Source organism: Azospirillum sp. TSH64 (genome assembly GCF_003116035.1).
Taxonomy (GTDB): domain Bacteria; phylum Pseudomonadota; class Alphaproteobacteria; order Azospirillales; family Azospirillaceae; genus Azospirillum.
Window position 1 is genome coordinate 6454983 of the sequence record NZ_LGQW01000015.1, and the last position, 169665, is coordinate 6624647.

The 169665-nt window shown below is 67.1% G+C and carries 131 protein-coding genes and 2 pseudogenes; 75 read left to right on the forward strand and 58 right to left on the reverse strand.

Going from position 1 to position 169665, the window contains the following annotated elements; translation table 11 throughout:
• Window positions 1–316: pseudogene (locus TSH64_RS30525) on the forward strand (glyceraldehyde-3-phosphate dehydrogenase); the annotation flags it as partial.
• A gap of 38 nt (window positions 317–354) precedes the next feature.
• On the forward strand, window positions 355–600 hold the full coding sequence (locus TSH64_RS30530) for a hypothetical protein (protein ID WP_109450837.1): 246 nt from the start codon (window positions 355–357) through the stop codon (window positions 598–600).
• Window positions 601–681: 81 nt separating this feature from the next.
• Here the strand turns inward: TSH64_RS30530 and TSH64_RS30535 are convergent, their stop codons facing one another.
• From TSH64_RS30535 to TSH64_RS30560, 6 genes are all read right to left on the reverse strand, one after another.
• Entirely contained in the window at window positions 682–1743 is a 1062-nt protein-coding gene (locus TSH64_RS30535; protein WP_247873230.1) for an FUSC family protein, read from the reverse strand.
• A 161-nt stretch (window positions 1744–1904) separates the two neighbouring features.
• On the reverse strand, window positions 1905–3158 hold the full coding sequence (locus TSH64_RS30540; RefSeq protein WP_109450839.1) for a cytochrome c: 1254 nt from the start codon (window positions 3156–3158) through the stop codon (window positions 1905–1907).
• Entirely contained in the window at window positions 3155–4927 is a 1773-nt protein-coding gene (locus TSH64_RS30545; protein WP_109450840.1) for a GMC family oxidoreductase, read from the reverse strand. The genes TSH64_RS30540 and TSH64_RS30545 overlap by 4 nt, the downstream gene beginning before the upstream one ends.
• A gap of 3 nt (window positions 4928–4930) precedes the next feature.
• On the reverse strand, window positions 4931–5713 hold the full coding sequence (locus tag TSH64_RS30550) for a gluconate 2-dehydrogenase subunit 3 family protein (RefSeq protein ID WP_109450841.1): 783 nt from the start codon (window positions 5711–5713) through the stop codon (window positions 4931–4933).
• Between the two features lie 241 nt (window positions 5714–5954).
• Window positions 5955–7625, reverse strand: a complete 1671-nt coding sequence (locus TSH64_RS30555) for a caspase family protein (RefSeq protein ID WP_247873231.1) — start codon at window positions 7623–7625, stop codon at window positions 5955–5957.
• A 60-nt stretch (window positions 7626–7685) separates the two neighbouring features.
• Entirely contained in the window at window positions 7686–8705 is a 1020-nt protein-coding gene (locus TSH64_RS30560; protein WP_247873232.1) for a LysR family transcriptional regulator, read from the reverse strand.
• Between the two features lie 50 nt (window positions 8706–8755).
• Here TSH64_RS30560 and TSH64_RS30565 point away from each other — a divergent pair, with 50 nt between their 5' ends.
• The 7 genes from TSH64_RS30565 (at window position 8756) to pqqA (ending at window position 14170) form a co-directional block, all read left to right on the forward strand.
• Complete coding sequence (locus TSH64_RS30565) at window positions 8756–9586, forward strand: oxidoreductase (protein ID WP_109450845.1); 831 nt, start codon at window positions 8756–8758, stop codon at window positions 9584–9586.
• Between the two features lie 218 nt (window positions 9587–9804).
• On the forward strand, window positions 9805–10926 hold the full coding sequence (locus TSH64_RS30570; protein ID WP_282188138.1) for a type II asparaginase: 1122 nt from the start codon (window positions 9805–9807) through the stop codon (window positions 10924–10926).
• A 139-nt stretch (window positions 10927–11065) separates the two neighbouring features.
• Entirely contained in the window at window positions 11066–11632 is a 567-nt protein-coding gene (locus TSH64_RS30575; protein ID WP_109453179.1) for a histidine phosphatase family protein, read from the forward strand.
• Between the two features lie 229 nt (window positions 11633–11861).
• On the forward strand, window positions 11862–12452 hold the full coding sequence (locus TSH64_RS30580) for a DUF6655 family protein (protein WP_109450847.1): 591 nt from the start codon (window positions 11862–11864) through the stop codon (window positions 12450–12452).
• 72 nt (window positions 12453–12524) lie between these two features.
• Entirely contained in the window at window positions 12525–12677 is a 153-nt protein-coding gene (locus TSH64_RS35720) for a hypothetical protein (protein ID WP_158285435.1), read from the forward strand.
• 503 nt (window positions 12678–13180) lie between these two features.
• On the forward strand, window positions 13181–13669 hold the full coding sequence (fae, locus tag TSH64_RS30585; protein WP_282188139.1) for a formaldehyde-activating enzyme: 489 nt from the start codon (window positions 13181–13183) through the stop codon (window positions 13667–13669).
• 420 nt (window positions 13670–14089) lie between these two features.
• Window positions 14090–14170, forward strand: coding sequence for a pyrroloquinoline quinone precursor peptide PqqA (pqqA, locus tag TSH64_RS30590; RefSeq protein ID WP_085083035.1), 81 nt, complete (start codon window positions 14090–14092; stop codon window positions 14168–14170).
• Between the two features lie 46 nt (window positions 14171–14216).
• Here the strand turns inward: pqqA and TSH64_RS30595 are convergent, their stop codons facing one another.
• Genes TSH64_RS30595 through TSH64_RS30605 form a run of 3 tightly spaced genes read right to left on the reverse strand, consistent with a single transcriptional unit; the run spans window position 14217 to window position 17067 of the window.
• A complete protein-coding gene (locus TSH64_RS30595; protein ID WP_109450848.1) occupies window positions 14217–15053 on the reverse strand; it encodes a dihydrofolate reductase family protein in 837 nt (278 codons plus the stop codon).
• A complete protein-coding gene (locus TSH64_RS30600) occupies window positions 15050–15958 on the reverse strand; it encodes a RimK family alpha-L-glutamate ligase (protein ID WP_109450850.1) in 909 nt (302 codons plus the stop codon). The genes TSH64_RS30595 and TSH64_RS30600 overlap by 4 nt, the downstream gene beginning before the upstream one ends.
• The gene (locus TSH64_RS30605) at window positions 15955–17067 is read right to left on the reverse strand and encodes an ATP-grasp domain-containing protein (RefSeq protein WP_247873233.1); all 1113 of its coding nucleotides are present in this window, start codon (window positions 17065–17067) and stop codon (window positions 15955–15957) included. Before TSH64_RS30605 ends, TSH64_RS30600 begins: the two co-directional genes overlap by 4 nt.
• A 158-nt stretch (window positions 17068–17225) precedes the next feature.
• Here TSH64_RS30605 and TSH64_RS30610 point away from each other — a divergent pair, with 158 nt between their 5' ends.
• The 5 genes from TSH64_RS30610 to TSH64_RS30635 all read left to right on the forward strand — a co-directional run bounded on the left by TSH64_RS30610 (window position 17226) and on the right by TSH64_RS30635 (window position 23117).
• Window positions 17226–18014, forward strand: coding sequence for an ABC transporter ATP-binding protein (locus TSH64_RS30610; protein ID WP_109450853.1), 789 nt, complete (start codon window positions 17226–17228; stop codon window positions 18012–18014).
• Window positions 18011–18826 (forward strand): ABC transporter permease, encoded by an 816-nt coding sequence (locus TSH64_RS30615; protein ID WP_109450854.1) that lies wholly within the window; start codon window positions 18011–18013, stop codon window positions 18824–18826. The genes TSH64_RS30610 and TSH64_RS30615 overlap by 4 nt, the downstream gene beginning before the upstream one ends.
• Window positions 18827–19239: 413 nt before the next feature.
• Complete coding sequence (locus TSH64_RS30620; RefSeq protein WP_109450856.1) at window positions 19240–21075, forward strand: methanol/ethanol family PQQ-dependent dehydrogenase; 1836 nt, start codon at window positions 19240–19242, stop codon at window positions 21073–21075.
• Between the two features lie 100 nt (window positions 21076–21175).
• Entirely contained in the window at window positions 21176–21763 is a 588-nt protein-coding gene (locus tag TSH64_RS30630; protein ID WP_247873234.1) for a c-type cytochrome, read from the forward strand.
• A gap of 7 nt (window positions 21764–21770) precedes the next feature.
• The gene (locus tag TSH64_RS30635) at window positions 21771–23117 is read left to right on the forward strand and encodes a quinoprotein dehydrogenase-associated putative ABC transporter substrate-binding protein (protein WP_109450858.1); all 1347 of its coding nucleotides are present in this window, start codon (window positions 21771–21773) and stop codon (window positions 23115–23117) included.
• 9 nt (window positions 23118–23126) lie between these two features.
• Here TSH64_RS30635 and TSH64_RS30640 read toward each other — a convergent pair whose 3' ends face one another.
• Entirely contained in the window at window positions 23127–23765 is a 639-nt protein-coding gene (locus tag TSH64_RS30640; RefSeq protein ID WP_247873235.1) for a hypothetical protein, read from the reverse strand.
• 66 nt (window positions 23766–23831) lie between these two features.
• Between TSH64_RS30640 and TSH64_RS30645 the strand changes: the two genes are divergently transcribed.
• The 3 genes from TSH64_RS30645 to TSH64_RS30655 are packed head-to-tail and all read left to right on the forward strand — an operon-like array spanning window position 23832 to window position 25563.
• Window positions 23832–24329, forward strand: coding sequence for a DUF3280 domain-containing protein (locus TSH64_RS30645; protein ID WP_247873236.1), 498 nt, complete (start codon window positions 23832–23834; stop codon window positions 24327–24329).
• A gap of 24 nt (window positions 24330–24353) precedes the next feature.
• The gene (locus TSH64_RS30650; RefSeq protein ID WP_109450860.1) at window positions 24354–24797 is read left to right on the forward strand and encodes a dihydroneopterin aldolase; all 444 of its coding nucleotides are present in this window, start codon (window positions 24354–24356) and stop codon (window positions 24795–24797) included.
• 37 nt (window positions 24798–24834) lie between these two features.
• The gene (locus tag TSH64_RS30655) at window positions 24835–25563 is read left to right on the forward strand and encodes a (5-formylfuran-3-yl)methyl phosphate synthase (RefSeq protein WP_109450861.1); all 729 of its coding nucleotides are present in this window, start codon (window positions 24835–24837) and stop codon (window positions 25561–25563) included.
• On the opposite strand, the gene fdhF is transcribed toward TSH64_RS30655, so the two are convergent.
• The 10 genes from fdhF to TSH64_RS30705 form a co-directional block, all read right to left on the reverse strand.
• Complete coding sequence (gene fdhF, locus TSH64_RS30660; RefSeq protein ID WP_109450863.1) at window positions 25523–28294, reverse strand: formate dehydrogenase subunit alpha; 2772 nt, start codon at window positions 28292–28294, stop codon at window positions 25523–25525. The two genes, TSH64_RS30655 and fdhF, sit on opposite strands and share 41 nt — an antisense overlap.
• Window positions 28295–28304: 10 nt before the next feature.
• On the reverse strand, window positions 28305–30092 hold the full coding sequence (locus TSH64_RS30665) for an NAD(P)H-dependent oxidoreductase subunit E (protein WP_247873237.1): 1788 nt from the start codon (window positions 30090–30092) through the stop codon (window positions 28305–28307).
• Window positions 30093–30428: 336 nt separating this feature from the next.
• On the reverse strand, window positions 30429–31520 hold the full coding sequence (fba, locus tag TSH64_RS30670) for a class II fructose-bisphosphate aldolase (protein WP_109450864.1): 1092 nt from the start codon (window positions 31518–31520) through the stop codon (window positions 30429–30431).
• A gap of 16 nt (window positions 31521–31536) precedes the next feature.
• Window positions 31537–33603: a transketolase gene (tkt, locus tag TSH64_RS30675; protein ID WP_247873238.1), complete on the reverse strand. Its 2067-nt coding sequence runs from the start codon at window positions 33601–33603 to the stop codon at window positions 31537–31539.
• Window positions 33604–33656: 53 nt separating this feature from the next.
• Window positions 33657–34532: a phosphoribulokinase gene (locus tag TSH64_RS30680; protein ID WP_109450867.1), complete on the reverse strand. Its 876-nt coding sequence runs from the start codon at window positions 34530–34532 to the stop codon at window positions 33657–33659.
• A gap of 13 nt (window positions 34533–34545) precedes the next feature.
• Entirely contained in the window at window positions 34546–35658 is a 1113-nt protein-coding gene (locus TSH64_RS30685; protein WP_109450868.1) for a class 1 fructose-bisphosphatase, read from the reverse strand.
• Window positions 35659–35704: 46 nt separating this feature from the next.
• Complete coding sequence (gene cbbX / locus TSH64_RS30690) at window positions 35705–36625, reverse strand: CbbX protein (protein WP_247873239.1); 921 nt, start codon at window positions 36623–36625, stop codon at window positions 35705–35707.
• Window positions 36622–37344, reverse strand: coding sequence for a ribulose-phosphate 3-epimerase (gene rpe / locus TSH64_RS30695; protein ID WP_109450871.1), 723 nt, complete (start codon window positions 37342–37344; stop codon window positions 36622–36624). Before rpe ends, cbbX begins: the two co-directional genes overlap by 4 nt.
• Window positions 37334–37774: a ribulose bisphosphate carboxylase small subunit gene (locus tag TSH64_RS30700; RefSeq protein ID WP_109450873.1), complete on the reverse strand. Its 441-nt coding sequence runs from the start codon at window positions 37772–37774 to the stop codon at window positions 37334–37336. Before TSH64_RS30700 ends, rpe begins: the two co-directional genes overlap by 11 nt.
• A 13-nt stretch (window positions 37775–37787) precedes the next feature.
• Complete coding sequence (locus TSH64_RS30705; RefSeq protein WP_109450875.1) at window positions 37788–39284, reverse strand: form I ribulose bisphosphate carboxylase large subunit; 1497 nt, start codon at window positions 39282–39284, stop codon at window positions 37788–37790.
• A gap of 123 nt (window positions 39285–39407) precedes the next feature.
• On the opposite strand from TSH64_RS30705, the gene TSH64_RS30710 reads away from it, so the two are divergent.
• The gene (locus tag TSH64_RS30710) at window positions 39408–40355 is read left to right on the forward strand and encodes a LysR family transcriptional regulator (RefSeq protein ID WP_109450877.1); all 948 of its coding nucleotides are present in this window, start codon (window positions 39408–39410) and stop codon (window positions 40353–40355) included.
• Window positions 40356–40364: 9 nt separating this feature from the next.
• Here the strand turns inward: TSH64_RS30710 and TSH64_RS30715 are convergent, their stop codons facing one another.
• Window positions 40365–41132, reverse strand: coding sequence for a DeoR/GlpR family DNA-binding transcription regulator (locus tag TSH64_RS30715; protein ID WP_109450878.1), 768 nt, complete (start codon window positions 41130–41132; stop codon window positions 40365–40367).
• A gap of 274 nt (window positions 41133–41406) precedes the next feature.
• Between TSH64_RS30715 and deoC the strand changes: the two genes are divergently transcribed.
• From deoC to TSH64_RS30755, 8 genes are all read left to right on the forward strand, one after another.
• Window positions 41407–42078 carry a deoxyribose-phosphate aldolase gene (deoC, locus tag TSH64_RS30720; RefSeq protein ID WP_109450879.1) on the forward strand — a complete coding sequence of 224 codons (672 nt, stop codon included), beginning with the start codon at window positions 41407–41409 and terminating at the stop codon, window positions 42076–42078.
• Window positions 42079–42261: 183 nt separating this feature from the next.
• Entirely contained in the window at window positions 42262–43308 is a 1047-nt protein-coding gene (locus TSH64_RS30725; RefSeq protein ID WP_109047330.1) for an autoinducer 2 ABC transporter substrate-binding protein, read from the forward strand.
• An 84-nt stretch (window positions 43309–43392) separates the two neighbouring features.
• Window positions 43393–44895, forward strand: a complete 1503-nt coding sequence (locus TSH64_RS30730; RefSeq protein WP_109450881.1) for a sugar ABC transporter ATP-binding protein — start codon at window positions 43393–43395, stop codon at window positions 44893–44895.
• A gap of 11 nt (window positions 44896–44906) precedes the next feature.
• Window positions 44907–45884 (forward strand): ABC transporter permease, encoded by a 978-nt coding sequence (locus TSH64_RS30735; RefSeq protein WP_012977088.1) that lies wholly within the window; start codon window positions 44907–44909, stop codon window positions 45882–45884.
• Between the two features lie 12 nt (window positions 45885–45896).
• Complete coding sequence (locus TSH64_RS30740) at window positions 45897–46889, forward strand: ABC transporter permease (protein ID WP_109450882.1); 993 nt, start codon at window positions 45897–45899, stop codon at window positions 46887–46889.
• 38 nt (window positions 46890–46927) lie between these two features.
• Window positions 46928–48013 (forward strand): aldose 1-epimerase family protein, encoded by a 1086-nt coding sequence (locus TSH64_RS30745; RefSeq protein ID WP_109450884.1) that lies wholly within the window; start codon window positions 46928–46930, stop codon window positions 48011–48013.
• Between the two features lie 15 nt (window positions 48014–48028).
• The gene (rbsK, locus tag TSH64_RS30750) at window positions 48029–48952 is read left to right on the forward strand and encodes a ribokinase (RefSeq protein WP_109450885.1); all 924 of its coding nucleotides are present in this window, start codon (window positions 48029–48031) and stop codon (window positions 48950–48952) included.
• Window positions 48953–48964: 12 nt separating this feature from the next.
• Window positions 48965–50617, forward strand: coding sequence for an FGGY-family carbohydrate kinase (locus tag TSH64_RS30755; RefSeq protein ID WP_109450886.1), 1653 nt, complete (start codon window positions 48965–48967; stop codon window positions 50615–50617).
• 3 nt (window positions 50618–50620) lie between these two features.
• On the opposite strand, the gene TSH64_RS30760 is transcribed toward TSH64_RS30755, so the two are convergent.
• From TSH64_RS30760 to TSH64_RS30770, 3 genes are all read right to left on the reverse strand, one after another.
• On the reverse strand, window positions 50621–51604 hold the full coding sequence (locus TSH64_RS30760) for a LysR family transcriptional regulator (RefSeq protein WP_109450888.1): 984 nt from the start codon (window positions 51602–51604) through the stop codon (window positions 50621–50623).
• A gap of 169 nt (window positions 51605–51773) precedes the next feature.
• Window positions 51774–52481 (reverse strand): hypothetical protein, encoded by a 708-nt coding sequence (locus TSH64_RS30765; protein ID WP_109450889.1) that lies wholly within the window; start codon window positions 52479–52481, stop codon window positions 51774–51776.
• Window positions 52482–52632: 151 nt separating this feature from the next.
• On the reverse strand, window positions 52633–53970 hold the full coding sequence (locus TSH64_RS30770; RefSeq protein ID WP_109450891.1) for a solute carrier family 23 protein: 1338 nt from the start codon (window positions 53968–53970) through the stop codon (window positions 52633–52635).
• Window positions 53971–54372: 402 nt separating this feature from the next.
• Between TSH64_RS30770 and TSH64_RS30775 the strand changes: the two genes are divergently transcribed.
• From TSH64_RS30775 to TSH64_RS30795, 5 genes are all read left to right on the forward strand, one after another.
• Window positions 54373–56001: a Hachiman antiphage defense system protein HamA gene (locus tag TSH64_RS30775; protein ID WP_109450893.1), complete on the forward strand. Its 1629-nt coding sequence runs from the start codon at window positions 54373–54375 to the stop codon at window positions 55999–56001.
• Window positions 55998–58154: a DEAD/DEAH box helicase gene (locus tag TSH64_RS30780; RefSeq protein WP_109450895.1), complete on the forward strand. Its 2157-nt coding sequence runs from the start codon at window positions 55998–56000 to the stop codon at window positions 58152–58154. The genes TSH64_RS30775 and TSH64_RS30780 overlap by 4 nt, the downstream gene beginning before the upstream one ends.
• A 185-nt stretch (window positions 58155–58339) precedes the next feature.
• The gene (locus TSH64_RS30785) at window positions 58340–59101 is read left to right on the forward strand and encodes an alpha/beta hydrolase (RefSeq protein ID WP_109450896.1); all 762 of its coding nucleotides are present in this window, start codon (window positions 58340–58342) and stop codon (window positions 59099–59101) included.
• Between the two features lie 4 nt (window positions 59102–59105).
• Entirely contained in the window at window positions 59106–60269 is a 1164-nt protein-coding gene (locus tag TSH64_RS30790; protein ID WP_098736866.1) for an efflux RND transporter periplasmic adaptor subunit, read from the forward strand.
• Between the two features lie 88 nt (window positions 60270–60357).
• Window positions 60358–63546, forward strand: coding sequence for a multidrug efflux RND transporter permease subunit (locus tag TSH64_RS30795; RefSeq protein WP_109450898.1), 3189 nt, complete (start codon window positions 60358–60360; stop codon window positions 63544–63546).
• A 150-nt stretch (window positions 63547–63696) separates the two neighbouring features.
• Here the strand turns inward: TSH64_RS30795 and TSH64_RS30800 are convergent, their stop codons facing one another.
• Window positions 63697–64785 carry a LacI family DNA-binding transcriptional regulator gene (locus tag TSH64_RS30800; RefSeq protein WP_109450899.1) on the reverse strand — a complete coding sequence of 363 codons (1089 nt, stop codon included), beginning with the start codon at window positions 64783–64785 and terminating at the stop codon, window positions 63697–63699.
• A 142-nt stretch (window positions 64786–64927) separates the two neighbouring features.
• Here TSH64_RS30800 and TSH64_RS30805 point away from each other — a divergent pair, with 142 nt between their 5' ends.
• The 5 genes from TSH64_RS30805 (at window position 64928) to TSH64_RS30825 (ending at window position 71126) form a co-directional block, all read left to right on the forward strand.
• Window positions 64928–65968: a TRAP transporter substrate-binding protein gene (locus TSH64_RS30805; protein WP_109450900.1), complete on the forward strand. Its 1041-nt coding sequence runs from the start codon at window positions 64928–64930 to the stop codon at window positions 65966–65968.
• 49 nt (window positions 65969–66017) lie between these two features.
• The gene (locus TSH64_RS30810; RefSeq protein ID WP_199237702.1) at window positions 66018–67916 is read left to right on the forward strand and encodes a TRAP transporter large permease subunit; all 1899 of its coding nucleotides are present in this window, start codon (window positions 66018–66020) and stop codon (window positions 67914–67916) included.
• A gap of 70 nt (window positions 67917–67986) precedes the next feature.
• Window positions 67987–68526: a VOC family protein gene (locus TSH64_RS30815; RefSeq protein WP_109450902.1), complete on the forward strand. Its 540-nt coding sequence runs from the start codon at window positions 67987–67989 to the stop codon at window positions 68524–68526.
• Between the two features lie 12 nt (window positions 68527–68538).
• Complete coding sequence (locus tag TSH64_RS30820) at window positions 68539–69819, forward strand: ribulose-bisphosphate carboxylase large subunit family protein (protein WP_109450903.1); 1281 nt, start codon at window positions 68539–68541, stop codon at window positions 69817–69819.
• 5 nt (window positions 69820–69824) lie between these two features.
• Window positions 69825–71126, forward strand: a complete 1302-nt coding sequence (locus TSH64_RS30825) for a four-carbon acid sugar kinase family protein (RefSeq protein WP_109450904.1) — start codon at window positions 69825–69827, stop codon at window positions 71124–71126.
• A gap of 40 nt (window positions 71127–71166) precedes the next feature.
• Here the strand turns inward: TSH64_RS30825 and TSH64_RS30830 are convergent, their stop codons facing one another.
• From TSH64_RS30830 to TSH64_RS30865, 7 genes are all read right to left on the reverse strand, one after another.
• Window positions 71167–71514 carry a RidA family protein gene (locus TSH64_RS30830; protein ID WP_098736858.1) on the reverse strand — a complete coding sequence of 116 codons (348 nt, stop codon included), beginning with the start codon at window positions 71512–71514 and terminating at the stop codon, window positions 71167–71169.
• Between the two features lie 33 nt (window positions 71515–71547).
• Entirely contained in the window at window positions 71548–72312 is a 765-nt protein-coding gene (locus tag TSH64_RS30835; protein ID WP_109450906.1) for a transporter substrate-binding domain-containing protein, read from the reverse strand.
• Window positions 72313–72447: 135 nt separating this feature from the next.
• Entirely contained in the window at window positions 72448–72795 is a 348-nt protein-coding gene (locus tag TSH64_RS30845; protein ID WP_109450909.1) for a RidA family protein, read from the reverse strand.
• Window positions 72796–72814: 19 nt separating this feature from the next.
• Window positions 72815–73942, reverse strand: a complete 1128-nt coding sequence (locus TSH64_RS30850) for an FAD-binding oxidoreductase (protein ID WP_109450911.1) — start codon at window positions 73940–73942, stop codon at window positions 72815–72817.
• A gap of 13 nt (window positions 73943–73955) precedes the next feature.
• The gene (locus TSH64_RS30855; RefSeq protein ID WP_109450913.1) at window positions 73956–75413 is read right to left on the reverse strand and encodes an NAD(P)/FAD-dependent oxidoreductase; all 1458 of its coding nucleotides are present in this window, start codon (window positions 75411–75413) and stop codon (window positions 73956–73958) included.
• On the reverse strand, window positions 75410–75724 hold the full coding sequence (locus TSH64_RS30860) for a (2Fe-2S)-binding protein (RefSeq protein WP_109450915.1): 315 nt from the start codon (window positions 75722–75724) through the stop codon (window positions 75410–75412). Before TSH64_RS30860 ends, TSH64_RS30855 begins: the two co-directional genes overlap by 4 nt.
• Window positions 75705–76838, reverse strand: a complete 1134-nt coding sequence (locus tag TSH64_RS30865) for an FAD-dependent oxidoreductase (protein WP_109450917.1) — start codon at window positions 76836–76838, stop codon at window positions 75705–75707. Before TSH64_RS30865 ends, TSH64_RS30860 begins: the two co-directional genes overlap by 20 nt.
• A 667-nt stretch (window positions 76839–77505) precedes the next feature.
• On the opposite strand from TSH64_RS30865, the gene TSH64_RS30875 reads away from it, so the two are divergent.
• On the forward strand, window positions 77506–78756 hold the full coding sequence (locus TSH64_RS30875) for an ABC transporter permease (RefSeq protein WP_109450921.1): 1251 nt from the start codon (window positions 77506–77508) through the stop codon (window positions 78754–78756).
• A complete protein-coding gene (locus TSH64_RS30880; protein WP_199237703.1) occupies window positions 78753–79583 on the forward strand; it encodes an ABC transporter permease in 831 nt (276 codons plus the stop codon). The genes TSH64_RS30875 and TSH64_RS30880 overlap by 4 nt, the downstream gene beginning before the upstream one ends.
• 45 nt (window positions 79584–79628) lie before the next feature.
• Here TSH64_RS30880 and TSH64_RS30885 read toward each other — a convergent pair whose 3' ends face one another.
• Window positions 79629–80195 carry a cupin domain-containing protein gene (locus TSH64_RS30885; protein ID WP_109450923.1) on the reverse strand — a complete coding sequence of 189 codons (567 nt, stop codon included), beginning with the start codon at window positions 80193–80195 and terminating at the stop codon, window positions 79629–79631.
• 220 nt (window positions 80196–80415) lie between these two features.
• Here TSH64_RS30885 and TSH64_RS30890 point away from each other — a divergent pair, with 220 nt between their 5' ends.
• From TSH64_RS30890 to TSH64_RS30900, 3 genes are all read left to right on the forward strand, one after another.
• Window positions 80416–81876 (forward strand): NAD-dependent succinate-semialdehyde dehydrogenase, encoded by a 1461-nt coding sequence (locus TSH64_RS30890; protein WP_199237842.1) that lies wholly within the window; start codon window positions 80416–80418, stop codon window positions 81874–81876.
• Window positions 81877–81899: 23 nt separating this feature from the next.
• Complete coding sequence (gene gabT, locus TSH64_RS30895; RefSeq protein ID WP_109450925.1) at window positions 81900–83189, forward strand: 4-aminobutyrate--2-oxoglutarate transaminase; 1290 nt, start codon at window positions 81900–81902, stop codon at window positions 83187–83189.
• A gap of 88 nt (window positions 83190–83277) precedes the next feature.
• A complete protein-coding gene (locus TSH64_RS30900) occupies window positions 83278–84480 on the forward strand; it encodes a CaiB/BaiF CoA-transferase family protein (RefSeq protein ID WP_109450927.1) in 1203 nt (400 codons plus the stop codon).
• 45 nt (window positions 84481–84525) lie between these two features.
• On the opposite strand, the gene TSH64_RS30905 is transcribed toward TSH64_RS30900, so the two are convergent.
• Window positions 84526–85566: a zinc-dependent alcohol dehydrogenase family protein gene (locus TSH64_RS30905; RefSeq protein WP_109450929.1), complete on the reverse strand. Its 1041-nt coding sequence runs from the start codon at window positions 85564–85566 to the stop codon at window positions 84526–84528.
• Between the two features lie 135 nt (window positions 85567–85701).
• Here TSH64_RS30905 and TSH64_RS30910 point away from each other — a divergent pair, with 135 nt between their 5' ends.
• Entirely contained in the window at window positions 85702–86169 is a 468-nt protein-coding gene (locus tag TSH64_RS30910; protein ID WP_109453195.1) for an Lrp/AsnC family transcriptional regulator, read from the forward strand.
• Between the two features lie 80 nt (window positions 86170–86249).
• Here the strand turns inward: TSH64_RS30910 and TSH64_RS30915 are convergent, their stop codons facing one another.
• Window positions 86250–87866 (reverse strand): CHASE3 domain-containing protein, encoded by a 1617-nt coding sequence (locus tag TSH64_RS30915; RefSeq protein WP_348770334.1) that lies wholly within the window; start codon window positions 87864–87866, stop codon window positions 86250–86252.
• Between the two features lie 629 nt (window positions 87867–88495).
• Between TSH64_RS30915 and TSH64_RS30920 the strand changes: the two genes are divergently transcribed.
• A complete protein-coding gene (locus tag TSH64_RS30920; protein ID WP_109450933.1) occupies window positions 88496–89398 on the forward strand; it encodes a DMT family transporter in 903 nt (300 codons plus the stop codon).
• Window positions 89399–89407: 9 nt separating this feature from the next.
• Here TSH64_RS30920 and TSH64_RS30925 read toward each other — a convergent pair whose 3' ends face one another.
• The 3 genes from TSH64_RS30925 to TSH64_RS30935 are packed head-to-tail and all read right to left on the reverse strand — an operon-like array spanning window position 89408 to window position 92251.
• Window positions 89408–89782 carry a hypothetical protein gene (locus TSH64_RS30925; protein WP_109450935.1) on the reverse strand — a complete coding sequence of 125 codons (375 nt, stop codon included), beginning with the start codon at window positions 89780–89782 and terminating at the stop codon, window positions 89408–89410.
• A 49-nt stretch (window positions 89783–89831) separates the two neighbouring features.
• On the reverse strand, window positions 89832–91145 hold the full coding sequence (locus TSH64_RS30930) for a hypothetical protein (protein WP_109450938.1): 1314 nt from the start codon (window positions 91143–91145) through the stop codon (window positions 89832–89834).
• 2 nt (window positions 91146–91147) lie between these two features.
• Entirely contained in the window at window positions 91148–92251 is a 1104-nt protein-coding gene (locus TSH64_RS30935) for a hypothetical protein (RefSeq protein ID WP_109450940.1), read from the reverse strand.
• Window positions 92252–92472: 221 nt separating this feature from the next.
• Here TSH64_RS30935 and TSH64_RS30940 point away from each other — a divergent pair, with 221 nt between their 5' ends.
• The 4 genes from TSH64_RS30940 to TSH64_RS30955 all read left to right on the forward strand — a co-directional run bounded on the left by TSH64_RS30940 (window position 92473) and on the right by TSH64_RS30955 (window position 97380).
• Window positions 92473–94497 (forward strand): AsmA family protein, encoded by a 2025-nt coding sequence (locus TSH64_RS30940; protein ID WP_109450942.1) that lies wholly within the window; start codon window positions 92473–92475, stop codon window positions 94495–94497.
• A gap of 70 nt (window positions 94498–94567) precedes the next feature.
• Window positions 94568–96343: an SLC13 family permease gene (locus tag TSH64_RS30945; RefSeq protein WP_109450944.1), complete on the forward strand. Its 1776-nt coding sequence runs from the start codon at window positions 94568–94570 to the stop codon at window positions 96341–96343.
• Between the two features lie 117 nt (window positions 96344–96460).
• Window positions 96461–96940, forward strand: a complete 480-nt coding sequence (locus TSH64_RS30950) for a hypothetical protein (protein ID WP_109450946.1) — start codon at window positions 96461–96463, stop codon at window positions 96938–96940.
• A 143-nt stretch (window positions 96941–97083) separates the two neighbouring features.
• On the forward strand, window positions 97084–97380 hold the full coding sequence (locus TSH64_RS30955; protein WP_109450947.1) for a hypothetical protein: 297 nt from the start codon (window positions 97084–97086) through the stop codon (window positions 97378–97380).
• Between the two features lie 59 nt (window positions 97381–97439).
• Here TSH64_RS30955 and TSH64_RS30960 read toward each other — a convergent pair whose 3' ends face one another.
• Window positions 97440–98471, reverse strand: coding sequence for a purine nucleoside permease (locus tag TSH64_RS30960; protein ID WP_109450949.1), 1032 nt, complete (start codon window positions 98469–98471; stop codon window positions 97440–97442).
• 193 nt (window positions 98472–98664) lie between these two features.
• Here TSH64_RS30960 and TSH64_RS30965 point away from each other — a divergent pair, with 193 nt between their 5' ends.
• The 3 genes from TSH64_RS30965 (at window position 98665) to TSH64_RS30975 (ending at window position 106644) form a co-directional block, all read left to right on the forward strand.
• On the forward strand, window positions 98665–99828 hold the full coding sequence (locus tag TSH64_RS30965; protein ID WP_109450950.1) for an aminotransferase: 1164 nt from the start codon (window positions 98665–98667) through the stop codon (window positions 99826–99828).
• A 230-nt stretch (window positions 99829–100058) separates the two neighbouring features.
• Window positions 100059–101651: an ATP-binding protein gene (locus TSH64_RS30970; RefSeq protein WP_247873240.1), complete on the forward strand. Its 1593-nt coding sequence runs from the start codon at window positions 100059–100061 to the stop codon at window positions 101649–101651.
• 187 nt (window positions 101652–101838) lie between these two features.
• Window positions 101839–106644: an alpha-2-macroglobulin gene (locus tag TSH64_RS30975; protein ID WP_247873241.1), complete on the forward strand. Its 4806-nt coding sequence runs from the start codon at window positions 101839–101841 to the stop codon at window positions 106642–106644.
• A gap of 57 nt (window positions 106645–106701) precedes the next feature.
• Here TSH64_RS30975 and TSH64_RS30980 read toward each other — a convergent pair whose 3' ends face one another.
• On the reverse strand, window positions 106702–106890 hold the full coding sequence (locus TSH64_RS30980) for a hypothetical protein (RefSeq protein WP_109450953.1): 189 nt from the start codon (window positions 106888–106890) through the stop codon (window positions 106702–106704).
• A gap of 365 nt (window positions 106891–107255) precedes the next feature.
• Between TSH64_RS30980 and TSH64_RS30985 the strand changes: the two genes are divergently transcribed.
• From TSH64_RS30985 to TSH64_RS31005, 5 genes are all read left to right on the forward strand, one after another.
• The gene (locus TSH64_RS30985; RefSeq protein WP_247873242.1) at window positions 107256–107747 is read left to right on the forward strand and encodes a MerR family DNA-binding transcriptional regulator; all 492 of its coding nucleotides are present in this window, start codon (window positions 107256–107258) and stop codon (window positions 107745–107747) included.
• Window positions 107744–108880 carry a thiolase family protein gene (locus TSH64_RS30990; protein WP_109450954.1) on the forward strand — a complete coding sequence of 379 codons (1137 nt, stop codon included), beginning with the start codon at window positions 107744–107746 and terminating at the stop codon, window positions 108878–108880. The genes TSH64_RS30985 and TSH64_RS30990 overlap by 4 nt, the downstream gene beginning before the upstream one ends.
• Before the next feature lie 26 nt (window positions 108881–108906).
• Window positions 108907–111243, forward strand: a complete 2337-nt coding sequence (locus TSH64_RS30995; RefSeq protein ID WP_109450956.1) for a 3-hydroxyacyl-CoA dehydrogenase/enoyl-CoA hydratase family protein — start codon at window positions 108907–108909, stop codon at window positions 111241–111243.
• Window positions 111244–111259: 16 nt separating this feature from the next.
• The gene (locus TSH64_RS31000; protein WP_109450957.1) at window positions 111260–113050 is read left to right on the forward strand and encodes an acyl-CoA dehydrogenase C-terminal domain-containing protein; all 1791 of its coding nucleotides are present in this window, start codon (window positions 111260–111262) and stop codon (window positions 113048–113050) included.
• A 391-nt stretch (window positions 113051–113441) separates the two neighbouring features.
• On the forward strand, window positions 113442–114095 hold the full coding sequence (locus tag TSH64_RS31005) for a response regulator transcription factor (protein WP_109450959.1): 654 nt from the start codon (window positions 113442–113444) through the stop codon (window positions 114093–114095).
• A gap of 82 nt (window positions 114096–114177) precedes the next feature.
• On the opposite strand, the gene TSH64_RS31010 is transcribed toward TSH64_RS31005, so the two are convergent.
• The 6 genes from TSH64_RS31010 to mutY form a co-directional block, all read right to left on the reverse strand.
• Window positions 114178–114612, reverse strand: coding sequence for a CBS domain-containing protein (locus TSH64_RS31010; RefSeq protein ID WP_109450960.1), 435 nt, complete (start codon window positions 114610–114612; stop codon window positions 114178–114180).
• 153 nt (window positions 114613–114765) lie between these two features.
• On the reverse strand, window positions 114766–115473 hold the full coding sequence (locus tag TSH64_RS31015) for an OmpW family outer membrane protein (RefSeq protein WP_247873243.1): 708 nt from the start codon (window positions 115471–115473) through the stop codon (window positions 114766–114768).
• A gap of 156 nt (window positions 115474–115629) precedes the next feature.
• The gene (locus TSH64_RS31020; RefSeq protein WP_109450964.1) at window positions 115630–116100 is read right to left on the reverse strand and encodes a hypothetical protein; all 471 of its coding nucleotides are present in this window, start codon (window positions 116098–116100) and stop codon (window positions 115630–115632) included.
• Between the two features lie 95 nt (window positions 116101–116195).
• Window positions 116196–117335, reverse strand: a complete 1140-nt coding sequence (locus TSH64_RS31025) for an FAD-dependent oxidoreductase (RefSeq protein WP_109450966.1) — start codon at window positions 117333–117335, stop codon at window positions 116196–116198.
• Between the two features lie 33 nt (window positions 117336–117368).
• Entirely contained in the window at window positions 117369–118085 is a 717-nt protein-coding gene (locus TSH64_RS31030) for a DUF1194 domain-containing protein (protein ID WP_109450967.1), read from the reverse strand.
• Between the two features lie 33 nt (window positions 118086–118118).
• The gene (mutY, locus tag TSH64_RS31035) at window positions 118119–119177 is read right to left on the reverse strand and encodes an A/G-specific adenine glycosylase (RefSeq protein WP_109450969.1); all 1059 of its coding nucleotides are present in this window, start codon (window positions 119175–119177) and stop codon (window positions 118119–118121) included.
• A 208-nt stretch (window positions 119178–119385) separates the two neighbouring features.
• Here mutY and TSH64_RS31040 point away from each other — a divergent pair, with 208 nt between their 5' ends.
• The 3 genes from TSH64_RS31040 to smc all read left to right on the forward strand — a co-directional run bounded on the left by TSH64_RS31040 (window position 119386) and on the right by smc (window position 124129).
• The gene (locus TSH64_RS31040) at window positions 119386–119859 is read left to right on the forward strand and encodes a DciA family protein (protein WP_109047699.1); all 474 of its coding nucleotides are present in this window, start codon (window positions 119386–119388) and stop codon (window positions 119857–119859) included.
• Window positions 119860–119939: 80 nt separating this feature from the next.
• Entirely contained in the window at window positions 119940–120587 is a 648-nt protein-coding gene (locus TSH64_RS31045) for a DsbA family protein (RefSeq protein WP_247873244.1), read from the forward strand.
• 80 nt (window positions 120588–120667) lie between these two features.
• Window positions 120668–124129 carry a chromosome segregation protein SMC gene (gene smc, locus TSH64_RS31050; protein ID WP_109450970.1) on the forward strand — a complete coding sequence of 1154 codons (3462 nt, stop codon included), beginning with the start codon at window positions 120668–120670 and terminating at the stop codon, window positions 124127–124129.
• A 30-nt stretch (window positions 124130–124159) separates the two neighbouring features.
• On the opposite strand, the gene TSH64_RS31055 is transcribed toward smc, so the two are convergent.
• Both TSH64_RS31055 and TSH64_RS31060 read right to left on the reverse strand, forming a co-directional pair.
• Window positions 124160–125224: a hypothetical protein gene (locus TSH64_RS31055; RefSeq protein WP_109450971.1), complete on the reverse strand. Its 1065-nt coding sequence runs from the start codon at window positions 125222–125224 to the stop codon at window positions 124160–124162.
• Window positions 125225–125290: 66 nt separating this feature from the next.
• Complete coding sequence (locus TSH64_RS31060; protein WP_109450973.1) at window positions 125291–126571, reverse strand: FAD-binding oxidoreductase; 1281 nt, start codon at window positions 126569–126571, stop codon at window positions 125291–125293.
• Between the two features lie 168 nt (window positions 126572–126739).
• On the opposite strand from TSH64_RS31060, the gene TSH64_RS31065 reads away from it, so the two are divergent.
• The 9 genes from TSH64_RS31065 (at window position 126740) to TSH64_RS31110 (ending at window position 140458) form a co-directional block, all read left to right on the forward strand.
• Window positions 126740–128083, forward strand: a complete 1344-nt coding sequence (locus tag TSH64_RS31065; RefSeq protein ID WP_109047704.1) for a glutamine synthetase family protein — start codon at window positions 126740–126742, stop codon at window positions 128081–128083.
• Between the two features lie 644 nt (window positions 128084–128727).
• A complete protein-coding gene (locus TSH64_RS31070; RefSeq protein WP_109450974.1) occupies window positions 128728–131616 on the forward strand; it encodes a UbiA family prenyltransferase in 2889 nt (962 codons plus the stop codon).
• Between the two features lie 41 nt (window positions 131617–131657).
• The gene (locus TSH64_RS31075) at window positions 131658–132032 is read left to right on the forward strand and encodes an EamA family transporter (protein WP_109450976.1); all 375 of its coding nucleotides are present in this window, start codon (window positions 131658–131660) and stop codon (window positions 132030–132032) included.
• Between the two features lie 708 nt (window positions 132033–132740).
• Window positions 132741–133838 carry an extracellular solute-binding protein gene (locus TSH64_RS31080; RefSeq protein ID WP_109450977.1) on the forward strand — a complete coding sequence of 366 codons (1098 nt, stop codon included), beginning with the start codon at window positions 132741–132743 and terminating at the stop codon, window positions 133836–133838.
• A 102-nt stretch (window positions 133839–133940) separates the two neighbouring features.
• Window positions 133941–135092 (forward strand): polyamine ABC transporter ATP-binding protein, encoded by a 1152-nt coding sequence (gene potA / locus TSH64_RS31085; RefSeq protein WP_109450979.1) that lies wholly within the window; start codon window positions 133941–133943, stop codon window positions 135090–135092.
• The gene (locus TSH64_RS31090; RefSeq protein ID WP_109450980.1) at window positions 135089–136033 is read left to right on the forward strand and encodes an ABC transporter permease subunit; all 945 of its coding nucleotides are present in this window, start codon (window positions 135089–135091) and stop codon (window positions 136031–136033) included. The genes potA and TSH64_RS31090 overlap by 4 nt, the downstream gene beginning before the upstream one ends.
• The gene (locus TSH64_RS31095; RefSeq protein ID WP_109450982.1) at window positions 136030–136863 is read left to right on the forward strand and encodes an ABC transporter permease subunit; all 834 of its coding nucleotides are present in this window, start codon (window positions 136030–136032) and stop codon (window positions 136861–136863) included. The genes TSH64_RS31090 and TSH64_RS31095 overlap by 4 nt, the downstream gene beginning before the upstream one ends.
• Before the next feature lie 544 nt (window positions 136864–137407).
• Complete coding sequence (locus tag TSH64_RS31105) at window positions 137408–138451, forward strand: agmatine deiminase family protein (RefSeq protein WP_109450985.1); 1044 nt, start codon at window positions 137408–137410, stop codon at window positions 138449–138451.
• A gap of 114 nt (window positions 138452–138565) precedes the next feature.
• Window positions 138566–140458, forward strand: a complete 1893-nt coding sequence (locus TSH64_RS31110) for an AI-2E family transporter (protein WP_109450986.1) — start codon at window positions 138566–138568, stop codon at window positions 140456–140458.
• On the opposite strand, the gene TSH64_RS31115 is transcribed toward TSH64_RS31110, so the two are convergent.
• From TSH64_RS31115 to TSH64_RS31135, 5 genes are read right to left on the reverse strand one after another with little or no spacing between them, the layout of a single operon-like run.
• Window positions 140455–141243 (reverse strand): GGDEF domain-containing protein, encoded by a 789-nt coding sequence (locus TSH64_RS31115; RefSeq protein ID WP_109450988.1) that lies wholly within the window; start codon window positions 141241–141243, stop codon window positions 140455–140457. The genes TSH64_RS31110 and TSH64_RS31115 overlap by 4 nt on opposite strands.
• Window positions 141240–142190, reverse strand: coding sequence for a HAMP domain-containing sensor histidine kinase (locus tag TSH64_RS31120; protein WP_109450989.1), 951 nt, complete (start codon window positions 142188–142190; stop codon window positions 141240–141242). The genes TSH64_RS31115 and TSH64_RS31120 overlap by 4 nt, the downstream gene beginning before the upstream one ends.
• Window positions 142191–142210: 20 nt before the next feature.
• Window positions 142211–142585: a biofilm regulation phosphoprotein SiaC gene (gene siaC / locus TSH64_RS31125; RefSeq protein ID WP_109450990.1), complete on the reverse strand. Its 375-nt coding sequence runs from the start codon at window positions 142583–142585 to the stop codon at window positions 142211–142213.
• A 20-nt stretch (window positions 142586–142605) separates the two neighbouring features.
• A complete protein-coding gene (locus TSH64_RS31130; protein ID WP_109047716.1) occupies window positions 142606–143151 on the reverse strand; it encodes a SiaB family protein kinase in 546 nt (181 codons plus the stop codon).
• Window positions 143152–143170: 19 nt separating this feature from the next.
• Entirely contained in the window at window positions 143171–144865 is a 1695-nt protein-coding gene (locus TSH64_RS31135) for a SpoIIE family protein phosphatase (protein ID WP_247873245.1), read from the reverse strand.
• Window positions 144866–145326: 461 nt separating this feature from the next.
• On the opposite strand from TSH64_RS31135, the gene TSH64_RS31140 reads away from it, so the two are divergent.
• The 3 genes from TSH64_RS31140 to polA all read left to right on the forward strand — a co-directional run bounded on the left by TSH64_RS31140 (window position 145327) and on the right by polA (window position 150143).
• Entirely contained in the window at window positions 145327–146202 is an 876-nt protein-coding gene (locus TSH64_RS31140) for a transporter substrate-binding domain-containing protein (protein ID WP_247873246.1), read from the forward strand.
• A 118-nt stretch (window positions 146203–146320) separates the two neighbouring features.
• Complete coding sequence (locus tag TSH64_RS31145) at window positions 146321–147100, forward strand: response regulator transcription factor (protein ID WP_109450993.1); 780 nt, start codon at window positions 146321–146323, stop codon at window positions 147098–147100.
• 118 nt (window positions 147101–147218) lie between these two features.
• Entirely contained in the window at window positions 147219–150143 is a 2925-nt protein-coding gene (gene polA / locus TSH64_RS31150; RefSeq protein ID WP_109450995.1) for a DNA polymerase I, read from the forward strand.
• A gap of 54 nt (window positions 150144–150197) precedes the next feature.
• Here the strand turns inward: polA and TSH64_RS31155 are convergent, their stop codons facing one another.
• Both TSH64_RS31155 and TSH64_RS31160 read right to left on the reverse strand, forming a co-directional pair.
• On the reverse strand, window positions 150198–152486 hold the full coding sequence (locus TSH64_RS31155; protein WP_109450996.1) for an FdhF/YdeP family oxidoreductase: 2289 nt from the start codon (window positions 152484–152486) through the stop codon (window positions 150198–150200).
• Window positions 152487–152601: 115 nt separating this feature from the next.
• On the reverse strand, window positions 152602–153615 hold the full coding sequence (locus TSH64_RS31160; protein ID WP_109450998.1) for a chemotaxis protein CheB: 1014 nt from the start codon (window positions 153613–153615) through the stop codon (window positions 152602–152604).
• A 159-nt stretch (window positions 153616–153774) separates the two neighbouring features.
• On the opposite strand from TSH64_RS31160, the gene TSH64_RS31165 reads away from it, so the two are divergent.
• The 3 genes from TSH64_RS31165 (at window position 153775) to TSH64_RS31175 (ending at window position 158680) form a co-directional block, all read left to right on the forward strand.
• Window positions 153775–156042, forward strand: coding sequence for a CheR family methyltransferase (locus TSH64_RS31165; protein ID WP_109451000.1), 2268 nt, complete (start codon window positions 153775–153777; stop codon window positions 156040–156042).
• A gap of 238 nt (window positions 156043–156280) precedes the next feature.
• A complete protein-coding gene (locus TSH64_RS31170; RefSeq protein ID WP_109451002.1) occupies window positions 156281–157771 on the forward strand; it encodes an ATP-binding protein in 1491 nt (496 codons plus the stop codon).
• 201 nt (window positions 157772–157972) lie between these two features.
• Complete coding sequence (locus tag TSH64_RS31175) at window positions 157973–158680, forward strand: response regulator transcription factor (RefSeq protein ID WP_109451003.1); 708 nt, start codon at window positions 157973–157975, stop codon at window positions 158678–158680.
• Between the two features lie 18 nt (window positions 158681–158698).
• Here TSH64_RS31175 and TSH64_RS31180 read toward each other — a convergent pair whose 3' ends face one another.
• Window positions 158699–160246, reverse strand: coding sequence for a hypothetical protein (locus tag TSH64_RS31180; protein WP_109451005.1), 1548 nt, complete (start codon window positions 160244–160246; stop codon window positions 158699–158701).
• A 272-nt stretch (window positions 160247–160518) separates the two neighbouring features.
• Here TSH64_RS31180 and TSH64_RS31185 point away from each other — a divergent pair, with 272 nt between their 5' ends.
• Complete coding sequence (locus tag TSH64_RS31185) at window positions 160519–160782, forward strand: hypothetical protein (RefSeq protein ID WP_247873247.1); 264 nt, start codon at window positions 160519–160521, stop codon at window positions 160780–160782.
• Between the two features lie 129 nt (window positions 160783–160911).
• On the opposite strand, the gene TSH64_RS31190 is transcribed toward TSH64_RS31185, so the two are convergent.
• Together TSH64_RS31190 and TSH64_RS31195 are read right to left on the reverse strand one after the other, a co-directional pair.
• On the reverse strand, window positions 160912–162234 hold the full coding sequence (locus tag TSH64_RS31190; protein ID WP_109451006.1) for an HlyD family type I secretion periplasmic adaptor subunit: 1323 nt from the start codon (window positions 162232–162234) through the stop codon (window positions 160912–160914).
• 84 nt (window positions 162235–162318) lie between these two features.
• On the reverse strand, window positions 162319–166434 hold the full coding sequence (locus TSH64_RS31195; protein WP_247873248.1) for an ATP-binding cassette domain-containing protein: 4116 nt from the start codon (window positions 166432–166434) through the stop codon (window positions 162319–162321).
• A 341-nt stretch (window positions 166435–166775) separates the two neighbouring features.
• Between TSH64_RS31195 and TSH64_RS31200 the strand changes: the two are divergent.
• A pseudogene (locus tag TSH64_RS31200) lies at window positions 166776–169665 on the forward strand (calcium-binding protein); the annotation flags it as partial.

A 169665-nucleotide genomic window follows, 5' to 3' on the forward strand; every position in this document is an offset into this window, starting at 1 on the left:
GGCCATGCGCGTTCCGACCCCGAACGTGTCGGTCGTCGACTTCAAGTTCACCGCCAAGCGCGCCACCTCGGTCGAAGAGATCGTCAAGGCGATCTCTGAGGCCGCCAACGGCCCGCTGAAGGGCGTTCTGGGCGCCTATGACGAGGAGCTGGTGTCGTCGGATTTCAACCACGATCCGCACAGCTCGACCTTCGCATGCAAGGAGACAAAGGTCGTCGACGGCAATTTCGTTCGCGTCATGGCATGGTACGATAACGAGTGGGGCTTCTCCAACCGGATGGCCGATACCGCCGTCGCGATGGCGAACGCCAAATAAGACCAACCAGCCCGACCCAGACCAGAAGGAGCCGGACGATGAGCAAGACGATCATGTGGGCCGAAACCGATGCCAAAGGCTTCGAGTCCGAGTGCCTGTTCAACGAGGACAGCCGCCAGTACGAAGTGATGGTCTGCGCCTCGGGTCGCCGGCTCTGCCGGTCGGAGTCCTTCCCGGCCCAGTCCGACCCCATGCAGGGCATGAGCGACGAGGACCGCCAGCAGGCGCTGCACTGCGCCGAACGGCTGGTGACCGAGATCGAACACGATCTGGGCGACCGCTGAACGCGCAAGCCCGGACATCGTGAAACGGCCAGGGCCGGCATCCTCGCGGTGCCGGCCCTTTCGTCGTCCGGCGTCAGTAGCCTACCGATGGGCGGCGAAGTCCGCCGTCCGTTCGACGAGGTCGTCCAGGTTGCGGCGGAACTGCTCCAGCGCGAAGCCGGTGCCGAACATCCGCCACAGCCAGTCGGTCGGCATGTCGCGCGTCCGCCTTTCCGCCCGCGTGCGGTCGATGCCGGCCCGGTAGCCTGTCAGCGCATCGGCGAGCGCCGTCGAACGGTCGGGCGGCTGGCCGGTGGCGAGGGCGTCGGCCAGACCGCGCAGGGTGGATGCGCCCGCCGCCGCGACCGGTGTCCAGTCGGGGCAGACGTCGCGGTCGGCAATATCCTGCCGGGGTTCCCCCACCGCCCGGCGCAGCATCACCACGTCGTGCCGCAGCCGCATCAGCGTGCGGAGCAGCGGATCGGGGTCGGGCATGTCGGCCAGCCGGCTCCGCCGCTCCCGCGCGGCCTCGCCCACCAGGGTTTCCAGCCGGGCCAGGGCTTGCCGGGTCCGCACCACCAGCCGGTTCATGACGGCCTGGGACGCGTCGTCGGCGACCGCCAATGCCTCCAACTGCTCCGCCATCAGCCGCGCCACCTCCGCTGCCGTGTCCAGCACCGAGCGCGAGGCGCGGGCCGGCACCACCAGCAGTGACACCAGGATGCCGACGATGCAGCCGAGCCCGACCTCCAGCATGCGGTCGGTGGCGAAACTGAGCGGGCCGAGGCTGGCCCCGGCGCTGCCCAGCAGCACGATGATCGCGGTGATCGGCGCGATGCGGAAGCCGGCCGACTTGGCGGCGAGGTAGGACAGCGGCGCCACCGCCGCAAGCAGTGCCGCGGCACGCGCCAGCCCGTCCGTATGCGGGACCAGCATGGCGATCACACCGCCATAGGCCACACCGACCAGCGATCCGAAGAAGCGGTCCAGCGCCGCCTTCAGCGAACCCCCGACATTGCTTTGGGTGACGATCAGCGCGGTTATGACGGCCCAGTAGCCCTGCGGCAGGCCCAGCATCTCCGCCAGCGCAAAGGTTGCGAGGGAGGAGGCGGTCATCCGCAAGGCATGCACCAGCTTGGACCGGTTGCGTGTTATCCACGACACCGGAACGCTCCGCCAATCGCTCATCCCATCAGTCCCGGGCCATCTCCAACTGATGCTCAGTGTCCACCATGACGACGCAGATCGCCAGAGACGGTGCGGCACATCCATCGTCCCGGAGAAAGGGCAGCGGCGGTCGGTTCGCCGCCGCTGCACCGCTCCGTTCAGTTCGCCTGGGCCAGTGTCTTGCGCACCTTCGCCACGTCCCCGGCGCTGACCGGCGGAGCGGCATTGCTCCAGCTGTTGCGGATGTAGGTGACGACCGCCGCCACGTCGGCATCGGTGAGCCGCCAGCCGAGCGGCGGCATCGCCGGGCCGGTCGGACGGCTGTCGGTCGCCACCGCGCGGGAGCCGTCCAGCACCAGCCGGATCAGCGTCGCCGGATCGTCGGCTTGCACCAGACCGCTGCCGGCCAAGGTCGGGAACAGGAAGGTCTGGCCCTTGCCGTCGCCGCCATGGCAGGCCATGCAGGTGTCGGTATAGACCGCCCCGCCCGTCCTCATCCGCGCGTCATCCGCTGCCAGCGGCGCCAGCGTCTTCCCCTCCGACGGCTTCTGGTCGAGCAGATAGGTCGCGATGGCCTTAAGATCGGCGTCGGTCATCTTGGAGCTGGAGTTCTGGATTTCCTCCGCCATCGGACCGGAGGCGAGCGACTGGTGGTTCGCCCCGGTCTTCAGGTATGCGATCAACTGGTCCACCGACCAGTTGCCGATGCCCTGCCGCTTGTCCGCGGTGATCGACGGGGCATACCAGGCCTGGAGGTTGGCCCCCTGCAAGGCCCGGTCGTTGTCGTCGGCGCCCAGCGCGCTCTTCGGCGTGTGGCAGGTGCCGCAATGGCCCAGCGCCTGGACCAGGTAGGCGCCGCGGTTCCACTCCTCCGACTTCTGCGGGTCGGACTTGAAGCTCGAAGGCTCGAAGTTCAGCAGGTTCCAACCAGCCATGAGTAGCCGGATGTTGAAGGGGAAGGGCAACTGGTTGGCCTCCACCGCATTGCTCACCGGCTCCAGCGTCTGGAGATAGACCCACAGCGCATGGATATCGTCGTCGGTCATCCGGGTGTAGGCGGGATAGGGCATGGCGGGGTAGAGCCGCTTGCCGCCGCGGCCGATGCCCTCGCGCAGGGTTCGCCGCAGATCCTCCTTGGTCCAGTTGCCGATGCCGGTTTCGCGGTCCGGCGTGATGTTGGGGGCGACCAGCGTGCCGAACGGCGTCTGCAAGGCCGCTCCGCCGGCATAGGGCTTGCCGTCCGGCAGGCTGTGGCAGGCGACGCAGTCGGCGGCGGTGGCGACATAACGGCCGCGCTCGATCAGGGTGAAGTCCTGGTCGTCGGCGAGGGCTGGCGCCATGACGGCGGCAATGACGCTGCATGACGCCGTGACCAGCAGGGCCGCGGCGATGGCGAGACGGATCCTGGTCATGCGTGCACCAAGGGGCCGGGGGATTTCAGGTAGTGGCTGCGGATCGCATCCGCCGCGCGGAAGGCCAGCGCCCCCACCGTTCCGGTCGGGTTGAAGCCCGAATTCTGCGGGAAGACGTTCGCCCCAACGGTGAAGACGTTCGGCACGTCCCAGCTTTGCAGGAACGGGTTCACCACGCTGGTGGAGGGGTCGGCTCCCATCGCCGTGCCGCCGACCACATGGGTGGACTGGTAGGGCACCGTCGACCAGGGCCCGGTGCGTGGATATTCCACCGCCTGCTGGGCGCCCATGGCGCGGACGATCTCCCCCACCTTCTTGGTGACATAGGCCGACATCTTCACGTCGTTCTCGGGGAAGTCGAAGGTGATGCGCATCAGCGGCCGGCCGAGCCGGTCGGTATAGGTGGGGTCGAGGTCGAGAAAATTGCCGCGGTTGGCATAGCTGCTGGCCTCGCAGCCGACGCTGAGATTGCTGAGATAGCTGTCGCGCATCGCCTTCTTCCAGCCCGATCCCCAGGCCGGGGTGCCCGGCGGCGTCGGCCGCTTGGAGATCGGCTCCGCCCCGATGGGCGCGCAGCGCGTGCTGCCGCCGCCGAGGAAGCCCAGCGGTCCATGGTCGAAATTGTCGTTGTTCAGCTCGTCGATCGCCATGCCGGTGGCGCCGCCGCCGATGAAGTTGTTGAAATTGTATTTGGCGGGATCGAAGAAGCCGACCACCTGATTGGCCATCTGGTAGCAGAAATTCCGACCCACCACACCGGTGCCGGTGCTGGCGTCGTAAGGCTTGCCGATGCCGGACAGCAGCATCAGCCGCACATTGTCCAGCATGAAGGCGCAGAGGATCACCAGATCGGCCGTCTGCTCAAGCTCTTCGCCAGAAGTGTCGACATAGGTGACGCCGGTCGCCTTCTTGCCGGTGGAATCCAGATTGACCTTCAGCACCTCGCACAGCGTGCGCAGCTCGAAGTTGGACTTGCGCATCAGCACCGGCAGCACCGTGGTCTGGGCGCTGGCCTTGGAATAGTTGGCGCAGCCGTAATTGGTGCAGAAACCGCAGAAGGTGCATTGCCCCATCGTCACGCCCAGCGGGTTGGTGTAGGTGCGCGACAGCAGGGAGGACGGGATCGGGAAGGGCTTGTAGCCCATCTTGGCGGCCGTCTCGGCGAACAGGGTCGGACCATAGGTCTGCGCCATCGGCGGGTTGGGGAACTCGCGCTTGCGCGGCCCTTCGAACGGATTGCCGCCGTCCTGGAGCTGGCCGTTCAGGTTGCCGGCCTTGCCCGACACGCCCGCCAGATACTCGAACCTGTCGTAATAGGGCTCCATGTCCTCATAGGTCAGGCCCCAGTCCTGGATCGTCATGTCATCCGGTATGGCCTGGGCACCATAACGCTCGGTAAAATGAGAACGCAGCCGGAAGTCGGCGGGCGAGAAGCGCCAGGTGATGCCGGCCCAATGCACACCGGCGCCGCCGACGCCATTGCCGGGATGGAAGGAGCCGAACTGCCGCATCGGCAGCGCCGTCTGGCCGGCGTTGTTGCGGGCGGTGACCGTCGTCTGCGCCGGGCGCAGCATCAGTTCCTGGCGCGAGTTGTAGCGCAGTTCGTCCGCGGCATAGCCGATATTGAAGTCGGTGGCGGTATCGCGCCAGGGGCCGCGCTCCAGCGCCACCACGTCCAGCCCTTCGTCGCACAGCTCGTTCGCGATGATCGAGCCGGTCCAGCCGAGGCCGACGATCACCACATCCTTGTGGGGAAGTTTGCGCGCCATTCCTCAGCCCTTCCTAGCCCAGTCGCCGCGACCGCCGATCGACACCGGCGGCAACGTGTATTTCTGATTGTGCTTCAGCACATGGTCCCGGTAGTCGTAACGGGTTCCGGGGAAGCCGATCATCTTCCAGCTGACCATGTCGCGGTTGCCGCCATAGATCGGATCGGCGAAGAATCCTTCCATTGTGTTCTGCAACAGCAGGCTGAAGAGGCTGCCGGAACCGACCGGGCCTTCGAACTTCGCTTCGCCCGCCTCCATCGCCGTCAGCAGCTTGTCCTTCTGCTCCGGCGACAGGTCGGTGAAGCTCTTGCCGTTCATCGTCCGGCGGCAATGGTCGTCCAGCGCCTTCAGACCCTGGCGGTACGTCTTCGCCGGGGTCAGGTCGGTCTGGTCGCCCTGGGTCGGCAGGCCGGGCTGGAACGGCCCCTTCATGTACAGCCGGTCGGAGGTGCCGTAATGGCCGGACAGCTGCCGGTCGATGAAAACGGCGCAGCCGGCATCCTTGCCGCTGACGCTGAGATCGTCCGCGGGGATCAGCCGTTCGACGATGGCCTCGACCAGTTCGCCCTCGCGCGGGGTGAAGAAGGTCCAGGGGCCGGGAAGGACTTGGCGGGGCGGCTCGATGGAACCGGAATCCCAGGGCAGCCCGGTGCCGAACAGGAGTTTCGCCCGGGCGCCGGAGGCGGTCAGCGCCACCAGCCCCATCGCCGTGGTGGCGAGGAAACGGCGGCGGCTGGTGTGGAACACGCTTGGCTGGCCCGTATTCGGGCTTTTGCTTGGCTTCATGTCTGGATCATCCCGGAATCGTCACAACCGCAGCCGATGTCGCATTGCACAACAGATCAGCGGTGGAACGATAATTTCCAATGATCGAAAGACATACACCCGGGCTCAATGGCGCACGCCGTCATCATTGGGCGATGATCGAGCACAAACGGTCAGTGCAGGGGGCGCAAATGTAGTGTCCACCGGTGGTAACCGCAGGCGGACACTGACCTGTGGCGACGCAACCTTTCAGTGCCCTCTGTCACTCCTCTTCCTCGTCTTCCTCTTCCTCCGGGACCTCTTCGAAGACGATCCTGTCGCCTACGGCGTAGAGCATGCACTCGTGGTTGCCGCCGGACTGTTCGCACCGCTCCAGCGCCGCGTCCTTCGCCTCTTCCTCGCTGTCGCGATCCCAGACGGTCGCCCAGCGCCCGGCCAGCGTCACCGCCAGCGCCTTGTGGCCGGGGTTGCGCTGGTAGTTCACCATGCCGACCTTGCGGGTGTGGTCGCTGACGAAGGGTACGCGCGCCGGATCGAAACGGCCGGCTCCGAGGATTTCCACCGGCATCGGCGTGAAGCCCTTGGCGTCCATCACGACGGCGTCGCCGACCGCATAGAGGGTGCAGGGTTCCTCCGCGCGATACTGGCAATATTGCAGGGCGCTGCGCTTGACGTCGTCCTCGGTCCGGCTGTTCGATTTGTTGGAAAAGTACGAGTAGTTGCCCTTGGTCGAGATCGCCAGCGCCTTGGGCGAGGGCAATCCGCTGTACATCGCCAGCGTTTGGCGCGACTTGGCGTTGAGATAGGGGATCGCCGCCACATCGAGCGGCCGGGCCAATGGCGCCGCCGGAGCCGGTATTGCCGAGGGGGCCGGGATGGGCGCCGGGGCAGGAATTGGGCCAGGAATTGGAGCGGGAACCGGCGGGGCGGCGAGTGCCGCGACCGAAAGCTGGGCCCGCTCCGCTGGCACCGTCCCACCCAGTTCTGCGACGCGCGCCTCGGCGATGGGGGCGAAGGTGCCTTGCGGGAACTGCTTCAGATAGGCTTCGAACAAGCCGCGGTTGGAACTGCCCTTGATGCTGTCCCAGAACAGCGTCTCCTTGTCGGCGCTCGCCGCGGAGGCCGCAGGCGCTGCATCGGCGGCAGGCGCCGTCACCACCGTGGTCGGCCCCAGGAAATAGAAGCGCCCTTCGATGGGAGAGGCTGAAACCCAGGGCTGCTGCACCCCGCCGGAATTGCGCTTCACCGCGATGCCGACATCGTTGAAGATATCGAACACCGCCTCGCCCGGCTTCAGCATCGCCTTCGACAGCACCTCGGTATAGGGGCTGTTGGAGCCTGCGCCGTCCGCCGCCACGGCGCCCGGCTGGGTCGCATAGGCGATGATGGTCCCGGCGGGGGCCTGCATCTGCGCCAGGCCCGGCAATGCCGCACGCATGCCGCGCCCGCCGAAGGGGTTGTTGCGGCAGGCGTCCAGGATGACGATGTTCAGCCGGCTTTCCGCCAGCGCCATCTCGTCAAGCACCATGGCGACGTCGATCAGTTCGTACCGGACGTCCGCTTCCTTCTCCAGGTTGGCGGAAACCGGCAGCAGGTAATTGGTGCCCCGCGCCTGCATGCCGTGCCCGGCATAGAAGAACAACCCGACATCGGCCCCGACCAGCTTGGCGCCGAAGCTGCGGATCGCCCGTTCCGTTCCCGCCCGGTCCAGATCGAGCTGCGGCGCCCCGCCGATCAGCTCGAAACCGGCCGCGCGCAGGGACTCGGCCATCGCCTTGGCGTCGTTGGTCGGGTTGGGAAGCCGCGGCGCAAAGCGGTAGTCGCTGTTGCCCAGCACCAGCGCCACCCGCCGTTCCGCCGCGGCCTCACCGGAGGCCGCCACCCAGACGAAAAGCGACAGGGCGAGCGCGACGGTGCGTCCCAGAATCTTCAAGGCCGATTTCCTTCGGATCGAAAGCAGTTCCGGCACTCTGCCCAGGCAACGGGGCGGGTTTCAAGGACGGCGACCATCTTCCTGCACCAAGTTGGCATCCACCTTGCCATCCGCCATCGACGCGGCGGTGCGAACCGCGTCGATGAAGGCCCGCAAGGCCGGGGGCATCTGCCTCTGGCGCGGATAGCACAGGAACCGGCCGGGAAAGGCGGCGGACCAATCCTCCAGCAGCGGAACCAGCTTCCCCGCAGCGATAAGACCGGCCACGGCATCCTCGACACAAAAGCCGATCCCGATTCCCCGGAGGGTCGCACGCAATGCCATGTCCTTGTCGTTGAAGATCAGCGGCCCCTCGACCGCGACCTCGAACCAGGACCCGTTTCCGAAGAATTCCCAGGCATAGGGCATCACATGGCCCGGCCAGCGCCAACGGATGCAACGATGGTCGACCAGATCGCGCGGATGTGCCGGGCTGCCATGGCGATCCAGATAGTCCGGCGACGCCACGGCGATCTGCCGCAGGTCCGGGCCGAGACGCACGGCGACCATGTCGCGGTCGATCACTTCGCCGATCCGGATGGCCGCATCGAAGCCACCGGCCACCAGATCCACCACGGCGTCATCCAGCGTGATGTCCAGCACCACATCCGGAAAGTCCCGTGCGAAGTCCGCCAGCATCGGTTCGATGTAGCGTTCCGCCGCCGCGCGGAAACTGTGGACGCGCACGGTGCCGGCCGGACGCTCACGATATTGGCGCACCTGCCCGATGGCGTCGCCGAGTTCCGAGACGGCCGGCTGCACGCGCCGGAGCAGATTCTCGCCGGCATCGGTCAGCGCGACGCTGCGCGTGGTCCGGTTGAGCAGCCGCACCCCTACCCGCTCCTCGAACCCGCGCACCAGCTGGCTGAGCGCCGATGGGGAAACACCCAGCCGCTCCGCCGCCCGGCTGAAACTCAGCGTCTCGCCGACGGCGAGGAACGCGCGAAGCTGGTTGTAGTCGCTGCCGGAGAGCAAGGGGTCCATGGACCGAAGAAAGCATTCTTCAGCCACGCTTACAAGTCTCATCAGAAATCCGGGCATTCTGTAATTCAGCGCCGGGACGTATCTCTGACTGCGAAAGGAGACTCTCCATGACCACATGGTTCATCACCGGCATCTCGCGCGGCCTTGGGCTGGCGCTCGCCAAGGCGGCCCTTGCGGAGGGCGACACCGTGATAGGCACCGTCCGCAGCGGCAGGCCGGACCTTCCCGCGGAACGTGGCACCCTGCATGTCCTCACCGTCGATCTCGCCGACGCCGAGGCGGCGGAGGCGGCGGTCGGTCAGGCCTTCGCTGTCGCCGGCCGCATCGACGTGATCGTCAACAATGCGGGCTACGGCCTGCTGGGGGCGGTCGAGCAGGCCAGCGACGACGAGGTCGCCCGACTGTTCGCGGTCGACGTGTTCGCGCCCTTCCGCATCATCCGCGCCGCCCTGCCCCGCCTGCGCGCCCAGGGGACCGGGCATATCGTCAACATCACCTCCATCGCCGGCCGGGCACCCGGCGCCGGTTCCGGTCTCTATGCGGCGGCCAAACACGCCCTGGAGGGATTGTCCTCCAGCCTCGCACAGGAGGTCGGCCCGCTGGGCATCAAAGTGACGGCGGTGGCCCCCGGCGCCTTTCGCACCGACTTCCTGTCCAGCCATTCGATCCGCAAGAGCAGCGCCGAAGACGTGGCCTATGCCGACAGCGTCGGACGCATGTCGTCGGCCTTCGACGGCATGGCCGGACGCCAGCTCGGCGATCCGGATCGCGCAGCACAGGCCATCCTGGCCGCCGTCCGTTCCGACACCCCGCCGCTCCATCTGCTGCTGGGGTCCGATGCGCTCAACCGCGCCCGGTCCAAGCTCGACGCCGTGATCGCGGAAATCGACGCCTGGGAAGCGGTGACCCGCAGCACCGACTTCACCGACCGGGGCTGAGGCGCGGAACGGGCCAAGGGACAGGCCAAGGGGCGGGAAGCTTTGCAAGGCCGGCAAACTCTCCCGCCCCCGGCGCCGACTCTCGAACAGGCATTCACATTCGGTCCGCAAACCGTTCATGACGCTGACTAAGGGCATTCAATGGAATTGCCGAGACTGCGCGCTCCCGCAGGCTGGCACGGGCCGGCCATAAAAAAACGCACTGGGAGAGGAACGCCGTGTTCAAGACCACCACCCGCACTGTGGGCCGCGCCATTGGCTGCAGCATGGGCCGCAAAGTGGCCGCCGCCGGACTTGCCGCGCTGCTGCTGAGCGGAACCGCGACCCACGCCGCCTTCGCCGATGACGGGCTGCCCAACGTCACCATCCTGGCGACCGGCGGCACCATCGCCGGCACCGGCGCCACCAGCACCACGACCGTCGGCTACACCGCCGCCAAGGTCGGCGTCGAGAAGCTGATCGAAGCGGTGCCGGAGTTGAAGAAGGTCGCCAACGTCAAGGGCGAGCAGGTCTTCCAGATCGCCAGCGAGAACATGACCAACGACCATTGGCTGAAGCTGGCCAAGCGGGTCAACGAGTTGCTGGCGCAGAAGGACGTCGACGGCATCGTCATCACCCACGGCACCGACACCATCGAGGAAACCGCCTATTTCCTGAATTTGACGGTCAAGAGCACCAAGCCGGTGGTGATCGTCGGCGCCATGCGGCCGTCCACCGCCATCAGCGCCGACGGTCCGGTCAACCTCTACAACGCGGTGACGCTGGCCGGCTCCAAGGATGCCGTCGGCAAGGGCGTGCTGGTCTCGCTCAACGACCAGATCAACGCCGGCCGCGACGTGACCAAGACCAACACCTCGACCGCCGACACCTTCCGCACGCCGGAACTGGGCTTCCTCGGCTACATGCAGGACAACAAGGCGCACTTCTACCGGCAGGTCGTGCGCAAGCACACCGCCGAGGCGGAGTTCGACATCTCCAATCTCGACAGCCTTCCGCAGGTCGACATCGTCTATGGCTATGCCAACAACAACCGTACGGCACTCGACGCCTTGGTGAAGGCGGGGGCCAAGGGCATCGTCCATGCCGGCGTCGGTGACGGCAGCCTGTCCAACGCGATGAAGCCCGGCCTAATCGATGCCCGCAAGCAGGGGGTAGCGATCGTTCGCTCGTCCCGCGTCGGCAACGGCATCGTCGCGCGCAACGGCGAGGCCAACGACGACGAGCTGGATTTCGTCGCCAGCGACACCCTCAACCCGCAGAAGGCGCGCATCCTGCTGATGCTGGCTCTGACCAGGACGACCGACAGCAAGGCCATCCAGAAGATGTTCTACACCTACTGAGCCGGGACATGCAGACAGGGGCCGTCCGGCACTCCCCGGCGGCTCCCCTCCCGTGGCAAAGAATTCTGTCGGCAACAAGCACCCCGGATCGGGCGTTGAGCAGGAGGAAGCGGAAGCCGCACCACCGAGGGAGATGCCGATGCCTGCACCATGCCGCCGCAGCCTGATTGCCCTGTCCGCCGCGGCATTGCTTGCCGCCCTGGCCGGTGTATCTCCCGTCGCGGCACAGGACACGGCCGGCCTCATCGTGCTGATGCGCCATGCGGACGCACCCGGAACCGGCGATCCGGCCGGATTCACGCTGGACGACTGCGCGACCCAACGCAATCTCAGCGAGGATGGCCGCGCCCAGGCGGCGCGGATCGGCGGGCGGCTGCGGCAACTCGGCATCGACCAGGCGCGCGTGCTGTCCAGCCAATGGTGTCGCTGCCTGGAAACCGCCCGCCTGCTGGATCTCGGCGCGGTGAAGGAATTGCCGGTCCTCAACTCCTTCTTCGGCCAGCAGGACGAGGAGAAGGACAGGATCACCCAACTGCGCCAGTTCCTGGCCGATCTGCCGCGCGACGGCAAGCCGGTCGTGCTGGTCACCCATCAGGTCACCGTCACCGCCCTGACCGGCATCTTCCCGGCTTCGGGCGAAGCGGTGCTGCTGCGGGCGAACGGCACCCCCAACCCGGAGCAGGTGGACCGGTTGACCGTCCCCTGATCCGTGCGATCGGGGTGGGTGGTACCGCCCTTCGCGGCGGAGCTGGACATCTGCGCCGTTGACCGGACACCCGTCGTCGGTCTGGATAGGCCGCCCAACGCGGCTGATCGCCGGAAAGATGCCAGGAAAAGGACTGATGTTCGGTGGGCGAACCAAATATTCTTGCAATTCAGAACCGACCCATGATGGCGCATGGCGCCGGCTTTACCGGATCAGGCGGCTGCTTCTATTGAGCATCGTCGGGTTTGGACTGGCCGGCTGCTCGACGTCCCACGTCACCACCCCTGCCCGCTCCGCCACCGAACAGCTGCTGATTTCCACCGCGGCCGATCAGGCCGCCGAGCGCCTGGCCGGCAAGCTGGCGGTGCAGGGAAGCATCTATGTCGATTCCGCCGGTGTCGAAGGCTACGACACCAAATACGCCGTCTCGGCCGTGCGCGACGCGCTGCTGCGCCACGGCGCCGCCATGGCCGAGAACCGCGACAAGGCGGCCACCATCGTGGAGTTGCGGGTCGGCGCCCTGTCGGTGGACAGCGAAAGCTCGCTGCTCGGCATTCCCAGCATCGACATTCCGATGCCGGTCGGCGGCAGTTCTTCCACGCCGGAGATTTCTCTGTTCAAGAAGGAGCTGACCCAGGGCGTTGCCAAGATCGCCGCCACCGCCTACGATAGGAATTCCGGTACTCTGGTGTCCTCCAGCGGGCCGCAATACGGCTTCTCCAACCGGGCGGAATGGGTGCTGTTGTTGATGCTGAGCTGGGACACCAACGACCTGCTGCCGCCCGACACCCGGCCTGACCCGAAACCCTGGGACAACTGAACGCCTCGAAAAGCCGTAGCGTTGTCAATGTCGGTGAAATTCCCTTGGCTTGATGGCTGAAGGGAGCGTGGTGTGGGCGGACAATCCGGTCCGTTCGATCTTCAGGAGCGCCACGCAGAACTGAGCAAGAGCGGGGATCCGCTGGGGCGTCTGTTGGCGGTGGTGGACTTCGAGCTTTTCCATCCGACGGTGGAGGTGGCGCCGGTGACGGCGGGTGCAATGTAAGGGCCGCATATTTCCGCATTTTCAGCGAAAATCGGAGGTTTTTCCTCCAAAGAATGCCGATTCTCCGCGCGCGCGGCCCTCTCCGGCTCTTTCGTCGCCCTCTAAGCGCGTGCAGTGGTGGTTTATTAAGGTATTCGACCGGCAAGCAGGACAGCCAGCAACAGGAACCAGTCCCGGTTTCCCGACGGACCTGCAACTGCCGCCTTCCCGAAGATGGGGTAGAGTTACCCGGAAGGCCGCGCCATTCCGGTCCTTACGCGGTGAAAGCGACGGCTGCGGTTGCGATTTCAAGTTACTCCGGACCTCTTTTGAGAGTTTGTTGGCAAAACAAACAAGATGCCATAATGCGGGCCGTGACCGACGCCGTGGCCGCAGCTATCCGGCCATCAATCATGCTGGAACGACATGCCCGCATGACCGCGACGGTCCTCCAATGATTTCAAAATCCATGGGAGAAAGCGGCGATGGGCATGTGGCAGGGGTCATCCCCGAAAATCAATCGCGTGCTGGTGGGCGAATCACTGGTCGGCGACGGCAACGAGGTCGCCCACATCGATCTGATCATGGGGCCGCGCGGCAGTGCGGCGGAAACCGCCTTCTGCAACGCGCTGACCAACAACAAGGATGGCTTCACCAGCCTTCTGGCGGTCATCGCCCCCAACCTGCAATGCAAGCCTTCCACCATCCTGTTCAACAAGGTCACGATCAAGGGGGCGGAACAGGCGGTGCAGATGTTCGGGCCGGCCCAGCATGGCGTCGCCAAGGCGGTCGCCGATTGTGTCGCCGCCGGCACCATCCCGCAGGATGAGATCGACAACATCTTCATCTGCGTCGGCGTCTTCATCCATTGGGAAGCCAAGGACAACGCCAAAATCCAGGACTACAACTACCGCGCCACCAAGGAAGCCATCGAACGCGCAGTGGCCGGCTATCCAACCCTCAAGGATTTGTTGAACCAGAAGGATTCGGCCAAGCATCCCTTCGCCGCCTGACGCCGGCTCCGGTGGCGTCCTGCCGGATGGCGGTGTCCGGATCACCGTCATCGGGTACGCCACCGGCCGCGTCCGGACCAGCGCGATAGGACCGGATACCGTCCATGCGCCGAACATCTCTTTGCCCGCAAATGGAGGGGAACGACACCTCCGGTCATTGCGGGCACTTCATTTATATTTTTAACGAAATGATGTTTATTTTCAATTTTGCAGAAATTCAATAGGCGCCGCATAGATTTTTCTAATTCCAGCAACAGGATTCACCCCCAATTATTGCTGCATCGCAAAAAACCTGGTACTTAAATTATTTCAGGACTATCCATTGGGATGATGGTCGACTTGCCGACTCACGGGTACAATTCCCCGGTGGGCTCCCGCGGCAATGTTGCCTGATCGCCCATTCCAGCGGAGGATGCGGACATGAAGACCTGGCGCAAGCCGACGATTGTCGAGATTTCGGTCGGCACCGAAATCAATGCCTACGCCTGCGCCGGTTTGTAACCGGCAAAGGTGATCCATCCCTCGAACATCCTTGCACGTCTTCAACTCAGGCCGGCAGCGGCTCGAAATGGGCGAAGAACTGCCCCGTATCGTCCGGCGTGCCCGCATCGTAGTGCAGCGCGCGGAGCCGCAGCCGGCCGGCATTCCCCAACTCCGGTCCCGACAGCATGGTATGGAAGCTCTCTCCACCGAGCAGGCGATGCGCGGTAGTGAGGTAAAGCCTTGAAAGCACCCGATCACGCAGCATGGTGTCGAGCATCCGCGGCCCTGTCAGCAGATAGATGCCGCGCAGCCCCCGGCTGCCGAGTTCGCGGACCAGCGCCCCACCTTCCACCAACGTGCCGGCACCGGCGACCAGCACCTCATAGCTGGCACGCCGCCAATGCGCGACCCGCTCGGGCGAAGCGCCTGCACCGGTGGCGACGATCACGCGCTGACCATGCCTTGCAGGCGAGACCGGCATCGGGAAGTCCAGGCTGGCGCTGGCGATGACCACGGCAGGCTGGGGTGAAAGGCCGTTGTCCGCCCGCCACTGCGCCAGATCCCGCATGGCCGCCTGTCTGCCGATTTGCAGCACGTCGTCCAGTCGCCCTGCCGCAAGGTCGCGCAGGTAGCCCCCATGGGTGACCAGACAGTCCGCCTGCGCCTGAAGTTCGAGAAACAGCCGGAAGTCGTTGACACTGACCAGTCCGGCCGGCAGCCGGCTTTCCCCGGTGGTGGGGTCGCGCAAGGCGATGCGCCCGTCCAGGCTGGCGACGAAGCTGGCATAGACGAACGGCGCGCCGGCACCCCCCTGCTCATGAAGGCGGTGGGCGAGATAGGCGCCGGACAGCGCGATGTCCTCAGGCGCCCCGGGATAGAGGCGCAGCAGGCGGGCGGTCATCGCGGTTCCCTCGATGCAACGGCATCGACCCGGCCCAGGAAATCGGCGGCCAGCGCATCGGCGATGTCGGTCTTGCTGACCGATTGCAGCCCCTGCCATGCCGGCATCGAATTGACCTCCAGCACCAGCCAGCGGTCGCCGTCTCCAGGATCGGCGATCAGATCGACACCGGCATAATCCGCCCCCACGGCGGCGGCGGCGCGGACCGCCAGATCGGCGGCCGTGCCGTCCGGTGCCATGGCCTCGCAGCGGGCACCCTGATGCACATTGGTGATCCAGCCGCGGCCATGGCGGATCATCGCTGCCACCGCACGCCCTCCCACGACGAAGACCCGGCAATCGCGCCACTCGCCCTCCCAGCGCGGCGGCACGAAGGACTGAAGATAATAGACGCCGGCCACCGCCTCGGACTCCGGCACGTCGTCTGGGGTGGACAGGCGGCGCAGGCCACGTCCCTGGGCGCCGAACAGCGGCTTCAGCACGCAGTCCGGCGTGTTCTCCACCACGGCACGCGCCGTATCGACGGATTGAACGGCGACGGAGGGAGGCGTCGGCAGGCCGGACCGGGCCAGCAGGAAACTGGTGGTGCTCTTGTCCACACAGCGCTCGATGGCGCGGGCGGTGTTGTAGACTGGAACGCCCAGCCGGTCGAGCGCGTGAAGCACCCCCAAGCGCAGCGTGACCTGTTCGAAGCTGCCCTGACCGACCACCCTCACGAAAGCACCGGACGGCAGGCTGTCGCCGAAACCCGGCAGCAGTAGATCGGTCAGTGTCCGTCCGACGGCGAAGCCGCAGGCGCTCAACGAAACGCGCCGGCATTCGACACCACGGCGCGCGAATGCCCGCTCCAGGCGTGCCGCGTGCCAATCGGCTCCGTCGGTGAACAAGGCGACTGCGCCGCTCATGCCGCCTCCACCATGGTGGAGAGCCGGCACAGCGTCCGGGCATACCGGCCGGCAAGGCGCCGGGCCCCCAATACGTCGTCTGCGTCGGCAAGCACGGTGCAAAGCGGCGCTCCGGTCGGGACAAGCGCTGGCGTTTGCGGCCGGTCGGCTGTCCAGTCCGGCCAGCGCAAGCCCTCCGGCAAATGGACCGGAGCAGTGGCGTAGACGATCATGGCGGCGCGGCAGCCGGTAAGCGGTGGCAATGCGGCCGGCAGTTGCCCGGCGCAGGCCGCCAGATGCAGGCCGAACAGGCTGGGCATCGGCGGACGGTCGAACAGGTCGAGCGTCGCTCCCGGCCGCGGGTTTATTTCCAGCAGGCACCATCCGGCCGACCCAACCAGGAAATCGGCGCTGTTCAGCCCGACCAGCCCCACCGCTTCGGCGATCGTCGCCGCCGCATCGATCATCGCCGCGTCCATCCTTCCGCAAGGCGGCAACGGGCCGACCGCCCCGCCGTAACGGTAGGGCTGCCTGGGTGCCGGTGCCACCCATTGCCGGCTGAAGCCCACCGGCAGGATGCGACGGCCGTCGGCCAGGAACAGCAGGGACACCGGACGCCCGTCCATGCGGCGCTGGGCATAATGGCCGGCCGGCAGTCTGGAGGCCCGCCGGATGTGGCCGCCGCCGCTGGCGCCGACGCGCTTCACCAGCCAACCGTTGCTGTCCGGCAGCGACAGCGAGACCTCCGGATGCGGAATGCCGAAACGGGCGAGCAGGGCTGCGAAAGCGAGAGGATCCTTCACCTGCGCCACCGCGTCCGCCCGGTTGCCGATCACCGGCCGGGCGCGGGCAAGCGCCGCCAGAAGATCGGGTTGTTCCTCGAACCCGGTGCCATAGACCAGCGGCAGCCCGTGCAAATCGGGCGAGGCCAGCGCCCGCCGCAATGCGCCGGCGGAAATGCGCAGCCGACGCGACGGCAGGGTCAGGCAGGGGCTGGCCTTGGCAGCCGTATCCGCATCGGCGAACTGATCGATGGCGGCGACGCTGCGCCCGTCGCGGCAGGCGCTGGCCGCCAGCGCCCGTGCCGACAGCGCTACCACGACGAATTCCGGAACTGCCGTCGGGGTCAAGCTCCACCCCCCTCGGAAAAGCATCTTGAACAATTGTTTGCAATGCCAACAATCATGCGCGACCGCTCTCTTTGCAATGACCCTTCCGAAGCATGGCGACCGCCGCCCACCGGATTCGACTCCGGCATCGAACAGGGGCGTGTCCCGGGGAAGACAGGATGTACGAAGCCGCGATCCCTGCAGAGCCTCCGCCGATTCCTGCGATCCATGGCCCTCCCGCCCTGGCGGTGGAGGAATTGAGCCACAGTTTCGGCAAGCGCATGGCGCTGGACCGCGTGTCCTTCGCCGTGGCGCCCGGTGGCTTCACCATGCTGCTGGGCCTGAACGGGGCGGGAAAGACCACGCTGTTCTCGCTGATCACCCGGCTCTATTCCAACCGGACCGGCGCCATCCGCATCTTCGGCTTCGACCTGCGACGGCAGCCGACCCGTGCGCTGGAGCGGATCGGCGTGGTGTTCCAGCAGCCGACACTCGACCTCGATCTCACCGTCCGGCAGAACCTGCGCTATCACGGCGGCCTGCATGGAATGTCGCCCTCCGACTGCGAAGCCCGCGCGCGGGAGGAACTGGCGCGCATCGGCCTTGCCGACCGCGGCGACGACAAGGTCCGCGCCCTGTCCGGCGGTCAGCGAAGGCGGGTGGAGATCGCCCGTGCGCTGCTGCACCGGCCGAGCCTGCTGCTGCTCGACGAACCGACGGTCGGTCTGGATGCGGACTCGCGCCGCCACATTCTGACCCATGTCCGCGCGCTGTGCCGGGAACAGGGCGTGGCTGTCCTGTGGGCCACCCATTTGATGGACGAGGCGGCCGACGAGGATTCCGTCGTCGTGCTGCACCAGGGTCGGCTGCGCGCCTGCGGCACGGTGCGGGCGGTCTGCACCGAAACCTCCACCGCCGGCCTGCCCGCCGCTTTCGCCGCCCTGACCACAGGGGAGGGCCGGCCATGAGCGCCACAACCTACTGGTACTGCCTGCGCAGCATCATCGTGCGCGAAGGCCTGCGTTTCCTGCACCAGCGCGAGCGCTTCTTCGCCGCCCTGGTCCGGCCGCTGGTCTGGCTGGCGATCTTCGCCGTCGGCTTCCGGGCCGTGCTGGGCGTGTCGATCATCCCGCCTTATGAAACATACATCCTCTATGACGAGTATGTGGTGCCGGGGCTGGTCGCGATGATCCAGCTGTTCAACGGCATGCAGAACTCGCTGTCGATGGTCTATGACCGTGAGATGGGCAGCATGCGGACGCTGTTGGTCAGTCCCCTGCCACGCTGGTACCTGCTGGTCGCCAAGCTGCTGGCGGGTGTCGCGGTGTCGATTGCCCAGGTCTATGTGTTTCTCGGCATCGCATGGCTGTGGGGGGTGGAACCGCCGCCGCTGGGCTATCTCGCGGCCTTGCCGGCGCTGCTGCTCAGCGGGCTGATGCTGGGTGCGCTCGGCCTGCTGCTGTCGTCCTTCGTCCGGCAGCTGGAGAATTTTGCCGGGGTGATGAACTTCGTGATCTTCCCGATGTTCTTCGCCTCTTCCGCCCTCTATCCGCTCTGGCGGATCAGGGAAGGCAGCCCGGCACTCTACCAGATCGCCGCCTGGAACCCCTTCACCCAGGCGGTGGAGCTGATCCGCTTCAGCCTGTATCTCCGAGTCGATGTCGGTGCCCTGCTGTGGGTGGCCGGCTGTCTCGCATTGTTCCTTGGTGCAGCGGTCCTTGCCTACGATCCAGGGCGCGGTTTCTGGGCACGGCGGGGTGGCCCCGCCGCAGAGGCCTGAGATCGGGAGCGTCAGCTTCGGCACTCCTGATCTTCCGGATTACCTATTCAGCCCCTTCCTACCCGTTATTCCGCCTCTTTCGAAAACTTTAGAACGGTGACGGAAAATAATCTTCACAGCCTATCTTTATTTGATCAAACTGATTGTCAGTATCGCCAACATAGTGCGGGGCAGTTTAGAACCCCGCCAACGGTCGTGTCCCGGCATTTAGGACCGGCACGCCTGCGATGCCAAAACAGTTCGAAATCTGAGCGCCGGTAAGCGAACCGCCCGACGTCTCTCAGTTCGACGTCACGCGTCCATCGTCGAGGGAGAACGCCCTCTCTGAAGATCGCCTTTCACGGAAGCCGCCGCCTGCCGCCGCACGAGTTTCTGGGACCACGGACGACCGCCGAAAAAACGGGAGGAAACACATGAACCCCTTTGTGCGCTGTCTGCTCGTCACCGCCGCGATCCAGGCGGCCACCGCCGCCATTCCCACCGGTGCTTTCGCCAACGATGACATTCTGAAGAACCAGAAAGACCCGTCCAACTGGGCACTGCAGCTCGGAAATTATGCCGGCCAGCGTTACAGCACGCTCGACCAGATCACCCGCGACAACGTGAAGAACCTGCGCCCGGTGTGGCAGTTCTCCACCGGCGTGCTTCGCGGCCACGAAGGCGGTCCCATCGTGGTGGGCGACACGATGTACATCTCGACGCCCTTCCCCAACAACGTCTATGCGCTCGATCTCAACGACAACGGCCGCATCAAGTGGAAGTATGAGCCGAGACAGGATTCGTCCGTCATCCCCGTGATGTGCTGCGACACCGTCACCCGCGGTGTGGCGGTCGCCGGCAACAAGCTGTTCCTGGGTCAGGCCGACAACACCCTGGTGGCGCTGGACACCGAAACCGGCAAGGTGCTGTGGTCGGCCAAGAACGGCGACGCCAGCAAGGGCGAGACGCTGACCGCCGCCCCGCTGGTGGTGAAGGACAAGGTCTATGTCGGCATCAGCGGCGGCGAGTTCGGTGTGCGCGGCCACCTGACCGCTTACGACATCAACTCCGGCAAGATGGTGTGGCGGGCCTATTCGACCGGTCCCGACAAGGACGTGATGATCGACCCGCAGAAGACGATGATGCTCGGCAAGCCGATCGGCGAACCCGACCTCGGCATCAAAACCTGGCCGGCCGACCAATGGAAGATCGGCGGCGGCACCACCTGGGGCTGGTACACCTACGATCCCGACCTGAACCTGATCTATTACGGCACCGGCAACCCGGGCACCTGGAACCCGGCGCAGCGCGCGGTCGACAAGGACCGGGCCAAGAGCGACAACAAATGGTCGATGACCATCTTCGCCCGCGATGCCGACACCGGACAGGCAAAATGGGTGTTCCAGAAGACGCCTTTCGACGAATGGGACTATGACGGCGTCAACGAGAACATCCTGGCCGACGTCACCGTCGGCGGGGCCAAGCGCAAGGCGCTGATCAATTTCGACCGCAACGGCTTCGCCTATACCATCGACCGCACCAACGGCGAACTGCTGGTCGCTCAGAAATACGATCCGTCCGTCAACTGGGCGAGCGAGATCGACATGAAGACCGGCCGGCCGAAGGTGAACGACAAATACAGCACCTTCGCCCAAGGCGAGGATCACAACACCACCGGCGTCTGCCCGGCGGCGCTGGGCTCCAAGGACCAGCAGCCGGCCAGCTACTCGCCCGACAGCGGCCTGATCTATGTGCCGACCAACCACATCTGCATGGATTACGAGCCGTTCAAGGTGGAGTATTCCGCCGGCCAGCCCTATGTCGGCGCGACGCTCAGCATGTATCCGGCACCCGATTCCCATGGCGGCATGGGCAACTTCATCGCCTGGGATCCGTCCGCCGGCAAGATCGTCTGGTCGAAGCCCGAACGCTTCGCGGTGTGGAGCGGTGCCCTGTCGACCAAGGGCGGCGTCGGTTTCTATGGGACGCTGGAAGGCTATCTGAAGGCGTTCGACCTGAAGGACGGCAAGGACCTGTACAACTTCAAGACCTCGTCCGGCATCATCGGCAACGTCAACACCTACATGCACAAGGGCAAGCAATACATCGCCGTGCTGTCGGGTGTCGGCGGCTGGGCCGGCATCGGGCTGGCCGCCGGGCTGACCGGCGAGCAGGAAGGGCTGGGTGCGGTCGGCGCGCACAAGGCGCTGGGCGAATACACCCAGTTGGGCGGCACGCTGACCGTCTTCGCCTTGCCGGACACTCAGTAACGAACAAGCGGGCGCCGCTTCCCAACGCTGGGGGCCGGCGCCCGCACAATTTCCAGGCTGATGGCGCCTACGCATGAAGGCAGTGGGGAGAGAAAGCAAGATGCCCAAATACCTGATCGGGCTGTGCGCCGCCGTCGGGTTCACCGCAACCGTGACCCTCGGCACCGCATTCGGCCAGCAGGATGCAGCACAGAAACCGGAGCAGAGCCCAACACCGCCGAACCAGACGCAAACCGCTCAAACTCCGGCTACGCAAAGTCCAACCACCCAGGCTCCAACCGGCGGGAACGCAGCGCAGGAAGCGAAGGTCGCCGACCCGGAGGAGCTGGTGGATGACCAGGGTGTGCCGCTCTACGCGGTGCGGGACGGAAAGGTGGACCAAGGGACCTACAACGGCTATCGGCGCTATGCCTCGTCCTGCCATGTCTGCCACGGGCCGGATGGGCTCGGTTCGTCCTTCGCGCCGGCGCTGGCCGATTCACTGAAGCGGATGGACTATTGGCAATTCACCGACGTGGTGACCAATGGCCGCAAGAACATGGGCGCCACCGGCGACAAGGTGATGCCGACCTTCGGGTCCGACCCCAACGTGATGCTCAACCTCGCCGACATCTACCGCTATCTGAAGGCGCGTTCGGACGACAAGATCGGCCGCGGACGACCCGAGCGGTTCAAAGCGCCGTCGTGAGTCCGGCATGACCCGTCGGCTCTCCTTTTCCAGGCGTGTCCTGTATCTGGCCGTCGCGCTCTGCGCGGCGGCTGCGTCCAATGGCCAAACCGCCGCCAGTGCGACAGAGGGCATCCCCACCGAGGTGCTGCGCGTCTGCGCCGACGCCAGCCTGCTTCCCTTCTCCAACGATCGTCGCGAAGGTTTCGAGAACCGGATCGCCCAGTTGATCGCCGACGATCTGAAAGTGCCGCTCACCTTTACATGGTGGCCGCAGACCATCGGCTTCGTCCGAAACACGCTGCGCACCCGTCAATGCGATCTGGTGATGGGCACCGCGGTCGGTGAAGAGCTGATGCAGAACACCAATCCCTATTACCGGTCGACCTATGCGCTGATCTATCGGAAGGATTCCGGAATCACGGCGAAGAATCTGGCCGATCCGTCGCTGCAGGGTGCACGCATCGGCGTTGTCGCCCGCACGCCGCCTTCGGCGGTGATGCTGCGCCATGGGTTAATCAACATGGAGCCCTACCAGCTCGACATTGATACGCGCGCCCACCATCCGGCCCAGCAGGCAGTGGAGGACGTGGCGGCGGCACGCACCGATGCCGCCATTGTCTGGGGGCCGATTGCCGGCTATTTCGCCGCTCGGCAACAGGTGCCGCTGGCAATCGTGCCGCTGATGGACGAGCCGGGGGCTTCACCCTTTCAATACATGATCTCCATGGGTATCCGTCCGGACGAACCGGACTGGCGGCACTGGCTGAACGATTTCATCGTCCGTCGTCAGGGCGACATCGACCGCATCCTCGCCGAATACCATGTCCCGCTGGTCAATGCCGACGGAACTGTCCGGGCAGAGGTGGCAGAGCCGGACAGCTATCGCATGGCCGATTACCGCTCCCCCACCCCGCCCGGCCTGCGCGGTGCCGAAACGGTGGGAGCGCCGGAGGTGGAGCGGCTGGCGAAGGCCGGCGCCGTCCTGATCGACGTGCTGCCGACGCCACCAAAACCTGCAGGGCTGACGGCGGACAGCCGGTGGGTGCCGCCACCGCATCGCAGCCTTCCCGGCGCCCATTGGCTGCCGAATGTCGGCTATGGTGCGCCGTCGGACGAGCAGGAAGCCTATTTCCGCACCGGCCTGGAGGCACTGACCGCGGGTGACCGCAAGCGTCCGCTGGTGCTCTTCTGCCAGCCCGACTGCTGGATGAGTTGGAATGCGGCCAAGCGCGCGGTCGCCCTGGGCTATCAGGCGGTCAAATGGTTCCCGGCCGGCACCGAAGGCTGGACGGCGGCGGGACACGAACTGGTCACGGTCGAACCGGAACCGAACCCTATATCCTCAAACTCAGCATCTAAGGTTGCAAATTGAGTGCTCCGCTCAGGAGAGCAACGCCATCAGCATCCGGGCGATCTGGCCGAGCCGCTGCTCGATCCGGGCCGGCTGCTCGCACACCGCGGTCTGCGACCGGCGGCGGTCGTCGAGGATGCGGCGGTCCCAGGCGATGGCATCCTTGATCTCCTTCGTGCGGGCCGCGTCGCCCGATGCGGCATCGAGGTCGCGCAGGCTGGCGGCGATGCGGTCGCGCAAGGCCCGCTGGTGCTGGGCGTACCGCTCGATGGAGGCGATGGCGGCGGTGCGCTGACGGTCCAGCGTCTGGAAGGTTCCGGCGAAAACCAGGGCGAGCCTCCGGTCATGCTCCTGTTCCGTGCCCTGCTTGACCGGCCCCGCCAGCGCCTCGACCTGCGGTTCCAGCGTCGCTGGATCGATACTGTCGGCGGCGGCGCGCCGGACCAGGGTGGCGACCGCGGGGTCTCGTTGCCACTCGTCCATCAGGCCGTCGAGCGACGGGCCATCCCAGACCGAAGCCGGGGACAAGCTGGGAACAAGGATTTGCTGGCAGGGCCAGTCGGGGTTCTTCGGATCCTGCGCAATGGCAGCGGTGGGCAATCCGGCGCCCATGGCGATGGCCAGAGCCGCGGCGAAGGCGGGTCCGAGAACGGAAGAATATCGTTGCATGGCAGGAATGATGGCCTCGCCAACGATCCGGCGCAATCGGAACCGCTGCGCAAAAGGAGAAGCCCGATGGATCATGTGGGGAGGTGGGCCGCAGCCGCTATCATCGCCGGTGCGATGGTCACCTTTCCGGCATCGGCACGGACGCTGGTGTTGGATCTCGAGCTGGAGGACAGCAGCGGCGAAGCCCCGTCCGCGGAGCATGCGGAGCGGTTGAAACGGGTCAGCGCGGAATTGCGCCGTACCCTGGATGCCAAAGGGTATGACGTGATCGGCGATGCGGCCACCGCAGGACTCGTCCCGCCGGGAACGGCGATCCGGTCCTGCAACGGCTGCGAGCGCGACATCGCGCGGGCGGCCGGGGCCGATCTGGTCGTTTTCGGCATCGTCCGCAAGGTCAGCAGCCTGATCCTGTGGATCGGCGTGGTCGTCGAAGACGTCGGCACCGGCCAAGCGGTGACAACGGCGCGCGGCGACATCCGCGGCGACACCGAGACCGCTTGGTCGCGCGGCGTCGGCTGGCTGGTCGATCATCGGCTGGCGGAGTATGCGCCGCAAAAGCGGTAAGCGGGCGGCGGGGAGGACCGAGGAATGCCGGACGAATCTCAAAGCGGCTACAGCAGCATCATGAACGTCCTGCGACCGCCGCCGCCGCGCACGGCGGCCCTGATGCGCCGCTACGATCTGGTGCTGCGCGACTATGTCGGCGATTTCCGCATCGGCGTTTGGGACCATGAGAAGACCCGGACCCAGCGCGTGCGGGTCAGCCTGACCGTCACGGTGGAGGTGCCGAACCGGCCCTTCGTCGACGATCTCGACGCAGTCGTCTCCTACGAATACCTGATCAAGGGTGTCGAAGCCTTCACGCAAAGCCCGCACATCCAACTGCTGGAGGTGCTGGCGGAGAAACTGCTGGCGCTGTGCCTGTCGCCGCCGCAGGCGGTCTTCGCCCGGGTGCAGGTGGAAAAGCTGGAGATCGTGCCGCAGGCCGCCGGGGTGGGCGTGGTGCTGACCGGCGCACGGGAGCAGCCGTGATGGCCCATCTTGCCGCACACCGCGCGAAGGAGGAGTCATGACCGGATGGCTGGCCAGCGTCGCCGATGCGGCGGAAATCGCCCTGATCCTGCCGGCGGCACCGGACATTCTGGACCTGAAGAATCCTGGCGCGGGGGCGCTCGGCGCCTGGGATGCCGTGGACATCGCCGCGGCGGTGCGGGATCTGGCAAATCTACCGGGACGGCCGAAGTTGAGCGCCACCGTCGGCGACCACCCGATGCGGCCCGACGCCTTGGTGCCGGCGGTGCGCCGGGTCGCCGCCACCGGCGTCGATTTCGTCAAGATCGGCTTCCCGCCCGAGGGAGCGCCCGAGAAATGCATCGACGCGCTCGCCCCGCTGGCGGCGGAGGGGACGGCCCTGATCGCCGTGCTGTTCGCCGATCTGTGGCCAAGCGATCCCTGCTGCCTGCCCATTGACAGGCTCGCCGCCGCCGGCTTTCGCGGCGCGATGCTGGACACGGCGGGCAAGCGCCACGGCCTGCGCCATCATTGGCAGGACGCGCAGTTGGGTGCCTTCATATCCTGCACGAAAGCACACCGCCTGCTGACCGGGCTGGCCGGGTCGCTGCGGGTTGCAGACATCCCGGCCCTGACCGCCCTGTCGCCCGATTACCTCGGCTTCCGCGGTGCGCTCTGCGACGGGGAGCGCACCGCCGGCATCGACCCGCAAGCGGTATCGCGGGTCGCCGCCGCCATGGCCCGTTCTACTCCGCCGCCTCGGCCATCTGCGCCTTCTCGATCTTGATCGCGCAGTATTTGAACTCCGGGATCTTGCCGAAAGGATCGAGCTGCGGGTTGGTCAGCACATTCGCCGCCGCTTCCGCGTAGGCGAAGGGGATGAAGACCAGCCCCACCGGCATGCGGTCGTCGATACGCGCCTTCAGGCGGATCGTGCCACGACGGCTCGACACCAGCATGTAGTCGCCGGTCCTCATCCCGGCGCGGGTGAGGTCATGCGGGGAGACATAGGCGACCGCCTCCGGCTCCACCGCATCCAGCACGCTGGACCGGCGTGTCATCGACCCGGTGTGCCAATGCTCCAACTGGCGACCGGTGGTGAGCACCAGCGGGTAGTCGAGGTCGGGTGTCTCCGCCGGGTTGATCGGCCGCGCCGGCACGAAACGCCCGCGGCCCGTCTTCGTCGGGAAGCCGTTGCCAAAGACGATGTCGTGGCCGGGCTGGTCCGGACCGTCGACCGGATAGGTGACGGAGCCTTCGCGCTCGACCCGCTCCCAGCTGATGTTGGCGAGCGATGGCATCGCACCGACCATCTCGGCGAACACCTCCGACACGTGGGTATAGGTCCAGTTCAGGCCCAGCCCGCGCGCCATGTCCTGGATGATCCACAGATCCTGGCGCGCTTCGCCCGGCAGCGGCACCGCCGCACGGCCCATCTGAACCTGACGGTTGGTATTGATGACGGTGCCGTCCTTCTCCGGCCAGGCCGATGCCGGCAGAACCACGTCGGCGTATTTGGCCGTCTCGGTCAGGAAGATGTCCTGCACCACCAGATGATCCAGCATGGCCAGCGCCTCGCGGGCGTGGGTTACGTCCGGATCGGACATCGCCGGATTCTCGCCCTCGATGTAGAGGCCGTTGATCCGGCCGTCATGGATGGCGTCCATGATCTCGACCACCGTCAGGCCGCGCTTGCCGTCCAGCTTGGTGCCCCAGTAATTTTCGTAGAAGGACTGGACCTCCGGATCCTCGACCGACTTGTAGTCGGGGTAGAACATCGGGATCAGGCCGGCGTCGGACGCGCCCTGGACGTTGTTCTGGCCGCGCAGCGGATGCAGGCCGGTGCCGGGGCGTCCGATCTGGCCGGTGACCAGCGACAGCGCGATCAGGCAGCGGCTGTTGTCGGTGCCGTGGATGTGCTGCGACACGCCCATGCCCCAGAAGATGATCGACGCCTTGGACCGTGCGAACAGCCGGGCCACCGTGCGCAGGGTGGCGGCCGGGATGCCGCAGATCTTCTCCATCTCCTCGGGCGGGTAGTCCTTGACCGTCTCGACCAGCGCCTCGAAATCCTCGGTGTTGGCCTGGACATACTGGCGGTCGTACAGGCCCTCCGCGATGATGGTGTGGAGGATGGCGTTCAGCATCGACACGTCACGGCCCGGCGTGAACTGCAGCATGTGCGTGGCATGGCGCGCCATCGCCAGCCCGCGCGGATCCATGACGATCAGCTTGGCGCCGCGCTCCGCCGCGTTCTTGAAGAAGGTGGCGGCGACGGGATGGTTCTCCGTCGGGTTGGCGCCGATGATGACGATCACCTCAGCATCCTCCGCCGCCATGAAGGGCGCCGACACCGCCCCCGACCCGACGCCCTCGATCAGCGCCGCAACCGACGAGGCATGGCAGAGCCGCGTGCAGTGATCGACGTTGTTGGTGCCGAAGCCGGTGCGGACCAGCTTCTGGAACAGATAGGCCTCCTCGTTCGACCCCTTGGCCGACCCGAAACCGGCCAGCGCATTGCCGCCGCGCTCGTCCCTGATCTTGCGCAGTCCGCCGGCCGCCACCACCAGCGCCTCGTCCCAGGTCGCTTCGCGGAAATGGGTGAAGGGGTTCATCGGGTCGATGTCGACATCGTGCTTCGACACCCCCTCCTTGCGGATCAGCGGCACGGTCAGCCGGTCGCCGTGATGGGCGTAATCGAAGCCGAAACGGCCCTTGACGCACAGGCGGTTCTGGTTCGACGGACCGTCCTTGCCGTCGACGGCGACGATCTTGTTGTCTTTGATCTTGTAGGTCAGCTGGCAGCCGACACCGCAGTACGGGCAGACGGAGTCGACTTCACGGTCGGGTGCGTTGGCGTAGACGCCCTTCTCGTCCACCAGTGTCGCCGGCATCAGCGCACCGGTCGGGCAGGCCTGCACACACTCGCCGCAGGCGACGCAGGTGGACTGGCCCATCGGGTCGTCGAAATCGAAGACGATCTTTTCCAGATGCCCGCGCGCCGCCATGCCGATAACGTCGTTGACCTGCACCTCGCGGCAGGCGCGGACGCACAGGTTGCAGTGGATGCAGGCGTCGAGCTGGACTGCCATCGCCGGATGCGACATGTCGTCGGTCTTGGTCGGCCGGTCCACGGCGGGAAAGCGGCTGCCGGCGATCTCGACCTTGTCGGCCCAGTTCCAGAAGGTGGAGTTGGGATCATGCGCGGTCTCCCGCTCCGGCTGGTCGGCCAGCAGCAGTTCGAAGACCAGCTTGCGCGATGCCTTGGCCCGCTCCGACGCGGTGCGCACGGTCATGCCGGGCTTGGGCTTGCGGATGCAGGAGGCGGCGAGCACGCGCTCCCCCTCGATCTCGACCATGCAGGCGCGGCAGTTGCCGTCCGGGCGGTAGCCCGGTTCCGGCCGATGGCAGAGATGCGGGATCTCGGTGCCGAGCCGGGTCGCGACCTGCCAGATCGTCTCGCCGTTGCGTGCCTCGACCTCGGTGCCGTCCAGGGTGAACGTGATGCCGTTGGACATGTCGGTCTCCTTACCCCTGCGATCCGGTTGCGCCCTGGGCCGCACCTTGTGCCCTGCCCTGGCGCGACACGAAGTCGTCGCGGAAATGCTTCATCACCAGCTTGATCGGATTCATCGCCGCCTGACCCAGGCCACAGATCGAGGCATCGCCCATGACGGTGGCGAGGGCCGTCAACAGTTCCTCGTCCCATTCCGGTTCGCCGATCAGGCGCACCGCCTTCTCGGTGCCGACCCGGCAAGGGGTGCATTGGCCGCAGCTCTCATCCTCGAAGAATTTCAGCAGGTTGAGCGCCACGTCGCGCATGTTGTCCTTGTCGGACAGCACGACGACGGCAGCCGAACCGATGAAGGACCCGTGTGCCTCCAGCGTGCCGAAATCGAGCGGAATGTTCGCCATCGACGCCGGCAGGATGCCGCCCGACGGACCGCCGGGCAGGTAGCCCTTCAGCGTGTGGCCGTCGGCCATGCCGCCGCAATACTGGTCGATCAGCTCCTGCAAGGTGATGCCGGCCGGGGCCAGCTTGACCCCCGGTTCCTTGACCCGGCCGGAGACCGAGAAGGTGCGCAGCCCCTTGCGGCCGTTCAGGCCATGGCTGGCGAACCAGGAACCGCCCTTCTCCAGGATCTCGCGGACCCAGAACACCGTCTCGATGTTGTTGATCAGCGTCGGGCGGCCGAACAGGCCGACCACCGATGGGAAGGGCGGCTTGTGCCGGGGCAGCCCGCGCTTGCCTTCGATGCTTTCCAGCATCGCCGACTCCTCGCCGCAGATGTAGGCGCCGGCACCGCGACGGAGATGGATGCGGGTGTGGCGGGCGAAACCGGCGGCCTCGACCTTCGGGATTTCGCGCAGCAGGATTTCCCGGCATTGCGGGTATTCGTCGCGCAGGTAAATGTAGACATCGGTCGCCTCGACCGTCCAGGCGCCGATCAGCATCCCTTCCAGAAAGCGGTGCGGGTCGCGCTCCAGATGGAAGCGGTCCTTGAAGGTGCCGGGCTCGCCCTCGTCACCGTTGATCGCCATCATGCGCGGTCCCGGCTCCGCCCGGACATAGCGCCATTTCAGGCCGGTGGGGAAGCCGGCCCCGCCCAGGCCGCGGATGCTGGAATCCTCCAGCCCCTTCAGCACGGCATCGACGTCGCGCGCGCCGTTCAGGCATTCGGCCAGCATCTTGTAGCCGCCGCCGCGGATGTAGTCGTCGAAGCCCAGATAGTCGGGAATGTCCGGGTGGACATGGCCATGGGCCACGGCATCGAGCACGCTGTCGACCGTCGCGTTCTCGTGCGGAGCATGACCGATCGCCACGACGGGGGCATTGTTGCAGCCGCCCATGCAGGGTGCGCGCACGACGCGGACCTCGCGCTCGTCGACACCGGCCTTCAGCGCCTCGTGCAACTGCTCGGCCCCGGCCAGCGCGCAGCTCAGGGAGTCGCAGACACGGATGGTCAGCTTCGGCGGAGCCGGCTCTCCGTCCATCACGATGTCGAAATGGGCGTAGAAGGACGCCACTTCGAACACTTCGACCAGCGCCAGCTTCATCTCCTTCGCCAAGGCGGCGAGATGGCGAGCATGCAGGCAGCCGTAATGGTCCTGAAGCAGGTGGAGATGCTCGATCAGCAGATCCGGCTGACGGGACCGGTCGCCGAGAAGCGCCCGTATCTCGTCAAGGCTGAGGGGATCGACCTGACGGCCCTTCTGCTGGTCGCGCGTCTTGCGGCGGCCGGAGCCGGGATGGATGCTGCGGGCGGGAACGCCGCCGGGCGGCGTTGCGCTGATGATCGGAGGGAATGCGGTCACGACGGTTCTGGCCTCTGCTGGGTGGTCCGCGCTTCTGGTTGTCGCGATCCCAAGTTCCTGGCGTTTCGTATACCAGATGCCACGTTAACCGATATTTTGCTGAATGTCAGCATTCTAAATTATTCCCGGCTTTGGCCGGATGGGAATGTCGGATGGGCTGTTGGCGTAAGTCGATATTGCTGCGGACAATAACCGCAAGCACGTCCGAACGTTCGATAAGGTAGTGAACCGGGGAACGCCGCAGGGCCGCGCTGACGCAAAACGCCCCCAACCGCCAAGCAAGCGGTTGAGGGCGTGACCGAGATGCGGGGCCCCGTCGATTCAGCGCCGCCTCCGTCAGTGCGGCGCCATCACCGTCGACGTCCGACAATCCATCGCCGCGAACTCCGATGCCGCGGCGCGGGCGGCCATCCGTTCCAACGGAAGCGGAACGATCCGCTCCGCGTATCCGGCGGATCCGAAGGCTTGGAACCGTTCGCGGCAGAGGCCGCGGGCGGCCCTGGTGGCCTCGGCCAGGAAGCGGCGCGGGTCGAATTCCTCCGGTCGCGTCATCAACGCGCGACGCAGGCTGCCGCTCATGGCGAGGCGGATGTCGGTGTCGATGTTGACCTTGCGCACGCCATTGCGGATGCCCTCGCGGATCTCCTCCACCGGGACGCCGTAGGTCTCGCGAATGCGACCGCCATGGGTGCGGATGATCTCCAGCCACTCCTGCGGCACGCTGGATGACCCATGCATCACCAGATGGGTGTCGGGGATGCGCTCATGGATGGCGCGGATGCGTTGGATCGCCAGCACCTCGCCATCCGGGCGGCGGCTGAACTTGTAGGCGCCGTGGCTGGTGCCGATGGCGATGGCGAGCGCGTCCACGCCCGTGCGCGCCACGAAATCGACCGCCTGCTCCGGATCGGTCAGAAGCTGGTCTCGCGACAGCGTGCCGGCAGCACCGGAACCGTCCTCCTCCCCCGCCTGGCCGGTCTCCAGCGAACCGAGGCAGCCCAGTTCGCCCTCCACTGAAACGCCGACGGCGTGCGCCTGCTCCACCACCCGCCGGGTGACGCGGATGTTGTAGTCGTAGCCGGCCGGTGTCTTCATGTCGTCCAGCAACGAGCCGTCCATCATCACGCTGGTGAAGCCGGAACGGATGGCCTGCTGGCAGACCGCCGGACTGGCGCCATGGTCCTGATGCAGGCAGACGGGAATGTGCGGCCACATCTCTGCCGCCGCCTGCACCATATGCCGTAGGAACGGCTCGCCGGCATATTTGCGCGCTCCGGCCGAGGCTTGGAGGATCACCGGGCTGGCGCAATCCTCCGCCGCCTGCATGATCGCCTGGATCTGTTCCATGTTGTTGATGTTGAAGGCCGGCACGCCATAGCCATGCTCGGCCGCATGGTCGAGGAGCTGCCGAAGGGAGATCAGGGCCATCGGGGAGGTCTCCGGTTCAGGACAGGGGGACGCAAAGGCGTTGTGCGCGGTCGGCCACCGCGTCGGCCGTGACGCCGAAATGGCGGTAGAGGTCTGCGGCGGGAGCTGACTCGCCGTAACGGTCAAGGCCCACCACGTCGCCGGCGAGCCCGACGGTGGCACGCCACAGCCCGGTCGCCCCGGCCTCCACCGCCAGGCGGGGAATGCCGTCGGGCAGTACGGCGCTGCGCCATGACGAATCCTGCCGGTCGAACAGCTCGCAACAGGGCATGGAGACGACGCGGGCGGCGATGCCCTGCTTCGCGAGCAGCAACCGAGCCTCCATGGCGATGGACACCTCCGATCCGGTGGCGATCAACACCACATCGGGCCGCCCATCGTCGGCCAGCACATAGCCGCCATGGGCCGTGTCACGGGCGCGGTCAGTGCCGACGCGCCCCGTTCCCTGGGGCGGCAGGTTCTGTCGCGACAACAGCAGCGCGGTCGGCCCATGCGACCGCTCCACCGCAGCGCGCCAAGCGACGGCGGTCTCCAGGGCATCGCACGGGCGCCAGACGTCGAGGTTCGGGATCAGACGCAGGCTGGCGGCATGCTCGACCGGCTGATGGGTCGGACCGTCTTCGCCCAGGCCGATGCCGTCATGGGTGAAGACGTGGACCACGCGCAGTCCCATCAGCGCCGACAGGCGCAGGCCGTTGCGGGCATAGTCGGAAAAGGCCAGGAAGGTGCCGCCGAAGGGCAGAAAGCCGCCATGCAGCGCCAGGCCGTTCATCACGGCCGCCATCGCGAATTCCCGCACGCCGTAATGAAGGTGGCGCCCGCCGCTCCCCCGCCAGTCGGTGAGGGTGGAGCCGGTCAGGTCCGCCGATCCGCCCAGCAATTCCGGCAGCAGGCCCGCCAACGCACCGATCGCCTGCTGTGACGCCTTGCGCGTTGCCATCGCCTCCGCCCGCGCGGCGACGGCGCCGATCCAGGCATCGGCCGAACTGGCGAAGTTCTCCGGCAGGTCGCCGCGCATCCGCCGCAGGAACTCCGCCGCAGCCTGCGGATGGGCGTCGGCATAGGCGTCGAACCGGGCCTGCCAGTCGGCCTGCGCCGCGGCACCGCGCCGCCGGGCGTCCCAGCCGGCGCGCATCTCCTCCGCCATCTCGAAGGGCGGGGCGGTCCATCCGAGCGCGGCCCTGGTCGCGACGACCTCCGCCGAGCCCAGCGGGGTGCCATGCGCCTCGGCCGAACCGGCCCGGTTGGGAGAGCCGTGACCGATCACCGTCCGGCAGCAGATCAGAGTCGGCTTGCCGCAGGGGGTCAGCGCCTCGTCGATGGCGGCGTCGAGCGCGTAGGCGTCGTGGCCATCGACATGCCGGATCACCCGCCAGCCATAGGCCTCGAACCGTTGCGGTGTGTCGTCGGTGAACCAGCCGGCGACGGGACCATCGATAGAAATGCCGTTGTCGTCATAGAAGACCACCAGCTTTTCCAAACCCAGCGTGCCTGCCAGCGAGCAGGCCTCGTGGCTGATCCCTTCCATCAGGCAACCGTCGCCGACGAAGCAGAAGGTCCGGTGATCGACGATCCGGTACCCCGGCCTGTTGAACTCCGCCCCCAGCAGCCGTTCGCCAAGTGCCATGCCAATGGCATTGGCGAGCCCCTGCCCCAGCGGCCCGGTGGTCGTCTCCACCCCCGGTGTGATGCCATATTCCGGATGGCCCGGCGTGCGGGAACCGAGCTGCCGGAAGCGCCGCAGTTCCTCCATCGGCAGGTCGTAGCCGGTCAGGTGCAGAAGGGCGTAGAGCAGCATGGAGCCGTGCCCGTTCGACAGCACGAAGCGGTCGCGGTCAGGCCAGCCGGGGTCGCTCGGATTGTGGCGCAGATGGCGGCGCCACATTGCCTCGGCGATGTCGGCCATCCCCATCGGCATGCCGGGATGGCCGGAATTCGCAGCCTCCACGGCATCGATGGCGAGAATGCGCAATGCGTTCGCCAACTGGCGGCGTCCGGAGCCGTGGTCGGGAGTATCGTCGGGCAACTCGGTCGGCGAACCGGCAAGCCGGTCCTGTTCGCGGACCTCAATGGTCGCGCTCATCGATGCGCTCATCTCTGGTATCCTCCCCGATGGGTGTCTTTCCGGCGCCCCGCTCAGAACGCCTTCTTCTTGCGGTCGGCGAGTTGCCAGATCATGGGCGTGAAGATCAGTTGCATCGCCAGCGCCATCTTGTCGCCCGGGCAAACGATTGTGTTGGGCCGGGTCATGAAGCTGTCCTTCAGCATGGACAGCAGATAAGGGAAGTCGATGCCCTTCGGCCGGGTGAAGCGGATGACCAGCATGCTCTCGTCGGAGGTCGGAATGTCGCGGGCGATGAAGGGATTGCTGGTGTCCACCGTCGGCACGCGCTGGAAATTCACGTCGGTGCTGCTGAACTGCGGGCAGATGTATTTCACGTAATCGGGCATGCGCCGCAGAATGGTGTCGACGATGGCCTCCTCCGAATAGCCGCGCATGTTGCGGTCGCGGTGGATCTTCTGGATCCATTCGAGGTTCACGATGGGAACGACGCCGATCTTCAGGTCGGCATGACGGGCGAGATCGACACGGTCGGTGCGCACGCAACCGTGCAGCCCCTCGTAGAACAGCAGGTCGGTGCCGGGTTCGATTTCCTCCCACGGGGTGAAGGTGCCGGGTTCCTGGCCACAGGGCTCGGCCTCCTTGGCGTCATGCAGATACCGGCGGGTCCGGCCGCCGCCGGTCTCCCCATAGCTGCGGAACAGATCGTCCAGTTCCTCGAACAGGTTGGCGTCGGGGCCGAAATGGCTGAAGGTCGAATGGGGCTCCTCCTGCGCTTCGGCGACCTTGGCGCGCATTTCCCGCCGGTCGTAGCGGTGAAAGCTGTCGCCCTCGACGATGGCGGCGGCGATGCCCTCCCTGCGGAAGATCTGCTGGAAGGTGCGGGTGACGGTGGTCGTTCCGGCGCCGGAGGAACCGGTGACGACGATGATCGGATGACGGGCCGACATGGTGTGTTCTCCCTCAGCCGAGTGCCGCGGTTTCGGAGGCGAGGAAAAGCGATCGGCTGCCGAACAGCGGGGCGTGGAAGGCCAGTTCCTCCCCGCGGTCATAGGCGGCGTGGTAGGCGACCAGCCGTTCCACCTCCGCCTTCGATCCCAGGATGACCGGCACGCGCTGGTGCAGGGCCATCGGCTTGATGTCGAGGATGCGCTGACGCCCGGTGCTGGCCGCTCCGCCCGCCTGCTCCACCAGCATGGCGATGGGGTTGGCCTCGTAAAGAAGGCGCAGCCTGCCAGGCTTGTGGGTCGGTCTGGCGTCGCGCGGGTAGAGGAAGACGCCGCCGCGGATCAGGATGCGGTAGACCTCAGCCACCAGGGACGCGATCCAGCGCATGTTGAAGTCCGCCTCGCGCGGACCGGAACTGCCCTTGATGCATTCCTCCACATACTGGCGTACCGGCGGCTCCCAGAAGCGGGCATTGGAGCTGTTGATTGCGAACTCGCAGACATGATCGGGGATGCGCATGTCCGGGTGGGTCAGAGTGTAGGCGCCGATCTCGCGGTCGAGCGTGAAGCCGTGCACGCCCTCGCCAAAGGTGGCGATGATCATGTCGGCCGGTCCGTAGAGTGCAAAGCCGGCCGCCACCTGTTGCGTGCCGGGCTGCAGGAAATGCTCCACTTCCGGCTCATCCACACCGTTGGGCGCCTTGAGGATGGAAAAGATGGTGCCGACGGTCAGGTTGACGTCGACGTTCGACGAACCGTCCAGCGGATCGAAGGCCAGCAGATAGCGGCCGCGCGGATATTCGCGGGGGATGCGGTAGGGCTTCTCCATTTCCTCCGACGCCATGCCGCAGAGCTTGCCGCCATATTCGCAGGTGCGCAGCATGATCTCGTTGGCGACCAGGTCGAGCGGCTTCTGCGTCTCGCCATGAACGTTGACACCGGGTTCGGAAGCCGGACCTGCCGGCTGGCCGGCGGAGGGAGCCAGCGATCCGCGGGCGGCGGCGCTGGCGATGAACTTGCACGCGGTCTGCACGTCGTTGAGCAGAGCCGTCAGATCGGTGTCGGCCCCGCCGCGGCGACGTTGGTCCTCGATGATGAATTTGCTGAAGGTGGTGTGACGGTGCGGCATCGGTTCCCCCTCTCTCGGTGTTATGTGCGGCCGGCTTGCTGCCGGCCTATTGTGTGAAGACGCGGCTTTGGCGGATGTCCTCCTCGGCGATGGTCAGCAGGTCGGCGGCGGCGATGGCACTGCCGCGCGCTTCGAACAGGCGGTTGGCCTGCCGCAGGCGGGCGCGGTCCAGCGCGTTGCGGATGGAACGGGCGTTGGCGAATCGAGGCTGGGCCATGCGGCGCAGGATGTAGTCGGCCATCGCCCGCTCGGCCTCCGGCGCCAGGCGGTACTGCATGCCCGCCGTCATCAGCCGGGCGATCTCCAGCAGCTCTTCCGCCTCGTAGTCGGGGAAATCGACATGGTGGGCGATGCGCGATGCCATGCCGGGATTGGAGCGGAAGAAGACCTCCATGCGGTCGCGGTAGCCGGCGAGGATCACCACGAGGTCGTCGCGGTTGTCCTCCATCACCTGAAGCAGGATTTCAATGGCCTCCAGCCCGTAATCGCGCTCATTCTCCGGTCGGTAGAGGTAATAGGCCTCGTCGATGAACAGCACGCCGCCCATGGCGCGCTTCAGCACCTCCTTCGTCTTGGGTGCCGTGTGGCCGATATACTGGCCGACCAGATCGTCACGGGTGACGCCGACCACATGGTCGCGGCGGATGTAGCCCAACCCATGGAGAAGCCCGGCCATGCGCCGCGCCACACTGGTCTTGCCGGTGCCCGGATTGCCGGTGAAGCACATGTGCAGCGACGGCGGCTCCGCCCGAAGCCCGATGCTGCGGCGGGCGCGTTCCACCAGCAGCAGGGCGGCGATCTCGCGGATGCGGGTCTTCACCGGTCTCAGCCCGACAAGGTCGCGATCCATCCCCGCCAGCATTCCGCCGATGCCGGACTCCCGGTAAAGCGCGTCGAGATCGATGGATGGAGCGTCTGACGGCCGGTCACGGGTCTCAAGATCGGGAAGGTCGGCGACCCCGCTCATGCCGCCCTCCATTCCGCTTCAGCCATCAGGGCTGAGCGCATCCGCCCGGCCACGCCGCGATAGCCGCCGTCGGCATCCGCCGCGCCGAAGATGGCGGATCCGGCAACGAAGATATCGGCGCCGGCATCGGCCACGGCACGGATGTTGTCAGGCTTGATGCCGCCGTCCACCTCCAGCCGGATGTCGCGGCCGGTGCGCTCGCGGTGGCGTTCGATCCGGCGGCGGACTTCAGCAATCTTCTCGAATGCGGAAGGGATGAAGGGCTGGCCGCCGAAGCCGGGATTGACCGACATGACGAGGATCAGGTCCAGCCGGTCCATCACATGGTCCAGACAGGCCAGAGGCGTGGCCGGGTTCAGCGCCAGTCCGGCACGGCAACCCTCTTCACGGATCAGCGCCAGCGTACGGTCGGGATGGTCCGATGCCTCGGGATGGATGCTGATGATGTCGGCACCGGCCCTGGCGAACAGCGGCACCAGCGCATCGACCGGGCGCACCATCAGATGGATGTCGAGGATGGCACGGGTGTGCGGACGGATGGCGGCGCAGACCAACGGACCGATGGTCAGGTTGGGGACATAATGATTGTCCATCACGTCGACATGGATGACGTCGCATCCCGCCTCCACCACCCGCTCCACCTCCTCGCCCAGCCGTGCGAAGTCGGCGGAGAGGATCGACGGAGCAAGCAGATATCCGGACCCAAGCTCACGGTCCATGACGGGTCTCCCCGCCATAGCGCTGCCCGGCGGGGCGGCCGGTGGCATAGCTGCGTACCGTGTAGCCGATGCGCCGCCCCGGCCCCTCCGAGCGCAACAGCTCGAAACCGGGTTCCTCCGCCGGGCGGTTGATCAGGAACGACATTCGCACAGTCTCGAAGCCTTGCGAACTGTCGAAGGCGAGAACCTTCACATACTGCTCGGGATGCGCGACGCGGCAGGCGTCGATCTCCATCATCACGCCCTTGGCGTCGCGAAGGTCGAACATGGGGTTGCCCCACATCGTCCAATAGCTGTTGCGCGGGTGCGGGTCGTCGGTAAACTCCACCGCCACGGCCCAGCCCTGGTCGAGGGCGTATTGCACCTGTCTGGTGATCTCCTCGTCCGTCAAGTCCGGCAGGAAGGAGAACTGGCCCTGGGTCAGTCGCATGGGAATCGCTCCTTCACATCGCCGCAGTGGGAGTGGGGACGTAATCGACGCTGTCGGTGGAGGCGTAATCGAAGGTCACGTCCTTCCAGGTGTCGAGCGCCGCACGCAGCGGGGCGCACCAGCGGGCGGCCTCGCGCAGAATGCCCGGCCCCTCGTTCCAGAGGTCGCGGCCCTCGTTGCGGGCCTTGACCATCGTCTCCAGAGCGACACGGTTTGCGGTTGCCCCGGCCTGAATGCCGTCGGGATGGCCGATGGTGCCGCCGCCGAATTGCAGGATCACATCCTCGCCCAAATAGGTCAGCAGTTGGTGCATCTGCCCGGCATGGATGCCGCCGGACGCCACGGGCATCATCCGTTTCAAACCGGCCCAGGGCTGGTCGAAGAAGATGCCGTGCTGGAGATTCTGCGGGACATGGGCCTCACGGCAGGTGTCGTAGATGCCGCGGATGACATTGGGGTCGCCCTCCAGCTTGCCGACGACGGTGCCGGCATGGATGTGGTCGACGCCGGCCATGCGCATCCATTTGGCAATGACGCGGAAGGACACGCCGTGGTTCTTCTGCCGGGTGTAGGTGGAATGGCCGGCGCGGTGCAGATGCAGGATCATGTCGTTGCGGCGCGCCCATTTCGCCATCGACTGGATCGCGGTGTAGCCGATCACCAGATCGATCATGATGATGACGCTGCCCAGTTCCTTGGCAAACTCGGCGCGCTCGTACATGTCCTCTATGGTGGCGGCGGTGACGTTCAGGTAGGTGCCCTTGATTTCACCGGTCTCGGCAGTGGCACGGTTCACCCCTTCCATGCAGTAGAGGAAGCGGTCGCGCCAATGCATGAAGGGCTGCGAGTTGATGTTCTCGTCGTCCTTGGTGAAGTCGAGCCCCCCCTTCAGCGCCTCGTACACCACCCGGCCGTAGTTGCGGCCGGACAGGCCCAGCTTCGGCTTCATGGTGGCGCCCAGCAGCGGCCGGCCGAAGTTGTTCAGCCTTTCGCGCTCCACCACGATGCCGGTCGCCGGCCCCTGGAAGGTTTTCAGATAGGCGATGGGAATTCGCATATCCTCCAGCCGCAGCCCCTTCAGAGGTTTGAAGCCGAAGACATTGCCGATGATCGATGCGGTGAGGTTGGCGATCGACCCTTCCTCGAACAGGTCGAGTTCATAGGCGATGTAGGCGAAATACTGTCCGGGCGTGCCGGGCACCGGATCGACACGGAAGGCCTTGGCGCGATAGCGCTCGCAGTCGGTCAGGCGGTCGGTCCACACCACGGTCCAGGTGGCGGTGGAGCTTTCGCCGGCGACCGCCGCCGCCGCTTCCTCCGGATCGACGCCATCCTGCGGCGTGATGCGGAAAACGGCCAGAACATCGGTGGCCTTCGGTTCGTAGTCGGGCTCCCAATAGCCCATCTGACGGTATTTCAACACGCCGGACCGGTAGCGGGCCTTGGGGTCGCCAACCACCCTGTCGACTGCCGTCTGATCGGTGGAAAGCGTCGTCGATACGTAATTCATCGCCTTCACCTCGTCGGTGACGTTCGGTTCGTTCGATGAAAATGTTAGCCCTACGCACTATTGAGGAAAATTCAAATATACAGCACAGTATGGTTAGGTATTCCTCGTGAATGGCACCAGCCGATGACCATTCAGCATGCAACGCTGCGCCAGCTCCAGATCTTCACCGCTGCCGCCCGCAGCCTGTCCTTCGCCCGCGTGGCGGAGCGGTTCGGCCTGACGCCCGGCGCCGTCTCGTTCCAGATCAAGCAGGTGGAGGGGCATTGCGGCTTTCCGCTGTTCGAACGGGTTGGCCGGGGCGTCGTCTTGACGGAGGCGGGGCGCGACCTGCTGGAACACGCGACGCTGATCCTCCAGGCTCTGGACAATGCGGACCGGCAAATGCAGGCGCTGAAGGGGGTTACCGGCGGCAACGTCACCATCGGGCTGGTCAGCACCGCCAAATACATCGCGCCGCATATGGTATCCCGCTTCCAGGCGGAGCGGCCGGGCGTCTCCATCCATCTCCAGGATGGCAACCGGCGGGAGGTGAATGCGATGGTGGCGAAGGGCGAGGTCGATCTTGCGATCATGGGCCGACCTTTGGACGCCGACGAATTGCTGGCCGAGCCGTTCGCCCGCCATCCCAGCATCATCATCTGTGCGCCGGGCCATCCGCTGGCCAAGGCCCCGACACTCCGCCTGGCCGACCTGGCCGACAGCGACTTCATCGCGCGGGAGGAGGGGGCCGGCACGCGGGCGCTGACCGATGCCTATTTCCAGGGCCAGGGCTTCTCCCCGCGCATCGTCATGACATCCAGCAGCAACGAGACGATCAAGCAGGCGGTGATGGCAGGAATCGGTGTTGCCCTGCTGTCCCGCCATACGGTGAACCTGGAACTGGCATTGGGCATGCTGCGGGAGCTGAAGGTGGAGGGACTGCCGCTGATGCGGTCCTGGTACATCGCCCATCGCCGCAGCCTGCCGCTGTTGCCGGTGCACGCGCAGTTGCGCAGCTATCTGCTGGAACGCGGTCAGGCGATCATCGACAGCCTTCATGCCGGCCATCGCGCGCTGGCGCCAAGCACCTGAGCCCTGGCCTCAGGCCGGCACGATGCGCACCCCGGCAGCGGCTAACCGTTCCGACCTTGCGGCATCCAATCCGTCGTCGCAGCACAGGAAGTCGAAATTGTCGAGCTTGGCGAAGAAGGCCGGCTTGACCTGGTCGAACTTGCTGCTGTCGATGACCAGCGCCCTGGTCACCGCGTTGGCGATGGCGGTCTGCTTGATCTCCACCTCGTGAAAATTGGAGCAGCTGATCCCCAGCGATTCATGGACGCCGCCGGCCGAGATGAAGGCGGTGTTGATGCCGATGCCGCGCAGCATCTCCAGCGATTCCGGACTGGAGAAGGAGGCCGAGGAGGCGTGGTAAAGGCCGCCCAGCATGACCACGCGCACGCCGGGCTTTTTGCAGACGATTTCCGCGATGTTCATGGCGTAGCAGACCACGGTGATCTGGCTGTCGGCCGGAATGCGGCTGGCGAGATGGGTGGTGGTGGTGCCGCAATCGATGAAGACCGTTTCGCCCGGTTTCAGCAGGCTTGCCGCAGCCTCGCAGGAGGCGCGCTTCATCTCGATATGGGCATCCCGCTCGCGATCGAGGATGTAGCCCATGCCGCCTGCGCTCTCCAGCCCGCCGGCGATATAGCCACCGAGATAGGCGAACCGTCCGGCACAGGACGCGATGTCGCGCCGCACCGTCATTTCCGAGACGCCAAGCAGCCGCGCCGCATCCTTCAGCCGAAGATAGCCACCGGCATCCAGGGCGGACTGCAACCTGTTCAGACGCTCGGCCTTTCTCATCGACATGTCCGCATTCCGCACCGTTTCCGCCCTTTTTGACCGCGGCTGCACCTTACAATCCAGAAGGGTTAATCCCAATGGCGCAAAGCCTTGAACAGGAGGGCCGTGGTCAGGATCACAATCGCGTGCATTGATCTTGACACAGCGCGCGACAGCGTGAAACTATCCTTTCAGAAAATGTTAGGATGTTAACATCGCAACGGATTTGGCAGCGGTGTCGGCATCCCGGCGACAATCGAGGAGAGCCTGCAAGGACAAGGGGCTCCCCGGGAGGACCAAGATGCCGATACCCAGCGTTCCGGCGGAGCCGGCCGGTCTGGCTCCATTCATCGACCACACCCTGTTGCGCCCCGATGCCCAGCCCGCCGAGGTCGAGCGGCTGTGCGACGAGGCGCGCGCGCACGCCTTCAAGGCGGTCTGCGTCAACCCGATCTTCATCCCGCTGGTGACCGAACGGTTGGCCGGATCGCCGGTGGCGCCCTGCGCCGTCATCTGTTTCCCCTTCGGCGCCGATCCCACGGCGATCAAGGCGGACGAGGCCGAGTGGGTGGTCCGCCACGGCGCCCGCGAGGTCGACATGGTGATCCCCATCGGCCTGCTGAAAGCCGGACGGACAACCGAGGTCCGCGACGACATCGCCCAGGTCAAGCGGGCCTGCGGCGACGCCCTGCTGAAGGTCATCATCGAAACCAGCCTGCTCACCGACGAGGAGAAGGTGCTGGCCTGCCGCCTGTCGCAGGAGGCCGGGGCCGATTTCGTCAAGACCTCCACCGGCTTCGCCGGGGGCGGCGCCACCGCCGAGGATGTGGCGCTGATGCGCCGCACCGTCGGCGACGGCATGGGCGTCAAGGCGTCGGGCGGCGTGCGGACAACCGAGGATGCCCGCCGCATGATCGCGGCCGGCGCCTCGCGCATCGGTGCCAGCGCCAGCGTGGCGATCATCGGCGGCTGATTCCGCCGGCGGCGCACACGCCATACAGCGTGCCGGTCGGGCGGGAGTTCCGTCCGTCCCACCCGGCACGGCATCATCAAAAACGGAACGCGCAGCGGGTGGCAAACACCCCGGCGTCGGCGGTGGGTCGAGGATTTTTCCCACCGCAGGGCGCTCATCGCCTCTCATGGGAGTCACGCCGACATGAAGAAGTTGCTGTCCTCGCTCATCGTCGCCGCGTCGCTGGTCGCCGGGCCGGCGATGGCCGCCGATCCGGTTCCGACCCCGGATGCCGTCAAGACGCTGAAGTCCGACGCCACCAAGAAGAAATATACCATCGCCACCGTGGTGAAGGTCGACGGCATCGCTTGGTTCGACCGCATGCGCGACGGCGTGAAGCAGTTCGCCAGCGACACCGGCCACGACACCTGGATGGTGGGGCCGAGCCAAGCCGACGCAGCGGCGCAGGTCCAGCTGGTCGAAAACCTGATCGCCCAGGGCGTGGACGCCATCGCCATCGTCCCCTTCTCGGTCGAGGCGGTGGAGCCGGTGCTGAAGAAGGCGCGCGACCGCGGCATCGTGGTGATCGCGCATGAGGCGTCGAACATCCAGAACGCCGACTATGTGCTGGAGGCCTTCGACAACTTCGCCTACGGCGCCAAGCTGATGGAAGTGCTGGGCAAGGCGATGGGCGGCGAGGGCAAGTATGTCTGCACCGTCGGCAGCCTGACCTCGAAGTCGCAGAACGAGTGGATCGACGGCGCCGTCGCCTATCAGAAGGAACATTTCCCGAAGATGCAGATGGTGACCAACCGTCTGGAGACCTATGACGACGCCAACACAGACTACAACAAGCTGAAGGAAGTCCTGACGACCTACCCCGACCTGAAGGGCATCGTCGGCGGTCCGATGCCGACCTCGGCCGGAGCCGGCCGTCTGGTGGCGGAACGCGGCCTGAAGAACAAGCTGTTCTTCTCCGGCACGGGTCTGGTCTCGGTCGCCGGCCAGTATCTGACCCAGGGCGACATTCAGTACATCCAGTTCTGGGATCCGGCGGTCGCCGGCTATGCCATGAACATGCTGGCGGTGATGGCTCTGGACGGCAAGAAGGACCAGATCAAGGCCGGCCTGAACCTGGGCCTGCCGGGCTACACCGCCCTGACCACGCCGCAGGGGGCCAAGGCCAACCTGCTGTACGGCCAGGGCTGGGTCGGCGTCACCAAGGAGAACATGGGCTCCTACGACTTCTGATGATCTGAAGGCGGGGGCCGGCGGCCGGAAACGGCGGCCGGCCCCCGCATCTTCACCCTTTCCTCGAACCGCCGGGCGGAAGACATGTCGGACGGTTTCATCGAACTCCGGAACATCCGGAAGGTGTTTGCCGGCGTCGTGGCGCTGGACGCCATGTCGCTGGTCATCAAGCCCGGCGAGATCCATTGCCTGGCCGGCGAGAACGGGTCGGGCAAATCCACCGTCATCAAGATCATGTCCGGCGTCTATCAGCCGGATGGCGGCGAGCTGCTGATCGACGGCAAGACGATGCCCGACATGTCGCCGATCGAGGCCATCGCCCACGGCGTCCAGGTCATCTACCAGGATTTCTCCCTGTTTGGGAACTTGACGGTCGCCGAGAATCTGGCGATGAACGTCCATCTCGGCGAGAAGCGGCGCCTGATGAACTGGCGGCGCACCCGCGCCATCGCCCGCGAGGCGGTCGACCGGCTTGGCGTGGAGCTTGACCTCGATGCCGAGGTCGCCTCGCTGCCGACCGCCGGCAAGCAGCTGGTCGCCATTGCTCGCGCGCTGATGTCGGATGCCCGCCTGATCATCATGGACGAGCCGACCACGGCCTTGACCCGCAAGGAGGTCGAGACCCTGTTCCGCATCGTCCGCGACATCCAGGCGCGCGGCATCGCCATCCTGTTCGTCAGCCACAAGATGCGCGAGATGCTGGAGATCAGCGAACGCATCACCGTGATCCGCAACGGCCGCAAGGTGGCGGAGGGGCCGACCGGCGACTTCGACGAGGCGCTGATCACCCGCCACATGACCGGTGGCGACATCCTCAACCAACCCTATGTCTGGACCCCGCCGCCCGGCCCGCCGCCGGTGCCCCGGCTGGAGATCCGCGGCCTGACCGTGCCCGGCAAATGCGAGGATCTGAGCCTTGCCATCCGGCCGGGCGAGATCGTCGGGCTGTCCGGCCTGCTCGGTTCCGGCCGTACCGATCTGGCCCTTGCCCTGTTCGGCATGGCCCCGCGCTATGAAGGCGAAATCCTGATCGACGGCGCGCCGGTCCGGCTGCGCACGACCCAGGAGGCCATCGCCGCCGGCATCGCCTATGTGCCGGAGGACCGGCTGACCGAAGGGCTGTTCCTGCCGCAGAGCATCAAGCGCAACATGCTCGCCACCTCCTACGAGCGGCTGGCGCCGAAGCTGGTGATCGACCGTGAACGGGCGGAGGAGATGACGCAGGGCATGGTCCGCGCCATGCAGATCGCCACGCCGACCGCCGAGAAGCCGGTGATGCAGCTGTCGGGCGGCAACCAACAGCGCGTGGTGCTGGCCCGCTGGTTGCTGACCGACGCCCGCGTGCTGATCCTGAACGGCCCGACCGTCGGCGTCGATGTCGGGTCGAAGGCGGAAATCCACGCCAAGATCCGGGAGCTGGCGCAGCATCACGGCCTCGCCGTCCTGATGATCTCCGACGACGTGCTGGAGCTGGTGCAGAACTGCAACCGCATCGTGCTGATGCATCGCGGGCGCTTCATCGAAGACCTGCCCGCCGCCGCCGTCACCGAAGAGACGGTCAGCGACCGGCTCAAGACCTTTACCTGAGGGAGGAACCGATGGCCCTGCTCCGCCGGTCGGAAACGGTCATCGCGGGCATCCTGCTGCTCGCCATGGTCCTCATCGGCACGATCAACCCCGCCTTCTGGCAGCTCGACAATCTGTTCAGCCTGATGCGCAGCAACGTCATCATCGGCATCATGGCGATGGGCGTCCTGCTGGTGCTGATCTCCGGCGGCATCGATGTGTCGTTCCCGGCCTTCGCCGTCGCGGCCATGTATCTGACGATCAAGGGCATGCTGGCGCTGGGCTACAACGGCGTCGTCCTGCCACTGCTGGCCGCCACCCTGATGGGGCTGGCGTTCGGCGCGGTGAACGGCTTCTTCGTCTACAAGTTCCGCATGATCCCGCTGATCGTGACGCTGGGCACCAGCGCCATGGTGCGCGGCTTCCTGCTGGGCGTCGTCGGCACCAGCATGATCAACATCAACAAGATGCCGACGGCGCTGATCGACTTCGCCCGCACCGACGTGGTCAGCGTCACCAAGGCCGATGGCACCACCTACGGCCTGACGGCGATGGTGCTGATCTATCTCGGGCTGGCGCTCGCCATGCATCTGGTGCTGCGCTACACCATGATCGGCCGCAGCGCCTATGCGCTGGGCGGCGATCCGGAGGCGGCGCGGCGCGCCGGCTTCGACCTGCGCAAGACCATCTTCTTCATCTATTGCGTCGCCGGTGCCTTGGCCGGTTTCGCTGGGCTGCTGCACAGCGGCATGATCTGGCTCGCCAACCCGCGCGACTTCGTGGGCCTTGAGTTGGACGTCATCGCCGCGGTGGTTCTGGGCGGAGCGTCGATCTTCGGCGGGCGCGGCAGCGTGCTCGGCACCATGCTCGGCGTCTTCATGCTGGTGATGGTCAAGAACAGCCTGATCATCATGCGCGTGGACACCACCTGGCAGCTCGTCGTCGTAGGTCTGATCGTCATCGCCGCGACCGCCCTGTCGGCGTGGCGCGACCGCCGCCGGGCGGCGTGAGGAGGCGGAAGCATGAAAACGCAAATGAACATCCGCAGCCTGATCAACCGCGACAACAACATCGTCCAGCTTCTGGTGATGACGGTGCTGATCTTCGCCGTGATGACGGCGCTCAGCCCCGACAAGTTCCTGCGCTACTACAATTTCGAATCGATCACCTACATCTTCCCCGAGCTGGGGCTGCTCTCCATCGCGATGATGATCGCCATGCTGACCGGAGGCATCGACCTGTCGGTGGTGGGGGTCGCCAATCTGTCGGGCATCCTGGCCGGCGTGCTGTTCCACAAGATGGCCGGCGCCGCCGGCATCGCCGACGCCGGCATCCTGACCGTCCTGCTGGGCGGGGTGATCGCGCTCGGCACCGGGCTGGCGGCGGGGACGGTCAACGGACTGCTGATCACGCGCCTCGGCATCACGCCGATCCTGGCGACGCTGGGGACGGGGCAGGTCTTCACCGGGCTCGCCATCGTGCTGACCGGCGGGCCGGCCATCGTCGGCTTCCCCACCGCCTGGGCCTTCCTCGGCAACGGTAAAATCCTGGGACTGGCGACGCCCTTCGTGTTGTTCGCGGTGATCGCCGTGCTGATCGCCTTCGTGTTGAGCCGCACCGCGCTCGGCATCAACCTGATGCTGATCGGCACCAACCCGAAGGCGGCGCTGTTCGCCGGGCTGAAGCGGGAACGGATGGTGCTGTACAGCTATATGCTGACCGGCGTTCTGGCCTCGGTCGCCGGGATCATCCTGTCGGGACGGACCAACGCGGCGAAGTCGGATTACGGCACCTCGTACCTGCTGCAGGCGGTGCTGATCGCCGTGCTGGGCGGCACCAACCCGGCGGGAGGGCGCGGCACGGTGCTGGGCATCACCATTGCGGTGGCGGCGCTGATGCTGCTGTCGAGCGGCTTCCAGATCCTGCGCTTCTCCAACCACCTGATCGATTTCATCTGGGGCGCGTTCCTTCTGCTGGTCATCGCCATCAACGCCTACAAGAACCGCACCCGCTAGCCGGTTTCCAGGCCGGCTTTCGTTAGGGAGGAAATCCCATGAGCGTCCGAACCGCAATCCATTTCCGCAAAAGCTTCTTCGGCGAGGCCGAGCGACCGGTCGTCGAGGCGCACGGCATGACCGCCAGCCTGTTCCGCTACGACAGCGGGATCGAGGCGGTGCGGCTGTCCAACCGGCGCGGGCATCTGGTGGTGCTGCCCTATTACGGCCAGATGGTGTGGGATGCGGTGTTCGACGGCGTCGACCTGACCATGTCGAACATGTTCGACATGCCGCGCCCAGCCAGCGAGATCGTCGGTACCTATGGCTGCTTCGCCTTCCATTCCGGGCTGCTGCGCAACGGCTGCCCCGGCCCGCAGGACAGCCACCTCCTGCATGGCGAGATGCCCTGCGCCCCGATGGACGATGCCGGGCTGGAAGTGGGAGAGGACGACGAAGGCCCCTACATGGCGGTTACCGGCCGGCGCGAGTATGTGATGGGCTTCGGCGCCCATTACGTCGCCCGGCCGCGAGTGGTGCTGCGCCCCGGCTCCGCCCTGTTCGACATCGCGATGGTGGTGGAGAACCTGTCGGGTGCGGCGATGGACCTGATGTACATGTGCCACGTCAATTTCGCCTTCGCTGAGGGTGCGCGCATCGTCCAGCCCGCTCCCTTCACGCCGGAGGCGACGGCGGTGCGCACGGTGGTGCCGGCCCATGTGCCGCGCAGCCCGGCCTATGACGCGCTGCTGTCCGACCTCGCCCGCGATCCGGCGGTGATGGAGGTGCTGGACGAGCCCGGACGCTACGACCCGGAACAGGTCTTCTACATCCGCGGCCTGCGCACCGACGAGGAGGGCGGCACCGCGGTGATGATGCGAAGGCGGGAAGGCGATGCCTTCCACATCGCCTACAGCACACGGGAGTTCCCCAAGACGGTGCGCTGGGTGCTGGTCAACAGCGACCAGAAGGTCTGCGCCTTCGCCCTGCCATCCACCTGCGAGCCGGAGGGCTACAAGGCGGAGAGCGCGAAGGGCAATGTCCAGACGCTGGAGGGCGGCGAGACGCGGCGCTTCTCGGTGCGGCTGGGCTACCTGACCGCCGACGAGGCCGAAGCCGAGGAATGCGCCATCCGGGCGCTGTGAAAGGAGTAACCGAAGATGGGCAAGATCGCCGTGGTCGGCAGCAACATGGTCGACCTGATCACCTACACCGCCCGCATGCCCGGCCCCGGCGAGACCATCGAGGCGCCGCGCTTCGAGATGGGTTGCGGCGGCAAGGGCGCCAACCAGGCCATCGCCGCCGCCCGGCTGGGAGCCGAGGTGATGATGGTCACCAAGGTCGGCGACGACATCTTCGCCGACAACACCATCCGCAACTTCGAGGAGTCCGGCATCGACACCCGCTATGTCGAGCGGGTGCCCGGCACCTCCAGCGGCGTCGCGCCGATCTTCGTCGAGCCGTCGGGTGAGAACAGCATCCTGATCATCAAGGGCGCCAACGCCCTGCTGTCGCCGGCCGACATCGACCGCGCGGCGGAGGATCTGAAGGGCTGCGACCTGATCGTCATGCAGCTGGAAGTCCCGCTGGAGACGATCTACCACACCATCGCGTTTGGCGCGCGGCACGGCATCGAGACCCTACTGAACCCGGCCCCGGCCCCCACCGATCTGGACCCCAAGCGGATCGAGCAGGTCACCTTCCTGGTGCCGAACCAGACCGAGCTGGCGACCATCTCCGGACTGCCGGTGAATTCGGAGGCGGAGGCCGAGACGGCGGCGCGCGCGCTGATCGGGCGCGGCATCCGCACGGTGATCGTCACGCTGGGCGCCCGCGGTGCCCTGCTGGTGACCAAGGGCGAGGAGACCCGGCGGATCGAGCCGGTGCGGGTGACGCCGGTCGACACCACCGGGGCCGGCGACGCCTTCATCGGCAGCTTCGCCCGCTATTATGTCGAGAACCGCGACCTCGACGCCGCGCTGCACAAGGCGGTGCGCTATGCCGCCGACAGCATCACCCGGCCGGGCACCCAGAAATCCTACGCCAGCCGCGAGGCGTTCGAGGCCTTCTGCGCCAGCCTGTAAAGGGGACATGCCATGACACGCGCCGTGATCGGGGTGGATGTGGGGACCGGCAGCGCGCGGGCCGGCATCTTCGACCTTGCCGGCCGCCGGCTGGCCGCCGCCTCCCGCCCGATCCGGATGTGGAAGCCCGATCCGGAGTGGGCGGAGCAGTCCTCCGACGACATCTGGGCCGCCGTCTGCGCCGCTGTGAAGGAGGCGCTGGCCGCCTGCGCCGAAAGGCCGGAGGTGGTCGGCATCGGCTTCGACGCCACCTGTTCGCTGGTGGTGCTGGACGCCGCCGGGCGGCCGGTGACGGTCGATCCGGAGGGCGACGATTCCCGCAACGTCATCGTCTGGATGGACCATCGCGCCATCGGGCAGACCGACCGCATCAATGCCGGCGGCCATGAGGTTCTGCGCTATGTCGGCGGGCGGCTGTCGCCGGAGATGCAGACGCCCAAGCTCTTGTGGCTGAAGGAGAGGATGCCGCAGAGCTGGAGCCGGGCCGCCCATTTCTTCGACCTGCCGGACTTTCTGACCTGGCGGGCGACCGGGTCGGCGCGGCGGTCCTTGTGCTCTCTGGTGTGCAAATGGACCTATCTGGGGCATGAGGGGCGCTGGGACGACGGCTATCTCCGCGCCATCGGGCTCGGCGATCTGGTGGATGAGGGGCATGCCCGCATCGGCACCGAGGTCGGCGAGGTCGGCAGCGCCATTGCAGGCGGGCTGACCGCGGAGGCGGCGCGCGAGCTAGGGCTGACGCCGGGCATCGCGGTCGGCACCTCGATGATCGACGCCCATGCAGGCGGGATCGGGGTGATCGGGGTGCCGCTCGACGGCTCGGACCAAGTCGATTTCGACCGGCGGCTGGCGCTGATCGGCGGCACGTCGAGCTGCCATATGGTGATGAGTCCCGGTGACCCGCGCTTCATCCCTGGCGTCTGGGGCCCTTACCATTCGGCCATGCTGCCGGGGCTGTGGCTGAACGAGGGCGGACAGTCGGCGACCGGGGCCTTGATCGACCATGTGGTGCAGGGCCATCCCCGCCATGGCGAGCTTGCCCTTGAGGCCCAGCGGCGCGGCACCACAATCTACCAGCTGCTGAACGAGGAGTTGGCGAATCTTGCGGAGCGGAGCGGCGGGCCGGTGGCGATGCTGACCCGCGACCTGCATGTGCTGCCCGACTTCCACGGCAACCGCTCGCCGCGGGCCGATGCCGGTTTGCGCGGTGCCATCGCCGGGCTGCGGCTGTCGGACGGGCTGGAGGATCTGGCGCTGCTCTATCTGGCGACGGTGCAGGCGGTGGCCTATGGCACCCGGCACATCGTCGCGGCGATGAATGACCGCGGCTATGCCATCGACACCATCCTCGCCTGCGGCGGCGGCACCAAGAACCCGGTGTTCCTGGAGGCGCATGCCGACGCCACCGGCTGCACCCTGGTCCTGCCGGAGGAGCCGGAGGCGGTGCTGCTGGGTGCGGCCGTGCTGGGCGCGGTGGCGGGCGGCGCCTTTCCCGACATTGCCGCCGGCATGGCCGGGATGAGCCGCGCCGGCCGCCGCATCACGCCGGCCGAGGGGCCGCTGCGGGCCTATCACGACGCCAAATACGCCGTGTTCCTGCGGATGCACGAGGACCAGATGGCGTACCGGGCGCTGATGGAGACGGCGATGGAAACGGCCGGCTGAGCCTCACATCACGCATTCGCAGGCCCCCTCCCGCTCCATCGGCGCTTTCTGCTGCTCGCACAGGTCGCCCGGCAGATCCTCGCCCTGGAGCAGCGGGCAGCGCTCGAACAGCTCGGCCAGCCAGTCGACGAAGACCCGCACCTTCGGCGACAAATGGCGGTTCTGCGGGTAGACGGCGGAGATCGGCATCCGCGGCGGCCGCCAGTCCGGCAGGATCTCGCGCAGGGCGCCGCTGCGCAGGTGCGGCAGCACCATGAAGCGGCCGGGCTGCAGGATGCCCTGCCCTTCCAGCCCGCAGGTGACATAGGCGTCGGCGTCGTTGACCGAGATGACGCCCTTCATGGCGATGTCGACCACCTCGTCGTCGCGGCGGAAGCTGAGGTCGAGGTTGCGCCCGGTGCGGTTGCTGAAATAATTCACCGCGATGTGGCGTTCGAGATCCTCGATGGTCTTCGGCACGCCATGCTCGGCGAGATAGGCCGGGCTGGCGCAGGTGACCTGCTGCATGGCGCCGATCCGGCGGGCCAGCAGGCTGGAATCGGCAAGCTCGCCGATGCGGACGACGCAGTCGACCCCCTCCTGCACCAGATCGATGGGCCGGTCGCCCAGCCCCAGCATCAGCTCGATGTCGGGGTACTTGGCGTGGAATTCGTGGATCGAGGGGATGATGACCAGCCGGCCGATGGAGCCCGGCATGTCCACCCGCAACCGGCCGCGCGGCGTCTTGCGGGCGCTGGTGAAGGTGGATTCGATCTCGTCGATTTCCGACAGGATGCGGCTGGCACCCTCCAGATAGGCGGCACCGTCCAGTGTCAGGTTGAGCTTGCGCGTGGTGCGCTGGAGCAGGCGCACGCCCAGCGCCGCCTCCAGGTTCTGGATGGTCGTCGTCACCGAGGCGCGCGGCAGCCCCAGCGTTTCCGCCGCCTTCGAGAAGCTGTTCGCCTCGACCACCCGGATGAAGACGCGCATCGCATGCAGCTTGTCCATACGGACCCCGTCCTTATCAATCGCGGTTCCCGCAAATGGGGCCTCCCGCAAATGGGGAGAGTGTCCGCCGAAGACGGCCGAATAGCAATCGGGCGGTCGCGGATCAAGGGTGGTGGGTGTGGCGCGGCGGGATGGAACGGCGTGGAACGCTTTCCGGCGGCTGTTCCATCTAGCGCCGGCCGGAGAAGGCACCGATGGCGCGGCGGCTCACCGGGCCGGGGTTGAGGTTGGGGTACTCCTCATACTGGTTGAGCGTGTAGGGGAAGAGGCCCTTCGGTCCCGCCGCCTCCGGCTGGGCCAGGACGGCGGCGACCATCGCCGGGTTGGGCGGGCAGCGCTCGCGCAGGGCGCCGGGGATGTCGTCGTCGAGTTCGGGGACGGTGACGGCGGGCGGGTCGTCAGGACGGGGGGCCGGCTTCGGGGCCGGAGGAGGGTCGGCCGGCCGGTCGGGGTTGGCGTCCTGCTGCTTGGCAGCAGGCAGGTCGAGGCCAGCGAACAGGCCGAGCCGCTCGGCCAGCCAGCGCACGGTGGCGGGGTCGCCCGACGTGACCAGCCGCTCGATCTGCTCGGCCACCAGCACCCGCAGCGAGGACAGGCGCAGTTCGGCCTCGCGGTTCAGCGCCTGCCGCTCCCACCAAACCCTGTGACGAAAATCCTTGGAGCCGTAATAGGCGCGCCAGAGCGTGGTGCGGCTGCACCCCATGGCGCGGGAGACCTGAAGGAAGCTGTTGCCGCGGGCCAGCATGCCGGCGGCCATGATCCATTGTTCCTCGTGGAACTGCGAACCGGGGACCAACGCGCCTTCGGACGGCGTCGGCGGCTCCTCCGCCCAGCGGGGGAAATTCTCGGTGGTGAAGCTGCGGGGATCGAGAGGCATGGCGAGGCTCCGCAAGAGGAAAAGACAATTGCGGAGAGCCTATGGGACTTCAGTCCTTTGATGGAGAGTTTTTGTAAAAAGCCCGAGGACGGGTGCGCCGCCGCCGTCCCCGGCAAGGGCCGGGAGGGCGGCGGCGCGGGGTGTCTCGCCCTCAGTGGAGCGTCGCGCGGTCAGGTTGGGGGGCAGGCCCGGAGCCGGTGCGGACGGCCTCGCGCGCCCGGCCGATGCCGAGCAGCTGGTAGAGGCCCAGCGCGGCGATGGTGGCGGTGCCGATGCCGCCGATGGAGAAGCCGCCGGCGGTGACGGTGAAGTTGCCGGCGCCGAGCACCAGCGTCACGCCGACGGTGATGAGGTTGCGCGGATCGGAGAAATCGACGCGGTTGTCGACCCACAGCCGCACCATCGCCGCGGCGATCAGGCCGAAGACGACGGTCGCCAGCCCGCCCAGCACCGGGGCCGGGATGGTCCGCAGCAGGGCGCCGAACTTCGGCGAGAAGCCCAGCAGGATGGCGGCGACGGCGGCGACGACGAAGATCAGGGTGGAGAAGACGCGGGTGACCGCCATCACGCCCATGTTCTCGACATAGGTGGTGACGCCGGTGCCGCCGCCGCTGCCGGACAAGATGGTGGCGATGCCGTCGCCGATGAAGCCGCGGCCGATGTAGCGGTCGAGGTTGCGCCCGGTCATGGCGCCGATGGCCTTGATGTGGCCGAGATTCTCGGCGACGAGGATGAAGGCGATGGGAGCGACCAGCGCCATGGCGCCGGCATCGAAGGTCGGCGTGCGGAAGGCAGGCATGCCGAACCAGGGGGCGGCGTCCAGCTCGGCGAAGCTGACCGGCGGCAGCAGGCCCATGCCGTTGGCGAGCACGAGATAGAAGACATAGCCGGCGGCGATGCCGACGAGGATCGACACCCGGCGGATGGCGAGCGGGGCGTAGACCGCGATGACGGCGGTGGCGAGCAGCGTGAACAGGGCGACGAGTATGTGCGGCCCCGTCCCCTCGATGCCCTTGACCGCGACCGGCGACAGGTTGAGGCCGATGGCGGCACCGACGGCGCCGGTGACCGCCGGCGGCATCAGCCGCTCGATCCAATTGGTGCTGGTGTAGCTGACCAGCAGGCCGATCAGGACATAGACGAATCCTGCCGCGATGATGCCGCCGAGCGCCGGCCCGATGTTCGGATTCGGCCCCTGGCCGCTGTAGCCGGTCACCGCGATGACCACGGCGATGAAGGAGAAGGAGGATCCCAGATAGCTCGGCACCCGCCCGGCGGTGAGCACGAGGAACAGCAGGGTGCCGATGCCGGAGAACAGCACCGCGAGGTTCGGATCGAACCCCATCAGCAGCGGCCCGAGGATGGTCGAGCCGGACATGGCGACGAGATGCTGGACGCCGAGCGTCAGGGTCGAGCCCCAGGGAAGCCGCTCGTCCGGCTGGACGACGGGGCCGGTCGCGAGCGGCCAGCGCGGGAAGAAATCTGCCATAGAGGGTTTGTCCGAAGAGGGGTGGAACGGCAACGGTGCCGGTGGGTGATTGGTCGCCCGCTTTTTGGCGTTTGCGCAGGCGTTGCGCTACATTTTTGTGCGGTGTGGGGTGGAAGAGGGGCGAACTCAGGGGGAGCCGGCGGATGCCGGGGCCGGTCGCCCAATCTTTTTGGCACCAAAATGTGTAGTAGCTAAATACTAAGATGAGCCACTTGATTGGAAATAGCTTCGAGTGTGCACCGCTCAGGCGACCTCAGCTGGAATTTGTGGCCTACACGATCTCCCTGCCAGATGCTACCGCTCCAGACATCCGCTCCAGCAGAGACCTACCGATAAAATCCACTACCCATCAGCGATAAAAAGGTTCATTGTAGACATTTATATTAACTAATATAGATACCCATGCCACCGAAGAGCTTGATTGATCCGGTAAGCGCCTCCGACGCGGGTGCTGTGGCTAGCCGCCGAGGTCAAAAATATCAGGACCACGTTGCAGCAAGCTTCGTCATCGAGATGCTCAACTCACCCGCTATCCTACAAGTGGAGTGCGAGACAGCCGACGACATCACTGTCCGCTGGATCATCGATGGAAAGAAGGCCAACGAGTATGTCCAGGTTAAAACGACAGACGGCGATAAGAAATGGACTGTGACCGATTTGGTGAGTCGCACCGACGGACGCGCAGGCACATCAATCGCTGAGCGGTCTCTTGACTGTGATAGGTACGAAGAGGAGCCACTATTTCGCCTAGTTACAATCCGTGAGCCCTATGGAAATCTTGCTAGTTTTAAAATTTCGCGAGAAAGCCGCGCCAATATTCCCGACGTAATCGCTGCTGCGGTCAGAAGCTTTTCGGCGAAACACCCGTCGTTTAAATCGAAAAATGGGCGTTCGTTGATTGATTGGGCGAACCGGCTTTACTGGCAAGTTGAGCAAAACATTGAACGGCTAATAGAGCGGAACCAACTCGCGTTGCTCAAACTAGCCGGGCGTGATGGAGAGCGCCCAACCTACAACGAGATTAATACAACTTATGAGCGATTGCTCAATGTCGTTATCGATGCAGGTGACGCCTCGAGAGTCTCAACTCCGGATGAAAAATGCATTCCTCGAGATGCTGCTTTAAAATGGTGGCACGCACAAATTGGCGAATACATGGCGACATCACGCGCAATATTGAAAGTCTACCGGATTAAAACCGACGAATTTTTCTCAAATTTTTGCAAAATAGATGAGCCAATGCTTAATCGCGCGCTCTCTGCTTTTGACGCTGAGTACGACGGCGGTGAATGGCGCCGTCAAGAATTAATAGATTACTTGATTGACTGGATACCAGAAGTTGTTCTGCCCCCTGTCACACTCGCGACCTTTGACCATCTTTCCGCCAGAACGGTTCTCGCAAAAGCTATTGAGGAGTGCGACTCCCATGGTCAACTTACTCCTCAAGCACTTCTTTCAGACTTGATGCTGCATGCGATACTACGCCACCATCACAAATCCGAGCCCATTGCTTGTAAAATTTTCCATCTGACCGCCGGCTTTCTTACGTTTACCAGCGCGCATATCATCACGGACCCGCAGGGCGACCAGCTTTGGCTTGGCCAGACTCGGATCGCCACAGCCGACGATAGAGACTCAATTCTGACAGCCATTTCTCAGATATTGAGATCAAGTCTCGAGAAAGAGGTTCTTAAACGCGAACGAAAGGCAATCATCCAGCTTCGTCATTCGGTACATCTTAGCCACCATGATCTGGGACGATCTATGCATCCAAACGGGAAGGTTGATGATCTTCTTTCTGTATTACATATACCAATTCTCATTGCTTACGACAGCGACGTTTTATCAAAAGGCTATGTGGATGACTATCTAAATGGAATAACTGAGGAAGCAAAAGAAATTTATGATAGCCTCAAGCGTAATCTGGAACCAGAATTCCGTGATATGCGAATACATATATTTCTCGTTCCGATTGAATGCGCTAAAAGCCTTGCCATTTCATTTGAATCTACTTTACGGAGCGTCCGGTGAACATTGAACAGATAAAGGTTTTTTTATCCTCTGGACGTTTTTCACCAGAGGATACGTTCGATGCCTTTCAAGGCATCAGCAATCTATCTAATGATATTGAATCTCAGCCGATTGCTAGAGAGTTAGTTATCAGAGCCTTGGCAATCAAAGATCATCTTCGCCCGGACTTTCATGGGCTTTTAGATGGATTAGTTCGGGCGGTTGGCCTTATGCCTTACGCGGACAAGGCACATAACCAGTCACTTGGTGACTACTACATCCTTGAAGCACATAAAGCACCAATACCTGGTGAGCAATACTTATTTCATACTCTCCAACTACAGATATTCCGAGATCTGATGGCTGGGAGAAATGTTGTACTCAGCGCAACGACCAGTGTCGGTAAAAGCCTGATCGTTGATGCTATTGTTGCATCGCAAAAGCATAAGGTCATCGCCATTATCGTTCCGACCATTGCTTTGATAGATGAAACACGCCGTCGCCTTGGGTTGAGATTCTCCGCCACTCATAAAATAGTTACTCATCCCAGCCAAAAACCCGATTTCCAGCAGCCAGTGATTTTTGTTCTTACGCAGGAGCGTGCCTTAGCTCGTCCCGATATATCAAAAGTTGAATTTTTTGTTATAGACGAATTTTACAAACTTGATATTAAAGAAAAGGATACCGAGCGGGCAGTTGACCTTAATTTAATATTTCATAATCTTGCACGCGGTGGAGCACAATTTTATCTTATCGGCCCGCACATTAGTGCGGTCGGAGGGCTGGCTCAAAGTTATAACCATGTCTTCGTTCCTTCCGAATTTTCTACTGTTGCTCTTGACATTGTCTATTTCGATTTTCCTGATAACAGCGACGAGCGAAAAGAAAAATTGGTCGAGTTGTGTGCCGATTTGAAGAGCCCAACTCTTATCTACTGCCAGTCCCCTCCTCGCGCTGCGAACTTAGCTGAGTATCTTTTAGAACACGGTGAATTTGAACCCACTCCGGCTACAGACTTGGCAGTAAGTTGGCTGAAGCAGGAATTTCCTGAAGAATGGATCCTGACGCGAGCTCTGCGTTATGGAATCGGTATCCATCATGGTAACGTGCCAAGAGCCATTCAGCAGTACATGGTGAGGGCATTCGACGCTGGTGATATTAAATTCATCATTTGCACATCTACGCTAATCGAAGGAATTAATACAGTTGCTGAGAATGTGGTTATCTACGACAGACGGGTAAAGACGACAGGATTTGACAGTTTTACATTTCGTAACATCGCTGGTCGGGCTGGCCGGATGCGAAAATACTTTATCGGCAAAGTTTTTGTTCTTGAAAAACCTCCATCTGAAACGATGGTCTCAATCGATGTTGCTGTTGGTAAGCAGAACGAAAAAACTCCAATTTCGCTCATTCTCGAGCTCGATGATACGGATCTGATACCTATCTCACGCGAGAGACTTGGCCGTGTTGCGCTCGATAGCCCATTATCTATGGAAACGCTGCGGCTGAACCGGCATGTTCCGCTTGATAGTCAATACTCAATATATGCTCATATATCCCGTGATTTGGTTCTCTTAGAAGATTCCCTTGTCTGGTCTGGCATTCCCAAACCACATCAACTTCTAACGGTTTGCGAACTAATTTATGCCCATCTTGATGGCTCGGCGCTCACCCGGTACGGTATCACAGCCGGAGTGGGATTGAAGGCTGAACTCGATCGCCTAAGTCACGCTGCCAGCTTTAGAAGCTACATAGATCACAGAGTCGCTAATAAAGCATTCTTCCAATCAGTTAGCGATTCTATCGAACAATCACTGCAATTTATGCGGCGCTATATCGGCTATAATTTTCCACGTAGCTTGATGGCCATTAACCACATACAAGCAGAAATTCTCCGTCGTGCCGGTCGGAGAGTCGTGGGTGACTACACTTACTTCGCCGCCAGAGCCGAAAGCCTATTCATGAATGCAGGGCTATTTGCGCTGGACGAGTATGGGATCCCGCCAGAAACCGCCCGCCGTTTAGCGCCGTCAAACGTAGAACCAATGTCCCTTGATCAAGCCCTTGCCCTCGTCGCTTCGGTTGAAACCGGCCAGTTCACGAAGCTTCACCCTTTCGAATGCGAAATTATAAGTGACGTGAGGGCTACGCTACCATCACGTATCCTCTAACCTACTTTTCTGAAATTCGCTCCCACCCGAATAGCCCATCCCCCACAAACAGCCACCGCCACCCCGCCGCGATTGTTCGTCCCGGCTGAATTCTGTTCCCAGCCGCAGCGGCTTTATCCCACCCGTGCACCTGCACATTATCGCTCTTGCCGCATTGCAGGAGGGGCGCTGGTCGCCGGATCGGGATGGAACGTTCACGCACGTCGCTGACGGTGGAGGGTCGCAAGGTTCCGCTGTGCCTGTTCAGGCCCGCGGTTGCCGGGCCGCTGCCCGGACTGCTGTATTTCCATGGCGGCGGCTTCACCTCCGGCTCCGTCGAGGAGGTGGAGATCACGGCGACGGCGCTGGCGGAGAGCATTCCGGCGCTGGTGGTCGCCGTCGGCTATGCGCTGGCCCCCGCCAATCCCTTCCCCGCCGCCATCGAGGATGCCCATGCCGCAGCGGTGTGGCTGGCGGAGCGGGCCGGGCCGCTCGGCGTCGCCGGCCACGATGCCGGCGGGCATGTCGCGGTGTCGCTCACCCTGCTCGCCCGCGACCGCGGCGGGCCGGAGATCGCGGCGCAGGCGCTGTTCGGGCCGATGCTCGATCCCAGCCTGACGCGGGTGGGGGACGGCGAAGGCAGCGTGACGGACTGCGCGCGCTGTTACCGCGCCTATCTGCCGGAGGCGGCGCTGCGGCTGCATCCCTATGCGGCACCGCTGGAATCGCGCCGGCTCGGCCGGCTGCCGCCGATCCTGATCGCCACGGCGCAGAACGACGTGCTGCGGCCGGAGGCGGAAAGCTATGCCGCCCGGCTGATCGACGCCGGGGTGCCGACCGAGGTCACCCGCTTTGCCGGGGTCAGCCATGCCGGCCTCGCCAACCACCCGCCGGCGCTGGCCGCCGCGGCCGATTTCTTCCGGCGCCGCCTGACCGGCGCCCGTCCCGACACTTCAAGCAGCAGGTAACGTCATGTCCCGCAAGACACTTTCCCTTCTGATCGCGGCCGGTGTTTCCGTGGCGGCGCTGACCGGCGCCGTCACCCTGCGAAGCCCGGCCGAAGCGCAAACCGCCTCGCCCGCCCCGCCGCCGGCCGAGGTGGATGTCGCCACCGTGCTGGCCCGGCCGGTGACGGACTGGCAGTCCTATTCCGGCCGGCTGGAGGCGGTGGACCGCGTCGACATCCGGCCGCAGGTGCCCGGCACCATCGTCGCCGTGCATTTCCGCAACGGCGCGCTGGTGAAACAGGGCGACGTGCTGTTCACCATCGACCCCCGCCCCTATGAGGCGGAGGTGGCGCGGGCCGAGGCGCAGGTCGCGGCGGCGCAGGCGCGGGTGCGCTTCACCGTCGCCGACCTCGACCGCGCGCAGAAGCTGGTGCGCGACGACACCATCTCGCGCAGCACCATGGACCAGCGCGACAACGCCGCCCGCGAGGCGGCGGCCAACCTGAAGGCGGCGCAGGCGGCGCTGGACATCGCGCGGCTCAATCTCGGCTACACGCGGGTGACGGCGCCGGTGTCGGGCCGGGTGTCGCGGGCGGAACGGACGGTCGGCAATGTGGTGGCCGCCGGTGCGGCCGCCGAGCCGCTGACGACGCTGGTGTCGCAGTCGCCGATCTATGCGTCGTTCGACGTCGATGAGCAGACCTATCTGCGCCACATCGCGCCGATGCGCGATTCGGGCACCATCCCGGTCCGGCTCGGCCTCGCCAACGAGGAGGAGTATTCGCGGTCGGGCATGGTCGAGCATGTCGACAACCGGCTGGACAGCGTGTCGGGCACCATCCGCGTGCGCGCCCGCTTCGACAACGGCGACGGCACGCTGGTGCCGGGGCTCTATGCACGGGTGAAGGTGGGGGGCACCAAGCCCTACGACGCGCTGCTGGTCGACGACCGCGCCATCGGCACCGACCAGGACAAGAAGTTCGTCCTGGTGGTGACGGCGGAGAACAAGGTGGAATACCGGCCGGTGAAGCTCGGCACCTTGCAGAACGGGCTGCGCGTGGTGACGGCGGGGCTGTCGGCCGGCGAGCAGGTGGTGGTCAACGGCATGCAGCACGCCCGGCCGGGCATGGCGGTGACGCCGAAGACGGTCGCCATGGGGACGGAGAAAACCCAGACGGCGGCCCGCTAAGACACGAACAAGACGGGTGTGCGCCTTTCCTAACCCTCCTCGCGAAATGCGGGGAGGGATGGGGAGCGTGCAGCCTGGGAGACCCCAGATGAACATCTCGAAATTCTTCATCGACAGGCCGATCTTTGCCGGCGTGCTGTCGGTGGCTCTGTTCCTGGCGGGGGCCATCGCGGTCTTCCGCCTGCCGATTTCCGAATATCCGGAGGTGGTGCCGCCGTCCGTCGTGGTGCGCGCGCAGTTCCCCGGCGCCAATCCAAAGGTCATCGCCGAGACCGTCGCCTCCCCGCTGGAGGAGCAGATCAACGGCGTCGAAGGCATGCTCTACATGCAGTCGCAGGCCAACAGCGACGGCAACCTGGCGCTGACGGTGACCTTCAAGCTGGGCACCGACCCGGACAAGGCGCAGCAGCTGGTGCAGAACCGCGTGGCGCAGGCGATGCCGCGGCTGCCGTCCGACGTGCAGCGGCTGGGCGTCGCCACGGTGAAAAGCTCGCCGACGCTGACCATGGTCGTCCATCTGCTGTCGCCCAACGACCGCTATGACATGACGTACCTGCGCAACTACGCGGTGCTGAACGTCAAGGACCGGCTGACCCGCATTTCCGGCGTCGGCGAGGTGCAGGTGTGGGGGGCCGGCGACTATGCCATGCGGGTGTGGCTCGACCCCGGCAAGGTGGCGCAGCGCGGGATGACCGCGACCGACGTGGTCAACGCCATCCGCGAACAGAATGTCCAGGTGGCGGCCGGCGTGATCGGCGCCTCGCCCTCGCTGCCCGACGTGCCGATGCAGCTGTCGATCAACGCGCGCGGCCGGCTGAAGACCGCCGACGAGTTCGGCGACATCGTGCTGAAGACCGGCGATGAGGGCGGCGTCACCCGGCTGCGCGACGTGGCGCGGGTGGAGCTGGCCGCGGCGCAGTATGGGCTGCGCTCGCTGCTCGACAACAAGCCGGCGGTGGCGCTCGGCATCACCCAGACGCCGGACGCCAACGCGCTCGCCATCTCCGACGAGGTGCGCAAGGTGATGGCGGAGCTGAAGGGCGACATGCCCGACGGCGTCGACTACTCCATCGTCTACGACCCGACGCAGTTCGTCCGCTCCTCCATCGAGGCCGTCATCCACACGCTCTTGGAAGCGGTGGCGCTGGTCGTGCTGGTGGTGATCGTCTTCCTGCAAACCTGGCGGGCGTCGATCATCCCGCTGCTGGCGGTGCCGATCTCCATCGTCGGCACCTTCTCGCTGCTGCTGGCCTTCGGCTTCTCGATCAACGCGCTGTCGCTGTTCGGCATGGTGCTGGCCATCGGCATCGTCGTCGACGACGCCATCGTCGTGGTCGAGAATGTCGAGCGCAACATCGCGTCCGGCCTGTCGGCCCGCGATGCCACCATCCGCGCCATGCAGGAGGTCAGCGGCCCGATCATCGCGATTGCGCTGACTCTGGTCGCCGTCTTCGTGCCGCTGGCGGCGATGACCGGCCTGACCGGCGAGTTCTACAAGCAGTTCGCGATGACCATCGCGATCTCCACCGTGATCTCCGCCTTCAACTCGCTGACCCTGTCGCCGGCCCTGGCGGCTGTGCTGCTGCGCGGCCACGACGAGCCGCAGGACTGGCTGACCCGTGCGATGAACCGGGTGTTCGGCGGCTTCTTCCGGCTGTTCAACCGGGTGTTCCACCGGGCGTCGGAGGGCTATGGCCGCGGCGTCGGCGGGGTGGTGCGGCGCAAGGGCGTCATGCTGGCGGTCTATGCGCTGCTGATCGGCGCCACGGTGCTGCTCGGCCGCTCGGTGCCGTCGGGCTTCGTGCCGATGCAGGACAAGGAGTATCTGATCAGCTTCGCCCAGCTTCCCAACGGCGCCTCGCTCGACCGGACGGAGGCGGTGATCCGCGAGATGACCGACATCGCGCTGAAGCGTCCCGGCGTGCAGAGCGCCGTCGCCTTCCCCGGCCTGTCGGTGAACGGCTTCACCAACTCGTCCAGCGCCGGCATCGTCTTCGTCACGCTGAAGCCCTTTGCCGAGCGCAAGGATCCGTCGCTGTCGGCCGGCGCCATCGCCATGGACTTGCAGCAGCGCTATGCCGGGCTGAAGGAGGCCTTCGTCGCCATCTTCCCGCCGCCGCCGGTGATGGGACTGGGGCAGCTGGGCGGCTTCAAGATGCAGCTGGAGGACCGCGGCAACCTCGGCTACGAGGCGCTGAGCGAGGCGGTGAACGCCTTCGTCAAGCGGGCGGCGCAGACGCCGGAGCTGGGGCCGACCTTCTCCGCCTACCAGATCAACGTGCCGCAGCTGGACGTCGATCTCGACCGGGTGAAGGCCAAGCAGCTGGGCGTCAATGTCGCCGACGTGTTCGACACCATGCAGATCTATCTGGGCTCGCTCTACGTCAACGACTTCAACGCCTTCGGCCGCGTCTACCAGGTGCGGGTGCAGGCCGACGCGCCCTTCCGCGACACCGCCGACGACATCGGGCTCTTGAAGACCCGCAACGCGGCGGGGACCATGGTGCCGCTGTCGTCGCTGGTCACGGTGCAGCCGGGCTATGGGCCGGAGATGGTGGTGCGCTACAACGGCTTCACCGCCGCCGACGTCAATGGCGGGCCGGCGCCCGGCTTCTCCTCGGGACAGGCGGAAGCGGCGGCGGAGCGCATCGCGGCCGAGGTGCTGCCGCGCGGCGTCAAGCTGGAATGGACCGACCTGACCTATCAGAAGATCCTGGTCGGCAATGCGGGCCTCTGGGTGTTCCCGATCAGCGTGCTGCTGGTGTTCCTGGTGCTGGCCGCACAGTACGAGAGCCTGACCCTGCCGCTCGCCATCCTGCTGATCGTGCCGATGAGCGTGCTGTCCGCCCTGTTCGGCGTGTGGCTGACCGGGGGCGACAACAACATCTTCACGCAGATCGGCTTCATGGTGCTGGTCGGCCTGTCGGCGAAGAACGCCATCCTGATCGTCGAGTTCGCCCGCGAACTGGAGCATGAGGGACGCAGCGTGGTGCAGGCGGCCATCGAGGCGAGCCGGCTGCGGCTGCGGCCGATCCTGATGACCTCCATCGCCTTCATCATGGGCGTGGTGCCGCTGGTCACCTCCAGCGGGGCCGGCGCCGAGATGCGGCACGCCATGGGTGTGGCGGTGTTCGCCGGCATGATCGGCGTGACGCTGTTCGGTCTGGTGCTGACCCCGGTGTTCTACGTGCTGCTGCGCAAGCTGGCCGGAGCGGAGCGTCGGGTGGAAGCGCCGGCGGAAGGCGGGGTGCAGCCGGCGGAGTGGAAGATGGGGTGATACCTCCCTCTCCCCCCGGGGAGAGGGTCGGGGTGAGGGGGATGCATTGCGGAGCGCCGGTGTCAGTGCCGGCGCTCCGTTTTCTTTGAAAATCCTCGCGGTGCGTCCCCCTCACCCTAACCCTCTCCCCGGGGGGAGAGGGGATTCTTGTCATTCATCCGGCAGCATGTTCTTCGGCAGGTTTTCGCGGAAGATCACTTCCGCCCGCGGCGTTTCCACCCCCTGCATCGCCGGGCGGCCCGCGCGCAGGTTGGTGAAGATGCCGACGCAGGCCGACAGGGTGTTGCGCGGATCCTGGGTGATCACTGCGTCCAGCGCCCCGTCGATCAGCAGGCCGCGCGTCTCCGTCGTCAGGCCGTGGCCGATGAAGACCATCTCGCGTTCCCGCCGCGTCTCCTTCAGCGCGCGGGCCACCCCCTCCGCCCCGCCGCCGATATTATAGACCCCGGCAAGGTCGGGATGCAGGCCCAGCAGCATGCGGGTCTGGCGGTAGCTCTTCCCCTCGTCGTCATGGCCTTCGCGCAGGCCAACCACCTCGATGTCGGGGGCGATCTCCTTCAGGACATGGAGGAAGCCCATCTCGCGGTCCTCGTGGGCGCGGTAGCTGAGGCTGCCGGCGATCATCGCCACCTTGGCCGGGCGGTGTTTCAAAAAGCGTGCGATCAGGTAGCCGGCGGTGCGGCCGGCCGCGCGGTTGTCCAGCCCGACATAGCCGGCGCGCCGGCAGTTCAGGATGTCGGAAATCAGCGTCACGCTCGGCACGTTGCGGTCGGCCAGCGCGTCCACCGCCTCGCGCACCGCCGGATGCTCCAGCGCCATGAAGGCGACGCCGTCGGCGCGGCGGCCGTGCTGGAACAGGCTGCGCGCCAGCAGGTCCGGATTGAAGCTCCGGATGAACTCCACCTGCGCCTTCACCCCGTGCGGGGCGAGCATGGAGTCGGCACGGCGGATCATCTCGCCCAGCCCGGTCAGGAAGCGGTTGTTGCCGGCGGGCAGCAGGAAGGACAGCCGCATCGGCTTCTGCCCCGCCGCGGCATGGAGGTCGCCGTCGGGCAGATAATCCAACTCCGCCGCCGCCTTCAGCACCCGCTGCACCGTGGCGGCGCGCACCCCCGGCCGGTTGTTCAGCACGCGGTCCACCGTGGCGGTGGAGACGCCCGCCGCCTGCGCGATGTCGACCACCCGCGGCAGCCCGCGGGGTCCGGCGGCAATTTCCGGATCGTCCTTCACTGAAACCATCAAAAACCATCAATTTCGATGTTTGACACTTGTCGGCGATGGACATACCGTCCCTCCAACAATCATCAATTGACATCAGATCACATCAGAAACGCAAGGCCGGAAACAGCAACGTCGGCCGGTAATCCATGGGAGGTTTGAAATGACCAGTCTGAGCCGCCGCACGATGCTGAAGGCCATCGCCGCCACCCCCGCCGCCATTCCGGCGATCGGGGCCGCCGGCGCCGTGATCGGCATGCCGCACATCGCGCGCGCCGCCGAGTTCGAGCTGAAGTACGGCAACAACCTGCCGCTGAGCCATCCGCTGAACGTCCGCGCCCAGCAGGCGGCGGAGCGCATCGCCAAGGAGTCGAACGGCAAGGTCGAGATCAAGATCTTCCCGAACAACCAGCTCGGCGGCGACACCGACATGCTGTCCCAGGTGCGCAGCGGCGGCCTGACCTTCTTCACGCCGTCGGCGCTGGTGATCGCCACGCTGGTGCCGGTCGCCGCGATCAACGCGGTCGGCTTCGCCTTCTCCGACTACGATCAGGTGTGGAAGGCGATGGACGGCAAGCTGGGCGCCCACGTCCGCAACGCCATCTCCAAGGTCGGGCTCTATGCCTTCGACAAGATGTGGGACAACGGCTTCCGCCAGATGACCAGCGGCGACAAGGCGATCACTTCGGCCGCCGACATGAACGGGCTGAAGATCCGCGTTCCGGTCAGCCCGCTCAGCATCGCCATGTTCAAGGGGCTGGGCGCCGCCCCGGCCAGCCTGCAGTTCAGCGAGGTCTATTCGTCGCTGCAGACCCGGATCGTCGACGCGCAGGAGAACCCGCTGCCGATCATCCAGGTCGCCAAGCTGTACGAGGTGCAGAAGTTCTGCTCGCTGTCGAACCACATCTGGGACGGCTTCTGGTTCATCGCCAACGGCCGCGCCTGGAAGGGCCTGCCGGCGGACATGCAGACCATCGTCGCCAACGCCATCAACGACGCCGGCGTGGCGCAGCGCGGCGACATCAAGGCGCTGAACCAGTCGGTCAAGGCCGATCTGGAATCGAAGGGGCTGACCTTCAACCAGCCCTCGCCCGACAGCTTCCGCGCCAAGCTGCGCGACGCCGGTTTCTACGGCGAATGGAAGGGCCGCTTCGGCGACGAGGCCTGGGGCCTGCTGGAAGAGGCGGTCGGCAAGCTCGCCTGACCGTCGCAGCAGTCCATTCAGGTCCTCTTCCATGAAGGAACATCCCGCCATGTCCCACATGTCCGAGCCGGTCCACGGCTTTGCCGAGCCTCCCGGCACTCTGGGTGCCGGCGGCGGCGCCTCGCTGCTGCGCAGGATCGACCACGGCCTGTCCGTCGGGGTCGAGGTCGTGGCGGGCCTTCTGGTTCTGGTCGAGATCGTCGTCCTGCTGGCCGGCGTCACCGCCCGCTATCTGTTCCACACCCCGCTGGTGTGGTCGGACGAGCTGGCCTCCATCCTGTTCCTGTGGCTGTCGATGCTGGGTGCGGTGGTGGCGCTGCGCCGGGGCGAGCATATGCGGATGACCGGTCTGGTCAGCCGCGTCGGCCCGCAGGCGCGCAGCCTTTTGGAATGCATCGCCATCACCGCCCCCATCGCCTTCCTGACGCTGGTGCTCTACCACGCCGTCGATTACGCGATGGAGGAGCAGTTCATCACCACCCCGGCGATGGAGATCTCCAACGCGTGGCGGGCGTCCGCCCTGCCGGTCGGGCTGGGGCTGATGCTGGTGGCGGCGCTGTTCCGCCTGCTGCGCGTCGCCAAGCCCCTGACGGTGCTGGCGGCGGCGCTGGTGACCGGCGCCATCGTTGCCGGCTTCTGGGTCGCCGGGCCGATGCTGAAGCCGCTGGGGCAGCTGAACCTCATCATCTTCTTCGTCGGGCTGGTCGCCGCCAACGTCTTCGCCGGGGTGCCCATCGCCTTCTCCTTCGCGCTCGCCACCTTCTCCTATCTGGCGCTGACCACCTCGACGCCGCTGCTGGTGATGGTCGGCCGGCTGGACGAGGGGATGAGCCACCTGATCCTGCTGGCGGTGCCGCTGTTCGTCTTCTTAGGCTTGCTGATCGAGATGACCGGCATGGCCCGCGCCATGATCCAGTTCCTCGCCAGCCTGCTCGGCCATGTGCGCGGCGGCCTGTCCTATGTGCTGATCGGCGCCATGTATCTGGTGTCGGGCATCTCCGGATCGAAGATCGCCGACATGGCGGCCATCGCCCCGGTGCTGTTCCCGGAGATGAAGAAGCGCGGCGCCCCTCCGGGCGATCTGGTGGCGCTCTTGTCCGCGACCGGCGCGCAGACCGAGACCATTCCGCCCAGCATCGTGCTGATCACCATCGGGTCCGTCACCGGCGTGTCCATCGCGGCGCTGTTCACCGGCGGCATGCTGCCGGGCGTGGTGCTGGGCGCCTGCCTGTGCTTCGTGGTCTGGCGGCGCTACCGCAACGAGGATCTGAGCCACGTCGAGCGCACCGCAGGGCGCGAGATCGCCCGGCTGGCCATGGTGGCCCTGCCCGCCATCGCCCTGCCCTTCGTCATCCGCGCCGCGGTGGTCGAGGGCATCGCGACGGCGACCGAGGTGTCGACCATCGGCATCGCCTATTCCACCGTGGTCGGGCTGCTGATCTACCGCCAGTTCGACTGGCGCCGCCTGAAGCCGATGCTGATCGAGACGGCGTCGCTGACCGGGGCCATCATCTTCATCGTCGGCTGCGCCACCTCGATGGCCTGGGGCCTGACCCAGTCCGGCTTCTCGTCCGACCTCGCGCGCTTCATGGCCGGCATCCCCGGCGGCGCCTACGGCTTCCTCGCCATCTCCATCGTCGCCTTCATCATCCTGGGCAGCGTGCTGGAGGGCATCCCCGCCATCGTGCTGTTCGGACCGCTGCTGTTCCCCATCGCCCGTGCGGCCGGGGTGCATGAGGTCCACTATGCGATGGTCGTCATCTTCGCCATGGGCATCGGCCTGTTCGCCCCGCCCTTCGGCGTCGGCTATTACGGCGCCTGCGCCATCAGCAAGGTCAATCCCGACGACGGCCTGAAGCACATCTGGGGCTATGTCGGCGCGCTGCTGGTCGGGCTTGTGATCGTCGCCGCCATTCCCTGGATTTCGACCGGCTTCCTGGCCCGCTGATCCGTTTCAACGCCCGCTGAAAGGCGGGCGCCCGGCCTCCTTAAAATTCCCTCTTATCGGAGTTCCCTCAATGAGCCGATTCTTCGGCCAGATCCGTCAGGCTGGCTACGTCGTGCGCGATATCGAAGCCGCCATGGATTACTGGAGCCGCACGCTCGGCATCGGGCCGTGGTTCTACAACGAGCGGGTTCCGATCCGGAACTACAGCTACCGCGGCGCATCCTACGAGGTTCACAATTCGGTGGCGCTGGCCAACTCCGGCCCGTTGCAGATGGAGCTGATCCAGACCCGCAACGACGCGCCGTCGATGTACCGCGACTTCCTCCAGGCCGGGAACACCGGTTTGCAGCATGTCGCCTACTGGACCGAGGATTACGATGCCGATCTGGAGCGCCTGCTGTCGCAGGGCTTCAAGCCGGTGATGAGCGGCGAGGTCGGCGAGAAGGGCCGCTTCATCTATTTCGACACCGAATACCATCCCGGCACGGTGATCGAGCTGTCGGAGGTCGCCGGGCCGAAGGGCAAGATGTTCGACCTGATCCGCGAGGCGTCGATGGGCTGGGACGGCAGCGACCCGGTGCGGCCCTTCCCGGACCTGAGCAAGCTGTAAGGGGCGGCCGACATGCACGCCGACCGCATCGAAGCGACATATCTGATCGAAACCCCCCTCGCCCCGGCCAAGGTGGCCGAGGTGATGGCGGGGGAGCAGTCCTGCGGCACCTTCACCCGCGTCCATGGCGAGACCGACGATCTGCGGGCCCGTGCCCGCGCCATCGTCGAATCGGTGGAGAAGCTGGACGTCGCCGAGACCCCTGCCCTGCCCAACACCTGGCTGGAGCGGCAGCGCAATCCAGGACCCTGGCAGCGGGCGCGCGTCACCATCTCCTTCCCGACCGCCAACATCGGCGCCAATCTGCCGACGCTGGCGGCAACGGTCGCCGGCAACCTCTATGATCTGGGCGAGGTGACGGGGCTGCGGCTGGAGAGCTTGCGCCTGCCGCAGGCCTACCGCGCGCAGTTCGACCTGCCGCGCCACGGCGTCGCCGGCACAAGGCGGCTGACCGGGGTGGCGGACGGGCCGCTGGTCGGCTCCATCATCAAGCCGAATGTCGGGCTGTCGGCCGAAGAGACCGGCGAGCTGGTCGGCACGCTGTGCGCCGCCGGGCTGGACTTCATCAAGGATGACGAGATCTGCGCCGATCCGGCCCATGCGCCGCTGGCCCAGCGCATCCCGGCGGTGATGGACCGGGTGCGCCGTCACCAGGACCGCACCGGCAAGCATGTGATGGTCGCCTTCAACATCACCGACGAGACCGACGCCATGCGCCGCCACGCCGATCTGGTGGAGCGCGAGGGCGGGTCCTGCATCATGGTCAGCCTGAACTGGTGCGGCTATTCGGCGGTGCAGACCTTGCGCCGGCACAGCGGGCTGGCGCTGCATGGCCACCGCAACGGCTTTGGCGCGCTGTCGCGCCATCCGCTGCTCGGCATCGGTTTCGACGCCTATCAGGCGCTGTGGCGGCTGACGGGGGTGGACCACATGCATGTTCATGGGCTGAACGGCAAGTTCGCCCAGCCCGACGAAGAGGTGATCGAGGGGGCGCGGGCCTGTCTGGCGCCGCTGGCGGCGGATGCGGCGGACGGTTCCGACGCCGTGATGCCGGCCTTCTCCTCCGGGCAATGGGCCGGCACGGTGCCGGTCACCTGGGAGGCGGTGGGGACCGCCGATCTGATGTTCATGTCCGGCGGCGGCATCATGGCCCATCCCGACGGGCCGGCGGCCGGCGTGCGGAGCATCCGGCAGGCCTGGGATGCCGTGCGGGCCGGGCGCACGCTGGATGACGCGGCGGCGGGGCAGCCGGAGCTGCGGCGGTCGCTCGACTTCTTCGGAAAGAAGGGCTGAGGACGATGGCGGCGACTCCCCGACTGGGCTGGTACGGCGACGACTTCACCGGGGCGACCGACACGCTGGCCGCCTTGGCGAAGGCAGGGCAGCGGGCGCTTCTGTTCCTCGACGTGCCGGACGTCGCCCGGTTGGGGGAAGCCGGGCCGCTCGATGCGGTGGGGATCGCCGGGGCGGCGCGGAGCATGGCGCCGGACGCCATGCGGGCGGAGCTGGAGCCGGTCGGCCGCTTCTTCGCAGCACTCGGCGTGGCGGTGATGCATTACAAATGCTGCTCCACCTTCGACAGCGCAGCCCATGTCGGCAGCATCGGCGAGGCGGTGCGGACGCTGGCCCCGCATTTCCCCAACCGCTTCCGGCCGGTGGTGGGCGGGCAGCCGAACATCGGGCGCTATTGCCTGTTCAGCACCCTGTTCGCGGCGGCGGGCACCGGCGGGGTGGTGCATCGCATCGACCGCCACCCGACGATGAGCGTCCACCCCGTCACCCCGATGGCGGAGGCCGACCTGCGCCGGCATCTCGCCGCGCAGGGGCTGTGGGGGATGGCGGCGCTGCATTTTCCGGATTACGGGCTGGATGGCGATGGACTGGATGGGCGGCTGGAGCGGCTTTTGGCGGAGGGGCCGTCGGCGCTGCTGCTGGACGTGGCGCGGGCCGAGGATCTGGCGGTCGTCGGGCGGCTGATCTGGCAGCGGGCGGTGAGCGAGCCCCTGCTGGCGGTGGGCCCGAGCAGCGTGGCGCAGGCGCTGGTCGCGCATTGGAACGTCGGGTCCGACGCTTCAGTGACGGAAGAGGTGCCGCTGGCCGCGGCGGACAGGCCGGTGTTCCTGATGGCGGGCAGCCTGTCGCCGGTGACGCGGCGGCAGATCGAGGCGGCGGCGTCCTACACGCGCATCCAGGCCGATGCGGCGTCGCTGTGCGGCGACCCCGGCTATGCGGAGACGCTGTTGGGCGAGGTGGCGGCCTCGCTGGCGGCCGGGCGCCACACGCTGGTGTGGACGGCGCCGGCGGAAGCCGGGACGGCGGACACCGCCCAGGCCGGGCGGGTCGCGGCGGCGACGGCGGAGTTCGTCGCGGCGGTGCTGCGGCGGGTGGCTCTGCGCCGGGTCGGCATTGCCGGCGGCGACACCTCCAGCCTCGCGGTGCGGGCGCTGGGGTGCTGGGGCTTGTCCTACCGCTGCACGCTGGCGCCGGGGGTCACCGTCAGCCGCACCCATGCCGACGACCCGGCGGTCGACGGGCTGGAGCTGATGCTGAAGGGCGGGCAGATGGGCGGCGAGGATCTGTTCGAGCGGCTGCTGGGGTGAGGCCCTCTCCCCGAGGGGAGAGGGCCTTCTGCGGTCGCGATCAGACCGCGGCGGTGACGACCACTTCGATCAGGATTTCCGGCTTGCCGAGATCGGCGACGCCGATGGTGGCGCGGGCCGGCAGGTCGTTGCCGTCCAGCCAGGACAGCCACGCGTCGTTCATCTCGTCCTTCAGGCCCATGTTCGTGATGAACAGCTGGGCGGACAGCAGCTTGGTCTTGTCGCTGCCGGCCAGCGCCAGCACCTGGTCGAGCTTGCCGCAGATCTGCGTGACCTGGCCGCCCATGCCGACGCTGACGTCGTCGGCGATGATGCCGCCGAGATAGGCCGTGCCGTTGTTGACGACGACGCGGTGCATGATCTTGGTCTTCTCGATGCGCTTGATCACGGGGAACTGCTCCTTGGTTTTTTTAAGAAGAACTCAGGGGGTGATGGAGAAATCGACGTAGCGGGCGGCGATGCGCGCCAGCGTGCCGTCCTGCACGACCGCGCGGATCGCCTCGTCGAAGGACTGCTTCAGGCCAGTGTCCTCCTTGCGCAGCCCGACGCCGATGCCGGGGCCGAACACCTCGGCGTCGATCACCGGCTGGCCGACCAGCTTGACCGACTTGCCGCCATCGCCCTTCACCCAGTCGGACGCGGTGGCGCCGGTGGTGATGGCGGCATCGAGCCGCCCGGCCTTCAGGTCGGCCAGCAGGTTCGACGCGGTGTCGTAGGTCTTCAGCGTCGCGTCGCTGCCGAGATGCTTCTCGACATAGCGGGAATGGGTGGTGGAGACCTGGGCGCCGATGGTCTTGCCGCGCAGGCTGGCCGGCGAGCCGTCGATCGTCGACTTGGCCGGCGCCACGAAATAGGCCGGCACCACCATGTAGGGGGTGGAGAAGCCGATGGCCTTCGCCCGCTCCGGCGTGATGTTCATCGTCGCCATGATGGCGTCGTACTTCTTCGCCAGCAGGCCCGGAATGATGCCGTCCCACTCCTGCGCCACGACGGTGCAGGGACGCTTCATCCGCTCGCACAGCGCATTGGCGAGATCGACCTCCAGCCCCGCCACCTTGCCGTCGGGCTGGGTGAAGTTGAAGGGCGGATAGGCGCCCTCGGTGGCGATGCGGATCTCCTGCGCGGCGGCGGCACCGCCGGACGCAAGCAAGAGGAGGGCGGCAACGCCCGTGACGAGGCGCTTCATGGCAGGCTCCGGAAATGGCGAAGGTGGTTCAGAGTCCGTCCGGTGCTTACAGAAGCACCGGACGGACTCTTAGCTTTTGGTTTTCCGTGTGATTCACGCTTCAAGCGATTCCGCTTGAACCGATCACACTCCGTGTTAAAGCCCCGCGACGACCACGATCTCGACCAGGATCGACGGGTCGGCAAGCCGGGCCTCGACCGTCGCGCGGGCGGGCGGGTTGGCCTTGTCGACCCAGGCGTCCCAGGCGGCGTTCATCTCGGGGAAGGTGGCGATGTCGGCGAGATAGACCGTGGCGGTCAGGAGGTTGCTCTTCGACGTGCCGGCCTGGGCCAGCAGGGAGTCGATCTGGCGCAGCACGTCGCGGGTCTGCGCCTCGACCGTGGTCGAGCCGTCATCGACGATCTGGCCGGCGAGATAGACGGTGTCCTTGTGGATGACCATGTCGCAGAGGCGCGGGGTCAGGTGGAAACGCTGGATCGTCACGGGGCGATGCTCCAAAGGGTCAGGCGGCGAAGCGGCCGATGCTGAAAGGGGCGATGGGCAGGTCGGTGGACCCGCCCGTGATCAGGTCGGCGGTGATGCGCCCGACAATAGGGCCAAGCTGGAAGCCGTGCGCGGAGAAACCGAAGGAATGGTAGAGGTCCGGCTCGGTGCCGCTGGGGCCGATCACCGGGATCTGATCCGGCATCCGCGCCTCGATCCCCGCCCAGGAGCGGACGATGGTGGCGCCGCGCATGCACGGGAACAGGTCCCACACCGTGCGGGCGTTGACCGACACCTGCGAGAAGTCCAGCTCCGTCCGGTTCTCGTCGCGCACAGCCCGGCCGAGCAGCCCGCCGCCGATCAGCACGGTGCCGTTGGGGAACTGCTTGAAGGACAGGGTGCGGCCGGTCGCCCCCACCACCGGCTTGATGAAGGGAGCGACGCGGGCGGTGATCATCAGCATGGGGGCGATGACCTCCAAGGGCACCGGCTCCCCCACCTGCGCGGCGATGCGGTCGGCCCAGGCACCGGCGGCGTTCACCACCACCGGCGCCTCGAACCGCCCGCCGTCGGCGGTCTCGACGGTCCACAGGTTGTTCTTGCGAACCAGCCGCATCACCGCCCCGCCCTCCTGGAAGCGGGCGCCGAGTGCCATGGCCTTGCGGCGGAAGGCGAAGGTGGTGCGGAAGGGGATCGCCGCCCCGTCGCCGCGCGACACCAGAGCGCCGACGCAATGGTCGGCGATGGCCGGCACCAGCGACCGCAGCTCGTCCCGGCCGACCACCTCCTCGTGGGTGAAGCCCAGCGCGTTCAGTTCGGCGACGCGGGCGTGCGAGGTCGCCAGCTCCGCCTCGCTCTCCGCCACCTTGATCTGACCGTGGCTTTCGAAGCCGCAATCGTCGTCCACCAGATCCCGGATGCGGTGCCACAGCGCCATCGAGGCGACGGACAGCGGCACCTCGGCGACATGGCGGCCGAGCTGGCGCACGCCGCCCGCATTGACGCCGGAGGCGTGGCGGGCGACATGGTCCTTCTCCAGCACCAGCACGCGGACGCCGCGCATCGACAGCTGCAGCGCGGCGGAGCAGCCGTGCAGGCCGCCGCCGATGACGATGACGTCGGGCTTGAAGGAGGCGGTCGCGGTCATCGGGCGCCTCCGGTCAGTGCTTGAACACGGCGTCGATGTCGGCGTCGGTCTTCGGCAGTGCCGCCAGCTCGGCCAGCGTGATCGGCTTCACCGGCGGGCGCAGCCGGTAATAGCCGACCTCCGCCGGGGAGACGCCGCGCTCCGCCGCGATGACCTCGGTCACGGTCGGGCCGCAGAGCCGGCCTTGGCAGGGGCCCATGCCGCAGCGCAGGAAGCTCTTGGCCTGGTTGGGACCGGAACAGCCGAGCCGCACCGCCTCGCGCACCGCACCGGCGGTGATCTCTTCGCAGCGGCAGACGATGGTGTCGTCGGCCGGTGCGCGGAAGGCTTCCGCCGGGGTGTAGAGCGTGTCGAGGAAGGCGCGGCCGGTCAGCGCGCGGTCGAGTGCTGCGCGATGGGGAACCGCCAGCTGGTCGCGCTGCTCGCGCCCGATGCGGCCGAGCCGGTGCAGGGCGTCGAGGGCGGCCAGCCGGCCGGCCTCCTCCGCCGCGCGGGCGCCGCCGATGCCGGCGCCGTCACCGGCCAGCGACACGCCCTCGACCGAGGTGGCGCCCCATTCGTCGGTGGTCGGGCGCCAGCAGCGCTGCTGCTCGTCCCAGCGCTGGGCGCAGCCGGTGGCGTTGGCGAGGTTCAGGTTGGGGACGACGCCGTGATGCAGCAGCAGCGTGTCGGCGGGCAGCCGGTGCTCGGTGCCGTTGCGGGTGTAGACGACGCTCTTCAAGGCGCTGTCCCCGCCGATGGCACCTTCGGCGCGCAAGGCGGTGACGTTGCCGATGACGGTCAGCTTGCGCCGGACCTCCAGCATCAGCTTCATGCCCTTGCCGAGGTAAGGCGAGCGCAGGAATCCCGGCAGCAGCGGCAGGGCGGCGCGCCAGTTCTCCTTCGGTGTGGTGTCGAGGATGGCGTCGATGCGGACGCCGGCCTGGAGATACTGCCAAGCCAGCAGCCAGAGCAGCGGGCCGCTGCCCGCCATCACCGTGGCGCCCGACGGCACGAGGCCGGAGGTCTTCAGCAGCACCTGCGCCGCACCGGCACCCAGCACGCCCGGCAGGGTCCAGCCGGGGATCGGGAAGGGCCGCTCCAGGGCGCCGGTCGCCAGGATGACGTGGCGGACGGTCAGCATGGATGCGGCGCCGTTGCGCGACAGGCCGATCTGGATCGGGCGGTGCCCGTCGCCCGCGTCCTCACGGGGACGGGCGACGCTCCACACGATTGTGCCGGGCCAGTGGGCGGCGCCGCTGTCGCGCAGCGGCCCCAGCAGCTCGGCGCCATGCCAATAGTCGGGGCCGAGCACCTTGCGGTCGCGCACCGGCGTTTCGGTGACGGCGCGGTAGATCTGGCCGCCCGGTTCCGCCTGCTCGTCGAGCAGGACGACCGACGCGCCCTTCGACGCGGCCAGCGCCGCGGCGGCGAGGCCTGCCGGGCCGGAGCCGACGACGGCGATGTCGAAGTCAAACTTGGGGGCGCTCATCGCTCGACCTCGCGCTTGCCGTTCTGGGTTTCCACCGCCATGCCGGGGGCCACGCGCACCTGACAGCCCTGGCGGTTGCCGGTGCCGTCGATGGTGACGAGGCAGTCGAAGCAGACGCCCATCATGCAGTAGGGACCGCGCGCCGCACCGCTGACCGGGGTGGTGCGGCAGGCGGTGACGCCGTTCGCCAGCAGGGCGGCGGTGACGCTGTCGCCGGCCCGCGCGCTGGCCGGACGGCCGTCGATGGTGAAGGAAACCGTGTGCCCTGCTGCGTTGAGGGCGGTTTCGATCTCAGGCAGCCTGCGGAACATGGAACCTCCGGGCGCTGAAGGGCGTGAAGTTGTCGCCGAGGCCGCCGGCCGCGATCAGCGGCGCCAGCGTCAGCGCATGGTTGGCGGCAAGGGTGACGCCGCTGTGGCAGGTGGCGACGAAGGCGCCGGGCGCCGTCTTCGATTCCTCGTAGATCGGGAAGCCGTCCGGCGTCAGCACGCGCAGCGCAGCCCAGCTCCGCACCACGTTCAGCTTGCCCAGCAGCGGGAAGAAGCGGATGGCGCGCTCTGCGATGGCCGAGGAAATGCCGGGTTGCAGCGTCGTGTCGAAGCCGACCTCCTCGAAGCTGTCGCCGATCATCACCCCGCCCTCGTCGGTCTGGCGGACATAGACAGTGGGGTGATGCAGGAAGGGGGCGGTCTTCTCGGTGACGATGACATGGCCGCGCTGCGGGCGGACGGGTGCCGACAGCCCGACCATCGGCGCCAGCCGGGCGCTGTCATGGCCGGCGGCCAGCACGATCTTGCCGGCGCGGACTTCTCCGCCTGCGGTGGTCATGCGGAAGCCGCCGTCGCGATGCTCGATGCGCTCGACCCGGTGGTTGGGACGGTAATCGACGCCCAGCAGGCCGATGCCCTTGTGCAGGGTGCGCAGGAGGCGCAGCGAGTTGCAGTGGCCGTCCAGCGGGCAATAGGTGCCGCCGACCACGTCGGGCCCGATGAAGGGCAGTTCCTTGCGCAGCGTCTCGCGGTCCATCACCTCGTAGGGGTAACGGATCATGTCGGGCTGGTTGTGCAGCCGCATCATGGTGTTGGCGCGGGCCTGCAAATCCTCTTCCGACAGCATCGGCATGAAGCCGCCGGGACGGCGGTAGGCGACGTCCAGCCCGGTCTGTTCGCGCAGCAGGTCGGCGAAGCCGCTCCAGTCGTCGGAGGACTTCTTGGTCCAGCCGGCATATTCCGGCATGCCAAGGCCCTTGCCCTGCACCCAGACCAGGGCGAAGTTGCCGCGCGACGGCCGCACGGCGATGTCGCCCTCGTCCAGCATGGCGACCGTCTGGCCGGCACGGGCGAGACCCCAGGCCAGCGCCGATCCGACCAGCCCGCCGCCGATCACGGCGACGTCGTATTCTCCGCCCCGACTGGGCTGCGTCATCGTCTCCACTCCCGCCGCCGCCGCACCGTTTCCCGTGCGCATCGGCCGCCGCATTTATCGTGTGGCGCGCATCGCCCCATCCGGCACCCGCATACAGTGTCGAATATTTGACGATACGCCGTAAATCTTTGAGGTCGCGCCGGATCTGCCGGCGTTACACATGGATGTATTGCAAACTGCAGGGTTTTCTTTGCCGGAGCACCGCGGGAGTCTGTCCTATGCTCCCCGACGGTGCCCCCAAGTTCCCGTGATCCTTGCGACAGCATCGGCAGCCAACCTATAACTGTCAAATCAGATCGAAGGGGTGTTTCATGACTGAATGTTATGATTCGGCGGTGGGTGGTTGGTTTTGGGAGGGAGGCGGTCATCCTGGGCATCTCCCTCTCCCCCCCGCTCACGCGCAAACTTCGTTTGCGCTGACGCGACAGGCGGACCTTTGGTCCGCCGAAAGCGGGGAGAGGGTCGGGGTGAGGGGGATGCACAGCGGCACGCGTCGGGCCGATAAGCGCCTCCCCCGCTTAAGTTTTTTTGGCGGACTATTTCCCGCCCTTCGGTGACCGGACGCCATGCGTCCCCCTCACCCTAACCCTCTCCCCGGGAGGGAGAGGGGATGGTCCCGGCTTTTTGGGGCTCTATGCACCTGCGTCTTTCCAACAGGACAATGCCGATGACAGCCGCATTCGTTGCCGGCGCCGACGTGCCGTTGAAGCGTCGATTGAAACGGGCCGAGCGGGCCCGGCAGTTCCGTGCGCTGGGTCTGGTGCTGCCGCTGCTGGCCTTCCTGCTGTTCACCTTCGTCGTGCCTCTCGCCGGCATGATCTGGAAGTCCGCGGACGACTGGGAGGTGCCGCAGGTGATGCCGCAGACCGTCGCGGCGCTGGAGCATTGGAACGGCCAGGGCCTGCCCGACGAGGCCGCCTTCGCCGCGCTCGCCGCCGACATGCGCACCGCGCGCGAGGCCGGAACGCTGGCCGTCGCGGCCAAGCGGCTGAACTACATCGTCAACGGCTACCGCACGACGCTGCTGTCCACCGCGCGCAAGCTGAAGGAGCAGCCCGCTCCCGGCACCGCGAAGGAGACGCTGATCGGCCTCTCGCCCGCCTGGGGCGAGCGCGAAAGCTGGACGGCGATCAAGAGCGCCAGCGGCCCTGTCACCAGCTATTACCTGCTGGCCGCGGTCGACCTGACCCGCAACACCGACGGCGCCATCGTGGCCGCCCCGCCGGATCAGGCGATCTACCGCGACGTCTTCATACGCACCTTCACCATCGGCTTCGGCGTCACCGCGCTCTGCCTGATCCTGGGATTCCCGGTCGCCTATCTGCTGGCGAACCTGCCGACCGGCCGGTCGAACCTGCTGATGATTTTCGTGCTGCTGCCCTTCTGGACCTCGCTCCTGGTACGCACCTGCGCCTGGATCGTGATCCTGCAGAGCGAGGGAATCGTCAACGGCTCGCTGCAATGGCTGGGCGTGATCGACGAGCCGATGCGGCTGATCTACAACCGCTTCGGCGTCTACATGGCGATGACCCATGTGCTGCTGCCCTTCATGATCCTGCCGCTCTACAGCGTCATGCGCGGCATCTCGCCGGCCTACATGCGGGCCGCCGCCTCGCTCGGCGCGCCGCCGGCGACCGCCTTCATGCGCATCTACCTGCCGCAGACCATTCCGGGCATCGGCGCCGGCTGCCTGCTCGTCTTCATCCTGGCCATCGGCTACTACATCACGCCGGCACTGGTCGGCGGGGCGGCCGACCAGATGATTTCGTCCTTCATCGCCTTCTACACCACGGAAACGGTCAACTGGGGCCTCGCCTCGGCGCTGGGTGCGGTTCTGCTGCTCTCCACGCTGGTGCTGGCGGTTGTCTACGGCAAGCTGGCGCTCGGCCGCCAGACGACGGGAGGTCTGAAGAATTGAGCGCGAACCATTCCCCCCAGATCGCCAGCCAGCGTTTCGCCTGGATCGCGACAATCGTCGCCTCGACGCTGGTGTTCATCTTCCTGATGGCGCCGATCCTGGCGATCGTGCCGCTCTCATTCAGCTCCAGCACCTACCTGACCTATCCGCTGCCCGGCCTGTCGCTGCGCTGGTACGAGGATTTCCTCGGATCCGCGCGCTGGATGAACGCGCTGAAGAACAGCGTCATCATCGGCGTGGCGTCGTCCATGCTGTCGATGGCGCTGGGCACGCTGGCCTCGCTGGGGCTGGCCCAGTGGAAGAGCAAGTGGAAGCCGCTGGTGCTGGCCATCGTGCTGTCGCCGATGGTGGTCCCGGTCGTCATCACCGCGGTCGGCGTCTATTTCTTCTTCGCGCCGCTGGGGCTGACCGGCAACTATCTCGGCCTGATCCTGGTCCACACCGCGCTGGCGACCCCCTTCGTCGTCATCACCGTGTCGGCGACCTTGCAGAGCTTCGACATGACCTTGGCGAAGGCCGCCGCCTCGCTGGGGGCGCCGCCGCTGCTGACCTTCCGCAAGGTGATCCTGCCGCTGATCCTGCCGGGCCTGGCGTCGGGCGCCCTGTTCGCCTTCGCCACCAGCTTCGACGAGGTGGTGACGGTGCTGTTCCTCGCCGGGCCGGAGCAGCGCACGCTGCCGCGTGAGATGTTCAGCGGCATCCGCGAGAACATCAGCCCCACCATCACCGCGGTGGCGGTGGTGCTGACGGTGATCTCGGTCTGCATGCTGTCGACGCTGGAAATCCTGCGCCGGCGCAACGAGCGGCTGAAGGGGAACGCGGAGTAGGGGAGTCGATGACGGGGAGGAGAATGTACTCTTCCCCGATCCCGCTCACAGATAGGGCGGGGTGCAGGCGCTGATCAGTTCGCACTCGATGTCGCCGACGTTGCGGAAGCGGTGCGGCACGCGGCTGTCGAAGAAATAGGCGTCGCCGGGGCCGAGAAGCTGTTTGCGGTCACCCACCGTCAGCTCGATCTGGCCCTTGATGACGATGCCGCCCTCTTCGGACTCGTGTTGCAGCATGGTGCGGCCGGTGTCGGCACCGGGGGCGTAGCGTTCGTGAAGGATTTGCAGGTTGCGGCTGCGCAGGTCGCCGACCTGACGGAAGGAAACCTGGCCGACCGTGCCCTTCAGCTCGCCGGCCAGTTCGATCAGCTCGCCGCCCTTGAAGAAGATCTGCTCGGGTGGCGGCAGATCGTCGGAGGAGAAGAATTCGGCCAGGGTCATCGGGATGCCCTGAAGCACCTTGCGCAGCGACGACACCGACGGGCTGCTGCGGTTCTGCTCGATCAGCGAGATCGTGCCGTTGGTCACTCCGGCTCGCTGGGCGAGCGCCCGCTGGGACAGCCCATGCTGTTCGCGGATCTGCTTCAACCTGGCGCCGACATCGAATTCCATCACCGGACTCCTGCTCCTCACCCGCTCTAGGCAATAGCCCATTCGCGCAACCCCGTCATCAGAATATGAACAGCTAAACAGGGGTTGTTTAATTTATTAAACATGGTAGGCTTCTCTCCAAGGTCCAGGCCCCCGCGCAGGAAATCCTTGATTGCCAAGGAAGTTTTCGCCGGGTGCGGCCGGCCGGTTCCATAAATCCTTCATCCAGGGCGGATCGAACATGCTGTCGCTGAACGACCAGGGCCTTCTCCGAACCAAGGGCTACGTGAACGGTGCGTGGCGCGCGGCCGACTCCGGGAAGAGCTTCCCGGTCACCAACCCCGCCACCGGCGCCGTCATCGCCGAGGTGTCCGACATGGGCGCCGCCGAGACGCGCGAGGCCATCGACGCCGCCAACGCCGCCCTGCCGGGTTGGAAGGCCAAGACCGCCAAGGAGCGTGCGGCGATCATGCGCCGCTGGTACGAGCTGATCCTGGCGGCGCAGGAGGATCTGGCCCAGCTGATGACCGCCGAGCAGGGCAAGCCGCTGACCGAATCGCGGGGCGAGGTCGTCTATGGCGCGTCCTTCATCGAGTGGTTCGCGGAGGAGGGCAAGCGCGCCTACGGCGACGTGATCCCGAGCTTCGCCGCCAACAAGCGCATCGTCGTGCTGAAGGAGGCCATCGGCGTCGTCGCGGCGATCACGCCGTGGAACTTCCCGAATGCCATGATCACCCGCAAGGTGGCTCCGGCGCTGGCCGCCGGCTGCACCGTGGTGGTCAAGCCGGCCGAGGACACCCCGCTGTCCGCCCTGGCGCTGGCCGAACTGGCCGAGCGCGCCGGTTTCCCGGCCGGCGTCTTCAACATCGTCATGGGCAGCGAGCCGGCCGCCATCGGCAACGAGCTGACCCACAGCCCAATCGTCCGCAAGGTCAGCTTCACCGGCTCGACCGAGGTCGGCAAGCTGCTGATGCGCCAAGCCGCCAGCACGGTCAAGAAGGTGTCGCTGGAGCTGGGCGGCAACGCCCCCTTCATCGTCTTCGACGACGCCGACCTGGACGAGGCGGTCAAGGGCGCCATGGCGTCGAAGTACCGCAACGCCGGCCAGACCTGCGTCTGCGCCAACCGCCTGCTGGTCCAGGCCGGCGTCTATGACGCCTTCGCCGCCAAGCTGGCCGAGGCGGTCAAGGCGCTGAAGGTCGGCGACGGCACCGAGCCGGGCGTCACCCAGGGTCCGCTGATCAACGCCGACGCCATCGCCAAGGTCGAAGAGCTGATGGGCGATGCGCTGGAGAAGGGCGCCACCGTCGCTCTCGGCGGCAAGCGCCACGCGCTGGGCGGCACCTTCTTCGAGCCGACCATCCTGACCGGCATCACCACCGAGATGCGCGTCGCCCGCGAGGAGATCTTCGGCCCGGTCGCCCCGCTGTTCAAGTTCGAGACGGAAGAGGACGCCATCCGCATGGCGAACGACACCGAGTTCGGGCTTGCCGCCTATTTCTACAGCCGCGACATCGGCCGCGTCTGGCGCGTGGCGGAAAAGCTGGAATACGGCATCGTCGGCATCAACGAGGGCATCATCTCGACCGAGGTGGCCCCCTTCGGCGGCGTCAAGGAGTCCGGCATCGGCCGCGAAGGCTCCAAGTACGGCCTCGATGATTTCATGGAAGTCAAATATCTCTGCGTCGGCCTCGGCGCCTGACTGTCGTCAAAGGAAAACAGACCATGAGCACCAACCAGTCCTTCGTCGCCCGTCGCGAGGCCGCCGTCTCCCGCGGCATTTCCGCCGGCATGCCCTTCTACATCGACCGCGCCGAGAACGCCGAGATGTGGGACATTGAGGGCAAGCGCTTCATCGACTTCGCCGGCGGCATCGCCGTGCTGAACACCGGCCATCGCCACCCGAAGGTGATGGAGGCGGTAAAGGCCCAGCTCGACCGCTTCACCCACACCTGCGCGATGGTCACGCCCTATGACAGCTTCGTCGAGCTGGCGGAGAAGCTGAACGCGCTGGTCCCCGGACCGACGCCGAAGAAGACCGCCTTCTTCACCACCGGCGCCGAGGCGGTCGAGAACGCCGTCAAGGTCGCCCGCGCCGCCACCGGCCGTCCGGGCGTGGTCGCCTTCTCCGGCGGCTTCCACGGCCGCACGCTGCTGACCATGGGCCTGACCGGCAAGGTCGTGCCCTACAAGGTCGGCTTCGGCCCGTTCCCGGCCGAGATCTTCCACGTGCCGTTCCCCAACGCCTACCGCGGCATCAGCGAGGCGGAGAGCCTGAAGGCGCTGGACACCCTGTTCAAGTCCGACGTCGATCCGGCCCGCGTCGCCGCGATCATCATCGAGCCGGTGCAGGGCGAGGGCGGCTTCAATATCGCCAGCCCGTCCTTCCTCCAGTCGCTGCGCGCGGTCTGCGACAAGCACGGCATCGTCATGATCGTCGACGAGATCCAGACCGGCTTCGCCCGCACCGGCAAGATGTTCGCCTTCGAGCATGCCGGGATAGAGCCGGACCTCGTCACCATGGCGAAGAGCCTGGCCGGCGGCTTCCCGCTGTCGGCGCTGACCGGCAAGGCGGCGCTGATGGATGCCCCGATCCCCGGCGGCCTGGGCGGCACCTATGCCGGCAGCCCGCTGGCGACCACCGCAGCACTGGCCGTCATCAACGTCATCGAGGAAGAGAAGCTGGTCGAGCGCAGCGAGCAGCTCGGCGAGCGCATCGCCGGCCGCTTCCGCACCATGGCCCAGCGCAACAGCCTGTCGGTGATCGGCGATGTCCGCAACCTGGGCGCCATGGTCGCCATGGAGCTGGTGACCGACCGCGAGACCAAGGAGCCGGCCGCCGACCTGACCAAGGCGCTGGTCGCCAAGGCAGCGGAAAAGGGCCTGATCCTGCTGTCCTGCGGCACCTACGCCAATGTCATCCGCATCCTGGTCCCGCTGACCGCCTCGGACGCCCTGGTCGATGAAGGCCTGGACATCATCGAGCGGTCGCTGGAAGAACTGGTGTCGGCGTAATAACCTCCCCCTCCCGCTCCTCTATCCCTCTTGGGGTGGAGGAGCGGGAGGGACGTGGGGACTGGAAATAATTCAGGAGGAAGACACCTTGGCCGGACCCTTGTCGCACATCCGGGTGCTGGAGCTGTCGCGCGTGCTGGCCGGGCCGTGGTCGGCGCAGACGCTGGCCGATCTCGGCGCCGACGTGATCAAGGTGGAACGGCCGGGTGCCGGCGACGATACCCGCGCCTGGGGTCCGCCCTGGGCCGGCGACCAGTCGGCCTATTTCCTCTCGACCAACCGCGGCAAGCGGTCGATCACCATCGACTTCGAGCGGCCGGAAGGGCAGGAGCTCGTCCGCAAGCTCGCCGCCCAGGCCGATGTCGTCATCGAGAATTTCAAGGTCGGCGGGCTGGTCAAATACGGCCTCGACTATGACAGCCTGAAGGCGATCAACCCGCGGCTGGTCTATTGCTCGATCACCGGCTTCGGCCAGACCGGGCCGTACCGCAACCGCGCCGGCTACGATTTCATGATCCAGGGCATGGGCGGGCTGATGAGCATCACCGGCCAGCCCGACGGCGAGCCGGGCGGCGGACCGGTCAAGGTCGGCGTCGCGGTGACCGACATCTTCACCGGACTCTACGCCACCATCGGCATCATGGGCGCGCTGGCCCACCGCGACCGCACCGGCGAGGGCCAGCAGGTAGACCTCGCGCTGCTCGACGTGCAGGTGGCGGTGCTGGCGAACCAGGCGATGAACTGCCTGGTCGGCGGCAAGGCGCCGCAGCGGCTCGGCAACGCCCATCCGAACATCGTGCCCTATCAGGCCTTCGCCACCCGCGATGGCTACATCATCCTGGCGGTCGGCAACGACGGCCAGTTCGCCAAGTTCTGCACGGTCGCCGGCCGCCCCGATCTGGCCAAGGACGAGCGCTACGCCACCAATCCGGCCCGCGTCGCCAACCGCAAGGAGCTGGTGGCCCTGCTGGAGGAGTTGATCCGTACCCGCGACAGCCACGACTGGCTGGACGCGCTGGAGCAGGTCGGCGTGCCCTGCGGCCCGATCAACGATCTAGCGGCGGTCTTCGAGGATCCGCAGGTCAAGGCCCGCAACATCCACCAGGATCTGCCGCACCCGACCCAGGGCAGCGTGCCGACGGTGGCGAGCCCGATCCGCTACAGCGGCACCCCGCTGGTCCACGACACCGCCCCGCCGACGCTGGGCCAGCACACCGACACGGTGCTCGCCGAAGCCCTCGGGCTGGGCGAGGCCGACATCGCCGCCCTGCGCGAGAAGGGCGTGATCTGACAGCCGGAGATGAGGCCGGAAAGCGGGAGCTTTCCGGCTTTGTCGTCAGAACTCCGTCACCACGGTGACGCCGGTGCCCTCGAACCTGTCCATCGTCATCAGGGCATCGATGGACTGTTCCAGCGTGATCGTCCGGCCGATCAGCTTTTCCGGCGCCAGCTTGCCGGACCGCATCATCTCCAGCATCGCATCGTAGCGGTGGGCCTGCATGCCGTGGCTGCCGAGGATTTCCAGCTCGTTGGCGATGACGCGGCTCATCGGAATGGCCGGCGTGCTGTTCTCGGCCAGCATCAGCCCGACCTGCACATGCTTGCCCCGCTTGCGCAGGTTGGCGATCGAGTTGAAGCAGGTGGTCGGATGGCCCAACGCGTCGAGCGAGACATGGGCGCCGCCGCGGGTGGTCTCGATCACCGCTTCGGCGACTTCCGCGACCTCCGACGCGTTCACCGTGGCGACGGCGCCGAGCGCGCGGGCCAGGGCGAGCTTTTCCTCCGAAATGTCGACGGCGACGACGTTGGCGCCCACCGCATTGGCGATCATGATCGCCGACAGGCCGACGCCGCCGCAGCCATGGACGGCGACCCATTGGCCGGCTGACGCCTTGCCCTGGTCGATGACGGCGCGGAACGAGGTGACGAAGCGGCAGCCCAGGCTGGCAGCCGTGGTGAAGTCCATGCTCTCCGGCAGTTCCACCAGATTGATGTCCGCCTGATGCAGGCCGACATACTGGGCGAAGGATCCCCAATGGGTGAAGCCGGGCTGGAACTGCCGGTCGCAAACCTGATGGTTGCCGGAGTGACATTCGGGACAGGCGCCGCAGCCGCCGACGAACGGGACCGTCACCCGGTCCCCGACCTTCCATTTCGTCACGTCCCTGCCGACCGCCTCGACGATGCCGGCCAGCTCGTGGCCGGGGACATTGGGAAGCTGGATGTCGGTGTCGTGGCCGACCCAGCCGTGCCAGTCGCTGCGGCAGACGCCGGTCGCCATCACTTTGACGACGACGCCATGCGGCTCCGGCGTCGGATCGGGCACGGTCATGATGTGCGGCGGGGCGGAAAATGCCTCGTAGACCACGGCTTTCATCGGGGGACTCCATCTGGACGCTCCCCGCAGTCTACGCCGGGCCTGCTGAAATTGGCTTTCAATTGAAGAGAGGTCGGACCGGAGATATGAAAGACTCTTTCTTCTGATGGCTTGATTGCGAAGGAGTCCTTCAGCATGGACGCGCTGGACAAAATGGATGCCGCGATTGTCGACCGGCTGCAACAGGATGGCCGGCTGTCCAATGCCAGGCTTTCCGAACAGCTGGCGCTCAGCGAGGCGTCCTGCTGGCGGCGGCAGAAGCGCCTGGAGGAAAGCGGGGTGATCAAGGGCTATCAGGCGATTCTCGACCGCCGCAAGCTCGGCTTCGGCGTCATGGCCTTCGTGCAGATCGTCTGCACCCAGCATGGGGAGGATGTGACCGCGGCTTTCGAGGCGATCATCCAGGGCTGCCCCTCGGTGCTGAGTTGCCACAACACCACCGGAGAGGCGGATTTCCTGCTGGTGGTCGTCGCGCGCGATCTCGACGATTACAGCGGGTTCGTCGACCGGGTTCTGCGAAAGCTGCCGGGGGTGGCCAGCATCCGCTCGAACCTGTCGCTGCGGGAAATGAAGGCGACGAACAGGCTGCCTGTCATCGGGTAGGGCGGAGATCGCGCCATGCCTTTGCGCAATCTCCGATCCTGTACGATGCCGGGGCGGCGCTTTCGTGAAGGGACGCGGCATCAGGCCGCGCGGACACCCCGGAGGAACTCGTCGACCGCGGAACTGAGCGTCCTGGCTTCGCGCGACAGCTCTCCGGCGGCGTCCAGCACCTGGCCCGCCATGCTGCCGCTGAGGCTGGCGGCTTTCTGCACCTCGATGACGTTGGTGGAGACCTCCATGGTGCCGGAAGCCGCCTGGGTCACGTTGCGCGAGATTTCCCCGGTCGCCGCGTTCTGCTCCTCGACCGCCGAGGCGATCGCGGTGGCGATCCCGCTCATCTGCGTGATCGTTGCGCCGATCCCCTTGATGGCATCGACGGCTTCGCTGGTCACCGCCTGCATCGTGGCGATCTGTGCTGCGATCTCGTCGGTGGCGCGGGCGGTCTGGGTGGCGAGGTTCTTCACCTCCGAGGCGACCACGGCGAACCCCTTGCCGGCGTCGCCCGCCCGTGCCGCCTCGATGGTGGCGTTCAGCGCCAGCAGATTGGTCTGGCCGGCGATGCTCTGGATCAGATTCACCACTTCGCCGATCTTCTGCGCGGCGTTCGCCAGACCGGCGACGGTGTCGTTGGTCCGCTCCGCATCCTTGACCGCCTGGGCGGAGATCTGCGACGACGTGCTGACCTGCTTGGAGATTTCAAGCAGCGATGCCGACATCTCCTCGGTGGCGGCGGCGACGGTCTGGACGTTGGCGGAGGTCTGTTCGGCGGCGGCGGCCGAGGCGCTGGCCTGATGGCTGGTCTGCTCGGCCGTACCGACCATCGTCGTGGCGACCGACTGCATGTTGCCCGATGCCGTGGCGACGCTTTCCACCACCCCCTTGACGCTGGCCTCGAAACTCCGGGCCAGCGCCGCCATCGACGCCTTGCGGTCGGCCTCCGCCTTCGCCTTCGATTGCTCCTGCTCGGCTTCCAGGCGGGCGTTCTCGATGGCGTTGCGCTTGAACACCTCGACGGCCTTCGCCATGGCGCCGATCTCGTCGCGACGCTCCTGCCCTTCGATCTGCACGCCGTTGTCGCCGGCCGCAAGCCGCCCCATGACGGCAGTCATGCCGCGGATCGGAGTGGCGATGCCGCGCGACAGCAGGATGCCGGCCGCGATTGCGAGGATGATCATGGCTCCGCCGCCGACGAGGTTGACGGTGTAGGAGGTCGAGAAGGCAATGGCCTGATCGGCCGCGCGCTTGCCGAGCAGATCGCGCTCCATCTTGTCGATCTCCGCGATTTTGCCGCGCAGCCCATCGATCGCTGATTTCCCGGCGCCGGAGGCTTCCAGCGCGCGCGCCTGCTCGCGGGTTTCAGGCTTGGCCATCAGTTCGATCTCTTCCTCGGCGACCGTGGCCAGCCACGTCCGATAGAAGCGGTCGACATCGGCGAAGCGGATCTGCTGCGTCGGGTTGTCCGCCGTCAGCTGCTTCGCTTTGGCAAGGGATTCCGCATAGTGGCGCTGGCCCTCGCGGTACGGCTCCAGGAACTTGTCGTCGCCGGCGATCAGATAACCACGGACACCGGTTTCCTGGTTCACCACCGATTCCAGGATCCTGTTGACCTCTTCGAGCACCTCATAGGTGTGGGTCGTCCAACCGCTCGATGTCTCGATGAACGAAAGCTTCGAATAGCTGGAAAAGGCGACGGCCAAGGCGATTGCAACCATAGATGCAAATGCGCCGGAAATTTTCTTGGCAATCGACAGGTTTGCAAGGCTGAACATTGTCTCGTTCTCTCCCAATCCATACGCCCGGAGTGCGTTGAGGGTTTGCATCTTATGATGGCAGGCATAGAAGAAAAAACTGGGTCTAGTATTTTTATTGGAAGATCCCACAAAGTATTCTGGAGAAAAAAATTAATGAAATGTTAAAAACTTATATTCGGATTTACACTGATTTATTTTGTCAATGTCTGCTACATCCGAATGAATGTCGGTTCATTTTTCTAGAATTGGCAAGAAAGCGCTTAGCCCCGCAATTAAATATTTTATGGTTTCAGAAGATGATTTCTCAGAACGGAGGTTTTGTTCCGCAGCGGCGAAAACTTGGCGTGGTCATGAAGCGATCTCCGCGGTCTGGCTCCGGACGCGGTGAAAGACGGTGCCTCGTCTTGCCCCGGGCGCATCGGCGCCGGCCGGCACGCGCCAGTGCCCATTCGGCATCGCTCCTGTCCGCCGGGCGGGGGTTGCGTTCGTCCGCCATTCCAGCAATATCGCTGCCCGCGCAGGTCTCCGGCCTGCTCCCGCGGACCCTGCCGTCAACCAACTCCCGGACCCCTTCCATGACCGCGGCCCCCGCGACCGACACCCGTGCCGGCATCCTGATGATGCTGGGCGGGATGACGCTCTTCACGCTGAACGACGCGCTCGGCAAATGGCTGGTGGCCGACCATCCGGTCGCCATGCTGCTGGCGGTGCGCAGCCTGTTCGGGCTGGCGGTGCTGGCGCCGATGATCCGGCGCGAGGGCATCGCCGCGGTCTTCGCGGTCGACCGGCTGCCGCTGCACATCCTGCGTGTGGCTCTGATGACGGTGGATGTCGCCTGCTTCTACTGGGCGGTCGGTTATCTGCCGCTGGCCGACGTGATGACCATCTACATGTCGGCGCCGCTGATCGTCACCGCGCTGTCGGTGCTGGTCCTGCGGGAAAGCGTCGGCTGGCGCCGCTGGGTGGCGGTGCTGGTCGGCTTCATCGGCGTCGTCATCGTGCTGAACCCGACCGGCCGTTTCGACCTGTGGCCGTCGCTGGTGGCGCTGATCGGCGCCTTCATCTTCTCAAGCGGCGTGATCTCCACCCGCGTCCTGCGCTCCGCCTCCAGCCTGACGCTGGTCGCCAACCAGATGGTCGGCGGCCTGCTGATCGGCGGGGTGACGCTGCCCTGGACCTGGGAGGCGCCGGGCTGGCTCGGCTTCATCCTGCTGGGGCTGCTGGGCGTCACCGCGCTGGCCGGCCACGCCATGATGAACCGCTCGCTGCAGCTCAGCCCCGCCGCGGTGGTGGTGCCGTTCCAGTATGTGTCGATCCTGTGGGCGGTGATCCTCGACCTCGCCGTCTGGGGCACGGCTCCCACGGCACGCATGGGGGTGGGGGCGGCGCTGATCATCGGCAGCGGCCTGTTCATCGTCTACCGCGAACAGCGCGTGAAACGAGGCGTCGCGGCAGAGGGGGTGACGGAAGTGCCGTAAGGTTCCGGCTTACAGCGCGAAATAGCGCGGCACCAGCCTGACCGTCACCGGGTCCACCGGACGCCAGCCATAGTCGCGGATGACGTCGTTGGATTCCACCGGGCGCCGCCCGTCCGCCAGCGACCAGGTGATGTGGTAGGTCGAGCCGTCCGGCCGGTCGCTGGCGCCGTCGACGGCGACGACCAGAGCCTGCACCCCCTCGCCGTCGTCGGCATAGCCGATCACGTCGGCCTCGGTGGCGGCGGGCAGCGGCTCCTGCGGGCCGACGCCGAAGCTCAGCGTCACATGGTCGCCGACCAGCCTTTCATAGCGGGGCGGAACCAGGGCCAGCAGGCGCCCGCGTTCGTCCGCCGGCAGTTCCCACCCGGTGTATCCCGATCCCATCGCCCCATCCTCCGCACCGCAAGGCGCCGGCCCACTCAACACAGCACGCTCACCGCCGGCCACCGCTCATGATCTCGTCCATGATCTTATTCGCTTCGGCCGGTCCGGCAATCAGTTCGATCATGCGGATGGCGGTGTAGCCGGTGCGGGTGCTTCCGGCCGGTCCGGCCAGCGCCTGCTGCGCCTTTTCCGTCAGCGAGGCGGTGGTCTTCTGCGTCATCTCCCGCAGCTCGCCGCGCAGCCCCAGCGTATCGGCGATGGTCGCGCATTTGCGCAGCGCACGGGCGTGGTTCTCGGCCTGTGCCAGCTGGGCGCGTCCCTCGCTGGCGCCGATGGCACTGTTGTCGAGTGCGCCGATGGCGGCGACGATGCCAGCGTCTGCGTCCTGCAGGACCTGGGTCTTCACCATGGCATGGACGGAGCTGCGCACCTGTTTCAGCCGCTGGTCGAACTCCTTGTTCCGGCTGTGCTCCATCGCCGACCGCGTGGCGTCCAGGCTGGCAACGAGGTCGAGGGCCAGATCGGCCACCGCCATGCGGTCATTGGCCGGGCTGTCCTGCCAGCTGCGCGAGCGGTCCTCGATCTGGGCGACGACGGTGCCGCTCAGCTGCATGAACAGGGTGGCGCGGTCGGCCGACTTCTGCCCCAGATCCATGTCCCACAGCCCGCTGAGCAGCACCGACGGATCGGTCAGGCGCGAGGCGGCGAGCAGGATGAAGATCCGCAGCGACGCCGGTCTGGCGCGGGACAGCCGGCGGCCGATGGTCTGGATCGCCTCGATATGGTCGCCGTGGAGCTTCGGCACCGGCTTGGGCGACAGCGCCGCCTTCAGCTCCATGATCTCGGGCGCGATGGACAGGAGGATGGCGATGTCCGCGAGCGCCCGTGTCCGGCTGGGGTTCATCCGCAGGTCGAGCGCTTCGCTGAAATGCCCGGCCACCGCCCCCTCGGCGATCTTCGACACCGCTGCGGCGCATTCGCCCCAGAAGGCTTCGGTCAGCGCCTTGCGATCCGGCCCGTTCTGTAGGGCGGGGCGGAAGGCGCGCATGCGCTCCTTGCCGACCTCGGCCTCCACCAGCGGCCACAGGCTGTTCATCAGCGACCGTTCGATCACGCTCAGCGGCACCAGGTCGGCCTTGCCCAGCGCCTCAAACAGGTCTTCAAAGGGATCGCAGAACAGCCGCTTCAGCGTCGGCCGGCGGTGCAGCCGCAGCTCGACCAGCCGGGGACGGATCACGGCGATGGTGCGCTGGATGTCGGGATGGTCGTTCATCTGCTCCAGCAGATCGACGATCTGGCGGAACTTGGCCTCGTCGATGTCCAGAAGCTTGTCGCCCAGCGCGACCAGGTCCCTCATCTCCATGGTCAGGCCGCTCTCCCTTTGATCGTCTCGATCCGCATGACCAGATCGACATCGAGCTGGCCGCTGCGCCAGTCGACATAAGCGCGCACCGACCGCTTGTGGCTGTTGATCAGCTTGTCCGCCAGCGCGGACTGCTCGGCGCGGCCCTCGTCCTTCGGCAGCAGGGGGATGACGCGGAAGATGTCGTGGACGGCCATGTCCTGGCTGTAGCGGTCCTGGGTCAGCGCGTCGTTCCACAGCAGGATCAGATATTCCCAGCCGTCGAGCAGCCAGGACAGCCGGCTCGACGCCTTGCGGATCTGCGGGCGCTTGGTCTCCCACTGGCGCAGCAGAACCTCGAACGACGCCATCGCCTGATCGAACTGGCCGATGACGTTGCGGGCGTGGTTGACCGTATGCTCCGCCACCTCGGCGCAGAAGCCGCCGATGGGGGCCGCTTCCGACACGTTGTCGGTCGCCCAGTCGGTCATGCTGTCGCGGAAACCCTGGAGATCGCGCATCAGCCGCCGCAGCCGCGCCGGCTTGGGCGAACTGGCGAGCCCGATGGCCTCCATCATCAGCGCCAGCTCGGCGATGCGGCCGTAGAGTTCCTTCGGTTCCAGGGCCAGGCGCTGCGCCGCCTTCATCATCAGGTCGCGCGTCAGCTTCTGCCCTGCGGCGGAGGTCAGGCCGACCTTCAGGATCTCCGTCGATTCCAGCCCGACCGCCTTCAACGCCTCGACGATCAGCTGGTAGTTGATGAGAAGCCGCTGGTCCTCGTCGTCGCTCAGCGCCGCTTCGGCCGCCGCCACGGCTCCGCCGCCGGCCAGCCCGCAGCGCGCCGCCTCCAGCACCGCCTTGCGGATGTCGTCGGGCGAGCAGCCCTCGGCCTTGGCGATCAGATCGTGCAGCATCCGGTCATGCACGGTCATCGGGAAGGCCAGCGGCAGCGACTTCCAGGGAACCACATAGACGCCGCGCCCCTCGGAAAGGTTGGGCACCAGAACCTCCAGCTGGTCGCGGCTGTCCTTGCGCACGCGGGTCTGCGCCAGCACAGGCGTGGTGAAGGCCACGGCGGCACCGCGCTCCTCGAAGGTGGACGGGGCGAAATTGGTCAGAGAACGCATCTTGTCCTGCGGCCCTGGCTGCGGGGTGGGGTGTGTGGGGCGTCGTCGATTACGGCACTGCGATACTGAATTTTGCGTTAAATCCAATACAAGCGCCAATGGAATATATGACTTTCGGACTGACGGAACGGATCTCTTGCGGTACCCCCCGCCTCCGGCCTTCGCTGTTCCGCCCCCTCGTCCGTTGTCAGGAGAAGGGACGGTGCGCGGAGGGCAGGGGGATGAAAGCGGGTGCGGGATCGGTGTTCAAATGGATCGGCTACGGCCTGCTGGGCCTCGTCGGTCTGGTCGTCGTCGGGGTCGGCGCGGCGGTGCTGCTGTTCGACTGGAACGACGCCCGCGGCTTTGTCGCCCGCCGCGCCTCGGCGGCGCTGAACCGCGAGGTCGCCATCGACGGCGACCTGCGGGTGCATCTCGGCAACCCGATCCGCATCCATCTGGAAGGGCTGCGCGTCGCCAATGCCGAGTGGGCGCAGGACAGGACGATGGCGGAGATCAGGGCGCTGGACGCCTCGCTGCGCCCGTGGCCACTGCTGCGCGGCAACTGGGAACTGCCGGAGCTGAAGGTCGAGGGGCCGAAGCTGATCCTGGAGAAGAACGGCAAGGGCGAGGCGAACTGGAACTTCGGCCCGCCCAACGCGGAGAAGGAGGTGGCGAAGGAGGCCGTGACCCCCGACAAGCGCGGCGACATTCCGGTGATCGGGCGGCTGCTGATCGCCGACGGCAGGATTCGCTACCGCGACCCCACCAGCGACATCGACATCGACAACACCATCAACACCGCCACCGGCGACAACGACAGCGACACCGTGCAGCTGAACGGCAAGGGCAACTTCGCCGGCAAGCCCTTCACCCTGGCGGTGGAGGGCGGCTCGCTGCTCACCCTGCGCGACGATCCCAAGCCCTATCCGCTGAAGATCGACGCCGCCGTCGGCAAGACCAAGGGCCGCATCGAAGGATCGGTGGCGGAGCCGGTGAAGCTGGAGGGCGTCGACCTGTCGGTGGCGCTCAGCGGCAACGATCTGGCGGAGATCTTCCCGATCCTCGGCATTCCGACGCCGAAGACCCGGCCCTATTCCATTTCCGGCCATTTGTCGCGCGAAGGCGGCCTGTGGGCCTTCCACGGCATGAACGGCAAGGTCGGCGAAAGCGATTTGTCCGGCGACCTGTCGGTCGACACCAACGGGGAGCGGCCGATGGTGAAGGCCGACCTCACCTCCAACCGGCTGGCGGCCCTGGATATGGCCGGCCTGATCGGCGCCTCGCCGCGCGGCAGCGACGACTACCCGACCCGCGGCAACGGCCGCGTCATCCCCGCCACCCCGGTGAATGTGGAGATGCTGCGCAACACCGACATGGATGTCCGGCTGCGCGGCAAGCGGGTGGAGGCGCCCTTCGCCCCGCTCCAGGATCTGGACATGCGGGTCAGGCTGGCCAACGGCGATTTGCATTTCGATCCGCTGTCGCTGGGCATCGGCGGCGGGCGGATCGCCGGCACGGTCCAGGTGGACGGCAGCCGCAAGGTGCCGGCGATGCGCACCAACCTGGACATCCGCGCGATGAAGCTGTCCAGCTTCTTCAGCGAGACCTCGCTTGCAGGCCAGATCGGCGGCACGGTGGCCGGGCGCATCCAGCTTGCCGGCTCCGGCAAGACGGTGGCCGACCTGCTGGGCAGCTCCGACGGCAAGATCGGCGTTGCGGTGGACGGCGGCCGCGTCACCAGCCTCGCGGTCAAGGGGCTGAAGACCAACATCCTGGAAACGCTGGGCGTGGTCATTTCCGGGTCGAAGCCGATGCCCTTCAACTGCCTGGTCGGCAACATGTCGGTGCGGAACGGCGTCGCCCAGGTCGAGGCGCTGGTGCTCGACACGCCGGAAACGCTGGTCACCGGCAAGGGGCAGATCAGCCTGCGCAACGAGGCGCTGGACCTGCGCATCGTCGGCGATTCGAAGTCGCCGCAGGTCTTCGCCACCCATGTCCCGGTGCTGGTCGGCGGCACGCTGGGCAACCCGGACATCGGCGTCGATCCCACCGAGTCGGCGGCGCGGGGGGCTGCGGCGGTGGCGTTGGGCGTGCTGCTGACCCCGCTGGCCGGCGTGCTGCCCTTCCTTGACCCGGGCAGTGAGGAACAGCCACAGTGCGGCCGGCTGGTGCAGGATGCCCGGTCCCCCGACAAGGGGGCAGCGGCATCCGGCAAGTCGGGCAATGGCCGCGGGGACGGAAAGGCGTCGGGTTCGGCGCGCTGACCGGACGCAGATCCGCGTTCCCCTGTCCGATCCGGCATCGGATCACAGGATAAGGACGCTGCCTTTCCCAATGACCATCGACCAGATGTTATCGTTCGGGATCATCGGCGCGGTGATCGCGCTGCTGATCTGGGACCGGCTGCGCTACGACCTTGTCGGGATGATCGCCCTGCTGGCCTCGGTCGCCGCCGGGATCGTGCCGGCGAAGGAGGCGTTCCAGGGCTTTTCCGACGACATCGTCATCATCGTCGGCTCGGCCCTGGTGGTCAGCGCCGCCGTCGGCCGCTCCGGCGTGGTGGAGGCGGCGATGCGCCCGCTGACCGCGCGGATGACCGGCGTCTGGACCCAGGTGGCGGTCCTGGCCGGGGCGGTGACGCTGCTGTCGGCCATCGTCAAGAACATCGGCGCGCTGGCCATCTTCATGCCCATCGCCCTGCAGGTCGCGCGGCGGAGCGGCACGCCGGTGTCGCTGCTGCTGATGCCGATGGCCTTCGGCTCGCTGCTGGGCGGGTTGATGACGCTGGTCGGCACCTCGCCCAACATCATCGTGTCGCGGGTGCGGGCGGAGATGACGGGCGAGCCCTTCCACATGTTCGATTTCACGCCCGTGGGGCTGGTGATCGCGGTGGTCGGCGTCGCCTTCCTGACGGTCGGCTACCGGCTGCTGCCGAAGGGGCGGGCGGCGGGGGCCGGCCCGGCCTTCAACATCGACGACTACACGGCGGAGGCGCTGCTGCCCGCCGGATCGCAGTTCGTCGGCCGCACGGTGGAGGAGCTGGAGTCCTTCGGCGAGAGCGAGGTGACCGTCGCCGCCATCGTGCGCGAGAATTACCGCCGCTATGTCCCGTCGGGCCATTGGGTGCTGTTCGCCGACGACATCCTGGTGCTGGAGGGCGACACCACGGCGCTGGGCGATCTGGTCAAGCGCGCCGGCCTCCGGATGATGCACGACAAGGGCCAGGAGGGGGTGGAGGACGAGGACGACGTCGCCGTGGTCGAGGCGGTGGTGGAGCAGCGCTCCGCCATGATCGGCCACAGCATCGAGGAGGTGAACCTGCGCGAGCGGTTCGGCGCCAACCTGGTGGCGCTCAGCCGGCGCGGCCGGCCGATCCGTCAGCGGCTGCGCCGCATCCGCCTGCAATCGGGCGATCTGGTGGTGCTGCAATGCCGGCAGGCCGCCGTCTCCGACACGCTGGCCGAGCTGGGCTGCCTGCCGCTGGCCGAGCGCAACCTCGCCATCGGCCGCACGCCGAAGCGCGCCGTGGCGGTGGCGGTGCTGGGGCTGACCGTCACGCTGGTCGCCACCGGGCTGGTGCCGGTCGCCATCGCCTTCTTCGGGGCGGCGGTGGCGATGACCGCCCTGAAGGTGGTCAGCCTGCGCGATGCCTACGAGGCCATCGAATGGCCGATCCTGGTGCTTCTGGGCTCCCTGATCCCGGTCAGCGAGACGCTGCGCACCACCGGCGGCACCGAGCTGATCGCCGGTTTCCTGTCGGACCTGTCGCAGGGCCTGCCGCCGGTGGGGGCGCTGGCGATGATCATGGTGGCGGCGATGGCGGTGACGCCCTTCCTGAACAACGCCGCGACGGTGCTGGTGATGGCGCCCATCGGCGCCAGCCTCGCCACCCATCTCGGGCTGCGGCCGGACGCCTTCCTGATGGCGGTGGCGATCGGGGCGGGCTGCGATTTCCTCACCCCCATCGGCCACCAGTGCAACACGCTGGTGATGGGCCCCGGCGGCTACCGCTTCGGCGATTACTGGCGGCTCGGCCTGCCGCTGTCGATCATGGTGGTGGTGTTCGGCACGACGGCCATCGCGATCTTCTGGCCGCTGGTGCCGCGCTGAGGGGCAGGCGCGCCGGAACACGTCCGTTCACGGGATCGTGTGTTCATGACAGGTTCCGTGTTCCCTCCGTCTGGTGTAGGCTTCCCGTCGGGGGCTGAAGCCTGACGGGAGGCGGGAATGTCGGTGTGGCGCCGCTATCTGGTGAAGGACGTGACCGGCCGGCTGGTCGATCTGCCGAGCCGCCTGCTCGACCGTGCCGACGACGGCACAGCACCGCTGCCGCATTTCGCCGGCCGTTGCGTGGAGATGGTGGCGGCGGTGATCGTCGGCGACCGCAAGGCCCAGGCCCGCGTCACCGAACTGGCCTTCACCAAGCTCTATTTCGACCAGATGGGCTATGTCGACGCCGCCAAGCGCGAGCGGATGATCCGCCTGATGCTGGAAAGCTGCGCCGACCGCCGTTGCCCGCCGCCGAGCCGGAGTGCCTCGCCGGACGGCTGCGCCCACCTGTCCCGCCGCGCCGTCGCCGCCCGCGACCAGCTGATCCGCGAATTCGGCTGGGAGCCCAAGCCCGCCGAACGCGACGCCGCCCTCAGCCGCCTGGACCCGGCCCGCCTGCGCGCCGCGACGGTGGAGCCGATGCGCACGCTGCATTGAAAATCGGGGCATTGAGTTCAGCCCCTTTCCGGGGCGGGAGAAGACGCGCTCCCACACCTGCAAAGGGGAGGGGGGCCTTTTCGAGCCGCTCCCCCAGGCCCATATGCGGACGACCGCAAAGCTTGGAGCCTGTCGAACCGCAGATGAGTCCTCCCGATACCGCCCAGACGCTGTCTTTCGCGCGCGTGCGACAGCTGGCCCTGATCGGCGCCGGATGCACGATCATCCTGCTCGGCCTGCTGATCGCCCCCCTGCCCGGTCCCGGCGGCCTGCCGGTGATGCTGCTCGGCGGCGTGCTGGTGCTGCGCAACTCCGCCGACGCCCGCCGCCTGTTCGTGCGGGGCAAGCGCCGCTACCCCCGCATGTTCAGCCCGGTCGAACGCATCCGGCTGAAGCTGCGCAACCGCCGCCTGCGCAAGATTTACGGCGTCGATAAGTAAGGCGAATGATCCGCGCACCTGCCGGGCGGTTTCCCGGCAGGTGTCGACGATCCCGCTGGTCAGGGAGCGGGCAGGGCCGGAACGCCGTCCTTCCACTGGTCCCAATGGCCGACGATGTGGTCGACCATCCGCGACCCGACCAGCTCGACATTCTCCACCGTCTCGGCGAAGCCGCCGGCGGTCTCGCCCGGCTTCGGGTCGAGGTGCTGAAGCGTGGTCTCGTTCGGGTTGCCCTGGTCGAAATTGACCGCGCCGCGCAGGCTCATCACCCGGTCGGAGCCTTGCAGCCGCTTGATGACCAGCGTGATCGCCGCCGCCTCCATCTCGGTGATGACGTAGTCGTCGGCGCCATAGAGCTTGGCGATGTACTGCGCCTGGGCCGACATGCCGGGGCCGTGGAAGAAGGTGTCGCCCGTCATGTGGGTGCCGGTGCCCACAAAAGGAGCACGCTGCGCCGCTTCCTGCGGATAACGCTTGCGGTAGGCGCGGGCGGCGTCGCTGTCCTTCAGCGGCGTGTCGGCGGTCAGGCGCATCGCCCAGGACACCAGCGCCGGATTCATCGGGAACAGCCGCACCGCCTCGTAGCCCTTGCGCGGCATGAAGGTCGGCTCGCCCGCCTTGTTCTCCTCCGGCGCCCAGCGGTGGCCGAGGTCATAGTCGACCACCCAGGTCGCCCAGCTCACTTCGCCGATGGTGCCGCGCGACGGCGGGGTGCCGGCCACGCCGGTGACCATGAAATAGGCTTGCGACAGGTCGAGCTGCGGGTTCAGCAGGATCGCCTGCATCGAGGCCGACGAGCTGACCTTGCCCATGCCCAGCACCGATCCGCAGACGCCGTCGGCGTTGCAGTAGACCGGGTTCAACGCGCCCTTCACCGTGATCGGCTCGGCCGTCTGCCAATAGCGCTCGTACCAGTGCTGGAACTCGCCGGCGCGGTCGCCGGTGTTCTTGCCGATCTCGAACATCGAGCCGACGAACACCTTGACCTTGATCGGTTCCGCAGCCTGCGCGGAAGCGGCCAGCCCGAACAGGACCAGGGCCGGGACCAAAGCCGACAGGGCGGCACCGCGGCAGCGGGAAGAAAACGACATCGGAATTTCACTCCTTGGGACGGAAACTTACCTGAGTATGCAACAGCCATACCATGGCCGTCTCCATCGCTCGGTGGGAGTCCGAACGATTCCGTGATCAACCCGCAACCGTCAGCCCTGCGGAAGCGGGCACTGGACAGCATTGCCCCGCAGCGGCCATCTTGTGCGTCCGTTCGCATGAGGAGGTTTTGCGGTGAAGTCGGGCAACGCGCTGCTGTCCAGCTATGGCACCACCATTTTCGAGGTCATGTCCCGCCTGTCGGAGGAGCATGGCGCGATCAATCTGGGCCAGGGATTCCCCGACGACCGCGGGCCGGCCGACGTGCTGCAAGCCGCGGCCGATGCGCTGCTGACCGGGTGGAACCAGTACCCGTCGATGATGGGCACGCCCGACCTGCGTCAGGCGCTGGCCGCCCACGCCGGCCGCTTCTACGGGCTCGACGTCGACTGGAAGACCGAGACGATGGTCACGTCCGGCGCGACCGAGGCGCTGACCGCCTGCCTGCTCGGCCTGATCAATCCGGGCGACGAGGTGGTGCTGTTCCAGCCGATGTACGACAGCTACCTGCCCATCGTCCGGCTGGCCGGCGGCGTGCCGCGCTTCGTCTCGCTGAAGGCGCCGGACTGGAGCTTCAGCCGCGCCGACCTGGAGGCCGCCTTCTCTCCCCGCACCAAGCTGGTGCTGATCAACGATCCGCTGAACCCCGCCGCCAAGGTCTTCGACCGTGCCGAGCTGGAGCTGATCGCCGAGTTCGTGCAGCGCCACGACGCGCTGGCGGTCTGCGACGAGGTGTATGAGCACATCGTCTTCGACGGTCGCCGCCACATCCCGCTGATGAGCCTGCCGGGCATGCGCGACCGCTGCCTGAAGATCGGGTCGGCCGGCAAGACCTTCTCGCTGACCGGCTGGAAGGTCGGCTACGTCACCGCCGCCCCCCACCTGTTGCAGCCGGTCGCCAAGGCGCACCAATTCCTGACCTTCACCACCCCGCCGAATCTCCAGACCGCCGTCGCCTACGGGCTGGGCAAGGAGGAGGCCTATTTCACCGGGCTCGCCGCCGGGCTCCAGGCCAAGCGCGACCGGCTGTCGGCAGGCCTCGCCTCGGTAGGGTTCGAGGTGTTGCCCAGCGCCGGCACCTATTTCGTCGCCGCCGACATCTCGCGTTTCGGCTTCGACGGCGACGACCAGGCCTTCTGCCGCTGGCTGGTGGCGGAGGCGAAGGTCGCCGCCATCCCCGTCAGCGCCTTCTTCGTGGAAAACGCGCCGACCAACGTCGTGCGCTTCTGCTTCTCAAAGAAGGACGAAGTGCTCGACACCGCCATCGACCGGCTGCGGCACCGTTTCGTGTCAAAATAGAAATCCGCGGGCACAATTGGTAGGTGGACAAACAGTCAGGATATTTGACAAGTCTTAACAAATTGGCGCGATGATCGGCTCCACCCCCGCCGCATCGCGCCCGACGTTACAGATCGGCGCTGCGGACCGGATGCAGGGGGCGGTGGAACGGCGGAGCGCAGGGTATGCCACGTCTCCCGACCTTTCGTTTCCCCTTTGTCAGGGCGCTGTCCATCCGGAACGGCATCCTGATGGCAACCGCCCTGGCGCTGGCCGGGGTGTGGGCCGGCTATGCCCTGATGGCGTCCTCCATGCTGGACGGCCAGATACGGGAGGCCATCGTCAATGCCCAGACGACGGCACGCGCCTATGAGAGCAGCACCAGCCGCACCATGCACGACGTCGACACCACGCTGCGCTCCTTCGCCGAACGCTATGCCGAGGGCGGCTTGCCCCGCGCCCGCCGAATCATCGACGACGGGCTCTACGACGCCGGCCTGATCCATCATTTCAGCGTCTTCGGTCCCGATGGCGCCCAGCTTTTCCGCAGCGAGGGGACGGGGCCGACCGAAGGGCTGGAGGGCAGCGGCCTGATCGCCTATCACCAGGGGGAGGGGCGGTCGCTGATGAAGATCGGCCTGCCCTTCAACGGGTCGGCGACCGGGCGGCCGCTCTTGCGCTTTTCCCGGCGGTTGGAGGATGCGGCGGGGGAGTTCGCCGGCGTGGCGGTCGCCAATGTCGATCCCGATCATCTCTCGGGCTTCTACCGGCAGGCCGATGTCGGCCGCAACGGGGTGGTCACGCTGGTCGGGCTCGACCGGGTCATCCGCGCCCGCGGCTCCAAGGACGGAAAGGATTCCGTCGGGCTCGACGGCTCCGGCTCCAATTTGTGGGTGGCATTGCAGCAGTCATTGAGCGGGGTTTTCTGGCAGGACAGCATCGCCGACGGCATCCGCCGCGCCTACGCCTACCGGCCGGTCGAGGGCTATCCGCTGATTCTCGTCGTCGGCATCGCGGTGAAGGACATCGACGCCGCTGTCGCCGGCTTCCGCGGGCAGATGCGGATCATCGCGGCGCTGCTCAGCGTCTCCATCCTGCTGGTCGCCGCCTTCCTGCTGGTCCAGCAGCGCAACGCCGAACGGCTGGCGGCGGCGCTGGCGGTCAACCGCGACTTCCTGGCCCGCGTCAGCCACGAGCTGCGCACGCCGCTGAACGCCATCCTCGGCTTTTCCGAGATCATCAAGGACCAGATGTTCGGGCCGGATGCCGGGGAGCGCTATGCCGATTATGCCAAGGACATCCATGCGTCCGGCCAGCATCTGCTGACCCTGATCGACGACATCCTCGACCTGTCGCGCCTGCAGGCCGGCAAATTCGCCCTGCTGATGGAGGATGTCGACCCGGTCGCCGCCGCCGAATGGGCGCTCCGCATCGTCACCCCCCAGGCGGAGCAGAAGTCGATCCGGTTGGAGATCAACCGCCCGCTGTTGCCCACGCTGGTGCGCGCGGACGAGCGGGCGCTGAAGCAGATGCTGCTGAACCTGCTGGGCAATGCCCTGAAATTCACGCCCGAGAACGGGCGGGTGCTGGTCAGCGTCGCGCGCGGGGTGAATGGCCGCTGCGTCGTCCGCGTCACCGACAACGGCATCGGCATGACGGCGGAGGAGCTGCGGCAGGCCTCCATCCCCTTCGGCCAGACCTCCGCCCTCACCACCCAGCCCGGCCGCGGCACCGGCCTGGGGCTGCCCATCGTCAAGTCGCTGATCGAGGCACATGGCGGCAGCCTGCGCATCGACAGCCGGCCGGGGCAGGGCAGCCAGGTCACGCTGGAATTCGCCGCCTGACCCTCGCGCCTGCACTCATTTCCGGCATGCGATCAAGGCGATCTTCGGGACGGCGCCGCAAAGCCATGGCGAAACCCCTGCCGCTTGGGCATACTCCGCGCCGGTTTTATCCAGGTCCGAGCCGACGCCAGGGCTGCCCCCGGCCGCGTGCCTTCGGATCCACCCGCGGAATTGGGGCCTGTCTATAATGTTGCGTGCGCTGGCGCGTGTCTGTGCCGTTCTTGCCGCGTGCTCCGGCACGCTCACCGTATCCCAGACCTTCGCCGCCGACCCGCCGGCCGAGCCGGTGCCCTTCGGCGTATCCAGCGTCGAGGTGGTGGCGGAGCGCGATACGCCACAGGCCTGCTTCACCTTCACCGACCGGCTGGAGCGGTCGCGCGCCGTCAACTACCGCGACTATGTCACGGTGGAGCCGGCGGTCGACGGTGCCGCCATCGCCCGCGACCGCACGCTCTGCGTCGAGGGGCTGCGCCACGGCGACAGCTACCGCGTCACGCTGAAGGACGGGCTGCCCGGCGCCGACGGCAAGCGCCTGCCGGCCGCCGACACCCGCGAGGTGCAGGTGCCCAACCGCAAGCCGTCGCTGGCCTTCCGCGGCGCCGGCTACATCCTGCCGCGTGTCGGCGCTGAAGGGCTGCCGCTGCGCTCGATCAATCTGGACCGGGCGAAGCTGCAGGTCCTGCGCATCGCCGACCGGGCGCTGGTCGAGAAGATCTATTTCGGCCGCATCACCCAGCAGATGACCGACTACGACATCGGCGAGATCCTGGACAAGTCGGGCCAGGAGGTCTGGCGCGGCGAGATGGGCATCGGCAACCAGCCGAACCGCACCGTCACCACCGCCTTCCCGATCGATGCCGTGCTGGGCAAGCTCGACCCCGGCGTCTATGTCGCCATCGCCGGTGCCGACGAGATCAAGCCGGGCGGCTGGGACCGCAAGGCGACCCAATGGTTCGTCGTCTCCGACCTCGGCCTCAACACCATCCTCGGCGACGATTCGCTGGTGGTGTTCTCCCGCTCCGTCCAGACCGCCGCACCCGCCGCCGGGGTGGAGCTGCGTCTGGTCGCCCGCAACGGCACCGAGCTGGGACGCCTCCAGACCGGCGAGGACGGGCTCGGCCGCTTCGACCTCGCCGCCTTGCGCGCCGCCGGGGCCGAGCCGGTCCAGGCGCTGTTCGCCGCGCGCGGCGACGGCGACTTCGCCGTTCTCGACCTGACCGCCGGCGGCGCCCCGCCGGCCGAGGCCCAGGACAAGCCGGTCGGCGTCGTCCGGCCGGCCGCCGGCGGACTCGACACCTATCTATACACCGAGCGCGGCATCTACCGGCCGGGCGAGACGGTGCAGCTGACCGCCCTGCTGCGCGATGCCGACCTCAACCCGCCGCCGGCCGGCAAGCAGCTGACCATCCGCGTTCTGCGCCCCGACGGGCTGGAGGTGGAGCGGCGCAGCCTGGCCGACAGCGGGGCCGGCGGCTATGCCACCCGCATCGACCTGCCGATGAACGCCTATCCCGGCAACTGGGTCGTCACCGCCCATGCCGAGCCGGATGGGCCGGCCATCGGCCGCGTGGAGTTCCTGCTGGAGGATTTCGTGCCGCCGCGGCTGGACGTGGCGCTCGCCTCCCCGACGACGGAGCTGGCCTCCGACGGCGAGGCCGACATCGCGCTCGACAGCCATTATCTGTACGGCGCGCCGGCTTCCGGCCTGCCGGGCGAGCTGACGGTGACGCTGCGCGCCGCCGCCAACCCCTATCCCAGCCTGCCGGGCTATCATTTCGGCCTGGTTCAGGAAGAGGTGAAGCCGGCCCGCGCCGACCTGCCGGGCTTCATCACCGATTCCAACGGTTCCGCCCGCCTGAAGGTCAAGCTGCCGCGTCCGCCCGACAGCACCCGCCCGCTGGAGGCGGTGGTGCGCGCCACCCTGTTCGACATCGGCGGCCGCCCGGTCGGCCGCGATTTCGTGCTGCCGGTGCGCCACCAGCCCTTCGCCGTCGGTATCAAGCCGCGCTTCGAAGGCGACGGCGTGCCGGAGGGGGCCACCGCCGGCTTCGACGTGATCGCCGTCGGCCCCGACGGCAAGCCGACCGACCGCGCCGACCTCTCCTACGAGCTGTTCGAGGAGGAGTACGATTATGCGTGGTACGAGGCCAACGGCCGCTGGGACTACAAGGTCACGGTGAAGGACCAGCGGGTGACCGGCGGGTCGCTGTCGGCCCAGGCCGCCGCCCCGGCCTCGGTGGAGACCCCGGTCGCCGCCGGCCGCTACCGGCTGGAGGTGTTCGATCCCAAGACCGGCGTCGCCAGCAGCTTCCGCTTCGCCGCCGGCTGGTGGATGACCCCGACCGCCGGCGACCGCCCGGACGCGGTCGACGTCTCGGTGATGATGCCGGCCTACCGCTCCGGCGAAAGCGCCTGGGTCTTCGTCAAGCCGCCCTATGACAGCCAGGTGCTGGTGGCGGTGGCCGACCGCGGCGTCAGCTATGCCGTCACCCGCGCCATCGGTCCGCAGGGCGCCTTCCTGGAAATCCCGGTCGGGCAGGGCTGGACCAGCGGTGCCCATGTGCTGGCGACCGCCTTCGCCACCTCCGACCCGCAGTCGAAGAAGCCGCCGCGCCGCGCCGTCGGCCTCGCCTGGCTGGCGATGGACAAGGCCCCGCGCACGCTGGACGTCCGCCTCTCCGCCCCGGCGGAGACGGAGCCGCGCCGCGCCATGACCGCCGACATCGCGGTGGAGGGCGTCGCCGAGGGCAAGCAGGCCTTCGTCACGCTGGCCGCCGTCGACGAATCGGTGATGCAGCTGACCGACCAGCCCTCGCCCGATCCGGCCCGCCATTACCTGCGCAAGCGCCCGCTGACCGTGGAGCTGCGCGATTCCTACGGCCGCCTGATCGATCCGGCCAGCCTGGACGCCGCCCGGCCGCCGGTGCAGCCGACGCCGCGCCTGCGCCAGATCTCCGGGATGGTTCCGCCCAAGTCGGAACGGGTGGTCTCGCTCTATTCCGGCATCCTGACCGTCGGCGCCGGCGGCAAGCTTTCGGTTCCCCTCGATCTGCCCGATTTCCAGGGGCGCCTGCGCCTGATGGCGGTGGCCTGGAGCGAGGGGCGGATCGGCCAGGCCGAAAGCCAGATGCTGGTGCGCGACCCGGTGGTTGCCGACGCGGTGCTGCCGCGCTTCCTCGCCCCCGGCGATACGGCGCAGGTCCTGCTGTCGCTCGACAACCTGAACGGCCCGTCCGGCGACTACCGCATGACCCTGACCGCCGAGGGCGCCGTCTCCATCGTCCGGACGGAGTCCAGCGGTGAGGCGGCCGGCGAATCGGGCAACGAGCTGGCCGTGCCGAAGCTGGCGCGCGGCAAGCGGGCGACCGCCGGCCGTGTGCTGACCGCCACCGCCGTCGGGGCCGGCCATGTCACGCTGGACGTCACCGGTCCCGACGGCGTGCGCGTCACCCGCCGTTGGGATGTGACGGTGCGTCCGGCCACGCCGCCGGTGTCGCGCCGCAACGTTGCCGCCCTGCCGACCGACAAGGGCCTGACCGTTCCCGCCGACATCGCCGCCGGCCTGCGGCCGGAAACCGTCGCGGTCGGTGCGGAGATCGCGCCGCTGCCGGACCTGGACGTGCCGGGCCTGCTCTTCGCGCTCGACCGTGCCGCCGCGGGCGGAGCGGAGCAGACCGCCAGCCGCATCCTGCCGCTGCTGTCGCTGAGCGACGTCGCCGCCGGCCTCGGCATCGCGCCGGAGGACCGCATCAAGGCGCGTGTCCAGCGCAGCGTCGACCGGCTGCTGACCTTCCAGCGCATCGACGGAGCCTTCGCCCCCTGGTCGCCGAAGGGCGATCTCGATCCCTGGCTGACCGCCTATGCGGTGGATGTGCTGGGCCGGGCCAAGGCGGCGGGCTACCGCATTCCCGACCAGCCCTACCGCAAGGGTCTGGACTGGCTGAAGCAGGCCATCGACAACGCCTGGGTCGAGACCGCCGACCTGCCGGGCCGCGCCTATGCACTCCATGTGCTGGCACGCGCCAAGATGATCGACGCCGGTGCGGTGCGGTACTTCCGCGAGAACTATTGGGACCGGCTGCCGACCGACTTCGCCCGGGCGCAGATCGCCGCGGCGGCCGCCGTGCTCGGCGACCAGCCGGGTGCTGCCGAAGCCTTTTCCAAGCTGTCCGGCGCCCGCATGGTCACATCCAGCCTGCGCGACCACGGCTCCTCCCTGCGCGACGAGGCCGGTGTCGTCTTCCTGATGGCGGAGAGCGGTGCCGTGGAGCGCGACCGCATCTTCCAGGCCGCCGAGCGTGTGGCGAAGACCTTCGCCGCCGTCCGCACCACCAACCTGCAGGAGCAGGCCTGGCTGCTGCTGGCGTCCAAGGCGCTGATCGACCGGGCGGCTCCGATGAAGCTCGCCATCGGCGAGCAGACGGTGGAGAACGCCAAGCCGCAGATCCTGGCCGTCGATCCCGCCGCCCCGCCCGCCATCCGCAATCTGGGCGGCGAGGTCAGGCAGATCCTGTCGGTGACGGGCGTGCCCGACCAGCCGGCCGGTGCTGAGGAGCAGGGGATGACCATCCGCCGCCGCCTGTTCGACATGGCCGGCCGTCCGGTCGATCCGGCCGGCATCCGCCACAACGACCTGCTGGTGGTGATCCTGGAGGGCGAGGTCGGCGACCCGCTCGACCATTCGGTGCTGGTCAGCGATCCGCTGCCGGCCGGCTTCGAGATCGAGAATGTCCGGCTCGCCAACAGCGGCCAGCTCGGCAAGCTGTCCTGGCTGGGCGAGCTGTCGTCGGCCCGCAATGTCGAGTTCCGCGAGGACCGCTTCCTGGCCGCCGTCGACCTGCCGAAGGCGGCCCCCCGCTTCCGGCTGGTCTATCTGGTCCGCGCCGTCACCCCCGGCGACTTCGCGGCCCCCGGCGCCCAGGTGCAGGATCTCCAGCGTCCCCACCTGTCCGCCCGCACCGCCGCCTCCCGGCTGCGCGTGCTGCCGGAGTAAAGCAGGCACAAGCGGAGGGGGCGCCGGCACCGGCGCCCCCAACCGAGTTGACGACGTCTAAAGGTAGCTCTGTTCGCCCCGGTGGCTCTCCCGCCGCCGGGCGAGGAGGGTCAGGCCCGCCACCACCACGGCGAATGCCAGGGTCAGCATCAGGTAGAAGGCCAATGCGAGGCCGACGGTCATGGTGCCGATCAGCACCATGGCCAGTATCCAGACGCCCAACGATACGATGGCGCGCGCCGACATGGGTTGTCTCCTGTCCCCTGTCCTGATCCGCCCGAAAACTTCAAAACCCGCCCTGAACCCGTCACGGCCTTGCGGCCGTCTGTTATTCGCCGCCCCCGCTTCCCACATCCGAGTGTGGGCAACGGCGAGGAGGCGTGCATTCACCGCGAAGCCTGCCACAGCCGCCGTCATCGGCGGGGCGTGGCATCCTGTCACTGTGCGGGCGCGCCGCACCCGTTAGGGACTGAACTGTCGCCGTCCCAAGGCGCCGATCCGTGCCTCCGGCCTGCTGGCCTGCCAACTGGTTGGCATGGTCAACAAGTCTGTTGACAGCAAGCGGCATCGACCTTACCTTTACGTAAACGTCAAGGAAGGGAGCAGGCGGAGTGGATCGGCTTTCGTTCGGCAACGGCGCGATGGAGGCGGGGGAGGGTGACGGCGATGGCTGCCTGTCCGGCCCCAGGCTCGCCATCGGCGAACTGGCCGGGGAGTTCGGTCTGACCCACCGCACCATCCGCCATTACGAGGATGAAGGGCTGCTGTCGCCGGAGCGGATCGGCACCGCCCCTGGGGGCACCCGTGTCTACGGCCACCGCGACCGCGCCCGGCTGGCGCTGATCTGCCGGGGCAAGCGGCTGGGCTTCAGCCTGGCCGAGATCAAGGATTTCCTGAACCTCTACGACACCGACGACGCCCAGATCGAGCAGATGCGCTACATGCGCTCCATCGCGCGCCGCCGGATTTCCGCACTTGAACAGCAGCTTGCCGACGTCGAACAGACGCTGGCGGAGCTGTGCACCATCGACACCCAGATCTCCGAGCATCTCAGCCGCAACGGCATCACGGAGACGCAGGACATGGAGGAGAAGCACTCATGAAGTCGGTCGTCATCGCCGGTTATGCCCGTTCGCCCTTCGCCTTCGCCCACAAGGGCGAGCTGACCAAGGTCCGCCCCGACGATCTGCTGGCCCGCGTCATCGCGGCGCTGGTCGAGCGCACCGGCCTGAAGACCGAGGACGTCGAGGACGTCATCGTCGGCTGCTCCTTCCCCGAGGGCGAGCAGGGGCTGAACGTCGCCCGCAGCATCTCCTTCCTGGCCAAGCTGCCGCAGACCGCGGCGGCCACCACGGTGAACCGCTATTGCGGCTCCTCCATGCAGTCGATCCACCAGGCGGCAGGCGCCATCCAGATGGGCGCCGGCGAGGTCTTCGTCTGCGGCGGCGTCGAATCGATGACCCGCGTGCCGATCATGGGCTTCAACCCGATGCCGAACCCGGCGCTGAAGGAGTCCTATCCGGAAGCCTACTGTTCGATGGGCATCACAGCGGAGAATGTCGCCCGCAAATACGCCATCTCCCGCGCCGAGCAGGAGGCGCTCGCCGTCGCCTCCCACGCCAAGGCCGCGGAGGCGCAAGCCGCCGGTCGCCTGGCCGATGAGATCGTCGGCATCCAGACCCCGGCCGGTCTGGTCGACAAGGACGGCTGCATCCGTCCCGGCACCAACGCCGACAGCCTGGCGGGCCTGAAGCCGGCCTTCACCGCCGACGGCACCGTGACCGCCGGCACCTCCTCGCCGCTGACCGACGGCGCGTCGGTCGTGCTGGTGACGACGGAGGAGTATGCCCGCGCCCACGGGCTGCCGATCCTGGCGAAGATCCGCTCGGTCGCCGTCGCCGGCTGCGCGCCGGAACTGATGGGGCTGGGTCCGGTCCCGGCCACCCGCAAGGCGCTGGCCCGCGCCGGCCTGTCGATCAACGACATCGACATCATCGAGATCAACGAGGCCTTCTCGTCCCAGGCCATCGCCTGCATGCGCGACCTCGACATCGACCCGTCCCGCATCAACCCGGACGGCGGCGCGCTGGCGCTCGGCCATCCGCTGGGGGCCACCGGCGCCCGCATCACCGGCAAGGCCGCGGCCCTGCTGAAGCGCGAAGGCAAGCAGTTCGCGCTGGCGACCCAGTGCATCGGCGGCGGCCAGGGCATCGCCACCATCCTGGAAGCGGTCTGACGAACGGGATCGGGGAGGAAACGACCATGAAGATCGAACGCGCCGCCGTGATCGGTGCGGGCGTGATGGGTGCCGGCATTGCCGCCCATTTCGCCAACGCCGGCATCCCCTGCGTCCTGCTCGACATCCCGGCGAAGGAGGGCGACCGCAGCGCCATCGCCAAGGGTGCAGTGGCAAAGATGCTGAAGACCGATCCGGCCCCCTTCATGCATCCCAGGAACGCCAGGCTGATCACGCCCGGCAATCTTGAGGATGACCTGACCCTGCTGGCCGACGTCGACTGGATCGTCGAGGCCATCGTCGAGAACCCGGCGATCAAGGCCGACCTCTATAAGCGCATCGACCCGGTGCGCAAGGCGGGCTCGGTGGTGTCGTCCAACACCTCCACCATTCCGCTGGCGGTGCTGACGGAGGGGCAGAGCGAGCAGTTCGCCAAGGACTTCCTGATCACCCACTTCTTCAACCCGCCGCGCTACATGCGGCTGCTGGAGATCGTCGGCGGCGCCGACACGCGCGCCGATGCGCTGGCCGCCATCGCCGATGTCTGCGACCGCCGTCTCGGCAAGGGCGTCGTCCATTGCAAGGACACGCCGGGCTTCATCGCCAACCGCATCGGCGTCTTCTGGATCCAGGCGGCGGTGAATGCCGCGGTCGATCTGGGGCTGACGGTGGAGGAGGCGGACGCCGTCGGCGGCCGTCCGATGGGCATCCCCAAGACCGGCATCTTCGGCCTGATGGATCTGGTCGGGCTCGACCTGATGCCGCACATCGCCAAGAGCATGTCGGCGACCCTGCCGGCCAACGACGCCTATCGCGGCCAGATGCGCGAGCACCCGGTCATCACGAAGATGATCGCCGACGGTTATACCGGCCGCAAGGGCAAGGGCGGCTTCTACCGCATCAACAAGGCCGGCGGCGGCAAGGTGAAGGAGTCGGTCGACCTCCAGACCGGCGAATATGCCCCGTCGGAGAAGGCCCGGCTGGACAGCGTGTCCTCCGCAGGCCGCGACCTGCGCAAGCTGTGCGAGCATCCGGACAAGGGTGGCCTCTTCGCCCGCCGCGTCCTGGCCCAGACGCTGGCCTATGCCGCCAGCCTGGTGCCGGAGATCGCCGACAGCATCGTCGCCGTCGATGAGGGCATGCGGCTCGGCTACAACTGGAAGCAGGGCCCGTTCGAGCTGATCGACCGGCTGGGCACCGGCTGGTTCGCCGAGCTGTGCCGCTCGGAAGGCATTCCGGTCCCGGCGCTGGTCGAGACCGCCGCCGGCCGTCCCTTCTACCGGGTGGAGGGCGGCAAGCTCCAGCACCTGACCACGGCCGGCGTCTATGACACGGTGGTGCGCCCGGACGGCGTGCTGCTGCTGTCCGACATCAAGCGCGCCGCCGGCAAGCCGGTGTGGAAGAACGGCTCGGCCAGCCTGTGGGACATCGGCGACGGCGTGCTGTGCGTCGAGTTCACCAGCAAGATGAACGCCGTCGATGCCGACATCATGGCCGCCTACGAGAAGGCGATGCGCCTGATCGGCGACGGGAAAGGCGACTGGAAGGCGCTGGTCATCCACAACGAGGCCGACAATTTCTCGGTCGGCGCCAATCTGGGCCTCGCCCTGTTCGCGCTGAACATCGGCCTGTGGCCGCAGATCGAAGAGATGGTGGAGGGCGGCCAGCGCACCTACCGCGCGCTGAAATACGCGCCCTTCCCGGTGGTGGCGGCCCCCAGCGGCATGGCATTGGGCGGCGGCTGCGAGATCCTGCTGCATTCCGACCATGTCCAGGCCCATGCCGAGACCTATGTCGGCCTCGTCGAGGTCGGCGTCGGGCTGATCCCGGCCTGGGGCGGCTGCACCGAGATGCTGGCCCGCCATCAGGCCAACCCGAAGGCACCGCGCGGACCGATGCCCGGCATCGCCAAGGCCTTCGAGATCATCAGCACCGCCACCGTCGCCAAGTCGGCGGCCGAGGCCAAGGAACTGCTGTATTTCCGCGCCACCGACGGCATCACCATGAACCGCGACCGGCTGCTGGCCGACGCCAAGGCCAAGGCGCTGGAACTGGCGGCGGACTACACCGCGCCGGAGAAGACCGCCAGCTACGTCCTGCCCGGCCCCAGCGCCAAGGCGGCGATGGAACTGGCGGTGGAAGGCTTCGCCCTGCAGGGCAAGGTCACGCCGCATGACAAGGTGGTTTGCGCCGCCCTGGCCGAGGTGCTGAGCGGCGGCGAGGAGGCCGACATCTCCAAGCCGGTCGGCGAGGACCACATCCTGCGGCTGGAGCGCGAGGCGTTCATGGGTCTGGTGCGCACCGGCGGCACCATCGACCGGATCGAGCACATGCTGCTCACCGGCAAGCCGCTGCGGAACTGAGGGGGAGGAACGAGAGATGCCGATCTACAAGGCTCCGCTTGAGGATGTGCGCTTCGTCCTGGACGAGATCGTCGGGCTGGACAAGCTGTCGGCCCTGCCGGGCTATGAGGACGCCACGCCGGAACTCGTCGGCCAGGTGCTGGAGGAAGGCGCCAAGCTGTGCGAGGAGGTGCTGTTCCCGCTGAACCAGTCCGGCGACGGCGAGGGCTGCCATTTCGAGAATGGCGAGGTCCGCACGCCCAAGGGCTTCAAGGAAGCCTACAGCACCTACATCGAGGCCGGCTGGCAGGGGCTGGCCTGCGACCCGGCCTATGGCGGGCAGGGGCTGCCGAAGCTGGTCAACACCATGCTGGAGGAGTTCATCTGCTCCGCCAACCTCAGCTTCGGCATGTATCCCGGCCTGTCGCTCGGCGCCTACAACGCGCTGGCGATGTACGGCTCGGACGAGCTGAAGCAGCGCTTCCTGCCCAAGCTGGTCGACGGCACCTGGTCCGGCACCATGTGCCTGACCGAGCCGCATTGCGGCACCGACCTCGGCATCATCCGCACCAAGGCGGTGCCGGACGGTGAGGGTGCCTACAAGATCACCGGCACCAAGATCTTCATCTCGGCCGGCGAGCATGACCTGACCGAGAACATCCTGCATCTGGTGCTGGCCCGCCTGCCCGACGCGCCGGCCGGAACCCGCGGCATCAGCCTGTTCCTGGTGCCGAAGTTCATGCCCGACGCCGACGGGAAGCCGGGGGCGCGCAACGGTGTCGCATGCGGTTCCATCGAGCACAAGATGGGCATCAAGGCGTCGTCGACCTGCGTCATGAACTTCGAGGACGCCACCGGCTGGCTGGTCGGCGAGCCGCACAAGGGCATGCGCGCCATGTTCGTGATGATGAACGCGGCCCGTCTGGCCGTGGGCATCCAGGGGCTGGGTCTGGCCGAGGTGTCCTACCAGAACGCCGTCAACTATGCCCGCGAACGGCTCCAGGGCCGCTCGCTGTCAGGGGTGAAGGCACCGGACAAGCCGGCCGACCCGATCATCGTCCATCCCGACGTGCGCCGGAACCTGCTGACCGCCCGCGCCTTCACCGAAGGGGCGCGTGCGCTCGGCGCACTGACCGCCTACAAGCTCGACGTGGCGGAGAAGCATCCCGACGAGCGCACCCGGCGGGATGCCGACGAGTTCGTCCAGCTGATGACGCCGATCGTCAAGGCGCTCTTCACCGACATCGGTTTCGAGTCGGCCAACATCGCCGTGCAGGTCCATGGCGGCCACGGCTTCATCTGGGAAACCGGCGTCGAGCAGTATGTCCGCGACGCCCGCATCTGCCAGATCTATGAGGGCACCAACGGCATCCAGGCGCTCGACCTCGTCGGCCGCAAGCTGCCGCAGGACATCGGCCGTCTGCTCCGCCACTTCTTCCACCCCGTCGGCCGCGACATCGAGGCGGCGATGGAGAGGGACGAGCTGGGCGAGTTCGTGATGCCGCTGGCCAAGGCCTTTGCCAAGCTCCAGCAGGCCACCGCCCTGATCGCCCAGAAGGGCCTGAAGGATCCGGAGGAGGCCGGTGCCGCCGCCAGCGACTATCTGCGCCTGTTCGGGCTGGTGGCGCTGGGCTGGACCTGGCTGACCATGGTGGAGAAGGCGCAGGCCAAGCTCGAAGCCGGGGAGGGCAATGCCGCCTTCTATGAGGCCAAGATCAAGACCGCGCGCTTCTTTATGGCCAAGCTGCTGCCGCAGACCAACAGCCTGTTCATCACCATCGCCGCCGGCGCCAAGCCGCTGATGGAACTGGAAGACGCCGCCTTCTGACGAACGGCGCGATCCTTGGTCCGATTGTTCTCCGGACTGTGACTCTTTAAAACCGGTCCGGTGCCGTAACATGGCGCCGGACCGGTTTTTTTCTTTTCCGACAGATCCAGCGGCGCATTCGCACATTGGCCTAAAATTGTCATAGCTCTTTGGAAATATCACTGCTGGGAAGTGCAGCCTCTGTCCCCTAGGCCATCGGAGCGGTGACAAAAGTTAATTTCCGGTTGTCGGTCATCGTCCCTGCGTGTTACATCTCAACAGAGATTACGTTCGGCCGGTGCCTGCTATATCCTTTGGATTTTAGGGAATATGCGGGTGGCGACAACCCCCTCCTTTTCTCAAGCCCTTTGGGCGTCTTTTGGAGGGGCAGCATGGTTCAGGAGTTTGAGCGATGAAGATCCTGATCGGTGATGATCACGTCCTGTTTCGGGAAGGTCTTCGCCGTCTGCTTGAGCAGCTTCGAGATAATGCCACCTTTGCGGAGGCAAGCAATTTCGATGAGCTTCTGGACATGGCGGCATCGAAGGACGAGGCTTATGACCTCGTCCTGACCGACCTGCGCATGCCGGGATGGCCCGGCTTTTCCGGCATCGGCATGCTGCGTGACCGGCAGCCGAACGCGAAGGTCGTGGTGATCTCCGCGTCCGAAGCGCAATCCGACGTGCGCGAGGCGCTGGAAAACGGTGCCGCCGGCTATATCCCGAAATCGTCCAGCGTGAAGATCATGCTGAGCGCGCTCGACCTGATCTTCTCCGGCGGCGTCTATGTGCCGGCGACGGTTCTGCGCGAAGGGAACGAGCCCGACCAGCGTGGCGGCGGCTCGGTCATTCCGCCGACCGATCCGCAGCTGGAACAGCTGCTGACCCAGCGCCAGCGCGAGGTGCTGGACCGTCTGCGCGAAGGCAAGTCGAACAAGCAGATCGCCCATGAGCTGGGCCTGTCCGAAGGCACGGTGAAGATCCACATGACGGCGATCTTCAAGTCTCTGGGCGTGCGCAACCGCACCCAGGCGGCGATGGCCTTCCCGCAGTCGCACTCGGCCTGACGCCGCTCTTTCCGAGCAAAAAGCAAACGCCCCGCCGGAGCGATCCGGCGGGGCGTTTGCTATTCAGGCTGCGGGAGTCGGGTCAGCCCATGCCGGCGACGTAGCCGCGCAGCGACTCGACCTCCAACTCGGCATCGTCGATGCGGGCCTTCACCACGTCGCCGATGCTGATGACGCCGATCACCCGGCCGGCCTCGACGATGGGCACATGGCGGATGCGCCGTTCGGTCATCACCGCCATCATGTCGGCGACGGTGTCGGTCGGGGCGGCGGTGATCAGCTCGCGCGTCATCAGGTTGGCGGCCGGGCCGTCCAAAGCCGCGGCACCGTTGCGGGCGATCGCCCGCACGACGTCGCGTTCCGACAGAATGCCGACCGGCTGTCCATCGTCATCGATCACCAGCACGGCGCCGATCCGATGCTCGGTCAGCAGGCGGGTGACGGCGGCAACGCTGTCGTCCGGTGCGGCGGAAACGATCCTGTTGCCCTTGCGCTTCAAAACGGCTGCAACATGCATGGCGGTACGGCCTCCCTTCCGATGACCCCTATATCGGAATCATGGGAATGACCGTACAATCCGCAAGGCTGACGGTAAAAAGAAAAAAGGCCGCCTCCCCCAAATGGGGGAGGCGGCCCTTCGGATGCCCGGGACCGGTCCCGAAACCCGGTCTTAGAAGCGGTAGCCGACGCCGACGCCGACCAGCCACGGGTCCAGCGTGACCTTCGAGGTGACCGGCAGGACGGCGGTGCCCAGGCGGGCGTTGGCGGTCACGTCGGTCTTCAGGAAGACCTTCTTGACGTCGAAGTTCAGCGACCAGTTGCCAGTCAGGGCAACGTCGACACCGGCCTGCAAGGCCCAGCCGAAGCGGTTCTTGTAGTTGGTGTCGGTGATGCGCAGGCCGCCGGCGTTGGGGCTCTCGGCCGCATCCTCGTTGTAGAACAGGGTGTAGTTGATGCCGGCGCCGACATACGGGCTGACGCGCTCCTTCGGCATGAAGTGGTACTGCACGGTCAGGGTCGGCGGCAGCAGCGAGACCTTGCCGATCTCGGTGACGCCACCGGCGGCGGCGATCAGGTTGCCCTTCACGCGGTGGCGGCTGGTGCCGGCGATCAGCTCGGCGGCGATGTTGTCGGTGAAGAAGTAGGTGAAATCGACTTCCGGAATGTAGTCGTTGCCGACCTTGGCCGAGCCGACGTCACCCAGCGTGGTGTTGTTGATCGTGCCCTTTTCCTGAGGCAGCACGGCCAGGCCGCGCGCACGGACGACGATGTCGCCGGCCGACTTACCCTTGAAGTCCTGAGCGAGCGACGGGGAGGCGATGGCGACGAGGGCCGAGGTCGCCAGCAGGGCGGCGGCGGCGCGCGACAGGATGGTCATGGGGTCTGCTCCAGGCAATGCGTTGTTGCTGTTCTGTGGCATCAGCCGATGGAGCTATTACCAGACACCGAGTACGGGTACTAGAGGGGCTACAACCCTTCCTCTCCTGATGCAGCAGCTATGCAACAGTGACGAGTTGTCGCATGGACAAGCCAGTCAAGGAGTTGGTTTGATTGTCCGTTGCGGAACCAGCGCCATGCAGTTCTGGACGATGGCGTAGCATTGACCAAGTCGCGCCGAACCGCCGGTGGCACCGCCATACACGACGCGCTCGACAACGCCATTTCTCAAACTGAAGGTTGCTTCACAGTCGAAGCTGTTGACTTCATAGCCATAGGACGGCCAGCCGGCGCCATAGCCGTAATAAGGCCAACCCCATCCGCCATAATACCCCACTGGCGGCGGGCTTGGGTAGGAGACGAGGCGGGAACTGCGGTAGGTGAAGAACTCGCGGTTGTCGACGCTGGCCTGGCGTTCCGGCACCCCGGCGCAGGACAGCAGCGTTTCCTTCGGCATGCCGACCAGGGCGGTCTGCGCCACCAGCGCCTCGTCCGCCGCAGGGTTGGCGCAGCCGGCGAGCGCTCCGGTGGCGGCCAGCGCCGCCACGGCAAGGGCACGCCCGCTCATCGTCCCCAATCGACGCACAACCGACCGACGCACAACCGACCGACGCACACGCATCGCACGCCTCCTGCGCCCTGACGGGCGATCCGATTTCCTTTTCAGCGCTTCCTGGCCGGCGACAGATCCTGCTCGGTCACGCCCAGCGCCCGCACATCCTCCGGCAGGCCGCGTCCGGTGGCCAGCCCGGCCGCCACCCGGCCCATGGCCGGCGCCGTCTGGATGCCGTAGCCGCCCTGGCCGGCCAGCCAGAAGAACCCCTCCGCATCCGGCGCGAAGCCCACCACCGGCACCTTGTCGGCGACGAAGCTGCGCAGGCCGGCCCAGCGATGGGCCAATCTGCGAACGGAAAAGCGCGCGGCTTGTTCCAGCCGGTCCACCGTGATGGCGACGTCGATGTCTTCCGGCTGCACGTCGCAGGGCTCGATCGGCGTCTGGTCGGCGGGGGAGGCCAGCAGGCGGCCGGCATCCGGCTTGACGTAGAAGGTCTCGGCCACGTCCGACACCATCGGCCAGCCGTCCAGCCCGGTCTTGTCGGCCGGAGTCTCGAAGACCGGATCGAAAGTGATGGCGGTGCGCCGCTTCGGCACCAGACCGACGGTGGCGACGCCGGCCAGCTTCGCCAGCTCGTCCGCCCAGGCTCCGGCGGCGTTCACCACCACCGGTGCGGCAAAGCTGCCGGCCCCGGTCTCCGCCACCCACAGCCCGTCCTGCCGGGTGAGCGTCCGCACCTCGGCATCTGTCACCACCCGGCCGCCGCGCGCCTTCAGCCCGCGCAGATAGCCCTGGTGGAGCGCATGCACGTCGATGTCGCGGGCATCCGGCTCCCACACGCCGCCGGCGACATAGTCCGGGCGCAGGAAGGGCGCACGGGCCAGCACCTGCTCGCGGTCGTAGCGTTCCACCGACGGCGTCAGGCTGCGGCCCTGGTCGTATTCCGCGTCCAGCCGGTCGATCTCGGTCTCGCGTCCGACGATGAGGACACCGCGTGGGGTCAGCATCGCATGGTCGGCGAAGCCGGCGGGCGGGGCGGTGTAGAAGTCCCAACTGGCCACCGTCAGCGCGCGGATCGGCGCCGGGCCGTAGGTCTGGGTGTAGAGCGCCGCCGAGCGGCCGGTCGAGTGATAGCCGGGCTGCGATTCGCGCTCCAGCACCAGCACCCGGCCCTGTGCGGCCAGCTCGTAGGCCGCGGATGCGCCGGCAATGCCGGCCCCGATCACCAGGAAATCGACGCGCTCCAACGGTCCCGCTCCTCTCGCTTTGTTATCGGCCGCCTATCTTGCGGCGACGCTTTGGTTCGGCATTTGATCCGGCAGGGCGACCATTTCAAGGATCAGTTTCTGCCGCAATGCCGCGACGAAGCTGTCCTTGTCCATGGCGCTCTTCACGAAGCTGCCCGGTCCGCCGATCACCGATTCCTCGAAATACTCCTCCAGCCAGGGGAATTCGTCGAGGATGGCGAGGCCGTTGACGGTGATTCCGCGCTTCGTCACCCGGTCGCGCGCCTCGGCCGGTTCGATCCCGGCATTGGAAAACCCGTTGGACACCAGATCGATCACCTGCCGCGGCGCCTTGCCTCCCCGGTCGAACAATTTCGCCGCCTCGACGAGGGCGCTGCCGATGGCCGTCGAGTCGCCTTGGAAGCCGCGGGGCAGGGCGTCGATGCGGTCGGCGAAGCGGCCGGCATCCTCCGGCTTGTCCAGCGCGGTCCAGGGTATCAGCACGCGCAGGCTGTTCGGCCCGGAATAGGCCGCCAGCGTCACCCGCGCCCCGGCCGAGGCCAGCGCGTCGGCAACCGCCGGATCGCGGAAGGCGGCGGCATGGCCCTGCAGCTGGAATTCCAGATCGCCGGTGGTGATCGAGGCCGATCCGTCGAGCGCCAGGACCAGCGCCACCCCCGCCTTTCCCTCCGTCCCGCCGGGCGGGGCGGCAAGCGCCGCTCCGCACAGGCCGAGCAGGGCGACCAGAAGGGCGATCACGGCACGCGGCATTCCCATCGGCACTCCCTCAGGCGTCAGCCCCGCTCAGGCATGCGAGAGGGCGTGGCGCACCACCTTCACCATCACCGACGGCAGGGCGTGATCGCCCAGCCGGTCCACCGGCACCCAATTGCCGTCGGCCAGATGCCAGTCGGCACCGGCTTGGCCGACGACCACCTCAAGCTCCAGGTGAAAATGGGTGAATGTATGGCGGACCATGCCGGGCAGCCGGCGCCAGCGGGCGGGCAGGGGCTGCTGCGCCGCCACCGCCGCCTCGCCGGGCAGCTCCGGCCCCCAGGATGTGGACGGCACCTCCGCCATGCCGCCCAGCAGCCCTTCCTCCGCCCGGCGGCGCAGCAGGACGGAGCCGTCGGGGTTCAGCAGCCAATAGGCGACGCCGCGCCGGGTCGGCTTCTCCGCCTTGGCGACCTTGCGCGGCAGGGTTTCGGCGATGCCGGCGGCGCGCGCCTCGCAATAGTCCGCCCATGGGCACAGCATGCATTTCGGCTTGCGCGGCGTGCAGATGGTGGCGCCCAGATCCATCATCGCCTGGGCGTAGTCGCCGGGCCGGACGTCCGGCGTCAGGGTGGCGGCCAGCCGGCGCAGCGTCGGCTTGGCATTGGGCAGCGGCTCCTCCACCGCGAAGATGCGGGCGATCACCCGCTCGACATTGCCGTCCACCACGGTCGCCTTGCGGCCGAAGGCGATGGCGGTGATCGCCGCGGCGGTGTAGGCGCCGATGCCCGGCAGCTCCAGCAATTCCGCCTCGTTGCCCGGGAACCGCCCGCCATGAAGGTCCACCACCGCGCGGGCGCATTTGTGCAGGTTGCGCGCCCGCGCGTAGTAGCCGAGCCCCGCCCAGGCGACCAGCAGGTCGTCGAGCGGCGAGTCCGCCAGATCGCGCACGGTCGGCCAGCGTTCGGTGAAGTTGCGGAAATAGGGTGCCGCGGCGGGGACGGTCGTCTGCTGCAGCATGATCTCCGACAGCCAGACCCGGTAGGGATCGGCGGTCTCCCCCGGCTTGGCGCGCCAGGGCAGGTCGCGGCGGTGGCGGTCGTACCAGGACAGCAGCCGCCGGGCGGCCTCGATGGAATCTGGAATCATGATGGAAGAAATAGAGGGTTCGGAGCGTCTGGGGAAGGGAGTGGGCAGGTGCCCGTCCAAGCGTCCGTCCGGGTGTTCGGCCAATCCCCGGCCCAACCCCGCTGGCCGGGCGCTGGGCATCGGCCCACGCTTGCGCTAGGGTGCCGCCAACCCACATGACCCGGAACCGGTCGCCAAGGCCGGGGCCGCACAGGAGTGATCGCAGAGCATGAGCGGACCGCGTCGCATCGGCCAATCCGTTCCGGAGGTCGCCGGCAAGGTGCTGGGCAAGCGCGGGCTTGCCTTCGGTGCGCTGATCACCGACTGGCCGTCCATCGTCGGCCAGCAGCTGTCGCTGCGCACCGCGCCCGACAAGCTCAGCTTTCCCCGCGGCAAGCGGGAGGAGGCGACCCTGCACATCCGCGCGATGGGCGCCATCGCGCTGGAGTTGCAGCATCTGGAACCGCAGATCATCGAGCGCATCAACAGCTTCTTCGGCTATCGGGCGGTGGCGAAGATCAAGCTGATCCACGCGGCCCTGCCGTCCACGCCGTCGCCGGTGGTGCGCCCGCGCGCCCTGACGATGGACGAGGAGATCGGCATCACCACCACCACGGCGACCATCGAGGACGAGGAGCTGCGCGCCACGCTGGAACGCTTCGGCCGCTCTCTGATGGCCCGGCCGAAGCGGGCTGCGCGCTAACCGGCCTGCTGGACGCACCCTGCTGGACGCAGCGGTGCGTCATTGTCTATACGTCAACATCTGGTAGGAACGAGGGCAAAGTGAACCGCAAAATTCTGGGAATCGCCGGTCTTCTGGCCATTGGCTTCACCGCCGCGTTCGGCACCGCGATGACCGCGGCGCCGTCGGCGGCACAGGCCGCGGCCACCCTGCCGCCGGTGTCGGAGCTGATGGCCGACCGCGTGATGGGCGATCCGAAGGCGCCGGTGACGATCCTCGACTATTCGTCGATGACCTGCCCGCACTGCGCTCATTTCCACACCGACATCCTGCCGAAGATCAAGGAAGCCTACATCGACACCGGCAAGGTGAAGCTGATCTTCCGCGACTTCCCCTTCGATCAGGCGGCGCTGAGCGCCAGCATGCTGGCCCACTGCGCCCCGGCCGAGCGCTACTATCCGCTGACCGACGTGCTGTTCAAGAGCCAGGCGACCTGGAGCCGCGCGTCCGACCCGGCCAAGGCGCTGGGCCAGTACGGCAAGCTGGCCGGCATGAGCCAGGAGACCATCGACGCCTGCCTCGCCAACAAGGAGCTGGCCGACGCCATCCTGAACAGCCGCCTGACCGGCCAGAACCAGTACAAGGTCGAGGCGACCCCGACCTTCATCCTGAACGACGGCAAGGCGCGCATCGAAGGCGCCCAGTCGTTCGAGGAATTCTCCAAGGCGATCGACAAGCTGCTGAAGTAAGAGGTGGCCGTGTTCGGGGCCAGCTCGGCCCCGGATGCGGCACCTCATCCAAGCCCGGTACACCGAAGGTTCTTATCCCAGTGCAGTTCACGCGTCTCCGCCTGTCGGGCTTCAAGTCTTTCGTCGATGCCACCGACCTGGTCATCGAACCCGGCATGACCGGCATCGTCGGTCCCAACGGCTGCGGCAAGTCCAATCTGGTGGAGGCGCTGCGCTGGGTGATGGGCGAGACCTCGGCCAAGCGCATGCGCGGCGACGACATGGACGACGTCATCTTCGGCGGCACCTCCAGCCGGCCGGCGCGCAATCTGGGCGAGGTGACGCTGGCGGTCGACAACCGGTCGCGCACGGCACCCGCCGGCTTCAACGAACATGACGAGCTTGAGATCACCCGCCGGATCGAGCGCGGGTCCGGGTCCGACTACCGCATCAACGGCAAGCTGGTGCGGGCGCGCGATGTCCAGCTTCTGTTCGCCGACAATGCGTCGGGCGCCGCGTCGCCGGCACTGGTCAGCCAGGGCAAGGTGGCGCAGATCATCTCCGCCAAGCCGCAGGACCGCCGCGCCCTGCTGGAGGAGGCCGCCGGCATCACCGGCCTGCATTCCCGCCGGCATGAGGCCGAGCTGCGGTTGAAGGCGGCGGAGACCAACCTGACCCGTCTCGACGACGTGATCGGGGCGATGGATACCCAGCTGCAAAGCCTGAAGAAGCAGGCGCGGCAGACATCCCGCTACCGCAACCTGTCCGACCAGATCCGCAAGGCGGAGGCGGTGCTGTGGCACCTGCGCTGGCTCGCCGCCCAGGAAGAGCGCGCCCGCGCCCATGCCGCCTTCGCAGCCGCCGAGGCCGAGGTGCGCGACCGCATGCTGGCCGTCAACCAACTGGCCGCCCGCCGGACCGAGGCCGCCGCCGGCCTGCCCGAGAAGCGCCAGGACGAGGCGCGGGCCGCCTCCGCCCTGCAACGGTTGGTGATCGCCCGCGAACAACTGGACGCCGAGGAGAAGCGCGTCGCCGACCAGCAGCGCGCCCTGGAGGCGCGGCTGCGCCAGATCGCCGGCGACCTCGGGCGCGAGGAGGCGCTGGCCGCCGATGCCGGCGAGGCGCTGGCCCGGCTGATGGCCGAGCGCGACCGGCTGATCGAGGCGCAGGCCGACGAGGAGATGCTGGAGGAAGCCGCCGGCGAGGCTCTGGCCGAAGCGCGCGAGCAGGTCGATGCGCTCGACCGCGAGCTGACCCGGCTGACCGAGGCGGTCGCCACCGACGAGGCCCGGCGCGCCGCCACCCAGCGTCAGGCCGCCGAACTGGAGACCCGCGCCGCCGGCCTCGCCAAGCGGTTGGCCGAGCAGCAGGCCCAGCGCGCCGCACTGGAGGCGGAGATCGCCGCCCGCGCCGACCTGTCGGAGGCAGAACTGGCGGTCGAACTGGCTGACCAGCGGCTGGAGCAGGCCCGCGACGCCGCCGAGGCCGCCGAACTGGCGAAGGCGGAGGCCGAGCCGGCCCAGTCCCGCGCCCGCGAGGCTCTCTCCGCCGCCGACAGCGCCCGCGCCCGGCTGCGGGCCGAGGAACGCGCGCTGGCCGAACTGCTGGAAGCCGGTGCCGGCGGGCAGTTCCCGCCGCTGGTCGATGCGGTGACGGTGTCGCCCGGCTATGAGGGGGCGCTGGCCGCCGCGCTGGGCGACGCGCTGACCGCGCCGCTCGACACGGCGGCCCCGGTGCATTGGCGCATGCTTCCCGCCTATGAGGCGGCAGCACCGCTGCCGGCCGGTGCCGTGCCGCTGTCGAACCATGTGCAGGGCCCGCCTGCCGCCGGCCGCGCGCTCGCCCACATCGCGGTGGTCGCCGACGCCGCCCAGGGTGCGGCTTTGGCGGCGACGCTGGCGCCCGGGCAGGTGCTGGTCAGCCGCGACGGCGGGGCGTGGCGCTGGGACGGGCTGACCGTGCAGGCCGGCGCCCCGACTGCCGCCGCCATCCGCCTGAAGCAGCGCAACCGGCTGGCCGAACTGCGCGGCGAGCTGGAGCTTGCCGAGGAACAGGTCGAGCTGGCGCGCGAGGCGTTGGACGCCGCCAAGCGGACGGTCGAGGAGGCGGCCCAGGCCGACCGCCGCGCCCGTGACGCCGTGCGCGACGGCTTCGCCGCGCTGAACGCCGCCCGCGACCGCCATGCCAAGCTGGCGCGCGAGGCCGACGCCGCATCCACCCGCCTCGCCGCGCTGGCGGAGGCGGTGGAACGGCTCGCCGCCGAGGAGGGCGAGGCCGCCGCCCGCCGCGACGAGGTGCTGGACCTGCTGGAGCAGTTGCCCGACCCGCGCGAAGGGCGCGAGCAGGTCAACGACCGGCGCACCGCCCTGGCCGAGCGCCGCGCCGTCCTGGCCGAGCGGCAGAATGCGCTGGACCGGCTGACCCGCGAGGCTCAGGCCCGGCGCCAGCGCCTTGCCGCCATCCAGTCGGAAACCGCGTCCTGGGACACCCGCTCCGCCGGGGCCGGAGGCCGCGTCGCCGAGCTGCGCCAGCGCGCCGCGGAGGCCGACGGCGAGATCGCCCTGCTGGCCGACCGACCGGTGGAGATCGCGGCGGAGCGCCAGGAGCTTCTCGACCGCATCGCCCTGGCCGAGCGCGACCGCAAGCGCGCCGCCGAAGCACTGACGGAGGCCGAATCCCGTCTGGCCGCGACCGAGCAGGCGCTGCACGATGCCGAAGCGGCGCTGGCCGATGGGCGTGAGGCGCGCGCCCGCGCCGAAGCCGCGGTCTCCGCGGCGCTCCAGCAGGAGCGCACCCTGACGGAGCGCATCGCCGAACGTCTGGACTGCCGGCCGGAGGACACCCGTGCCGCCGCCGACCTCGACCCTGCCGAACCGATGCCTGATGCGGGCGCGGTGGAAGCGCGGCTCGACAAGCTGACGCGCGAGCGCGAGAACATGGGGCCGGTCAATCTGCGCGCCGAGATCGAGGCGGAGGAACTGGAGGCCCAGATCGGCGGCCTGAACGGCGAGCGCGAGGATCTGACCGCCGCCATTGCCCGCCTGCGCCAGGGCATCGCCAGCCTCAACCGCGAGGCGCGCGAACGTCTGGTCGCCAGCTTCGACGTGGTCAACCGCGACTTCCAAGAGCTGTTCACCCGCCTGTTCGGCGGCGGCAAGGCCTATCTGGAGCTGGTCAACGCCGAGGACCCGCTGAATGCCGGGCTGGAGATCTACGCCAGCCCGCCGGGCAAGAAGTTGCAGGTCCTCTCGCTGCTGTCGGGCGGCGAGCAGGCGCTGACGGCCTTGTCGCTGCTGTTCGCCGTTTTCCGGTCCAACCCGGCGCCGATCTGCGTGCTGGACGAGGTGGACGCCCCGCTGGACGAGGCCAATGTCGGCCGCTTCTGCGATCTGGTCGAGGACATCGCTCGGCAGGGCGACACCCGCTTCCTGATCATCACCCACCACCGCCTGACCATGGCCCGCGTCGACCGCCTGTTCGGCGTGACGATGGTGGAGCGGGGCGTGTCGCAGCTGGTCAGCGTCGATCTGAGCAGGGCGGAGGAGCTTCGCGGGGTGGCGTGACGGGAAGGGGGCGGCGGTGGCCTTCCGCGCTCATCCCCCCCGCTTCCACACCGTCGTCTCGATGTAGCGGCTCGCCAGGAACCGGTAGGTCTGCTTCTGCAACGCCTCCACCTTGGGGGAGCGCTCCATCGAGATGTCGTCCCAGCCGCGCAGCAGGTCTTCCCACTCCAAGAGCTTGGCGCGCAGATCGTCGCGGATCTTGCGGATGAACTGGATGGTGGGGTGGAAATTGCGCAGCGCGCCGACGATGTCGCCGGTCTGGGCGTCGGCCTGATCGAAAATCATGTCGTATTCGCGCACCGGCTTGCGGATCAGCCCCTGCATCCGGTTCAGTTCGCTGCAGAAGGTGCGGTCGGTGCGGTAGATGGTGGCGAGCTTGCCCATCGCCTGCTCGATGCGGCGGATGTGCCGGAAGCGGTCGCGCAGCGCCTCGATGTAGGACAGCTCCTGCGCCAGATCGTCGATGCGGTCGGTCAGGTACTGTTCGGGGTTGTTGGTCAGTTTCAGCCGCTCGGCGATCTTGGCGAAGGCCGCCTTCATCTTCTCCTGCGTCTGCGGGTCGTCCAGCAGCTGTTCCAGCTGCGACTGGTCGGAAACGATGATCTCATTGCCGGTAAAGGACGAGACGATCTGCATGGTCAGCCGCCCCTTGGCGGCGATGCGGTGCTTGTCCTCCACCGACCAGGAGGCGCGGCCGTCCAGCAGCTCGCCGGGGATTTCCTCGCCCGGCCGGATCTGCTTCACGAAGGCCAGCCCCTGTTCGATGACCTCCAGAAGGCGGGCGTCGTGGGTGCCGTCCTCGATCTGGAAGGACTCCATCAGGGTGGGGAAGGCCAGCGCCACCTTCAGGTCGCCCAGCAGCATGTTCAGCACGGGATCCTTGCTGTTCGGATCCTGGCAGAAGAAGGCGCCGGGCAGGCTGAAGACCTTGTGCTGGAAGTCGAAATGCGTGTCCCGCATCGGCTGGACCAGGACATTCTCCTGCGCCGCCTTCTCGGCGATGGCGGCGTCTGGGGCAGCGTCCAGGGCGGCGTCCTTGCCCGGTGCGGTATCCGAAGAGGGGGGAGTCTCGTCGCTGCTGGAGATGTCGGTCATGGGTGGGGGCGGTACTCGGCGGGGGACGGAGGTGGATGCGTGGAGGCCATGGATTGCTTCCCCAGCCTACAGCAGATCACGCAGACGGAACCACATCATTGCGAGGACCAGCGCCGGGGTGCGGAAGCGCCGCCCGCCGGGGAAGGGGGTGTGGGGGATGCGGGCGAACACGTCGAAGCGCCCGGCGGTGCCGCTCACCGTCTCCGCCATCAGCCGCCCGGCCATGCCGGCCAGCGCCACGCCATGGCCGGAATAGCCGTGGGCATAGAGCGTGGTGGGCGACAGCCGGCCCAGATGCGGCATGCGGTTCATGGTGATGGCGACCCGTCCCCCCCAGAAATACTCGACGCGGGCGTCCTTCAGATCCGGATAGATCGCCAGCATCTTCAGCCGCATCGCCTGTTTCAGACCCGGACCGTCCACTCCGGAATAGCTGACGCCGCCGCCGAACAGCAGCCGGTGGTCGGCGGAGCGGCGGAAGTAATCCAGCGAGAACTTCATGTCCGACACCGCGATGTTGGTCGGCAGCAGGGTCCGTGCCCGCTCCTCGCCCAGCGGTTCGGTGGCGATCATGTAGGTCGCGACCGGCATGATGGTGCGGTCCAGCGCCGGGGCCAGCCCGCCGAGATAGGCGTTGCCGGCGAGGATCAGGTGCTTGGCCGTCACCCGCCCGCGTTCGGTGCGGACCCAGGGCTTCGCCCCGCTGTCCATGGCCAGCACGCGGCTGTTCTCGAAGATGCGAACCCCGGCGGCATCGGCGGCGCGGGCGAGGCCCAGCGCGTAGTTCAGCGGGTGCAGATGGCCGCTGCCCCCGTCCAGCAGGCCGCCGATATAGGCGTCGCTGCCGACATGGGCACGGATGCCGGCGCGGTCCAGCCGCTGCACCCGGTCATAGCCGTACCCGTCGCGCATCTCCTGTTCCAGCGCCGCCACGTCCTGCATGTGGCGCGACTTCAGTGCTGCATAGGCGAAGCCCCAGGTCAGGTCGCAGGCGATGGCGTGGCGCTCCACCCGCCCGGCCAGCTGGGCCTTCGCCTCCTCGCCGAACTCCCATAGGCGGCGGGCATCCTCCTTGCCGACCCAGCCCTCGACGGTCGCCATCGGCTTGTTGTAGCCGGTGATGATCTGTCCGCCGTTGCGGCCCGAAGCCCCCCAGCCGCAACTTTCCGCTTCCAGCAGAACGACGTCGAAGCCGCGCTCCGCCAGTTCCAGCGCCGCGGTCAGTCCGGTGTAGCCGCCGCCGACGATGCAGACGTCGCAGGCGGCCTCGCCCTCCAGGGCCGGGCGGTCGATGCGGGGGGCGGCGGAGGCCGCGTACCAGCTGTTCAGGTAGGAGGCTTTCGGCATGGCCGCAGTTAAGTCCGAGCCGACGGGGGAGGTCAACGGAAAGGCGGATATTTCACCGAACCGTCATGCGGAACCCTCTGGCGCGTTCCGCCGGAACGGCGTCATAGTGTCGCTGTCGTCCACAGCACGGAGGGGGCTGCCCATAGTCCGGAGCGGTCCGCCATACCCATGGGTTTTATGGAAGACTTCATCAAGAAGAACCGCATTACCGAAGTCGAATGTCTTGTGCCCGACATGTCGGGCATCGCGCGGGGAAAGATCGTCCCCGCCGAAAAGTTCCTCCGCATCCTGCGCGACCGCGGCCTGCGCCTGCCCGAGGCGATCTTCGTCCAGACCGTGACCGGTGAATTCCCCGACGACGAGGACATCACCTCGGACGAGAATTCCGACATCTACATGATTCCGGACGAACGGACGATCCGCTTCGTCCCCTGGTACACCGAGCCGACGGCCCAGGTCATCACCGACTGCGTCTATGCCGACGGCAGGCCGGTCGACGTGTCGCCGCGCCATGTGCTGAAGCGCGTGCTGTCGCTGTACGAGGAGCGCGGCTGGAAGCCGCTGGTGGCGCCGGAGCTGGAATTCTTCCTGGTCCAGGTCAACAAGGACCCCGATTACCCGCTGGTCCCGCCGGTCGGGCGCAACGGCCGGATGGAAAGCGGCCGGCAGGCCTTCGGCATCGACGCGGTCAACGAATTCGACCCGATCTTCGAGGCTGTCTATGATTTCTGCGAGAAGCAGGACATCGACATCGACACGCTGACCCACGAGGCCGGCGCCGCCCAGATCGAGATCAACTTCAACCACGGCGACGCGCTGGAACTGGCCGACCAGGCCTTCCTGTTCAAGCGCACGGCGCGCGAGGCGGCGATCCGCCACCAGATCTACGCCACCTTCATGGCGAAGCCGATGCAGGGCGAACCCGGCAGCGCCATGCACATCCACCAGTCGGTGGTCGATACCGTCAACGGCCGCAACCTGTTCAGCAATCCCGACGGCACCGACAGCGACCTGTTCATGGCGCACATCGCCGGGTTGCAGAAATACCTGCCCTATGTGATGCCGCTGCTGGCGCCCAACGTCAACAGTTACCGCCGGCTGGTGCCGAACTCCGATGCGCCGATCAACGTGCATTGGGGCCGCGACAACCGCACCACCGGCCTGCGCGTTCCCGTCTCCCAGCCCGACGCCCGCCGGGTGGAGAACCGGGTGGCCGGCGCGGACGCCAACCCCTATCTCGCCATCGCCGCGTCGCTCGCCTGCGGCTATGTCGGCATGACCCAGGGGCTGGAGCCGAACGACCCGATCAAGGGGTCGGCCTACCGCCTCGCCTTCACGCTGCCGCGCCACCAGTCGGAGGCGCTGACCAAGTTCAACGCCTGCAAGCCGTTGAAGGAAATCCTCGGCGAACGCTTCATCGACGCCGTCACCTGCGTGAAGCAGACGGAGTACGAGGCCTACAACCGGGTCATCAGCTCGTGGGAGCGTGAGAATCTGCTGCTGAACGTCTGAGCCTTGGCGTCACGATTGAAAGGGCTGCCGGCGGGGACATCCGCCGGCAGCCCTTTTACGTTTTTGGTTCCCTGTTCCTGCGCCAGTCCCGCTCGCCGATGTCCGTCCACTCCGTAGCGGGTCGCGCCGGCTGACCAGCCGTTCGTGAGCCGTCCCGCCCCGGAGATCCGAAAGTTCGGTCCGAAAGCCGGGTCCATCCGCGCCCTCCATCGCCCGTCCTACCCCGAGCGGTGCGATCCCCCTCGCCGGCCGGTCGCCGGGCGCGGTGCTCTGCCACCACCGTGCAGCCCGGTTTTGGCGGATGCGCTTAAAAACGCAAGGTCGTCGTTCATCCCTTTATGGCCGCCGGCACACGTAATCGAAGACTTTCAAAGCAAAACTGCAGTGTATTTTCGACCCTGTGAGGAGAGGCAGGGGAAGATACGGTCGCCATGCGGCGGTTTGGCGCCGGCTGGGCGTCACTGCACTTTGTTATCTCCTTTGAAAATAGTCAAGGCACGGGGCCGTAGCTTTCGCGGGACATGGCGTTTCTGCCGCCGCGGCACGCCTTCGATTGCCTTGGCCGATTGCCTCGCTTGGGCGGATGAGCCGGAGCCGGGGCAGTGTCGCGACAAAAGTGATGGGCAACCGATGGATGGCCAAGCATGAGCATGCAACCTGCGATCCCGTCCCTTCGAACAGGCCTGCGAAGCGTTGGCTGGGTTCAGCGCAGCATCATCCTGGCGTCGCTGTTCATCGTTCTGACGACCGGGCTGCTGGGGCTGGCGCTGCACCGCGGCGGCCATGCCAGCAACCTGACCGACATCCAGAACCTGTTCGTGCTGGAGAACCCCGACCTGATCCCGGTCGACAGCTGGGACCCGATGATCGCCGCGCTCGACTGGCTGCATGAGCGGCCGGGCGAAAATGTCTATGACGGCGTGTTCTTCAAGCAGCACATCAAGTTCCAGTATCCGGTGACGTCGCTGCTGCCGCTGGAGGCGATGAAGGCGCTGGGGGTGCTGAACCTCGTGGCGTTCGAGCGGGTCAACCTGCTGTTCGTGCTGGCGACCGCGGCCGGCATGGCGATCCTGGTGCTGGAGATGGCGGCGCGGCTGCGCCTGCCCGGCGCGCGGGACGACCGGCTGACCCAGGTGCTGCTGGGCGGCTTCGGCTTCGTCGCGACGCTGTGCTTCTATCCGGTTCTGAAGGCCTTTTCGCTGGGGCAGGTGCAGGTCTGGCTGAACGCCGCCTTCGTCTTCGCCTGCATCGCCCTGCTGCGCGACCGGCGGGTGCTGTGCGGAGCCCTGCTCGGCGCCTCGACGCTGATGAAGCCGCAGATGTCGCTGTTCCTCGCCTGGGCGGCGCTGCGCGGCGACTGGCGGATGGCGGCGGGCTGGGCGGCGGTCGTGGTGCCGGGGGTGGCGCTGGCGACCCTGGTCTACGGCTTCGCGCCGATGATCGATTACCTCGAGGTGCTGCTGTTCATCGGCCGGCACGGCGAGAGCTATCACGTCAACCAGACCGTCAACGGGCTGGTCAACCGCCTGCTGCACAACGGCAACAATCTGGAATGGTCGGCGGAGGCCTTCGCCCCCTATCACCCGGCGGTCCATATCGCCACGCAGGTTTCGGGCCTCGCCTTCGTCGGCTTCGGCCTGCTGTGGCGGCGACGCGACCGCGGGGCCGAACGGATCCTGGCCTTCGTCGTCGCCGGCATCTGCTTCACCGTCGGTTCGCCGGTCGCCTGGGTGCATCATTACGGCATCCTGCTGCCGGCCTTCGCGCTCGCCTTCCTGATCCTGCTGGAGCCCGGGCTGCGGCGTCCGGCCGGGGCGGTCACGCTGCTGGCGGTGGCCTATTTCCTGGCCGGCAACGTCCTGTTCTGGCCGGTCAACGCGCTGGCCGACAGCCCGCTGAACGTCCTGCAATCCTATCTGTTCTTCGCCACCCTGATGCTGCTGGGCCTGATCACTGTGCTGGCTGGCCGGCACGACCGCGCCGCAGCAGCCCTGTGGGGCGTCGAGGGAGCGGTCGGGCGCGGTCATGCCCCGCCGGCCGAGGAGGCTGCGCCCTCCGTCGTCGCCCTCCCGCGTGCCGCCACTGCGACGCTGGTCCCGCCCCCGGTCGCCGAGGAGCCGCCGCTGTTCGTCGATCTCGACGGCACGCTGCTGAGGACCGACCTCCTCTATGAATCGCTGTTCGGCCTGATCAAGGCGCAGCCCTGGGCGGCGCTGCTGGTGCCGGTCTGGCTGGCCGGCGGCAAGGCGCGGCTGAAGGCGGAACTGGCCCGCCGGGTGGAGATCGACCCGGCCGGCCTGATCTACAACCCCGCCGTCCTGCAACGGCTGGAGGAGGAGCGCAGGCGCGGCCGGCGTCTGGTGCTGGCGACCGCCGCCCACCACCGCTATGCCGACGCCATCGCCCGTCATCTCGGCCTGTTCGATCAGGTGCTGTCCAGCAGCGACGGCCTGAACCTGAAGAGCGAGCGCAAGCTGGAGGCGATCCGGGCGCAGGTGCCGTCCGGCATCTTCGACTATATGGGCAATGACGAGGCCGATTATGCCGTCTGGCGCGCCGCCCGCCGCGGCATCGCGGTGGACGCCGCGGCCGGGGTGGTTCGCCATGCCGCCACGCTGTGCCCGCTGGAGACCATCGCCACCCCGCGCCGGCCGCGCCTGCTGCTGATCCTGAAGGCGCTGCGCCTGCACCAGTGGCTGAAGAACCTGCTGGTCTTCGTGCCGCTGGTGGCCGGCCAGAAGCTGGGGGAGGTCGGGCCGACCCTCCAGGCCGTCGCCGCCTTCCTCGCCTTCGGGCTGTGCGCGTCGAGCATCTATGTGCTGAACGACCTGCTGGACCTGCCGGCCGACCGCCGCCACCCGCGCAAGCGCCGCCGTCCCTTCGCGGCCGGCGACCTGCCGCTCGACCTCGGACTGTCTTTGATCCCCGGCCTGCTGCTGGCCAGCCTCGTCCTGTCGCTGGTGGCGCTGCCGCCGCTGTTCCTGGCGGCGCTGGCGACCTATGCCGCCTCGTCGCTGTTCTACAACCTGTTCGCCAAGAACCGGGTGATCTGGGACGTGATGCTGCTGGCCGGGCTCTATTCGCTGCGGGTGCTGGGCGGCGCCACGGCGACGGCCATCGTCCCGTCCTTCTGGCTGCTTGCCTTCTCGATGTTCCTGTTCCTCAGCCTCGCCATGGTGAAGCGCTATTCCGAGATGGACAGCATGCTGAAGCTGGGGCTGGGGCAGGCGGAGGGCAGGGGGTATGTGACCGCCGACATGCCGGTGCTGCAATCCATCGGTGTGTCGGCCGGCTTCCTCTCGGTGCTGGTGATGGCGCTCTACATCAACAGTCCGGAGGTCGGGCGGGTCTATGACCAGCCGCAGGCGCTGTGGATCATCTGTCCGCTGCTGCTCTTCTGGATCGGGCGGGTGTGGCTGCAAACCCACCGCGGGCTGATGCACGACGATCCGGTGGTGTTCGCCGCGCGCGACAAGTGGAGCATCGCCATCGGGCTGGTCTGCGGCGCCGCGCTGATGCTTGGCCGGGCGTGAGCCGCCGCCCTCCATCCTTCCGTCATTTTCCCGGAGTCGCCATGCCCATCGCCGTCGTCGGACTGATCCTGCTGAGCGTCACCCTGTCCGCCATCGCGCAGATTTCCCTGAAGATCGGCATGTCCAGCCCCGCGGTGTCGACCGCGCTGGCACGGGGGGAGGCCGGGCAGATCGCCCTGTCGGTGGTCGCCACGCCGCACATCCTGACCGGGCTGGCCTGCTACGGGCTGGGCATGGTGGTGTGGCTGGCGGTCCTGGCGAAGGTCGATGTTTCCATGGCCTATCCCTTCGTCGGGTTGGGCTTCCTGGTCACGCTGGCGCTCGGCATGCTGCTGCTGGGTGAGACGGTCAGCCTGACCCGCCTGATCGGCACGCTGCTGGTGGTTCTGGGCGTGGTCCTGACGGCGCAAAGTTAAGGTATCGTAAACCAAACCAGAGGTCCGGCCGCAAAACAGGAAGGCGCTGTGACAATAGTCGCAGCGCCTTATTCCGCATTGCACCAATATCTTTGGCACACGACTGTCTGCATGCCAATGAGTACCATGATATGGCGACGAGTTTCGTCACAGTATCTTTCAATTTGAAAATGGAATGACACGATTCGGGTATTGACCGGAAAAGAATGACGGGTATAACTGACGACATATTCGCGAGCATAAATACCAGGGCACGCAATTTTAAAGACAGGCGACCCGGGTTCCGGCCGGCAGGCCGTTGCCTTGGGAAAGGGTTTCCTTTGCCGGCCGCGACACTCTCTTGCGGGTTCCCCGGAACCCCTGGGGTCGCGGCCGGTCGCCATTTGCCAGCCCCAAGGTCTGGATCCAAAGGCCCGTGCGGACGGCTGCACCGCCGCCCGGCGGCATTTCCCCGGCGGCGATTCGCAGCGTTGGAGCCGGGTCTTCGCCCCGACCGGCCCGTTGCGACATTCGGTGTGTAGAGGATTGATTGCGCATGGCTTCGCGGAGATGGCCGCCGCCTGCAAACCAGTCCCGGAAACCAGCCCCCGACCAAGAGCCAAACCGTTGACAACATGGCCGGGCGTGGGTGCAATAGCGCCCGCGAGCCGGGCCAGCCGTTGGGATGTGGCGGTGCCCGCAACACACACGAACAGGTCGGGGCAAATCATGAAAAAACTCGCTCTCAGCCTCATCGGCGCGGTCGCGGCGATCGCCATCGCCGGCCCGGCGATGGCCCAGGCCAAGAAGCCGGTCAACATCTACATCTGGAACGATTATCTGGGTGAAACGACCCTCGCCGACTTCACCAAGGCCACGGGCGCTGAGACGAAGGTCGACCTGTACGACAGCCTGGAACTGCTGGAGCAGAAGGTGCTCGTCGGCAAGTCCGGCTATGACGTGATCGTGCCGACCGCGGAGCCGACCCTGTCCCGCCTGATCCAGGCCAAGGTCGTGGGCCCGCTCGACAAGTCGAAGATCCCCAACTACAAGAACCTCGACCCCAAGGTCCTGAAGCTGCTGGAGAATTCGGATCCCGGCAACAAGTACGCCGTGCCCTATCTCGGCGGCACCGTCGGCATCGCCATCATCCCGGAGAAGATCAAGGCCGTCGCCCCCGACGTGGCGCTCGACAGCTGGGACCTGATCTTCAAGCCGGAGGTGGCGAAGAAGGTCGCGGCCTGCGGCATCACCGTGATGGATTCGGCCATCGACGTCATCCCGTCGGTGCTGAACTATCTCGGCCTCGACCCGAACTCCGAGAAGAAGGAGGATCTGGACAAGGTCGAGAAGACGCTGATGGCGGTGCGCCCCTACATCAAGCGCTTCGTCACCGGTGAGAACATCAACATCCTCGCCGGCGGCGATGCCTGCGTCGTGATGGCCTACAACGGCGACGCCATCCAGGGTGCCGCCCGCGCCGCCGAGGCGAAGAGCGCCAAGGTCGAATACATCACGCCGAAGGAAGGCGTGCAGGTCTGGTGGGACACGCTGGCGGTTCCGGCCGACGCGCCGAACAAGGACGGCGCCTACGAGTACATCAACTTCGTGCTCGACCCGGTCAACATGGCCAACATCTCCAACAAGGTCAGCTACGCCAACGCGGTGCCGGCCTCGCTGGCGACGGTCGCCGACGACATCAAGTCGAACCCCGGCATCTTCCTGCCGGCCGACAGCAAGCTGAAGCTGTTCTCGCTGAAGCAGATCAAGCAGGCCACCGACCGCGCCCGCACCCGCGTGTGGACCAAGGTCAAGACCGGCAAGTAAGCCGGGCCCCCCTGAGAAGCGCCGCTCCATGGTGCTGGCCCGCCCCGGCCGATCCCCAGCGATGGGGAGCGGCCGGGGCGTTGTCATGAAAGAGGAAACCGGATGGCCGGTCAGCCGATTCGCAAGCCCACCCGCCTGGAACCGTGGCAGGACGCGGGCCAGACCCCCTATGTCCGCATCGAGAAGGTGACGAAGACCTTCGGCGATTTCGTCGCCGTGGACGAAGTCAGCCTGTCGATCTACCGCAACGAGTTCTTCGCCCTGCTCGGCGGCTCCGGCTCCGGCAAGACGACGCTGCTGCGCATGCTGGCGGGGTTCGAGCAGCCGACCGAGGGCAAGATCTACATCGACGGCGTCGATATGGCCGGCATCCCGCCCTATGAGCGGCCGGTCAACATGATGTTCCAGTCCTACGCCCTGTTCCCGCACATGACGGTGGAGCAGAACGTCGCCTTCGGCCTGAAACAGGACGGGGTGGCGAAGGCGGAGATCCGCGACCGCGTGACGGAAATGCTGGGGATGGTCCAGCTGTCGGCCTTCGGCAAGCGCCGCCCGCACCAGCTGTCCGGCGGCCAGCGCCAGCGCGTGGCGCTCGCCCGCTCGCTGGTCAAGCGGCCGAAGCTTCTGCTGCTGGACGAGCCGCTGGGCGCGCTCGACAAGAAGCTGCGCGAGCGCACGCAGTTCGAGCTGGTCAACATCCAGGAAAAGCTGGGCGTCACCTTCATCGTCGTGACCCACGACCAGGAAGAGGCGATGACCATGTCCTCGCGCATCGCGGTGATGAACCATGGCGTGATCGCCCAGGTCGGCACGCCGACCGAGATCTACGAATACCCGCACAACCGCTTCGTTGCCGAGTTCATCGGCTCGATCAACATGTTCGACGGCCGCGTCGTCTCGACCGAAGGGGACCAGGTCCTCGTCGCGTCGGAGGAGGCCGGCTGCGAGCTGCTGATCGCCCACGCCACCCCGGCGCCGGCCGGCTCGCCCGTCTCCGTCGCCATCCGGCCGGAAAAGATCGCCCTGTCGAAGGAGCCGCTGCCGGATGGTGACGGCCGCAACCGGACGACGGGCATCGTCCGCGAGATCGCCTATCTCGGCGACGTGTCGATCTATCTCGTGCAGTTGCCGACCGGCAAGACGGTGCGCGTCACCGCCCCCAACATCACCCGCCGCACCGAAATGCCGATCACCTGGGAGGACGAGGTGACCCTGACCTGGCGCCCCTTCGCCGGCGTGGTGCTGACCCAATGAGGACGGTCGTCTCCGTCCTCGTTTCCGGGCTCAGCCGGATCGGGCTGTGGGGCCGCGGCGTGGTCGTCGCCATCCCCTATCTGTGGCTGCTGCTGTTCTTCATGGTGCCCTTCCTGATCGTCTTCGGCATCAGCTTCTCCGAATCGATCATCGCCCAGCCGCCCTATTCGTCGCTGGTGGAGTGGCTGACCGACGAGGATGCCGGCACCTCCAAGCTGCAGATCCTGCTGAACATCAGCAATTATTTCCGGCTGGGCGGGGACGACCTCTACATCCTCGCCTATCTGAATTCGCTCAGGATCGCGGCGGTCACCACGTTGATGTGCCTCGCCATCGGCTATCCCATGGCCTATGCCATCGCCAAGGCCGATCCGGCCCGGCGCGGACCGCTGATGATGCTGGTGATCTTGCCCTTCTGGACCAGCTTCCTGATCCGAATCTATGCCTGGATCGGCATCCTCAAGGGCAACGGCGTCATCAGCAATCTGCTGGAATGGGCGGGCATCACCAGCGGGCCGGTCGAGATCCTTTATTCCGACTGGGCGGTCTATATCGGCATGACCTACTGCTATCTGCCCTTCATGGTCCTGCCGCTCTATTCGACCCTGGAGAAGATGGATCCCAGCCTGCTGGAGGCGGCGGCCGACCTCGGCTCCCGTCCGTTCAAATCCTTCCTGTCGATCACGCTGCCGCTGTCGCTGCCGGGGATCATCGCCGGCTCGCTGCTGGTGTTCATCCCGGCAGTGGGCGAGTTCGTGACGCCGGAACTGCTGGGCGGCCCGGACACGCTGATGATCGGCCGCGTGCTGTGGAACGAGTTCTTCGCCAACCGCGACTGGCCGGTCGCGTCGGCGGTGGCCATCGCGCTGCTTCTGGTCCTGGTGGTGCCGATCATGATCTTCCAGCATGTGCAGGGTAAACAGGCGGAGGCCGGGCGATGAAACGGTTCGGATTCCTGTCCTGGGCGCTGCTGTTCGGCTACGCCTTCCTCTATGTGCCCATCGCGCTGCTGATCGTCTTCAGCTTCAACGAGTCGCGGCTGGTGACGGTGTGGAGCGGCTTTTCGACCAAATGGTATGGCGAACTGCTCCACAACGACGCCCTGCTGGATGCGGCCTTCCTGTCCTTCCAGGTGGCGGCGGTGTCGGCGACGCTGTCGGTGCTGCTGGGCACCTGTGCCGGGCTGGCGCTGACCCGCTTTGGGCGGTTCCGCGGCCGCACCCTGTTCGGCGGCATGATCACCGCCCCGCTGGTCATGCCCGAGGTCATCACCGGCCTGTCGCTGCTGCTGCTGTTCGTGGCGATGGAGCAATGGCTGGGCTGGCCCGACGGGCGCGGCGTTACCACCATCACCATCGCCCACACCACCTTCACCATGTCCTACGTCGCCGTGGTCATCCAGTCGCGGCTGGCCGGCATGGACGGCAGCCTGGAGGAGGCGGCGATGGATCTGGGCGCCCGTCCGGCCAAGGTGTTCTTCGTCATCACCCTGCCGCTGATCGCCCCGGCGCTGGTCGCCGGCTGGCTCCTGGCCTTCACCCTGTCGCTGGACGACGTGGTGGTGGCGAGCTTCGTCTCCGGCCCCGGTTCGACGACGCTGCCGATGGTGATCTTCTCCAGCGTCAAGTTCGGCATCAGCCCGCAGATCAACGCGCTGGCGACGCTGATGGTTCTGGTGGTGGCGGCCGGCATCTTCGTCGCCAGCATCGTCATGGCCCGCCAGGAACGGCAGCGCAAACGCGACGAACAGATGGCGATCCAGAACGGCTGAACGGCTTTTTTGGAAGCGTTCCGCAGACCTAGCCATCCGCGCGCAGCAGACCTCTGCCGCCGCGGATGGCAATTGCCCGTTTCCTTTGCTATGTTGATGTCATCGTCAACAGCGAAAGAGGTCGTGCCATGCGCGCGCTCCTGTGGTTCCCCTTGTTGAGACTCGGATTTTTCAGTCCCGTTTCCACTGCCTATGCGACCACCCGTTCGGTCACCGCCCGCCGCGCCCTGCGCCCGCCGTCCGGCCTCTAGCCGGGCCTCATGCCGGACTCCTCTCCCGGCATGACGACGCGACGTCCATCCGCGTCTTTTTTAAAATCCCGTCGCCGCAAGGCCACTCTGCACGACGCCCCTCTGCCATAACGCCAAGCACGCGCTGCGGCGGACGCGATTGCCAAAGGCGCGCTCCCGTGGTTAGGGTGGAGGGGTATGAAAAATGTCCCGGTCTCTTGCGGCGCGCTGACCGTTGTCTCGGTCCGACCGTTGTTTCGGTGTCGCGGCTGCGACGGGCAGAGGACTTTGAAAAAGGGTAGAGGGATCGACGCATGACGACACCGAACGCCCCGATGCCGACGGGTGAATGGACGGGTCAAGGCTTCCGCATGCCCGGCGAATGGGCCAGCCACAGCGGATGCTGGATGGCGTGGCCGTGCCGGCCGGAAACCTGGCCGGAGGGCGCTTTCGACGCCGCGTGCGACGCCTATGCCGAGGTCGCGCAGGCCATCTCCCGCTTCGAGCCGGTGACGATGGTGTGCGACCCGGCGGACGTGGCGGAAGCCTCGCTCGCCTGCGGTCCCGGCATCCAGATCCTGCCGCTGCCGATCAGCGATTCCTGGATCCGCGACACCGGCCCCAGCTTCGTCGTCGACGGCAAGGGTGGGCTGGCCGGCGTCCATTGGGGATTCAACGCCTGGGGCGGCAATTACGAAGGCAGCGACAAGGACCAGCAGGTCGGCCGCCTGATCCTCGACCATCTCAAGCTCCCCTGCATGTCCGCCCCGCTGGTGATGGAGGGCGGCTCCTTCCATGTCGACGGGGAGGGGACGCTGATCACCACCGAACAGTGCCTGTTGAATCCCAACCGCAATCCCGGCCTGTCGCGGGAAGAGATCGAGCAAAACCTGAAGGACCATCTCGGCGTCGAGACGGTGATCTGGCTGGGGCAGGGCTATCAGGACGACGAGACCGACGGGCACATCGACGAGATCGCGCTGTTCGTGCGTCCGGGCGTGGTGATGGCGATCACCACCGACGATCCCGGCGACCCCAATTTCAAGATCTTCCAGGACAATCTCGACCGGCTGAAGCGTGCCCGCGATGCGAAGGGCCGCGAACTGGAGGTCATCACCATCCAGCAGCCGGCCCGCCGCGACGTGAACGGCGTGCGCCTGACCCTGTCCTACACCAACCTCTACATCGCCAACGGCGGCATCGTCATGCCGGCCTTCGAGGATCCGGCCGACGACGAGGCCTTCCGCGTCGTCCGCAAGGCCTTCCCCGACCGCGAGGTGGTGCAGATCGCAGCGCTCGACATCGTCCGCGGCGGCGGCGGCATCCATTGCATCACCCAGCAGCAGCCGCTTCCCTGACGGGCCCGATCATGGTTTGGCGACCCTCGCCGCCGTGACGGGGCAGGCGAGGGAACGTGGCGGCGCGGCCGGTGTTCATGTCGGGCATTCTCCCTTCCGGAAAGCCCGACGATCATGGCCGAGGACACCGCCCGCCGGCTGCAGGCACGCCCCATCGCGGTGACGAAGGCCGCTCCACCCGTCTCCACCCAGACGATCCTGCTGATCATCACGCTGATCGTGGTGACGCTGTATCTGGCGGCGGATATCCTGATGCCCATCGCGCTGGCGGTGCTGCTCAGCTTCGTGCTGACGCCCATCGTCACCCGGCTGGAGCGCTGGCGTCTGGGCCGCGTTCCGTCGGTGCTGGCCGTGGTGGCGCTGCTCTTCCTCGGCATCATCGGCTTCGGTGCGGTGGTGGGCAGCCAGCTGGGCGATCTGGCCGACAATCTGCCGACCTACCAGCGCAACATCCACACCAAGATCGAGTCGCTGCGCAGCGCCACCGCCTCGGCCGGCGACCGCGGCGCGCTGAAGCAGGCGACGGATGCCTTCCGCGACCTGCAACAGGAGATCGAGCGCGCCACCGCCGGTGCCGCGGCCAACCAGCTGCCCGGCGCCGGTCCGGCGCCGCAGGCCGGCGCGCCTGTGCACCGCGAGCCGGTCCCGGTGCGCATCGACCAGTCCGACACCGGCGTCTTCGACCTCGTCAGCCGGGTGCTTGGCCCGGCGATGACGCCGATCGCCACCGCCGGCATGGTGCTGGTCTTCACCATCTTCATGCTGTTGCAGCGGGAGGATCTGCGCGACCGGATGATCCGGCTGGTGGGTTCCGGCGACCTCAGCCGGACGACGGAGGCGATGAACGACGCCGGTGAGCGGGTCAGCCGCTATCTGCTGATGCAGGTGGTGGTGAACGTGACCTACGGGCTGCCCATCGGCGTCGGGCTCTGGCTGCTCGGCGTGCCGAACCCGCTGCTGTGGGGGCTGCTGGCGACGGTGCTGCGCTTCATCCCCTTCCTCGGGCCGGTGATCGCCTCGGCCTTTCCCATCCTGCTGTCCTTCGCGGTCGACACCGGCTGGACCCTGCCGCTGCTGTGCATCGCCCTGTTCGTGGCGGTCGAGCTGTTCTCCAACAATGTGGTCGAGCCCTGGCTCTACGGAACGGCGACCGGCCTGTCCTCGCTCGCGATCATCGTGGCGGCGGTGGTGTGGACGACGCTGTGGGGCCCGGTCGGGCTCTTGCTGGCGACGCCGCTGACCGTCTGCCTCGTGGTGCTCGGCCGCCATGTGCCGCAGCTGCATTTCCTGGAGGTGATGCTGGGCGACCGCCCGGTCCTGCCCGACGAGGCGAAGATCTACCAGCGCCTGCTGGCCCGCGATCCCGCGGAAGCGACGGAACTCGCCGAGGAGCGGCTCGGCAAGTCCACTCCGCTGGAACTGGCCGACGGACTGCTGCTGCCCGCCCTGTCGCTGGCCGAACAGGAGCGCCAGCGCGGCTCCCTCAACCCGGATGGGCGGCAGGCGGTGGCCGAGGGCATGGCGGGGCTGCTGGACGAGTTGTCGGATGCAACCGCGCCTGCCGAGAATGCGCCGCGCGTGCTCTGCGTCGGGGCCCGCAACAATCTGGACGAGGCGGCGGCCGGGCTTCTCGCCTATCTGCTGGCGGGACGCGGCATCCATGCCGATGTCGTGCCCTGCGAGAAGGCATCGACCCGCTCCATCGCCAGCCTTGGCACCACGGGCGTGGATGCGGTGGTGCTGTCCTCGCTCAACCCGTCGGCGCTGGGCCATTGCCGGCGGATGATGCGCCGCCTGCGGATGCATTTCGGCCCGCGCGTGCCGATCCTGCTCTGCCTGTGGAGCGCCCATCCGGAATCCGAGGTGCCGGAGCGGGCCAGCGCCGAGACCGACGCCACTCTGGTCGCCACTGGCATGGCCGGGGCTCTGGCGCAGCTGGAGGAGCTGAACATCGGTGTCGTGCCGGTGCCGGACACGGTTGCCGAAGCAGCACCTTCCCCGACCTAGGCTGCTGCCGCCCAGCGGTTGCGTCCGGCGCGCTTGGCGATGTAGAGCGCGTCGTCGGCCGCCTGGATGCAGGTGTCGGCGGTCTGCCCCTGGCGATAGGACGCAACGCCCAGGCTCAGCGTCACCGTGATGCTGCTGTCCTGGTGGGCGAACGGATGGTGGGCGATGAGTTGGCGTAGTTTTTCCGCGACCGTTTCGGCCTGGATCTGATCGCTGCCGGGCAACAGGATCAGGAATTCCTCTCCGCCCCAACGGGCGCACAGGTCGTGCAGGCGGAGGTTCCGGCGCAGCAGGCCGGCGGTCTCCACCAGCACATGGTCGCCGGCGGCATGGCCGAAGGCGTCGTTCACGTCCTTGAAATGGTCGATGTCCAGCATGATCAGGGCGAAGCCGCTGCCGTTGCGGCCGACGCGGCACAGCTCCGCCTCCAGCCGCTCCGTCATCTGGCGGCGGTTCGGCAGATCGGTCAGCGGGTCGGTCTGCGATGCGGCGTGCAGCGTGCGCGCCATCTGGCGGGTGTCGGTCTGCATGCGGTCGCTGATCTTGGCGATCTTGGTCAGCTGCCGCATCAGCTTCATGTGGTCGTTGGCGAGCGCGCGGAACTCCTGCATCAGCGGATGGCCGGCATAATCCTCGTTCGCCGCAAGACGGTCGACCCAATCCTGAAGCCTCTGTTCCTGCAGCATCATGCCCATCGTTCCCCGCCGCAAGGCCCAGCGCCTGGGCAAGCCCGTTACCGTCGTGCCGTCGGAATTGTCGACCTCGGAGTCGGCAGCCCCTGTCATTGCGACGTCTCCGGTACCGGAACCGCCGCCGAAGCCGTTGCCGCCGTGGACGTCGCTGTCCGCGCCACCGGCAGCCGGACGGTGAAGGTCGAGCCCTGGCCCGGCTCGCTCGCCACCGAGATCCCGCCGCCATGGGTATCGACGATGCAGCGGGCGAGGTGGAGGCCAAGTCCGGCCCCGGTCGTCCCCGCCGCGTTGGAGGCACGGAAATACTTGTCGAACAGCCGCGCCGCGTCGGCTGCGTTGACACCGATCCCCTCGTCCGAAATCCGCACCGTCACCTGACTGCCCGCGCCGCCTCCGCACGGGCTGCCGGCGGCACCGTCGCCGACCGAGAGGTCGAGGCGGATCGTCCCCCCGTTCGGCGAGTATTTGACAGCGTTTTCCATCAGGTTGGAGAACACGACCGCCAAAAGGTCGCGGTCGCCGGGAATCGGCACCGGAAGGTCCAGGCCGTGCAACTCGAACCGGTGGCCGGTGGCGGTCCCTGCCATCTCGCCCGCCAGCGTGGTCAGCATCGCCGCAAGGTCGAAGGCCACCGGCCGCGCCTTCGCGGCGCCAAGCCGTTCGTTGGTCAGGCAGCGTTCGATCAGGTGCAGCATCCGCTGGACCGCGTTGCGGATCTTGCCGACCCGCGGCATCGCCGAAACCGGCAGCTTCGGCTCCAACTCCAGCATCTGCGAGGCGCTGTCGATGATCGCCAACGGCGTGCGGAATTCGTGGCTGACCATCAGCACGAACTGCCGCTGCTGGCGCGTTATCTCCTTGGTCTCGGTCTGGAGACGGTCACTGATCTTGGCGATCTTGTGAAACTGGCGCAAAAGCTTGCCATGCCGTTCCGCCAGCGTCTGGAATTCCGCCAGCAGCGGGTTGCCGGCATTGGCCGGATCCTCGGCCAACCGTGCCACCCATTGACGAAGCTCCTGTTCCTGTGAGCGCATCGGCATTTCGGGTACTCAGCGCGCCGTCAATGGGCCAGAATTTCAAACGGCAGAGACACGTCCTCGGCAAACTCCTCCGCCATGTCGAGGGCGCGGTCGTTGTCGCTGTCGTAATGCCAGCGCACCGACACCGTCTGGCCCTGCTGGTGGGCGCCGTCCAGCATTTCCAGCACGTCGATCATGCACTTGATGCTGCTGGTGTTGAGGTAGCTCAGCCCGATGTCCAGCACCACTGCCGGCGCGGGGGTCTTCAGATAATCCTCCAGCCAGTTGAACACCGGCGCGTAGAAATCGAAGGAGTTCTCCGGATAGGATTCGCCTTCGATGCGCAGCAGTCCGGCCGCCGGATCGAAATCGATCAGGGGAGAGCAGGAGGTTGCCTCGATCCGCAAACTGTCCATTATGTGTATTCCGTGATTTCTTATAGCTGCACTTCAAGGCTGAAGAAGAAATAGGTGTCATCCACCGCGCGCAACGAATATTCCAGCGGCCGGGTGGCCTTGCGCGCCATGTCGATCAGGCCCAGACCGGCGCCGCTGGCGCCCGCCTCGCGCGGCTTGCGCGACTGTTCCTTGTAGACCGCCTTCAGGCCGGCCTTGTCCAGCCCGCGCAGCTTCTCCAGCATCGCCGACAGGCCGGGGACGTCGTCCGCCTCCACCAGATTGCCGGAGCTGACCACGTAATGGTCATCCTCCTTGCCGATCACCACGATGCCGCTGTTGGCCGGGATCGGCCGGCCCAGCGCTTCCCGCGACGCCGTGTAGTTGCGGACATTCTGCGCCTGCTCCACATAGACGGAGAAGACGTCCATGATCGCCGACTTTTCGATCCGCTCATTTTCCAGATGGTTGCGGACCGCCTTGCCCAGCTCTTCGATGACGCTGTGGCTGAAGGGGCCGCTGAAGCAGATCAGCAGCTTCTGCCGCGACAGCAGCTCCTGAAGGTTGAAGAGTTCGTTGCCTTTCATCGGACCTTGACGACCTGCCTTACGGGTGAACGGGGTGGGATGAGGATGCGTCGGGCGCGGATGCCGCCGCAAGCACCAGTGTTGCGGCCGGTGCGGCGGCAGGCGAAACGGTGAAGCCGACCAGGGTGATGTCGTCGCGCTGTGCCCGCTCGCCCTGATGCTCGGCCAGGGCCTGCGCGAAGGCGGCCCGGCGCTCCGTCATCGGGATCGCGTCATGCTCAAGCAGCATCGCGGCGAAGCGGCGGTTGCCGAAGCCGAAGCCGCGGGTGCCGCCGGCCTGATCGAGGAAGCCGTCGGTGGTCAAATAGAAGCTGCGTCCGGGCGCCAGCTCCACCCGGTGGGTGGTGAAGCGGTGGCCGCTGTCGGACCGGCGATAGCCCAGGCTCTGCGCATCGCCCTTCACCTCATCGACGGTCCCGCCGGCAGCTGAGTCGACGATGTGCAGGCCGATCCGCCCGCCGGCGAACAGCAGGTCGCCCCGGTCCGGCCGCACCAGGCACAGCCCGATGTCCAGGCCGTTGTCGAAGCGCGGGTTGTCGCGCCCGCGGGCCAGTGCCGCGCGCACCATGCGGTTCAGCCCGCCCAGGATCGTCGCCGGATCGCTGTCCGGCGTTTCCGACAGCACATGGTCCAGGACGGCCGACACCGTCATCGTCATGAAGGCCCCCGGCACGCCATGGCCGGAACAGTCGGCGACGCCGATCAGGAAACGGCCGTCCTCCAACTCGCGGAAGATGTGGAAATCGCCGCCCACCACGTCGCGCGGGCGCCAAAGCACGCAGACGCCGTCCAGGTGCCGTGCCATTTCCCGCTCGTCGGGCAGGATGGCGGATTGCAGGAGGCTGGCATACTGGATGCTGTCCATCACCTGCCGGTTGACGACCGCCAGCTGCTCGTTGGACTGGCGCAGCTCCTCCGTCCGTTCGGCGACGCGCTGTTCCAGCCGCTCGGTATAGCCGTGGACGGTTTCCGCCATGTGGTTGAAGGCGACGGTCAGCTGCCCGATCTCGTCGGCGCGGGTGTTGCGCAGGCGGACGCGGTAGTCGCCGGCGGCGATGGCCCCGGCGGAGCGCGTCAGCCGGGCGAGCGGCGCCAGCACCAGCCGGTTCAGCAGGATGCTGATCATGCCGATGACGGCGAGCAGCGAGAAGAAGACCAGTCCGGCCATCGGCGCCAGCGCGGTCATGGTGGCGCTTTCCGCCTCCTCCAGCGAATAGGTCATGCGCAGCAGGCCGACCATCGTACGCTCGCCGTTGCTTCCGGACATGACGATCTGCTTTTCGACGGTCGTCAGCTCGGCCCGGCCGGCCGGACGCTCCAGCGCCACCAGCGGCTCGCCATGGCCGCCGCGGCCGCCGGACGCCGCCCACACCTTCACGCTGCGCACCGCCGCGTCCTCGGCCAACAGGCCGCGGATCATCGCCTCCACCGCGCGGGTGTCGAACTCCCACACCGCCTGCCCCATGGCCGAGGCCTGGAGCGTGCCGACCAGGGTCGCCCGGTGGGTCAGCGCCTCCCTCTGCTGCCGGCCGACCAGGACGGAGGAGACGCCCATGGCGATCAGCCCGACCAGCAGGGTGCAGCCGACGATCATCAGGATGACGCGCGTCAGCAGCGACGACCCGCCGGCACGGACCACCTCGTCGCCCGACCCTTGGGGGCCGGCGCCGCGCAGCGTATAGGATTCGGTGTCGTCCCATCCCGTGACGCTCATCCACATCCTCCTGACCCGGCCGATCGGACGATCCGTGTTCATGGCGGGTTTCAAGTCAGCCGCGGCCCCGGTTGCCGGATCCGCGATAGTCCCAGGCGCATCAGTAAATCCACCCTCGCGTGCAGCATGCCGACAGTCATCGAACCGGCCGGCGGACATGATGCATGTGGCGGATAAGGTTACCCTTAGCACGACGGGATCAATCAGTCCTGAAATAACATTCGGCACCGGCTTCATGCAGTGTCGGGACATCCGGGAAAATGGGAACAATCGGAAACCGGCGGAGACCATTTCCATCCAATTGCGACGAAGTGTAACAACGGCCTGGCCGCCCGGCTGAAGCCTTTGGGGGAAAGCGGTTTTTCCCGTAGACGCCCGCGTCGCCGGCCGTGCTACCCTCGGATACTGTTGCTTGTGGCAAGAGCCGGCGGCTGGAGCTGTCTTCTGGGGGAGAGCGAAGGATGGCGTTTGGTGTTCGTGCATTCGTTGTCCCGCGGACCGTTCCAGCCAGACTTGCCGCCGTCGGCGGGGCCGTTCTTGCCGCATTGGCCGCGACGGCGCTGCCCGCCGCTGCGCGCCCGGTGACCGTGCTGGCGCCGGAACTGCCGCCGATGATGAGCGCCGACGGCACCGGGCGCGAGGCCAGCATCATCGCGGAGACGCTGGCCGCCTGCGGGCATGAGGCGCATTTCAAGGTTGTCCCCTTCGGCCGCCACTGGAACGACTACCGCGACAGCGTCCAGGGAAGCGCGCAGGCCGGCGGGCAAACGGGAGGGCAGATCGACGCCGTCTCCACCGTCCCGGCGGGCATGGAGATGCCGGGAGCCCGCTCCGCCCCCTACATCCTCTACCAGAACGGCGCCTCCGTGCTGAAAAGCAGCGGTTTGACCGTGCAGTCGCTGGCCGATCTGGCGGGCAAGCGCGTGATCACCTTTTCCGGCGCGCCGGACGTGTTGCCGGGGCTGCGCGCCGCCATCCCCAGCTTCGGCGATTTCCGGGAGCGCGCCGACCAGATGGTGCATTCCAACCTGCTGTTCGCCGGTCGGGTCGACGCGGTTCTGGCCGACGGCCTGATCTTTGCCGAATACAACCGCCAGCTTCAGGAAAAGGCCAAGGCGGCCGGCGGCCTGCCCTTCGACCCGGCCCAGCCGGTGCAGTTCACCGCCATCTTCCCGCCCACCGCCTACAGCATGGTGTTCCGCGACGAACAGCTGCGCGCCGACTTCGACCGCTGCCTTGCGGAGATGAAGGCGAAGGGGCGCCTCGACGCCATCGACCGCGACTGGGTCGGCCGCTATTCCGCGACGGTCGGCGACCGCTACCTGTCCCAAAGGTGAGGTCGCGGAACCGGATTTGCGGAACCGGGGTTTATCCCATCCGTCCGATATGGTTTGCGTAACCGCTTCGGGCGTTTAATATAACTTCATATGAATGTGAATGGGGGCGTGAGGCGTCGTGGCCCGGATCATTGTGGTCGAGGACGAAGCCGACCTTCGTGACGATCTTGTCGAATATCTCGACCGCTGCGGGTTCGAGGTGGGGGGTGCGTCGCGCGGCGCGGAGCTGGACCGCCTGCTGGAGGCAGGCCCGGCGGATGTGATCGTGCTCGACATCAATCTGCCGGACGAGGATGGATTCTCGGTCGCCCGCCGCGTCCGCGCCAGCTCTTCGGCCGCCATCATCATGCTGACGGCGCGATCCGGACTGATCGACCGTGTCATCGGGCTGGAGCTGGGCGCCGACGTCTATCTGGTCAAGCCGGTCGATTTCCGCGAGGTGGAGGCGCAGATCAAGGCGCTGATGCGCCGGATGCAGAAGGGCGCCGCACCGCAATCGGCCACGGAGCAACCGGCGGGGATCGGGGTGTCGTTGCCCGGTCCGGCGCCTGCCCTTGCCCCTGCGGACTCGCGCAAGGTCTGGGTGTTCGACGACATCGAATGGCGCATCCAGCCGCCGACCGGTTCCGCCGTGCCGCTGACCGCGACGGAGTACAAGTTTCTTTCGCTGCTGGTCGCCGCCCCCGGCGAGGCGGTCAGCCGCCAGGACATTTCCGTCACCCTGACCGGCCGCGATTGGGACCCCTACAGCCGCTCCATCGATTCCCTGGTCCGCCGCCTGCGCATCAAGGTGGAGGAGCGCAGCGGCTGCGCCCTGCCGGTCCAGGCGGTGCATGGCGTCGGCTATGCCTTCGTCGGCCCGGTGGTGACCAGCGCGGTGGAGGACAGCGCCGACTGAGGGCGCGCTGCCGGCGGCAAGGGGCGTTGGCGGCGGGTCTCCACCCCGGTCTCGGCACTCGACTCCCGGCCCTCCTTCGGCGATGGTAGCGCCCGCAAGGAAGGGACGAGAGACCACCATGACAGATGCCACCGCCGCCTCCGAGAATACCCCCGCGACCGGCAGCCCCGCTTCGGGCGGCGCCAATTCGGGCAGCGACGGCAGCGGCCTGTATCTGGTCGACGGCTCGGGCTTCATCTTCCGCGCCTTCCATGCGCTGCCGATGCTGACGCGACCGGACGGCACGCCGGTCAACGCGGTGCTGGGCTTCTCCAACATGCTGCTGAAGCTGCTGGCCGACGCCAAGGCGGAGGCCGTGGCGGTGGTCTTCGACAGCAAGCGCCTGAATTTCCGCAACGAATTCTACCCCGACTACAAGGCCCACCGCCCGGAGCCGCCGGAGGAGCTGAAGCCGCAGTTCGCGCTGATCCGCGAGGCGACGGAGGCCTTCTGCCTGCCCTGCCTGGAGCTTGAGGGCTATGAGGCCGACGACCTGATCGCCACCTACGCCCGTCTGGCGCAGGAGGCCGGCCGGCCGGTCACCATCGTGTCGTCGGACAAGGACCTGATGCAGCTGGTCCGCCCCGGCGTCGGCATGTTCGACCCGATGAAGAACAAGTCCATCGGCCCCGACGAGGTGTTCGAGAAGTTCGGCGTCCCGCCGGAGAAGGTGGTGGACGTACAGGCGCTGGCCGGTGACAGCGTCGACAACGTCCCCGGCGTGCCCGGCATCGGCGTGAAGACCGCCGCCCAGCTGATCACCGAATACGGCGACCTGGAAGCCCTGCTCGCCAATGCCGAGAAGATCAAGCAGCCGGCCCGCCGCCAGAAGCTGGTCGAGTTCGCCGATCTGGCCCGCGTCTCCCGCCGTCTGGTCCTGCTCGACGATCAGGTGCCGCCGCCCAAGCCGCTGGACGAGCTGCGGGTGCGCGAGCCCGATCACCAGCGGCTGATCGACTTCCTGCGCGCCCAGGGCTTCCGCAGCATCGTCTCCCGCGTCGAGATGGAGATGCAGAAGGACGGCCGCATCGCCGACGGGGCCGGCGGCTCGCTCCCGGCTCCCGGCTCCATGCCCAGCCCCGCGGCGAAGTCCCCGGCGACGGCGGAAAGCCCGGCCACGGAGGACCGCCCGGCCCGCAGGACGGTGCTGAACGTCCCGGAGGTGCGCTACGAGCTGGTGCAGGAGGCCGACGCGCTGCGCCGCTGGGTCGAGCGGGCGCGCGAGACCGGCGTGCTGGCGGTCGATACCGAGACCGACAGCCTGACGCCAGCCACCGCCACGCTGGTCGGCGTCTCGCTGTCGACCGAGCCGGGCATCGCCTGCTACATCCCGCTCGCCCACAAGGCGGAAGGGGCCGCCGCCGCCGGCCAACTCGATTTCGAAGCCCCGACGCCGCCCAGTCAGATCGCGACCGACGAGGCGATGGCGATCCTGAAGGACGTGCTGGAGGACCGGTCGGTCCTGAAGATCGGCCACAACTTCAAGTTCGACCACCAGCTGTTCGCCCGCAACGGCATCAAAGTGTCGCCGGTCGACGACAGCATGCTGATCTCCTACGTGCTGGAGGGCGGGTCGCACGGCCACGGCATGGACGAGCTGGCGGAGCTGCACCTCGCCTACACGCCGATCCCCTTCAAGGAGGTCTGCGGCACCGGCAAGAACCAGATCACCTTCGACCGCGTGCCGCTGGACAAGGCGCTGGCCTATGCCGCCGAGGACGCCGACATCACGCTGCGGCTGTGGACGCTGCTGAAGCCGCGGCTGGTCGACGACCGCATGGTCACCGTCTACGAGACGCTGGACCGCCCGCTGGTCCCGGTGGTGGCGGACATGGAGCGGGCCGGCGTCCACATCGACAAGAAGGCGCTGTCCGACCTGTCGCAGAGCCTGTCGCTCCGCCTCGCCGAGATCGAGAAGGACGTTCATGCCTTGGCCGGCCAGACGTTCAACATCGGCTCGCCCAAGCAGCTGGGCGAAATCCTGTTCGACACTCTCAAGCTCGGCACCGGCAAGAAGGGCAAGACCGGCGCCTATTCCACCGACAGCAGCGTGCTGGAGGAGCTGGCGGAACAGGGCCACACCATCGCCCAGCGCGTGCTCGACTGGCGCCAGCTCGCCAAGCTGAAGAGCACCTACACCGACGCGTTGCAGGAGAAGATCTCGCCGGTCACTGGCCGCGTCCACACCGCCTTCGCCCTGGCGGCGACCAACACCGGCCGCCTGTCCTCGACCGATCCCAACCTGCAGAACATCCCGGTGCGGACGGAGGAGGGCAAGAAGATCCGCCGCGCCTTCGTCGCGTCCCCCGGTTACAAGCTGCTGAGCGTCGATTACTCGCAGATCGAGCTGCGTCTGGTGGCGGAGATGGCGAACATCCAGGCGTTGAAGGACGCCTTCCGCGACGGGCTGGACATTCACGCCGCCACCGCCGCCCAGGTCTTCGGCATTCCGCTGGAGCAGATGACGCCGGACATCCGCCGCAAGGCCAAGGCGATCAATTTCGGCATCATCTACGGCATCTCCGGCTTCGGGCTGGGCCGCCAGCTCGGCATCGCGCCGGGCGAGGCCAACGCCTTCATCAAGACCTATCTGGAGCGCTTCCACGAGCTGAAGGTGTGGATGGAGGCGACCAAGGCCTTCGCCCGCCAGCACGGCTATGTGGCGACGCTGTTCGGCCGCCGCTGCTACATGCCGGGCATCCAGGAGAAGAACGCCGCCCGCCGCGCCTTCGCCGAGCGTCAGGCGATCAACGCCCCGATCCAGGGCACCGCCGCCGACATCATGAAGCGGGCGATGAACCGCATGCCGGGCGCGCTCGCCGCCGCCGGCAGCAACGCACGGATGCTGCTGCAGGTGCACGACGAACTGCTGTTCGAGGTGCCGGAAGCGGAAGCCGAGGACGCCGCGCGCATTGTGCGCGAGGTGATGGAGGGTGCGGCGACGCTCGGCGTGCCGCTGGTGGCGGAAGCCGGGATCGGGGATAACTGGGAAGAGGCGCACTGAGGGGGGCGAGAACCCCCCTCTCCCTCCCCGGGGAGAGGGGATTGCAGTTTTTTCCTACGCCACGATCCGTACCGGCACCCCCTTCGCGGCGGGCGTCTTCGACGCCTCGTCGTGATACCACAGCGGAATCAGCGGGTTCATCTCCGGGTAGTACGCCCCGACGCAGCCGCGCGGCAGCTGGAAGGGCGTCACCGTCAGCCCTCCCACCCGGCGGTCGACGTCGTCGCCGGCGTCGCTCGCCAGCGCCACCACCTGACCCTCGCGCAGGCCGGCGGCGGCGATATCCTGCGGGTTCATCAGCAGCACGTCGCGGGTGCCCTCGATGCCGCGCAGGCGGTCGGAGTAGCCGTAGATCGTCGTGTTGAACTGGTCGTTCGACCGCATCGTCATCAGCCGCCAGCGGCCCGGCGCATCCTCGAAGCCGATGGCGCGCAGACGGCCCGGCGGGGTGAAGTGGGCCTTGCCGGACTCCGTCTTCCAGATCCGCTCGCGCGCAGGGTTGCCGCGGTAGAAGCCGCCGGGGGTGAAGACCCGCTCGTTGAAATGGTGGAACTGGTCGGGATAGGTCGCCTCGATCTGGGCACGGATGCGGCGGTAATCGGCCACCCACGCGTCCCAGGTCACCTTCGGATTGGGCGGCAGGGTCGCCTTCGCCATGCCGGCGACGATGGCGACCTCCGATTTCAGATGCGGGCTGGCCGGCGTGTTGTTGCCGAGCGAGCCGTGGATGCAGCTCAGGCTGTCCTCCATCGTCACCGCCTGCGCGCCGCTCTCCTGCACATCCTCCTCCGCCCGGCCCAGGCAGGGCAGCAGATAGGCGACCTCGCCGTTGATCAGGTGGCTGCGGTTCAGCCTGGTCGCGATCTGCACGGTCAGGCGCAGGCGCGACCAGGCCGCCTCCATCCGCTCGCGCTCGGGGATGGCGCGGACGAAGTTGCCGCCGAGCCCGATGAAGGCCTTCACCTCGCCCGACAGGATCTTCTCGCAGGCCCTGACGGTGTTCAGCCCCTCCTTGCGCGGCGGCTCGAAGCCGTACTGGTCGGCCAGCCGGTCGAGCGGCACCAGCTCCGGCTTTTCGGAGATGCCGACGGTGCGCTGGCCCTGCACGTTGGAATGGCCGCGCACCGGCGAAATGCCGGCGCCGTCGCGGCCGATGTTGCCCTTCAGCAGCCACAGATTGACCAGAGCCCCCAGCGTCTCCGAGCCGTGCACCTGCTGGGTCAGGCCCATGCCGTACATGGCGATGGAGCGTTCCGCCTCGATGTAGATGTCGGCGGCCTGCTTCAGGTCGGCGCGGGTCAGGCCGGACTCCTCCTCGATCTCCTCCCAGCCGATGGCGTCGACCCGCGCCTTCATCTCCTCGAATCCGGCCGTGTGCTGGGCGATGAAGTCGTGGTCGAGGACATGCTTGCCGCCCGCCTTCCGCTCCTTCTCGGCGGCCAGCACATGCTTGATCAGGCCGGTGATCGCGGCGATGTCGCCGCCGGTCTTGACCTGGAAATAGAGGGTGGAGATTTGGGTGTCCTTGCCCGTCAGCATCTCCAGCGGGCTCTGCGGGTTGCGGAAGCTCTCCAGACCCTTTTCCCGCACGGGGTTGAAGGTGACGATCTTCGCGCCGCGCTTCACCGCGTCCTGCAACGGGTGGAGCAGGCGGGGGCTGTTCGACCCGGTGTTCTGGCCGAAGAAGAAGATGGCGTTGCAGCTCTCGAAATCGTCGAGCACGCAGGTGCCGACCGGCGAGCCGATCACCGTCTTCAGCCCGACCGAGGTCGTCTCGTGGCACATGTTGGAGCTGTCGGGCAGATTGTTGTGCCCGTAGAGCCGCGCGAACAGCGCGTAGAGATAGGAGGTCTCCAGGCTGGCGCGGCCCGAGGCGTAGAACACTGCCTGCTCCGGGTCGATGGCGCGCAACTCCGCCCCGATGGCGGCGAAGGCCTCGTCCCAGCCGCAGGGCACATATCGGTCGCTGGTCCGGTCATAGCGCATGGGGTGGGTCAGCCGCCCCTGCTGCTCCAGATCGTAATCCTTCCAGCCCTTCAGCTCCGTGACCGTGTGCTGGGCGAAGAAGTCGGGAGTGCAGCGCCGGCTGGTCAGTTCCCAGATCGTCGCCTTGGCGCCGTTCTCGCAGAACTCGAAGGCGCGGGGCTTGGCCGGCTTGGCCCAGGCGCAGGACACGCACATGAAGCCGCCGGGCTTGTTCTGCCGGCGCAGCGTGTCGAGCACGGCGGGGGTCGGCCGTTCCTCCCCCATGATGCGGGCCATCGACCCGACCGACCCCCAGCCTCCGGCCGGACCGTCGTAATGCGGGGTGTCCTTGTCGTCCGACAGGCCGTCGATGCTCATGGGGCGATACTCTGGGGAGTGGTCTTGCGACATTTCGGGGGCAGGCTCCTGGGACCGGAACGTCGGTTCCGACAAGGATCCAACCCGGCGGACGGCTTCGGGTTCCCCGAACCGGTCAGCGCTTCTTCTGGGAACTGGTGTTCCGGACATCCGGCTTGGACAGCACTGCGCGCAGCAGTTCGGCGTTCTTGCGTGCCTCCTGCTTCTGGCTGTCCCAATTGGCGGCGATCAGGTCCTGGCCGCGTTCGCGGGCATAGTCGCCCAGGCGCTGGAACAGCTCCACCCGTTCCTCGTGGGTCCGCAGGGCGACCCAAAGGGCCGTTTCCATCGCTTCGGCCTGCGCCGCCTCCATGCTGTCGGGGCTGTAGGCATGGCCGACATGGCAGCGGAAGCGCAGCACCGGTCCGTCATGGATCTCGCTCAGGCCGCCGCCGCATTCCGGACAGGACAGGGTGGTCGGCTTGCCGACCGCGTTGGTGTCTTCTGACACGGCTGTGAACTCCTGCTCGGCGATCCGCGCCTCCGTGGCGACATCGAGCGGCACGGGTGGGCCAGATGGGGCCGGTTCGGCGGCCAGCCGGTACAGCAGGGCCGGCATATGGGCGAGCGGCAGGACGTGATCGGCCTCACCGTTGTCGATGGCGCTTTGCGGCATGCCCGGCCATTCGGCATCGTCCGGATCCTGGACGACGCCGATGCCGCCGCAGCGGCGGATCGCCCGCAGGCCGGACGTGCCGTCATCCAGGGTGCCCGACAGCACGACGCCGACGACACGGCTGCCGAAGGCGACCCCGGCCGAGCGGAACAGCGGGTCCACCGCCGGCCGGGTCCGGTTCTCCCGCGGGCCGCGGCGGACCAGCACCCGGTCGCGGTGGACCAGCAGATGGTGGTCGGGCGGCGCCACATGGATGTGACTGGGGCGGATCGGTTCGCCATCCACGGGATGGAAGGCCGGCAGCCAGCCGATCCGTTCCAGCAACTGCGGCAGGACGCTGGTGGCATTGGGCGTGATGTGGAGGACAACGAACACAGTCGGCGCCCATCCTTTCGGCATCGCGCCGAACAGGCGGGTGAGAGCGGTCAACCCGCCGGCCGACGCACCGATGGCGATGATGTCGCGATTCTCCATGAAACCAGAACAGGTCCGCATCCGCGGCGTTTCACGATTGGCTGAATAATTCACCTGTTGCTTGCAGCAGTTCCCGGGAAGGGCGTAGGTCTCCACGTCGCTTGAGCCGGGGGCGGGCAGGCGATTATGCTTGTCCCGACACCGTCATGACGCAGACTGATGACCAAGAAGACCGACGATCCCGACAGCGATTTCAACAATCTGATCCGTCACATCCAGGAAAGCCGCGGCATCGATTTCCGCGGTTACAAACGCACGAGCCTGGAGCGGCGCATCCGCCGGCGGATGGAGGAGGTCGGCTGCGACAGCTTCGCTGCCTACCACGCCTTTCTGGAAGTCCACCCGCAGGAATTCGTCGATCTTCTGAACACCGTCCTCATCAACGTCACCTCCTTCTTCCGCGACACCGAGTCGTGGGAGGTTCTGCGGCGGGAGGTCGTTCCCCGCATCCTGGAGCGCAAGGGCGACAAGGGGGCGATCCGCATCTGGAGCGTCGGCTGTGCCTCGGGCGAGGAGCCCTATTCGCTGGCGATGATGTTCGCGGAGGTGCTGGGGACTGTGGACTTCTGCCGCCGCGTCAAGATCTACGCCACCGATCTGGACGATGCGGCGCTGAACACCGCGCGCCACGCCACCTATGCGCCGCGCGACGTGGAATCGGTGCCGGAGCCGCTGCTGGAACGCTATTTCGAGCGCATCGGCAATCATTACGTGTTCCAGCGCGACCTGCGCAAATGCGTGATCTTCGGCCGCCACAATGTGGTCAGCGACGCGCCGATCTCCCGCATCGACCTGCTGATCTGCCGCAACCTGCTGATCTATCTGGAGGCCGACACCCAGGGCGTCGTCCTGCCGCGGCTGCATTACGCCCTGGTCAATGACGGCTTCCTGTTCCTGGGCAAGGCCGAAACCCAGCTGGCCCGGTCGCGCATGTTCGAGCCGGTCGACCTGAAGAGCCGCATCTTCGCCAAGGTGCCGCAGGAATGGCGGCGGAGTGCCGGCGGAAGCCTGTCGCTGGCCAACGACGCCGGCGGCCCCCGCGTCAACCAGCAGATGCGGCTGCTGGAGAGCATCGTCGACAGCAGCTCCACCGGCTATCTGGCGGTGAACGCCGAAGGGGTGCTGGTCTTCGCCAACACCCATGCCCGCCGCCTGTTCGACGTCGAGGAAACCGACATCGGCCGCCCGTTCCACGACCTGACCATCTCCTACCGTCCGACCGAGCTGCGCAGCCGGATCGAGGAGGTGCGAACCTCCGGCCGCATGGTCCGCATCGAACACCAGCCCTTCACCCGGCCGGAGGCCGAGCCGGTCCGCCTGACCATCGAGGTGGCGCCGCTCCACAGCCGCGACGGCAAGGCCTTCGCCACTCTGCTCAGCTTCTTCGACACCAGCCGCATCTTCCTTTTGCAGCAGGAGATCGAGGCGGCACAGGAAAGCCTGGAGACGACCATCGAGGAACTCCAATCCTCCAACGAGGAGCTGGAGACGACCAATGAGGAACTCCAGTCCACCAACGAAGAGCTGGAAACGACCAACGAGGAACTCCAGTCCACCAACGAGGAACTGGAGACGATGAACGAGGAGCTGCGCTCCACCAACGAAGAGCTGGAGGTCGCCAACGAGGAGATGCGCCGGCAGAGCGAGGAGGCGGGCGAGTATCGCCGCTATTCCGAATCGATCCTGCGCAGCATCGACGTCGGCATCATCGTTCTGGACGACAACCTCACCGTCCAGTCCTGGAACCGCTGGAGCGAGAATGTCTGGGGCCTGCGCAACGAGGAGGTGGCCGGAGAGCTGTTCCTGGATCTGGACATCGGCCTGCCGGTTCAGCGGCTGCGCCGCCCGCTCCACGACATCCTGACGACGCAGGTCCCGGCCGACCCTGTGGAGATGGAGGCGATGGACCGCCGCGGCCGGCGCATCGCCTGCCGCATCCGCCTGTCGCCTCTGCTCTACGACAACCGGGCAGCCCGTGGGGCCGTGCTGATCATCGAGGACGTGACGGAACGGGCGCGGTCCGACGCCTTCGTCGAGTATCTGGGGCGCATCATCGGCCAGTCCCTGAACGAGGTCTATTTCCTCGACGCCGCCAATTTCAATTTTCAGCTGGTCAACAAGGGAGCGGAGGAAAAGCTGGGCTATTCGCTGGATGCGCTGCGCCAGATCGCGCTGCACGACCTGATGCCGGACATCGACGCGGCCGCCTTCAGCCGGCTGGTCGGGCCGCTGCTGTCCGGGGAAAAGGCGGAGATCGTCCTTGAAACCACCATCGAGCGTCCCGACCAATCGGTCCGCCCGGTTGAGCTTTGCATGCAGTATTTCGGTGAGGAACAGCCGCCGATCCTCGTCGCCCTGGCCCATGACGTGACCGAGCGGCAGCGGATCGGCCTCGATGACAGCCGCGCGGAGGCGGCCAGCAATTGATCGTCAGGCCGATTTAAACGATGGCGGCGCGTGGAGGTCGCGAAAGGTCCGGTTGTGGTCAGGGTGGCCGATGCTGGCCACCCCGCCTGTATTCGATCCGGCTCATATCAACTGGCCTAAAGGAATAGGGTGGAACTGCGGCTGACTGTGACAGTTTAGATAATGAACCTACGGCTGGTTTGTCTGAACGACTCGATGCAAAGTTGCTCATTGGTGGCGCTGGCAGGGGCTGCACAGGATGTCGGATGCGCACGGATACAAGGGAGCGGAGCGGGTCGCGACCACTGGCGTGAAGGCTAGGCCGCTGATCGTGCAGCCCCTTTGGGACCACATAGACCATGCCGTCATCGTTACTGACTGCAATCTCGATGCGCCGGGACCGATTATCCTCTATGTCAACCGGGCCTTCACCACCCTGACCGGCTATCGGGCGGACGAGGCCATCGGCCGTTCCCCACGCTTCCTGCAATGCCGCCGCACCGATCCCGCCGTGTCCGCGACCATCCGGCGTGACCTGCGGCAAAGCGGTGCGGCCCGCGTTTCCCTTGTCAACCGCCGCAAGGACGGCAGCGACTATCTGTGCAGCCTCGTCATCACGCCGCTGGTTGGGGTGCGCGGCGAAACCGAGCATTTCATCTGCGTGGCCCAGGCCCTGAAGGAAGACCGCACTCCCGACGCGCTGATGCGCCTGTCGGCCGAGCTGGAGCAGGCGCAGACGCTGATCGAGGATCTGGAGCGGCGTCAAAGCGACGCCGATGAGTTGATCGACCGTCAGCATCGTGAAATGGCGATCGTGACGGAGCGCTACCGCGAGTCCCTGTCTCAGCTGGATGCGATCCAGGAAAGGTTGGCCATCCGCGAGACTGCGCTGGACCGCCGCGGCAGGGATTTCGAGCGCTCGGATTCCGAACTGAACGCCTCGCTGGAAGAGCTGCGAGCGATGGACGAGGAACTTCGCGCCACGCTGGAGCAGATGGAGGACTCCAACATCCAGCTTGCCCAGGTCAACGAGGAACTCCGTCGCCTCCAGGCCGCCGATGCCGACAAGCTGCAGCTCCTGGCATCGGCCAGCCACGACCTGCGCCAGCCGGTGATGTCGATGGGGCTGTTCCTCGATGTCCTGCGCAACCGCCTGGGCGAGGCGGAGCGGCCGATCATGGGCGGGCTGCTGGCGGCACACCTGTCGATCCGCACCTTGCTGGACGGCATGCTGGACACTGCGAGGCTGGACGCCGGAGCGATAGAGCCGGTGGTCGAGACATTGCCGGTCGCCCTGATGCTGGAAATCATCCATGGCGAATTCATGCCGCAGGCCGAAATGCGCGGCCTGCGCTTCCGCGCCGTTCCCAGCACCGCGATGGTGGTCAGCGACCCCCAGCTGCTGGAGCGCATCCTGCGGAACCTCGTCGCCAACGCGCTGAAATACACCGTGTCCGGCAAAATCCTGCTGGGCTGCCGCCGCTGCGGCGATTGCCTGCGCATCGAGGTGTGGGACACCGGCCCCGGCATCCCCGAGCACAGCCAGCAGGCCATATTCGAGGAGTTCCGGCAGCTCGACAATCCGAGCCATGATCAGAAACACGGCGTCGGGCTGGGGCTGGCGATCGTCTCGCGGCTCGCCGGCCGGCTCGGTCATCAGGTTCAGTTGCGCTCCTGGCCGAACCGTGGATCGGTCTTCTCGGTGACGGTTCCGCTGGCCGAACGTAAAAGGCGCAAGCGCCGCCGTTGATGGTGTGGCTTGCCACCTTCGGTTTGGAGGACGGTTATCCCCATGCGCCGTCTACGTGCCGATGGAACGGTTCATCCCAAGGCCAAACCGGTCCAAAGTCGCATCATGGCCCTGCGTCTCTATGGCCAAGTGGCACTTTTGCACGAGTAAAGGGGAACAAACGTGGATCATCACGTGCAGCACGCTCATGACTCAGCAAAGTTGGATCAGGCGTCCGACCGCCGGGGCTTGTCCGGCGCTCCCCTCAAGTTCCTGATCGTCGACGACCATGCCCTGGTCCGCTACGGCCTGTCGCTGGCCTTGCAGCAGCGCTATGAGGACGTCGCGATCGTCGAGGCGGGATCGCTGGCCGATGCCACGCGCAAGGCGCACTCTGAACCGGGTCTCACCGCCATCCTCTACGATCTTCAGATGGGCGACGCTGACGAGCACAGCGGTTTGGCCGAGATGCTGGAGGCGGCCGGCGATGTGCCGGTGATCGTGGTTTCGGGGGTGACCGACGGCAACGTCATCGCCTCCTGCATCCGCGCCGGTGCCCGCGGCTTCGTCCACAAGGGATGCGACGGCACGGTGCTCGACCAGGCTCTGCCCATCGTGCTGGAAGGAGGCATCTTCGCCCCGGCGCCGCCGGCCGTGCGCGGCGGCACGCCGATCCGCATTCCGCTGCCGGCCTCCGCTACGCCGGTCCGCACCGAAGGCGATGCCGTCAACAGCCTGACCGACCGTCAGCGCGAGGTGCTTCGCCTGCTTCTGGAAGGCCAGTCGAACAAGGAGATCGCCCGTGCGCTGGGCGTGCTGGAGGGCACCATCAAGGTCCATCTGCGCACCGTGATGCAGCGGCTGGGCGTTCGCAACCGCACCCAACTGGCGCTGGCGACCATGAAGTCGGGGATCAAGCTGTCGTCCTGATCCGGTAAAGGGTGGGGGCTATTGCGGCGTCGGGCCGATGCCGCGCTGCTGGGCGGCGTCCAGCAGGCTGACGAGTTCGCCCGACACCCACCAGCGGCAGCGGCGGCGCTCCTCGGTCGCGACGGTCACGACGCGCTCGATCAGCCTGCTTTCCCCGGCATTCATCTCACGGCCGTCGCGCAAGGCCCGCTCGGCGATGCCAAGCAGGGTCTTGTCGATGGCCGTCACCTCGATGGGGTAGCCGGCCTCCTCCGCCAGTTCGCACAGGTCCGCCATTGCGGACAGCGCGTCTTCCCGGCCGTAGGCGCCGATCTGCCGGAACAGGGCGGCCAGATGCTCCCCGATTGCCGTCAGCCAGGGGTTGGTCGAGGCGGCGATGCCGCGGCGGCGCAGCCGGTGGTTGAAGCCGTTGATGAAGCGCACCGGGTCGATCAGCGGCCGGGCGGAGGTGCTGGCGTTCAGCGTCAGCAGCCGGTGGCTCAGCACCGGCACCACCTCTCCCTCGACCAGCCCGGTCACCCGGCCGACGGCGGCCGAGACCGCCGCCCAGTTGCGGCCGCCGCGCTCGACGCCGAAGCCCTGCAACGCGTCGTACCAGCGGAAGGCACGCTCCTGCAGGCGGTCCACCGTCTCGCCCGCCGTCAGCTGCGGCGGGGCAGGGCGGCTGAGATGCAGATCCTCCAGCTTCTGGCGCAGGCATTGCCAGGCGAACTGCACATGCCCGACCGCCGCCTCCACCAATGCCGGGCTGGGGGACATGCCATGGAGGGCCAGCGCCTGATCGGGATCGCGCGACCCGTTGATCAGGGAGAGCGCATAGTGCATCGCGCCGTCGGCCGAGCCGTGCTCCGCCATCTCTGACACGGCGTGCAGGATGCCGATGGTGTCGCGCGGACGGACCATCCCCTTCCATAGCGGCGCATGTTCCAGCATGGAGTCCAGCATCGCCAGATCGCCCATCGACAGCGGCGCCACGCCGGCCAGCCCGCGCTTGCGCAGCAGCGTCAGCCGTTCGGCGTTGGCGGTCGCCAGCAGCGGCCCGGCCACGCCGCGCTGGCGCAGGACGGCCAGCGAGCGGACGCGAAGCTCCTCCGCCCAGTCCGCTGCGGCGGTGGAGGCGAGGACCCTGTCCAGCGGATGTTCGCTGGCACGGGCGGCGATGTCGGACTGCACCCGTCCGGCCAGTTCGCGCAGATGCGGCAGCAGGGCGAACCACCAGGCACTGGCGTCGACCACATGCATGCAGCCGGGCGGCCGGCTTTCCGCCAGCATCAGCTGGTCGGTGCGCAGCATCACCGGATCGAACCAGCCGGTCCAGATGCGGCGCGCATGTTCGGTGCGCGGGCCGTTCAGCATGGCGACGATCAGCCGGCCGACCTCCACCGTCATCTGATCGTCTTCCAGATGCCCGGCCTGCACCAGCTCGAACAGCTTGGATTTCTGCGCCCGGTCCAGCGGAGCCAGAATCGCCTTCACCTTGTCCAGGCTGACGGAAGCCGGATCGGGTTCGACCGCGCGGAGCGGAGCGGTCAGAAGGGAGGCGCTGCGGTTGGGGCGGCCGGCCATTGGCGTTCACGGGCGCTGCTGAATCACGGCAATTTTAGGTACTGGCACGAATGATTGCTACTGGTATGTCGTGACATATTCTGTCGAGCTGTGTCGGAGCCGTTTCTTGCAGCACCTCCGCAACTTTTGGCCGACGGGCCGACACAATTGAAACGAGATGCATCAAATGCATCCAAAATTTATTTCATTTAAGCGCTAAATCGTCTCTTCACACATGTGTCCCGTACACCCATTATGGGGTCAGGCATCGCCTCACGCATCAAGGCGCTCACATGGTTCCGCAACAGATCGCCGACACCGCTCCCAGGTTGTTCAAAGTCATGACCCAGGCCGACTCCCGCAAGGCAGAGAAGTTCGGACCCGAGCAGGCGGCAGACGATTTCGTCGCCCGTCTCGCCGCGGCCGGCCTGCCGGCCGACGAGCGGGCCGAGGCCTACGAGGCGGCGCTGAAGCGGCTGATGGCACACCTGATCCGGCAGGAAGGCTGGCTCGCCGAGGAATTCACCGCCGTCGCCCGGTCGCTCGGCGCCTACTGACCGCTTCCGCCGTCCACACGCCGGCCGCCCGTCCATTCAGGACCGGCGGCCTTTTTGCGTTTGTGGAGCGTTTGCAGAGGGTGGCCGTCGTCCCCTCTCCCCGGCGGGAAGAGGGGATGGCCACTGCCCTCACCGCTCGTTGAAGCTGTCGGACAGGGCGAAGTAGATCGGCTTCAGCAGATATTCCAGCAGCGACCGCTCGCCGGTGGGCAGCTCCACCTGGGTGGTCATGCCGGGAAGAACCGGGTGCTGGACGTCGTTGCGGCCGACATGGTTGCGGCTGAGCGCCACGACCGCCTTGTAGTAGGGGCGGTGCTGCTCGTCCAGGAAGGTGGAGGCCGAGATGCGCAGCAGCGTGCCGGTGATGGCGCCATAGCGGGCGAAGTCGTAGGTCAGCACCTTGACCGTCGCCTCCTGCCCGACCTGGAGATGGCCGACGTCGCGCGGGGTGACATGCGCCTCCACCGTCATTTCATGGTCGACCGGGACGACCTGCATCAGCACGCCGCCTTCCGGCACCACCGCGCCGATGGTGTTGACCCGCAGATCCTGCACCAGCCCGCGCACCGGCGACAGCACGGTCAGGCGCTGGGCGCGGTCGTCGAGCTTGGCGCGGGCCTCGCGCAGCTGGGCGATCTCGGCGGTGACGGTGCCCATCTCGGTCACGGCGTCCTGCGACAGCTTGGCCGACTGGTCAAGGATGCGGTTGCCGGCCTCGGTGATCGCTTGGCCGGTGGCGATGATCTGCCCCTCGATCCGCCGCTGCTCGCCCATCAGGCGCGACTGCTCGCGCTGGGTTTCCAGCGATTGCAGCTTCGACGACAGGCCCATCGATTCCAGCTTGTTGCGGATGTCGACCGATCCGGTGATGAAGGTGATCTGGTCCTTGATGCTGGCCAGCTGCCCCTCATACAGCGCCAGTTCCGCCTCGCGCTGCGACACCTGGGCGCGCAGGACGGCGATGGCGGTGTCGCGGGCCTGGCGCTGGGTGTCGTAGATCAGCTTCTGGTCGGCGACCTGCGACTCCGTCTGCGGCGTGTCGGGACCGGCGACGCGGGCGAAATCGGCGGCCCGACCGGCGGCGAAGGCGCGCAGCCGCTCCGCCCGCAGTTCCAGCGTCAGCAGCCGGGCATTCATCTGCTCCCGCTCCGCCTGGACCTGCTTGGGGTCGAAGGCGAGCAGCGGCTGGCCGGCCTCCACCAGATCGCCTTCCTTGACCAGGATTGACGACACGATGCCGCCCTCCAGATGCTGGACGACCTGGGCATTGCCGGACGGCACCACCTGCCCGGCGGTGACGACGGCCTCCTTGACCGGCATCAGCGTGGCCCAGGTCAGCAGGGCCGCCATCAGCAGGACCAGCACGAGGATGGTGGCGCGGACCAGCGACAGCGTCGCATCGTCGGCGCTGAGCGATTTGCCGGTGGGGCGGGCGAGGTCTGAAGCGGCCATCTTGCGGTTCACACGGGACTGGAGGAAAGAGCGAAAGGCGTCGGTGCCCGATCGGCGCCCGATCGGCGCCCGATCGGCGCCCGATCAGCGTTGTGGCGTGGCGGCGACGCCGGGCGGGCGTTGCAGCCCGATCCCGCCCAGCAGCGCCCCGGCGATGCCGTTGGCGACGCTGTTGCCGCCGCCCGGGCCGCCGCCCGGGCCGCCATTGGGACCTGTTCCGGGGCCGACCGGACGAGGGCCGGGCAGGCCGCCGGCCGGGGCGGCGGGGCCGATCATGCCGGCATCCATGGTCAGCACCGTGTCGGCCAGCGTCAGGTGGCTCGGCCGGTGGGTGACCAGGAAGATGGTGCTGTGGCCGCGCAGGGCGGCGAGCGCCGCGTGCAGCGCCTTGTCGCCCTCGAAATCCAGCCGGCTCGCCGGCTCGTCCAGCAGCAGGATGCGAGGACGGCGGATATAGGCGCGGGCCAGGCAGATCTTCTGGGTCAGGCTGGGCGACAGGCGCAGCGACTGGTTGTCGCCGATGCGGGTATCCAGCCCGCGCGGCAGCGCCTCCACCTCGTCCAGCGCGCCGGCCAGCGACAGCGCCCAGCGCAGTTCGGCCTCGTCGGCGGTCTGGTCGGCGAAGCGGAGGTTCTGCGCGATGGTGCCGTAGAACAGCGAGCTGGCCTGCGGCACATAGCCGATGGACTTGCGCAGGTCGACCGGGTCCATCTGGCGGATGTCGACGCCGTCGACCCGCACATTGCCGGCCTGCGGCGCATAGAGCCCCAGCATCACCTTCAGCAGCGACGACTTGCCGGCGCCGTCCGGCCCGACGATGGCGACGATCTGCCCCGGCTTGACGGTGAAGGTCACGCCGACCAGCGCCGGATCGGCATCGTTGCGGTAGCGCAGCGACACGCGGGAGAAGGAGACCTCGCCCTTCAGCCGGCGCGGCTGCAAGGTGGCGCAGCGCGGCTCGCGCTCCGGCCGGATGCTCATCAGGCCGTTGATCTGGCGGGCGTTGGCGCGCAGCTGCTCAATGCGCGGCAGCATGGAGACGGCGGTCTGCAACGGCACCATCACCCGCCACAGCAGCATCATCGACGCCATCAGCGCGCCCGGCGTCATCGTGCCGGCGAAGACCTGGAGGGCGCCGACGCCGACGGTGGCCAATCCTGCCACCGGCACCACCAGCCCGGCCAGCGCCGCATGGGTCGCCGACAGGTTGGCGGCGGTGTGGCCCGACCGGGCGGTGCGGGCGGACAGCCGGTCATAGCGGTCGCGCCAGTGGGCCAGCCCGCCGATGGCGCGCAGGGCCGGCATCTTGGCGACCATCTCGACGAAGAATTCCTGCCGCTCGGTGTCGGCCCGCGCGGTGATGCCGGTGCGGGCGCGCACCATCGGGTGGACGGCGGCGCCGATTGCGGCGGTGACCAGCACGGCGGCCAGCGGGACGAGGGCCAGCGGCCCGCCCAGCACCGCCATCACCATCAGATAGAACAGGGCGAAGGGCACGTCGAACAGTGCCGCCACCTGCCCCTGGCTGATGAAGTCGCGGATCGACTCCAGGTCCTTCACCCGCGCGATCTGCGTGCCGATGGCCGCCCGCTCGCTCATGCCCACCGGCAGCATCAGGATGCGGTCGATGGTGGCGTTGCTGACGGTGCGGGCGATGCGCGATCCGGCATGGGCCAGCGCCCGGCCACGGATCTGGCGCAGGGCGAAGTCGCCGGCGATGACCAGGAAGGCGCCGACGGCGATGGTGACCAGCGTGTCGAACGACCCGGTGCCGATCACCTTGTCGTAGATCGCCATGGTGAAGAGCGGGGCGGCGACGGATAGCAGGTTGATGACGGCACTCAGCCCCAGCACCGCCCACAGCAGCGGGAAATAGGCGTGGATGACCGAGCCGACCCAGTTCTGGCTCCCGGCGCCGGAGGCGGACTCCAGCGGCGTGAAGACGTAAGCCGTGCCCTTGCCGTAGTTCAGCGTGACCGTTTCGCGCGACTGGCCGCTGAAGGCGGTGACGCCGTCGGCATCGGCCGACAGCAGCGTGTAGATGCCGCCGTCGCGGGCGCGGAACAGGCAGGGCAGCAGCGACGGCTCCGGCCGGCCGAGGTCGAAGCGCAGGCTGCGCCCCTCGAAATGCAGGCGCTGGAACACGTCGCACAGCTCCTCCACCGTCTGCACCTCGGAGAAGTGGGGCAGGGCTTCCGCCAGCGTCTGCGGCGCGCCGCGCCAGCCGAGCGCGTCGAGCAGCGGCACCATGCAGGCGCCGACGGCCGACGCCTCGGCCAGACGGCGGCGCAGGATGTCGCCGTCGTCATGGGCGGCACGGATCGGCTGCGCATCGGTGCCGGATTCGGCCTCCGGTTCCACGGCGCTGGAGACGGCGGCCACCAGGGCCGGCTGTCCCCCGACGGCATCGGCGGCCGGGTTGCGGGCCACCGCAAGGCCGTCGACGATCTGCACCACCCGGTCGGCCAGCGACAGCAGCGACGGGCGGCTGCTGACCAGCAGGATGGTGACGCTGCCGCGCAACTCGTCCAGCGCACGGCGGAACGCCTTGTCGGACTCGACATCGAGCGACGAGTTCGGCTCGTCCAGCAGCAGGACGGCCGGTTCGCGGACCAGCGCGCGGGCAAGGCAGATCATCTGGCGGGCACCGCGCGGCAGCGCCTCCTGCGAGGCGTCGCCGACGATGGTCTCGTAGCCCTGCGGCAGGCTGGCGATGCGGCGGTCGAGGCCAAGGCGCCGGCAGACCTCCATCGCCAGATCGGCCCGGCTGGGGTCGAAAAGCGTCAGGTTCTGCAGGATGGTGCCTTTGAACAGCTCCGGATGCTCGCCGACATAGACGACGCCGCCGATGCCGATCATGGCGTCGGCCCCGGTCAGTGTGCGCACGCCGACCCGGACCTCGCCGGACCGCGGCCGCAGCACGCCCAGGATCAGGCGCAGAAGCGTCGTCTTGCCCGAACTGTTGGTCGCCACCACGCCCAGCAGCTCGCCCGGCCCGACGCTGAGCGACAGGCCGCTCAGGATCTCCGGCCCGCGGTCATAGGCGAAGACGACCTTGTCCATCTCGATGGAGCCGGGGGCCAGCGACGTGGCGACCGCACCGTCCGACTCGGGGTTTCCATCCCTGGCGACCGGCGCCGCGGCGCCGTCGGATCCGACCTCCAGCAGGACATGGCCGATGCGGCGCAGGGCCAGCGACACCGACTGGTAGCGCACCCAGCGGTCGAACAGCGCCTGCACCGGCTGGACGCAGCGCCCGGCCAGCATCGAGCAGGCGGTCAGCACGCCGGTGGTCATCGCCCCGTCGATCACCGACACGCTGCCCAGCAGAACCACCAGCATCATCGTCGCCTGCGCCAGCGTGCCGGCGACGACGGAGGCGGTGCCGCTGAGCCGCGCGACGGTGAAGTCCTCCTCGCTGCAGCCCTGTTGCAGGCGCTCGTGGCGGCGCAGCAGGCCGGCCTCGGCCCCCAGCCCCTTCACCGTGTGGACGCCGCCCAGCACCTCGCTGATGAAATTCAGGCGCCGCTCCTCCAGCGTGTGGCGGCTCTCCAGCGCCCGGCGCATCCGCCGGCCCAGCACGGCGCCGACGATCAGGAAAAGCCCCAGCACCGCCACCGGGATCGCCGCCAGCCAGCCGGCCAGCAGGGCGATCAGACCCAGGTAGAGGGCGGCGAACGGGATGTCGATGGCCGATTGCAGCGCCTGGCCCGAATAGAATTCCCGCACCAGCTTGATGGCGCGGTAGACCTCGAAATGGGTGCCGATTCCCTGCTGAGAAAAGGCATTCAGCGGCATGTGCATCAGCCGGTCGATCAGCGACGCGCTCGACTGGTGCTCGATCCTCGCCCCCATCCAGGTGGTCAGCGCCGAACGCGCGACCCGCAGGATCGCCTCCATCACCGCCGCCGCCCCGCAGCCGATGCCGAGCAGAAGCATGGTGCCGTAGGATTCGTTCGGCAGGATGCGGTCGTAGACGTGCAGCAGCGTGACCGGCAGGGCCAGTCCGAAGATGTTCAGCGCGAAGGATGCGAGTATCAGCATCCCCCGGTCGCGGCGCGGGCCCAGCATGCCGGACAGCAGGCGCCGCGCAGCCTTCTCGGCCGCACGGTTGCTGTCGCCGCGGTCCCGGCCGGTCGAGGCCTTGGCCGAGTCGGCGGAGGATGTGGTGCGGGAAGTGGGCTGAGGGGCGGGCTGCAAGCGGATCGACCTGTTTCACGGAGTTAACCGAGCGCTAATCAACACCATATTTGCTAGTGATAGGTAAATCCGCGAATAGCAACAAAAGGCAACCGAGTGACAAAGCGCGTTGCGCGCGGCCCTTCGGAGTTTGCGCGAAAGCGGTAAAAACCCAACAGTCCCAAGGGATTTCGTTGCCACTGGGTGGGCCCCCTGGGGTAGAGGTGGTGGGCGGTTCAGCGTCCAACATGTTGAAACTCATCACAGGATGTTTCTTATCACAAGCAAGTAGGAGCGCTAGAACCTAGGGTCGTGACGAGTGGTGCGGTGCGATTTCGCGCCCGACTTTATGGAGCGGTCCGATGGCTGAGGAAGCGGTTCAGGGTAAGGTCCCGGCGGTCGACGATCGTCAGATCCTGGACGATCTGACCCTTCTCCAGCAGGTCGACGGCACCCGCCTGGGCGGCGTCATCCATGAAGCGAGCTCGGTACAGCTTCAGCGGCCCGACGATACGCTGGGCTATGTCCAGACCGATTATCGCGGCGCCGAGGATCTGATGGTGGGCGGCGCGGTGCAGACCGGTGCCGTCGTCGGCGAATCGGTGGCGGTCGCCGCCGACCAGGCGGTGAACGCGCTGCTGCTGAACGGCGACGTGCTGCGCACCGAAGGCACCCGCGGTTCCGGCCCGACCGGTCCCGAGGGCTCCGGCCCGACGGACGGGGAGGGCCGCGGTGCCGACGGCAAGGCGGCGGAGCGGGCGGAGCTGCTGTCGACCGCGCGCACCACCTCGGCCTACGACCCGCTCGAGGCTGCGGCGTCGGACATCCCCGTGCCGGAGTCGCCCGATCAGGTGATCGACAATGGCGTCGTTCCCGCGGCCGAGGGCGTGACGTTCCTGCAGGCCGCCGCGGTGGTCGCCCCCGCCGTCGCCACAGCCTCGACTCCGGCCCCGGCCCCGGTGTCCGACACGCCCAGCCTGACGGTGAACGGGGTGTCCGGTGACGAGGACAGCGCCATCGCGCTCAACATCGCCGCCGCCCTGACCGACACCGGCGGGACGGAGGTGCTGACCGTCACCCTGGCCGGCATTCCGGACGGCGCGGTTCTGCGCGACGCCTCCGGTGCGGTGCTGACGGTGGTCAACGGCAGCATCGTGCTGACGGCGTCGCAGATCCCCGGCCTGACGCTGACCCCGCCGGCCAACAGCGGCGACAGCTTCAGCCTGACGGTGACGGCCACCAGCACCGACGGCACCGCCGCGCCCAACAGCGTCACCGCCACGCTGCCGGTCACGGTCAATCCGGTGTCCGACACGCCGACGCTCAGCGTCTCGGCCGTCACCGGTGCCGAGGATACGGCGATTCCGCTGACGATCAGCCCGGCGCTGACCGACACCGACGGCTCCGAGACGCTGACGGTCACCATCGCCGGCATTCCGACCGGTGCGGTCCTGACCAATGCGGCCGGCGAGGTTCTGACCGTTTCCGGCGGCTCGATCACCCTGACGCCGGGCCAACTGGCGGGGCTGGCGATCACCCCGCCGCTGAACAGCGACGCCGATTTCACGCTCACCGTCACGGCGACCAGCCGCGACGGCAGCGCCGCGCCGGCCAGCACCAGCCTGCCGCTGGTGGTCACGGTGAACCCGGTCACCGACACGCCGACGCTGAGCGTCGCTGCGGCGACCGGCAACGAAGACTCCGCGATTCCGCTGACCATCACCCCGGCCCTGACCGATACCGACGGGTCGGAAACGCTGAGCATCACGATCAGCGGCATTCCCTCCGGCGCCAGCCTCGCCAACGCGGCCGGCGATACGCTGTCGATCAGCAACGGCTCCGTCACGCTGACGCCCGGCCAGTTGGCGGGTCTCCGCATCACGCCGCCGGCCAACAGCGACGCCGACTTCACCCTGACGGTCACCACGACCGCGCAGGACGGCACCGCCGCGCCGGTGAGCGTCAGTGCGCCGCTGGCCGTCACCGTCAATCCGGTGACCGACACGCCGACCCTGTCGGTCAGCGCGGCGACCGGCAGCGAGGATACGGCCATTCCGCTGGTGATTTCGCCGGCCCTGACGGACACCGACGGCTCGGAATCGCTGAGCATCACGATCAGCGGCATTCCCGTCGGCGCGAGCCTGAAGAACAGTGCGGGAGACACGCTGACGATCGGCAACGGTTCGATCACGCTGTCGCCGAACCAGCTGGCCGGCCTGACGATCACGCCGCCGGCCAACAGCGACGTGGATTTCACCCTGACGGTCACCGCCACCGCCCGCGACGGCGGCGCCGATCCCGTCAGCGTCAGCGCGCCGCTGGTGGTCACCGTCAATCCGGTCACCGACACGCCGACCCTGTCGGTGTCCGCCGCCACCGGCAGCGAAGACACGGCGATCCCACTGTCGATCACCCCGGCGCTGACCGATCTGGACGGGTCGGAGACGTTGACGATCACCATATCCGGCATCCCGGCCGGAGCGGTGCTGACCAACACCGCCGGCGATCCGCTGACCATTTCCAGCGGGTCGATCACCCTGACGCCGGGTCAGCTGGCAGGTCTGGCGATCACCCCGCCGTCGAACAGCGATGATGACTTCACCCTGACCGTCACGGCAACGGCCAAGGATGGCGTTGCCGCTCCGGTTTCGGTGACGCAGACCCTGGCGGTGACCGTCAACCCGGTGACCGACACCCCGACCCTGTCCGTGTCCGCCGCCCGCGGCGACGAAGACACGGCGATTCCGCTGACGATCAACCCGGCCCTGACCGATACCGACGGGTCGGAGACGCTGAGCATCCGGATTTCCGGCGTTCCGGCCGGAGCGACGCTTAGTGCCGGCACCTCGGTCACGGAAAGCAACGGCACCACCACCTGGACGCTGACGCCCCAGCAGCTTGCCGGCCTGAAGATCACGCCTCCGTCGAACAGCGACGTTGATTTCGACCTGACCGTCACCGCGATTGCCAAGGACGGCACAGCGCCGGTCGCGACGACGACGCAGACCCTGCACGTCACCGTCGATCCGGTCACCGACACGCCGACCCTGTCCGTCTCCGCCGCGAGCGGCAATGAAGACACGGCGATTGCGCTGACGATCACCCCGGCCCTGACCGATCTGGACGGGTCGGAGACGCTGACGATCACCATCAGCGGCATCCCGGCCGGAGCGGCGCTCGCCAACACGCTGAACGGCACGCTGACGGTCAGCAACGGCTCGATCACGCTGACGCCCGACCAGCTGGCCGGCC

What these genes read in the sequence shown, in the direction of transcription:
- TSH64_RS30770 (WP_109450891.1), bottom strand. Translation starts at nt 53,970, where the DNA reads ATGGCAGATTTCTTCCCGCGCTGGCCGCTCGCGACCGGCCCCGTCGTC.
- TSH64_RS31070 (WP_109450974.1), top strand. Translation starts at nt 128,728, where the DNA reads ATGAGCATGCAACCTGCGATCCCGTCCCTTCGAACAGGCCTGCGAAGC.
- TSH64_RS31170 (WP_109451002.1), top strand. Translation starts at nt 156,281, where the DNA reads ATGTCGGATGCGCACGGATACAAGGGAGCGGAGCGGGTCGCGACCACT.
- TSH64_RS30550 (WP_109450841.1), bottom strand. Translation starts at nt 5,713, where the DNA reads ATGAAGCCAAGCAAAAGCCCGAATACGGGCCAGCCAAGCGTGTTCCAC.
- TSH64_RS31185 (WP_247873247.1), top strand. Translation starts at nt 160,519, where the DNA reads ATGGTTCCGCAACAGATCGCCGACACCGCTCCCAGGTTGTTCAAAGTC.
- TSH64_RS31110 (WP_109450986.1), top strand. Translation starts at nt 138,566, where the DNA reads ATGGCCGAGGACACCGCCCGCCGGCTGCAGGCACGCCCCATCGCGGTG.
- TSH64_RS30835 (WP_109450906.1), bottom strand. Translation starts at nt 72,312, where the DNA reads ATGAAGCGCCTCGTCACGGGCGTTGCCGCCCTCCTCTTGCTTGCGTCC.
- TSH64_RS30800 (WP_109450899.1), bottom strand. Translation starts at nt 64,785, where the DNA reads ATGGTTTCAGTGAAGGACGATCCGGAAATTGCCGCCGGACCCCGCGGG.
- TSH64_RS30730 (WP_109450881.1), top strand. Translation starts at nt 43,393, where the DNA reads ATGTCGGACGGTTTCATCGAACTCCGGAACATCCGGAAGGTGTTTGCC.
- rpe (WP_109450871.1), bottom strand. Translation starts at nt 37,344, where the DNA reads ATGGACCGTGAGCTTGGGTCCGGATATCTGCTTGCTCCGTCGATCCTC.
- TSH64_RS30600 (WP_109450850.1), bottom strand. Translation starts at nt 15,958, where the DNA reads ATGAGCGGCGCAGTCGCCTTGTTCACCGACGGAGCCGATTGGCACGCG.
- TSH64_RS31160 (WP_109450998.1), bottom strand. Translation starts at nt 153,615, where the DNA reads ATGGAGAATCGCGACATCATCGCCATCGGTGCGTCGGCCGGCGGGTTG.
- TSH64_RS30545 (WP_109450840.1), bottom strand. Translation starts at nt 4,927, where the DNA reads ATGGCGCGCAAACTTCCCCACAAGGATGTGGTGATCGTCGGCCTCGGC.
- TSH64_RS30620 (WP_109450856.1), top strand. Translation starts at nt 19,240, where the DNA reads ATGAACCCCTTTGTGCGCTGTCTGCTCGTCACCGCCGCGATCCAGGCG.
- TSH64_RS31090 (WP_109450980.1), top strand. Translation starts at nt 135,089, where the DNA reads ATGAGGACGGTCGTCTCCGTCCTCGTTTCCGGGCTCAGCCGGATCGGG.
- TSH64_RS30615 (WP_109450854.1), top strand. Translation starts at nt 18,011, where the DNA reads ATGAGCGCCACAACCTACTGGTACTGCCTGCGCAGCATCATCGTGCGC.
- TSH64_RS30890 (WP_199237842.1), top strand. Translation starts at nt 80,416, where the DNA reads ATGCTGTCGCTGAACGACCAGGGCCTTCTCCGAACCAAGGGCTACGTG.
- TSH64_RS30755 (WP_109450886.1), top strand. Translation starts at nt 48,965, where the DNA reads ATGACACGCGCCGTGATCGGGGTGGATGTGGGGACCGGCAGCGCGCGG.
- TSH64_RS30635 (WP_109450858.1), top strand. Translation starts at nt 21,771, where the DNA reads ATGACCCGTCGGCTCTCCTTTTCCAGGCGTGTCCTGTATCTGGCCGTC.
- TSH64_RS31105 (WP_109450985.1), top strand. Translation starts at nt 137,408, where the DNA reads ATGACGACACCGAACGCCCCGATGCCGACGGGTGAATGGACGGGTCAA.
- TSH64_RS30860 (WP_109450915.1), bottom strand. Translation starts at nt 75,724, where the DNA reads ATGTTCCGCAGGCTGCCTGAGATCGAAACCGCCCTCAACGCAGCAGGG.
- pqqA (WP_085083035.1), top strand. Translation starts at nt 14,090, where the DNA reads ATGAAGACCTGGCGCAAGCCGACGATTGTCGAGATTTCGGTCGGCACC.
- TSH64_RS30640 (WP_247873235.1), bottom strand. Translation starts at nt 23,765, where the DNA reads ATGCAACGATATTCTTCCGTTCTCGGACCCGCCTTCGCCGCGGCTCTG.
- TSH64_RS31060 (WP_109450973.1), bottom strand. Translation starts at nt 126,571, where the DNA reads ATGCCGAAAGCCTCCTACCTGAACAGCTGGTACGCGGCCTCCGCCGCC.
- TSH64_RS30920 (WP_109450933.1), top strand. Translation starts at nt 88,496, where the DNA reads ATGACCGCGGCCCCCGCGACCGACACCCGTGCCGGCATCCTGATGATG.
- TSH64_RS30540 (WP_109450839.1), bottom strand. Translation starts at nt 3,158, where the DNA reads ATGACCAGGATCCGTCTCGCCATCGCCGCGGCCCTGCTGGTCACGGCG.
- TSH64_RS30765 (WP_109450889.1), bottom strand. Translation starts at nt 52,481, where the DNA reads ATGCCTCTCGATCCCCGCAGCTTCACCACCGAGAATTTCCCCCGCTGG.
- TSH64_RS30560 (WP_247873232.1), bottom strand. Translation starts at nt 8,705, where the DNA reads ATGCCCGGATTTCTGATGAGACTTGTAAGCGTGGCTGAAGAATGCTTT.
- rbsK (WP_109450885.1), top strand. Translation starts at nt 48,029, where the DNA reads ATGGGCAAGATCGCCGTGGTCGGCAGCAACATGGTCGACCTGATCACC.
- TSH64_RS30655 (WP_109450861.1), top strand. Translation starts at nt 24,835, where the DNA reads ATGACCGGATGGCTGGCCAGCGTCGCCGATGCGGCGGAAATCGCCCTG.
- TSH64_RS30805 (WP_109450900.1), top strand. Translation starts at nt 64,928, where the DNA reads ATGACCAGTCTGAGCCGCCGCACGATGCTGAAGGCCATCGCCGCCACC.
- TSH64_RS30745 (WP_109450884.1), top strand. Translation starts at nt 46,928, where the DNA reads ATGAGCGTCCGAACCGCAATCCATTTCCGCAAAAGCTTCTTCGGCGAG.
- TSH64_RS30740 (WP_109450882.1), top strand. Translation starts at nt 45,897, where the DNA reads ATGAAAACGCAAATGAACATCCGCAGCCTGATCAACCGCGACAACAAC.
- TSH64_RS31130 (WP_109047716.1), bottom strand. Translation starts at nt 143,151, where the DNA reads ATGAAAGGCAACGAACTCTTCAACCTTCAGGAGCTGCTGTCGCGGCAG.
- TSH64_RS30725 (WP_109047330.1), top strand. Translation starts at nt 42,262, where the DNA reads ATGAAGAAGTTGCTGTCCTCGCTCATCGTCGCCGCGTCGCTGGTCGCC.
- TSH64_RS30715 (WP_109450878.1), bottom strand. Translation starts at nt 41,132, where the DNA reads ATGTCGATGAGAAAGGCCGAGCGTCTGAACAGGTTGCAGTCCGCCCTG.
- TSH64_RS30850 (WP_109450911.1), bottom strand. Translation starts at nt 73,942, where the DNA reads ATGACCGCGACCGCCTCCTTCAAGCCCGACGTCATCGTCATCGGCGGC.
- TSH64_RS31180 (WP_109451005.1), bottom strand. Translation starts at nt 160,246, where the DNA reads ATGGCCGGCCGCCCCAACCGCAGCGCCTCCCTTCTGACCGCTCCGCTC.
- TSH64_RS30990 (WP_109450954.1), top strand. Translation starts at nt 107,744, where the DNA reads ATGAAGTCGGTCGTCATCGCCGGTTATGCCCGTTCGCCCTTCGCCTTC.
- TSH64_RS30630 (WP_247873234.1), top strand. Translation starts at nt 21,176, where the DNA reads ATGCCCAAATACCTGATCGGGCTGTGCGCCGCCGTCGGGTTCACCGCA.
- siaC (WP_109450990.1), bottom strand. Translation starts at nt 142,585, where the DNA reads ATGGACAGTTTGCGGATCGAGGCAACCTCCTGCTCTCCCCTGATCGAT.
- TSH64_RS30970 (WP_247873240.1), top strand. Translation starts at nt 100,059, where the DNA reads ATGGCAACCGCCCTGGCGCTGGCCGGGGTGTGGGCCGGCTATGCCCTG.
- TSH64_RS30960 (WP_109450949.1), bottom strand. Translation starts at nt 98,471, where the DNA reads ATGTCGTTTTCTTCCCGCTGCCGCGGTGCCGCCCTGTCGGCTTTGGTC.
- TSH64_RS31015 (WP_247873243.1), bottom strand. Translation starts at nt 115,473, where the DNA reads ATGACCATCCTGTCGCGCGCCGCCGCCGCCCTGCTGGCGACCTCGGCC.
- TSH64_RS31030 (WP_109450967.1), bottom strand. Translation starts at nt 118,085, where the DNA reads ATGCCGCGTGCCGTGATCGCCCTTCTGGTCGCCCTGCTCGGCCTGTGC.
- TSH64_RS30785 (WP_109450896.1), top strand. Translation starts at nt 58,340, where the DNA reads ATGGAACGTTCACGCACGTCGCTGACGGTGGAGGGTCGCAAGGTTCCG.
- tkt (WP_247873238.1), bottom strand. Translation starts at nt 33,603, where the DNA reads ATGAGCGCGACCATTGAGGTCCGCGAACAGGACCGGCTTGCCGGTTCG.
- TSH64_RS30905 (WP_109450929.1), bottom strand. Translation starts at nt 85,566, where the DNA reads ATGAAAGCCGTGGTCTACGAGGCATTTTCCGCCCCGCCGCACATCATG.
- TSH64_RS31040 (WP_109047699.1), top strand. Translation starts at nt 119,386, where the DNA reads ATGAGCGGACCGCGTCGCATCGGCCAATCCGTTCCGGAGGTCGCCGGC.
- TSH64_RS31000 (WP_109450957.1), top strand. Translation starts at nt 111,260, where the DNA reads ATGCCGATCTACAAGGCTCCGCTTGAGGATGTGCGCTTCGTCCTGGAC.
- TSH64_RS30940 (WP_109450942.1), top strand. Translation starts at nt 92,473, where the DNA reads ATGAAAGCGGGTGCGGGATCGGTGTTCAAATGGATCGGCTACGGCCTG.
- mutY (WP_109450969.1), bottom strand. Translation starts at nt 119,177, where the DNA reads ATGATTCCAGATTCCATCGAGGCCGCCCGGCGGCTGCTGTCCTGGTAC.
- TSH64_RS30595 (WP_109450848.1), bottom strand. Translation starts at nt 15,053, where the DNA reads ATGACCGCCCGCCTGCTGCGCCTCTATCCCGGGGCGCCTGAGGACATC.
- TSH64_RS30825 (WP_109450904.1), top strand. Translation starts at nt 69,825, where the DNA reads ATGGCGGCGACTCCCCGACTGGGCTGGTACGGCGACGACTTCACCGGG.
- TSH64_RS30790 (WP_098736866.1), top strand. Translation starts at nt 59,106, where the DNA reads ATGTCCCGCAAGACACTTTCCCTTCTGATCGCGGCCGGTGTTTCCGTG.
- TSH64_RS31155 (WP_109450996.1), bottom strand. Translation starts at nt 152,486, where the DNA reads ATGAGCATCGACGGCCTGTCGGACGACAAGGACACCCCGCATTACGAC.
- deoC (WP_109450879.1), top strand. Translation starts at nt 41,407, where the DNA reads ATGCCGATACCCAGCGTTCCGGCGGAGCCGGCCGGTCTGGCTCCATTC.
- TSH64_RS31075 (WP_109450976.1), top strand. Translation starts at nt 131,658, where the DNA reads ATGCCCATCGCCGTCGTCGGACTGATCCTGCTGAGCGTCACCCTGTCC.
- TSH64_RS30930 (WP_109450938.1), bottom strand. Translation starts at nt 91,145, where the DNA reads ATGGAGATGAGGGACCTGGTCGCGCTGGGCGACAAGCTTCTGGACATC.
- TSH64_RS30775 (WP_109450893.1), top strand. Translation starts at nt 54,373, where the DNA reads ATGCCACCGAAGAGCTTGATTGATCCGGTAAGCGCCTCCGACGCGGGT.
- TSH64_RS31140 (WP_247873246.1), top strand. Translation starts at nt 145,327, where the DNA reads ATGGCGTTTGGTGTTCGTGCATTCGTTGTCCCGCGGACCGTTCCAGCC.
- TSH64_RS30565 (WP_109450845.1), top strand. Translation starts at nt 8,756, where the DNA reads ATGACCACATGGTTCATCACCGGCATCTCGCGCGGCCTTGGGCTGGCG.
- TSH64_RS30820 (WP_109450903.1), top strand. Translation starts at nt 68,539, where the DNA reads ATGCACGCCGACCGCATCGAAGCGACATATCTGATCGAAACCCCCCTC.
- fdhF (WP_109450863.1), bottom strand. Translation starts at nt 28,294, where the DNA reads ATGTCCAACGGCATCACGTTCACCCTGGACGGCACCGAGGTCGAGGCA.
- TSH64_RS31020 (WP_109450964.1), bottom strand. Translation starts at nt 116,100, where the DNA reads ATGAGCGGGCGTGCCCTTGCCGTGGCGGCGCTGGCCGCCACCGGAGCG.
- TSH64_RS30575 (WP_109453179.1), top strand. Translation starts at nt 11,066, where the DNA reads ATGCCTGCACCATGCCGCCGCAGCCTGATTGCCCTGTCCGCCGCGGCA.
- TSH64_RS31095 (WP_109450982.1), top strand. Translation starts at nt 136,030, where the DNA reads ATGAAACGGTTCGGATTCCTGTCCTGGGCGCTGCTGTTCGGCTACGCC.
- TSH64_RS30815 (WP_109450902.1), top strand. Translation starts at nt 67,987, where the DNA reads ATGAGCCGATTCTTCGGCCAGATCCGTCAGGCTGGCTACGTCGTGCGC.
- TSH64_RS31005 (WP_109450959.1), top strand. Translation starts at nt 113,442, where the DNA reads ATGAAGATCCTGATCGGTGATGATCACGTCCTGTTTCGGGAAGGTCTT.
- TSH64_RS31115 (WP_109450988.1), bottom strand. Translation starts at nt 141,243, where the DNA reads ATGACAGGGGCTGCCGACTCCGAGGTCGACAATTCCGACGGCACGACG.
- TSH64_RS30950 (WP_109450946.1), top strand. Translation starts at nt 96,461, where the DNA reads ATGTCGGTGTGGCGCCGCTATCTGGTGAAGGACGTGACCGGCCGGCTG.
- TSH64_RS30955 (WP_109450947.1), top strand. Translation starts at nt 97,084, where the DNA reads ATGAGTCCTCCCGATACCGCCCAGACGCTGTCTTTCGCGCGCGTGCGA.
- TSH64_RS30910 (WP_109453195.1), top strand. Translation starts at nt 85,702, where the DNA reads ATGGACGCGCTGGACAAAATGGATGCCGCGATTGTCGACCGGCTGCAA.
- TSH64_RS31190 (WP_109451006.1), bottom strand. Translation starts at nt 162,234, where the DNA reads ATGGCCGCTTCAGACCTCGCCCGCCCCACCGGCAAATCGCTCAGCGCC.
- fba (WP_109450864.1), bottom strand. Translation starts at nt 31,520, where the DNA reads ATGGCCCTGATCTCCCTTCGGCAGCTCCTCGACCATGCGGCCGAGCAT.
- TSH64_RS30995 (WP_109450956.1), top strand. Translation starts at nt 108,907, where the DNA reads ATGAAGATCGAACGCGCCGCCGTGATCGGTGCGGGCGTGATGGGTGCC.
- TSH64_RS30700 (WP_109450873.1), bottom strand. Translation starts at nt 37,774, where the DNA reads ATGCGACTGACCCAGGGCCAGTTCTCCTTCCTGCCGGACTTGACGGAC.
- TSH64_RS30760 (WP_109450888.1), bottom strand. Translation starts at nt 51,604, where the DNA reads ATGGACAAGCTGCATGCGATGCGCGTCTTCATCCGGGTGGTCGAGGCG.
- TSH64_RS30980 (WP_109450953.1), bottom strand. Translation starts at nt 106,890, where the DNA reads ATGTCGGCGCGCGCCATCGTATCGTTGGGCGTCTGGATACTGGCCATG.
- gabT (WP_109450925.1), top strand. Translation starts at nt 81,900, where the DNA reads ATGAGCACCAACCAGTCCTTCGTCGCCCGTCGCGAGGCCGCCGTCTCC.
- TSH64_RS30685 (WP_109450868.1), bottom strand. Translation starts at nt 35,658, where the DNA reads ATGCCGCACCGTCACACCACCTTCAGCAAATTCATCATCGAGGACCAA.
- TSH64_RS31010 (WP_109450960.1), bottom strand. Translation starts at nt 114,612, where the DNA reads ATGCATGTTGCAGCCGTTTTGAAGCGCAAGGGCAACAGGATCGTTTCC.
- TSH64_RS30865 (WP_109450917.1), bottom strand. Translation starts at nt 76,838, where the DNA reads ATGACGCAGCCCAGTCGGGGCGGAGAATACGACGTCGCCGTGATCGGC.
- TSH64_RS30795 (WP_109450898.1), top strand. Translation starts at nt 60,358, where the DNA reads ATGAACATCTCGAAATTCTTCATCGACAGGCCGATCTTTGCCGGCGTG.
- TSH64_RS31065 (WP_109047704.1), top strand. Translation starts at nt 126,740, where the DNA reads ATGGGTTTTATGGAAGACTTCATCAAGAAGAACCGCATTACCGAAGTC.
- TSH64_RS30735 (WP_012977088.1), top strand. Translation starts at nt 44,907, where the DNA reads ATGGCCCTGCTCCGCCGGTCGGAAACGGTCATCGCGGGCATCCTGCTG.
- TSH64_RS30945 (WP_109450944.1), top strand. Translation starts at nt 94,568, where the DNA reads ATGACCATCGACCAGATGTTATCGTTCGGGATCATCGGCGCGGTGATC.
- TSH64_RS31055 (WP_109450971.1), bottom strand. Translation starts at nt 125,224, where the DNA reads ATGACCGACATCTCCAGCAGCGACGAGACTCCCCCCTCTTCGGATACC.
- TSH64_RS30645 (WP_247873236.1), top strand. Translation starts at nt 23,832, where the DNA reads ATGGATCATGTGGGGAGGTGGGCCGCAGCCGCTATCATCGCCGGTGCG.
- TSH64_RS30810 (WP_199237702.1), top strand. Translation starts at nt 66,018, where the DNA reads ATGTCCCACATGTCCGAGCCGGTCCACGGCTTTGCCGAGCCTCCCGGC.
- TSH64_RS30710 (WP_109450877.1), top strand. Translation starts at nt 39,408, where the DNA reads ATGACCATTCAGCATGCAACGCTGCGCCAGCTCCAGATCTTCACCGCT.
- potA (WP_109450979.1), top strand. Translation starts at nt 133,941, where the DNA reads ATGGCCGGTCAGCCGATTCGCAAGCCCACCCGCCTGGAACCGTGGCAG.
- TSH64_RS31120 (WP_109450989.1), bottom strand. Translation starts at nt 142,190, where the DNA reads ATGCCGATGCGCTCACAGGAACAGGAGCTTCGTCAATGGGTGGCACGG.
- TSH64_RS31080 (WP_109450977.1), top strand. Translation starts at nt 132,741, where the DNA reads ATGAAAAAACTCGCTCTCAGCCTCATCGGCGCGGTCGCGGCGATCGCC.
- TSH64_RS30680 (WP_109450867.1), bottom strand. Translation starts at nt 34,532, where the DNA reads ATGTCGGCCCGTCATCCGATCATCGTCGTCACCGGTTCCTCCGGCGCC.
- TSH64_RS30650 (WP_109450860.1), top strand. Translation starts at nt 24,354, where the DNA reads ATGCCGGACGAATCTCAAAGCGGCTACAGCAGCATCATGAACGTCCTG.
- TSH64_RS30885 (WP_109450923.1), bottom strand. Translation starts at nt 80,195, where the DNA reads ATGGAATTCGATGTCGGCGCCAGGTTGAAGCAGATCCGCGAACAGCAT.
- TSH64_RS30975 (WP_247873241.1), top strand. Translation starts at nt 101,839, where the DNA reads ATGTTGCGTGCGCTGGCGCGTGTCTGTGCCGTTCTTGCCGCGTGCTCC.
- TSH64_RS30530 (WP_109450837.1), top strand. Translation starts at nt 355, where the DNA reads ATGAGCAAGACGATCATGTGGGCCGAAACCGATGCCAAAGGCTTCGAG.
- TSH64_RS30925 (WP_109450935.1), bottom strand. Translation starts at nt 89,782, where the DNA reads ATGGGATCGGGATACACCGGGTGGGAACTGCCGGCGGACGAACGCGGG.
- cbbX (WP_247873239.1), bottom strand. Translation starts at nt 36,625, where the DNA reads ATGAGCGGGGTCGCCGACCTTCCCGATCTTGAGACCCGTGACCGGCCG.
- polA (WP_109450995.1), top strand. Translation starts at nt 147,219, where the DNA reads ATGACAGATGCCACCGCCGCCTCCGAGAATACCCCCGCGACCGGCAGC.
- TSH64_RS31165 (WP_109451000.1), top strand. Translation starts at nt 153,775, where the DNA reads ATGACCAAGAAGACCGACGATCCCGACAGCGATTTCAACAATCTGATC.
- TSH64_RS30875 (WP_109450921.1), top strand. Translation starts at nt 77,506, where the DNA reads ATGACAGCCGCATTCGTTGCCGGCGCCGACGTGCCGTTGAAGCGTCGA.
- TSH64_RS30935 (WP_109450940.1), bottom strand. Translation starts at nt 92,251, where the DNA reads ATGCGTTCTCTGACCAATTTCGCCCCGTCCACCTTCGAGGAGCGCGGT.
- TSH64_RS30610 (WP_109450853.1), top strand. Translation starts at nt 17,226, where the DNA reads ATGTACGAAGCCGCGATCCCTGCAGAGCCTCCGCCGATTCCTGCGATC.
- TSH64_RS31135 (WP_247873245.1), bottom strand. Translation starts at nt 144,865, where the DNA reads ATGAGCGTCACGGGATGGGACGACACCGAATCCTATACGCTGCGCGGC.
- TSH64_RS30855 (WP_109450913.1), bottom strand. Translation starts at nt 75,413, where the DNA reads ATGAGCGCCCCCAAGTTTGACTTCGACATCGCCGTCGTCGGCTCCGGC.
- TSH64_RS30705 (WP_109450875.1), bottom strand. Translation starts at nt 39,284, where the DNA reads ATGAATTACGTATCGACGACGCTTTCCACCGATCAGACGGCAGTCGAC.